A 224365-nucleotide genomic window follows, 5' to 3' on the forward strand; every position below is an offset into this window, starting at 1 on the left:
CGTTGTCGGCGGCCAGGGCCTGGCCACCCAGGGCGAGCCCGGCGGCAACGGCCAGGCTGGCGAACGCATTGAGCTTCATCGGGTTTTCCCTCGTGTTCGAGTGGCCGGTCATTTGTCTTTGGGGAAGACGGTGCCGAGGTTGCGCCAGTCCTGCGAGGAGTCCTGCGCGCTGGCGTTCCAGTCCTGGTAGGTGGTCATCATGTCCGGCACCTGGGCCGGCCACCAGCAGGGGTCGGAGCAGCCGTAGAGGTCGGCCTCCATGGGCTGGCACAGGGAGCTGACGCCCCCGAAGGCATCCACTTCCCAGCCCGGGTCGGTGGTCGCCGTGCAGCCGGCGACGGCACTCATGGCGACGACTTCTTCCAGGCAGTCTTCGGCTGCGGCCTGTTCGAGCAGGTGCGCTTTCTGGTTCAGCGGCTTGAGGTGTTTCATGTCAGTGCGCCTTCCGCGGAGTGATGGTGCGGCTGATGAAGGCCGGGTTGCCGGCCAGGATGCGGCTGTAGACCTCGATGCCGAAGTCCACCCAGTCGCGCATCAGTTCGCAGTAGTGATAGGTCGGGTGCGTGGGATCGCCGTAGCGGGCGTAGCTCTCGTGGTAGCAGCCGCCGGAACAGAGGTTGCGGATGCGGCAGCTGTCGCAACCGGTGCCGGTGCGGTCCAGGCGCTGGGAGAGGAAGTCGTTGAGCTCGGCCTGCTTCACCGCGCCGTGCACGTTGCCGAAGGTCGGCAGGCTGGAGCCGGTGAAGCGGTGGCAGAGGTTCAGCTCGCCCTTGTGGTCCACCGCCAGCATCTTCAGCCCGGCCCCGCAGGGCAGCGCCTTCTTCTGGCCCTCGTGGATGTCGGTGATCAGCTGGTGCAGGTTGGAGAAGCCGATGTTGCGGTTCTCCAACGCCGCCTCCAGGTAGCGCCGGCCCAGGGCCTTCATGTTGGCGAACACCTGCACCAGCTCGTCCGCCGTGAGGTTGAAGCTGCTGATGTCGCCGGAGGTGACCGGGGCGAAGCCCACCTCGGCGAAGCCCAGTTCGTTGAACAGGTGGTCCCAGATGGTTTCCACGTCGGTGACGCCGGTGGTCAGCGTCACCCGCGCGCCCACCGGGCGGCTGGTGTAGCGCGACAGCAGCATCTCCACCTTGCGCCGGACCACGTCGTAGGTGCCCTGCCCGCCCACGGTGATGCGGTTGCGGTCGTGCACCGTCTTCGGCCCGTCGATGCTGATGGACAGCCCGAAGCGGTGGGCATTCAGCCAGTCGACGATCTCCTCGGTGAGCAGCGTGGCGTTGGTGGTCATGACGAACTCCACCTGCTTGCCCGCAGCGGCGAAGCGACGCTCGCAGTAGCCCACCATGTGCTCGATCAGCGGGCGGTTGGAGAGCGGCTCGCCGCCGAAGAACACCACGCTGTAGCGGGCCTCGTCGGGGGACTCGCGCAGCAGCATCTCCACCGAGGCCTCGGCCGTTTCCACGGCCATCTTCTTGCCGGCCGAGGGCTTGTCGAGGTCTTCCTTGTAGCAGTAGGTGCAGCTCAGGTTGCAGCCGGTGTTGACGTTCAGCACCACGGTGTTGAGGGCGGTACGGTCGACCTTCTTCAGGCCGATCTCCGGCGTCAGCGGCGAGCCGTCGCTCACCACCTCCAGCGCGATCAGCTCGCGTAGGGTCTCGTCGATCTCGGCCCCCGCGAAGCGCCCGCCCAGGCGTTGCACCAGCTCCTCGGGCGAGCAGCCCTGCTGGCGCAGGGCGTCGATGATGCCCCCGGTCAGCGCGTCGGTGGCGAACAGCGAGCTGCTGGGTATGTGGAACAGCATGCGGTCGGTGTTGACCTGCACCTCGTGCAGGTTGCGTTCGACCAGATTCAAGATTGCGCCCATGGCGACCTCCTGGAATTCGTCCCGATTCGTTTCGAATCCGGGCAGGGCAACCGCCCTGCCCAGTCCTTCCCACTCAGGGCAATGGCGGGTTGTTCCAGCGCTGGACAGTGACGATCAGGTGGCCTTCGCCTTTCTGCCCGCCCTCCTCCAGCTCGGCGATCACCTTCAGGTTGCCGGCGTTGTTGGTCATCATCTTGCGTTCCGGGTTGGGGCCGGCACCGCCGGGCACGAAGACGCCATCCTTCTGCATCACCCCGGCGAACTTCACGTCCTCGTCTTCCTTGGCACGCTCATCGAACGGTTCCACCGACCATTTCGCCGGCAAGTAGCCGATGCGGTAGGCCTTGCCGGCGGCGTCGGTGCCCCAGGCCTCGGCCTCGAAGCGGCCCTGGACCTTGGGCGTGGAGCCGCCGTTCTCGCCGATGCGGGCGATGGAGAACGCGGGCACCACCTTGACCTCGGCAATGTCCTTGTAGACCGCCAGGGTCACGCCCTTCAGCGCGCCGACGGACACCTCACGCAGGCCGGGGGCTGCGTCGGCGGCCGCCTTCACCTTCACCCGCACCTGGTCCGGGGTGCTGTCCAGCACCTTCACCACCTCCAGCCCGGCCCCCAGTTGCGGCGCGCCCGAGAGGCCGCTGCCTACCAGGGTCAGCTCGGTTTCGCTGCCGGCTTTGACCTGCGCCGGCTGCACCGCCAGGAGCCTGGCCTGGCCCTGCTTCGCGGCGCTGAAGTCGAGGCCACGCTCGTCGTGCTCGCTCTCGAACATGCGGCCGGTCATCTGCCCGTCGAGGGCGGCGAATACCTGGCGCAGGGTGGTGTCGCCCACCTTCACGTTGCCGCGCCATTCGTAGCCGTTGTAGAGGATCGCCGAGCCGCTGCCGGTGAACGGCGAACCGTCGGCGTACTGGCCCTTCACGTCCACCTTGAAGGTGTCGGCACCATCGGCGGTCACGGTCATCACGCCGCGCACATCACCCTTGGCGAGCATGTGGCCGCTGAAGCTCCACTGGCCCGGCAGCACGTCGGCCTTGGGCCGGGCCTTCTGCCAGTCGGTCCAGGCCTGGCTGTCCAGCGGGAAGCGCTTGGCCAGGTCGGGCACGGTCTGCTTGAGGGCGATGTCCAGCCAGTCGCGGTCACGGGACTGGGCCTGGTATTCGAGAGACGGCCACTGGCCGAGGTGGAAGTTGACCAGGTGCTCCCACTCCTTCGCCGGGCGCCGCTGCAGGGCGACACGGGCACCGGAGTGGCAGCGACCGCACATCTGGCTGAGGTGATCGTCGAACTGCTCGACGGTGTTCAGCCGACGCTCCATGGCGTAGCGCACGCCGTCGGTCTCGCTGGGCGCCAGGCCCTGCTTGTCGGCCAGGTACTTGACCAGGGTGCGACGGTCCTCGTCGCTGATCTTCAGGCCGTGCATCACCTGCATGCGGGCGATGCTCATCAGCCAGCCTTCGGGCGTCTTGCGCTGGTGGCTGATGCGGCTGTAGGTGTCGTTGCCCTCGGGGATGTGGCACCCCATGCACTTGGACTGGAGGAGCGCCGGCCCCTCTTCCGCCCCATGGGCCTGGGCACACAGCAAGGCTGCCAGGGTCAGCACCAGGCTGCCCGCTTGCCGCCGGAGTCGAGTCGTCTTCAAGGTCAGACCTCCACGGTTTTGTTCTTATGGGTCGCGCCGAACCGGGCGGCACAACTGTCGCAGCCGATACAGGATGTGTGCCACTTCCGATAAATCTTTCTAAATCAATGCCTTGAGCACGCAACGCGGTTTCATCGGGACTGTGGCGAAACACCGCACGCGTCTAATTTCGAGACAGGCTGTTCCAGCCTGAGACGCCGCCACGGTGACACCCGAGCGCAGCGGGCGCGGCTGTTGCACGGGTTGTCTCACGCCGTCTCAAAGTGCAACAGCCCCAATGCGCCGGCGCCTACCTCATCGCCGCCACAGGTCACGGCAGACGGCGCCTGGCGCCCTCGCGCGCAGCTTGGCATGGCGGTTGCCCCATGGCGGTTCACCTCCTTCCCTGACAACAAGAGAGCGAACCCATGTCCGACCAGCTGCCCCTCCTGCCGGCCACCCGCGCCTTCCTCGACCGCCCGCTGAAGATGCTCATCGGCGACCAGTGGCAGGACGCCACCAGCGGCGCCACCCTGGACTTCCGCAACCCGGCCACGGGTGACGTCATCGGCCGCGTGCCCTCGGCCGACGCGGACGACGTGGACCGCGCCGTGCGCGCCGCCCGCCAGGCTTTCGATGACTCCGCCTGGAGCCGCATGCGCCCCCGCGAGCGGCAGAACCTGCTGTGGCGCCTGGCCGACCTGATGCAGCGCGATGCCCAGCAACTGGCGGAGCTGGAATGCCTGAACAACGGCAAGAGCGCGGCGGTGGCGCAGGTGATGGACGTGCAACTGGCCATCGACTTCCTCCGCTACATGGCCGGCTGGGCCACCAAGATCGAAGGCAGCAGCGTCGACGTCTCCCTGCCGCTGATGCCGGACGACCAGTTCCACGGTTTCATCCGCCGCGAAGCCGTCGGCGTGGTGGGCGCCATCGTCGCCTGGAACTTCCCCCTGCTGCTGGCCTGCTGGAAGCTCGGCCCGGCCCTGGCCACTGGCTGCACGGTGGTGCTCAAGCCAGCGGACGAAACGCCGGTCACCGCCCTCAAGCTGGCCGAACTGGTGTTGGAGGCGGGCTACCCCGCCGGGGTGTTCAACGTGGTGACCGGCACCGGCCTGAACGCCGGCGCCGCCCTCACCCGCCACCCGGGCGTGGACAAGCTGACCTTCACCGGCTCCACCGAGGTCGGCAAGCAGATCGGCAAAGCCGCCATGGACAACATGACCCGCGTCACCCTGGAGCTGGGTGGCAAGTCGCCGACCCTGGTACTGGCCGACGCCAACCTGCAGGACGCCGCCGCCGGCGCCGCCACGGCGATCTTCTTCAACCAGGGCCAGGTGTGCTGCGCCGGCTCGCGCCTGTACGTGCAGCGCAAGCACTTCGACAACGTGGTGGCCGACATCGCCGGCATCGCCAACGGCATGAAACTGGGCAACGGGCTGGACCCGAGCGTGCAGATGGGCCCACTGATCTCCGCCCGCCAGCAGGACCGCGTGACCGGCTACATCAACCTCGGCCGCGAGCTGGGGGCCTCGGTGGTCTGCGGCGGCGAAGGCTTCGGGCCGGGGTATTTCGTCAAGCCGACGGTGATCGCCGACGTCGACCAGAAGCACCGCCTGGTGCAGGAAGAGATCTTCGGCCCGGTGCTGGTGGCCATGCCCTTCGACGACCTCGACGAAGCCGTGCGCCTGGCCAACGACAACCCCTACGGCCTCGGTGCCAGCATCTGGTCCAACGACCTGGGCGCCGTGCATAGGATGATCCCGCGCATCAAGTCCGGCTCCGTGTGGGTCAACTGCCACAGCGCACTGGACCCGGCCCTGCCCTTCGGCGGCTACAAGATGTCGGGGCTCGGCCGCGAGATGGGCGCGGCCGCCATCGAGCACTACACCGAACTCAAGTCGGTGCTGATGCGGTTGTAAATGGAGCGCCGGCCCCAAGGCAGGGGCCAGCACAAGACCAAGCAGGCGGCCCCTGCCCACCTCGTTCAGCGTGCTAGCGCAGACCGCCAAAGCGCCGGTAGAAGCCCTCGCTGGCGTCGGGCAGCGGGCCGTCGGCGGTTTCCAGGTTGGCGTTCAGCCATTCCTCGGCCTTGCCGTAGATCAGGCGGTAGATGTTGCGGCACAGCTGGCGGGCCGAGCGGCCTTCCCAGTCGCTGGGCAGCAGCTCGTCCGGCAGTTGCGGGTCGCGCAGCAGCAGGCGGCGGTATTCGTGGATCAGCAGCGTGCGGGCCAGCAGGCAGTCCTCCGGATCCAGGCTTTCCTGCTCGCGCAGGGCCTGCCAGAGCGGGCGGAACAGCTGGATGAACTCGCGGTAGTGCTCGCCCAACTCGTCCAGCCGCCAGCTCTCGCGCACTTGCATGCGCAGGGCCTTGGAGGCCAGCACATCCTGGGCGCTGGTCTCGAAGACGATGCTGTCCTCCAGGGCGTCCAGCTCCTGCAGGGTGGTGGTGAGGTCCACGCGGTCGCAGCGGGGGTTGGCCAGCACGGTCGGCGCGATGGCGCCGAAGCCCTGCCACTCCAGCTCCTCGCGCACCTGCTTGCGCTTCTCCTGGGGCAGCTGCGACAGCACCACCAGGTGCCAGGAGCCATCCCAGGCCGGGATGCCGGAGCTGTAGACACGCTTGAAGGCCTTCTCGAAACGCCGACGGCCAGTGCCGGTGAGGCTGTAGTAGCTGCGCCGCCCGACCTTCTCGGCACTCAGCCAGCCGTCCTTGGTGAGGCGGAAGATCGAGGTGCGGATCAGCCGCTCGTTGATGCCGATGGGCTCCAGCATCTGGATCAGGCTGCCCAGCCAGACGGTGCCGCCGTGGGGTTCGATGGCATCCCCGTAGAGGGTCATGATCAGCGAGCTGGCGCGAATGGGAGTCTGCTGCTGGAAGCGGGTGATGAGCTGGTCCAGGGGCGCGAGGGAGGTCATGGGCATACGGGGTCGTGAAGGGATGCCGACTATACCCGCACGCTTCACGATGGGGCCACAGGCGTTAGGGGGCCACAGACCGAACCCATCAGCGTGCCTCGCCCTTGGGTCGCAGGCCCGGGTCGCTCATGCGCGGCCGGCCGGGCTCCACCTCGGCAAGCGGCTCGCAGGGCTCAAGCGCCGCCAGGCAGCGCTGGGCCAGGCGCTGGTACTCGCGGGTGCCGGCCTGCTTCCAGGCCACCTCGTCATCGCTCAGCACACGGCGCACCTGCGCCGGAGAGCCCATCACCAGGGACTGCGCATCGCAGGTGAAGCCCGCCTTGACGAAGGCCGTGGCGGAAACGAAGGAACGCGCGCCGATGTGCGCGCCATCCATCACCACCGCATTCATGCCCACCAGGGCGTCTTCGCCGATCTGGCAGCCGTGCAACACCGCGCCGTGGCCGATGTGGCCGTTGCGCGCTACCACCGTGTCGCTGCCGGGGAAGCCATGCATCACGCAGGTGTCCTGGATGTTGGCGCCCTCCTCCAGAACGATGCGCCCGAAATCGCCGCGCAGGCTGGCCAGCGGGCCGACGTAGCAGTGCGGGCCGATGATCACGTCACCGATCAGCACCGCGCTCGGGTGCACATAGGCAGTGGGGTGCACCACCGGAACCAGTCCATCCAGGCTGTAGCAGGCCATGGGCGTTTCTCCTTCTCAGGCTCAAGCCTTATTCGATTCAAAAATACGCAGCTCTTGTATCACATGGAAACACCTTCAAAAAAGCACCGGAATCACGACCAATCAGTCACTCAACGCTAAATAAAGGCCGATAAGCCCTGTAGCAGGCCCTTCACAACAACCAAGCCGCGATCTTTTAAGACACATTTTCTATTTTTTGATTTGTTGTTTTGTATCGCTTTATGCCTATACTGCCGCCACAACGGATGGCGACCCGTCGCGAACGCCCGGGTCACACGCCATCTCACCAACAAGAGCGGCATGCCTGAGCCGCGCGTGCACCAGAGGACGTTCGTCATGCCTCGTACCCTTGCTGTCCTGCCGCCCGAACTGGGTGTCCGCCTGATCACCCTGCAGCGCCCCGAGGCTCTGAATGCGCTGAACACCGAGCTGCTCGGCGAACTGGCTGCCGAGCTGGACCTGGCCGAGCAGGACGCCGACACCCGCGCGGTGGTGATCACTGGCAGCCGCAGAGCCTTCGCCGCCGGTGCCGACATCCAGGAGATGGCCGAGCGCGACCTGGTGGGCATCCTCAACGACCCGCGCCAGGCCCACTGGCAGCGCATAGCCCGCTTCGGCAAACCGCTGGTGGCAGCCGTCAACGGCTTCTGCCTCGGTGGCGGCTGCGAGCTGGCCATGCACGCCGACATCCTCATCGCCGGTGAAGACGCCCGCTTCGGCCAGCCGGAAATCAACCTCGGGATCATGCCCGGCGCCGGCGGCACCCAGCGCCTGCTGCGCGCCGTGGGCAAGTCCCTGGCCATGCAGATGGTGCTTACCGGCGAAGCCATCGACGCCCGCCACGCCCTGCGCGCCGGGCTGGTCAGCGAGGTGACCCAACCCGAGTTCACCGTCGAGCACGCCCTCGCCATCGCCCGGCTGATCGCCCAGAAGGCGCCACTGGCCGTGCGCCTGGCCAAGGAGGCCGTGCTCAAGGCCGAGGACACCGACCTCGCCAGCGGCCTGCGCTTCGAGCGCCATGCCTTCACCCTGCTGGCCGGCACCCGCGACCGCGACGAAGGCATCCGTGCCTTCCAGGAAAAGCGCCGCCCCGACTTCACCGGCCAGTGACCGCTGGCCGCCCTCTCCCGCCGCCCTGGAGCGCCCGAGACATGACCTTCGAACACATCCTCTTTTCCATCGAGGCGGGTGTCGCCACCCTCAGCCTCAACCGACCCGAGCAACTCAACAGCTTCAACGCCCAGATGCATGGCGAGGTCCGCGAGGCCCTCAAGCAGGTGCGCCAGGACCCGGCGGTGCGCGTGCTGCTGCTGACCGGCGAAGGCCGTGGCTTCTGCGCCGGCCAGGACCTGGCCGACCGCAACGTCGCCCCCGGCAGCGAGGCGCCGGACCTGGGTGCCTCCATCGAGCAGTTCTACAACCCGCTGATCCGCACCCTGCGCGACCTGCCCATGCCGGTGGTCTGCGCCGTCAACGGCGTCGCCGCCGGGGCCGGGGCCAACATCCCCCTGGCGTGCGACCTGGTCCTGGCCGCCCGCTCCGCCAGCTTCATCCAGGCCTTCTGCAAGATCGGCCTGATCCCCGACTCCGGCGGCACCTGGACCCTGCCGCGCCTGGTGGGCATGGCCCGCGCCAAGGCCCTGGCCCTGCTGGGCGAGCGCCTGAGCGCCGAGCAGGCCGAGCAGTGGGGGCTGATCCACCGCGTGGTGGACGATGCCGCCCTGCGTGACGAGGCCCTCAAGCTCGCCCGCCACCTGGCCACCCAGCCGACCTACGGCCTGGCGCTGATCAAGCGCAGCCTCAATGCCAGCCTGGACAACAGCTTCGACCAGCAGCTGGAACTGGAGCGCGACCTGCAGCGCCTGGCCGGCCGCAGCGAGGACTACCGCGAAGGCGTCAGCGCCTTCATGGCCAAACGCACCCCGGTCTTCAAAGGACGCTGAGCCCATGCCCGCCCTGCCCCAAACGTCCCTCGTCGCCGTGATCGGCGCCGGTGCCATGGGCGCCGGCATCGCCCAGGTGGCGGCCCAGGCCGGCCACCCGGTCCGGCTCTACGACAACCGCCCCGGCGCCGCCGCCCAGGCCGTGGACGGCATCGACCGCCAGCTCGGCCACCTGGTGGAGAAAGGCAAGCTGGATGCCGCCGAGCACCAGGCCATCGTCGCCCGCCTGCAACCGGCGGAGACGCTGGAAGCCCTGGCCGACGCACGCCTGGTGATCGAAGCCATCGTCGAGAACCTGGAGATCAAGCGCGCCCTGCTGCAGCAGCTGGAGGCGCTGTGCAGCCCCACCTGCATCCTCGCCAGCAACACCTCCTCGCTGTCCATCACCGCCCTGGCCGCCGGGCTCGCCCACCCGGGGCGGGTGATCGGCCTGCACTTCTTCAACCCGGCACCGCTGATGGCCCTGGTGGAAGTCGTCTCGGGCCTGGCCAGCGACCCGGCCCTGGCCGACGCCCTGTACGCCACCGCGCACGCCTGGGGCAAGCAGCCGGTGCACACCCGCTCCACCCCCGGCTTCATCGTCAACCGCGTGGCCCGGCCCTTCTATGCGGAAAGCCTGCGCCTGCTGCAGGAAGGCGCCGCCGACTGCGCCACCCTCGACGCCCTGATGCGCGAGGCCGGTGGCTTCCGCATGGGCGCCTTCGAACTCACCGACCTGATCGGCCACGACGTCAACTACGCCGTCACCTGCTCAGTGTTCGAGGCCTACTACGGCGACTTCCGCTTCCAGCCCTCGCTGATCCAGAAGGAGCTGGTGGACGCCGGCCGCCTCGGGCGCAAGAGCGGCCGTGGTTTCTACGACTACACCGAAGGCGCCCAGCGCCCGACGCCTGCCGCGCTCTCCAGCGAGCGGACCGTGGACGGCTGCGTGGTGGAAGGCCACCTGGGCGTGGCCGAGCCGCTGGTGGCGCGCCTGCAGGCCGCCGGCCTGGCGGTGACCCGCCGCGACGGCGCCGGCCTGCTGCGGGTCGGCGATGCCGTGCTGGCCCTCTCCGACGGCCGCCTGGCCAGCCAGCGCGCCCGCGAGGACGGCCTGGCCAACCTGGTGCTGCTGGACCTGGCGCTGGACTACGCCGAGGCCAGCCGCCTGGGCATCACCTGGGCCGCCGGCACCTCCGCCCTCGCCCGCGACCAGGCCGTGGCGCTGCTGCAACGCGCCGGCATCACCGCCACGCCGTTGGCCGACATCCCCGGCCTGGCCGTGCTGCGCACCGTCGCCATGCTGGCCAATGAAGGCGCCGATGCGGTGCTGCAGGGCGTCGGCTCGGCGGCGGACATCGACCTGGCCATGCGCGCCGGCGTCAACTACCCCAAGGGCCCGCTGGCCTGGGCGGACGCCCTCGGCCTGGCGGCGCTGCTGCGCACCCTGGACAACCTGCAGGCGGCCTACGGCGAGGCGCGCTATCGCCCGTCGCTGCTGCTGCGCCGCCACGTCGCCGAAGGGAGGACCTTCCATGACCAACCATGAAGCCCTGTCCCTGGCCGAGGCCTGCGGCAGCGCCCTGTTCGAGCGCGACACCGCCAGCCAGGCCATGGGCATGCGCCTGCTCTCCGTCGCACCCGGCCGGGCGCAGATGGGCATGACCGTCCGCGCCGACATGGTCCAGGGCCACGGCACCTGCCACGGCGGCTACCTCTTCGCCCTGGCCGACTCGGCCTTCGCCTTCGCCTGCAATAGCTACAACGAAGCCACCGTGGCCATCGGCTGCAGCATCGACTACGTGGCCCCGGCGCGCCTGGGCGACACCCTCACCGCCCAGGCCAGCGAGCAGAGCCGCAGCGGGCGCACCGGCAACTACGACGTGCGCATCGAGAACCAGAACGGGCAGCTGATCGCCCTGTTCCACGGCAAATCCTACAAAGTGCGCGGCACGGTGCTCGCGCAGGAGACCCCTGATGAGTGATGTCCAGATGAACGACGCCCTGATCATCGACGCCGTGCGCACCCCCATCGGCCGCTACGCCGGGGCGCTGTCCGGCGTGCGTGCCGACGACCTCGGCGCGGTGCCGATCCGCGCCCTGATGGCACGCCACCCGGAACTGGACTGGAGCGCCATCGACGACGTGATCTACGGCTGCGCCAACCAGGCCGGCGAGGACAACCGCAACGTCGCGCGCATGGCCGCCCTGCTCGCCGGCCTGCCGCAGAGCGTGCCCGGCACCACCCTCAACCGCCTGTGCGGCTCCGGCCTCGACGCCGTGGGCAGCGCCGCCCGCGCCCTGCGCTGCGGCGAAGCCGGGCTGATGATCGCCGGCGGGGTGGAGTCCATGTCCCGCGCGCCCTTCGTCATGGGCAAGGCCGACACCGCCTTCTCCCGCCAGGCGGAGATCTTCGACACCACCATCGGCTGGCGCTTCGTCAACCCGCTGATGCAGGCCGGATTCGGCATCGACTCCATGCCGGAGACCGCCGAGAACGTCGCCGAGCAGTTCGGCATCTCCCGCGCCGACCAGGACGCCTTCGCCCTGCGCAGCCAGCAGCGCGCCGCCGCGGCCCAGGCCAGCGGGCGCCTGGGCAAAGAGATCGTCCCCGTGGAAATCCCCCAGCGCAAAGGCCCGCCCAAGGTGGTGAGCCAAGACGAGCACCCGCGCGGCGATACCACCCTGGAGCAACTGGCCAAACTGGGCACGCCCTTCCGCGCGGGCGGTTCGGTCACCGCCGGCAACGCCTCGGGCGTCAACGACGGCGCCTGTGCCCTGCTGCTGGCCAGCCCCGCCGCCGCCCGGCGCCACGGCCTCAAGGCCCGCGCCCGGGTGGTCGGCATGGCCACTGCCGGGGTGGAGCCGCGCATCATGGGCATCGGCCCGGTCCCGGCGACCCGCAAGGTGCTGGAGCTGACCGGGCTGTCCCTGGCCGACATGGACGTGATCGAACTCAACGAGGCCTTCGCCGCCCAGGGCCTGGCCGTGCTGCGGGAGCTGGGCGTGGCCGACGACGACCCTCGGGTCAACCCCAACGGCGGTGCCATCGCCCTCGGCCACCCGCTGGGCATGAGCGGCGCGCGCCTGGTGACCACCGCCCTCCACGAACTGGAAGAACGCCAGGGCCGCTATGCCCTCTGCACCATGTGCATCGGCGTCGGCCAGGGCATCGCCCTGGTCATTGAAAGGCGCTGAAACGCTACGCCCGAGCCCGGGCGAACAGCGCGGAGTATGCTGCTCGCCTGCACTCGCAGCCCCTCACCGGCTGTCGACTACAACAACAATTCGAGTGACCCATGATGAACACGATCGCCTCCACCGCCTTGCTCGATCCCATGGAAACCGCCAGCGTCGACGAACTGCGCCAGCACCAGCTGGATCGCCTGCGCTGGAGCCTGAAGCACGCCTACGACAACGTCCCGCTGTACCGCCGCCGCTTCGACGAGGCGGGCGTGCACCCGGACGACCTGCAGTCCCTGGAGGACCTGGCGCGCTTCCCCTTCACCGGCAAGAACGACCTGCGCGACAACTACCCCTACGGCATGTTCGCCGTGCCCCAGAGCGAGGTGGTGCGCCTGCACGCCTCCAGCGGCACCACCGGCAAGCCGACGGTGGTGGGCTACACCCGCAACGACATCGACACCTGGGCCGGCGTGGTGGCGCGTTCCATCCGCGCCGCCGGGGGGCGCAAGGGCGACAAGGTGCACGTGTCCTACGGCTACGGCCTGTTCACCGGGGGCCTGGGCGCCCACTACGGCGCCGAGCGCCTGGGCTGCACGGTGATCCCCATGTCCGGCGGCCAGACCGAGAAGCAGGTGCAACTGATCCGCGACTTCCAGCCCGACATCATCATGGTCACCCCGTCCTACATGCTGAACCTGGCGGACGAGATCGAACGCCAGGGCATCGATCCCCACGACCTGCCCCTGCGCCTGGGCATCTTCGGTGCCGAACCCTGGACAGCCGAGCTGCGCCGCGCCATCGAGGAGCGCATGGGCATCACCGCGCTGGACATCTACGGCCTCTCGGAAATCATGGGCCCGGGCGTGGCCATGGAATGCGCCGAGACCAAGGACGGCCCGACCATCTGGGAGGACCACTTCTACCCCGAGATCATCGACCCGGTGACCGGCCAGGTGCTGCCGGACGGCGAGTATGGCGAGCTGGTGTTCACCTCCCTGTCCAAGGAGGCGCTGCCGATGATCCGCTACCGCACCCGCGACCTCACCCGCCTGCTGCCCGGCACCGCGCGGCCGATGCGGCGCATGGACAAGATCACCGGGCGCAGCGACGATATGCTGATCATCCGCGGCGTGAACGTGTTCCCCACCCAGGTGGAAGAGCTGGTGCTGAAGGTGCGCGCCCTGTCGGAGAACTACGAGATCCACCTCTACCGCGACGGCAACCTCGACGGCATCGAGATCCACGTCGAGCCGCGCCCGGGCCAGGAGCCGGCCAACACGGCCCAGGAGCTGGCCCTGTGCAGCGAGCTGGGCAAGCTGATCAAGACCTACATCGGCATCAGCGCACGGGTGGTGCTGCGCCCGCCCTTCTCGCTGAAGCGCTCCGAAGGCAAGGCCTGCCACGTCTACGACCGGCGCAAGGCCGGCTGAGCCACCCCGCCGCCGGGAACGGGCCTGCGCCCGTTCTCAGCGGGGCGCGGGCTCGATCACGAAGCGATAGGGGTTGTCCGGCTCACTGAAGCGCAGGCGATAGGTCTCGGCCGAGGCAGCCCCGTCGCTGCGCCGGTAATCCATCTGCACACCCGGCGGCAGGTCGCCCGGGCCTTCCAGGTAGCGGGTGTCGGGATAGAAGAAGACGCCATTGCCCCCCTCGCGCACCGCCCCGCAGGCGGCGAACAGCGGCGGCAGCACATGCAGGTTCCCGCCCCTCACCACCAGCACGCCGCTGTAGCGAGTCATGCGCCCGCTGCCGTTGTAGTGCAGCTCCAGGCACAGGTCCGTGCCCTGTTGCCAGGCGGTGACCGAGGCCAGTGATTCCGGGTCCTGGGGCGAGGTGCCGCCCCAGTCCGCCGGGGCGAGGTTCACCGCGTCCGCCAGCGACAAGGTGCGCCCGGCCACCGCCAGGGTGCTGCCATCGAACACCAGCGCCGGCCAGCCGGCCGGTGCCTCGCTGCCCAGCTCCCCGGGCGCGCTCCACAGCGCATCCGGGTAGCGCTCGGCCGCCATGCCGAGGGCGTTGGTCCACAGGCAATGACGGGGCTCATCGGTGCAGGCCTGCTGCAACTCGAGCCCCTCACCCGGGAACAGGTTCCTGCCGAGCCCGGCATAGAACTCGTCATAGCCCTCGTAGGGCGCTGCCATCAGCGGGCCGGCGGCCAGCCCCAGCAGCGCCCCCAGTGCCAGGTGCCGTGAGCGCACGTCAGCCCCCCACCGGGGTGCACAGTTCCACCAGCAGGCCGTCCGGGCAGCGCAGGTAGGACACCACCTGCCCCCAGGGCCGCGCCACCGGCGGCGCCAGCTCGCGGGCACCGGCCGACAGCGCGCGCTGGTGCGCGGCGGCCACATCGTCGGTGACCAGGCCGATCTCCATGCCCAGCGGCTGGGCGGAAGCATCGGCACGCACATGGCCGCCGGGGAAGTTGAAGTCGCCCAGGGCATGGTTGGCGAAGGCCAGGGTGGTGGCGCCGGTCTCCACCTCGCCGTAGTCGCCGGACTCGTGGAGGAAGCGCGTCGGCAGCCCGAAGGCCGCTTCGAAGAAGGCCAGGGAGGCGGGTACGTCGCTGACGTAGAGGATGGTGTAGCCGAGTTTCATGGTCGTACGTCCGTGTTGGCTGGGAGGTCCGGCATCTTCCTCGCTCACCGCCGCGCCCACAAGCGGCCCATTGGTCGGCACGCTTCCGCAGGGTGACGAAACCCGTGTCGAATGAATCCAGGCACGCCGTACCGCCTGTCCATGAGTCCACCCAGGAGATCGACCATGACCCTCTACGTCGACGGCTATGTACTGGCCGTGCCAACCGCCTCCCGCGAGGCCTACCGCGAACTGGCCGAGCAGGCCGCCACTGTGTTCAAGGACTGCGGCGCCCTCAGCGTCTGCGAATGCTGGGGCGATGACGTCCCGGAAGGGACTCTGACGTCCTTCCCCATGGCCGTGCAGTGCAAACCGGAGGAAACCGTGGTGTTCTCCTGGATCACCTGGCCCTCGAAGGCCGTGCGCGACAGTGGCATGCAACGGGCCATGGAAGACCCGCGCCTGAAGACCGACCCCGCCGGAATGCCCTTCGACGGCAAGCGGATGATCTTCGGCGGGTTCGAGGTGCTGGTGAGCGCCTGACCGCTTCGCTACCTCAGCACCCCCAGCAACTGCCACAAGCGCCGCGACTCGGCGTCGGCGTTGAGCAGCTCGTCCAGCAGGCTGCTCAGCGGCTGGTGGCCCCACTCCACCGCGCGGCGGATCACATAGGGCACGGGGCTGTGGGGCTCGGTACGGGCCAGGAAGTCGGCAATCTGCGCCAGTTGCCGGTAGGCCTCCTCGCGGCTGCTGGGCGCACCGGCGGGCAAGGCGGCGACGGCGGCAGTGGCCGGAGCGGCCTCGTGCTCAGGGGTGGAAACGGGCTCCGGCATGGGCGGCACCTCGGGGACGTAGGGAAGACGTTCGTGGACGAAGGCATGCAGGGCGTCCAGGACGCCACGCAGCGGGCCGAAACCCGGCGCCAGCTCGCCCAGCCACTCGTCACAGCCGCGCTCGAGGCGTGCCAGCTCGGCCAGCGCCTGGCTCAGCTCGGCGTCCAGGGTGACGAACTGCTCGGCGGGCAGGCGCCGCAGCGCCTCATCCAGCTTGCTCTGCTCCAGCCTTGCAGCCTCGGCAGCAGCCTTGGCCGCCTTGCTGTCGCCGACCTGAACCTGGCGCTGCTTGAGGCCCTGCCAGTGAGCCAGGGTGACCTCGGACAGGTCGCCCTCCACCACGCCCAGCATCGGGCAGCGGGTCAGCAGCAGTTCGTTGTAGCGCCGCGCCACCCACTCCAGGGGCGCCACTCGCCAGGAGCGGTCGTCATCCTCAGCGCGCGGGTGCAGGTCGTCCGGGTAGCGCGCCCAGAGCCCGGCCAGCAGGCCCAGGGCCGGCGCCGCACCATGCAGGCCATGGCGCATCAGCCAGGCCTCGCCGAGCCAGGCGGCGAGCATCAGGTCCTTGCTGCGGCGACACAGCAGGTCGCTGGCCAGGGCCTCCACGCCGCTCCAGTCACCGCGCTTGAGTTCCGCCTGCCAGACGCCCTCGGGCAGCGACGGGTCGTCCTCGCGGCGCATCTGCCGCAGGCGGTCCATCTCGGGGGCGTGGCGCAGGTTCTCGCCGCAAGGATCGCCTTCGGAAATCGGTGCCAGCAGGTCGTCGAGGCTGGGGCCGGTGGGTTGCCAACTCATGGGGTTACCTGGGAACTGACGAAGGAATCGGGCCGCCAGCCGTCGAACGGCGAGCGCGGCGCGCGCACCGGCAAGGGCTGCAGCGACAGGGGCTGCTTGCCGCCCTGGGCCATCAGCGACAGGCGCAGGAACATCAGCGCCTGCGGCTCGCCCTGGGTCACGCCGCGCACGGGCACGTTCAGGGTCAGCGGGAAGTCGGTGTAGTCCGGGCTGGGCTGGCGCTGCGCGACCACATGGGTGCGCAGCAGCCGCATCAGCGCCCAGGGCCCGCGGTACTCCCAGCCGACCTCCAGGTCGTTGACCGCCATGCTCGGCTGCAGCGGGTCGATGCCCGGCCGCTGGCCGCTGTCCTTGGCCCAGCGCAGCAGCAGGTGCAGCGGCTCGCCGGCATTCCACAGCAGGCGCCCGGGTTCGCCCGGGTAGTCCAGCTGGCGATCGGCGGCGTGCAAGGACCAGGCGATCACCTGGTCGGCCCCGCGCTCGGACTCGCGGTCGGTGCGCCAGCGCACTTCCATGTCCAGCCCCAGGGCGCCGGACTTGTCGCGCTGCAGCAGCGGCCCGAGCCAGGCCCGCGCCTGCTCCAGGCGGGTGAGGAAGTCCTCGGCAGCGGGCCGGTCGGCGGCCTGCCCCCACTTGAGCCCCTCGCGGGCGGCGGCCAGGTGGGTGTCGATCAGCTCCACCAGATGCTGCACCCGGGCCGGGTCGGCGTCTTCGGTCCGCAGGCTGTAGGCGAAGGGGAAGCGCCCCGCCAGGTACTGGTTGAAGTAGACCGCCAGCGCGTCCCAGGCCTGGGCAGCCTGCTGCCGCTGCAGGTCGCTGCAGCGCTGGGCGGCCTGGTCACGCAGCACCTGGGAGCGGCGCGCCAGGTCACCGGCGCCGGTGGACAGGGTGGCGGTGGTGAGCACCTGCTGGCAGGAGCCACGGTCCATCTCGACGAAGTCGCGGGCCACCAGTTGCTCGAACAGGGCCGGCGAGCTGGTGGGGTTCTGTGCCTTGTACTTGACCATCTCCTCGCTGAGGGCGGCGAGGCGGTGCACCCGGTCCTGCTCGGCGACGCTGAGTTCGGGCTGCTCCTGCAACCAGGCCAGGGCCGGGGCGGCGCCTTCGCAGCTACCCTGGATGGCGCCGAACTGCTGGGCAAGGCTGGTCTTCAGGTCCTGCACGTCGCTGGCGCGGAACAGGCGCAGGCCCAGCTCGCGGGAGCCGTCCCACTGGGCGATGTCGTAGCGCTGGGTGAACAGCGGCATGCCGTCGATGCTGGCCAGCGCGCCGTTGACGTCGGCCATGGCCATCCGCGTGAGCTGGCCACGCAGACTGCCGGCGAGGTCGTGGCGGCCCACTTCCAGCAGCGCCTGGAGCACCTGCATGGCCTGGTCCACCGGTACGTCGAAGACCCGCCCGGTGGCACCGGGCGCACGCTCCGGCGAGGCCACCAGGCTGGCCCACACGGCGCGGGCCACCGCTTCGCCAGCGGCGTTGCGCATGCCTTCGCGGTAGTCCGAGGGGATCGGCGCCATGGCGCTGGCGACGAAGGCGCGGTAGCTCTCCACGTAGCTGAAGGCCTGGGTCAGGGCGCGGGCGTCGACGTTGCGCAGGCTGCGCGGGTTGGCATCGCCCGAGTCCTTGCGCAGGGCTGCCACCGTGAAATCCCGCCGCAGCAGGTCGTCGATGGCGAGGTCCAGGGCCACCACGTGATCCTGCAGGGCCAGGGTATTGCCGGCCTGGCGTTGCAGCAGGCTCGGGTCGTTTCCCTTACCGGCGATCCATTGGCCATGGAAGCTGCGGCGCAGCTTGTTGGCTTCCTCGTTGAGCTCCTGCTCGACGGTGCTCCCCAGCAGGCTGCTCTGGCGCACGGTCTGCATCAGGTTGCCGTAGCCGGGCACCAGCTCTTCACCATTGGTATGGCTCCAGGCGGAGTTGGTCAGCGCGAGGATGTCCTGCAGGCGCGCGATGCGGGCACGGATGGTTTCCAGATCAGCCAGCGAACTGCCCTGCCCCCGGCGCAGGCTCTCCAGGTGGATGTGCAGGTAGGCCGCCGGTTCGACGAAGTTCTCCGCCAGGAAGTACTGGGTCAGCCAGAGCTTCATCAGGGACTGGAAGTTTTCCGTGATCGGCTCGCGCGCATTGCGCAGGTCCAGCGGTGCCAGCCCGGCGCCGCCCAGGTTGCGCAGCACCTGGTCGTAGTAGGCGCGGCGATGCAGGCTGGCGCTGTTCAGCTCCATGCCCAGGGTGGTGTTGGCCAGTTGCGCCAGGGGTTCCAGCACGCCCTTGTCACCGGACAGCGCATCGCCCAGCCAGCGGTTCTGCTGCTCCAGGGCGGCGGCGCCGTAGGCCAGGCTCCTTGCCTTGATGTAGTTGGGCCAGTCTTCCGGCACCTCGCCCTCGACATTGGTGCGGCGCTCCGTCGGGCGGATCGCCAGCAGGCGCTCCAGCTCCATCTGCTCCAGTTGCAGCACGGGCGACAGGGCCTCGCTGCGGGCCAGGGTGCGCAGAACCTCGTCCATGCGCGCGTTCTGGCTGGAGAACCAGGAGGTGGGGTAGACCAGCGCGGCGAAATGCCAGCGCGGCGCATCGCGCAGCAGGTTCCAGAAACCCTGGATATTGCGACGGGCCTGCTCCTGGCTGCGAGCCGGGTCCTTGAGCTGCACATGGGCGTTCTGCGTGACCTGCACCAGGCGGGTCAGCTCGCGGGCATCCTGCCGCGCGTCGTGCCAGACCCAGACCATGCCCAGCAGCCAGCACACACCGACCACCCCGGCGACCACCGCCGTCACCCGCTGCCAGCGCTGGCGCAGGTAGAGGATGCGCGGAACGGCCTGGGCCAGCCCCTGCTCGGCGAGGAAGCGCTGGCGCCAGAGGCCGGCGGCGAAGGCCGGCTGCTGCGGCTGGCCCTCGCCCGTGCCGACTGCCCAGGGGTCGGCCGGACCGCCGAGCGCACGCGCGCCGCTGAAGTAGATGCCCCGCAAACGCGGCGCCTCGCCCTGGGTGTTGCCCTGGAACACCGGCTCCAGCAGCGCCCGCAGGTGGGTGCGCAGGCTGTCCAGCTGGCCCGGCAGGCGATAGAGGTCCTCCCCCAGTTCGCCACGCAGGGCGCCCACTTCCATCACCGTGGCCTGCAGGGCCTGCATCACCTGGTCGAGGCCGTCGTCCAGCCAGTAGCCCTGCCAGCCGGCGTCCAGGCTGTAGGGCGAGGACCAGCCCAGCAGGCGCTCACGGGCCTCGTCGGGCAGGGCGTCGAGCAGTTCGAGGAAGCCGGGCATGTCCTCCATGCAGGTGACCATCACCTGCACCGGCAGGCTCAGGCCCAGGCGCTGCATCAGTTCGCTGAAGCGGCGGCGTGCGGTGATGGCATCCGACGCCAGTTGCGCCTCGTTCATCAGGCGCGACAGCGGCACCACCCAGATCACCCCGTCCAGCGGGCGCTGGCCACGCAGGCGCAGCAGCATGCCCAGCAGGCGGCGCCAGACGAAGGCCGGCGCGGTGCCGCCCTCCTCCGGCAGGAACAGGCTCTGCGGCACCACCAAAAGGCTGCCGTCCGGGTCGGCCCACCAGCGGCCGAACCAGGCCGGGCGGCCCACCGGGGCCAGTTGCCAGTCCGGGGCCAGCAGCGCGCCCTCGCGGGGGTCGCCCACCAGCATCAGCCAGGGCGTCTGGTAGCGGTCCTGGGTGCCCTGGTCGTGCTCCATCTTACGCACGGCGTTGTAGAAGGTGCGGATCGCCGCGCCGGACTGGGTGCGCAGCCACCAGTAGAGGGCGCCGAGGGCTACCAGCGCGAGGATCACCAGGAAGACGGTCAGGGCGATGGCGAAGCCGCTCATTCGGCGCCTTCCTCTTCATCGACCAGTTGGCCCAGGTGCATCACCGGCTCCAGCTCGGACTGGATGTCGCGCCAAAACCCGTGGCCCACGGCGGTCAGCAGCAGGACGCCGGCGACCACCGCCAGGGTCAGGCGGAAACCGTCAGGCAGGGTGCGCCGCAGCGGCAGGCGCAGCGGCGCCGCCTGGGTCGGCCGCGCCAGGCTCTGCAGGGCCCCCTGGGGATCGGGCTCGCGGTGCCAGGCGAAGGTGAACAGCGCCCGCCGCCAGCGTTCGTGGAGCACCCGGCCGCGCTCCCCGCGCAGTTGCCCCTGGAAGCCCAACACCAGGCATTGCAGGTAGACATTGGCCAGGTCGCGGGTGGACGGCGAGCGGGTCTGCAACAGGGTGCGGATGGCCGCCGGCAGGCGCTCGCCGGCATTGCGCGAGCCGTAGAGGCGCATCTCCAGCGGGCGCTCCTGCCAGGTGGACTGGCCACGCCAGGGGGTGAACAGGAGGCTTTCATCCAGCAGCGCGACGAAGGCATAGACCGAGGCCTTGACCTGGTCCGCGGCGGAATCCCCGACCCGGGCAAAGCCGCTGCGCCACAGCCGGCGGACGATGCGCGTGGCGGCTTCGGCCACCTTCTCCACCAGTTGCGGCTCGGGGTCGTCGAGGTCTTCCAGCAGGTCCCAGGCCCCTCGCCATTCCAGCCAGGCTTCGCGGAAGGCGAGGCTCAGGGGGGCCTCGCCGAACTCGGGCGGGTAAAGGGCCAGACTCCTTTCGGGCATGTGCGCGTCCTTGGCTGATCAGGCGGTCTCGGTGTCCTGGTTGACGAACAGCACCACCTGCCAGGGACCGACCTGGGCCGCCTGGCCGGGGACGATCAGGCAGAAGCGCTGCTCCGGGTCGAACCACTCCCCGGCGGCCTGGACCACGAACAGCCGGGTGTCCTCGCCCACGCCGTAGGCCAGTTGCTCGGCGCGGCTCATGCTCTGGTGGGGCAAGCCGCTCATGCGCTGGCGAGCCAGGGTGGCGACCTTCGATTGCGAGGCGATGATGGCCTGGCCGAGCCAGTCCAGCGCACCCTGTTCGCCGGCACCGGCGGGCATGCGCAGGCCGATCACCAGGCGCTGGCGGGGGGAACGGGCGTCGGGCAGCTGGATGGCGAAGCCCTGCTCCAGGCCCTGGAACAGCAGGCAGCGGTAGCCGACGCGAATGCGCGCCAGGACCGCATCCAGCCAGTCGAGCACCTCGTCGTAGCCACGCTTGAGGTCCAGGTAGTCCAGGGGGGCGAATGCGGGTACGCCGGCCACCGGGTCCAGCGCGCACCAGGCGCCGGCCATGCCCACCAGCAAGCCGTGGAGGCGATCCGGGGTGGCGACGCGGCTGTTCAGCGCGGCTTCCACTTCCGGCAGACGTGCCCACAACGCGGTGAGCTGGCGGCCGATCTCGGCACGGTCGTCGTCCTGCCCGGCCTGCTCGGCCTGGCGCAGGCGCCCGCCGAGGAACAGGCACTTCTCCCGCGCCCGGGCGCAGAGTTCGGCCACCGCGCGGCCGAGGTCGGATTCAGGGAGGATGCGCGGCGTCGGCGCGGCATAGGGCTGGCGCACGAAGCCGCCGCCCTCCTTGGTGATGCGCAACAGCGGCAGGCACACCGAGTCGGCCCGGCCGCTGTCGGTGGCCAGGCGCGCGGCGGGCCGCCAGACCAGTATCGGCTCCGGGTGCTCGCCACTGGCCAGGTCCGGCACCGCCTCACCGACCAGGGACTGCAGGCGACCGCGCAGCGGCAGCACCTGGCCGCTGCGGCCGAGGGGGTTGATGGCGAGGTAGACGGTGGTGCTGGCGGTGGGCGATTCGGCGATGGCGGGGCCGACGTCCAGCTCCAGGGTGGCGCCGTCGCCGGGCTGCAGGCTCACCGGCAGGCCGTCGGGGAGGATGGCCTCCAGGGCCAGCACGCGGATGAGGCCGGCACTGAGCGCGGCGGGGTCGAGTTCGAGTTGGCTGAGCCCCCAGAACCAGGGGTTGGCGGCGTGACCGAAACGGGCGGCGAGGACTTCGGCGCGCAATCCCTGCAGCTGGAAATGCTGGGGCAGCAACTGCATGCCCTCGTGCCAGCAGACTGCGTCAGGCAACACGTTCATACCACTCCCCTTCGACATCCTTGACCATCCCGCAGTGCGGTTTCCCGCTGTTTCAGGGGCTCGGGTTCACCGCCCGTCGTCACCCATCAGGCGCATCTCTCGGCTGTCGAACCTGAGCCACACACGGCTCTGCTCATCCAGCCGCAGGCGGTGAGCACCGGGAGTGTTATAGCCGGCGAAGACCAAAAGTCCAGCCGAGCGGCGGCCGGAAAACGGAAAGTCCTGGACCTGCATCAACTGCCCCGGAACCAGCTCCAGGCTCCACACGGAAAACTGGGTGCGGTAGTCGCGGCGGTACTGCTCGCGCTCGCTGAACCACTGCCGCGCGTTGACGCTGGAGAGCAGCTTGAACAGGTCCGGGTCGTCCACCGCCACGAAGTCCACCGCCAGGGGGGTGTCGTCGTTGGCGCGGGGAGCGACATCCAGGGTGATTTCGTCGAGCTGGACGCGCGGCGCGAACAGCCAGGCGCAGCCAGCCAGGGGCAGTACGGCAAGGGCGAGCAGGAGGATTCGGAGGCGGAATTTGAAACGTCCGTGCTTCATGGAGGTCCGTTCTTGGTTTGCGTTTGCAAATTTATAAACCTGTTCTAGCGTGTCTGGATAGTTCGTCTGACAGACGAATCTGTAGGACCGCCAAGGACAGGCACCGGCTCCAGGCCGCGTCGTTCCGGCGGCCTCGCAAGGGAGTGCAATGGCAGGCGTCGCCGAGGCATTGCGCTCGAAGCATTGCATCGGAGCCCCCTCACCATGGCAGAAAGCACGCAGCACAAGCTGGACCGGATCCGCCCGCCCCGCGTCCAGATCACCTACGACGTCGAGATCGGCAACGCCATCGAGAAGAAGGAGCTGCCCCTCGTGGTCGGCATCCTCGCCGACCTCTCCGGCAAGCCCGACAAACCCCTGCCCAAGCTGATCGAACGTCGCTTCACCGAACTCGACCGCGACAACTTCAACGAGGTGCTCGCCTCCATCGAACCGCGCAGCACCCTGCAGGTGGAGAACACCATCAGCGGCGACGGCAGCAAGCTCAACGTCGAGCTGCGCTTCCGTCACTTCGACGACTTCGACCCGGTCAACATCGTCAAGCAGATCACCCCGCTGCGCCGTCTCTACGAGGCCCGCCAGCGCCTGCGCGACCTGCTCACCAAGCTCGACGGCAACGACGACCTCGACAAGCTGCTGCAGGAGGTGGTGAGCAACACCGAAGGCCTGCAGGAGATCAAGTCCGCACGCCCCGAAGGCGAAGCGCCGGCCGCTGAAGGCGCCGCCGCAGCCGATGGCGAAGCACCGGCCGAACCGGCCTGACCGACCCCCGAATTCCCGGAGACAACGCAATGGCAACCGAAGCCGGTGCATCCAGCGAGAGCACGACCCAGACCCTGACCCTGCTCGACCGCATCATCGCCGAGGGCCGCATGGCCCACGACGAGAGCCAGCAGGGCTACGCCCGCGACCTGCTCGCGGAGTTCGCCACCCAGGTCCTCGACGAAGGCATGGCCATCGACAAGGACACCGTGGCCATGATCAACGACCGCATCAGCCAGATCGACAAGCTGATCAGCGACCAGCTCAACGAAGTCCTGCACCACCCCGAGCTGCAGAAGCTGGAAGCCTCCTGGCGCGGCCTGCACATGCTGGTGGACCAGACCGAGACCAGCAGCCGCCTGAAGCTGCGCCTGCTCAACGTCACCCAGAAGGAGCTGCAGAACGACCTGGAGAAGGCCGTCGAGTTCGACCAGAGCGCGCTGTTCAAGAAGATCTACGAAGAGGAATACGGCACCTTCGGCGGGCACCCGTTCAGCCTGCTGGTGGGCGACTACGCCTTCGGCCGCCACCCCCAGGACGTGGCCCTGCTGGAGAAGCTCTCCAACGTCGCCGCCGCCGCCCACGCGCCCTTCATCGCCGCTGCCAACCCCAAGCTGTTCGACATGAACAGCTTCACCGAGCTGGCCGTGCCCCGTGAGCTCGGCAAGATCTTCGAGAGCCTGGAGCTGATCAAGTGGCGCAGCTTCCGCGAGAGCGAGGATTCGCGCTACGTCTCCCTGGTGCTGCCGAACTTCCTCCTGCGCCTGCCCTACGGCCCGGACACCAAGCCGGTGGAAGGCATGGACTACGTCGAGGACGTCAACGGCACCGACCACTCCAAGTACCTCTGGGGCAACGCCGCCTGGCTGCTGGCCGCCCGCATCACCAGCGCCTTCGCCAAGTACGGCTGGTGCGCAGCGATCCGCGGGGCCGAGGGCGGTGGCGCGGTGGAAGGCCTGCCGGCCCACACCTTCCGCACCCTGTCCGGCGACCTGACGCTGAAGTGCCCGACCGAAGTGGCGATCACCGACCGCCGCGAGAAGGAGCTGAACGACCTCGGCTTCATCTCCCTCTGCCACAAGAAGAACACCGACATGGCGGTGTTCTTCGGCGGCCAGACCACCAACAAGGCCAAGGTCTACAACACCAACGAGGCCAACGCCAACGCACGCATCTCGGCCATGTTGCCGTACGTGCTGGCCGCCTCGCGCTTCGCCCACTACCTGAAGGTGATCATGCGCGACAAGGTGGGCAGCTTCATGACCCGCGACAACGTGCAGACCTACCTCAACAACTGGATCGCGGACTACGTGCTGATCAACGACAACGCACCCCAGGAGATCAAGGCCCAGTACCCGCTGCGCGAAGCCCGCGTGGACGTCTCGGAAGTCGCCGGCAAGCCGGGCGTCTACCGCGCCACCGTGTTCCTGCGCCCGCACTTCCAACTGGAGGAGCTGACCGCCTCGATCCGCCTGGTGGCCAGCCTGCCACCGCCGGTAGCGGCCTGACCCGACGCCCCCGCCGGCCGCTCCGGCGGGGGCTCGCCTCTCTCACGATCCACCCCGTTTCCAGACCCAGGAGTTATCCGCGATGGATGCCATCATTCTCGACCTCGGCGACGACATCAAAGGCGACAGCCTGCTCGAGGGCTACACCGACAAGATCGAGTTGATGTCCTACAGCCACAACGTGGCGATGCAGGTCACCAACGACGTCAGCAACTCGGAGCGCACCTCCGGCAAGCCGCACATCGGCGAGTTCACCGTCACCAAGTTCGTCGACACCGCCACCCCCTCGCTCAACGAATACTGCTGCGCCGGCAAGCCCATCGCCACGGCCAAGATCACCATCGGCCGCAACGCCGCCGAAGGCGACGGCAAGCTGTTGCCGTTCATCATCTACACCCTCGACAACGTGGTGCTCTCCAACGTCAGCGTCAGCGGCGGTGCCGGCGGCAAGCCGGTGGAAACCCTCTCGCTGAACTTCACCAAGATCAAATGGGAGCTCACCGCGCAGAAGGACGACGGCACCAAGGAAGGCACCGCCGCCTCCACCTGGGACCTGGCCGCCAACAAGCTCGTCAAGTAAGGACGCCGCCGCTCCATGCCGTACAGCGGACTGCTGCCCCCCCTGTTCGAGCGCCTCTCCGCCCAGGCGGACGAGGCGCCGGACTTCGACCGCGACGCCCTGGCCGAGTCTGTCCGTCTGGAGCTGGCGCGCCTGCTCAACACCCGTCGCCCACCCCGCGCGCCCGGCCGGCCACTGACCGTGCTGGACTACGGCATCGCCGACTGGAGCGCCCTGCAAGCCCTGCGGGTGGATGACCGGCGCCTGCTGCTGCGGGATCTGCGCGCCGCCGTGCAGCACTTCGAACCCCGCCTGCAGCTGAGCGAGATCGACGTCGAAGCCCTGCCCGACCAGCCCCAGCGCCTCGGCATCCGCCTGGCCGGGCACCTGCGCAGCGGTCGCCGCAGCTGGCCGGCGCTGTTCCTCCTCGCCCCCGGCGACGACGGCCTGGAGGTGCGCCATGAGCGACTCGATTGATGCCGACCTGCTGGACTACTACCAGCGCGAACTCACCTGGCTGCGCCACGCCGGCAACAGCTTCGCCCAGCGCTACCCGAAGGTGGCGCGGCGCCTGGAACTGGCCCCCGGCGAATGCCCGGACCCCCACGTCGAACGGCTGCTGGAAGGCTTCGCCCTGCTCAGCGCGCGGCTGCACCGGCGCCTCGACGACGACTACGCCGAATTCAGCGACGCCCTGCTGGAGCAGCTCTACCCCCTGGTGCTGAGGCCCCTGCCCTCCTGCGCCATCGTGCAGTTCGAGCCCGACCCGACCCAGGGCAGCCTCGCCGAAGGCTACCGCCTGCCCCGCGACACGCCGCTGTTCGTCACCACCCGCGACGGTGCCAGCGTGCACCTGCGCACCAGCGCCGAGGCCGTGCTCTGGCCGCTGCGCATCCGCGAGGCGATCCTGCTGGACGGCGATGCCGCCGTGGCCTTCTCCGGCCACCCGCGCGCACGCTCGGCCCTGCGCCTGACCCTGGAATGCCTGGGCGAATTCGACTGGTCGCAACTGCCGGTGCGCCACCTGCGGGTGCACCTGGCCGCCTCGCCGATGACCAACGCCACCCTCTACGACCTGCTCGGCGCCCACAGCCTCGGGGTGTGGAGCGGCGCCCCGGACAGCCCGCTGCAGCCGGTGCCCGGCGAGATCGCCCCGGTGGGCTTCGCCGACGACCAGGCGCTGCTGCCCGACGAAGACGGCCAGCACCCCGGCCTGCGCCTGCTGGCGGAGTACTTCGCCTTCCCCGACAAGTTCGCCTTCTTCGACCTGCCACTGCTGCCACCAGCCGGCGGCGGGCGCGACTGCCAGGTGCTGATCGCCTTCGACCGCGCCCCGACGGGCCGGCCGCACCTGCAGGCCAGTGAACTGCGCCTGGGCTGCGCCCCGGCCATCAACCTGTTCCCGCGCACCTCCGAGCCCCTGCGCCCGGACGGTACCCGCAGCGAATACCGCCTGGTGGCCGACGCCCACCGAGAGAGCAGCGTGGAGATCCACAGCGTCCGCAGCGTCCGCGCCGCCACGCCCCAGGGCGTGCGCCGCGTGCCGGCCTACTACGGCCACAGCCATGCCGGCGCCGGCCTCTACTGGCATGCCCGGCGCGTCCAGGGCCTGAACCCGGCACGCCCCGGCAGCGACCTGCTGCTGAGCCTGGTGGACACCGCCTTCGACCCGCTGCACGACGCCCCCGAATACAGCCTCACCGCCGAGCTGCTGTGCACCAACCGGCACCTGGCCGAGAACCTGCCCGCCGGCACCCGGCTGGGCTTCGAGCGACCCGGCCCGGTGGCCCTGGCCAGCCTGCTGGCACCGCCCACGCCGCAGAGCCTGCCGCGCCTCGCCGGCCCCTCGCGCTGGCGCCTGGTGTCCCAGCTCAGCCTCAACCACCTGTCCCTGGTGGAAGGCCCCGAGGCCCTGGACGCCCTGCGCGAACTGCTGCACCTGCACAACCTGCGGGACGAAGCCGGGCCCCGGCGCCAGGTGGACGGTCTGGTTGAGTTGATCTCTGAGCGGGTGGTAGCGCGAGTCGGCGACGACGCCTGGCGCGGCTGGCGCAACGGCCTGGAGGTGCGCATCCGCCTCGACCCGCAGCACTTCGCCGGCAGCAGCGCCGTGCTGTTTTCCGCCGTGCTGGCGCAGTTCTTCTCCCTCTACGCCACGCCCAACCGCTTCGTGCGCACGGTGCTGGTGGAACACGACAAGGAGGTGCGGACATGGCAGCCCCAGGCCGGCAAGCCCCTCAGCCTCTGAGCCAGCGCCTGCGCGACAGGCCCCAGGCCTTCGAATTCCTCCAGGCCCTGTTGCTGCTGGAGCGCGAGCGCCCCGATGCCACGCCACTGGGCCAGGGCAGCAGCCCGGATGACGAGGCCCTGCGCCTGCGCGGGCCGCTCACGCCGACCTTCGCCGCCAGCCAGGTGGAACGCCTGGAGGAAAAGCCGGGGCAGCCCCCTGTGCTGAGCACCGCCGTATTCGGCCTCGGCGGCCCCGACGGCCCGCTGCCCTACGCCTACCAGGAATGGCTGCAACAGCGTGCCCGCCACAAGGACCACGCCCCGGCCGAATTCCTCGACCTGTTCCAGAACCGCCTGCTCGCCCAGCTCTACCGTGTGCTGGGTCGGCATCGCCTGGCCCTCGGCTTCCAGCCGCCCGAGCAAGCCCCCGTGCATCCGCCGCTGCTGGCACTGGCCGGCCTGCTGCCGCGCAGCCTGCAGCAGCGCATGGACCTGCCGGACGCCACCATCACCGCCCGCGCCGCGCTGTTCAACGGCCCGCGCCGCTCCCTGGCCGGCTTCGCCGTGCTGGTGCGCCACCAGTTCGGCGTGGCGGTGGACTACGAGGCCTACCAGGGCGCCTGGCGGGAGATCCCCCCGGCCAGCCGCAGCCGCCTGCAACGCGGCGGTCGCAACCTCGGCCTGGGCCGCGACGCCATCGCCGGCACCCGGGTGTGGGACGAGCACGCCGGCATCCGCCTCACCCTCGGCCCGCTGGGCACCGAGCAGGCCAATGCCTACCTGCCCGGCGGCGAGCAGCACCGGCGTCTTGCCGACCTCGCCGGGCTCTACCTCGGCCCCGACCTGGACTGTCACCTGCGCCTGCTGGTGCGCCCCGGCGCGCCGTTGCGCCTGGACCGCCAGCAACCGCCACGCCTGCGCTGGAGCGGCGGGCTGCACCTGGCCGCCGCCAGCACCTTGCAACGCATCGACACCCACCTGCGGCACAGCGATGCCGGCCTGCCGTCCAAGGAGACGCCCTGATGGAACTCGCCGCGCTCATCGGCCGCCTCAACGCCGACAGCCGCCGCGCCCTGGAGCGGGCTGCCCAGCGTTGCCTGCAGCGCACCCACCACTACGTGGAGATCGAGCACCTGCTGCTGGAGCTGCTGGATATAGAAGGCGGCGACCTCGCCTGGCTGCTGCCGCGCTTCGGCCTGGAGCGCGACGCCGTCGCCACCGAGATCAACCGCGCCCTGGAGCTGTTCAAGGCCGGCAGCACCCGCACCCCCGCCCTCTCCGCCCAGACCATCGGCCTGCTGGAGGATGCCGTGGTGCAGGCCAGCGTGCAGGGCCAGGCGAGCATCCGCTCCGGCCTGCTGCTCGTGGCCCTGCTGGACCGTGACGAACGCCGCAGCCTGCTGCTCAACAGCGCCTCCTCGCTGCTGCGCATCCCCCGCGAAGCCCTCCGCGCCAACCTGCTGGAATGGACCCAGACCTCCCGCGAGCACACCGGCAGCCCCGGCCCGGCCGGCAAGGCCCGCCCCGCCCAGGAAGCGCCCCAGGACAGCGTGCTCGACCAGTACACCCAGGACCTCACCGCCGACGCCCGCGCCGGGCGCATCGACCCCATCGTCGGGCGCGACGGGGAGATCCGCCAGAGCATCGACATCCTCCTGCGCCGGCGGCAGAACAACCCGATCCTGGTGGGCGCCCCCGGCGTCGGCAAAACCGCCGTGGTCGAGGGCCTGGCCCTGCGCATCGCCGCCGGTGACGTGCCGCCGCCCCTGCAGAACGTCATCCTGCGGGTGCTCGACCTCGGCCTGCTGCAGGCCGGCGCCGGGGTCAAGGGCGAGTTCGAGCAGCGCCTCAAGGGCGTGATCGACGCCGTGCGCAACAGCGAGCAGCCGATCATCCTGTTCATCGACGAGGCCCACACCCTCATCGGCGCCGGCGGCAGCGAGGGTGGCAGCGACGCCGCCAACCTGCTCAAGCCGGCCCTGGCCCGGGGCGAGCTGCGCACCCTGGCCGCCACCACCTGGCTGGAATACAAGAAGTACTTCGAGAAGGACCCGGCCCTGGCCCGCCGCTTCCAGCTGGTGCAGGTGGAAGAGCCCGACGAGGCCACCGCCGTGGAGATGCTGCGCGGCGTCGCCGCCAAGCTGGAGCAACACCACGGCGTGCAGGTGCTCGATAGCGCCATCCACGACGCGGTCAAGCTCTCCCACCGCTACATCTCCGGCCGCCAGTTGCCGGACAAGGCCATCAGCGTGCTCGACACCGCCTGCGCCCGGGTCTCCCTCGGCCAGCACGACGTGCCGCCACCGCTGGAAAGCCTGCGCCACCGCCAGCAGGCCCTGGGCGAGGAACTGCAGCGCCTACGCCGGGAACAGGCCACCGGCCTCGACCACCGCGAACGCATCACCGCCCTGGAGCAGGAATCCACCGGCAACCAGGCCGCCATCCGCGAACTGGAAACCCGCTGGGGCGAAGAGCGCGAAGCGGTGCGCGAACTGCTGGAGGCCCGCCGCGAACTGCTGGCCCTGAGCGAGAGCGCCGACGCCAGCCACCCCGACGAAGCCCTCGACGAGCGCATCGACCACCTCGCTGCCGAACTCACCCGGCTGGAGGCCGGCCTCGACGCCATCCGCCAGGACGACCCCCTGGTGCCCGAGCAGGTGGACTCGCGCACCGTGGCCGCCGTGATCGCCGGCTGGACCGGCATCCCCATCGGCAAGATGCTCGCCGACGAAGCCTACGCCGTGCGCACCCTCGGCCAGCGCCTGGGCCAGCGGGTCATGGGCCAGGACAGCGCCCTGGGCACCATTGCCCAGCGCATCCAGGCCTACCGCGCCGGCCTCACCGACCCGGCCAAGCCGGTGGGCGTGTTCCTGCTGGTGGGCCCCACCGGCGTCGGCAAGACCGAAACCGCCTACGCCCTGGCCGATGCCCTCTACGGTGGCGAGCGCAACCTCATCAGCATCAACCTCTCCGAGTACCAGGAGGCCCACACCGTCAGCCAGCTCAAGGGCGCCCCGCCCGGCTACGTCGGCTACGGCACCGGCGGCGTGCTCACCGAAGCGGTGCGCCGCCGGCCCTACTCCGTGGTGCTGCTGGACGAAATCGAAAAGGCCCACCCCGACGTGCTGGAAGCCTTCTACAACGTCTTCGACAAAGGCGTGATGGAAGACGGCACCGGCCTGGTGGTGGACTTCAAGAACACCGTGATGCTCGCCACCAGCAACGTCGGCGCCGAACTGGTGCTGGACACCCCCACCGACCAGCTCGGCAGCGACGCCTTCAACGAACGCCTGCGCAAGGTGCTGCTCCAGGCCTTCCGCCCCGCCTTCCTGGCCCGCATGACCGTGGTGCCCTACCGCCCGCTGGACGAAACCACGCTGGAAGGCATCGTCCTGGCCAAGCTGGAAAAACTGCGGGAACGCTACAAGGCCGCCACCGGCAAACAGTTCGACTTCGACCCAGCCATCGTGAAAGCGGTGCTCGCCAAATGCAGCGCAGCGGGTGCGCGGGATATCGAGAACGTGCTGATGGCGCAGGTGACGGGGAAGTTGGCGGAGTGGGTGTTGGAATGAAGAACTGATCGACTCCAACTTCATAGGAAAAACTATGCACCCGGACTATGAAAACTTCTACTCAATAGCAGGTAGCCTCAGAGGCTTCAGGGCGGATCAAGCGCAATTCGGCTCATTTCCATTGCCTACTGAAAATACCGTTTTAGCCGCAGAACTTTTGAGCCGGATATTTTCCGAATTGGGAACGCCTAAGAATCTAGGCGCGATATGCATCGTGGAACTGCGTTCGGACTATGGCATTACCTTCGTAATCAATGCTTCGGGAGGGGGCGACCTACCTGATGCGGCAATGGAGCGCCTAAACACGGAATTGCAAGAGGCGATAGGTAGCAGCTACTGCCGTATTTCCTGCGTGACTCTCGACACTGCGGCGATTTTCTATTCACCCGCCCATGCTGATACGAAGACCTATATCAGGGAGTCATTTCTTCCCTCCAAAGATACCCCCGACCTGAACGACGTTGACGCGGCCATTCGTGACATCAGGGAACTCCCGGAAGCTTTTTTCGGAATAAATCCCGGTGGCGCTGTCATTGGAGGGAATTTCAACACAGCCGCTGTACCCATTCGCCGAATACTGGCATGCGCCGTAGCACTACGGTGTGACCTGTTCAGTCCAGCCCAAAGGTCAATCGCCAAGCAAAGGATCCAGACCTTCCGGTCTTTAGCTGATAGACACCCCTATCCGGATCGTGGCCATCTTGCGACAAACCTTGAGGCCCTTTGCATTCCGGGCGGTAACCCAAACCAATACTTGTACCGGGATGATCCGAATATCCCAATTTCCTCGCAGAATGCCATCCAGAAACATGTGGCTGCGGCATGGCGATGTGCTGACTCCAGCCGTTATTGCGCAGAACCAAAATCTTTCAACCTAATCAAGACACGAAAGATTACCGGCAGTCTGGCAGGTCAATTAGCAATGTGGTGGGACAACAGAGTCAATCGATACAGCACTGCCAATCTCAACGTCGGAGTTTACGCAGATTTCATGCTGCCTTGTTCATCCTGCTGCGCTCGCTCGGCACAAATAATTGGCGGTATCACTGCATGGGCAAGACCCACAACTAGCCAAGACGAGCCGCTGATTACCATACCTAAAACGGCAACCCGATTGCGCAGAGGCTCATTTTGACTAGGACTTCAGAATGACGTTTACCATTTTGACCTGGAGCGCAAAACATATGGACAATCAATTCACACCCACCCACTCAGCAGCACTTCGGAAAACGCAGAAACTTCCCGAAAAACACTTGGTAAATCTAGGCAGCATGAATGCGATGGTATTTCTGAAAAACGGCAAAATCAGCAATCTCGGAGCAATTAAAGCAAGCAATTGATATATCTAATTTGCTTTAAGCAAAGATTCACGACGAGCTACTGGAGACCTTATGCCGCTCAAAATAATGACGTGGAACGCTCAGCACTTCGACCATCAGGAACGCGCCTACTCACAAGCCTATCAAGACAAACTCGAATTTCTTCGACATTACTTAGCAGAGGACGACATCGACATAATTGCATTAATGGAAACAGGTAAAACCGGCAACATCAATCAGTCGCTGGTACGTGACCTCGCAGGCGAATACAGCCTGATAGCCGCCGCTTCGCAAGAGGATGGGGTAAAAAAGGACACGACCTTAGGGACGATGGTCTTCATCAAGGACAGCCTGGCCGATGAGTTCTCATGTATTGACAACTACATTCTATCCTCCACCGAACAGCGGGGAGCCGTCATCATAAAACACGATGCATCCAAGTCCGGCTTCGCCTTCTACCATGCCAACTCGTCTTATCGAGCGATGACCAACATCATCGACACTGTTCAACATATTCAGCTGAATCTCACCTCCCTCGGACTGAAGAAGCTTTGTTATTTTGGGGGCGACCTGAATACCGATGGAAGATATGAAAGCAAAGAAATTAGAACGAATATTTCCTACCGCGAACCAAACAACCCATATGCTAGGATTTTTCAGAGCCCAGGCCCATCCCTGAGGAAATTGACACCTACAGGAAGTGGCTATACCCATGCAAGCTTCAAGGAAATCTTCGTCCCAGATAAAAAAAGCAAGAACCTGATCAGGCGCGAAGAACAGCGAATCAATGCACAAAAGAAATTAGGCGTAAAAAAGCCAACACCTAAAGTATTAACATTGACAGGCACGGTGACTGGCTACACCAAGACATTTCGCCTACTGGACTTTGCATACGTGGACAACCTGGATTACTGGTCCGCAACTTGCGATGCCTCCTTTCATGATCCAGGGGGATCGAAAAAACCTACGCGAGTAAGCAAAGGCATGACCATGCGCAGCGATCACTATCCTGTTTTATACACCTACACGAAAGCGCTTTGATGTTGCGATTGGCCTGCTCCAAACATTGACGACCGGAACCTGACAAGATCCGCTGAAAGAGGAGCCTGCCCAATGATCCCGATGATCGTCTTTGTCGGCCCCAACGGGGGGCTGAGCTGGGACAACACCCAGACGATGATGCGCAATAACTGGTCGGCCATCTGCAACCTGATGGGCACCCACGGTGTCGCTATCTCGACCTTCGCCGGCCAGCGAACGTTCGAGTCGAACTTCAACTTCGACGCCTTCAAGTGCGAGGGCCAATGCGGTGGTCGGGTGCTGCCTCTGGACTGCGCCCAGATGGATCACCGCATCCCCCAGGCAACCCTGCTGTCCAACTTCGCCCATCGCCTTGGCTCCTTTACTCAGACGCTCGTCGGCAACCAGTACCAGGGCGCCTTCGTGCCCACCACAGGTGCATTGGGAAGGGATTCGATGACCTCGATCTGGAAGGTCTGTGACCAAGGGACGATCCAGATCATTCCCCACCAGGGACCCAGCGTCATCACGGCGAACTATGTCTACACGCCGCTGAACCGGACTGTACTCGTGACCTTTCCCCAGGCTACGGGCCTGAATGCCCAGACCGTCGCCTACGACTTGATCGAACTCATGCGCAACGACATCACCAACGTCCGGCCGCTCTGCCCACCCTGCAATGGCGCGAGAAACGGCAACCCTCATCTCTACTGACCGCAAGGACGACAGGACACGCGATGACCCGAGCCACGGACTCCAACACCAGCCTCTCGCTCACCGCTGGCAGCCTTACCGATCTCTACCCCGAAACGGCCTCCGGACGTGAAGCCTTGGGGCAGCTCGACGAACTCGTCCTGCTCGGCAACAGCGCCACTGCCCTCACCCTCCCCGATGCCATCGCCACCCACGTAACCCTCACCCTGCACAACGACGCCAACCAGCGCTCCCTCGATGCCCTGGTCGCGGAGATCCGCCAGCTACCCGCCGATGCCACCGCCGACCGCTACCAGGTGGTGCTGCGCCCCTGGCTCTGGTGGCTGACCCTGGCCAGCAACAACCGGGTGTTCCAGAACCTCTCCACCAGCGACATCGTCACCACCATCTTCAAGGCCCATGGCTTCACCGATTTCAAGCTGTCGCTCTCCGGCAGCTACGAGCCGCGCGAGTATTGCGTGCAGTACGGGGAGACGGATTTCGCCTTCGTTTCGCGGCTGCTGGAGGAGGAAGGCATCTTCTGGTTCTTCACTCACGAGGATGGCAAGCACACGCTGGTGCTGGGCGACAGCAGCGATGCCTTCGTGCCGATCCCCAACGGGCCGAAGGTGCCCTACCTGGGCCAGGGCATCGGCGTGCGCGAGCTGCATGGCATCCGTTCGGCGCAGTACAGCGTGCAGGCGGTGAGCGGGGTGTACAGCGCCACGGACTATGCCTTCACCACCCCCACCACCTCGCTCTACAGCAAGGCCGAGGCGGTGGCCGGGCCGCTGTCGATGTACGAGCACCCGGGCGGCTACATCGCCAAGGCGCGGGGCGATGCCTTGACCAAGCAGCGCGTGGACGGGCTGCGCAGCCAGGAGAAGCGCCTGATCGGCGAAAGCGACTGCCGCTGGCTGGTGCCCGGCCACTGGTTCACCCTCACCGGGCATGACGACGCCAGCCTCAATATCGACTGGGTGGTGACCGCCGTCACCCACGACGCCAGCCACGAGCACTACCGCAACCGTTTCGAGGCCATCCCCAAGGCCACCACCTACCGCCCGCCCCGGCTCACGCTCAAGCCACGCATGCACACCCAGACCGCGCAGGTGGTGGGCAAGGCCGGCGAGGAAATCTGGACCGACCAGTACGGCCGCATCAAGATCCAGTTCCCCTGGGATCGCGACGGCAAGAACGACGAAACCTCGTCTTGCTGGGTGCGCGTGGTGCTGCCCTGGAGCGGCAAGGGCTTCGGCATGCAGTTCATCCCGCGCATCGGCCAGGAAGTGATCGTCACCTTCATCGACGGCGACCCGGACCGCCCGCTGGTCACCGGCTGCGTCTACAACGGCGACAACACCCTGCCCTACGCCCTGCCGGACAACCAGACCCAGTCCGGCATCAAGACCAACTCCTCCAAGGGCGGCGGCGGTTTCAACGAGCTGCGCTTCGAAGACAAGAAGGACGCCGAGGAGGTCTTCCTCCAGGCGCAGAAGGACATGAAGGTCAACGTGCTCAATGACAGCACCGCCATCATTGGCCACGACGAGACCCTCACGGTGCAGAACGCCCGCACCCGCACGGTGAAGGAAGGCGACGAGACAATCACCCTGGAGAAGGGCAAGCGCACGGTGACCATCCAGACCGGCAGCGACACCCTCGACGTGAAGGACAGCCGCACCGTCAGCGTCGGCGCCGACCAGACCCACAGCACCGGCGGTAACTACAGCCACAAGGTGAGCGGCAACTACGAACTGACCGTGGACGGCAACCTCACCATCAAGGTGACCGGCACCCTCACCCTGCAGAGCAGCGGCGACTTCACCGCCAAGAGCGACAAGAACCTCACCACCCAGGCCGGCATGGCGCTCACCGACAAGGCCGGCACCTCGCTCACCAACCAGGCCGGCACCTCCCTGGACAACAAGGCCGGTACCACCCTGACCAACGACGCCGGCGTCAGCCTCACCAACAAGGCCGCCGCCGAACAGACCGTGGACGGCGGCGGCATGCTGACCATCAAGGGCGGACTGGTAAAGGTCAACTGAGAGGGTGTCTACAAAATGGCTGCACTTAGCAATACTGCGTTAAAAACGATCTCGAAATGCTCATTTACAGCACGTAAACTCCGCTTTCTCGATCATTTTCGCCTTGTCTTGCCTTCGTTCGCCTATCTTGTAAACACCCTCTGAGGCGTCCATGGCCAACGGAACCCTCGACCTCACCCGTGGCGACAGCCGCCTGCAGGGGCGCCTGGAAGATGGCGCCCTCGACGGCCCGGTGCGCATCCAGGAAGCCAGCCGCCCCCAGGCCCAGCTCCTCTATGCCAACGGCGTACTGCACGGCACCAGCACCCTCTACCACCCCAACGGCCAGGTGTCGGCGCTGCTGCCCTACGTGGACGGCCGCCTGCAGGGCGTGGCCCAGTACTTCGCCGCCGAAGGCGGGCTGCAACGCAAGGTCGGCTACCGCCAGGGGCTGATGCACGGCGAAGCCAGCAGCTACTACCCGGACGGCAGCCTGGCCGAACTGGAGCAGTACCGCGACGGCGTGCGCGACGGCCTCTACCAGCGCTTCCACGGCAACGGCCAACTGGCCCAGCGCAGCCGCTACCTCAACGGCAAGCCGCTGGACGAAGGCCAGGGCTTCGCCGAGGACGGCCGGCCGCTGGACGCCGAGGGCAAGCCGATCTCGCGGCTGCGCTGGTGGTGGAGGCGCTGGAGCGAATCGAGCGAGGTCTGATCCGACCCTGAGCGATACCTAGGGGATCAGCATCTGCATCTGGCCCGGCATGGCGACCTTGATCACCCCCGCCCAGTTGCACATCAGCACGCAGTTGGCATCCAGCGAAGGCATGTTGCCCAGCAGCATCGTCGGCGCCCCCGGTATCCAGGGTGAAGCCGTGGCGGGGATGCACGGCATCGGCGTCAGCGCGCCCAGTGCGGCAGCGGTGGCGGCGGCCACCATGGGGTTGGCCAGACTCTGGCACATGCCGAAGGGCATGATGTTCACCAGCGGAATGTGATCCATGATGTTCGCCGCCGGCATGTTGTTGGTGAGCGTCCGGTTGACCGGCAGCACGTTCAGCACCGACGGCGCCACCCCGAAACTGCATTGCAGCGTCGCCCCGCTGCACACCTGCGGACATCCCATCGCACCCCCTCCTTTTGCTGGTCGGCAGTGACTCTAGACCAGCCCTCCGCCCTCCACCAGCGTCCCCATGCCGCTTTTTCGCCGACAAACCGGCGCAGCATTCCGTATCGCAAAATACGATACAGAATCTGGATCAAGACACCTCCTCCGCCCCAACCCAACGACCAGAACCCTCGCTCCAGAGCGTCACGCCACGCTCAAGGCCCAGGAAATACGAAGCATGCAAGGTTCAGGCATTGGAGCCAGCCATCTGCAAAGCGATACACGACCAATACGCGATACATATTTTTATGTTTGATATTTGATTTCGTATCATTTAAAAAGAGCGCCATGGCCCTCCCACGAACCCTGCATGGCTGGAGAACGGCATGTACGCACAATTGGTAGAAACCGGCGCCAAGCGCGTGAAGGCGCTGGACGAGATGTCGCCCGAGGAACGCGCCTTCCAGGAGCGGATCGACGCCGAGATCAAGATCGAACCGAAGAACTGGATGCCCGACGGCTACCGCCAGACGCTGATCCGGCAGATTTCCCAGCACGCCCACTCCGAGATCGTCGGCATGCTGCCGGAAGGCAACTGGGTCACCCGCGCGCCGACCCTCAAGCGCAAGCTGCAGCTGATGGCGAAGATCCAGGACGAGGCCGGCCACGGCCTGTACCTCTACAGCGCCATGGAGACCCTCGGCGCCTGCCGCGACGAGGAAGTCGCCAAGCTGCACGCCGGCAAGGTGAAGTACTCCAGCATCTTCAACTACCCCACGCTGAACTGGGCCGACATGGGCGCCATCGGCTGGCTGGTGGACGGCGCCGCGATCGTCAACCAGGTGGTGCTGCAGCGCACCTCCTACGGCCCTTACTCCCGCGCCATGGTGCGCATCTGCAAGGAAGAGTCCTTCCACCAGCGCCAGGGCTACGAAATCCTCCTGCACATGATGCGCCACGGTAACCAGGCCCAGCGGGACATGGTCCAGGACGCCATCAACCGCCTCTGGTGGCCGGCACTGATGATGTTCGGCCCGAGCGATGCCGACTCCCCCAACAGCGCCCAGTCCATGGCCTGGAAGATCAAGCGCCAGAGCAACGACGAGCTGCGCCAGCGCTTCATCGACCAGACCGTGCCGCAGCTGGAGTTCCTCGGCTGCACCGCCCCCGACCCGGACCTGAAGTGGAACGAAGCACGCGGCCACTACGACTTCGGCGAAATCGACTGGAGCGAGTTCTACGAAGTGCTCAAGGGCAACGGCCCCTGCAACCACGAACGCCTCGCCACCCGCCGCAAGGCCATCGAGGACGGTGCCTGGGTGCGCGAAGCCGCCGTGGCCCATGCCCGCAAGCAGCGTGAACGCAGCGCCGCCTGACCTGACAACAAGAAGGGCGCCGGCACGACCCGGCCCCATGAGGAGATAGCCCCATGACTGAGTGGACCCTTTTCGAAGTTTTCGTGCGCAGCAAGCACGGCCTCAACCACAAGCATGTCGGTAGCGTGCACGCCGCCGACGCCCGCATGGCCATCGACAACGCCCGCGAGCTGTACACCCGCCGCAACGAGGGCGTGAGCCTGTGGGTGGTGCCCTCCGCGCTGATCACCGCCTCCGCCCCGGACGAGAAGGAGCCGCTGTTCGACCCGTCCCAGGACAAGGTCTACCGCCACGCCAGCTTCTACGAGCTGCCGGCCGAAGTCGGCCACATGTGAGGCGCCTGCCATGACTGCCAAGCACGATCTCATCGACCTCCTGCTGCGCCTCGGCGACAGCGCCCTGATCCAGGGCCAGCGCCTGTGCGAATGGTGCGGCCGCGCCCCGGCCCTGGAAGAAGAACTGGCGCTGATGAACGTCGGCCTCGACCTGGTGGGCCAGGCCCGCAACTGGCTGGACTACGCCGCCGAGCTGCTGGGAGACGGCCGCGACGCCGACCACCTGGCCTACCGCCGGGACGAACGCACCTACCGCAATCTGCTGCTGGTGGAACAGCCCAACGGCGACTTCGCCGTCACCATGACCAAGCAGTTCCTTTTTGATGCCTGGCACTTCCAGGTGCTGCACGGCCTCTCCGCCTCCGCTGACGAACGGGTCGCCGGCATCGCCGCCAAGGCGCTGAAGGAAGTCACCTACCACCTGCGCCGCTCCAGCGAATGGGTGCAGCGCCTGGGCGATGGCACCGAGGAAAGCCACCGGCGCATGCTCGCTGCCGTAAGCACGCTGTGGCGCTTCAGCGTCGAGCTGGTGAATGCCGACGAGGTGGAGCAGCGCCTGTTCGAGGCCGGCCTCGCCCCCGACCCGCAGCAGGTCGCAGCCGGCTGGCAGGCCAAGGTCGCCGACGTGTTCGCCCGCGCCACCCTGCCGCTGCCGGCACCGGCCAGCCCCTTCTACCTCTCCGGTCGCAAGGGCCTGCACACCGAGCACCTGGGCCTGCTGCTGGCCGAGATGCAGTTCCTCCAGCGGGCCTACCCCGATGCGAGCTGGTGAGCTGATCGCCAGCGACCGCGCGCCCCTCGGCGCCGGCGACATCACCCGTGCCTGGCAGGTGCTGGATGCGGTGATGGACCCGGAAGTCCCAGTGGTCAGCGTGGTCGACCTCGGCATCGTGCGGGCGCTGGAGCGCGACGGCGGCCGGCTGCACGTGGTGGTCACGCCCACCTACTCCGGCTGCCCGGCCACCGAGGTCATCGAGCGGGACATCGAGCAGGCGCTGCTGCAGGCGGGCTTCGTCCCGCGCCTGGAGCGCCGCCTGACACCCGCCTGGACCACCGACTGGATCAGCGCCGAAGGCCGCGAACGGCTGCGCGCCTACGGCATTGCCCCACCCCAGGGCAGCGCCAGCAAACGCAGCCTGCTCGGGGAGGCGCCGGAGATCCGCTGCCCGCAATGCGGCAGCGCCCACACCGAACAGCTCAGCGAATTCGGCTCCACCGCCTGCAAGGCCCTGCACCGCTGCAGGGACTGCCTGGAGCCGTTCGATTACTTCAAGTGCATCTAGGCGGGCGAGCACGAACGGCGGCGCTCGCCTTCGTCCCCCGCGCGGCCAAGCCGCAGGAGAGAACATGAGCCAATTCCATAGCCTGACCATCAAGGACGTGCGCCCGGAAACCCGCGACGCCGTGTCCATCGCCTTCGACATCCCCGAGAGCCTGGCCGAGGCCTTCCACTTCACCCAGGGCCAGTACCTGGTGCTGCGCACCGAGCTGGATGGCGAGGAGGTACGCCGCTCCTACTCCATCTGCACCGGCACCGGCGACGGCGAACTGCGCGTGGCCATCAAGCGCGTGGCCGGCGGGCGCTTCTCCACCTTCGCCAACGAGCGCCTGCAACCCGGCCAGCGCCTGGACGTGATGCCGCCGGACGGGCGCTTCTTCGTGCCCCTCGACCCGGCCCGCCACGGCCAGTACCTCGCCGTGGCAGCCGGCAGCGGCATCACACCGATCCTGTCGATCATCAAGACCACCCTCGAGCGCGAGCCCCACAGCCGCTTCACCCTGCTCTACGGCAACCGCTCCAGCGCCTCCGCGCTGTTCCGCGAACAGCTGGAGGACCTGAAGAACCGCTTCCTCCAGCGCCTCAACCTGATCTTCGTGTTCAGCCGCGAGCAGCAGGACGTGGACCTCTACAACGGCCGCATCGACGCCGACAAATGCGGCCAGCTGTTCGCCCGCTGGATCGACGTGAAGGCCCTGGATGCCGCCTTCATCTGCGGCCCGCAGGCCATGACCGAGACCGTCCGCGACCAGTTGCAGGGCCACGGCCTGGCCGCCGAACGCATCCATTTCGAACTCTTCGCCAGCGAGGGCGCCGCCGCCCGCCGCGAGGCCCGCGAAGCCGCCCGCGCCGCCGACAGCGCCAGCAGCCAGGTCACCGTCATCAGCGACGGCCGCGCCTTGAGCTTCGACCTGCCGCGCAACACCCGCAGCGTGCTCGACGCCGGCAACGCCCAGGGCCTGGAGCTGCCCTACTCCTGCAAGGCCGGGGTGTGCTCCACCTGCAAGTGCAAGGTCATCGAAGGCGAGGTGGAGATGGACAGCAACTTCGCCCTGGAGGACTACGAAGTGGCCGCCGGCTACGTGCTCTCGTGCCAGTCCTACCCGGTCAGCGACAGGGTCGTCCTCGACTTCGACCAGCCCTGAACCGACTCGCTCCGTAGGGTGGGCTTCAGCCCACCACGTCACGTGCATCCATCGGTGGGCTGAAGCCCACCCTACGAGGAAACAGCTCCACCTGCGTCGCACGGTTTCAACAACAAGAGAGCCGCCCATGAGCCCACACGACCTCGAACACACCCGCCAGCGCCAACGGGTGGCCTTCGTCCCCGGCGCCCTCGGGCAGCTCCGTAGGGTGGGCTTCAGCCCACCACGTCCCGTGCAGCCATCGGTGGGCTGAAGCCCACCCTACGAGGAGACAGCTCCACCCGCTTCACCTGCGTTGCACCGCCTCTACAACCACAACAAGAGAGAGCACCCATGACCCCGCACGACCTCGAACGCATCCGGCAGCACCCGGATTTCATCCAGCTGGTCCGGCGCAAGCAGCGCCTGACCTGGTCCCTCACCGGCGCCATGCTGGTCATCTACTACGGCTTCGTGCTGCTGGTGGCCTTCGCCCCCGGCGTGCTCGGCCGGTCCCTCAGCGGCGGCGTCACCAGCGTCGGCATGCTGGTGGGCGTCGGCGTGATCCTGCTGTCGTTCGCCCTCACCGGCATCTACGTCTCGAAGACCAACAGCGTCATCGATCCGCTCAACGACAAGGTCAAAGAGGTGCTCGCCCCATGAAAGCGCTCGCCTCCCTGCTGCTCGGCGCCGGCCTGCTGGCCTCGCCGCTGGCCTTCGCCGCCGATGCCGGCCGCCCGCTGAACTGGACGGCCATCTACATGTTCCTGGCCTTCGTCGTGTTCACCCTCGGCATCACCCGCTGGGCCGCTCTGCGCACCCGCTCCACCGCCGATTTCTACACCGCCGGCGGTGGCCTCACCGGCTTCCAGAACGGGCTGGCGATCGCCGGCGACATGATCAGCGCGGCGTCCTTCCTCGGCATCTCCGCGATGATGTTCATGAACGGCTACGACGGCCTGCTCTACGCCCTGGGCGTGCTCGCCGGCTGGCCGATCATCCTCTTCCTGATCGCCGAACGCCTGCGCAACCTGGGCAAGTTCACCTTCGCCGACGTGGTCTCCTACCGTCTGGAACAGAGCCCGATCCGCATCACCGCCGCCTTCGGCACCCTCACCGTGGCGCTGATGTACCTGGTGGCGCAGATGGTCGGCGCCGGCAAGCTGATCGAACTGCTGTTCGGCCTCAGCTACCTGCAGGCGGTGCTGCTGGTAGGCGTGCTGATGGTCTGCTACGTCACCTTCGGCGGCATGCTGGCCACCACCTGGGTGCAGATCATCAAGGCCGTGCTGCTGCTCTCCGGCACCAGCTTCATGGCCTTCATGGTGCTCCGGCACTTCGGCTTCAGCACCGAGGCGATGTTCGCCGCCGCCACCGAGGTGCACGCCAAGGGCACCGCGATCATGGCGCCGGGCGGGCTGCTGTCGAACCCCGTCGACGCCATCTCCCTGGGGCTCGGCATGATGTTCGGCACCGCCGGCCTGCCGCACATCCTCATGCGCTTCTTCACCGTCAGCGACGCCCGTGAAGCGCGCAAGAGCGTGTTCTACGCCACCGGCTTCATCGGCTACTTCTACCTGCTGCTGATCGTGGTCGGCTTCGGCTCCATCGTCATGGTCGGCACCAACCCCGAGTTCCGCGACGCGGCCGGCGCCATCATCGGCGGCGGCAACATGGTGGCGGTGCACCTGTCCCACGCGGTGGGCGGCAGCCTGTTCCTCGGCTTCATCTCCGCCGTGGCCTTCGCCACCATCCTCGCGGTGGTGGCCGGGCTGGCGCTCTCCGGTGCCTCCGCCGTGTCCCACGACCTGTATGCCTGCGTGGTGCGCAAGGGCAAGGCCAGCGAGCGCGAGGAAATGCGCGTCTCGCGCATCGCCACCCTCGGCATCGGCGTGCTGGCGGTGATCCTCGGGCTGCTCTTCGAGTCGCAGAACATCGCCTTCCTCTCCGGCCTGGTGCTGGCCATCGCCGCCTCGGTCAACTTCCCGGTGCTGTTCCTCTCCATGTTCTGGAAGGGCCTGACCACCCGTGGCGCGGTCGCCGGCAGTGTCGCCGGGCTGCTCTCGGCCATCGTCCTGCTGGTGCTCAGCCCGGCGGTGTGGGTCAACGTGCTGCACCACGAATCGCCGCTGTTCCCCTACTCCAACCCGGCGCTGTTCTCCATGGGCCTGGCCTTCTTCAGTGCCTGGGCGTTCTCGGTGACGGATGCCTCCGAGCGCGCCCGGCAGGAACGCGGCCGCTACCTGGCGCAGTTCATCCGCTCCATGACCGGCATCGGCGCCGCCGCTGCCAGCCGCCACTGAACCCACGGATTGACGGACACAACAACAATGAAACGCCTCAACCGGACCACACCGCTGCTCGCCACCCTGGCCCTGCCCCTGGCCACCCCGGCCCTGGCCGGCTTCGTCGACGACAGCAAGGCCAGCCTGGAGCTGCGCAACCACTACATCAACCGCGACTTCCGCCAGCACGGTGCGGCCCAGTCCAAGGCCGAGGAATGGGCCCAGGGCTTCACCGCACGCATCGAATCCGGCTTCACCGAAGGCACCGTCGGCGTCGGCCTCGACGCCATCGGCCAACTGGGCGTCAAGCTGGATTCCAGCCGCGATCGGCGCGGCACCGGCCTGCTGCCCTTCGGCCCCACGAGCAAGGAGCCGGTGGACGACTACAGCGAACTGGGGTTGACCGCCAAGCTGCGCGTCTCCAGGAGCGTGCTGCGCCTGGGCACCCTGCAACCGCTGCTGCCGGTGGCCACCTACAACGACACCCGCCTGCTTTCCTCCACCTTCCAGGGCGGGATGCTGACCAGCCAGGAGCTGGACGGCCTGACCTTCAACGGCGGCCGCCTGACCCGCGCCAACCTGCGCGACTCCTCCGGTCGCGACGACATCGGCTACGGCGCCGCCACCAGCGATGCCTTCGACTTCGCCGGCGGCACCTACGCCATCAACCCGCAGTTGGCGGCCAGCTACTACTACGGCAAGCTCGACGGCATCTACCGCCAGCAGTTCGCCGGCCTGGTGCACACCCTGCCGCTGCCGGGCGGCTTCAGCCTGAAGAGCGACCTGCGCTACTTCGACAGCCGGGGCGATGGCGCCGAACGCGCCGGGCGCATCGACAACCGCAACCTCAACGGCCTGTTCAGCCTCAGCCAGGGCGGCCACCGCCTCAGCGCGGCGTTCCAGCGCATGTCCGGCAGCAGCGCCTTCCCCTTCCTCAACGGCGGCGACCCCTACGTGGTGAACCTGGTGACCTACAACACCTTCACCCGCGCCGAGGAAGACGCCTGGCAGCTGCGCTACGACTACGACTTCGCCGCCCTCGGCGTCCCCGGCCTGACCTTCATGACCCGCTACGTCGACGGCCGCAACGCCAAGACCACCGGCGGTGATCGCGGCGAGGAGTGGGAACGCGACACCGACATCGCCTACGTCATCCAGAGCGGCGCCCTCAAGGGCGTCAGCCTGCGCTGGCGCAACGTCACCTTCCGCTCCGGCAACGGCCTGACCACCGACCTGGACGAGAACCGCCTGATCCTCGGCTACACCCTGGCCCTCTGGTAGCGCCACCCACGAGCCCCAGCCGGCACCCGGGGTGCCGGCCTTTTTCACGGAGAATCCCCATGAGCAACGCCCCCACCCTGCAGAGCTTCATCGGCGGCCGCTGGATCGGCCAGCACGGTGCCCAGGTGCTGCGCAGCGCCCTCAACGGGCAACCGCTGTTCCGCACCCATGAAGAAACGCCGGACTTCGCCGAAGCCGTGGACTTCGGCCGCACCCGCGGCGTCCCGGCGCTCATGGCCCTGGACTTCCAGCAGCGCGCCGCGCGCCTCAAGGCCCTGGCGCTGTACCTCAACGAGCGCAAGGAGCAGCTCTACGCCCTCTCCCACCACAGCGGTGCCACCCGCGCCGACAGCTGGATCGACATCGAGGGCGGCACCGGCACCCTGTTCGCCTATGCCGGCGTCGGCGCCCGCGAACTGCCCTCCGGCAACCTCGTCCACGAAGGCCCGGCCCTGCCCCTGGGCAAGCAGAACCAGTTCGCCGGCACCCACATCCTGGTGCCGCGCGGCGGCGTGGCGGTGCACATCAACGCCTTCAACTTCCCCATCTGGGGGATGCTGGAAAAGTTCGCCCCCACCTTCCTCGCCGGCATGCCCTGCATCGTCAAGCCGGCCAGCGCCACCAGCTACCTGACCGAAGCCACCGTGCGCCTGATGCACGAGTCCGGCCTGCTGCCCGAAGGCTGCCTGCAACTGGTGATCGGCAGCACCGGTGACCTGCTGGACCGCCTCCAGGGCCAGGACGTGGTGACCTTCACCGGCTCCGCCGACACCGCCGCCAAGCTACGGGTCAACGCCAACCTGGTGCGCCACTCCATCCCCTTCAATGCCGAGGCGGACTCGCTGAACTGCGCCATCCTCGCCCCGGAGATCACCCCGGACGACCCGGAGTTCGACCTCTTCGTCAAGGAAGTGGCCCGCGAGATGACGGTCAAGGCCGGGCAGAAGTGCACCGCCATCCGCCGCGCCATCGTCCCGGCGAAGCACATCGACGCCGTGGCCGAGCGCCTGCGCGAGCGCCTGGCCAAGGTGGTGGTGGGCGACCCGTCGGTGGAGGGCGTGAAGATGGGCGCCCTGGCCTCCCATGCCCAGCAGGCGGACGTCGCCGAGCGGGTCAATGCCCTGCTGGCCGGCAGCGAGCTGCTGTTCGGCGCCCGGGACGGCTTCGCCCCCCGTGGCGAGGGCGTGGCCGAAGGCGCCTTCTTCGCCCCCACCCTGCTGCGCGCCCGCGACCCGCATGCCGAGGGCGGCGCCCACGACATCGAGGCCTTCGGCCCGGTGAGCACGCTGATGGCCTACGAGGACCTGGACGAAGCCGTCGCCCTCGCCGCCCGTGGCAAGGGCAGCCTGGTGGCCAGCCTGGTCACCAAGGACCCGGCCGTCGCCGCCCGCGTGGTGCCGGTGATGGGCGCCCTGCACGGCCGCGTGCACATCCTCGACCGCGAGGCCGCCGCCGAATCCACCGGCCACGGCTCGCCGCTGCCGATGCTCAAGCACGGCGGCCCCGGCCGCGCCGGCGGTGGTGAGGAACTGGGCGGCCTGCGTGCCGTGAAGCACTACCTGCAGCGCACCGCCGTGCAGGGCTCGCCGAGCATGCTGGCCGCCGTCACCCGCGAGCACGTACGCGGCGCCCGGGTGATCGAGACCGAGGTGCACCCGTTCCGCCGCTGGTTCGACGAACTGCAGATCGGCGAGTCGCTGCTGACCCACCGCCGCACCGTGACCGAGGCGGACATCGTCAACTTCGGCTGCCTCTCGGGCGACCACTTCTACATGCACTTCGACGAGCTGGCGGCCAGGGACTCCCAGTTCGGCAAGCGCATCGCCCATGGCTACTTCGTGCTCTCCGCCGCCGCCGGCCTGTTCGTCTCCCCTGCCCCGGGCCCGGTGCTGGCCAACTACGGCCTGGACACCCTGCGCTTCATCAACCCCGTGGGCATCGGCGACACCCTCCAGGCGCGCCTGACCTGCAAGCGCAAGATCGACCAGGGCAAGAAGAGCCCAAAAGGCGAACCCCAGGGTGTGGTCGCCTGGGACGTGGAAGTCACCAACCAGCACGGCGAGCTGGTGGCCAGCTACGACATCCTCACCCTGGTGCTCAAGCGCCCGGCCTGATCAGCCTCGATGCTCCGTGAGCGATTCGACCGGCCTTGTGGCCGGTCTTTTTTTGGCTGGGCGTCAGCGCCGTTGTTACGGGGTCAAGTCGATTACCGACTCCGTCTCGCCTTCCCGGGCCAGTCCCATTTGACGAAGACAAGCCCTGGGATCACGGAGCAAGGATCGGGACCGGAACGATGCGGTTCGCGAGCTCACCACATCCTCGGGGGCTCATGCGAATCGCGTCATCTGCATCTCCCGCAGACGGCTGAGGGTACGGCGGAAGGGGAAGGCCAACCCGCCCTCGGTGTAGAGCGCCTCCAACGGCACGGCGGCCTCCAAGTAGAGCGGCACCCGGCGGTCGTAGCACTCGTCCACCAGGGCGATGAAGCGGCGCACACCGTCGTCCTTCGGCGACAGGCGCGGCAGCTGGCGGTCGCCGGCGGCGACCTTCTCGGCAGCGTCCTCGGTGCCTCGGGCGATGCGCCCTTCCCGTTCGGCCGCACCCAGCACCGGCACCGCACCGAGGAGGATGGCCGGAAAGCGGTCGCACAGTTCGATGAAGTCCAGCGCCGCCAGGGGCGCTTCGCACAGGTGGGCGTAGTCGCACCAGAGCACGCCCTCGCCACGCAGGCGCACCGTCACCTCGCGGTGGGCCAGCTGCAGCGGCGCATCGGTGGCCGGCGCATTGCCGTTCAAGGTGCGGAACACCCCGGCCAGGGCGTCCGGATCAGCCACCCAGTAGCGCTGGGTCACGGCGCCCGGGTGCAGGCGGTGGTCCTGGCCGCCGTCCACCTCCACCACGTCGGTGTGCCGCTCCAGGGCCCTGATGGCGGGCAGGAAGCGGTCACGGTTGAAGCCGTCGGCATACAGCTGCGAAGGCGGCTGGTTGGAGGTGGCCACCAGGGTCACGCCCTCGTCGAACATCGCCTGCAGCAGCCGCCCGAGGATCAGCGCATCGCCGATGTCGCTGACGAACAGCTCGTCGAAACACAGCACCCGCACCTCGGTGGCCAGCTCACGGGCCAGGGCGAGCAGTGGGTCCGGCGTGCCGGTCAGGGCGAACAGCCGCTGGTGCACCCAGCGCATGAAGTGGTGGAAGTGCTGGCGCCGGGCGGGCACCGACAGGCTGGCGTGGAAGCGGTCCATCAGCCAGGTCTTGCCGCGCCCCACCGGCCCCCACAGGTACACGCCCCGCACCCTCGGCTCGCCGGCCTGCAGGGCCTGCTGGCAAACCTCCAGCAGCGTGGCGGCGCGGCGTTGCGCCGGGTCCTCGGCAAAGCCCTGGCGGGCCAGTGCGTCTTCGTAGGCCGCCAGCGGCGACAGCGCGTCCATGTAGAGCTCCCTCTGTGGAATCGCGGCGCAGTCTACCCGAGCGGCAAGGCCACGGTCGCCTGCGGCAGGCCCTTGCCGCCCGTTGCCCTGGTGAAAACCGCCGAAGGCTCTGGCACGGGCGTTTCAGAAGCTGGCACAGCCCTTGCTCCCGGGGTGGCACAAGGAATTTTCCGAGAGGGAACTCACCATGAGCCTGTTCTCCGTCGACCCCACCCGCTCACGGGACGTCACCGCCGGCGCCCGGCTCACCAGCCGGGGCAATGCCGCCGCACCCACCGCGAGCGAAGCGCCCTCCAGGCAGGCGGCCAGTGCCCTGCGCCAGAACAGCCCCGCCCCCGACACCGGCGCCGCCCGGCGCGACGCGGCCTACGACGAAGCCTTCGCCCGTCTCAAGGTGGACCTGCAGAACAACGGCGAGCGCGTCCGCGACGACGTCTACCCCGACGCCGAGAGCGCTGCGGCCAGCGTCGAGAAGCCCGTCGCCAGCAAGGCCTCCCAGGAGTTCCATGCCTACATGGAGAAGACCGACTCGGAGAAGATCCGCGACAAGATCCTCAAGCAGATGGGGCTGACCGAGGAGGATCTGGAGAAAATGCCGCCGGAGAAGCGCGAGCAGGTGGAGAAGATGATCGCCCAGCGCATGACCGAGCTGAACGCCCTGCAGCAGCAACAGCAGAAGGAAGAGAAGGAGCCGGAGTCGATCCCCCTCAGCTTCCAGGACATCCGCCTGCGCAACCTGATCAACGGCTGACGCCCCCGGCCACCGGGGGATGACGACGGCTCCCCCGCGCACGGAATGCGAACAGGCGGCACAGACGCCTTGGAAGGCGCGCCACAGTCTGGAATGCTATGCGCCTTTCGAGCCGTATCCCCTTCTGTCACGTCATGAATCCGCGCCTTTCCCTGCTGTTCGCCGCCCTGCTCATCGCCGGCTGCAGCTCCGGTTTCCAACCCCTGCACTCCAAACCCGCCGTGCTCAGCGGCAATCGCCCCCTGCCACCGGAAAACCCGGTCTACGGCGTGCCCAGCTATGAGGCACCGCTGGTGTGGGTGGTGGAGGCCCCCGCCACCGAGATCAAGGGCCGTACCCGCCTGGTCAAGCCCCGTGTCGAGCCGGCCGCCGAGACCCTGGCCCAGGCCGTGCTCGCCGACCAGCAGGGCGACAAGGAAACCGCCCTGCAACTGCTGCAGCAAGCCGCCGACGCCGGCAACGGCCGTGCCCATTACGAGCTGGCCCATCACTACCTGATAGGTGATGGCGTACCCGCCGACCCGGCCCAGGCCCTCAACCACCTGAGCCAGGCCGATGCCCTGGGCAACGCCGAAGCCAGCCGCGTGCTGGCCTGGAACTACCTGCGCGGCACCGGCGTGCCGCAGGACCTGGACTACGGCAAGCGCCTGCTGGAGAAATCCGCGCGCACCAACGACCGCGCCCTGCGCGAGCTGAGCCTGCTCTACCTCGGCACCTGCCAGCCCGACCTGGCCGACCGCGAGCGCGGATTGGCCCAGTTGAAGGTGGCCAGCGCCGCGGGCGACCGCATCGCCGCCTCGCTGTACCAGATGGCCCAGCAGCAGGACGCCGGCCAGCCGCTGCCGGCCAGCGCCGAGCAACCGGGGCTGCCCTGCCTGGCCAGCGACCCCATGGCCCCTGCCGAACGCGACGCCACCGCCGTCGCCCTCGACGCGGAACCGGTCACCAACGAAGCCGAGGCGGAAGCCACCAAGCGCCAGGCCCTCGCCGGTGACCCGCAGGCGATGTACGACTACGGCCAGCGCCTGCTCGACGGCACCTACCCGTCCCTGCAACCCGAGCTGGAGGCCTACGCCTGGTTCGCCGTGGCCGCCGACCACGGCCACCCCGAAGCACCGGCCCGGGTGGCCAGCCTGGCTCCGGTACGCAATGCCAGCGAACAGCAGCAGCCGGGCCTGGTGGAATCGATGATCGCCGCGCTGGACAGCGCCATCGTGGCCAACCCGGGTGGCCAGCCGGAGTGACGGGCGGGGTGGAATGCCCGCCCGGCAGCCACCCCGAACGCAACGAGATTTTTCCGATTAAGCCTGCAAATGTAGGGTTTTTCCTACGACATAGAAGGGCATTACTTAATCCAGCCCAATGACGGGCTCCGCCCCTTTTCTGAACGCCACGAGTCACTAACATGCGCCCCGCCCCCATCCGAGCCGAGGCCATGCATGACTCTGAGAACCGTCATAGTCGATGACCACCCGATCACCCTGATCGGCCTGCGCGCCCTTCTGGCCGACGAACCCGACCTCGCCATCGTTGGCGAGGCCCATGACGTCGACGGCCTCTACCAACTCCTGGACCGGCAGGCCTGCGACCTGCTGATCACCGACCTGATGATGCCGGACAGCCGCCAGGCCGACGGCCTGCGCCTGGTGCAACACCTGCGCAACCGCTATCCGCAGATGGCCATCATCGTCGTCACCATGCTCGGCAACGCGGCCCTGGCCAGTTCCCTGCTGCGCCTGGGCATCCAGGGCCTGGTGAGCAAGCGCGGCCTGCTGGCCGACCTGCCCCGCGCGCTGCGCGCCAGCCTGCGCCGCCCGTTCCTTTCCGAGTCCATCCGCCGCCAGTTGGGCGAAAGCGAAGCCGAGCACGGCAAGCCCCTGGCCAGCGCCGAAGAGCTTTCCCCGCGTGAGGCGGAAGTGCTGCGCCTGTACGGCAGCGGCATGGCCATCGGCGAGATCGCCCTGCACCTGAACCGCAGCAAGCAGACCATCAGCGCGCAGAAGAGCAGCGCCATGCGCAAGCTGGGCATCGACACCAACGCCGGGCTGTTCCACTACATCCAGGAAGCCGGGCTGTGCTGAAGCGGCGCGCGCTGGCGCTGCTCGCCCTGCTGGCGTTGCTGGCAGGCCCGGGTTGGCACGCCCCCGCCGGCGCCACGCCACCGCTGGACCTGGCCCAGCTCGCCGAACTGGGCGCCGGCCTGCCCGAGCACCCGGTGCGCGTGGCAGTGGTGCGGCCCATCAGCCAGTGGCCGCAATACCCCGGCAGCGCCATGCTGCGCGGCATCACCCACGACTACCTGGCGCGGGTCGGCGCCTTCGTCGGGCGCAGCATCGAGGAAGTCCCCTTTCCCAGCGTCGAGGCGGCCATCCAGGGCCTCAAGGCCGGCGAAGTCGACCTGCTGACCCGGGTCACCGGCTACGAACGGCGCGAACCCGGGCTGGCCTACAGCAGCCCCTACCTGGACGACACCCCGATCATCGTCGGCCGCCGCGATGACCCCTGCCTGCCGCCGGACCTGGCCGACAAGCGCGTGCTGGTGCTGGCCCAGTACCTGGACCCCGAGCAGGTGCGCAACGCCTACCCCGCCGCCCACCTGGAGATGGTGCGCAGCACCGCCGAGGGCTTCGACCGGGTGCTCAGCGGCGAAGCCGATGCCTTCATCGGCGACAAGCTGCGGGTGGACCACCACATGCGCGCCCGGCCTGGTGCAGCCCTGCAGAACAAGTTCGCTGCCAACCTCTCCAGCGGCGGCTTCAGCTTCGCCAGCCGTGCCGACGACACCCGCCTGCTGACCCTGGTGGACTACGTGCTCGGCACCCTCGACGAACACCAGCGCGAAATCATCCTCGCCCACTGGACCGCAGCGCCGCGCCTGTTCTCGCCCACCGGCGCCTTCGCCCTCGACAGCGCCCAGGAACGCTGGCTGGACCAGCAGCCCCGCCTGCGCCTGATCCTCGCCGAGGCGCCGCCCTACTTCTTCCGCGACGCCCGGGGCAAATGGTCGGGCCTGGGGCTGGAGCTGCTGAAGCAGCTCGGCGACACCTACCAGCTCAAGCTGGAACTGCTCGACAGCGAAGGCGCAGCCCGCGACCGCCAGCGCCTGGCGCGGGGCGAGGCCGACCTGGCCAGCACCCTCGACGGCAGCGCCAGCCCCGGCGTGTTCTACACCGAGCCCTTCGGCGCCCGCGGCTGGGCCTTCGTGGTCCGCCAGGACGCCAGCTCCCCCAGCTCCCTGGAGGCCATGACCGGCCGCCGCCTGGCCCTGCCCCGGCACCACCCGCTGATCGACTACCTGGAGAAGCGCTACCCCGCCATCACCCTGGTGCGCACCGAGAACGCGCCCCAGGCTATGGAGCGGGTGCGCCTGGGCGAGGTGGACGCCAGCCTGGACAACCTCGGCGGCAGCCCCAGCCACCTGCAGTGGCTGGAACGCCAGGGCCTACGCCTGGGCCAGCGCGTCGAGGCCGCATCGCCGGCGCAGATGCTGGCGGTCAGCGGCCAGGTGCCGGAGCTGCGCGGCATCCTCGACAAGCTGCTCGGCTCACTGGCCCAGAGCGGCGAATTCGGTGATGGCATCAAGTTGCTCGCTGCCCCCGCCAACGGCTGGCTGGAACGCCTGCCGGAAGACTTCTGGCACCTGTCGATCCTGGCCCTGGTGGTGGTGGCCCTGTCACTGCTGTGGAACTGGCGCCTACGCCGGGAGATCCGCCAGCGCCGCGAGGCACAGGAGCAGCTCAGCGACCAGCTGGCCTTCCAGTTCTCCCTGCTCAACGGCCTGCCGACACCGCTCTACGTGCGGGACCTGCAGGGCCGGCTGAGCACCTGCAACCGCGCCTACGAGCAGTTCTTCGGCTGCGACCTGGAGCAGCTGCGCGGCACCACCGTGCGCCAGCAGGGCATCGCCCCGGCGAGCCTGGCCCAGGCCATGGAGGCCGAATACCAGTTGCTGCAACAGAACCGCCAGCCGCGCTTCTTCGACGGTCGCATCGAGATCGACGGCCGCGAGCACGACCTCTACCAGTGGGTGGTGCCCTTCTACAGCGCCGGCGGCCAGTTGCAGGGCCTGCTCGGCGGCTGGATCGACATCAGCGACCGCAAGGCCCTGGAGACCGAGCTGCGCGAGGCCCGCCGCGACGCGCTGCAGGCCAGCGCCGCCAAGGGGCGCTTCCTCGCCACCATGAGCCACGAACTGCGCACCCCGCTCAACGCCCTGGTGGGCCTGCTGGAGCTGGAGGCCCGCGCCCAGGCCGCCCCCTCCGAGAACCTGCGCATCGCCCAGCAATCGGCTACCTCGATGATCGCCCTGATCGGCAACATCCTCGACCTGGACCGCATCGAGAACGGCCGCATGCAGCTGGCCCTCGAACCCGTGGCGCCGCTGCCGCTGCTGCGTGGCGCGCTCGACCTGTTCGGCGCCCAGGCGCGCAGCAAGGGCCTGGAGCTGGAGCTGGACTGCAAGCTGCCGGCCGACCGCCGTTACCGGCTCGACCCGCTGCGCCTGCGCCAGGTGCTGTTCAACCTGCTGGGCAATGCGGTGAAGTTCACCGCCCATGGCCGGGTGCGCCTGGTGGCCCGGGTCGAGGACACCGCGCCGGGCCAGTCGCGCCTGGTGCTGATGGTCAGCGACACCGGCATCGGCATTCCCCGCCACATGCAGGACCGCATCCTTGAGCCCTACCAGCAGGGCGGCGCACAGACCGCCCGCCACTACGGCGGCTCCGGGCTGGGGCTGAGCATCTGCCACCACCTGGTGGGCCTGATGGGCGGCCGCCTGTGGCTGGAAAGCGAACCCGGCCAGGGCTGCGAAGTGGGCGTGGAGCTGCCCGCCGCCTGGGAAGCCGCTGCCGAGCCGCTGGAGGCCCCTGTGGTGGAGGCCACCGGCGCCACCCGCGTGCTGCGCGCCCTGGTGGTGGACGACCTGTCGATCAACGGGCTGGTGCTGGTGCAACAGCTGGAAGCCCTGGGCCACCAGGCGCGCTTCGTCGGCGACGGCGACAGCGCCCTGGCAGCCCTGGAGGAAGAAGCCTTCGACCTGCTGATCACCGACTGCAACATGCCCGACATGGACGGCTACGCCCTGACCGGCGCGGTGCGCGACCGCGAAGCCGAGGGCCAGCGCCCCCGGCTGCGCATCGTCGGCTACACCGCCAGCGCCCTGGCCGACGAGGCCCAGCGCTGCCACGAGGCCGGCATGGACGACCTGATGGTCAAGCCGGTGACCCTCGGCCGCCTGGCCGAAGCCCTGGCCTGCCAGGCCCAGGCCGAACCCGACGGCGAGGCCCCGGCAGAACAGCCGGGCGCGCTGTTCGACCTCGGTCATCTGGAAGGCATCCGCGGTGCCGACCCGACCCTGCTGGCGACCCTGATGGAGGAACTGCAACGCAACCTGGGGGACGAACTGGAACGCCTGGGCCAGGTCCCCGACGGCACCAGCACCGAGCGCTACGTGGCGCAGACCGCCCACCGCCTCGGCGGGCTGGCCTGCACCATCGATTCGCCGGCCCTGATGAAGGCCTGCGAGGGCCTGCGCCGTGCCGAGGACGAGCACCGGCCAGCGGCCCTGGACGCCCTGCGCGGGGTGCTGCAGGCCTTGCTGGAGCAGGTTCGCCAGCGCACCGCCTGACGCTCGTCGGCCGGGTTGCGGACTGCGTCGGGCTCCCGGCACGTGGCGATTGCCCGCGCCGGGGGCTTCAGGTAAGAGGAGTGGTTTGCCGCCACGCCCCTTCCCGATGAAAAACTGGATCGCCTCCTTCTTCCGCATCGTCCGCGACGACAAGGGCCAGACCCAGGGCTACCCCATCCCCTGGGACCCGGCCCGGCCCAGCCTGTACAGCGTCCTCCAGCCCTATGCCGAGGCCGCCGAAGGCCTGCCCGCCGGCGGCCTCGAACTGCCCGACGAAGACGCCGGGGACGGCGATGGGCTGAGCTGGGCACCCGGCGCGCTGGACGGCGTGCTCGGCCACCACGCCGCCGGCGATGACCTGCAGGCCGCCCAGGCCATCCATGACCTGCTACTGGCCACCCTCGACGACCCGACCCCGAACCTGCCCCGGCTCTACCAGCAGGTGGCCGATGGCAGCGTGCTGGCCTTCATCGACCCGCTCATCGAACGCCTGCTGGCCCGCCCCGGCCTGCCCCGCGCACGGCTGCACGCGCTGGCCCTGTGGCTGGCACGCAGCAGCCCGGATCGCGGCGCCGTGAAGTTCGCGCTGGCCCTGCTCGGCGCACTGGACAGCGGCAGCCAGCGGGCGCTGTTCCTCACCTTCGGCCTGCACGAGGAGTTCACCCTGTACGCCGCCGTGGCCCTGGGCTGCAGCCTGGCGCCACCGGAACGCGAACGTGCCTGGTGGAGCCTGGCGCGCAAGGTCCATGGCTGGGGGCGCATCCACCTGGTGGAACGCCTGGCCGTGGCCCCCTCGCCCGAGGTGCAGGACTGGCTGCTGCGCGAGGGCTACCGCAACGCGGTGATGGTGGAATACCTCGCCTACCCCTGTGCGGTGGGTGGCAACCTGCTGGCGGCGCTCAGCGGCCAGGACGTCGACGACGGCCTGCTGGATGCCGCCAACGAACTGGTGGGTGCCCTGCTGGCAGGCGGCCCGGCGCGGGACATTCATGACTACGCCGACGGCGCCGAAGTGGTCCTGCTGCTGCTCGACCACCTGGCCCGCCGCCCGCCACGGGCCCTGGCCCACCTGATCGTTGCCGCCCAGGTCGCCGACTTCATCGAGAGCCCCCATACCGACTGGAACGCGCTGCATGAGCACGGCTGGAGCGAGGCGCTGCGCGACGAGATCCTCCGGCGGGCACGGGAGCTGTGCCAGCCGGAACGCTGGGAGGCCCTGGTGAACCGAGGCCTGGACGCAGCCGATGACATGCGCTTCCACGAGGCGGCCCAGGCCGCCGGCCTCCTTGGCATCGACTGCTGGGAACGCTGGCTGACCCGCCAGCGCGAAGGCCGCTCCAGCGCCTGGTACCACCTGATGCAGAGCGACGACCCGGCCCGCATCGCCCAGGTGCTGGACCTGGCCCGCGAACGCCTGGACCTGGCGGCCATCGCCAGCGGGCCGGGCACGGCCCTGGGGCTGGGCCTGGCGTACCAGGCCCACGGCGACCTGGACTTCATCATCCAGCGCCTGGGCGCCTTTCCCGGCCAGGGCTGGGACCTGCTGGACACGGCCCTGGCCAGCCCCGTGGTGCGCAACCGCAACATGGCGCTCAATGCACTGGAAGCCTGGAACCGTGAAGACTGGCCGGCGGAGGCGGTGCAACGCCTGCGCCGCGCCCACGACCTGGAACCGGTGGAGGACCTGAAGCGGCGCCTGGGCGAGCTGTTGCAACCCCAGCTGGTGGAGCGCCCCGCGCCCTGACGGCGCCCTGTCATCAGGGCGCCAGCATTGCGCGACCACGGCGTTCTGATACGGTTCCCGCCTTTGGTCAGGGCGCGGCCCGTTGTATGGAACTGCGAACGGATGGAATGGCTGGTGACCTACCGCTACCGGGATGAAACCCGGTACATGCGCATGAACACGCGAGGCCTGCCGAACATCAAGGCCATCGCCTTCTCGATACTTTCCCTGGAACAACCCGGCCTACCCGCACCTTCCCGCCCGATCGACCGCATCGAAGGGTGGCTGGAGGAACTGGGCTACGTCATCACCGACATCCGCCTGCTGCGGCAGCGCCCGGGGCAGGCGCCGGTCGGGCCCTACAGCGAACTGCTCAGCCTCCGGCGCAACGAGGAGTGAGGCTCAACCCAGCTGGGAGGGGTCGATCATGTCGCATTCGAAGGTGAGCCAGCCGCCTTCGGCGTTGGCTTCACCGCCGGCGATGGGGCCGTAGTAGGTCAGCCCGTTGCCCAGGGTGATGCAGACGTGGGTGGGCTCGTCGGGGGCGTCCAGCTGGCCGTTGAAGTGAACGCGCATCAGCCCGGGGGAAATGGACTCCAGGCCGATGTCGACGCCGGTGTTGTCCACCGCCTCGGTTTCGCGGCCCCGGTGTTCCGCGCTGACGGTCAGGGTGACGGTTTCCTGGTACATGCTCTGGCTCCTTGAGTGCAAATGCCCGCCAGAGTACGCGAGGCCCGTAAGCGCCGCCATAGGCGGCTTGCACGGGTCGCGAGGTGCGTCCCGTTTGCCCTCAGAACAGCTCCAGCTGGCCGTCCAGCAGCTTGTCGAAGTCCCCGCCGACGAAGGGCAGGATGGCGTCCGCCACCGGCTTGAGCTGGCGGCTGACGTAGTGCTCGTAGTCGATGGGCGTGCGCCGGGCCTCCAGCGGCTCGGGTCCGGCGAGGGCGATCACGTAGCTGATCCAGCCGCCGCTCTGGTACTGCCGGGGACGCCCCAGGGCCTGGTTGTGCTCGTCCGCCAGGCGCGCGGCGCGCACATGGGGTGGGACGTTGCGCTGGTAGTCGGAGAGCCGGCGGCGCAGTCGCTTGCGGTACACCAGCAGGTCGTCCAGTTCGCCGGCGAGGGTGCGCTGCACGTAGTCGCGCACCCAGGCCTGCCAGGGCTCGCCACGGAACACCCGCAGGTACAGCTCCTGCTGGAAGCGCTGGGCCAGGGGGGACCAGTCGGTACGCACCGTCTCCAGGCCCTTGAACACCATGTCCTCGCGGCCATCACGGCGCACAAGGCCGGCGTAGCGCTTCTTGCTGCCCTCCTCCGCGCCCCGGATGCGCGGCATGAGGAAGCGCTGGTAGTGGGTTTCGAACTGCAGCTCCAGGGCGCTGGTGAGCCCGAACTCGCGGGCCAGGTGCTCGCGCCACCACTGGTTCACCCCGGCCACCAGGGCCCTGCCGATGGCCACCGCCTCGGCCTCCTCATGGGCACGGCCGAGCCAGACGAAGGTGGAGTCGGTGTCGCCGTAGATCACCTGGTGCCCCTGGGCTTCGATCAGCTCGCGGGTGCGGCGCATGATCGCGTGGCCACGCAGGGTGATGGACGAGGCCAGGCGGGTGTCGAAGAAGCGGCAGCCGCTGGAGCCAAGCACGCCGTAGAAAGCGTTCATGATGATCTTCAGCGCCTGGGACAGCGGCGCGTTGCCCTCGCGCTTGGCCGCCTCGCGCCCCTGCCAGACGCGCTCGACGATGGCCGGCAGGCAATGCTGGGTGCGGGAGAAGCGGGCGCCGCGAAAGCCCTCCACGGAGGCTTCGTCACGGGGGTCGTGCAGCCCTTCCACCAGACCGATCGGATCGATCAGGAAGGTGCGGATGATCGAGGGATAGAGGCTCTTGTAGTCCAGCACCAGCACCGAGTCGTAGAGGCCCGGGCGGGAGTCCATGACGAAGCCGCCGGGGCTGGCCTCGGGCTGCTTCTCCCCCAGGTTCGGCGCGACGAAGCCCTGACGGTGCATGGGCGGCAGGTACAGGTGGGTGAAGGCCGCCACCGAGCCGCCGCTGCGGTCGGCCGGCAGGCCGGTGACGCTGGCCCGCTCCAGCAGGAAGTCCAGCAGCCGGGTGTGCTCGAAGATGCGTGTGACCAGCTCGCAGTCCTTGAGGTTGTAGCGGGCCAGGGCCGGCTTGTCCTCGGCGAACATGCGGTTGATCTCGGCCATGCGGTGGTAGGGGTCGTCGATGGCCTTGCCCTCCCCCAGCAGCTCCTGGGCGACGTTCTCCAGGCTGAAGGAGGCGAAGTTCCAGGTGGCCGAGCGCAGGGCCTCGATGCCGTCGATGATCAACCGCCCGGCGGCGTCGGCGAAGTAGTGGTTGCTGCGGGTGCCGTGCTCGCGCCAGCCCATGACGTCGCCGCCGCGCCCAAGGCGCAGCGGCACCTTGAGCCGGCGCGCGTGGTCGTTGAGCACGCGCAGGTCGAACTGCACCAGGTTCCAGCCGATGATGGCGTCCGGGTCGTGCTCGGCCAGCCAGCGGTTGAGGCACTCCAGCAGCTCGGCGCGGCTGTCGCACCAGGCGAGGTCGAAGTCCACACCACTGGCGTCGCCGTTGGGCGGGCCGAGCATGTACACCTGGCGCTGCCCGCAGCCTTCGAGGGCGATGGAGTACAGCTCGCCGTACTCGGTGGTCTCGATGTCCAGGGACACCAGGCGCAGGCGCGGGCGGTAGTCGGGGGCAGGCTTGAGCTGGGCGTCCAGCAGCAGGCCCTGGCCGTCGTCGCGGCCGCCGAACAGCACCGGGGCGGTGATGAAGCGCTCCATCAGGTAGCGCTCCGGCGGACGGATGTCGGCTTCGTAGACGTCGACGCCGGCGTGGCGCAGGGCCTTGTCCAGGGCGATCAGCTGGCGGTGCTGGGTGCAGTAGAGGCCCAGTACCGGGCGCCGATGGAAGTCACGCAGGGCCAGGGGGCGCAGCTCGACGCCCCGCTCCTCGCGCAGCAGGGCTTCGGCGGCGGGGCGCTGCTCGGCGGGGATGAAGGCCACCGACACCTGGGGCGCCACGCGCACGCGGCGCGGGCCGGCGTCGGTGGCCAGCCAGAACTCCACTTCGGTGCCGGACGGCGTGTCGCGCCAGTGTCGGGTCAGCACGAACCCCTGTTGCAGCTCCACCATCCACCCTCGTTGCGATCAGGGCGGTGATTCTACAGGGCCGGGACCGGCTTGCCTTCAGGCGAGGCGAAAGGCCAGGTGGCTGCGGGCGGCAGCGGCGAATTCCTCGGCCAGGCCGAGGCTGAGGCGCTTGATGAGCCCGGCCGAGGCCAGCTGGCTGGCCGCCAGGCCGGGGACGGTTAGCACGTCGTGGCGGCTGCGGTGGGTGAACTGCAGGGTGAAGGCGCCGTCCTCCTGGCGGGTCACGTCGCAGGCGTGGTCGGGCAGGTAGAGCTCGAACAGCCGCGCGATGTCGTCGGGCGTGAGGGTCATGGGGAAGCGTCCGCAAGGGTCGGAGGAATGACGCCAGAATAATCGCAGCGCAGCGGCTGTCCACTGTCGCGCAGGCAGCACGGACGGGCGGTGCGACCGTGCATCGGCCTTCATCGCCCTGCAACCAAAGCCTGTCCAGGCTTGTCACAGGGGATGCCCGTTGCGCGGGCACCGCACAGGATGCGTAGAATCCCCTCCCGGCCCGTCCTCGCCCGGCAGCGAGCAGCGGCCGACTGCGCCAGCGCAGGAAAGCGCCCGGCGACTTTCACCCCCGGATGCCCTCGCATCCCAGCCATGGAATCTGAAATGCCGCAAAGACACGTGATCAATGCCTCGGTGAGCCCCAAGGGCAGCCTCGAGACCCTCTCCCAACGTGAAGTGCAACAGCTGAGCCAGGCCGGCTCCGGCAGCGTCTACACCCTCTTCCGCCAGTGCGCCCTGGCCATCCTCAATACCGGCGCCCACATCGACAACGCCAAGACCATCCTCGATGCCTACAAGGACTTCGAGGTGCGCATCCACCAGCAGGACCGGGGCGTGCGCCTGGAACTGCTGAACGCCCCGGCCGACGCCTTCGTCGACGGCGAGATGATCGCCAGCACCCGCGAGATGCTGTTCAGCGCCCTGCGCGACATCGTCTATGCCGCCAGCGAGCTGGACAGCCTGCGCATCGATGTGGAGAGCTCCCAGGGCATCACCGACTACGTCTTCCACCTGCTGCGCAACGCCCGCACCCTGCGCCCGGGCGTGGAGCCGCGCATCGTCGTGTGCTGGGGCGGCCACTCCATCAGCACCGAGGAATACAAGTACACCAAGCGCGTCGGCCACGAGCTGGGCCTGCGCAACCTGGACATCTGCACCGGCTGCGGCCCCGGCGTGATGAAGGGCCCGATGAAGGGCGCCACCATCGGCCACGCCAAGCAGCGGGTGGTCGGCGGTCGCTACCTGGGCCTGACCGAGCCGGGCATCATCGCCGCCGAGGCGCCGAACCCCATCGTCAACGAGCTGGTGATCCTGCCGGACATCGAGAAGCGCCTGGAGGCCTTCGTCCGTGTCGGCCACGGCATCATCATCTTCCCCGGTGGCGTGGGCACGGCGGAGGAGTTCCTCTACCTGCTGGGCATCCTCATGCACCCGGACAACCGCGAGCTGCCCTTCCCGGTGGTGCTCACCGGGCCGAAGAGCGCCGCCGCCTACCTGGAGCAGCTGCACGCCTTCGTCGGCGCCACCCTCGGGGCCGAGGCCCAGGCGCGCTACCGCATCATCATCAACGACCCTGCCGAGGTGGCCCGCACCCTCTCGGCCGGGCTGAAGGAGGTGAAGCAGTTCCGCCGCGAGCGCAACGATGCCTTCCACTTCAACTGGCTGCTGAAGATCGACGAGCGCTACCAGCACCCGTTCGACCCCACCCACGCCAACATGGCAGCGCTGGACCTGAGCCGCGACCTGCCGCCCCACGAGCTGGCCGCCAACCTGCGGCGCGCGTTTTCCGGCATCGTCGCCGGCAACGTCAAGGCCACCGGCATCCGCCTGATCGAGGAGCACGGCCCGTACGAGATCCACGGCGACCCCGCGATCATGGACCCGCTGGACCGGCTGCTGCAGGCCTTCGTCGAGCAGCACCGCATGAAGCTGCCCGGCGGTGCCGCCTACGAGCCGTGCTACCGCGTGGTGCCGCGCCACGCCTGACCGACGACGCCCGCCCGGAGTGCAGTGCCCGGGCGGGCGGCGTAGAATCCGCCACGCGTCGTATCCCCCTCCATACCTACAACAAGCCCGCCGCTCCCCTCCCTGGCCATCCGCACCGGGTGGCGAAGCCGTCGCCGGGTCCTGCCGCCGGGGTGCGTGAACCCACCTGAACGAGACGACCCCACCGATGGACACCCCTTCCGAGGACGCCCGCCAGGGCAGCTGGCTGGCCGTGATGGCCCTGGCGCTGGCCGCCTTCATCTTCAACACCACCGAGTTCGTGCCCGTGGGGCTGCTCAGCGACATCGGCCACAGCTTCGACATGAGCCCCGACCAGGTGGGCCTGATGCTCACCGTCTACGCCTGGGTGGTGTCCCTGGCCTCGCTGCCGATGATGCTGGTGACCCGCAACATCGAGCGGCGCCGCCTGCTGGTGGGGGTGTTCCTGCTGTTCGCCGCCAGCCACGTGGCCTCGGGCCTGGCCACCAGCTTCGCCACGCTGATGGCCAGCCGCATCGGCATCGCCCTGGCCCATGCGGTGTTCTGGTCCATCACGGCGTCTTTGGCGGTGCGCGTGGCCCCGCCGGGGCGACAGGCCAAGGCGCTGGGGCTGCTGGCCACCGGCACCATCCTGGCGATGGTGCTGGGCATCCCCCTGGGGCGGGTGCTGGGCGAGGCCATGGGCTGGCGCACCACCTTCCTCGCCATCGCCGGGCTGTCGCTGCTGACCCTGGCCTTCCTGGCACGCACGCTGCCGCGCCTGCCGAGCCAGAACTCCGGTTCCCTGCGCAGCCTGCCGGTGCTGCTCAAGCGCCCGGCGCTGCTGGCGCTCTATGCGCTGACGGTGATCGTGATCACCGCGCAGTTCACCGCCTACACCTACATCGAGCCCTTCAGCCGCCAGGTGGCCGGGCTGGAGGGGCGCATGACCACCCTGCTCCTGCTGCTGTTCGGCGGCGCGGGGCTGTTCGGTTCGGTGCTGTTCAGCCGCTACAGCGAGGGCCGCCCACGGGCCTTCCTGCTGGCCTCCACCCTGCTGCTGGCGGTGTGCCTGTTCCTGCTGCTGCCGCTGGCTTCGAGCGGGCTCGCCCTGGCCGGCCTGAGCCTGTTCTGGGGGATGGCGATCCTGGCCTTCAGCCTGTCCCAGCAGTCGGCGGTGCTGCGCCAGGCCCACGACGCCACGGACGTGGCCATGGCGCTGTTCTCCGGCCTCTACAACGTCGGCATCGGCGGCGGTGCGCTGCTGGGCAGCCTGGTCAGCCGCCATGTCGGGCTGGCCCAGGTGGGGGTGGTGGGCGGCAGCCTGGCGCTTGCCGGCCTGGCCCTGGCGGCGTTCGCCTGCTGGCGCTACGCCGCGCAACTGGGGCCGCGGGCGGGCGTCTAGAAGAGTTCGTCGAGCTGCTGGAAGTAACGCCGCCGCTCCGGCTGGTCCGGGTAGGGCAGCTCCGCCAGCAGGCGGTCGGCGAAGGCCGGGGAGATTTCCTCGCTCAGGTTGCGGTGGGCGAAGGCGATGTCCATCCAGGGGTCGGCCACGCCGCCGCGCCCCAGGTCGATGAAGTACAGGCGGTCGCGCTTGTCGATGAACAGGTTGCTGTCCCCCAGGTCGCCATGGGCGAATACCCGGCCCTCGTCGGGCAGGCCCTTGTGCAGCAGCGCCAGCAGGTCACCGGTGGTTTCCAGGCCGGGCCACTGGGTGAGGTCGACGTCGTCGGCCAGCAGCCGGTTGGCCAACAGGTGGTCCAGCTCCCGCAGGCGCTCAGCGATGCCGGCGCGCAGCGGGCAGCCGTCCACGGGTACGCCCTGCAGTTGCCGCAGCGCTTCCTGGAAGGCCGCCAGCACGCGCTCGTGCTGGCCGTCATCCACCAGGTCGTACAGGGGCACGCCGGGCACGGCGCGGGTGATCATGCAGGCGTGCTCCTCGCCCTCCTCCACCAGCACCAGTTCCGGCACCGGCAGGCGCCCGGTCAGCCAGTCGAGCACGGCGGCCTCGCGCACCACGCTGTAGGTGGTGGGGGCGTAGATGGCCGGTGACAGCTTGAGGAAGAAGCGCTCGCCGCGCTGCTCGAAGGCGTAGACGGGACAGGGCGATTCCCCCACTTCGTCACGTTCGAGGGGGGCGTCGCCAATGAAGCGGAGGGCCTGGGGCGGGAGGGGCAGGTTCATGTCGGAGTCCTTTGCCGAGCCAATGGGAGCAAGCCGGGCTTGCGAAACGGCAGCGAGCCTACTGCCGGGCTCGCTGTCGGAAAAGCTACAGATGGCCGCAGCCTGGGCGGATCAGATCCCCGCCCACTGCAGCAACAGCCCGAGCCCGCCGGCGCAGGCGAGCACTTCGATCACCCCGCGCCGCCAGCGCAGCAGCGCCAGGGCGGCGAGCCCGGCCAGCACGGCCGAGGCCCAGTCGAAGTGCCCGTCGAAGCCCGAGGGCCAGAACACGTGATAGCCGAAGAACAGCGCGAGGTCGAGGATCACCCCCACCAGGGCCGCGCTGATGGCCGTCAGCGGCGCGGTGAAGCGCAGCTCGCCATGGGTGGACTCCACCAGCGGTCCGCCGGCGAGGATGAACAGGAACGACGGCAGGAAGGTGAACCAGGTGACCAGCACGGCGGCGCCGGCGCCGGCGAGGAAGGCCTGCTCGGGGCCGAACACCTGCTGCGCATAGCCGCCGATGAAGGCGACGAAGGCCACCACCATGATCAGCGGGCCCGGCGTGCTCTCGCCGAGGGCCAGGCCGTCGATCATCTGGGTGGCGCTGACCCAGCCGTAGTGTTCGACCGCGCCCTGGAACACATAGGGCAGCACCGCGTAGGCGCCGCCGAACGTCAGCAGCGCAGCCTTGGTGAAGAACCAGCCCATCTGGGTGAAGGTGCCTTCGGGACCGAAGGCCGCCAGCAGCAGCCCCATGGGCAGCGCCCACAACACCCCGCCCACCAGCAGCAGGACCGCCAGCCGACGCGGGTTGAAACGCGCGTGGGGCGGTGGAGGCGTGTCGTCGTCGATCAGGGCCGGCCCATGGTGGGCCACGCTGCCGGCGTGACCGCCCGGCTGGAAGCGTGAGGGCGCCAGGCGCCCGCCGATCCAGCCGACCAGGCCGGCGCCCAGCACCACCAGGGGGAACGGCGCATCCAGGGCGAACACGGCGAGGAAGGCGACCACGGCCAGCAGCTTGAGGCCCGGGTCATGCAGGGTGCGCGAGCCGATGCGCCAGGCAGCGTGCAGCACCAGCGCGGTGACGGCCGGTTTGATGCCCCGGAACACCCCGGCCACCAGGGGCTGCTCGCCATACACCAGGTAGGCCCAGGCCAGGCCGATCAGCAGCACCAGGGAAGGCAGCACGAACAGCACGCCTGCCAGCACGCCGCCCAGGGTACGGTGCATCAGCCAGCCCAGGTAGGTGGCCAGCTGCTGGGCCTCCGGCCCGGGCAGGACCATGCAGTAGTTGAGGGCATGCAGGAAGCGCCGCTCGGAGAGCCAGCGCCGCCGCTCCACCAGCTCCTGGTGCATGATCGCGATCTGCCCGGCCGGCCCGCCGAAGCTGATGAAGCCGAGCCGCAGCCAGAACGGCAACGCCTCGCGCAGGCTGACGGCGGCGGGTGCGACGGGGGTCAGGGGCTCGGCAGAGGTGTCGGGCATGGTGCGGCTCGGCGGGTCTATGGGGGCAGTCTGCACGTCGGACATGACGCTCAGGCGTCACGCAGCAGGTCGTGGGCGTCCAACAGGCGCCAGGCGATCTCGGGGCGCTGCTCCAGGGCCCGGCGAATGGCCGCCGGCACGGACTGGCGCACCTTGCGGCACAGGCCCGGCATGGGCTCCAGGCGGATGTCGAGGCCACGCATGCTGCGCACCTCGTTGTGGCCCGGGCCCAGGTGCAGGCGTACGCCCAGCAGGTCGAACAGGCGCTGCTGCATGTGGTGGAGGTCGTCCAGGTCCCGCAGCTGCTCCAGGCGCTCCAGCAGGCGCTTCTCTTCCATGCGGGTGAGGCGCAGGGCACGCAGGTCGGCGCCCGGCGTTTCCAGCAGGCGGTCACGGTCGCAGTCACAGGTGCCCGGTGGGCAGGGGGCGCGCAGGGGGAAGGCGTCGTTCATGGGGCAGCAGCATAGCCAGCAGCCGGGCTTCCGCGCCACGCCGTCATGCAGGTTGCCCGGCCTTCGCAGGCGGCATCGTGCAGGCTGCACGAAACCTGGTGCTGCGTGCCTGCGGCAAGGCCGACCGCACGGGCGTTGCCGCCCGTCGGGACGCTGGCACGGGCCCTGCATTGGCGGTCAGGTCCAAACACACCACGAGGAAGGACCATGTTCACCGCCATCAAGGACATCTACGACGCCTTTCCCGACCACAGCGTGGCCGTCACTCCGCGCCCCGACGGCAAGTGGCTGCTGTCGATGTGCCGCAACGACCGGCTGGAGCTGACCCGCGCCTTCGACGGCGAGGCGGTGTTCTGCAAGCGCCGCATGCACGCGCTGATCCGCGACGTGGCGCTGGAGATGGCCAGCCTCGCCCGCCGCTCCGCCTGACACAGCGGGCCCGCTGGGGCCCGCCGGATCGGCTCAGGCATGCCCCTTGATGATGGCATCGGCGATGTTGGCCGGCGCCTCGGCATAGCGGGAGAACTCCATGGAGTAGCTGGCCCGCCCCTGGGACATGGAACGCACCACGGTGGCGTAGCCGAACATCTCGCCCAGCGGCACCTCGGCGCGGATCACCCGTCCCGCCGGCACTTCGTCCATGCCCTGGATGAGGCCGCGCCGGCGGTTGAGGTCGCCCATGATGTCGCCCATGTAATCCTCGGGGGTGACCACCTCGACCTTCATGATCGGCTCCAGCAGCACCGCGCCGCCGTGCTGCGCCAGCTGCTTGGTGGCCATGGAGGCGGCGATCTTGAACGCCATCTCGTTGGAGTCGACGTCGTGGTAGGAGCCGTCGAACACGGTGGCCTTGAGGCCGAGCAGCGGGTAGCCGGCCAGCACGCCGTTCTTCATCTGCTCCTCGATGCCCTTCTGGATGGCGGGGATGTATTCGCGGGGGATCACGCCGCCCACCACTTCGTTGTGGAATTCGAGGGTGTCCTTGCCCTCCTCGCCCGGCTCGAAGCGCACCCAGCAATGGCCGAACTGGCCGCGCCCGCCGGACTGGCGGACGAACTTGCCTTCGATCTCGCAGCGGTTGCGGATCTTCTCGCGGTAGGCGACCTGGGGCTTGCCGATGTTGGCCTCGACGTTGAACTCGCGCTTCATGCGGTCGATGAGGATGTCCAGGTGCAGCTCGCCCATGCCGGAGATGATGGTCTGCCCCGACTCCTCGTCCGAGCGCACGCGGAAGGACGGGTCCTCCTGGGCCAGCTTGCCGAGGGCGATGCCCATCTTCTCCTGGTCGGCCTTGGTCTTGGGCTCGACTGCCACCGAGATCACCGGCTCGGGGAAGTCCATGCGTTCGAGGATGATCGGCTTGTCGATGTCGCACAGGGTGTCGCCGGTGGTGACGTCCTTCATGCCGATCAGCGCGGCGATGTCACCGGCCCGGCACTCCTTGATCTCTTCGCGGGTGTTGGCGTGCATCTGCACCATGCGGCCGACCCGCTCCTTCTTGCCCTTGACCGAGTTGAGCACCGAGTCGCCGGAGCTGAGCACGCCGGAGTAGACGCGGGTGAAGGTCAGGGTGCCGACGAAGGGGTCGGTGGCGATCTTGAAAGCCAGGGCGGAGAACGGTTCGTCGTCGGTGGCGTGGCGCTCGTCGTGGCGGTTCTCGTCGTCCGGGTGGGTGCCCTTGATGGCCGGGATCTCGGTGGGCGCCGGCAGGTAGTCGATGACCGCATCGAGCACCAGCGGCACGCCCTTGTTCTTGAAGGAGGAGCCCAGCACGGCGGGGACGATCTCGCAGGCGATGGTGCGCTGGCGCAGGCCGGCCTTGATCTCCTCCAGGCTCAGGGCTTCGCCTTCGAGGTACTTGTTCATCAACGTCTCGTTGGCTTCGGCGGCGGCTTCCACCAGCTTCTCCCGCCAGGACTCGGCCTCGGCGAGCAGGGCCTCGGGGATCGCCTCCTCGCGGAAGCTGGTGCCCTGGTCGGCGTCGTTCCAGTAGATGGCCTTCATCTTCAGCAGGTCGATCTGGCCCTCGAAGTTCTCCTCGGCGCCGATGGGCAGCTGGATGGGCACCGGGGTGTGGCCGAGGCGCTGGCGGATCTGCCCGACCACCCAGAGGAAGTTGGCGCCGGCGCGGTCCATCTTGTTGACGTAGGCGATGCGCGGCACGCCGTACTTGTTGGCCTGGCGCCACACCGTCTCGGACTGCGGCTCGACGCCGTCGGCGCCGCTGAACACCACCACGGCGCCGTCCAGCACCCGCAGGGAGCGCTCCACTTCGATGGTGAAGTCGACGTGGCCGGGGGTGTCGATGATGTTGAAGCGGTGCTTGTCGTACTGCTTGGCCGAACCGGACCAGAAGGCGGTGGTGGCGGCCGAGGTGATGGTGATGCCGCGCTCCTGCTCCTGCACCATCCAGTCCATGGTGGCGGCGCCGTCGTGCACCTCGCCCATCTTGTGGTTGACCCCGGTGTAGAACAGGATCCGCTCGGTGGTGGTGGTCTTGCCGGCATCCACATGGGCCACGATGCCGATGTTGCGGTAACGGTCGATGGATGTGGCGCGGGCCATGGCTCACCTCGTGATGGTCGGGATGGGTTCGGGACGGGAACGGCACGGCCGCTCGGGGACGCGAGCGGCGAAGCAGCCGGGATGGATTAGCAAGCATGGTTGAAGATGCCGCCGACGCAAGCCGCCAAGCGGCACCCGCCCGCTGTTTTTTTACTGCCTGCCGATGACAGCCGTGCGATACGTCGCGGTACGGGCTTTCGAGGCATAGACTGGGCGCCTTTCATCCTTCACGGAGCATGCCCATGAGCAAGGCCATCCACATCGACTTCGTATCCGACGTGGTCTGCCCCTGGTGCGCGGTGGGGCTGGGCGCGCTGCAGCAGGCCATCGCCAACCTCGGCGACGAGGTGGCGGTCACGCTCGCCTTCAAGCCCTTCGAGCTGAACCCCGACATGCCGCCGGAAGGCCAGGACATCGTCGAGCACATCCAGCAGAAGTACGGCAGCACGCCGGAGCAGGTGGCGGCCAACCGCGAGCACATCCGCCAGCGCGGCGCCGAGGTGGGCTTCCGCTTCGACATGCAGGCGCGCGGGCGCATCTACAACACCTTCGACGCCCACCGCCTGCTGCACTGGGCCGGGCTGGAAGGCCGCCAGCTGGCGCTCAAGCAGGGCCTGCTGGCCGCCTACTTCAGCGAGGGGCGCAACCCCAGCGACCGCGCGGTGCTGGTGGACGTGGCCGCAGCCGCCGGGCTGGACGCCGAGGCGGCGCGCGAGGTGCTGGAGTCCGGCCGCTTCGCCGAGGAGGTGCGCGAGGAGGAACACTTCTACACGAGCCATGGCATCCGCTCGGTGCCGTCGGTGATCCTCAACGGCCGCCACCTGATCAGCGGTGGCCAGCCGGCGGCGTATTTCGAGCAGGCGATCCGCCAGCTCGTCGCTGCCGGATAAGGGGCGCGGCGCGAGGCGGGTACGAGCGATGCGACGCACCCGCCATTGATTTTCTAGACAGTCGGTCTAATATCCCCCGCCATGACCGATTCCACACCCACGCCCCGTCGCGGCCGACCACCCAAGGTCAATCGCGACAACCCCGACACCCGCGACGCCCTGGTGCGTTGCGGCACCGAAATCCTCACCGAGCAGGGCTTCCTCAGCACCGGCATCGATGCGGTGCTGAGCCGCGTCGGCGTGCCCAAGGGCTCGTTCTACCACTACTTCCAGAGCAAGGAAGACTTCGGCCACGCGGTGCTAGCGAACTATGCCGACTACTTCGCGCGCAAGCTGGACCGCTGCCTGCTGGACGCGTCGCGCCCGCCGCTGGCGCGCATCGCCGCCTTCGTCGAGGACGCCAAGGCCGGCATGCAACGCTTCGATTACCGCCGGGGCTGCCTGGTGGGCAACCTGGGCCAGGAGGTGACCCAGCTGCCGGAGGCCTTCCGCGAATCCCTGGAGGCCATCCTGCTCAGCTGGCAGCAGCGCCTGGCGCTGTGCCTGGAGGCCGCCAAGGCCGAAGGCGAGCTGGCTCCGGAGGCGGATTGCGCGCACTGGGCCGCGTTCTTCTGGATCGGCTGGGAAGGCGCCGTGCTGCGCGCCCGGCTGGTGCGCGGCAATGCGCCGCTGGACTGCTTCATCCAAGGATTTCTCGCCGGGCTGCCGCGCTAGCCCGTCCCTTTCCCTAGGTTCCGCACGAGGAGACACCCGATGTTCAAAGGCATCCTGATCGACAAGGACGATACCGGCTACCGCGCCACGCTGGCGGAGCTGGACGAGGCGCAACTGCCTGCGGGCGAGGTCACCGTGAAGGTCGACTACAGCACCCTGAACTACAAGGACGGCCTGGCCATCACCGGCAAAAGCCCGGTGGTGCGCAGCTTCCCCATGGTCGCCGGCATCGACCTGGCCGGCACCGTGGAGGCCAGCGACAGCCCCGCCTTCAAGGCCGGCGACAAGGTGCTGCTCAACGGCTGGGGCGTGGGCGAGACCCACTGGGGCGGCCTGGCTCAGAAGGCGCGCCTCAAGGCCGACTGGCTGATCCCGCTGCCGACCGGCTTCACCCCGCGCCAGGCGATGGCCATCGGCACCGCCGGCTACACCGCGATGCTCTCGGTGCTGGCCCTGGAGCGCAACGGCGTGACCCCTGACAAGGGCCAGGTGCTGGTGACCGGCGCCAACGGCGGCGTCGGCAGCTTCGCCATCGCCCTGCTCGCCCGCCTCGGCTACCAGGTGGCGGCCTCCACCGGCCGACCGCAAGAAGCGGACTACCTCAAGCGCCTGGGCGCCAGCGAGATCATCGATCGCGCCAGCCTCGCCGAACCTGGCCGCCCGCTGGGCAAGGAGCGCTGGGCGGGCGCCATCGACTCGGTCGGCAGCCACACCCTGGCCAACGCCTGCGCCGGCATCCGCTACGGCGGTGCGGTCGCGGCCTGCGGCCTGGCCCAGGGCATGGACTTTCCCGCCAGCGTCGCGCCCTTCATCCTGCGTGGCGTGACCCTGGCCGGCATCGACAGCGTGATGCGCCCGAAGGCCGACCGCATCGAGGCCTGGGAGCGCCTGGCCCGTGACCTGGACCTGGCGCTGCTGGACGCGATCACCCGCGAGATCAGCCTGGAGGAAGCCCTGCCGGTCGCCCGCGAGCTGCTGAACGGCCAAGTACGCGGGCGCGTGGTGGTGGACGTCAACCGCTGAGGGGACGGCGATAAGCGCAGCCGATAGTCACTATTACCTAAGGTGATTTCCCGCCACGGGAGCCGGTGACTATCCTGCCACCCATCGACTCGCCGGCAGCCCTGCTGCCACCCGCCTCTGCTGGTGGCGGTCGCGAACCGATCGTGTATTGCTCCTAGCTCCTCCCATGGCCATCCCCCTTGGCCATCCATGCAGCCCGCCCCCCCGGGCTGCTTTTTTTCGTCTGGCGAAAAGCCCGCCCTGCTTCGTCTCCACGTTTCAACGGCCATGAAAAAGCCCCGCTTGTGCGGGGCTTTGGGTAACGCCGACTCGCCTCAGGCGGTCAGCGCACGCTGGGCGCGGTCGATCACCTGCTGCAGCTGGCTGGAGTCACGGTAGTGCTCCGGGTAGAGGCGCTGGCTGTGGCAGGCAACACCGTACTCGCTGACGATGGTGAAGCTGAAGCCGCCCTTGCGGGACGGGGCGGTGATCTGGCACTGCAGCGGAGCGAATGCGCGGGTCAGGGTGGTGATGGCGTCTTTGGCCTGATGATGAATGGTCATGTTGTTATGTCCTGCATACAAGCGGCATGGCCGCGTAATAAAACTCCGAATCCGCCGCCCAAATGGGCGCAACGGATGATCCTTATCGGAGTGAATGAGTCGGCATTTGGTTCCACCCACGATAGGTGGGCCGACGAAGTACTTCGGGTGCCAGGTTGTAGCCGCGGCAAGGTTCTGGGCCGGCGGCTGTCCTGATCAGACTTCTGGATGGCTGGCCAGGAACGCGGGAACGCCATTGGGCGGGAAGTTGCGTTCAGGTGACCATCGAGGAGACCGGTGCCGTGGTGCGCGGGGACGTCGCGGAGTACAGCTGACCGGACTGACTTACAGCTAGGTACTAGGCGGCGGATCATACGGCATGCTCCGAAGCTTGGCTAGGCCCGGGGGCCCGAGTTTGTTTCCTGATCTTTCCTTTCAACGTTGACGAGGGCCCAAGGATCAAGCCTTTCGCCGTCTGTCGCCATGGGACAGGTCCTAATGGTGGCAGCGTCCTGGCCATGGTCGTCCGCCGCCCGTGACAGATTGATGACGACCGAGTGACGACTCGAATTAAGCGGACGGACGGCCGCCCCGCTCAGCAGGAGGCGTCCCGCTGCGCCGCCAGACGCTGGAGGGTGGCGCTGGGCGGCTCGCCGAAGAGCTTGCGGTACTCGCAGGAGAAACGCCCCAGGTGGGTGAAGCCCCAGGCCATGGCGATGGCCGAGACGTTGCGCGGGCGGTGGTCGTCCAGCAGTGCCTGGCGCACCGCCAGCAGCCGATGGCGCTTGAGAAAGGCCATGGGCGACACCCCGAAGTGCCGGCGGAACCCCTCGAACAGCTTGAAGCGCGATACGCCGGCAGCGCGCTCGATGTCTTCCAGGCAGAGGTTCTCCTGGGCGTGGGTGCGCATGAAGTCCCGCGCCCGGACCAGGTAATGCGGCAGCTGCGGGGCCTGGCGCGCCTGCAGCTCGTCGCTGTAGCTGTTCGGCTGGGCCAGCAGCAGGCCCTTGATGAAGGCGCTCTCCAGGTCCCGGGAGAACAGCCCCTGGCCGTAGAGGGCCGCGCCCCGTGCCAGTTCATCGGTGAGATGGCGGGCCATGCGCCACCAGGCGCCCGTCGCCCCGTCGACTGCGTCCATCTGCGGTTCGAAGTGCAGGGGCTGGACGATGCTGCGCTCCAGCAACGCCTCCAGCACCTCCACCAGCGCCCGTCGCGGGATGGCCACCTGCAGCTTGCGGCAGTTGCCGGCGATGGTCAGCCGCTGGCTCTGGTCGGGCGACAGCACCAGGCCCAGCCCGGGGTCGGAGCGCAGGCGGCGGCCGGCGAGGTCCAGCTCCTGCTCGCCGCCCAGGGGCAGGCTGAGGCTGTAGCAGTCGAGGGTGGCCTCCTCGCCGACACCGATGGTGACGTCGGTGCCGTACTCCACATGACCCAGGGTGATGGCGCTGGTAGGCAGCACGTTGCCACTGTGGTGGAAGCGGATGCGCTCCGGGCGCGCGGCGTCCAGTTGGTGCGGCCCGCAGATGGCCGCCATCCAGGCACGGGCGCCCGCCAGGTCGAAACGATCGGCGAGCAGGCCCCGGCAACGAGGGGATTCGTTCAGGTTCATCACGCGGCACCCATGAGGGTTTATGGAAGCGCGCTCTGGCGGCGCATTGCCAGGATCAAGGCAAGTACCATGCCACGGCCGTCCCACAGGCCGGAATCGAATCTTGGGGACAGGCTTCTTCAACTTTCCGGATAGACAAAACGGACGGGCACCCTGCCCCACCGCTCGAAGCGTTACCCCGAGGCTCGCGAGCGTTACCCCACGCCCCGCCGGGGTGCGGATTTTCCGGCGAGTGTTCGCCCACTAAGCGGATAGACCCCCGCCCCACCCGCGCCCCCTAATGCGCTCCACCGAATCACCGCCTGGAGCCCCCCATGCCCACCACGACAAGAAGCCTCGACGACTGGAAGGCCTACATCACCGGCTGCCTGGACTTCCGCCCGCACGACGGCGTGTTCCGCATCGCCCGGGACATGTTCACCGAGCCGGCGCTGTTCGACCTGGAAATGGAGCTGATCTTCGAGCGCAACTGGATCTACGCCTGCCACGAGAGCGAGATCGCCAACGCCAACGACTTCATCACCCTGCAGGCCGGCCGCCAGCCACTGATCGTCACCCGCGACGCCAGCGGGCAGCTGCACGCCCTGGTCAACGCCTGCCAGCACCGCGGCGCCACCCTCACCCGTGTCGGCAAGGGCAACCAGTCCACCTTCACCTGCCCCTTCCACGCCTGGTGCTACAAGAACGACGGCCGGCTGCTGAAGGTGAAGGCCCCCGGCGAATATTCCGAATGCTTCGACAAGGCCGCCCGCGGCCTGCACAAGGCCCGCATCGAGAGCTACAAGGGCTTCGTCTTCGTCAGCCTCGACATTCACGGCAGCGACCGCCTGGAGGACTTCCTCGGCGACGCGCGGGTGTTCTTCGACATGATGGTGGCCCAGTCCCCCACCGGTGAGCTGGAAGTGCTGCCCGGCCGTTCCAGCTACACCTTCGACGGCAACTGGAAGCTGCAGAACGAGAACGGCCTCGACGGCTACCACGTGAGCACCGTGCACTACAACTACGTGGCCACCGTGCAGCACCGCCAGCAGGTGGACGCCGCACAAGGGACCGCCAGCGCCACCCTCGACTACAGCAAGCTCGGCGCTGGCGATGCCGAGACCGACGACGGCTGGTTCTCCTTCCACAACGGCCACAGCGTGCTGTTCAGCGACATGCCCAACCCCAGCGTGCGCCCCGGCTACGCCAGCGTGATGCCACGCCTGGTGGAGGCCTACGGCCAGGCCAAGGCCGAGTGGATGATGCACCGCCTGCGCAACCTGAACATCTACCCCAGCCTGTTCTTCATGGACCAGATCAGCTCCCAGTTGCGCATCGTGCGGCCGCTGGCCTGGAACAAGACCGAGATCATCAGCCAGTGCATCGGCGTCAAGGGCGAGTCGGACGCCGACCGCGAGAGCCGCATCCGCCAGTTCGAGGACTTCTTCAACGTCTCCGGCATGGGTACCCCCGACGACCTGGTGGAATTCCGCGAACAGCAGCGCGGTTTCCAGGGGCGCCTGGAGCGCTGGAGCGACATCTCCCGCGGGCACCCGCGCTGGGCCACAGGGGCCACCCGCAACAGCGAGATCCTCGGCATCGCCCCGCTGATGACCGGTGTGGAATGCACCCACGAAGGCCTCTACGTCAACCAGCACCGCCACTGGCAGCGCTTCCTCCTCGATGGGCTGGAACGCAAGGCCCTGCAACCCAAGGAGGTGACCGAATGAACGCACCGCTGCAGCACCGGATCGAGCAATTCCTCTACCGCGCCTGCGAGTTGTGCGACGCCCAGGACTGGGACGCCTACCTCGCGCTGTTCGACGAGCAGTGCGAGTTCCACCTGCCGCAGTGGGACTCGGAGCACGTCTACACCCGCGACCCCAAGCGCGAGATGTCGCTGATCTACTACGCCAGCCGCGCCGGCCTGGAAGACCGGGTGTTCCGCATCCGCACCGGCAAGGCCGCATCCACCGTGCCCATGCCCCGCACCCTGCACAGCATCAGCAACGTGCGCATTGCCGAGCAGGCCGATGGCCAACTGGAGGTGCGCGCCAACTGGCACACCCTGTTCCATCGCCTGGGCGAGAGCGGGCAGTTCTTCGGCCACGTCACCTACCGGCTCAAGCCCCATGGCGACAGCTGGCTGATCACCCGCAAGCACATCCTGTTGCTGAACGACCGGATCAATGCCGTGCTCGACTTCTATCACCTCTGAACCGGACCCACGCCCATGGATCACAAGGTCGCCCTCAGCTTCGCCGACGGCACAACCCAGTTCCTCACCGTGCAGGGCAACGAGCGCCTGCTGGACGCCGCCCTGCGCCACGGCCTCAACATCCCCCTCGACTGCCGCGAAGGCGTCTGCGGCACCTGCAGGGGCCAATGCGAATCCGGCCAGTACAGCCTCGACTACGCCGATGAGGAAGCGCTGTCGGCGGACGAAGTGGCCCGCCGCTACATCCTGGCCTGCCAGACGCGGGTGCAGTCCGACGCCACCTTCCGCTTCGATTTCGACTCCAGCCTGTGCAACGCCGCACCGCTGGTGCGCCGCAACGCCCGGGTCACCGCCCTGCAGCAGGTCTCGTCCGCAGCGGCGATCCTGGAAGTCGAGGCGGACGGTGCACCGCTGGACTACCTCCCCGGGCAGTACGCCCGGCTCCAGGTGCCCGGCACCGAGGCTCACCGGGCCTACTCCTTCGCCAACCGCCCCAATCCGGGCAATCGCCTGCAGTTCCTCATCCGCCTGCTGCCCCAGGGGGTGATGAGCGACTACCTGCGCGAACGCTGCCAGGTGGGCGACACCCTGCAACTGGAAGCGCCGCTGGGGGCCTTCTACCTGCGCCAGGTGGAGCGCCCGGTGGTCATGGCCGCTGGAGGGACGGGCCTCTCGGCCTTCCTCGGCATGCTCGACACCCTGGTCGAACAGGGCTGCCAGCAGCCCATCCACCTGCTGCACGGTGTCCGACAGGCGGCGGACCTCTGCGAACAGGTGCGGATCGAAGGGTATGCCGAGCGGCTGCCGGGCTTTCGCTTCACCCCGGTGGTCAGCGAACCCGGCGAAGCCGACTGGAGCGGTGCGCGGGGCTACGTGCCCGAACACCTGGACGCCGATGCGCTGCGGGAACAGGCCTGCGACCTCTATGTGTGCGGGCCACCGCCCATGGTCGACGCGGTCAAGGCTTGGCTGGAGTCCAACGCACTGGGCCAGACCCGGCTGTACCTGGAGAAATTCCTCGACAGCGGCACCTGAGCCGCTAGAGGTAGACCCCGAGGTTCACCATCATCGCCGAGTTGCCCAGCAGCACCAGCTCCCCACCCACCGGGCCCAGGCGGGCCCCGAGGGACGGGATCAGCACCGGCGCCACGCCGAAGCGGTTGAGCGGGATCTTGTCGCGGTACTCGCCGCGGTAACCCTGCAGCAGCCCGCCGGTCACCTTCAGGTAGACCGGCGCCACGTCACTGTCGAAACGCTTGCCCACATAGGCGTACTGGCTGCGCTGGCGAAACGAGTTACGGAAGGTCGCCCCACCCGCCACCACACCGTCATCGGCCTGGTACTCCAGGCCGATGAGGTTCTGGTGATTGTTGTGCTCGGGGTCCGGATGGAAGTGGCGGGTGTAGACACTGGTCTGCAGGTACCAGGCCTCCTCGGCCGCCACCGGCAGGGCCAGCAGCAGCGACAGGCAGAGCGAAGACAGGAGTCCGCGACGGATCATGACGTTCAGGACCTCGGGTCAGGTGAAAGGCCCGACAGCCTGCCTGAACGAAGCTGAACGAGCCCTGTCCAGCGGCGTCTTCCTGCGGCGGGCTTGCTCAGGGATGTCCGATCCTGCCGCCCGGGTGAAGGTGCCGGTTCCGCACAAGTACCCAGTCGATATCCGCTGCAGAGCGCACGGCGTGGAGTCAGGTTGAAAGCAACGACCTCGGCACCCAGCGGGCCGGGGCCAAGCGCTTTTGCGACCCTACTCACGAAATGCCATCACTGTGCCTGTACGGTTCTTGACCCTCTCGACAGGTCACCTTAGGCTCGCCGCCCTTTCGCATACCCACCCACTCAGACAAGGATGCCTGACACGATGCACCCGCTCGCCCGTCGCCATCACCTCGCTCTCGCCATCACCCTTGCCACCCTGTCTCAGGTGGCAAAGGCCGATACCTTCGATATCACCAATGCGGCACCGGCGACTCTTTCCGGGACGTACAACGGACTGACCCTGACCGGCAGTGTGAACGCCAGCCAGGAGGCCGTAACCGACGTTACCGGCCAGATCAACGGTGACCTGGTCAACAATGCGGACATGACCATCAATGGGCTGGGTGTATCCGGCATCAACGGCACGCTTTACCTGGAAAATGGACGCGTAACAGGCAACATGATCAACAACGGCCAGTTGATCAGCCACGACATTTCCGACGTCAACGTTTACCTGGCGGGTCCCATTGGCGGCAGCTTCATCAATAACGGCCTGATCGAAAAAACCGGTGACCGCGCTCCGGGTAACCCCAACCTAGCCGTCGACAATGCTGTGATCACCGGCAACCTGATCAACACAGGCACCCTGCGTGCCACCGGCAACCGCGCGATTGCCCTCGAAATGGAAGGCAGCACCATAAGCCTGGTGGATAATCAGGGCACGATCTTCGCCGAGGGCACCAACGTAACCGCGTTGTCGCTCGGCACTGGCATGACCCTTGGCCAAAACAATCTGCTCAATCACGGCACCCTCGAGGCACGGGGCAGCGGCGCCACCGCCGCACGCATCGTCGACGACCACATGCTGACCAACTACGGCACCGTGCTCTCGGATGACGTAGCCGTGGACATCAGCACCGTCCGCGAGAGCACCTACCTCCAGGTGAGTGGACTCACAAGCGGTGTGGTGGCGGTCAAGGGCCAGGGTGACAGCAACCTGTGGCTGGAAGGCGGAGAGATCCGCGGCAACATCACCGGCATCGGCGTCATCGAGATGCTCAGTGGTGACGTCACCTTGGATAGTGCGCTGATCAACGCACGCTATCTGGAAATGAGCGATGGCCGCCTGACCTTGACGCGTGCCGGTTCTACCCTGACCGGCGATCTCGAGTTGCTGGGTGCAGACCTCAACCTGATGCTGAGCAACGCCACCGACCCCAACACCCCGTTTCTCAACGTCCAAGGCCTTGTCGAGGTCGACCGTACGCATGGCAAAGAGAGCCGCATCCTCCTCACCCCCAAACCCAACGACTTCAGCCTGAGCGGCCCGCGCACCTACCAGTTGATCAGCGCCAACACCTGGACCGACACCCCCAACGCCCCAGAAAGCACCTCCGGCCTGCTGCGCGTCCTCAGCCACAGCTTCGATGGCCAGGTGCTCAGTGCCGAAGTGGAAACCCTCAGCGGCAGCGCCGCCGCCAGCCTGGTGGCCAACCAGGGCGCCTCGCGCCGCGCCCAGCGCGCCCTGGCGAACTTCTCCGCGCAGATGCCAGCCCTGGCCGCCGATGACCCGGTGTTCCTCAGCCTGGCCGCTGCCGATGCAGCCCGCACCGCCGAGATCGCCGAGCAACTGGCACCCGAATCCAACGGTGCCAATGCCCTCGCCCCCATCGCCGGCCTGCGCCTGCTGGAGAGCGCCACTCAGCAGCGCCACGACCCGGCACGCGGCCCCCGCGCCTGGGTCAGCCTGCTGGACAACCGTGGGCACACCGGCGAGCGCGACGGTGCCCGTGGCTTCGACCAGGACACCCAGGGCATCGCCCTCGGCCTGGAACAGGCCTTCGGTGACCAAGGCCTGGCAGGCATCGCCTACAGCCACTACCAGGGCAACAGCGACAGCCACACCGGTAACAAGCTGGACACCAAGGGCCACCTGGTCAGCCTCTACGCCCACCAGGGCTGGGGCCCCTACTTCGTGGATGGCAGCCTGTCCATGGGCTGGTTCGAGCACGACAGCCGTCGCTACATCACCGGCACCCGCGCCTCTGGCGACCAGGACGGCCAGCAGTACGGCGCCAGCCTGATCGGCGGCTACCGCCTGGAGCTGGACAGCCTGCTGGTGGAGCCCCGCCTCGGCATGCGCTACACCCGCGTGGAGCTGGACGGCTACCGCGAGCACGGCTCCTCCGCCGCGCTGAAAGTGGAAAGCTCGCGCTATGAAAGCGGCGAAGTCGGCGCCGGCCTGCGGGTGGCCGGCCTGTTCCCCCTGGCCAGCGGCCGCCTCACCCCGGAGGCCTCGCTGATGGCCTGGCACGACGGCATCGGTGACCGCAGCGATACCCAGGCACGCTTCCTGGTGGGTGGCGAAACCTTCACCACCCCGGGCGTCCGCCAGGGCCGCGACACCCTCGAAGCCCGCCTCGGCGTGCGCTACGACCTGGGCGACCTGACCCTCGGTGCCGGCTTCAGCCGCACCCAGCGCAGCGACGCGCAGTGGAACAGCGCCGGCCTCACCGCCGCCCTCGCCTTCTGAGCCAACGGCCCGCGCTCAAGCGCGGGCCACCGCTTCCGCCTGGCGGATCTGCTCCGGCGTGGGCCGCACGCCGGTGTAGAGCACGAACTGCTCCACCGCCTGCAGCACGATGACCTCGCCCCCGGTGATCACCCGCTTGCCCAGGGAACGGGCCAGGCGGATCAGCGGCGTCTCCACCGGGATCGCCACCACATCGAAGACCACCTCGGCCGCCGCCACCTGCTCGGCGCTGAACGCCAGCTGGCCGGCCTCCGGGCCGCCGTTCATGCCCAGCGGCGTGACGTTTACCAATACCTGCGCCACATGGCCCTCCGCCGAGGGCACCCAGTCGTAGCCACAGGCCTGTGCCAGTCCCTGCCCGGCCAACGCGTTGCGAGCCGCCAGGGTGCCCCGGGCAAAGCCGCTGTCGCGCAGGGCGACGGCCACGGCCTTGCCCATCCCACCACTGCCCCGCAGCAGCAGCGTCGAGGTCGGGTCCACGGCATGGCTGCGCACCAGGCTGGCCACGGCCAGGTAATCGGTGTTGTAGCCCGTCAGGTGGCCCTCGTCGTTGACGATGGTATTCACCGAGCCGATGACCGCCGCCGATGGGTCCAGGGCATCCAGATAGGGGATGCAGGCCTCCTTGAAGGGCATCGACACCGCACAGCCCCGGATGCCCAGTGCCCGCACGCCGCCGATGGCCGCCGGCAGGTCATTGGTGGTGAAGGCCTTGTAGACGTAGTCCAGCTCCAGCAGGTCGTAGAGCGCGTTGTGGAAGCGCGTGCCGAAGTTGCCAGGGCGGCCGGACAACGACATGCACAGCCGGGTGTCCTTGCTGAGGATTCGGGCCATGAAGCCTCCTGTTTCGAGTGAAGCCTGGGCTCCGCGCCCTGAAGCACCGCCCCTGAGGGGCCGGGGCGACGCCCAAATGAAAAGGCCGGAAGCCCCGCGGATCGCTCCGGGAAACCTCCGGCCTCGTTGCGACGACCGTCAGTGGTCGTGCTTGCTGCCGCCACGGCAGGTCGGCGAATCCGGGGCCGCGCCCTGCTGCGCCCACTCCTCGGGGGTGTAGGTGTGCAGGGCCAGGGCGTGGAACTGCCCCATCAGCTCGCCCAGGGCCGCGTAGGCCTTCTGGTGGCGGCGCACCGCATTCAATCCGGCGAACACCGGGCTGACGATCACCGCCTTGTAGTGGGTTTCCTGGCCACGGCTGTGCATGTGGCTCTCGTCCAGCACGTCGAGGTGCTGGGGCTCGAGGGCCGCGAAGGCGGCCAGGATACGGTCACGCATGCTCATGGCGGGCTCCGATCACTTCTTCTTCTGATCCTTGGGTGCCAGCTCGTCGTTCATGTCCGACAGCAGCTTGTTCACTTCCGGCACGGCGGATTCCAGGCGGGACTGGGTCAGCTCGGCGGATTGCGCGGTCAGGGACGGCATCTTCTCCAGCACCTTCTTGCCCAGGGGCGATTCGTAGAAGGCGATCAGGTCCTTCAGCTCGGATTCGCTGAAGTTGGTGGTGTAGATCTTCACCAGCTCCGGCTTCAGCTTGTCCCAGCCCACGGCCTTGTCCAGGGCGGCGTTGGCCTTGGCCTGGTAGCGCTCCAGGGTGGCCTTCTTGTCGGCCGGCGCGTTGGCCTTCTGGAAGTTCTGGGCAAACATCTGCTGCACTTGGGCGTACACCGGCACGGTCAGCTTGTCGGCATGGGCGAGCTTGAGGAAGCGCTCGGCATTGGCGGCATGGCTGGCGGCATCGGCGAACACCTGGCCACTGGCACAGGCCAGCACGATGGCGGAGCAAACGAGACGGAGCTTGGTCATTGGGGTTCCTTGGTATGAGCGGTACGGGCCGTGCCCGTGGGCGGGCCATTCTGCGCTCAAGCCCGGTGGGGGCTCAAGCCATGGATGCGGCCGTGCATCACGGCCAAACGCGGGTTGGGGGTGCCGTCCGTCCAGGGTCCGGCGCGGGCACTTGCCGGCTGCCAGTGCGCTGGGCATCCTTGCGCCCCACCGATGACAACACCGTGAACGGCACCCCAGCTTGGGCCGCCGTGTGCGCGTAATGTTCCCCGCCCCACGGAAGACAGCTGCCCACAGGGACCCTGAATGACCCGCCCCATCCCGGCCCCCGCCGAACGACAGCCCCTGTGCGACGCCCGTGGCCGCCTGGAGCCATCGGCCATCGGCTGGTCCGAGCGACCGCAGCTGGATTGCGCCATCCCCGGGCACTTCGGCCGGCGCAAGCGCTGGAACCACTGGTGCATCACCACCCCCGGCTGGATGCTCTCCGTCACCCTCGCCGACCTCGACTACATCGGCTACTGCGCCGCCTACTTCCTCGACCTGGAAACCGGCCGCGCCGTGACCCACTCCCAGCTGCGCGCCCTCGCCCACGGCTGCCACCTGCCCGATGTGCCGGTGGCCAGCCACGGCTTCGAGCACCCGCGCCTGCACCTGCAGGTGGATGAACTCCCCGGCCGCGCCCGCATCAGCGTCGCCGTGCCGGACATCGGCGGCCAGCCACTGCAGGCGACCCTCGACGTGCAGCGCCCGGCGCACCTGGACTCGGTCAACCTGGTCGCCCCTTTCGCCAACGGCGGCTTCCACGCCAGCACCCGCCAACTCGGCCTGCCGGTCACCGGCAGCCTGCGCCTGGGGCGCCGGCAGTACCCGTGCATGCCGGGGCACAGCTTCGCCGCCCTCGACTTCGGCCGCGGCGTCTGGCCGCTGAACAGCCACTGGACCCGCGCCGCCTTCGCCACCGTCGGCGGTATCGCCGGCAACTTCGGTGCGGGCTGGACGGACGCCAGCGGCGAGACGGAGAACGCCCTGTGGTTCGGTGGCGAACTGTCGCGCCTCAACGGCCCGGTGCACCTCAGGCAAGGCCCGGAAAACGGCCTGTCCCCCTGGCAGTTGAGCAGCGACTGCGAGCGTGTGCGCCTCACCTTCACCCCGCGCCAGCTGCACCAGGCCAATCCGCGCCTGGGCCCGCTCTACGCCGACACACGCCAGTGGTTCGGGCGCTTCGACGGGGTGCTGCTCAGCCCCACGGGCGAGCGCGTGCCCGTGGACAACGCCCTGGGCTGGGTAGGCCATACCCGCGCGCGCTGGTAATCCATCCCCCAGGCGTTGAACCCAAGGGCTCCGGCGCGGCCTAAACTGCGGAAAAACCGAACCTGGAGCCACGCAATGAGCCGAACCGAAACCGACAGCCTGGGCCCCGTCAGCGTCGCCGAAGACGCCTACTGGGGCGCCCAGACCCAGCGCTCGCTGGAAAACTTCGCCATCGGCGAGGAACGCATGCCCCTCCCCGTGGTGCATGCCCTGGCCCTGGTGAAGAAGGCCGCCGCCCGGGTCAACGGCCGCAATGGCGGCATCAGCCCGGACATCGCCCGCCTGATCGAACAGGCCGCCGACGAAGTCCTCGCCCACCAGCACGACGACCAGTTCCCCCTGGTGGTCTGGCAGACCGGCAGCGGCACCCAGAGCAACATGAACGTCAACGAAGTGATCGCCGGCCGCGCCAACGAACTGGCCGGCGGCCCACGGGGCGGCAAGAGCCCGGTGCACCCCAACGACCACGTCAACCACGCCCAGAGCTCCAACGACAGCTTCCCCACCGCCATGCACATCGCCGTGGCCCAGGCCATCCACCGCGACCTGCTGCCGGCGCTGGCCGAGCTGACCGGTGGCCTGGCCGAGCAGGCCGCGCGCCATGCCCGCCTGGTGAAGACCGGGCGCACCCACCTGATGGACGCCACGCCCATCACCTTCGGCCAGGAGCTCTCCGCCTTCGTCGCCCAGCTGGACTACGCCGAGCGCGCCATCCGCAATGCCCTGCCGGCGGTCTACCAACTGGCCCAGGGCGGTACCGCCGTCGGCACCGGGCTCAATGCCCCCCACGGCTTCGCCGAAGCCATGGCGGCGGAACTGGCGGCGCTGGCCGGGCTGCCCTTCGTCTCCGCGTCCAACAAATTCGCCGCCCTCGCCGGGCATGAGCCGCTGGTGACCCTCTCCGGCGCGCTCAAGACCCTCGCCGTGGCCCTGATGAAGATCGCCAACGACCTGCGCCTGCTGGGCTCCGGCCCCCGGGGCGGCCTGGCGGAAGTCAGGCTGCCGGCCAACGAGCCGGGCAGCTCGATCATGCCCGGCAAGGTCAACCCGACCCAGTGCGAAGCGCTCTCCATGCTCGCCTGCCAGGTGATCGGCAACGACACCACCATCAGCCTCGCCGCCAGCCACGGGCACCTGCAACTCAACGTGTTCAAGCCGGTGATCGCCCACAACATCCTGCAGTCCATCCGTCTGCTGGCCGATGGCTCACGCAACTTCCAGCGCCACTGCGTGGCCGGCATGGAGCCCGACGCCGCGCGCATGGCCGAGCACCTGGAGCGCGGCCTGATGCTGGTGACCGCCCTCAACCCGCACATCGGCTACGACAAGGCCGCGCAGATCGCCAAGAAGGCCTACGCCGAAGGCACCACCCTGCGTGAAGCGGCGCTGGCCCTCGGACTGGTGAGCGAAGCCGACTTCGACGCCTGGGTACGCCCGGAAACCATGCTGGAGGCCGGCCAGCATGGTTGACTCCGCCAAGCACGGTGCCACCCCGCTGGAAGGTGACGGCAAGCGCATCCTGATGATCCTCGGCTCGCCCAAGGACAACAGCCTGTGCGGCGCCCTGGGCGACGCCTATGCCCAGGGTGCCCGTGGCGAAGGCCATGTGGTGCGGGTGCTGAAGCTCAGCGAGATGGCCTTCGACCCGGTGCTGCGCCAGGGCTACGACCAGAACCAGCCCCTGGAGCCGGACCTGCTCGAAGCCCAGCGGCAGATCCACTGGGCCCAGCACCTGGTGTTCGTCTACCCGGTCTGGTGGGGCGGCGTGCCGGCCCTGCTCAAGGGCTTCCTCGACCGCGTGCTGCTGCCCGGCTTCGCCTTCCGCTACCGGGGCCCGCGCAGCTGGGACAAGCTGCTGCAGGGCCGCACCGCCGACCTGCTGGTGACCCTCGACACGCCGCCCTGGTACTTCCGCTGGGTCTACGGCGCCCCCGGGCACCGGCAGATGAAGCGCACCATCCTCGGCTTCTGCGGCATCCGCACCCGCCACCTGGCGGAGTTCGCCCCGGTGCGCACCTCCACCGAGGAGCAGCGCCAGGCCTGGCTGCGCCGCGCCGAAACCCTGGGCGCCCGCCCCTAGCCGGGCTCCAGCAGTGCCTCGTTCACCGCGTACTTCACCCGTACGCGGTTGCGATAGAGGCACTCGCTGGCCACCAGCCGTCCCTCCTGGCCCTTCTCGCGCACGTCCCGCCAGATCTCGTTGAGGCGCAGCACCTCGCCCCCTTCGCGGATGAAGCGGTGCCCGCGCTGGTAGACGTGGTAGCGGAACGGCCGGGGCGCCGAGCACAGCAGCAGCCCCTCCAACTGGTGCTCGGCCACCTTCAGCGACAGCTGGAAGGCCTGGTCGGTGGGGTTGTGCAGCACCAGGTCGATGTAGTTGTAGAAGATCGCCGCCCCGGAGCCGAACGGCAGCACCCGCCCCTCGTCCGGGAAGGGGTCGAAACTGTGGTTGGCCCGCTCCACCACCCGCAGCGGCGAGTGCAGCGCCATCCAGTGGATCAGGTTGCTCAACTGGCACACCCCGCCGCCAATGCCGGAACGCGCCTCGCCGAACGACAGCTCCATGCCCTCGACGAACCCGCGCCGCGCCGTGGGCCGGCCGAGCAACTGGCAGAAGGAGAAATACTCCCCCGGGCCGATCACCACCCCGTCCATGCAGGCCACCGCCAGGCGCAGGTTGATCACCTTGTTGTGCTGCAGCGCCAGGTCGCTGTCGCCCAGCCGGCGGATCAGCTTGGAGGTGTGGCGGATGTAGCGGTACGGCAGGCGCGCATCCGCCACCCGCCCCAAGCGCCGGGACGACAGGCGCCAGTAGAGCGCACGCGCCAGGCGCCGCTGCCAGACGCGCAACGCGTAGAGCCAGGGGTGATAGAGGGAAAGCGGTTTGCGCATGGGAAGGGTCCGGGGCCGGGGCGCGCATTATGCCGCGCCGCCTGCCCGGTTTCAGGCACCGGGCCACACCCAGGGTCCGTCACCCCAGGTGCAGCGCCCGGTAATGGCTGGGCGCCATGCCCACCACCTTGCGGAACAGGCGGGAAAAGTAATAGGCGTCCTCGTAGCCCAGCTGCTCGGCGATCTGCCGCACCCCCAGGGTGCCCTCGTCCAGCAGGCGGCAGGCGTGGGCCATCTTCAGCTGGATGAAATCCTGGATCGGCGCGTGGCCGGTCAGGGCACGGTAGGTCTTGGCGAAGTGGAAGCGCGAAAGCTTGAACTGCGCCGCCAACTGGTCGAGGTTCAGCTGCTCGTGCAGGTGCGCACGCATCACCGCCTGCACCGCGTCCACGTCCAGCACCCGCCCGGACTTGAGAAAACCCCGCGCCGGCAGCACCGCCAGCGATGTCAGCAGCGCCTGCAACTGGTGGGCCGCATGCACATGGTACCTGGGGTTCAGGCCGTGCTTGCGCAGCCCCAGCAGCCCGTCGAAGTCCGCCAGCAGGCGCGGCTGGGCACCGATGCGACGCAGGCCCGGTTCGCCGAGAAAGCGCAGGAAATCCGCCGCCAGCTCCCCCTCGAAGTGCACCCAGTAGATGCTCCACGGACGCTGCAGGTCGGCGCCATAGGCGTGCATGCGGCCCTTGGGCAGCACCAGCAGGTCCCCGCCTGCCACGTCGAATCGTCCATCCCCGGTCTCCAGCCAGCCTTGCCCGGCACGGCAGTAGATCAGCAGGTGGTCGTCCGGGGCCAGGCGCAACATACGGTGCCCCGCGGCGTCCGGGTAATAGCCCAGTGCCAGCGGGTAGCAGCCGGCTGCCAAGGGGTGGCGGGCCAGCAGGCGACGCAGGCGGGGCGGTGTGATCAGGCGGATGCCGTCGGCCGGCAGCGGCCAGTTGGAGGTTTCCACGGAGCGGCTCATGGTTGTTCTTGTGGTGGCCAGCAATGCCAAGATCGTCCATCCCGGCGCCAAGATCGTCAATCCACAAGCGCCCGGCGCCCCGCTATAAACGGCACACAGAACAACAAAGGGCCCGAGGACGGGCGGAGGCAAGCATGAGCAGGACGATTCCCCAGCTGATCGATGGCCAATGGCGCGAAAGCCGCGCCCGCGAGCTGATCGAAGTCACCGATCCCGCCACCCAGGCCGTGCTGGCCCTGGCGCCCCGCGCCACCGCCGAGGAGATCGAAGCCGCCGTGGCCAGCGCCCGCGACGCCTTCCTCACCTGGCGCGAAGTCCCCGTCCCGGAACGTGCCCGCCTGATGCTGCGCTATCAGCACCTGCTCAAGGAGCACCACGACGAACTGGCCGAGCTGCTGGCCAGCGAAACCGGCAAGACCTTCGCCGACGCCAAGGGCGACGTCTGGCGCGGCATCGAGGTGGCCGAGCACGCCGCCAACGTGGCCAGCCTGATGATGGGCGAGACGGTGGAGAACGTGGCCCGCGAGATCGACACCGCCAGCTGGATCCAGCCCCTGGGCGTGTGCGTCGGCATCACCCCCTTCAACTTCCCGGCGATGATACCGCTGTGGATGTTTCCCCTGGCCATCGCCTGCGGCAACACCTTCATCCTCAAGCCCTCCGAGCAGGACCCGCTGACCCCCAACCGCCTCGCCGAACTGTTCCTCGAAGCCGGCGCGCCCAAGGGCGTGCTGCAGGTGCTGCACGGCGGCCGCGAACAGGTGGATGCCCTGCTCACCCACCCCGAGGTGCGCGCCATCTCCTTCGTCGGCTCGGTGCCGGTCGGCCAGCACGTGTACCGCACCGGCACCGCGCACATGAAGCGCGTGCAGGCCTTTGCCGGGGCCAAGAACCACATGGTGATCCTCCCCGACGCCAACAAGGAACAGACCCTGAGCAACCTCATCGGCGCCAGCTGCGGCGCCGCCGGCCAGCGCTGCATGGCCATCAGCGTCGCCGTCTTCGTCGGCCAGGCGCGGGAGTGGATCGGCGAACTGGCCGAGCAGATGGCCCAGCTGCGACCCGGCCACTGGAGCGACCCCCAGGCCGCCTACGGCCCGCTGATCAGCCAGCAGGCCCGTCAGCGTGTGCTGCGGCTGATCGCCGAGGGCAAGGCCGAAGGCGCCGAATGCCTGCTCGACGGCTCCCACTGCGAAGTGCCCGGCTACCCCGATGGCAACTGGCTCGGCCCCACCCTGTTCCGCAGCGTCACCCCGCGCATGGGCCTGTACCGCGAGGAAATCTTCGGCCCGGTGCTGGCCTGCGTGGAGGTGGACACCCTCGACGAGGCCATCGCTCTGGTCAACGCCAGCCCCTACGGCAACGGCACCAGCCTGTTCACCCGCTCCGGCGGCGCCGCGCGGCACTTCCAGCACGCCGTGGAAGTGGGCCAGGTGGGCATCAACGTCCCCATCCCGGTGCCGCTGCCGTTCTTCTCCTTCACCGGCTGGAAGGGCTCCTTCTATGGAGACCTGCACGCCTACGGCAAGCAGGCGGTGCGCTTCTACACCGAGACCAAGACCGTCACCACCCGCTGGTTCGACGACAGCCCGGTGAGCGGCCCGAACATGACCATCCAGCTCAAATAGCAAGCGGGTATCCGACAGCCTGTTAGACGAAAAGAGAATCTCAACCCACCCGGGACCGGCGTAAAAGGTTCCTCCACAACAACAAGGAGGAACCCCCATGCGCCGTTTGACTGCCACCCTGGCCCTCTGGGCCGGGATCACCGCCTGTGCGCAGGCTGCCGAGCCCATCACCCTCGGCCTCAACTACCCGCGCACCGGCTCGTACAAGGAAGAGGGACTGGCCCAGATGCGAGGCGCGTTGCTGGCCATCGACGAGATCAACGCAGCGGGCGGCGTGCTCGGCCGCACCCTGCGGCTGTCCGCCAAGGACACCGCCTCACGCCCGGAAAAGGCCGTGAAGAACGTCGACAAGCTCGCCGACGAAGGCGCCGTCATGCTCTTCGGCGGCGCCTCCAGCGCGGTGGCCATCGCCTCCGGCGAACGGGCCCGCGAGCGCGGCCTGCTGTACTTCGGCACCCTCACCTACTCCAACGACACCACCGGCAAGAACGGCCACCGCTACCTGTTCCGCGAGTGCAACAACGCCTGGATGAGCGCCGGCGTGCTGGGCCAGTACCTGAGCAAGACCCTGCCCGGCAAACGCTACTTCTACGTCACCGCCGACTACACCTGGGGGCAGACCACCGAAGCCTCGCTGCGCAAGGCCACCGGCAGCCAGGACAGCGCCGGCCACCCCGGCGTGCGCGTGCCCTTCCCCGGCGCCCGCCTCAGTGACTACCGCGACGCCCTCGCCCAGGCCGCCGCCAGCGACGCCCAGGTGCTGGCCCTGGTGCTGTTCGGCGAAGACCTGGTGCGCGCCATGCGCATCGCCCGCGACCTGGGCCTGACCGAGCGCATGCAGATCGTCGCGCCCAACCTCACCCAGAGCATCGTCGAGCAGGCCGGCCCCGACCTCATGCAGGGCGTGATCGGCACCGAACCCTGGACCTGGCGCGTCCCCGCCCTGGAGAAGTCCGAACGCGGCCAGGCCTTCGTCGAAGCGTTCAAGACCCGCTACGGCATGTACCCCTCCAGCTCCGCCGCCTCGGCCTACAGCATCGTCCAGCAATGGGCCGATGCCGCGCGCCGCAGCAACAGCCTCGACAGCGAAGCCCTGATCAAGGCCCTCGAAGGCCACCGCTACAGCCTGCTCAAGGGCGAGCAGCAGTGGCGCGCCTTCGACCACCAGAACCTGCAGACGGTGTACGCCGTCCGGGTCAAGCACCGCGACGAGGTGTTCAAGGACCCGCTCAAGCAGGACTACTTCGAGATCGTCGACCGCCTCGACGCCAGCACCGCGCTTCCCAGCGAAGCCGACTGGCAGGCCGAACGGCGAGCCGCCGGCAAACCCCTGACCCTGCAGTGAGACGCCATGGATTTCGACCTCAGCGATGAACAACGCCTGCTGACCGACAGCGCCCGCGCCTTCGCCGCGCGGGAGCTGGCCCCCCACGCCGCCGACTGGGACCGCGAGCACCACTTCCCGGTGGAGGTCATCCGCCGGGCCGCCGAACAGGGCTACCTGGGGCTGTACATCGCCGAGGACGACGGCGGCCTCGGGCTCTCGCGGCTCTCCGCCGCGCTGATCTTCGAGCAGCTGGCCGCCGGCTGCGTGGCCACCACCGCCTACCTCACCATCCACAACATGGCCACCTGGATGCTCGCCTCCTTCGGCGACGCCGCGCTCAAGGCGCAGTGGCTGCCGGGCCTGCTGGACGGCCGGCTGCTGGCCTCCTACTGCCTCACCGAGCCCGACGCCGGCTCCGACGCCGCCCACCTGCGCACCCGCGCCCGACGCGACGGCGAGCACTACGTGCTGGACGGCAGCAAGTGCTTCATCTCCGGCGCCGGCAGCACCCAGGTGCTGATCGTCATGGCGCGCACCGGCGAAGACGGCGCCAAGGGCATCTCCTGCTTCCTGGTGCCGGCCGACGCCGAAGGCATCCGCTACGGCCGCAACGAAGACAAGATGGGCTGGCGCGCCCAGCCCACCCGCACCATCGCCTTCGACGGCGTGCGCATCCCCGCCAGCCACCGCATCGGCCCCGAGGGCGAAGGGTTCGTCTACGCCATGAAGGGCCTCGACGGCGGGCGCCTGAACATCGCCAGCTGCTCCCTCGGCGCCGCCCAGGCCGCGCTGGAGCAGAGCCTGCGCTACGTCGAGGAGCGCCGGCAGTTCGGCAAGCCCCTGGCCAGCTTCCAGGCCCTGCAGTTCAAGCTCGCCGACATGCTCACCGACCTCACCGCCAGCCGGCAGATGGTGCGCCTGGCCGCCCACCGCCTGGACCAGCGCCACCCCGAGGCCAGCCTCTACTGCGCCATGGCCAAGCGCTTCGCCACCGACCAGTGCTTCGAAGTGTGCAACCAGGCCCTGCAACTTCATGGCGGCTACGGCTATCTGAACGACTACCCTCTGGAGCGCTGGGTGCGCGACACCCGCGTGCACCAGATCCTCGAAGGCACCAACGAGATCATGCGCGTCATCACGGCGCGCCGTTTACTGGAACAGGGCGGCACACTCGACCGCCTGCTATGACGAATGCGTTAAGGAGATGCACATGAGCACCGCAGTCGAACCCTACAAGACCGGCGTCTTCGACCTCACCCACAAGCTCACCGTGGAGAAGCACGGCCACACCGCCCTGCTCACCATCAACAACCCGCCGGCCAACACCTGGGACCGCGAATCCCTCATCGGCCTCAAGCAACTGGTGGAGCACCTCAACCGCGACGACGCCATCTACGCCCTGGTGGTGACCGGCCAGGGGCCCAAGTTCTTCAGCGCCGGCGCCGACCTCAACATGTTCGCCGACGGCGACAAGGCCCGCGCCCGGGAAATGGCCCGGCGCTTCGGCGAAGCCTTCGAAGCCCTGCGCGACTTCCGTGGCGTGTCCATCGCCGCCATCAACGGCTACGCCATGGGCGGCGGCCTGGAGTGCGCCCTGGCCTGCGACATCCGCATCGCCGAGCGCCATGCGCAGATGGCCCTGCCCGAGGCCACCGTCGGCCTGCTGCCCTGCGCCGGCGGCACCCAGGCACTGTCCTGGCTGGTGGGCGAAGGCTGGGCCAAGCGCATGATCCTCTGCGGCGAGCGCATCGACGCCGACACCGCCCAGCGCATCGGCCTGGTGGAGCAGGTGGTGGACAGCGGCGAAGCCCGTGGCACCGCCCTGCTGCTGGCGGCCAAGGTCGCCCGCCAGAGCCCGGTGGCGGTGCGCACCATCAAGCCGCTGATCCAGGGCGCCCGCGAACGCGCCCCGAACACCTGGCTGCCCGAGGAGCGCGAGCGCTTCGTCGACCTGTTCGACGCCGAGGACACCCGCGAAGGCGTCAACGCCTTCCTCGAAAAGCGCGAACCCAAGTGGCGCAACCAGTGAGAGCGATGCCATGAACGTGAAATTCGAAGAGCGCCACGGCCGCGACGGCGCGCGCATCGGAATCGCCACCCTGGACGCCGAGGCCAGCCTCAACGCCCTCAGCCTGCCGATGATCGAAGCGCTGGAGGCCCGCCTCGACGCCTGGGCCAACGACCCGGACCTGGTCTGCGTGCTGCTGCGCGGCAGCGGGCCCAAGGCCTTCTGCGCCGGCGGCGACGTGCGCCGGCTGGCGGAAGCCTGCCGCGAGCACCCTGGCGAAGTGCCGCCGCTGGCGGCGCGTTTCTTCGCCGACGAGTACCGCCTCGACCACCGCCTGCACACCTACCCCAAGCCGCTGATCTGCTGGGCCCACGGCCACGTGCTGGGCGGCGGCATGGGCCTGATGCAGGGCGCGGCGATCCGCATCGTCACCCCCTCCAGCCGGCTGGGCATGCCGGAGGTCAACATCGGCCTCTACCCCGACGTCGGCGGCAGCTGGTTCCTCGCTCGCCTGCCCGGGCGCCTGGGCCTGTTCCTCGGCCTCACCGCCAGCGGCATCAACGCCCGTGACGCGCTGGACCTGGGCCTGGCCGACCGCTTCCTGCTGGACGAGCAGCAGGAGGCCCTGCTGGACGGCCTCGCCCAGCTCAACTGGCGCGAGCACAGCGGCGCCCAGCTCACCAGCCTGCTGCGGGCCCTGGAAGCCAGCGCCCGCCCGCAGCTGCCCGAGGCCCAGTGGCTGCCGCGCCGGGCCCGCCTCGATGACCTGCTGGACGTGGCCGAACTGCCCGCCGCCTGGCACGCCATCGCTGCCCTGCAGCACGACGAAGACGCCCTGCTGGCCCGCGCCGCCCGCACCCTGGTCGCCGGCTGCCCGCTCACCGGGCACCTGGTCTGGGAGCAGATCCGCCGCGCCCGCCACCGCTCCCTGGCCGAGGTGTTCCGCATGGAATACGCCATGAGCCTGAACTGCTGCCGCCACCCGGAATTCCCCGAAGGCGTGCGCGCCCGCCTGATCGACAAGGACAACGCCCCGCGCTGGCACTGGCCGAGCGTGGACAGCGTGCCGCGCAACGTGATCGAAGCCCACTTCGAGCCCACCTGGGAGGGCGATCACCCCCTGGCGGACCTCTAACCCCCTCCCACGCGACCCAAGGAGCACGACAATGACAACAATCGCCTTCATCGGTCTCGGCAACATGGGCCTGCCCATGGCCCGCAACCTCATCAAGGGCGGCCATGCGCTGCAGGTCTTCGACCTGGTCCGCGCCGCCATGGATCAACTGGTGGCCGAAGGGGCCAAGGCCGCCGTCGATGCCCGGGACGCCGTCCAGGGCGCCGAGGTGGTGGTCAGCATGCTGCCCGCCAGCCACCACGTCGAAGGCCTCTACCTGGGCGACGACGGCCTGCTGGCCGGGCTGCCCGCCGGCACCCTGGTGCTGGAGTGCTCCACCATCGCCCCCGAGGCCGCCCGGCGCGTGCATGCCGCCGCCCATGAACGCGGCATCGCCCTGCTCGATGCGCCGGTCTCCGGTGGCACCGCCGGCGCCGCCGCCGGCACCCTCACCTTCATGATCGGCGGCGAGGCCGAGGCCCTGGAGCGGGCCCGTCCGCTGTTGGCGCTGATGGGGCGCAACCTGTTCCACGCCGGCCCGGCCGGCGCCGGCCAGGTGGCCAAGGTGTGCAACAACCAAGTGCTCGCCGTGCAGATGATCGCCACCGCCGAAGCCATGGCCCTCGGCGTCGCCAACCAGCTCGACCCCGCCGTGCTGGCCGAGATCATGCGACAGAGCTCCGGCGGCAACTGGGTGCTGGAACGCTACAACCCCTGGCCGGGGGTGATGCCCAACGCCCCCGCCAGCAACGGCTACCAGGGCGGCTTCATGGCCGAACTGATGGCCAAGGACCTCGGCCTGGCCCAGGACGCCGCCGGCCGCAGCGCCAGCAGCACCCCCATGGGCGCCCTGGCGCTGCAGCTCTACCGCCTGCTGCTCAAGCAGGGCAAGGGCCGCCAGGACTTCTCCGTGGTGCAGCAGCTGTTCGCCCCGGAGTGATGCCGGGGCAGGCGTCGACCTGCCGCAGCGCACCGCGCCGATGCGATCGGCTACCATGCGCGCTTCGTTACAACCGGGGCGCCCCATGTCCGACTTCCATCACGCCCTGCTCGACTGGGACGAGCAGGGTCAGCCACTGTCCCGCGAGTTCGGCGACGTCTACTTCTCCCCCGAATCCGGCATGGCCGAGACCCGCCATGTCTTCCTCGACGGCAACCAGTTGCCGGAGCGCTTCGCCGCGCTGCCCGAAGGCGGTCGCCTGGTCATCGGCGAGACCGGCTTCGGCACCGGCCTGAACTTCCTCTGCGCCTGGCAGTTGTTCCGCGAGCAGGCCCCGGCCAGCGCCCGCCTGCACTTCGTCAGCGTGGAGAAATTCCCCCTCGCCCATGCCGACCTGGCACGCGCCCTGGCGCTGTGGCCGTCCCTTGCCCCCCTCGGCGATGAACTGCTGCAGCAGTACCGCGCTATCAACCCCGGCTTTCAGCGCCTGCTGCTGGACGGCGGCCGCGTGGTGCTGACCCTGCTGGTGGGCGACGCCCTGGAATGCCTGCCACAGCTGGACGCGCGCATCGACGCCTGGTTCCTCGACGGCTTCGCACCGGCCAAGAACCCGCAGATGTGGTCGCCCGAGCTGTTCACCCAACTCGCCCGCCTCAGCGCACCCGGCGCCACCCTGGCCACCTTCACCAGCGCCGGTTTCGTCCGTCGCGGCCTCCAGGCGGTGGGTTTCGACATCAAGCGCACCCCCGGCTTCGGCAAGAAGTGGCACATGACCCGGGGCCGCTACAACGCCGCACCGGTCGCCGCCGAACGCCCCTGGTACGCCCGCCCGCCGGCCCACCAGGGGCCGCGCCGCGCGCTGGTGATCGGCGGCGGGCTGGCCGGCTGCGCCAGTGCGGCCAGCCTGGCTGCGCGCGGCTGGCAGGTCACCCTGCTGGAGCGCCACGCCGGCCTGGCCGAAGAAGCCTCCGGCAACCCGCAAGGCGTGCTCTACCTCAAGCTGTCGGCTCACGGCACCGCCCTTTCGCGGCTCATCGTCAGCGGTTTCGGCCATACCCGGCGCCTGCTGGAACACCTGCAGGCCAATGAGGACTGGCAAGCCTGCGGCGTGCTGCAGCTGGCCTTCGAAGACAAGGAGCGCGAACGCCAGGCTGCCCTCGCCCGGGCCTTCCCCAGCGGCCTGCTGCGCGCCCTGGACCAGGCCGAGGCACAAGCCCTGGCCGGCATCGCCCTCCCCGCTGGCGGCCTGTTCTACCCCGAGGCCGGCTGGGTCCACCCGCCAGCGCTGTGCCGCTGGCTCGCCGCCCAGCCAGGCATCGAACACGCCCTGCACCGGGAAGCCCTGGAGCTGGTGCGCCAGGACGGCACCTGGCAGGCCCGCGCCGGCGACGCCGTGCTGGCCGAGGCGCCCGTGGTGGTGCTGGCCGGCGCTGCCGAGGTGCTGCGCTTCCCGCAGACCACCGGCATGCCGCTCAAGCGCATCCGCGGGCAGATCACCCGCCTGCCCGCCACCCCCGCCAGCGCCGCGCTGGCCACGGTGGTCTGTGCCGAGGGCTATGTCGCCCCGGTGCGCCACGGCGAGCACACCCTCGGCGCCAGCTTCGACTTCCACAGCCAGGACCTAGCCCCCACCGCCGCCGAACACGCCGGCAACCTCGACCTGCTGCGGGAAATCTCCACCGACCTCGGCACCCGCCTGCACGTCGACCAACTGGACCCGGAGCAGCTCCAGGGCCGCGCCGCCTTCCGCTGCACCACGCCGGACTACCTGCCCCTGGTGGGCCCGCTGTGCGACGCCGACGCCTTCGCCGAGGCCTACGCCGTCCTCGCCCGCGACGCCCGGCAGGTGCCGGACACCCCCGCCCCCTGGCTCGACGGGCTCTACCTCAACAGCGGCCACGGCTCCCGCGGCCTGATCACCGCCCCCCTGGCCGGCGAACTGCTCGCCGCCTGGCTCGACGACGAACCCCTGCCCCTCCCCCGCGACGTCGCCGAAGCCTGCCACCCCAACCGCTTCCTGCTGCGCCGGTTGATCAGGGGGCAGTGACTCCGGGAAAGCCCATTGCGGTTCCTGCCGGGGCTCATCTCAACCCGCTGGGGTCGAACAACTTTGCGCGGGTGAGGTTGGAGAGGGACTGAGCGGCGTAGAAGCGGGGTAGCGGCTGGAGCCAAGGGCATACGAACCCGTCATCACCTGTGGAATGGGGCGACCACGCGAAGGTGAACGTACAAGGTGGGGTCAGTGGCGTCCTACGCCTTGGTTTTCGGAGCCGATCAGAAAACGCTGAAGGCTCCTTCGGTGCTTGCCAAAGCAGTGGGAGCCGATCACGAAATCGGAAAATGGGCTGGCAACACGGCCGGGATATTGGTTGACTGCCGCATCGCAGGGCGGGATGCCCTGTCCTTCTGAGACAAGGAAGTCCTGATGCCATTTACCAAAAACCTAATTATCGAAGTCTCTGACGAATGCGGTATGTGCCGCACCGGTCATGCCGTTTCCAGTGAACATATTGCCATGTGCGGAGAGGGTCTCTTTGGCCTACAACGCCGATGGTTCCTCCATTGTCACCAAAGCTCTCGGCACGAGCACCGTCTCCAGTTTCCAGCCCCTCTAGGGGGGCGTGCGTCACCGCTGTCGAGGGCAAGACCTCGGCCAGTCTCCACAACAGCAGTTTTCCTTCACCTATGACTACCGTGACCTAGTGAAGAGCCGGATCTACAACAAGGGAAACTTCACAAACTCCAATTACAACAAGCAGGGCATCAAGACATTCCGTACCAAAGCCTTTGGCACGCTCCGACTACGTACCATCACTAAGAAGCGGCACTTGACTCTGCTTCTACCAATGACAATCACTAAACCCGGCCGAATGACAAGCCTCAACTGTTACAAGAAAGTAATTTTTAAAAATAGCAACCACAAACCAAACAGTGACCACCATATTAGATGGATAGAAATAAATGAAAGCAAATCTCCAAACCCTAGTAACGATTTTATTTCTCACCCATCCATTCCAGATACTCAAGGCAGAGGATTTCGCTTGGTCGCTATATCAGAGAAACGCTGTATTCCCAAGCTTAACTGGTGCCAGCTCACCAAACAGCGCCTGCAGCCAATACATAAGAAAGTCTGAAAGCAATATATATAAACTCTCATTTTACAACTTAAAAGTATGGACTCGCATTGATGCTGGGAATGGTCCAGAGAACGGCCCGGTTGTCGCATACCTGTGTGAAATGAAGGAGAGAATGACTTGGAACGGTAGGGATTGGAGTGACGGCTGGAGCTACGCTTGGATATATCGCACCGGAAATGGATGCAGCAATAATTATAGCTATGACGAGCTTCGCGGAAAATGCAGACCAGCAGATGATGAATCAGGCCCTTCCTCAACAGAAGACTCTAATTCACCAAAAAGCTGCAAAGGAAACCCAATAAACATAGCCAATGGCAACAAATACCAGAAAGAAACCGACATAAAAACAACCTCTGGACCAGAACTTTCAAGACACTACAACAGCCACGAAAAAGTATGGCAGCACAATTATTCAGCAAGACTTACTCTTGGAGCCGGGCTTGCAATGGTTAAACTAGAAACCGGGAGAGAGTCTGTATTCAATATTAAAACCCCCTCCACAACCAGCAAAAAAACAGGACAAGGCCAACTAACAAAACTAGATAACCAATGGCTATATTCAAATCAAGCATCTGGACTTTATTACTTCAGTAACAGCGGCCAACTAATCCGCAGAGTCTATATGTCGGGCGACAGCCACACCCTTTCTTACTCTGAGTACGAAACACGAGTGACTGATGACCAAGGAAATCAGATCAGCTATACAGAGGATGCGCAGGGACAAATCTTATCCGCGAGCAAAAATGGCAACACAATAAAATACATTTATGATGGATCTCGCCTTACTGAAGTTCTTTATGAGCGCGGGGGGGTTACACAACGCCGTCAATATCACTACGAAGCTCCTCAAGACCCTGGTTTATTGACAGGCATCACCGACGAACGCGGCATCCGCTACGCCACCTGGACCTACGACGACCAGGGCCGGGCCATCTCCAGCGAGCACGCCGGCGGTGCGGAAAAGATCACCGTGGCCTACAACGCCGACGGCTCCTCCACCGTCACCAACGCCCTCGGCAAGCGCACCACCTACCGCTTTCAGACCATCCAGGGCATCCGCCGCATCACCGCCATCGAAGGCGAACCCTCGGCCAACTGCCCCAACAGCAACGCCACCTTCACCTACGACGACCGTGGCCTGGTGAAGACCCGCACCGACAACAAGGGCCACGTCACCACCTTCGACTACAACGAGCGTGGCCTCGAGGTGTCCCGTACCGAAGCCTACGGCACGCCCCAGGCCCGCACCGTTATTAGGGAGTGGCACCCGACTCTATTTCTGCCGGTGACCATCACAGAACCTGACCGAACCACCCGTTACAGTTATGACGTACAGGGAAGACTGACTGGGCAAGCCACTACCCAGCGCTGAGTGCTGCCATAGTCAACCCAAGAACCATGCAGACAAGGATGATCTAAAGTGCAGACCCGCTTTCCATTTAAAGCCGGCGCCATGCTTGCTTTACTTCTTTTATGCTCTAACGCCAAAGCAGAGTACTTCTATTGGTGGGCACCCATCTACGGATTCGACAAATTCCCCTCACGCGATGCGGCAGCCCAAGCGGTACTTTCTGTTTATACAGAAAATGACAGAGACTATTACAGCAATTACTCCATAACAAGCATCGATTATGTACGAGAAGGAACTTACATAGTAGAGATGCTTGGCTACTTCGTCGGGACAACACCATCCCGCGCCAACAACCTTGTTTATCTTGGTGGCGATAGCTGCCCACCTGGTGCGTCCTATGACACTATTTCGTATAAATGCAGCAGCCCACTACTGGATGCCAATAAAGGCCTACCACCTGTTGACTTGGCCTGTGCAATCCCGAGTGACCGCAAGGGAAACCCAATAAATATATCTATTGGAAACAAGGTCCAGTCTATCGTAGACGCCCCAACTGCAAGCAACTCACTCATCAGCCTTATAAGAATTTACAATAGCGCTGATGGTGTATGGCGACACAGCTACTCGACCCATCTAGAGAAATATGGAAGCTCTTTGATTCTTGTCCGCGCGGACGGCCGCGAAACCAAATTCCAGCTACAGGATGGCGTGAATAGCTATGGCATAGCTGCTAGCGGCATACTCACCCGCCAAGGGGAGGAATGGACCTTCGAAGAGCCCAGCGGCACCAAATATGCTTTCAACTCGGCACTTCGGCTTTCAAGAATCACCGAAAAAAATGGCCAATGGCGAGCTCTGACATACTTCGACGCTCTCATAACCATTACCGATTCTTTCAGCAATACGGCCACTCTTCGACAAGATGCTGAGTATCAGCCCAAGCAATTTTCAATGGGCGGAACTTCAGTCAGCTACACATACAACTCCATAAGAAGGCTGACCGCTGTAACAACTACCCGAGACTCCGTTGTTTCCAGTCAGACTTATCATTACGAAGACAGCCGCAACCCCAATCTCCTCACCGGCATCACCGACGAACGCGGCATCCGCTACGCCACCTGGACCTATGACGACCAGGGCCGGGCCATCTCCAGCGAGCACGCCGGCGGTGCGGAAAAGGTCACCGTGGCCTACAACGCCGACGGCTCCTCCACCGTCACCAACGCCCTCGGCAAGCGCACCACCTACCGCTTCCAGACCATCCAGGGCATCCGGCGCATCACCGCCATCGAAGGCGAACCCTCGGCCAACTGCCCCAACAGCAACGCCACCTTCACCTACGACGACCGCGGCCTGGTGAAGACCCGCACCGACAACAAGGGCCACGTCACCACCTTCGACTACAACGAGCGTGGCCTCGAAGTCTCCCGCACCGAAGCCTACGGCACGCCCCAGGCCCGTACCGTCATTACGGAGTGGCACCCGACCCTGTTCCTGCCGCTCACCGTCACCGAACCGGACCGTGTGACCACCTACCGCTACGACGACCAAGGACGCCAACTCAGCCAGAGCGTCAGCCAGCGCTGATCCGCACAAGGACTTGCCCATGAACCCCCTGCACCGCCTGAGCGTCCTCGCGCTCGCCCTGGTCAGCACCCTCGCCGCCACCGGCCTCCAGGCCGCCTCGCGCAGCTGGAGCTACACCTACACCGCCGCCGGCCAGATCGAAACCGCCGACGGCCCGCGCACCGATGTCCAGGACATCATCCGCTACGCCTACGACGCCCAGGGACACCTCACCAGCGTCACCAACGCCCTCGGCCACGTCACCCAGCTCTCCGGCTTCGACAGCTACGGCAACCCGCAGACCGTCATCGACCCCAACGGCGTCACCACCACCCTCGGCTACACGCCCCAAGGCTGGCTGGCCTCGGTCAGCGTCGGTGGCAGCACCACCACCTTCGAACACGACGCCATCGGCCAGATCACCCGGGTCACCCGCGCGGACGGCAGCTGGCTGGCCTACACCTGGGACGATGCCCGGCGCCTGACCAAAATCACCAACAACCTCGACGAGCAGGTGGAGTTCGACCTCGACGCCATGGGCAATCGCACCGCCCAGCGCATCAAGGACGCCACCAACAACCTCACCCAACAGCAACAGTGGGTGTACGACGAGCTCGGCCGCCTGCTGCGCTCGGTCGGTGCCAATGGCCAAACCCACAGCCAGCAGTACGACCTCAACGACAACCCCACTACCGACACCAACCCGCGTCAGTTCAGCCGCACCCGCGCCTACGACGCCCTCGACCGCCTGGTCTCCAGCACCGACGCCCTCAACGGCGTCACCACCCAGACCTACGACGCCCAGGACAACCTCACCCAGGTGGTCGACCCGCGCGGCGTCACCACCCGCTACGAGTACGACGGCCTCGGCAACCTCACCAAACTCATCAGCCCCGACACCGGCACCACCACCTTCCAGCACGATGCCGCCGGCAACGTCATCCAGAAGACCGATGCCCGGGGCGTCGTCACCACCTACCGCTACGACGCCCTCAACCGCCTCATCGCCCGCCAGTACCCCGCCACCCCCGCGCTCAACGTCCAGTACCACTACGACATGACCGCCAACGGCAACAAAGGCGTCGGCCGCCTCACCGCCGTGCAGGACGCCAGCGGCGTGCTCGGCTACCAGTACGACGAGCGCGGCAACCTCATCCAGCAACTGCGCTCCGTGTCCGTGTTGGGGAGTGATCAGTACGATACCCTCGGCTACGCCTACGACGCCGCCAACAACCTCGTGCGCATCGACTACCCCGCCGGCTTCAGCATCCACTACAGCCGCAACGCCGCCGGCCAGGTCAGCCAGGTGGGGTTTGCAGTGGGCAGCGCCACACCCACGCCCCTGGCCAGCCAGATCGCCTATGCCCCCTTCGGACCGCTGAAGAGCCTCACCTGGAACAACGGCATCGTCCTCAACCGCACCTACGACCAGGACTACCAGCTCACCGCCCAGCAGGTCGGCACCTGGCAGAGCCAGTACAGCCACGACGCCAACGGCAACATCACCGCCCACGCCCACAGCCTGTTCGGCAGCCTCGACTACCAGTACGACGCCCTCGATCGCCTGACCGAGGAAAAGGCCGCCGACAGCCGCAAGGCCTACGCCTACGACGCCACCGGCAACCGCACCAGCCGCACCACCTACGCCACCACGAATGGCACCGAAGCGCAGACCGCCAAGCAGAGCCTGCGCTACGCCCCCGATAGCAACCGCCTCGCCCAGCGCAGCTCCAGCTACGCCGTCGAAGCCGATGCTGCCGGCCACTACACCCGCTACAGCCAGAGCCGCCGCTACACCTACGATGACCAGGGCCGCCTCAACGCCGTCACCGACGACGCTGGCACGCCCATCGCCAGTTACGCCTACAACGCTCTCGGCCAGCGGGTGCTCAAGGAGGTCCAGCAGGGCACCGCCCGCACCCCCTACACCTACCTCTACGGCCCCGACGGCCAGGTCATGGGCCAGGTGCGCTACACCACCGCCGGCAGGAAGAGCCAGGCCAGCTACTACGTGTGGCTCGACAGCCTGCCCATCGCCCAGATCGACCTGACCTACAGCGCCGGCACCACCATCGCCAGCACCACCCTCACCTACCTGCACAGCGACCACCTCAACACCCCGCGCCTGGCCACCAACCAGGGCGGCAATCTGGTGTGGAGCTGGCCGAGCGATGCCTTCGGGGTGGGGCAGCCGAATAACCACGGCAGCACCATCGACGTGATCCTGCGCTTTCCCGGGCAGGTCGCCGATGCGCACAGTGGGCTGTATTACAACTACTTCAGGGATTACGACCCGGAGACGGGTAGGTATGTGGAGAGTGATCCGATTGGGCTGGATGGGGGGCTGAACACCTACGGGTATGTTCTAGGTAATCCGCTTGGCTATAGTGATTCGTTAGGGCTAGCAACTACAGTTATTTATACTTCAGATGGTATTGACCATACTGCAGTACACATTACAAACCCTCGCGGCAAGGAAATGCTATATGACCCCAACGGAGGTTATAGGTACTATGAGTGTGACCCGTGCAGTCAGGGTCAGAGGTACCTAACCAATCCAGGCCCTGTATTTGAAGGTGATGAAGCAGATCTGAATAAATACCTTAACCACCTAGGAGAATACGGGCCCAATACGAAAACGTATACATTCAACACAACACCAGAAGAGGAAGAAGAAATAGCCAGAAGAATACTGGGAATGCCAACTCCGGGAGCCCTTAGTTGTGCACAGCACACATCCTTAGTCATACACGGAATTGGCCCTTTCAATAGAATTGTACCTACGCAATTACCCTGGGGACTGGCCGATCAGCTTGAAAGCTTGAAAGGGAAATAACTTGAAACAGAGCACATACCGATACTTGACGCTTGGTTGCTTGTTGCTCGTGATTTCATTATTTATATGGATCTTCATACCCTCTCGAATTGAGAGATATCCATACAATGATGGTTATCGACTCGCATTCTTGATCACGCTCACCTTGCTGACGCTATGGTCATCTTTAGAGCCTCAAAAAAAACGACGACACTCCATACTTTTCAGTATTCTCATCGGATATACCTCATCGCTATCAGGCTATATTTTTGCATATTCTTTACTGTATAGTGGATTCTTTTCAGCCGAGGGCGCAAGCCTCGTACTGGAAAGGCTATCGGGTAGCCCCCCCAAGTACATTTACGAAACCATGGTCTATGTCTTAATCATTGGCGACTGGATTTACGGAGCTATTTTTTGGGGCGCCACATATCTTTTAAGCTCCATAATCGAGAAACAATCCGCCAAATAATTTTTATTCACGAATATACGCACTAGACCTCTATCATGACTCAATAGCTATCGGAGCAATATCAAAATTAATGGAGGCTAGACATTTAAGCGCAAACGCTTTAACTGGCGGTCATATGAATTTTCAAGCTGCCAGCTACAGCTTACCTTTTAGTGCCTTGGGGCTCCGACGGCCAAGTGCGCTACACCAGCAACGGCAAGAAGAGCAAAGCCAGCTACTACGTCTGGCTCGACAGCCTGCCCATCGCCCAGATCGACCTGACCTACGACGCTGCCGGCACAACCGTCACCAGCACCACCCTCACCTACCTGCACAGCGACCACCTCAACACCCCGCGCCTGGCCACCAACTAGGGCGGCAACCTGGTGTGGAGCTGGCCGAGCGATGCCTTTGGCGTGGGGCAGCCGAACAACCACGGCAGCACCATCGACGTGATCCTGCGCTTCCCCGGGCAGGTCGCCGATGCGCACAGTGGGCTGTATTACAACTACTTCAGGGATTACGACCCGGAGACCGGGAGGTATGTGGAGAGTGATCCGATTGGGTTGGATGGGGGGCTGAATATCTATGGGTATGTGGAGGGCAACCCACTGAGCTTCGTTGACCCGCTCGGGCTTAAGAAGGTAATTCTCTTCAATCCTAAGAGCGATCCGAAGCAACATCAGGGAGCTCTGGGAGATCCTGAAATTCCCAATGCCTGCGTAATATACGCCCATGGATCGCCCACATCGGTTCTAGATGGAAGGGGCGCGCAGCCAAAATTGTACTTGAACACGCCCGAGGATCTTGCACGACTCAAAGCACTTCTTGAATCCCTCGGATGCACCAGTGATATGCCAGTAATATTTAAATCCTGCGAGACAGGTCACGGGGACAACCCTATTGCCCAATCGTTTCTAGGACTTGGAGCGGAAGATCCAAGGCCCCCACGGAAAAATTATGGACAGAATATAACGATACGAATCGCTGGATTCATGAAACACCTTATCCCGAAGGAGCCCCTGACCGCCCCGACCTCACAAGGCCCGGGTATTGGAGAGATTTCTATAATGGAGCCCCACAATGAGAGCCTTCCTCTCTTGCATCTTTACCATCTTCATCATGGGTTGCACCAGTAACGACCCTAGCGACAACATGACACCTATGTCTCCAAAGTGCCCGAGCGCCGCAACAGAGTCTATTTCTAGTGCACTTGAACTCTGGAGCTGTGGAGAAGGCGACAAGGCATTCTCCATAGCTAAGGATGGGGCATTGAGAGAGGACCCTGATCTAACATGGTTATATCTGCAGATGCTATCAGCAAAAGATGAGCAGTATGCGGGGCTCGCATTCGCCATCAAAGAAGCAGAGAAAGGAAACATTAACATTGCCGGATGGACGGCGAAGACGGCCGTAAAATACAAAATATCCACCCTTAATGGCGCAATTAACAAATGGTATTTTGATTTCTTTAAAAATTCACACGGAGAGATATACCCAAGGCTAGCGGACTTCTTGGATTACTCCATAAGCTGGGCAGGCACAGAAAACTCCAGCATTCCGTTTGGGCTTGCGTTTGCCGAAAAAAATATAAATAAGCTAACAGGCCGCGAACTAGAACATATTAGAAAGCTAGTGTCCGAGATCAAGGCCACTCTCTCAGACGAAAAGCTCGCCCAAGCTGAAAGTCATGCAAAAGACATCTTGGCCTTACTTCAGAACAGCGGAAAAGATCTGAAAAACTAGAGTAGCTCCTGCCTCCCCAAAAAACGCTACGATTTACGCTTAAATCGTAGCGTCATCCTCCATAACCACGAAACACATATATACGAACTGCATCAAATCCCCTAGCAACCCGCCCGGATTTTTTCGGTTCAAGTGAGACCGGCACGGTGTTAAGGTTGGCGCAGCGCCTACATGAAAGAGTACAGATCGCGACTTTACTCCGGATGAGCGGGATAGAATTAATGAAATAGGCGCAGATTGTAGTGATCTACTGATCCCGGACACTCATTTAGGGCGAGAATGTTCGTCATAGAGAGGTGTCTGATGACCAAACAACATCGTTCCTTTACGCCCGAATTCAAACGAGAGGCCGCTGGTCTGGTGCTCGATCAGCGCTACAGCCATATCGAAGCCTGAGTTTTTAGCCGCCGTGAGCACCTCGCAACAGCGATTTCCCGTATTACAGGCGTACCTCTCCTGCTGTAGTCAGCAAATTCCGGCGCGCCATCCATAGGTTCGACAGGACGATGGTCGTCTCGTACAGCGCTTTTTCCATCGCCGGGTCGCTGTAGCCGAACCAATTCCGCATCAGATGAAGCCGCAGCATCGTCATCGACGGGTAGGCCGGGCGGCCGCCTTCACCCTTTGGGTAGTGCGGCTCGATCAAGGCAATCAATCCCTTCCACGGCACCACCTGATCTACTCGATCAGGAACAGCTCCTTACGGGTCTGTTTGCGCTTGCCGACGTACTCGGAATCGGAAAAGCTCATCTGGGTCATGCGGCAAAGCTCAGATTCTGCGGGGACGTCATTTCAGCAAGCCGGTCGGGCCTTTTACGGAGTTTCCCTAAGCTCAGCAACGCCCACAGAAGCGCCACCACCTCCGCCAACCATATAACCAATCGATCTGAACCGATCGCACATACCCCTGTCGGACCTCTATGCACCCTCGCGGTGCACCCTCCCCAACGGACACACCGGTAAGGAACTATGTGCGGCATTTCTGGAGAACTACGTTTCGATAACCGACCCGCCGACCTGGCTGCGGTCGAACGCATCACCCACCACATGGCCCCGCGCGGGCCGGATGCCTGGGGCTTCCACAGCCAGGGACCGGTCGCCCTCGGCCACCGTCGGCTGAAGATCATGGACCTGTCCGATGGCTCCGCCCAACCCATGGTCGAGCCCGACCTGGGGCTGGCCATCAGCTTCAACGGCGCGATCTACAACTTCCCCGAGCTGCGCGAAGAACTGCAGGCGCTGGGCTACCACTTCCGCTCCAGCGGCGACACCGAGGTGCTGGCCAAGGCCTGGCATGCCTGGGGCAAGGACATGCTGCCGCGCCTCAACGGCATGTTCGCCCTGGCGATCTGGGAGCCCGGCAGCCAGCGTCTGTTCCTCGCCCGCGACCGCCTCGGCATCAAGCCGCTGTACCTGTCCTGCACCGGCGAGCGCCTGCGCTTCGCCTCCAGCCTCCCGGCCCTGCTCAAGGGCGGCGACATCGACGGCAGCCTCGACCCCGAGGCGCTGAACCACTACCTCAGCTTCCACGCCGTGGTGCCGGCGCCGCGTACCCTGGTCAAGGGCATCGAGAAGCTTCCGCCCGCCACCTGGCTGATGGTCGACGCCCAGGGCAACCGCGACCAGGCCACCTGGTGGAGCCTCGCCTACGGCCACGATGCCGACGAAGCCGGGCTGGAACTGGCGGACTGGCGCGACCGCCTGCTGGCGAGCCTGCGCGAGGCCGTTTCCATCCGCCAGCGCGCCGCCCGCGACGTCGGCGTGCTGCTCTCCGGCGGGGTGGATTCCAGCCTGCTGGTGGGTCTGCTGGCCGAAGCCGGCGTGAAGGACCTGCTGACCTTCTCCATCGGCTTCCAGGACGCCGGGGGCGAGCGTGGTGACGAGTTCGAATACTCCGACCTCATCGCCCGCCACTACGGCACCCGCCACCACCAGTTGCGCATCGGCGAGCACGAGATCATCGAGCAGTTGCCGGCGGCCTTCCGCGCCATGAGCGAGCCGATGGTCAGCCACGACTGCATCGCCTTCTACCTGCTTTCCCGCGAGGTGTCCCGGCACTGCAAGGTGGTGCAGAGCGGCCAGGGCGCGGATGAACTGTTCGGCGGCTACCACTGGTACCCACCGCTGGTGGACAGCCGCGACCCGTTCGCCACCTACCGCAACGCCTTCTTCGACCGCAGCCACGCCGAGTACCGCGACACGGTGATGCCCGCCTGGCAGACCGGCGACCTGGCCGGCGAGTTCGTCCGCGAACACTTCGCCCGCTCCGGCGCCGACGACCCAGTGGACAAGGCCCTGCGCCTGGACAGCACCGTGATGCTGGTGGACGACCCGGTGAAGCGGGTCGACAACATGACCATGGCCTGGGGCCTGGAAGCCCGCGTGCCGTTCCTCGACTACCGCGTGGCCGAGCTGTCGGCGCGCATCCCGTCGCGCTTCAAGCTGGGCGACGGCGGCAAGCAGGTGCTCAAGGAGGTGGCCCGCCAGGTCATCCCCCACGCCGTGATCGACCGGCCCAAGGGCTACTTCCCGGTGCCCGGCCTCAAGCACCTGCAGGGCCGCACCCGCGACTGGGTGCGCGAGCTGCTGCTGGAAGGCGGCAACGACCGCGGGCTGTTCAACCGCGCCAGCCTGGAACGGCTGCTGGCCCACCCCGAGGAGGACCTCACCCCGCTGCGCGGCTCGCGCCTGTGGCAACTGGCGGCCCTCAACCTCTGGCTCAACGAACAGGGAATCTGAACGACATGAAAGCCCACACCGGCCAGCCCTACCTGCACAGCCAGCGCCTGATGCGCGGCCAGGCTCCCTCCTACGAGCGCCTGCAGGCACGCCTGGCGGAAGAACACCAGACGCCCCCGGACGACCCGGTGCAGATGCTGCACTGCGGCTGGGGCCGCCTGCTGCTCGGCCACACCTATGCCGACCCGGCCAGCCTGGCCCGCGAGCTGCTGGCCGAAAGCCCCGGCGAGCGCGACATCGCCCTCTACGTCGCCGCGCCCCAGCAGGTGCTGGCCCAGGCGCCGCAGCAGCTGTTCCTCGACCCCTCCGACACCCTGCGCCTGTGGTTCACCGACTACCGCCCGGCACGCCGCGCCTTCCGTGGCTTCCGCATCCGCCGGGCCCACAGCGACGAGGACTGGCAGGCTATCAACCAGCTCTACCGCAGCCGCGGCATGCTGCCCGTGGACCCGACCGCCATCACCCCACGCCACCTGGGCGGTCCGGTCTACTGGCTGGCGGAGGACTCCGCCAGCGGCCAGGTGGTGGGCAGCGTGATGGGGCTCAACCACCGCAAGGCCTTCCACGACCCGGAAGGCGGCTCCAGCCTCTGGTGCCTGGCCGTGGACCCGCAATGCGCCCGCCCCGGCGTGGGCGAAGCGCTGGTGCGCCACCTGGTGGAGCACTTCATGAGCCGGGGCCTCGCCTACCTGGATCTCTCGGTGCTGCACGACAACCGCCAGGCCAAGGCGCTCTACGCCAAGCTCGGCTTCCGTGACCTGCCCACCTTCGCCATCAAGCGCAAGAACGGCATCAACCAGCCGCTGTTCCTCGGCCCCGGCCCGGAGCAGACCCTCAACCCCTACGCCCGCATCATCGTCGACGAGGCCCACCGGCGCGGCATCGAAGTGCGCGTGGACGATGCCGCCGCCGGCCTCTTCACCCTCAGCCAGGGTGGCCGCAGCGTGCGATGCCGCGAGTCGCTGTCGGACCTGACCAGCGCCGTGAGCATGACCCTCTGCCAGGACAAGACCCTCACCCACCGCGCCCTCGCCCGCGCCGGCCTCAACCTCCCCGCCCAGCGCCTGGCCGGCAGCCGCGAGGAGAACGCCGCGTTCCTCGCCGAGCACGGCACCCTGGTGGTCAAGCCGGTGGATGGCGAACAGGGCCAGGGCGTCGCCGTCGGCCTGCGCCGCATCGAGGACGTCGAAGCCGCCGTCGCCGAGGCCCGTCGCTACGACAGCCGCGTGCTGCTGGAAAGCTGCCACGCGGGGATGGACCTGCGCATCGTGGTGATCGGCTTCGAGGTGGTGGCCGCCGCCCTGCGCCGCCCGGCCGAAGTGGTCGGCGACGGCCAGCGCAGCATCCGCGCCCTGATCCAGGCACAGAGCCGCCGACGCCAGGCCGCCACCGGCGGCGAGAGCCGCATCCCGCTGGACGCGGAGACCGAGCGCACCCTGCGCGACGCCGGGCACGGCTACGACGACGTACTGCCCGCCGGCCAGCGCCTGGCCGTGCGCCGCACCGCCAACCTGCACACCGGCGGCACCCTCGAGGACGTCACCGGCGTGCTCCACCCGACCCTGGCCGATGCCGCCCTGCGCGCTGCCCGCGCGCTGGACATCCCCGTGGTAGGGCTGGACCTGCTGGTGCCCGCCGCCGACCAGCCCGACTACGTCTTCATCGAAGCCAACGAACGGGTCGGCCTGGCCAACCACCAGCCGCAACCCACTGCCGAACGCTTCGTCGACCTGCTGTTCCCGCTCAGCCGCCAACCGGGCACCCCCTGATCGTGCCGGGCGCCGGCCCCCACCGGCGCCCCGGCCCGCATGCCCCACAGAGGAGCCACCATGAGCCAGACCCTTCCCGATCCCGACCTCGCCTACCTGCAGAAGGTGCTGCTGGAGATGCTCGCCATCCCCAGCCCCACCGGCTTCACCGACACCATCGTGCGCTACGTCGCCGAACGCCTGGATGAGCTGGGCATCCCCTTCGAACTGACCCGCCGGGGCACCATCCGCGCCACCCTCGCCGGCCGCCAGAACAGCCCCGACCGCGCCGTGGCCGCGCACCTGGACACCATCGGCGCCATCGTCCGCCAGGTGAAGGACAACGGCCGCCTGGCCCTCGCCCCGGTGGGCTGCTGGTCCAGCCGCTTCGCCGAGGGCAGCCGGGTCAGCGTATTCACTGAAACCGGGGTGATCCGCGGCAGCGTGCTGCCGCTGCTGGCCTCCGGCCACGCCTTCAACACCGAAGTGGACAGCATGCCCATCAGCTGGGACCACGTGGAACTGCGCCTGGACGCCTACAGCTCGACCCGCGCCGACTGCGAGTCCCTGGGCGTGTCCATCGGCGATTTCGTCGCCTTCGACCCGCTGCCGGAGTTCACCGAGAGCGGCCACATCAGCGCCCGCCACCTGGACGACAAGGCCGGCGTCGCCGCCCTGCTCACCGCCCTCAAGGGGATCCGCGAGGCGCGGCTGGTGCCGCCCATCGACTGCCACCCGCTGTTCACCATCACCGAGGAGATCGGCTCCGGGTCCGCCGGTGCCCTGCCCTGGGACGTCAGCGAATTCGTCGGCATCGACATCGCCCCCGTCGCGCCCGGCCAGCACTCCAGCGAACACGCCGTCAGCGTCGCCATGCAGGACTCCTCCGGCCCCTACGACTACCACCTCTCCCGGCACCTGCTGAAGCTGGCCGAGCAGAACGCCGTGGCAGTTCGTCGCGACCTGTTCCGCTACTACCACAGCGACGCCCAGTCGGCGATCGCCGCCGGCCACGACACCCGCGCCGCTCTCCTGGCCTTCGGCTGCGACGCCACCCACGGCTACGAGCGCACCCACATCGACAGCCTGGAGGCCATGGCCCGCCTGCTCGGCGCCTACCTCATAAGCCCGCCGGTGTTCGCCAGCGACGCCAACACCGCGCAGCACTCCCTGGAGCCGTTCAGCCACCAGCTGGAGCACAGTGCGCAGATGGAGAACGACACCCGCGTACCGACGGTCGGCAGCCTCCTCGGCAAGGGCGAAAACGACGCTTGAAGGCCATCGCGCATACGGGCAAAGTGCCAGGCCACGGGCGATAACAACTACGAGGTCAACGGATGCCTCGCCTCTGTCTGGCGCTTCTGCTCCTGTGCGTCATCGGACCGGTCTGGGCGCTGCAGGGCGCCCCCCTCGACCGTGATGAACTACGCCTGTCCCTGAGCCCCTTCGCCGCCTATGTCGAGGACCCCGACGGCAGCCTCGGCGCCGAGCGGGTGCGCCAGCTGCCCGACGAGGCCTTCACCCCCGTCCACGGCGAGCACGCCAACCTGGGCAAGAACGCCTCGGTGTGGTGGTTCAAGGTCCGCCTGGTCAACAGCCGCCCCCACCCGGTGGCCGGCTACCTGGAAGTCAACTACCCGCTGCTGGACCACATCCGCCTCTACGCCTACGGCCCCGACGGCCGCGTCAGCGAGCAGGAAACCGGCGACAGCTTCGCCTTCGCCCAGCGCCCGGTGCAGGTGCGCAACTTCTGGTTCCCCCTGGAGGTGCAGCCGGGGGTCAGTACCGTGCTGCTGCGGGTGGAGAGCACCAGCACGCTATTCCTGCCGCTGTTCTTCAGCACCTACGGCGCCAGCGCCGCCGCCCAGGAGAACTTCATGGGGTTCAACGGCGCCTTCTACGGCGTGCTGTTCGCCATGTTCTTCTACAACCTGTTCCTCTACCTCTCGCTGCGCGAGTCCGCCTACCTCTGGTACCTGGCCTACAACCTCAACGTCGGCCTGCTCGCCGCCTGCTTCGACGGCATGCTGTTCAAGCTGCTGCCCGAACACGTCGCGCTGCAGTCGGTGAGCATCTACATCCTCATGTACCTGCACTGCCTCACGGCCGTGCAGTTCAGCCGCCACTTCCTCCACGCACGCGCCTACTTCCCGCGCCTGGACAACTGCCTGCGCGGCGCCATGCTGCTCACCCTGCTGGCCTTCGCCTCCGCCCCGCTGGTGGGCCTGCCGACCTGGAACATCCTCGCCAGCCTCACCGTCTCGGCGGTGTCCCTGCTGCTGCTGGCCACCGGCGTCTACGTCTGGCGGCGCGGCGTGCGCTACGGCTCCTACTACACCCTGGCCTGGGGGATCATGCTGTTCGCCTTCATCCAGGCCACCACCGGTTCCCTGGGCGTGGAGGTGCTGGGCATCTTCGGCGCCACCGCGGTGAAGATCGGCGTCACCATCGAGCTGATCACCCTCTCCATCGGCCTCGCCGACCGCATCAACACCCTCAAGGAAGAAGGCTACCGCTCGCGCCAGGCCGCCGAGCAGGCCCACGTCGAGAGCCGCGCCAAGAGCCGCTTCCTGGCCAAGATGAGCCACGAGATCCGCACCCCGCTCAACGGCGTGCTGGGCATGTTGCACCTGCTGAAGGAAACCTCGCTGGACCGCACCCAGCGCTTCTACGTCGACACCATCTCCAGCTCGGGGACCGCGCTCATGGCCGTGATCAACGACATCCTCGACTACGCCCGCATCGAGTCCGGCAAGCTGACCCTGGAGCACATCGAGTTCGACCTGGAGCAACTGGTCTCCGACGCCCTCAGCCTGTTCACCGCCCAGGCCCTGGACAAGCGCCTGCGCCTCTACGTCAGCCTGGAGAACGGCGTGCCCCGGCGGGTCCAGGGCGACCCCACGCGGCTCAAGCAGATCCTCATGAACCTGCTGAGCAACGCCCTCAAGTTCACCGCCGAAGGCCACGTCGCCCTCAACGTCAGCCGCCGCAACAACAGCCTGGGCGAACCGCGCCTGGTGTTCGCCATCAGCGACAGCGGCATCGGCATCCGCACCGAATCCCTCTCCCACCTGTTCGACTCCTTCGCCCAGGGTGACTCCAGCACCACCCGCCGCTACGGCGGCAGCGGCCTGGGCCTGGCCATCAGCAAGGAACTGGTGGAGATGATGGGCGGCCGCATCGAAGTGCAGAGCACCCCCGGCCAGGGCACCCGGTTCTCCTTCGACCTGCCCCTGCAGGCCGTGGAGGAAACCGACGAGCTGCCGGCCCTGCTGAACGGCCGCACCGCCCTGCTCACCTCCCTCGACGGCCTCGGCCTGGACACCCTCGGCCGCCTGCTGGGCCGCTGGGGCATGCGCACCGAGCGCTGCCAGGACCCGGAGCGCCTGCGGGACTACCTGGAAGACTTCGCCGTGCCGCCGCTGCTGGTGCTCATGGCCCCCTGGCCAGGCAGCGTCACCCATTGGCTCGACAGCCTGCGACCCAGCCTCGCCAAGGGCCAGCGCGTGCTGCTGCTGTGCCCGCCCGAACAGTGCCAGAACCTGCCCCCCAGCGAGGGCCTGCACCTGCTGGCCATGGCCCAGCCGCTGGCGGTGCTGCCGCTGCGCCAGGCCCTGCTCGACCTGTACCGCGAACAACCGGCCATGCCTGCGCCCGCACCGGCACCTCAGCACCCCGAGGCGGACCGCGCGCCCTGCGTGATGGTGGCCGAGGACAACCCGGTGAACCAGCTGGTGGTCCAGGGCTTCCTCAAGCGCCAGGGCTACCGGGTGCGCACCGTGGCCAACGGCGTGGCCGCCGTGGCCGAGTACGAGCGCGACCCGCAGGGCATCTCGCTGATCCTGATGGACTGCGAAATGCCGGAGATGGACGGCTTCGAGGCCACCCGCCGCATCCGCGTGCTGGAGCGCAACCGCCACCTGGCCCCGGTGCCCATCGTCGCCCTCACCGCGCACATCTTCGACGAACACCGCGAAGCCGGTGCCGCCGCCGGCATGGACGACTTCCTCGGCAAGCCCCTCGATGCCCACCAGCTCTACACCACCCTGGACCGCCACCTGGCGCGCCAGCGCGTGGAAGACGAGAGCTGAACGGCCACAGGTGCTACGATCGCGCCCCCGCTCCACGAGACCCGCCCATGCTCATCCCCCACCACCTGCTGGAACCCGAGACCCTGACCCGGCTGATCGAGGACTTCGTCACCCGCGACGGCACCGACAACGGCGACGAGACCCCGCTCGACACCCGCGTCGCCCGCGTGCGCAAGGCCCTGGAGAAGAAGCAGGCGGTCATCCTCTTCGACCCCGACAGCCAGCAATGCCAGCTGATGCTGCGCAGCGAAGTGCCCAGGGAACTGCTGGTGGAAGACGAGGACGAGTGATGCGCCGGCTCAACCACCTCTCCCCGGGCTGAAGCCGATCACGGGCGTGCGGCCAGGAGCCCCCGTAGCCTGGGCTTCAGCCCAGGGCCGCACCGATGCCCCCGGCGAAGTGCCAAGCCAGTTATCGAGTTTTGCGGGTGTTTTCTGTTTCGCCTTCCCAGGCGAGTCCCTTTTCCAATCGCTGGATCGCCAGCCCGGTGAAAAGGAACCAAAAAACTTGCCCCTGCATCCGAACTAGGCGTCCCCGCCCGACTACGTCGGGTCCCCTCGCTACATCGCCGTTCCAGGGGCCCGCGCTGACGGGCCATCCATGGCCCGGCAGCGCTCTCGCGACATCCATGTCGCTCAACCCCTTCCACGACGATTCCACTCGGCCTCCTGAAGGGGCACTGGCCCCGCCCCGCCATTCGGAGTCAGGCAACAGTGCAGCGTGCGCTCACAAATTGCTTACCTTTCCGTCTCGGTCGCAGCCCTCGTAGCCTGGGCTTCAAGCCCAGGGCCACGCCGGCATTCCCGGTGAAATGTCCAAGTGATGCTCCGGTTCCCGCCCTCCCCGGGCTGAAGCCCGGGCTACGGCCGACCACGCCCGCGTCACTGGGCGAATGAATTCGCCCCTACGGGTTTGCGCCATTGGCCGGGTGCACGATCACCGTGGCGGTGATGCCGGCGGCGAGGAGCACGCCCTCGGGCACCTTGTCGATGTGGATGCGCACCGGCACCCGCTGGGCCAGGCGCACCCAGTTGAAGGTAGGGTTCACGTCGGCCACCAGCTCGCGGCTCTGGGGGTTGTCGCGGTCGTAGATGGCGCGGGCGATGCTCTGCACGTGGCCTTCCAGGCGCTCGCCGCTCATCAGCTGCAGCTCCGCCGGGTCGCCCACGGCGATGTGCGGCAGCTTGGTTTCCTCGAAGTAGCCGTAGACCCAGTAGGACGTCTCGTCCACCACCGCCAGCTTGGCCTCGCCGATGCGCGCGTAGTCGCCGGCGTGCACGGTCAGGTTGGTCACGTAGCCGTCCACCGGCGCGCGCACGTCGGTACGGGCCAGGTTCAGCCGGGCCGCCTCCAGGTTGGCCTGGGCCTGCTGGTAGTCCGCCTCGGCGGCCAGCGCGGTGTTGCTGGCGTCGTCCAGGCTCTCGCGGGAGACCACCTGCTCGTCCATCGCCGCGCGGCGGTGGGCGCTGAGCCGGCGCATGTCCAGCACCGCCTTGCGGGCGTTCACCTGGGCTTCGGCCTGCTTCACTGCCAGGCGGTAGTGCTCGGGGTCGATGCGCATCAGCAGGTCGCCCTTCTTCACCCGCTGGTTGTCGGCCACCGGCACCTCCACCACCACGCCGGACACATCCGCCGCGACGTTGATGATGTCGGCGCGCACGCGGCCGTCGCGGGTCCAGGGGCTGTCCATGTAGTTCACCCAGAGGGTGCGGCCGATGAACACGGCCAGGAGCAGGACGAGAAGGGTCGCCAGCAGGCTGAAGACGGATTTGAGGGTCATGGTGGGCTCGATCAACGGTAGACGAACAACGAAAGCCCGCCGAACAGGCAGGCGAACAGGCTCACCCGGAACAGCACCGGGTGCCAGGCAAAGCGGTACAGGCCGGCGGCGGCCAGCACCCGGTCCAGGGCCCAGCAGGCCAGCGCGGTGGCGATGAACAGCAAGGTCAGGGTCGGCATGTAGACGCCGTGGAAGGCGATCTCGCGGGGCAGGCTGTCAGGCAGCATGGGCAGGCGCTCCGGCAGGGGCGGACCCGCGCAGGGGCGACTGCGGGTCCAGCAGGGAGGTACGGATGAAGTGCAGGTAGCTGAGCACGCGGCGCAGGCGGGACTGCTCGAAGTCGGCGCCGCCGGGCTCCTCGGTGGCGCGCACGGCGTCGATGGCCTGTTCCACCGCCAGCCGGGCCCGCTCCAGGTTGCCCGCCCCCGGTTTCATGAACAGCCGCGCCAGGGCCCGGCCCATGGCCCGCACGGCCTGGCGCCAGGGCTGGTCCTCGGCGTAGCACGGCGCTGCCGGCAGCAACGCCTGCTCGCGGCGCAGCTCCAGCACCGCGTGGCCCACCTCCAGCACCTGGAAGGTCCAGCGCAGCAGGCCGCGCTGCACCTCGGGCCGCCCGCTGGCGACGCCGTAGGCCTGGTTGAGCAGGTCCCGCGTGCCGCTGTCGAACGCCGCCGGCAGCAGCTCGCCGCGCTCGCTGGTGGCCAGCACCACGCGCTGGCGCAGGTCGCGCTCCAGGCGCCGCCAGAGCCAGGCACTGGTGGGCGGCAGGATCACTGCCGTGACCACCGCCGCCAGGGCCTGGGCGAGGATCAGCGCCAGGTACTCGTTGAGCATGCGCCCCGGGTCGTAGACCGTGAGGTTGGCCGGGATCGCGCCGAAGCTGAAGAACACCAGCAGCCCCAGGCCGTAGCCCGCCCACTGTGGGCGCACCGAAAGGAAGGCGCCGAAGGCGAACACCGGCGCCACCGCCAGGGCCAGCAGCGGGAAGCCGTCCAGGTGCGGCAGCACGAAGAAGGTCACGGTGAAGCCGAGGATGGCCGCCAGCACCGTGCCCATGGCCATCTGCATCGCCATCCGCGCCGGGTTGGGCGCCGCCGAGACCAGTGCCGCCACGGCAGCGGCGTTGAGCACGAAGCTGCTGCCGCTGGGCCAGGCGGTCTCGATCCAGAACAGGCCGAACACCAGCACCATCAGCGCGGTGCGCGCCCCGGCCACCAGCGCCGCCAGGGAGCTGGCCTTGGCGGCGAAGGACGGCTTCCAGTTCTCCCGCTCGTGGCGGTGGGACGCCAGGGACGCATGGGTGCGGGTGTAGCCCTGCAGCTCATCGGCGAAGCGGTAGAGCAGTTCGGCGGCGGTGTCGAAGTCCAGCCGCTGGGCCTCGTCGGCACCGGCGGCGAGCAGCCGGGCGCGGGCATCGCGGATGCGCTGCTTGAGCTGCTGGCGGCGGTCTTCCAGGCGCTCGGCCAGGGCCAGGGCGTCCTGGTCGGTGAGCGGGCGCTCGCGCCAGGGCCCGAGCACCTCGCGCACGCCGGCCAGGCAGGGCTCCAGGGCCTGCAGCACCGTGCCGTCGCCCTGGGCCCGCAGCCGTGCGAGCAGCTGGTGCAGGGCGTGGTAGCGGGTGGTCAGGGCCATGAACTCGCTGTTCAGGCGTGACAGTCGGCCGCTGCGCAGGCGCATGTGCGGGTCCTCGAAGCCGGTGGCGCTGCGCAGCGCCTCCAGCCCCACCGCCTGGCTGGCGAAGGCCACGTTGGACGCCTCGAAGCGCTGGCGGTCGCCGCCGTCCAGGTGCTCCAGGACGAATGCGGCGAAGGCGCCGAAGCGCTGGTAGAGGGCGTTGCGCATGGCCGCGCTGGAGGTCTGCGGGAGGATCAGCGCGCTCACCAGGCTGGCGCAGCCGATGCCCAGGGCGATCTCCAGGATGCGCCACAGCGCCTGCATGAATGCCGCCTCAGGGTGGGTGGTGGCGGGCAGGCCGATGAGGGTGGCGGTGTAGCCGGCCAGCACGCAGGCGTAGGAGCGGAAGTCGCGGTAGCGGGTGGCGCCCACGGTGCACAGGCCGATCCACAGCGAGGACACCAGCAGGAACAGCACCCGCTCCTGGGCGAACAGCGCGATCAACGCCACCATCACCGTCAGCCCCACCAGGCTGCCGAGGATGCGGTAGAAGCCCTTCGCCAACACCTGGCCGCTCTGCGGCTGCATGACGATGAATACCGTGATGGTCGCCGTGCTCGGCTGCGGCAGCTCCAGGCGCATGGCCAGCCACAGGGTGACCAGCGCCGCCAGCAGCACCTTGCCGATGTAGACCCAGGTGACGCCGTCGCTGCGCGCCCACTCGAAGAAGGCCCGGCGCCAGGCCTCGGCATCCGGCAGGCGCAGGCCGCCGTGGGAGGCGGCCATCAGCGTGCCTCCGGGATGCGCAGCGGCACCCGCTCGGGCAGCAGGTGGGCGTCGTCCGGCGCCTGGTCCGGCTCGCCCAGGCCGCCGCCGAGGGCGATCACCAGGCCGGCGTGGGCTGCCAGGCGACCGGCGTGGACCTGCTGCGCCACCTCCTGCTGCTGGAACAGGCGGGTCTGGGCGTTGAGCACGTTGAGGTAGTCGGTCAGCCCACCCTGGTAGGCCTGGGTGGCCAGTTCGTAGGTGTGCTGCGCGGCGGCCACCGAGTCATCGGCCAGCTGCTGCTGGCGGGCCAGGCTGCGCACGCGGATCAGTTGGTCGGACACGTCCCGCAGGGCCTGCACCAGGGTGCCGTTGTAGCGCGCCACGGCCGCGTCGTAGGACGCCGAGGCTTCGCCCAGCAGGGCCCGGCGCCGGCCACCGTCGAAGATCGGCAAGGACAGCGCCGGGCCGATACCGTAGTTGAATTTCTGCCCCCGGAGGAACTCCAGCATGCCGCCGCCCACGGCGTTGTAGCCGACGCTCGCCACCAGGTCGACGTTGGGGTAGAAGTCGGCCTCCGCCGCGTCCACCCCGCGGGCTTCGGCAGCCACCTGCCAGCGGCTGGCCACCAGGTCCGGGCGGTGCCCCAGCAGCTCCACCGGCAGGCGCGCCGGCAGGCCCGGCTGGGCCGCCAGGGACAGGCTCGGGCGGCGCAGCTCGGCCGCCGCACCCGGGCCCTTGCCGGCCAGGGCGGCCAGCTGGTTGCGGCTGAGGGCGATGGCCTCCTCCACCGCTTCCAGGCGGCGGCGGGTCTCCGGCAGCGGCACCTCGGCCTGGCTCACCTCGAACTGGGTGCCGAGGCCCCCTCTCAGTCGCCGCCGGGCCAGGTCGAGAATGGCCTGCTGCTGGTCCAGCAGCGCCTGGGCGATGTCCCGCTCGGCGTACTGCAGGGACAGCTGCACGTAGGCGCGCACCACGTTGCCCTCCAGCTCCAGCTGAGCCATGCGCGCCTGGGCGGCGCTCATGCGGGCGAGGTCCTGGTAGTGCTCGGCGATGCTGGACTCGCGCCCCCAGAAGTCGAAGGCGTAGCTCAGCCCCAGAGCGGCATCGTTGTTCCAGGTGGTGGTGCGGGCCAGCTCGCCGGGGCCGTAGAAATAGTCCGTGGGCCAGCGGTGGCGGCTGAGGGACGCCTTGGCGTCGACCTGGGGCGACTCCACCGCCTCGGCGGCGCCGGCCAGGGAGGCGGCCATGCGCACCCGCGCGCGGGCCTCGGCCAGGCTCGGGCTGCCGGCCAGGGCCTGGTCGATCCAGGCGTCCAGCTGCGGGTCGCCGAAGGCCTGCCACCAGCGCTGCCGGGGCCAGCCGGCATCCTGCCCGGCCTGGGCGATGGCGGCATCCAGCTGCAGGTGGTCGGGGGCCAGGCGTTGTTCGGAGGGGGCGATGCCCTGGGTGGAAAGGCAACCGGCCATTGTTGAAAAAATGACAACGGCGCTGGCGGACCTCAGTCCTCTGGCGAGACGACGCGGCACGGTGGGGTGTCCTGGGATGGTGTGGCTGGATTGGAGCGGAGAGCAGGCACCGACGGGTGCCCGGTGGAGCAGATTCTAGGGATCGGCCCGCACCGGCATAAGCGGGGCATTCGGTGAATGACTATTACCGGATCAGTAACAATCCGCCGGCCCGGCCGCGTGATAATGGCGCCCCCAGCCCTCACCCCGAGCCGCCCCATGGACACCCTGCAGACCATGCGCGCCTTCAGCTGCGTCGCCGACACCGGCAGCTTCACCGCCGCCGCCCAGCAGCTGGGCACCACCACCGCCAACATTTCCCGCGCCGTGGCCCACCTGGAAGGCCACCTGAAGGCGCGCCTGCTCAACCGCACCACCCGGCGCATCGCCCTGACCGAAGCCGGCCAGCGCTACCTGCTGCGCTGCCAGCAGATCCTCGCCTACGTGGAAGAAGCCGAAGCGGAGGCCGGCGACGCCCATGCGCGCCCGGCCGGGCGGCTGCGGGTGCATTCCATGACCGGCATCGGCCAGCACTACGTGATCCGCGCCATGGCCGGCTACCGCCAGCAGTACCCCGACGTGAGCTTCGACCTGACCCTGGCCAACCGGGTGCCGGACCTGCTGGACGAAGGGCTGGACGTGGCCATCGTGGTCGCCACCGAGCTGCCCGACTCGGGGCTGGTGTCCCAGCGCATCGGCGCCACCTACAGCATCCTCTGCGCCTCCCCCGGCTACATCGCCGAGCGTGGCGCCCCACGCACCCCGGCGGACCTGTCCCAGCACGAGTGCCTGCTGCTGATCAGCCCGGTGATGCCCTTCGACCGCTGGCACTTCGTCGGCCCCGACGGCGAACAGATGATCACCCTCGGCAACCCCAGCTTCCAGGTGAACGTGGGCGATGCCATGACCGAGGCCATCCGCTCCGGCATGGGCATCGGCGTCCTGCCGCTGTACTCGGCCATGGACGGGCTGCGCGACGGCTCCCTGGTGCCGGTGCTGCCCCACTACCGCCTGCAGTGCCTGAACATCTACGCGCTCTACCCCTCGCGCCAGTACCTGGACGCGAAGATCAAGACCTGGGTGACCTACCTGCGCGAGACCCTGCCCGACGCGCTGCAGGCCGACGAGGTGGAACTGGCCGGGATTCGCGCCCGCGCCGGTTGAGCGGCGCGGGCGACGGCTCAGGCGCCCGCCTTCTCCAGCACCAGGTCCGGCGCGGCGGCGGGCTTGAGCAGGGCGTAGAGCACGGCGGTCAGCAGGCTGCCGGCGACGATGGCCAGCAGGTACGGCAGCACGTGGTTGATGGCGTTGGGGATGAGCAGCACGAACAGCCCGCCGTGGGGTGCCATCAGCTTGCAGCCGAAGTACATGGACAGCGCCCCGGTGAGCGCACCGCCGGCGATGCTGGCCGGGATGACCCGCAGCGGGTCCTTGGCCGCGAAGGGAATCGCCCCCTCGGAGATGAAGCACAGCCCCAGCACCAGCGCCGCCTTGCCCGCCTCCCGCTCGCTCTGGGCGAACTTGCGCCGCGCCAGCAGGCAGGCCAGGCCCAGGCCGATGGGCGGCACCATGCCGGCAGCCATGGTGGCGGCCATCGGTGCGTAGCTCTGGGAGGCCAGCAGGCCCACCGAGAAGGCGTAGGCCGCCTTGTTGATCGGCCCGCCCAGGTCCACGCACATCATCCCGCCCAGCAGCACGCCGAGGAGGATGGCGTTGGTGGCGCCCATGCCGTCGAGGAAGCGGGTCAGCGCGGCGAGCATGCCGGCCACCGGCGTGCCCACCACGTAGATCATCACCAGCCCGGTCACCAGGCTCGCCAGCAGCGGGATGATCAGGATCGGCTTCAGCGCCTCCAGGCTCTGCGGCAGGTGCAGCCAGCGGTTGATGGCGCGGGCGCAATAGCCGGCGATGAAGCCGGCGACGATGCCGCCGATGAAGCCCGCCCCCAGGGTGCCGGCCAGCAGCCCGCCGATCATCCCCGGTGCCAGGCCCGGCCGGTCGGCGATGGAATAGGCGATGTAGCCGGCCAGCAGCGGCACCATCAGCTTGAAAGCGGTGTCGCCGCCGATCTGCATCAGCGCGGCGGCCAGGGTGCCCTGCTCCTTGAAGGCTTCGATGCCGAAGACGAAGGACAGGGCGATCAGCAGGCCCCCCGCCACCACCATCGGCAGCATGAAGGACACGCCGGTGAGCAGGTGTTTGTACAGGCCCTTGGCCTCGCCGCCCTTCTCCGCCGCACGCGGTGCGGGGCCGGAGGAGGCCTCCGCCTGCAGCTCGCGGGCCTCGGCCAGGGCGCGCTCCAGGGTCGCCTCGGCCTGCTTGAGGGCCACGCCGGTGCCGCAGCGGTAGACCCGCTTGCCGGCGAAGCGCGCCAGGTCCACCTCGATGTCGGTGGCCAGCAGCACCACGTCGGCACGGGCGATGGCGTCCGCCGGCAGCGGATCACGGGCGCCCACCGACCCCTGGGTTTCCACCAGCAGGTCGTAGCCCAGGCGCTGGGCGGCCTGCTTGAGGGCCTCGGCAGCCATGAAGGTGTGCGCCACCCCGGTCGGGCAGGCGGTCACCGCCACCAGGCGCGGGCGCTGGACGCGGGCACCGACCTCGGAGGGCTCGCGCAGGGCCGCGCGGGCCTCGGCGCGGCGCAGGAAATGCTCGGGCGCCTGCAGCGCCTCCACCGGGCTGGAGAGGAACACCCGCTTGCCGCTGAAGCGCGACAGGTCCACCTCGCCGGTGGCCACCACCAGCACCCAGTCGGCCGCGGCCAGGTCGGTGGCGGACAGCGGCGCCCCGCCGGGCATCTCCACGCAGGTGCTCCAGCCCAGGCGGCGGGCGGCGGCGTCCAGCAGGCGGGCGCTGATCAGGCTGGTGACGGCCCCGTTGGGGCACGCCGTGACTAGGGCGAGTTTCATCGGGAGACCTCGTGCTGTGCGGGGGCATCGACCAGGGTGACGGCGCCTTCCAGCGCGGCCAGCTGGGCCCGGTCGTGAATGCCGAAACCGATCTGGGTGACGGCCTGGGCGGCAATGGCGGTGGCGTGGCGCAGGGTCTGCAGCGGCGACCAGCCGCTGAGCAGGCCGTGCAGCATGCCGGCCAGCAGCGAATCCCCGGCGCCGACGGTGCTCGCCACCTGCACCCTGGGCGGGCGGGCCGCCAGCACCCCGCCCGGGTTGAACCAGCGCACCCCGTCGGCGCCCAGGGACAGCACCAGGTGCTCGATGCCCATCGCGTGCAGGCGCTGGGCCTCCAGGGCCTGGGCGGCGGCGTCATCCAGGGGGTGGCCGCAGGCGTCCGCCAGCTCCTCCTGGTTGGGTTTCACCAGCCAGGGCGCGGAGTCGAGCCCGGCACGCAGTGCCGCGCCGCTGGTGTCCAGCGCCACCCGGGCACCGAGCCCGCGCAGGCGCTGCAGCAACGTCCGCAGCCAGTCCGGGTCCACGCCCCGGGGCAGGCTGCCGGCCACCACCACCAGGTCGTGGCCCGGCACCAGGCTATCCAGCCGCTCCAGCAGCGCAGCCCTGGCGGCCGCGTCGACCTCGGGGCCGGGGCCGTTGATGTCGGTGATGCGGCCGTCGTCCTCGGCCAGCTTCAGGTTGCTGCGGGTCTCCCCGTCGACACGGACGAAGGCATCGTGGAAGCCGCGCCGGGCGAACAGCGCCTCGAACGGCTGGGCATTGTCGGCACCGAGGAAGCCGGCCACCGACAGGCTGTGGCCGAGGTCGGCCAGCACCTGGGCCACGTTGAGGCCCTTGCCGGCGGCATGGGCCACCAGGGCATCGCCCCGGTTCACTGCGCCCGGCACCAGCTGGCGCAGGCGCAGGGTGAGGTCCAGCGCGGGGTTGAGGGTCAGGGTGAGGATGCGTGCCATCAGAATCGCTCCGCCAGTTCGCGCACGGCTTCGGCGCTTTCGGCCTGCAGGGCCACGGCGGCCAGCTCCTGGGCGGCCGCCTGGCTCATGGCGCGGATGCGCGCCTTGATTTCCGCAATGCTGCGCGCGGACACGCTCAGCTCGTCCACCCCCAGCCCCACCAGCAGCGGCACCGCCAGCGGATCGGAGGCCAGTTCGCCACACACGCCGACCCACTTGCCGTGGGCATGGGCGGCGCGCACGGTCATGTCGATCAGCTGCAGCACCGCCGGGTGCAGGCCGTCGGCCTGGGCGGACAGGGTCGGGTGGCCACGGTCGATGGCCAGGGCGTACTGGGTCAGGTCGTTGGTGCCGATGCTGAAGAAGTCCACCTCGCGGGCCAGTACCGGCGCCAGCAGGGCGGCGGACGGCACTTCCACCATGATCCCCAGCTGCACGTCGGCATGGGGCAGCTCGCCCAGCAGCTCACGGGCCATGTCCCGCGCCTGGCGCCACTCGCCGACGCTGCCGACCATGGGGAACATGATGCGCAGCGGTCGGCCCTCGGCGGCCTGCAGCAGCGCGCGCAGCTGGGTGCGCATCACCTGCGGGCGCTGCAGGGTCAGGCGCACGCCGCGCAGACCGAGGAAGGGGTTCTCCTCGGTGGGGATGGGCCAATAGGGCAACGGCTTGTCGCCGCCCACGTCGAGGGTCCGCGCCACCAGCGGGCGCCCGTCCAGAGCGTCGAACACGCGGCGGTAGTCGGCCTCCTGGGTGGCCAGGTCGGGGGCCTGGGCGTGGGCCATGAAGATGAACTCGGTGCGTAGCAGGCCGATGCCCTCGGCCCCCTGGGCCACGGCCGCCGCGGCGCCCTGGGCGTCACCCAGGTTGGCGCAGACCTCCACTGCATGGCCGTCGCGGGTCACCGCCGGCTCCAGCTTGTGGGCCTCGGCCTCGCGCAGCAGGCGCTCGCGTTCGCTGCGCTCCTGGCGGGCACGCTCCAGCAGCGCTGCCTCGGGTTCCACCACCAGGCGCCCTCGCCCGCCGTCCAGCAGCAGCATGGCGCCCGGCGCCAGGGCCAGGACCCGCGCGCCCGCGCCCACCAGCGCCGGGATGCCCAGCGCCCGCGCGACGATGGCGCTGTGGGAGGTGGCGCCACCCCGGGCGGTGAGGATGCCGGCGACCCGCTCGCGGTCCAGGCGGGCCACGTCCGAGGGGGCCATTTCGTCCAGCACCAGCACGTAGGGCTCGCGGGGCTCGGGCACCTCCTCCACGCCGCACAACTGGGCCAGCACGCGCCGGCCGACGTCGCGCAGGTCGGCGGCACGCTCGGCCAGCAAGGCATCCTGCAGGGCTTCCTGCTGCCGGGCCGCCTCGCCGATGACCGCATTCCAGGCGGCAGCGGCACTCTCGCCACGGGCCAGGCGCGCGTCCACGTCCTCCACCAGGGAGGGGTCGGCGAGCATTTCCAGATGGGTGACGAAAATCTCGCGGATGGCCTTGACCTCGCTGCGCGTCACCAGCGCCTCGATCTCGCCCCGTACATGGGCCAGGACCTGCTCCAGGCGCTGGCGCTCCTGCGCCGGGGACTCGCCCCGGGCCGGGTAGTCGAAGGCCCGCGCCACGCGGACATGGGCCGGGCCGATGGCGATGCCGGGGGACGCCGACACGGCCGCCAGCACCTCGCCGGGCTGCGGTGCGGTGGGCTCGGCAACGGGCGCCTCAGGCGCTTCCGAGGGTGCCTCGGGTCGCGCTGCGTCCAGCGGCTCCACGGTTTCGCCGAGGCCGGCCAGGATGGCGTCGCGCAGGGCCGGCAGGGCCTCGTCGGCGATCGCCGGTTCGGCCAACAGCTCCAGCACCTGCCCACGGCGCACGCCCAGCGCCAGCAGTTTGCTCAGGCTGCGGGCGCTGACGGCAGGCTGGCCGCTGTCGGCGACACGGATGCGGATCTCCCCGGCAAAGACCTTGGCCGCCTGGGCCAGCTCCTTGGCGGGGCGGGCATGCAGGCCGTGGGCGTTGGCCAGGGGCACGCGCAGGCTCGGCCAGTCGGCGATGGAGTCACCGCCGAGGGTTTCCAGCAGCGCACGGCTGGAGACGGCGTGCACGATCTCGCCGCCGCGCCCTTCCACCAGCAGGCTGCACAGGCGCTCCAACAGCGCCTGGTGGGCATCCCCCAGGCTCGCCAGGCAGAACAGGCCGGCCAGGGGCTGGCCCTGGTACTGCAAGGCCGCCGCCGGGGCGACGAAGGCCAGGCCAGGCCGCTCCACGGCCTGGTCGGTGTCCAGCCACCAGAGGCCGTCGCCCAGGGGCAGCGGCTCGCGCTGCAGCAGGGCCGCCGCAAAGCCCTTGTCGACGCACCCGGCGCGGCGCAGCAGGCGGGCGCCTTGCAGGGCCAGCTCGTCGAGGTCTTCGGCCTCGCTGCCGAGGGCGATCAACTGGTCGTCCAGCGCTAGGTCACGGGGGGCGCCCTGGAGCAGTTGGAGGATCGCCTCGGGGCTCTCGGCCGCGCGCAGGGCCTCGCCCAGCTCGCCTTCGCCGAGGGCACGGGTCAGCAGTTGCAGCAGGCGCAGGTGCTCGTCGGACTTGGCGGCGATGCCGATGGCCAGGTACACGCGCTGGCCATCGGCCCACTCCACGCCGCCGGGGAAATGCAGCAGGCGCACGCCGGTGGCGTGCACCAGGTGGCGGGTCTCGGGGGTGCCGTGGGGAATCGCGATGCCCTGGCCGAGGCAGGTGGAGCCCTGCGCTTCGCGGGCCTCCAGCGCGGCCAGGTAGCCGTCGGCGGCCAGGCCGTCCGCCACCAGCCGCTGCGCCACCTGGCGCAGGGCGTCGGCCTTGTCCGTCGCGGCCAGGCCCATGGACACCTGTCCGGGGGTCAGTTCGAGCATGCGTGCCTCCAAACGGGCCTCGGGGCCCTCTTGTCGTTGTGCCATCTGCATCAGCTTAGGTGCTGCCTTCCGTCACGCCGGGCAGGTGCGTGCGGTCCGTGACCACGCCAGGCAGGACGTGGAAACATCTGGACAAGGGCCTTGCTGAATCGTTTCACTAAGCGTGGGCGGCACGGTAACCGATATCCTTCGCCGCTTGAAGTGCCCGGCGGACGAAATGTGCATCCGCCCGCCGCGCCCCAGTGAGGACCCCGAACGTGAAACTCAGCGACATCGCCCGCCTGGCCGGCGTCTCCCTCACCACCGCCAGCTACGTGGTCAACGGCAAGGCCGAGCAGAAGCGCATCTCCCCCGCCACGGTGGCGCGGGTGCAGGCGGTGGTGGAGGCCCACGGCTTCCGCCCCGACCCCCAGGCCGCCGGCTTGCGCCGGGGGCAGACGCGCACCCTGGGGTTCATCCTTCCGGACCTGGAGAACCCCAGCTATGCGCGCCTGGCCAAGCTGCTGGAGCAGCGGGCGCGTGCCCAGGGCTACCAGGTGCTGATCGCCAGCTCGGACGACGACCCGGCCAGCGAGCGCCAGTTGCTGGAGCTGTTCGCCGCCCGTCGCTGCGACGCGCTGGTGGTCGCCAGTTGCCTGCCGCCCGAGGACCCGACCCTGGCCGACCTGCTGGCCGAAGGGCTGCCGGTGATCGGCGTCGACCGGGTGCTGGACCCGACGCGCTTCGGCTCGGTGGTCAGCGACGACCGCCCGGCCAGCCAGCAGCTCACCCACAGCCTGCTGGCGCCCGGCCTGCGCCAGGTGGCGCTGCTGGGCGCGCGCCCGGAGCTGAACATCAGCCGCGAACGGGAGGCGGGCTTCCGCCTGGCGCTGGAGGGGTTCGCGGGTGAGGTGCGGGTGATGCAGGGCGCGCAGTTCAGCCGCGAATGCGGGCGCCAGATGATGGAGTCCCTGCTGGACGAACAGGCCCACCTGCCGGACGCCCTGGTGACCACCGCCTATGTCCTGCTGGCCGGGGTGCTGGACGTGCTGCGCGAACGCGGCGCCTGGCCCCGGGCGTTGCGTGTCGGCACCTTCGGCGACACCCAGTTGCTGGACTTCCTCCCCCTGCCGGTGAATGCCATGCGCCAGCAGCACGAACTGATCGCCGATGCCGTCCTGGCCCAGGCCCTGCAAGCCATCGCCGGGGACTATCAGCCCGGCGTCACAGCCGTCCCACGGCAACTGCACGTGCGGCGTAACGGCTGACAGGTCGCCCGGACTTCAGTCCGGGGAATGCCGCAACCTCTGCTCCCTGGGCTGAAGCCCAGGCTACGGGTGCCGGCTAGCGGCTGCAGGTTTACAAACGCTGGGTAGCCCGGACTTCAGTCCGGGGCATGCCCCAAACTCCGCTCCCTGGGCTGAAGCCCAGGCTACGGGTGCCGGTAAACGACTGCGGGTTCGAGCACCGGGTAGACCGGACTTCAGTCCGGGGAATGCCCGACCTCCGTGCCCTGGGCTGAAGCCAGGCTACGGACGGTCAGGGTTCTTCGAGGAAGAGGGTGACGCGGACGTGGAAGCGGTCGATGCGGGTCCAGTCCTTTTCCAGGGTTTCGCCGGAGCCCATGCCGATCTCGTAGCCGTAGGGCCGGCCGGCGGGATGGGGGGCGTAGACGGACGGGGCCTCCCAGCCGCAGCAGACGAAGCGCAGCGGCTGCATGCCGAAGCGCTGTTCCAGCCGGGCTTCGAGCGCTCGGGCGTCGCGCCCGGGGATGCTGTACTCGGCCACCCGCTGGCGCAGCTGGCCGCCCTCCTCCAGGCGGCAGCCGTCGAACTGCAACCCGGGCGTGCTGACGCCGAGTGCCGCCAGGTAGTCGCCGCACCCCGGCTCCTCGCCCCAGGCCAGCAGTGGCAGCAGCGCCACTGCCAGCAGCACGACGCGACGCATCAGAAGATGTAGTCCGTGCTGATGAAGCTGGATTCGCGGTTGCCGAGGATGCGGCTGACCAGCGCCTTGTTGTCCGCGTTGAAGCGGGTCGCCACCAGGGTGCGGATAGAGAAGGTGCGCAGGGCGTCATGCACCGACAGGGTGCCTTCGGCGGAGTTCTTGCGGCCGTTGAAGGGGAAGCTGTCCGGGCCGCGCTGGCACTGGGCGTTGATGTTGATGCGCCCCACCTGGTTGGCGAAGGTGTCCACCAGCCGCCCCACTTCGGCGGGGTCATTGCCGAAGATCGACAGCTGCTGGCCGTAGTCGGAATCCAGCACGTAGTCGATCACCGTCTGCAGGTCGCGGTAGGGCACCACCGGCACCAGCGGGCCGAACTGCTCCTCGTGGTAGACCCGCATGGCCGGGGTCACCGGGCACAGCAGCGCGGGGTAGAAGAAGCTCTGGTGACGCCGGCCGCCGCCCTCGTTGACCACCTGCGCGCCCTGCTCCAGGGCATCGCGCAGCAGGCCGTCGAGGTAGTCCACCTTGCCCGGTTCCGGCAGCGGGGTCAGGGCCACGCCGTCGTCCCAGGGCATGCCGGGGCGCAGGCGTGCCAGGCGCGCGCTGAACCGGGTGAGGAAAGGTTCCAGCACGTCCTCGTGGACGAAGAGGATCTTCAGTGCGGTGCAGCGCTGGCCATTGAACGAGAGCGCGCCGGTGACGGCCTCTTCCACGGCGTTGTCCAGGTCCACCTGGGGCAGCACGATGCCGGGGTTCTTCGCGTCCAGCCCGAGGGCGGCGCGCAGGCGGTGCGGGCGCGGGTGCAGCTTCTTCAGGTCGGCGGCGCCGGAGTGGGTGCCGATGAAGGCGAACACGTCCACCTTGCCGCTGGCCATGATGGCGCTGACGGTCTCGCGGCCCTTGCCGTAGATGATGTTGATGACGCCAGGCGGGAAGCTGTCGCGGAACGCCTCCAGCAGCGGGCGCATCAGCAGCACGCCGAACTTGGCCGGCTTGAAGACCACGGTGTTGCCCATGATCAGCGCCGGGATCAGCGTGGTGAAGGTTTCGTTCAGCGGGTAGTTGTACGGCCCCATGCACAGCGCCACGCCCAGGGGAACGCGGCGGATCTGCCCGAGGGTGCCCTGCACCAGCTCGAAGCGGCTGGAGCGGCGGTCCAGCTCCTTGAGCGCCTCGATGGTGTCGACGATGTAGTCGCAGGTGCGGTCGAACTCCTTCTCGGAGTCCTTGAGGTTCTTGCCGATCTCCCACATCAGCAGTTTCACCACCGCCTGGCGCTGCTCGCGCATGCGCGCCAGGAAGCACTCCACGTGGGCGATGCGCTCGGCCACCCGCAGGGTCGGCCAGGCGCCCTGCCCCTTGTCGTAGGCACGCACGGCGGCGTCCAGCGCCTGCAGGGCGGCCTCGGCATCCAGCAGCGGGGTACTGCCGAGCACCACCTGCTCCTCGCCCTGCGGGCCCTTGAGGTAGACCGGGCTGCGCACCGGGGCCAGGGGGCCGGCCCAGTGGCGCAGTTCGCCATCCACCAGGTAGTCGCGTTGCTCGACGGGCTCGCCCAGGCGCCAGGCCTCGGGAATCTGGTCGGCGTGGGGGAACAGGGTCTCGGCGGTGAACAGGGACATGGCGCGCTCCGGGTAGGGGTTCAGGCCAGCAGGGCCAGGGCTTCGGCGGTGGTGCGGGTGATGCGGTCCCAGTCGCCGGCACGCTGCCAGGCGCTGTCCAGCATCCAGCTGCCGCCCACGCACATGACGTTGGGTTGGGCCATGTACTGGACCAGGTTGTCCGGCCGCACGCCGCCGGTGGGGCAGAAACGCACCGCCGGGAACGGGCCGCCGAAGGCCTTGAGCGCGGCGACGCCGCCACAGATCTCCGCCGGGAACAGCTTGAAGCGCCGGTAGCCACGGGCGTGGCCGAGCATGATCTCGGAGGCGCTGCCCACGCCCGGCAACAGCGGCAGCGGGCTGTGCAACGCGGCATCGAGCAGTTCGGCGGTGCAGCCGGGGCTGACGATGAACTGGGCACCAGCGGCCTCGGCCTCGGCCAGCATCGCTTCGTCCAGCACGGTGCCGGCGCCCACCAGCAGGTCCGGGCGCTGCGCCCGCAGCAGGCGGATGGCGCCCAGGCCATGGGCCGAGCGCAGGGTCACTTCCAGCACCTTGAGGCCACCGGCGGCCAGGGCGTCGGCCAGCGGCAAGATGTGGGCTTCGTCTTCGATGGTGATGACCGGCAGGATGCGCGCCTCGGCGCAGAGCCGGTCGATCATCTCCACCTTCTCGGCCATGCTCGGCACGCGGCGAACGGCGGTTCGCGGCTTGTGGATGGTGGTCATGGCATTACTCCCGTTGCGTGAGCCCTTGAGACGGATGGAGCCTCAGGGGCACCAGTAGATCGACAGCGGCCGGCGCAGGAAGGCGCGGATCGGCATGGCCTCCACGTCCTCGCCCTGCAGCGCGGCGGCCAGGGTGTCCAGCTTGCCGCGCCCTTGCAGGGCCAGCAGGGTCAGGCGGCTGCCTTGCAGCAGGGCCAGGGGCAGCGTCAGGCGCTGGTGGGGCACGCTGGGTGCGCGGGTCGCCAGGCACCGGGCGCGGCAGGCCGGGTCCAGGGCCTCGGTCAGGTTCGGGCTGCCGGGGAACAGCGAGGCGGTGTGGCCGTCTTCGCCCATGCCCAGCACCAGCACGTCGATGGGCTGCGGCAGCGCTTCCAGGGCCTGGTCGGCCAGGCGCGCGGCCTCCTCCTGGGTGGCGGCGGCCTGGTAGAGGCCGACGAAGCGGGCCTTGGCGGCTTCGCCCTGGAGCAGGTGGCGCTGCACCAGCCCTTCGTTGCTGTCCGGGTGGCTCACCGGCACCCAGCGCTCGTCGGCCAGGCCGACGGTCACGGCGGACCAGTCCAGCCGCGCTTGCGCCAGGCGTTCGAAGAAGGCCACCGGGCTGCGCCCGCCGGACACCACCAGGGTGGCGCTGCCGCGTGCGGCCAGGGCCTCGCGCAGGGCCTCGGCCACGCGCTGGGCCAGGTGCCCGGCCAGCTCGGCGGCATCCGCCAGGGCTATCGGCTCCACGGCCGGGGGGAATCGGAGGTCAGAGATCGCCATACCAGCTCCTTCCGTCTCGGGTGATCAGTGCGATGGAGGCCACCGGGCCCCAGGTGCCGGCGGCATAGGGTTTGGGGGCATCGCCCAGCTGCTTCCAGCCTTCGATGAGCTGGTCGCACCACTGCCAGGCGTATTCGATTTCGTCCTTGCGCACGAAGAGGTTCTGGTTGCCCTGCATCACCTCCAGCAACAGGCGCTCGTAGGCATCGGGGATGCGCGCGCTGCGGTAGGTGTCGGAGAAATTCAGTTGCAGCGGGCCTCTGCGCAGTTGCATGCCCTTGTCCAGGCCCTGCTCCTTGGTCATCACCTGCAGGGAGATGCCTTCGTCCGGTTGCAGGCGGATGATCAGCCGGTTGCTGATCAGCGGCCGCTGCTCTGGAGCGAAGATGTAGTGCGGCGGTTCCTTGAAGTGGATGACGATCTGCGACAGCTTCTGCGGCATGCGCTTGCCGGTGCGCAGGTAGAAGGGCACGCCGCTCCAGCGCCAGTTGCGGATGTCGGCCCGCAGGGCGACGAAGGTCTCGGTGTCGCTGTGGGTGTTGGCGTTCTCTTCCTCCAGGTAGCCCGGCACCGACCGGCCCTGGCTGCTGCCGGCGATGTACTGGCCGCGCACCACCTGCTGCGCCACCTGGGCGGCGGTGATGGGCGCCAGGGCCTTGAGCACCTTGACCTTCTCGTCGCGGATGCTGTCGGCGGAGAGGTTGCTGGGCGGGTCCATGGCGATCAGGCAGAGCAGCTGCAGCAGGTGGTTCTGCACCATGTCGCGCAGCTGGCCGGCCTCGTCGAAATAGCCCCAGCGCCCTTCGATGCCCACCTGCTCGGCCACGGTGATCTCCACGTGGGAGATGTGGTGCTGGTTCCACTGGGTCTCGAACAGGCTGTTGGCGAAGCGCAGGGCGATCAGGTTCTGCACCGTCTCCTTGCCCAGGTAGTGGTCGATCCGGTAGATGCGGCTCTCCGGGAAGTGCACCGCCACGGCGTCGTTGATCCGCCGGGAGGACTCCAGGTCATGGCCGATGGGTTTCTCCAGCACCACCCGGGTGTTCTGCACCAGGCCCACCTGGGCCAGGCCTTCGCAGATGGCGCCGTACACCGAGGCCGGGGTGGCGAAGTAGGCGATCAGCGGCTCGTCCGCCCCCACCCGCTCGGCCAGCTCGCGGTAGCCCTCGGCGTGGAGGAAGAAGTCCATCGACAGGTATTCCAGCCGCGCCATGAAGCGCGCCACCTGGTCGGGGTCGATCTCGCGCTCGGGCACGTGGCGCTCCAGGTGCTCGGCGATGGCGGCCTGGCGGGCGCCGTTCTCGTCGCTTTCACGGGCCAGGGCGAGGATGCGGGTGCGCGGGTGCAACAGCCCCGCGCGGTCCAGCTGGTAGAGCGCCGGGAACAGCTTGCGCAGGGCCAGATCGCCAAGGGCGCCGAACAGGGCAAAGGTGCAGGGTTCTACAGTGATGGCAGCCATGATGTTTTGTTCTTCTACAAGGTTGAGAGAGATTTACACCGCCAGAATTCGCAACACAAGAAAAAATGTAGTAATAAACACAACATTTAGTCACACCCCTGTTACCTCTGGCTGGCGACTGTGGCCCTCAGTACGATAGGCCACCGTTTCCGCAGGCCCTGCTAAGGAACCCCATGGACCGCATGCGCAATCTCCTGGAGCAGATCCAGGGCCGTCTCGACGAACTCAACAAGGCCGAACGCAAGGTCGCCGAGGTGATCCTGCAGGACCCGCAGCAGGCCACCCGCTTCAGCATCGCCGCCCTCGCCCAGGCCGCCCAGGTCAGCGAGCCCACGGTGAACCGCTTCTGCCGCTCCTTCGGCGTCAACGGCTACCCGGAGCTGAAGATGCAGCTGGCCCAGAGCCTGGCCAGCGGTGCGGCCTACGTCAGCCAGTCGGTTTCGGCCGACGACGGCCCCGAGGCCTACACGCGGAAGATCTTCGGCAGCGCCATCGCCTCCCTGGACAGCGCCTGCCAGAGCCTCGACCCGCAGCTGATCAGCCGCGCGGTGGACCTGATGATCCAGGCCCGGCAGATCCACTTCTTCGGCCTCGGCGCCTCGGCCTCGGTGGCGCTGGATGCCCAGCACAAGTTCTTCCGCTTCAACCTGGCCGTCTCGGCCCACTCCGACGTGCTGATGCAGCGCATGCTCGCCTCGGTGGCACACACCGGGGACCTGTTCGTGATCATTTCCTACACCGGGCGCACCCGCGAGCTGGTGGAGGTGGCGCGCCTGGCCCGGCAGAACGGCGCCTCGGTGCTCGGCCTCACCGCCGCCGGCTCGCCGCTGGCCAAGGCCAGCACCATCAGCCTCAACATCCCGTTGCCGGAGGACACCGACATCTACATGCCGATGACCTCGCGGATCATCCAGCTCACCGTGCTCGACGTGCTCGCCACCGGCGTGACCCTGCGCCGGGGCATCGACTTCCAGCCGCACCTGCGCAAGATCAAGGAAAGCCTCAACGCCAGCCGCTACCCGGCGGACGAAGAGCCGGCCTGAGCCCCGCCCCAGAGGGCAAGGCGGACATTCCGCACCTGGTCCCGGGCTGAAGCCCGGGCTACGTCGTGTGCCACCCTCTTCTTGGGCAGACCCGCCTGGGCGTGATTGATTCGAGTCCGATGGTCAGGCGGTAGCACCACGGGCGTGACCCGGTGGCCTGGGTTACACCCCGTGCCTCGGGCGACGCCCGTGATCAGGAACGTAGCCCGGACTTCAGTCCGGGGAACCCGCGCCAACCGTTCCCGGGCTGAAGCCCGGGCTACCCCGTGTACCGCCCTCGTAGGATGGGCTGAGCTACGCGAAGCCCATCACGGGCGTGGCACGGTGGCCTGGGCTGTAACCCCGTGCCTCGGGATGCTGATGGGGTTCGCACCGCTCACCCGCATCCTACGGCGTGCCTTCCATTACCTCATGCAATGCCCGGGCTACCCCGCAATCCAGGCCTTCAGCGCCAACCTGGCCTTGTCCCCCGGTGCCAGGACCCGCCCCGGTTCGCCGCAGGCGGCGGCCTGCACCGACAGGAACCCCAGGCTCTCCGACCAGCTCACCTCGGGCAGCGGCCGGCTGCCGGGGTGCCAGACCACGGTGTGGGGGTTGTCGCCACCGTCGATGCACAGCCGCCGTTGCCAGCCCGGGTCCTGCAGGGTCAGCGTCCCGCCCCGCTGGAAGCGCCTGTGCACGCCCTCGGTGACCCGCAGCTCGCCGGCTTGCCGACAGGGCTCTCGGGCCAGCAGGTCGTGCCCGTCGGCGCCATCCAGGCCGAGCAGTGCCACCCGCGCCACATCCGACACCCGCCAATAGGCGTGCAGGGCCTGGCTGAGGACGCACGGCTCGCTGTCACGGTGGGTCGTCACCAGCTCCAGGCTCAGGGCATCCCCCAGGCAGGCCCGCAGCTCCACCTGCCAGTCGTGCAACTGCAGGCGCCACTCCAGGCGCACACCCTGGGCGTCGGCGTCCTTGCCGACCAGCCGCCAGTCGGAGAGCCGCGCCCAGCCATGGTGGGGCCAGCCGCTTTCCACCGGATGGCGCCCGAACCAGGGCCAGCACACCGGTACGCCACCGCGAATGGCGCCCACGCGCGGCCAGTGATGGGCGCACCAGAGCACCGGACGCTCGCCGCGCGGCTGGTAATGCAGCAACTGCCCACCCTGGCGGCTGAACACCGCCGAGCAGCGGGAATGCTCCACCAGCAGCAGCTCGCGCCCCTGGTGTTCACACCAGCGGAACAGCTGCCCGCTGGCCGGCCGCAGCAGGGCGTCGAGGGGATGCGCGCCGCCCTCCCCCGCCTGCCCTGCACGGCGCGCCCCGTCGCGCTCAGCAGCCGCCACGGGCCGCTCCCGTCACTTCCACCAGTACTCCACCTGCACGCCGAAGTTGGAGCCGTGCAGCGCATCGCCGAAGGCCCCGGTGTCGGACAGCGCCGAACCGGCGGCCAGTTCGCTGGCAGCGCGCTGGGCGGCCTCGTTCCAGCTGGCGTAGGTGTAGTAGAGGCGGAACTCCGGACGCTGGGAGAACCCCGGCCCGGACGGCGACCAGGTGGGTGCCACGGTGAACTTGGTGAGCTTGCGGGTGCCGCCGGGGGCCTCCACCTGGTCGCGGCCCAGCTCGGTCACCAGCTTGAACTGGTCGGTGAAGGCGTAGACCGGGCGCACGCCGATGGACAGCCAGTTCTGGTCGTCGCCATCCGGGCGGGTGTCCTTCTGGTAGACCACCTCGAACTGCCCGCCGAAATGCGGCGTCACCTGCCAGTCGAAGAACTCCACCAGGCGCCAGCTCTTGTTGGCGTTATCCAGGGTCGGGTCGCCGGTGTAGCCCAGCGCCGTGCCGGGCCCGCGCCCGTATTGCAGGGCCACGGTGTTGACCCCGCCGAGGAAGGCCTGCTGCTTGTGCTGCGCCGAGACCGACCAGCCGCTGTGGGCGCCGGTGCTGTCGGGCTTGGAGAGGTAGCTGACGCCCAGCTCCACTTCGCCACCGGGGTTGGTCTGGAAGCCGCCGACGTTGAAGTCGTGGCGGTTGATGTAGGGCTTCTGCTCGTAGTTGTCCTTGCGCGAGAACACGTAGCTGTACTTCAGGTCGCCGATGGCCACTTCGTCGAAACCGAAGCCCGTGGCGCTCTGGTTCCAGTAGTAGAAGTCGGAGATGTGGATGTCGTTGCGCTTGTAGAAACGGCGCCCCGCCCAGAACGAACCGCCGTTGAGCGCCGGCATATTGCTCCACTCGGCGTACATCTGGTTCATCCGCGCGAAGCCGTAGTCACCGGTGAACTTCGGCGTGTGCCCGTACTGGTTGTACAGCTGCGCCATGCCCTCGATGCTGACCACCGAGCCGTCGTCCAGCTTGAGCAGGTCCTGGCGCAGGTCCAGCTCCATGTACTGCTCGCACTCGTTGCCCAGGCGGTACTTCGACTGCGCCCCCGGCAACTGGAAGCAGGACTGCGTGCCCCCTTCGCTGGAACCGCCGGCGCCGCTGCGCACGTACCCGCTGAACTCGACCGCCTGGGCCAGCCCGGAGGCGGCGAACAGCGTGCAGGGCAGTACCCACAAACCTCGGATCTTCGTGTTCATGTCCACTCCATTCTTATTGTTGTGTTGCGATGGAACGTTCCCTTGGCGCCCTCGCAGGGTGGGCTTCAACCCACCACGGGGCGATCGGCAGGGCTGAGACGAAGCCCCCTGCCTGCCATGGCCCGGCGTTGCCGGGCCATGGTTCAACGCCCCTTCAGCTGCGCCACGTTGGCGGGCAGCCCGGGGCTGCTGGAAGGGCCTGCCGGGCGCAGCCGCTCGCCGCTGTTGGCGTCGAACAGCAGCACCTTGCTCGGATCGATATGCAGCGTGAGGGTTTCACCTGGCCGAGGAACGGTATCCGGGCCGAGGCGGCAGCAGACCTTGGTGCGGTTGAGGCTGGTGAACACCAGCGTGTCCGGGCCGGTGGGCTCGACCACCTCCACCTCCACCCGCACGCCCGGGGCGCCACGGCTGTCCGGCGCGGCGCCGAGGATCTGCTCCGGGCGTATCCCGAGGATCACATCGCGCTCCTCGAACCCCGCCCCGCGCTCGCCCAGGGGCAGCTCGCAGCGGTCCTGGCCGCTGTCCAGCAGCGCCCACAGCTGGCCGTCGCGGCGCTGCAGGCGCAGGGGGATGAAGTTCATCGGCGGCGAGCCCATGAAGCCGGCGACGAAGAGGTTGGCCGGGTCGTTGTAGATCTGCTGCGGGGTGCCGAACTGCTGGATGACGCCATCCTTCATCACCGCCACCTTGTCGCCCAGGGTCATGGCCTCGATCTGGTCGTGGGTGACGTAGACGGTGGTGGTCTTCAGCCGCTGGTGCATCAGCTTGATCTCGGTGCGCATCTCCACCCGCAGCTTGGCGTCGAGGTTGGAGAGCGGCTCGTCGAACAGGTAGATCTTCGGCCGCCGCGCCAGGGCCCGGCCCATGGCCACCCGCTGCTGCTGGCCGCCGGAGAGCTGGCCGGGCTTGCGCTCCAGCAGGTGCTCGATCTGCAGCAGCTTGGCCACGCGGCTCACCTCCGCCTCGATCTCGGCGGGCGGCAGCTTGCGGATCTTCAGGCCGAAGGCGATGTTCTCGCGCACGCTCATGGTCGGGTACAGGGCGTAGGACTGGAACACCATGGCGATGTCCCGGTCCTTGGGGCTCATGCCGCTGATGTCCTGGCCGTCCACGAGGATGGCGCCGCCGCTGATGGCTTCAAGCCCGGCGATGCAGTTCATCAGGGTGGATTTGCCGCAGCCCGAAGGCCCGACGAGGATCAGGAACTCCCCCGAGTCGATGGACAGTTCGATGTCCCGGAGGGTGTCCGCCAGGCCGCTGCCGTAGCGTTTGTTCACGTTGCGCAGTTCGAGGGTTGCCATGTCGATCTCCACTAATCAGAAGCGCCGCGAACGGGCGCAGCCGCTTTTCAGCCCTTCACCGCACCGGCCGTGAGGCCGCGCAGGAAGTACTTGCCGGCGAATACGTAGACGAGCAGGGTCGGCAGGCCGGCGATCATCGCGGCGGCCATGTCGACGTTGTATTCCTTGGCCCCGGTGCTGGTGTTCACCAGGTTGTTGAGGGCCACGGTGATGGGCTGGCTGTCGCCGCTGGCGAACACCACGCCGAAGAGGAAGTCGTTCCAGATCTGGGTGAACTGCCAGATCAGGCAGACCATGATGGTCGGCACCGACATGGGCAGCAGGATGCGCCCGAAGATGGTGAAGAACCCCGCGCCGTCGAGCCGTGCCGCCCGCACCAGGGCATCGGGGATGCTCACGTAGAAGTTGCGGAAGAACAGCGTGGTGAAGGCCAGGCCGTACACCACGTGCACCAGCACCAGGCCGCCGGTGGTGTTGGCCAGCCCCAGCTTGCCGAGAGTGAAGGAGGCCGGCAGCAGCACCACCTGGAACGGCAAAAAGCAGCCGAACAGCAGCGCCCCGAAGAACAGCTGCGAACCGCGGAAGCGCCACATGGACAACACGTAACCGTTGAGCGCGCCGAGCAGCGTGGAGATCAGCACCGCCGGCACGGTGATCATCACCGAGTTCCAGAAGTAGCCGCCGACGCTGGCCCAGGCCTTGGCCCAGCCGACCAGGGTGAAGGCATCCGGCAGGGACAGCAGGTTGCCGGCGCGGATGTCGTCGGGGGTCTTGAAGCTGGTCAGCAGCATCACCACCAGCGGCACCAGGTAGAGCGCGCAGGCGACGATCAGGGTGGCATGGATGGCCAGGCGGCTGACGCTGAGCGGGGACTTTCCGGCCAGGCTAGTCATGGCGCTTGTTCCTCAGTTCGGAATACAGGTAGGGCACGATGATCGCCAGCACGGCGCCGAGCATGAGCATGGCGCTGGCGGCACCCAGGCCCATCTGCCCACGGGTGAAGGTGTGGGCGTACATGAACATCGCCGGCAGGTCGGAGGCGTAGCCGGGGCCGCCGGCGGTCATCGCCGCCACCAGGTCGAAGCTCTTGATGGCGATGTGGGCGAGGATCATCAGCGCGCTGAAGAACACCGGGCGCAGGCTCGGCAGGACGATGCGCAGGTAGATGGTCGGCAGGCTGGCGCCGTCCACCTGGGCGGCGCGGATGATCGACTGGTCGACCCCGCGCAGGCCGGCGAGGAACAGCGCCATGACGAAGCCGGAGGATTGCCACACGGCGGCGATCACCAGGCAGTAGACGACCCGGTCCGGGTCCACCAGCCAGTCGAGGCGGAAGCCTTCCCAGCCCCAGTCGCGCAGCAGCTTGTCCAGGCCCAGGCCGGGGTTGAGCAGCCATTTCCAGGCGGTGCCGGTGACGATCATCGACAGCGCCATGGGGTACAGGTAGACGGTACGGATGAAGCCTTCGCGGCGGATGCGCTGGTCCAGCAGCACGGCGAGGAACACGCCGATCACCAGGCTGATGGCGATGAACAACCCGCCGTACACCAGCAGGTTGTGGCTCGCCACCCACCAGCGGTCGTTGTCCCACAGGCGCTGGTACTGCTGCAGGCCCACCCAGCTGTAGCTGGGCATGAAGCGCGAGTTGGTGAAGGACAGGACGAAGGTCCAGAGGATGTAGCCGTAGAAGCCCACCAGCACGATGAGCATGCTCGGTGCCAGCACCAGCTTGGGCAGCCAGCGCTGCAGCGCATCCAGCGGTGAGGCCTTGGCGAAGACGGCGGTCGAACTCATGGGTCGCTCCGGGTTGGCAGGTGGCGCGCGCTGAGGCGCGGGAAATTCGGCACGGCCGGGCCCGCAGCGCAGGCAGCGTGGCCTGCGCCGTGGGCGGGTCAGTCGGCGGTTACTGGACGGCCTGGATCGCGGCAGCCAGTTGCTGGGCGGCCTTCTTTGGGTCGGCGGCGGGGTCGTTGAAGAAGTTGGTCACCACATCGAACACCGCGCCCTGCACGTAGCTGGAGGCGGCCATGCCGTGGGCCAGGCTGGGCTGCAGGCCGTTGCCGGCAGCGGCGGCCTTGAAGTCCTTCATGGACTGCTGGGCGCAGGCGTCGAAGCTGGACATGTCCTGGTCCAGGCGCACCGGGATCGAGCCCTTCTCCTGGTTGAAGAACTGCTGGAACTGCGGCTCCATCACCGTCCGCGCCAGGTCGTTCTGGGCCTTGCGGTTCTCCGCATTGCTCAGCTTGAACATGGCCAGGGAGTCGATGTTGTAGGCGAAGCTGCCCTGGGTGCCGGGGAACGGCAGGCACTGGTAGTCCTTGCCCGCCACCTTGCCGGCGGCGGTCCACTCGCTCTTGGCCCAGTCGCCCATGATCTGCATGCCGGCCTTGCCGTTGATCACCAGGCCGGTGGCGCTGTTCCAGTCACGGCCGGCGGCATCGGCATCGATGTAGCCGCGCAGCTTCTTCAGCGCGGCGAAGACCTGGACCATGGGCTCGCCGGTGAGGGTCGCCTTGTCCTGCTCGACGAAGGCCTTGTGGTAGCCCTCGGGGCCGAGGATGGCGAACACCAGGTCCTCGAACACGGTGCCGTCCTGCCAGGGCTGGCCGCCGTGGGCGACGGGGATGAAGCCGGCGGCCTTGAGCTTGTCTGCGGCGGCGAAGAACTCGTCGAGGGTGGTGGGCGGCGTGGCGCCGGCCTTCTTGAACACCTCGGGGTTGATCCACAGCCAGTTGACCCGGTGCACGTTCACCGGCACCGCCACGTAGTGGCCGTCGTACTTCATGATGCTGGCCACCTGCTTGGGCAGCAGCGTGTCCCACTTGCCCTCCTCGGCCACCTCGTCCATCTCGGTGAGCAGGCCCAGTTCGCCCCACTCCTGGATGTCGGGGCCCTTGATCTGCGCCGCCGAGGGCGGGTTGCCGGACACGGCGCGGGTCTTCAGCACGGTCATGGCCGCCTCGCCACCGCCACCGGCGACGGCGAAGTCCTTCCAGGTGTGGCCTTTCTCTTCGACGAGCTTCTTCAGGGTGTCGGCCGCGCGCTTTTCGCCGCCGGAGGTCCACCAGTGCAGGACTTCCACTTCGCCGGCGAGGGCGGACAGGGGGAACAACGAAGCGAGGGAGATGACAGCAGTCAGGCGAGACAGAGCATTCATGGGCAATACCTTGTTGTTCTTATTGGTCATGCAAGTCGGTGCTTGCGCTGACCAGCAGTCTAAACACGCCCCGAAAGGCCCTGGGTAACAAAGGGATTGTCGATGGTCACGGGGCCGTTACAAAGCGCCGTGTGAACGCAAACGCCTGACCTGCTTGGCAAAATCCGCAACCCACCATGGAGCCGTGGTGCCTCAACGGCCCCTCCCCTGGCGCCCGTCGGCACGCGACGGGTGCCCCGCCCCCTGCCAGCGCCCCTAGGGGCCCTAGGGGGAATCCCTATATCGAGACCCTCTGGCGCGACCTATCTTTGCGCACATTCCGCATTTCACAGGACGTGTCCCGTGCTGGCCTATTCCCTCCTCTGCCTCGCCCTCCTCCTCGGCTTCGCCGGCCTCGGACTCGGCCAGCCCTGGGTCACCGGAGCCGGCCTGGCCCTGGCGGCGGGTGCCGCCGTTGCGCTGCGTCCTCGCAGCGCCCAGCCGACTCGCGAACCCCAGGTGGATGACCTGCCGAGCGCGCCGGTGCAGGCCGATTGCGTGCCGCTGCTGACCAGCGTGCTGCCCGCCTGGGGGCAGAACCTCGGCCAGGTGCGCGAACTGGTGTCCAGCAACATCGGCCAGCTGTTCCAGCACTTCTCCAGCCTCGCCCAGCGCCTGGACCAGACCCTGCAGCGCTCGGAGAACGTGGTAGGCGGCTCCGGCGTCGCCGACAACCTGCGCAGTGCCCAGCAGCGCCTGGACGAAGTCACCACCGCCTTCCACAAATCCGCCGATCGCAAGACCGAACTGCTCAACACCATCGGCCACCTGGACAGCTACGCCACCGAGCTGCAGAGCATGTCCAAGCACGTCCAGGACATCGCCAGCCAGACCAACCTGCTGGCCCTCAACGCCGCCATCGAGGCCGCTCGCGCCGGTGACTACGGGCGTGGCTTCTCGGTGGTGGCCGACGAGGTGCGCAAGCTCTCCAGCCTCTCCGCCGAGACCGGCCAGCGCATGGTGGAGAAGGTCGGCGAGATCAACCAGGCCATACGCGGCACGGTCAACGCCGCTGCCGAGCTGTCCAGCAGCGAGGAAAACAACCTGCGCTACCTGGACCAGGTGGCCGGGGAAATCATGAAGGACCTGGGCGCCAACCTCGACGAGCTGGCCGAGAGCGCCATCGCCCTGCAGCAGGACGCCCGCACCACCCAGGGCGACATCCAGCAGATCATCGTCGGCATGCAGTTCCAGGACCGCACCGACCAGATGCTCGACCACCTGCAGCACGACATCGAGCGCCTGCGCCAGGCCGTGCAGAGCCAGGACCCGATCCTCGGCGAGCCCCATCGCTGGCTGGCCGAGCTGCGCCGGCAGTTCACCACCGACGAAGAACGCACCGGCCGGCGCGCCAAGCCGGCCGACAACGAAGTCACCTTTTTCTGATCCGGGAGCCACACATGAGCAAGACCATCCTCATCGTCGACGACTCATCCTCGATGCGACAGCTGGTGAAGATGACCCTGGGCGGCGCCGGCCACCAGGTCATCGAAGCCGTCGACGGCCGCGACGCCCTGACCAAGCTCAACGGGCAGAAGATCAACCTCATCATCAGCGACGTGAACATGCCCAACCTGGACGGCATCAGCCTGGTGAAGGAGATCAAGAACAGCAAGGACTACCGCTTCACCCCCATCGTCATGCTCACCACCGAGAGCGAGCAGGCGAAGAAGGCCGAAGGCCAGGCCGCCGGCGCCCGCGCCTGGATCGTCAAGCCATTCCAGCCGCAACAGCTGCTGGCCGCCGTCGAGAAGCTGGTGGGTTGAGATGCTCACGGTCCATGTGAAAGCCCCGGGGCACCTCGAGCTGGAGGGCAGCCTGACCATCTACGAGGTGGCCGACGCCCACGCCGAGCTGACCGCGCGGCTGGCCGAGCAGGCGGCCGACCAGCCCTGGCGGCTGGACCTGCATGCCCTGGAAGACCTCGACAGCGCCGGCCTGCAACTGCTCCTGGCGCTGCGCCGGCAGGTGCTCGGCAATGGCGCCATGCTGGTCATGGAAGGCATCCAGGGCGGCCCCCTGGAACTCATCACCCTGCTGCGCCTGGAGCACCTGCTCCCGGCCGCCGCCGCACCCACGGCCTGAGCGGAGACCGCCATGCTCAACGGAGACCAGTGGAGCCAGCTGCTGCAGGGGTTCATCGAGGAAGCCCGCGACCTCAGCCAGCAGGCCGAGGAATACCTGCTGCAGCTGGACCAGCAGCCCGACGACGCCGAAGCCATCAACGGCCTGTTCCGCGCCATGCACACCCTCAAGGGCTCGGCCGGACTGTTCTCCCTGACCCCGCTGGCCAGCTTCACCCACCACCTGGAAAACCTGCTGATGGCGGTGCGCGACGGCCAGCGCCGCCTGGAGCCGTCGCTGGTCTCGCTGATGCTGCGCTGCCTCGACGAGATCGTCTCGATGATCGCCCTGATCGACGCGGAGACCGGCGAGTTGCCGGTGGACGAAGCGCACCAGGCCGAGCTGCTGGCCGCCCTGGCGGCGCACCTGGGCGAGCCCCTGGCCGCCGCACCCGAGACGCACGAAGCGCCGGCAGCCGCCCAGGAAGAGCGCGGCAGCGGCGCCTGGCACCTGTCGCTGCGCTTCGACGGCGACCTGCTGCGCAACGGTTTCGACCCCATGTCGTTCATCCAGTACCTGGGGCGCCTGGGCACGGTCACCAGCCTGCAGGTGCTCGACGACAACCTGCCGCCCTTCGCCGAGATGGACCCGGAAACCTGCTACCTGGGCCTGGAGATCGACCTGGACACCCCGGCGAGCAAGGCCGAGATCGAGGACGTCTTCGAGTTCATCCGCGACTTCTGCACCCTGCGCATGCTGCCGCCGGCCAGCACCCTGGACGATTGCCTGCGGCTGATCCAGGCCCTGCCGGAAGCCGACGAGCGCATCGGCGGCATCCTCGTCGCCGCCGGCCTGCTCACCGAACACGAACTGCAGCAGGGCCTCGCCGTCCAGGCCAGCGCCCCGGTGGAGAAACCGCCCCTGGGCGCGGTGCTGGTGGAACAGGGCCTGGTGGCGCCCCAGGCGGTGGACGCCGCCCTCGCCCGCCAGCAGAAGACCCGCCGCGACGGCGAGCGCCGCGCGCCGAATACCGAAAGCACCCTGGTGAAGGTGGCGGCCCACAAGCTCGACGAACTGATCAACCTGGTGGGCGAGCTGGTGATCAGCGCCGCCGCCGCCCGCATGCAGGCCCAGGAGCATGGCAACCCGCTGTGCCAGGAGAGCGCCCAGACGGTGAACCAGCGCGTGGAGCAGATCCGCGAGGCGGCGCTGAAGCTGCGCATGATCGAGATCGGCGACACCTTCAACCGTTTCCACCGGGTGGTGCGCGACGTCAGCCAGCAACTGGGCAAGGACATCCGCCTGGAGATCCGCGGCGCCGACACCGAGCTGGACAAGACGGTGATCGACAAGCTCGCCGACCCCCTCACCCACCTGGTGCGCAACGCCATCGACCACGGCATCGAACCGGCCGAACAGCGCCTGGCCGCCGGCAAGAGCGCCGAGGGTCACCTGGGCCTGAACGCCTTCCACGAGTCCGGGATGATCGTCATCGAGGTCAGCGACGACGGGCGCGGGCTGAACACCGCGCGCATCCGCGAAAAGGCCATCGAGCGCGGCCTGCTGGACCCGCAGGCCAACCCGCCGGAACACGAGGTGCAGCGGCTGATCTTCGCCGCCGGCTTCTCCACCGCCGACAACGTCTCCGACCTCTCCGGCCGGGGGGTCGGCATGGACGTGGTGCGCAGCGCCATCGAGGCCCTGCGCGGCAGCATCGAGATCGACTCGCGGCCCGGCCAGGGCTGCGTCTTCCGCATCCGCCTGCCGCTGACCCTGGCCATCATCGACGGCTTCCTGGTGAGCCTGGGCGGCGAGCATTTCGTGGTGCCGCTGAACCTGGTCACCGAATGCCTGGAGCTGGACGAGGCGCGCCTCGGCCGCCGTGCCTATGGCCACATCGAGCTGCGCGGCCGCCCGCTGCCCTGCATCGACCTGGCCGCCCACTTCGACCTGCCCAGCAGCGCCCAGGGCCGCCGCAACATCGTGGTGGTCAGCCTCGGGCGGCGCCAGGCCGGGCTGATCGTCGACGAGCTGCACGGCGAGCTGCAGACGGTGATCAAGCCCCTCGGCCTGCTCTTCGAACACCTGCGGGGCATCAGCGGCTCCACCATCCTCGGCTCCGGCCAGGTGGCGCTGATCCTCGACATCGCCAGCCTGCTCCAGCACCTGCAACAGAACGCGGACGCAGAGCCGCGCACCCTCGCCAATCCCGTACCAGCACGGCCCGATCTCGCGGGCCAGTAGGAGAGCCTCACCATGCAATTCGTCCGCAACATGAAAATCGGGGTCCGGCTGATCGCCGGCTTCTCCCTGGTGGTGCTGCTCACCGCCGCGGTGGGTGGGCTGGGCATCGTCAACCTGCACAAGGTCAACGACCTCACTGACAAGATGTACCTCGGCGAGGTCGGCGCGCTGAAGACCATGATGAAAGCCAACATGGACCTCATCTACACAGGCCGTCACTTGCGCAGCAACCTGCTGGCCACCACCCAGGACGACCGCCAGCGCACCGCTGACCAGGTGGAAAGCTCGCTGAAAAGCCTGCACCAGAACCTCGACAAGGCCCGCGACAGCTTCAAGAGCGAGCAGTCCATCGCCAAGCTGGCGCAGATGGAGGCGAGCCTCAGCGAGTACGAGGATGTGGTGCGGCGCATGCTGGCCCTGAACCGCAATGCGCCGTTGGCGGAGGCCACCGAGCTGACCGCGCTGATGCCCGAGCTGCGCCAGCACGGCAATACGGCGGACAAGCTGCTCACTGACTTGGTCGACCAAAAGGACGCCCGCGCCAAGGAAGCCAACGACACCATCACCGAGATCTACCTCGGTTCGCGCACCCAGCTGATCGTCCTGATGGTCATCGCCGCCGTGATCGGCTTCGCCATCGGCATCTTCGTCACCCGCTCCATCACCCGCCCGCTGAACCGCGCGGTGGCGGTGGCCGACAACCTGGCCGAGGGTGACCTGTCCACCGAGATCGAGGTGGACAGCCGCGACGAGACCGGCCGCCTGCTGGCCTCCATGCAGCACATGACCGAGCGCCTGCGCACCGTCATCAGCGACGTGCGCAGCGCCGCCGACTCGCTGTCCTCGGCCTCCGAGGAAGTCAGTGCCACCTCCCAGTCCCTCAGCCAGGCCGCCACCGAACAGGCCGCCAGCGTCGAGGAAACCACGGCCTCGGTGGAGCAGATGTCCGCCTCCATCGCGCAGAACACCGAGAGCGCGCAGATCACCGACGGCATCGCCGGCAAGGCCGCCAACGACGCCGTGCAGGGTGGCCAGGCGGTGGGCGAGATGGTTCAGGCGATGAAACAGATCGCCAACAAGATCGGCATCATCGACGACATCGCCTACCAGACCAACCTGCTGGCCCTCAACGCCGCCATCGAAGCCGCCCGCGCCGGCGACCACGGCAAGGGCTTCGCGGTGGTCGCCGCCGAGGTGCGCAAGCTCGCCGAACGCAGCCAGGTGGCCGCCCAGGAGATCGGCGGCGTGGCCAGCAACAGCGTGCAACTGGCCGAGCAGGCCGGGCACCTGCTGGACGAGATCGTGCCGAACATCCAGAAGACCTCCGACCTGGTGCAGGAGATCACCGCCGCCTCCCGCGAGCAGAGCACCGGCGCGTCGCAGATCAACATCGCCATGGGCCAGATGAACCAGATCACCCAGCAGAACGCCTCCGCCTCCGAGGAGCTGGCCGCCACCGCCGAAGAGATGAACGCCCAGGCCGGGCAGTTGCTGGAGCTGATCAACTACTTCCGCCTCGAAGCCAACGCTGCGCGGTCGGCGGCGCCGACACGGGCCGAGCGCCCTGCCGCCGCCGTGCGCGAATTGCGCCGGCCGACCACTGCCGTGGCCCGCAAGCCCCAGCCGGTGGCCGACGAAGGCCACTTCGTGAACTTCAACTGAGGGGGACGGCATGAGCGAACTCCAGGCAGTCCTGGCCAGCGAGGCGGAGGAAAGCGTGCAGCACCTGTCGTTCCGGGTGCGTGACGCGCGCTACGCGCTGCCCATCGACCTGGTGCGGGAGATCATCGAATACGGCCAGGTCACCACCGTACCGATGATGCCGGTCTTCATCCACGGGGTGATCAACCTGCGCGGCAACGTGGTGCCGGTGATGGACCTGGCAGCGCGCTTCGGCCAGGACCTGAGCGTGCCGAACAAACGCACCTGCATCGTCATCATCGAGCTGGACCTGGACGAACAGCACCAGCGCATCGGCCTGGTGGTGGATGCGGTGGACGCGGTGCTGGACATCGAGCCCGACCAGGTGGAGCAGGCGCCCCCCTTCGGCGCCGGCATCCGCACCGACTTCATCGCCGGGATGGCGCGGGACGAGCGCGGCTTCACCATCATTCTCGACGTGCGGCGCGTGCTGTCGCTGGAGGATATCCGCCAGTTGAGCCTCGCCCAGCAGGCCGGCTGATGCCCCACCAGCACCTGCCCAAGCTCAGCGACGCCGACTTCCGGCAGTTGCAACAGCTGATGCTGGAGGCTTCGGGCATCCACATGACCGACCAGAAGCGCATCCTCATGGCCGGCCGCCTGATGGGCCGGCTGCGGGCGGTGGGCGCGGGCACCTTCACCGATTACCTGCGCCTGCTCGGCGATCCGGCCAACCAGGACGAGCGGCGCCTGGTGGTGGACCTGCTGACCACCAACGAGACCTATTTCTTCCGCGAGCCGCAGCACTTCAAGATGCTCGGCGAATGGGCCGCCCACCAGCGCAAGCCGCTGCACCTGTGGAGCGCGGCCAGCTCATCCGGCCAGGAGGCCTTCAGCATGGCGATGACCCTCGCCGAACATGCCCGGACCAAGGACTGGTCCATCTTCGCCAGCGACCTCAGCCTGCGCATGCTGGAAAAGGCCCGCAGCGCCACCTACCCCATGGAGCAGGCCGAGCACTTCCCCCCCGGCTGGCTGCAGCGCCACTGCCTGCGCGGCGTGGAGGAAAGCGCCGGGCTGTTCCGCATCAGCCAGGCGCTGCGCCACCGGGTAATGTTCGCCGAGCTCAACCTGACCCGGCCGATCCCCCGGGAGATCGGCCCCTTCGACGTGATCTTCCTGCGCAACGTGCTGATCTACTTCGGCCAGGACGAGAAGCGCGGCATCGTCGAGCGGCTGGTGGAGCGCTTGCGCCCGGAGGGCCTGTTCTTCATCGGCCACGCCGAAAGCCTGCACGGCTTCAAGCTGCCGCTGCGGGCGATCCGCCCCTCGGTCTACCAACGCACATGAATCCGGCCAGGGGGAACGCCGCCATGATCAAGGTTTTCATCGTCGATGACTCGGCCCTGGTGCGCCAGGTGCTCACCGCCTGCCTCGACAACCACCCCGGCATCCAGGTGATCGGCCAGGCCGCCGACCCGTTGTTCGCCCTGGACAAGATGCGCAAGCAATGGCCCGACGTGCTGGTGCTGGACGTGGAGATGCCGCGCATGGACGGCATCACCTTCCTGCGCAAGATCATGGCCGAGCGCCCGACCCCGGCGATCATCTGCTCGACCCTGACCGAGAAAGGCGCGGCGGTGACCCTGGACGCCCTCGCCGCCGGTGCCGTGGGGGTGTTCACCAAGGCCCGGCAGGGGTTGAAGGACAGCCTGCAGCAGATGTCCGGCGAGTTGATCCGGCAGATCGAGGCCGCCGCCCGCAGCCGCCCGCATGCCATGCCCAGCACCGCCGTGCCGGCCGCCGCCCCTCCCAGGGAGGCGCCCGCTCCCCGTCCCACTGCCCTGTCCACCACCGACCGGGTGGTGGCGCTGGGCACCTCCACCGGTGGCACCCAGGCCCTGGAAGTGGTGCTGCGCCAGTTGCCGGTGGACTGCCCGGGGATCGTCATCGTCCAGCACATGCCGGAGAAGTTCACCGCCGCCTTCGCCCAGCGCCTGGACAGCATCTGCGCCATCGACGTGCGGGAGGCAAAACACATGGATCGGGTGCGCCCGGGGCTGGCGCTGGTGGCACCCGGGGGCAAGCACATGCAGCTCAAGCGCAGCGGTGCCCAGTACCTGGTGGAGGTGCTCGACGGCCCGCCGGTGAACCGCCACCGACCCTCGGTGGACGTGCTGTTCCGCTCGGTGGCGCGCCACGCCGGGCACAACGCCATGGGCGTGATCATGACCGGCATGGGCGACGACGGCGCCCGTGGCCTGCTGGCCATGCGCGAAGCCGGTGCCCGCACCGTGGCCCAGGACGAGGCCAGCTGCGTGGTGTTCGGCATGCCCAAGGAGGCGTTGCGCATGGGCGCGGCCCAGGTGACGGAACCGCTCGGCCGTCTGTCGGAAGTGATCGTGCAGTACGCCCGCGGTCAGCCCAGCGCCCGCGCTCACGAAAGCGCACGCTAGGGCCTTCCGCTCCCCGGCCATCGATGATGGCCGGTTGCTACCGTTCGTCCGGACCAAAGAGGCGAACTTTTGCGATCGGTGCTACTCCGTAGCTGTACGGCCTGCCCTTTTTCAGGGCACGCCGCACGTCAGGAGTACCCGAGTCTCGCAATGAGCAAGGAGCGCCCATGACCTGTCGACTGCTATTGGCCGACGACCACGCCCTGATCCGCGTGGGTGTCCGCGCCATGGTCAACGAACTGGAAGGCTATGAAGTCGTCGGCGAAGCGGAGGATGGCGAACAGGCCGTCGCCATGGCCGAGCGGCTGCGACCCGACATCATCCTCCTGGACATCTCCATGCACGGCCTCGACGGGCTAGAAGCCCTGCAGCGCCTGGGCCACCAGGTGCCGGAATCCCGCGTATTGATGCTCTCGATGCACGCCGAGGCGGAGCTGGTGCTGTCCGCCCTGAAGAAAGGTGCCTGTGGTTACCTGCTCAAGGATGCGGCCATGTCCGAACTGCACATGGCCCTGAAGGCCGTGGACCGGGGCCAGTGCTACCTGAGTTCCGCCGTGGCGCAACCGGTGATCGAGCAGGCCCTGGCGACCCACGACGAGGTGGACGCCGAACTGACCCAGCGCCAGGTGGAGATCCTCCGGCTGATCTGCCGGGGCGCCTCGACCCGGGCCATCGCCGACGGGCTGGGTCTGAGCGTGAAGACGGTGGAAGCGCACCGGGCGCAGATCATGAAGCGCCTGGACATCCACGACGTGCCCGGGCTGGTCCTCTACGCGGTGCGCAAGGGCATCATCCGGGCGGACGACTGACCCTCACTGCACCTGGGTGTCGCCCTGCTGGGCGAGCCCAAAGGCCTGCCGCCACCACTGCCCCACCTGACAGGTGGCCAGGGCACGGGTGCTGCAGGCACCGCTGGAGAGCGCCTGGCGCAAGCCGTCGATGTCGGCGCGGTTCACGTAGGCAATCGCATCCTCCATGTCCATCGGGTCGCCGAAGCCGCCGGCGCGCATCTCTTCCAGCGCCTGGTTGCGGCTCCAGCCCTGCAGCAGGATGCGGTACATGGCCGCCATCAGCCCGGTGCGGTCGCGGCCGTGCTTGCAGTGCATCAGCACCGGGCCACGGCCTTCGGCCTGCTGCACCACGCGCATCACCTGCAGCACGTCGTCATCGCTGACCCGGTCGGCGTGCAGCGGGATGCTCACCCGCTCCACCGGGCTGTCGCCCAGCCATTCGCGGTCGTCGTCCTTGATGAAGCTGATCACCGTACGCACCCCCAGGCCGTTGAGCTGGGCCAGGTCGCCACGGCTCGGCAAGGCGCTGCGGTAGAGGGTCGGGGTCATGCGGTAGAGGTTGATCGCCGGGTTCACCGGGGTGGCCCAGGTGGGGCCGGGGATCGGGCTGCCGGGGGTGTCCAGGGATAGCGTACGGGCCTGGGCGGCGGTGACGCAGAGCAGCAGGAGCGCTGCCACGGCGGCGAAGGTGAGGGAGAAGTGGGGGCCTCGGGACATGGGCGCTTCCTCGTTCAGGTCGCCCACAGACTGGCCAATGGGCCGTAAAGCGCCCATCAAAAGATCGTGAAAAAAACGTTGACCCACCTGCGGACACATGGGTGCCACGCAGGGGGGTGGCTGGTCTAGAATCCCTCCACATAAGTCCGACTGCGCCCTTTCAGTCCATGGATATACAAAGCCGTACCCAGCTCCTGCGTGCCCTGATCGACCAACTAAGCGAGGAACACCCTCGCGATGCCCGCCACCTCGACGGCGACCCCCAGCGGGTGCTGATCGGCCTGCGCGACCTCGATGAACTCGGCCTCATCCACGCCCAACTCGACTGGTCCGACACCTGTGACGCCCAGGGTCGCCTGCTTGTCGATGCACGGGCCATCACCCTCACCCGCCGAGGCATCGCCTTCCGCCAGGGTTGAGCCCTACTCCACCGCTGACAGTTCGGTGTTGAGCGACATCGAGGTGTAGGGGCGGTCGTCGAAACGCCGGTACTTCTCCAGCCACGCCGCATAGGCCTCGCCGTCCCCTGCGTAGCGACCGCTGCTGCGGTAGCGCAGGCCGTCCACCAGGCGCCGCTCGATCACCGCCGGGTGTGCCGGGTGGCGCTGGGTGGTGAACAGGTACACGGTGCCGTCGCGCTCGTTCTTGATGATGGTCACCTGGTTCGACGAGGAATAACGGATCGCCGGCAGGGTCAGCGCGCGGTTGTAGTCGGCCCGCCATTGCTGCTCGCTGATGGGCGCCGGCAGGCTCGGGGTTGCCTGGGCCTCGGCGGCGTTGTCGCCGGCACCGAACAGCCCGAGCAGGAATGCGAAGATCGTGTCCATGATGTGCCCCTCGTGAGGTCCCTACCTGGGTGAGAGGCGCAGCGCCCTCCCCGGTTCAGTAAATATATGTGCCGCCCGCTTGCGGGCCCCTTCTGCTCAACCGGCCTGAACCAATCCCGCCTCCGGGGTTCGATCTTTCATCACCGCCCGGTAGCCAGGCCGGGTCCCGTCGATGAACCGGAGGCCCCATGCACACCCCCCACGCTCGCAATGCCCTGCTCCCTCGTATTCTGGGCGTCGCCCTGCTGGCCATGGCCATTGCGCTGGTGGTGGGTGGCGGCCAGCTCATCGGACTCGGCGGCTCCTGGTACTACCTGCTGGCCGGGCTCGGCGTGGGCGCCAGCGCCCTGCTGCTGCTCACCCATCGTGGCCAGGCGCTGCTGGTATTCGCCGCTGTGCTGGCGGGCTCCACTGTATGGGCCTGGTGGGAAGTGCGCCTTGACTGGTGGCAACTGGTGCCGCGCCTGGCGCTGTGGTTCGTCGTCGGCCTGGTGCTCTGGCTGCCCTGGGTGCGCAACAGCCTGTCGGATGCCGGGCGCCTGCCGGCCAACGCCCTGCTGGTGGCCCTGGTGCTGGCCGGGGGCACGGCGCTGGCCGCGCAATTCACCGAGCCGCATCGCTTCCCCGGCATGATCGACCGCGCGGCGCCGGCCAGCGCCCCGACGACGCCACCTGCCCAGCCCGCCGGAGACTGGCAGGCCTACGGGCGCAGCAACGCCGGCGACCGATATTCGCCCCTGGACCAGATCACCCCGGAGAACGTCGACCAGCTGGAGCTGGCCTGGAGCTACCGCACCGGCGACCTGCCCGGCCCCGACGACCCGCAGGAGACCACCGCCGAGAACACCCCGCTGAAGGCCAACGGCCTGCTCTACGTGTGTACGCCCCACAGCCAGGTGATCGCCCTCGACCCGGACAGCGGCCGGGAGATCTGGCGCTTCGATCCGAAGATCAGCACCCAGGACGCCGACAGCTTCAAGGGCTGGGCCCACATGACCTGTCGCGGCGTCGCCTACCACCAGCAGGACACGCCCAGCAGCGGCCAGCGCTGCGAACGCCGGCTGTTCCTGCCCACCGCCGACACCCGCCTGATGGCCCTGGACGCCGACGACGGCAAGCCCTGCGAGGCGTTCGGCGACAAGGGCTCCATCGACCTCACCCAAGGCATCGGCAGCTTCACCCCCGGCGGCTACTACTCCACCTCGCCGCCCGGCGTCAGCCGCGACCTGGTGATCATCGGCGGGCACGTGACCGACAACGTCTCCGAGGACGAACCCTCCGGCGTGATCCGCGCCTACGACGTGCGCGACGGCCACCTGGTGTGGAACTGGGACCCGGGCCGCCCCGACGACACCGCGCCGCTGGCCGAGGGCCGCACCTACACCCGCAACTCGCCGAACATGTGGTCGGTCATGAGCCTGGACGAGGAACTGGGCCTGCTCTACCTGCCCATGGGCAACCAGACGCCGGACCAGTGGGGCGGCCGCCGCACCCCGGCCTCCGAGACCTACAGCGCCGGCGTCACCGCCCTGGAGATCGCCACCGGCAAGGTGCGCTGGACCTTCCAGATGACCCACCACGACCTCTGGGACATGGACGTCGGCGGCCAACCGACCCTGGTGGACCTGCCGGGGCAGAAGCCCGGTGACGCCCCGCGCCCGGCGCTGATCGCCTCCACCAAGCAGGGCAGCCTCTACGTGCTCGACCGGCGCACCGGCCAGCCCATCGTCCCGGTGAAGGAAACCCCGGTGCCCCAGGGCGCCGCCAAGGACGACTTCACTGCCCCCACCCAGCCCATGTCGGCCCTCAACCTGATGCCGCCGCCCCTGCGCGAGCGGGACATGTGGGGCGGCACCCCGTTCGACCAGATGCTCTGCCGCATCCAGTTCCGCTCCCTGCGCTACGAGGGCATCTACACCCCGCCCTCCGAGCAGGGCAGCCTGGTCTATCCGGGCAATTTCGGCGTGTTCGACTGGGGTGGAATCGCCGTCGACCCGGTGCGCCAGGTTGCCTTCCTCAACCCCAACTACATGGCCTTCACCTCCCGGCTGATCCCCGCCGAGCACGCCCGGGACGAGCCGGCGCGCAAGAGCGAGATCGAAGGCGTGCAACCCAACACCGGCGCGCCCTTCGGCGCCGTGCTGGCGCCCCTGCTCTCGCCCCTCGGCCTGCCCTGCCAGAGCCCGCCCTGGGGCTACGTGGCCGGGCTGGACCTGACCACCCTGGAGATCGCCTGGAAGCACAAGAACGGCACCGTGCGCGACAGCTCCCCGCTGCCGTTGCCCTTGCCCATGGGCGTGCCCAGCCTGGGCGGGCCCATCGTCACCGCCGGGGGTGTCGCCTTCCTTGCCGGCACCCTCGACCAGTACCTGCGGGCCTACGACCTGCGTACCGGGGAGCAGCTGTGGCAAGGCCGCCTGCCCGCCGGCGGCCAGGCCACCCCCATGACCTACACCGGCAAGGACGGACGCCAGTACGTGCTGGTGGTGGCCGGCGGCCACGGCTCGCTGCACACCCGCCAGGGCGACTACGTGCTGGCCTTCGCCCTGCCCCGGCGTTGACCATGGGGCGCCTGCTCGGCCTCGCGGCCCTGGCCTTGCTCACGGGCTGCACGCTACGGCCGCCCGCCCCGCTGCAACTCGTGGTGGGCTGCAGCGGCCCCACCTGCCCGGGCCTGCTGCGCTATGCCTTCGATCCCCAGTCGGGCCGTCTGGAGGCGAGCCCGGCGCAGCGCCTGCCCCTGGCCAATGCCACCTGGCTGGTGGTCGACCCTGGCCGGCCCCTGCTGTTCGCCGTCGACGAGCAAACCCAGGGGCGCGTGAGCAGCCTGGGCATCGGCGCCCGGAGCGAGCTGACGGTGCTCGACAGCGTCGACAGTGGCGGCGCCGAGCCCACCTACGCCAGCCTCAGCGAGGATGGCCGTGCCCTGTTCGTCGCCCACTACGCCACCGAACCCCGGCCCGGCGGCAGCCTGTCGTTGCTGCCGGTTTCAGACGAGGGTCGCCTGGGCCCGGTGCGACAGCGCTGGCGCCAGCCCTTCGAGCAACCGGGTTCGCTGCGCCAGGGTTCCTCGCACCTGCACGCCGCCGTGGCCATCGACCGGCAGCTGCTGGTCACCGACCTGGGGGCGGACCGGGTGTATGCCTTCGACTACCGCAGCACCGCGAAGGGCCCGACGCTGACGCCTGCCAGTCCCCCCTACCTGGCCGTACCGACGGGCAGCGGCCCACGCCATCTGGTGTTCGACGCCCGTGGCCGGCACGGCTACCTCAGCCTGGAACTCTGCAACCAGGTCGCCCTGCTGGAGCGCCAGGGCACACGGCTCACCTACCGCGGACAGGTGGACCTCGACCCCGCCCCGGCTGCCGGCGACAACCGCCTGGGGGCCCTGCACCTGTCGCAGGATGGGCGCTTCCTCTACGTGGCCCGGCGCGGGGTGCACAACCAGATCGTGGCCTACCGGGTGCGCGAGGATAGCGGCCTGGACGAACTCCAGCGCCACGACAGCGGCGGCGAAGAGCCGAGGGAGTTCACCCTCTCCCCCGACGGACGCTTCCTGCTGGTGGCCAACCAGCGCAGCGACCGCATCACCGTCCTGCGCCGCGACCCGGCCAGCGGCCGCCTGCAGGATGTGGTGCAGGAACTGCAGACACCGGCGCCGGCCACCTTGCGCTTCCTGCCCTGATCAGGCAGCGCGGGCCACGCTGCCGCACAGCCGGGCACAGGCCTCGCAGGCATCGGCACAGGCCAGGCACCAATCCGGGTCATGCCGCTGGCACTCCTGGGCGCAGAGCCGGCACAGCGTCGCGCAGAAGTGGCCGAACGGCGCCGCCTGGGGGCTCTCCGCCGCCACCAGCTCGGTCATCACCAGGCAGGTGTCCGCGCATTCGCGGCCCAGTTCGACGCAGCGTTCGAGGTCCTCGCCGCTTTCGTCCAGGCGGCTTTCGCTGACCAGCCGGGAACAGGCCTCGATGCAGGCCCGGCAGGCTTCAAGACAGGCTTCGCGTGGTGTTTCCATGGGCATTCTCCTGGGTTCGATACAGGTTCGGTGCCTGCAACACTCCCGGGTTCCCGTCGGCCGACCGGCTGTCACGCCACGCAGGGCCAGGGACGTCTAGCATTCAGGCGTGATGGGATTCACACTTCGCTTCCCTTCTGGAGAGCCTGCATGGACACCCCGACCGACCGCCCAAGCCCCTGCGCCCACTGCCGTGACGGCAACGCACTCGACTTCGACTTCAGCATGGCGTTCCAGCCCATCGTGGACCTGCGCGACGGCAGCCTGTTCGCCTACGAAGCCCTGGTGCGCGGGCTCGACGGCCAGGGCGCGGGCAGCGTGCTGGAGCGGGTCACCGACGCCAATCGCTACGCCTTCGACCAGGCCTGCCGGGTGAAGGCGGTGGAGCTGGCCGCGCGCCTGGACGTGCCCTGCTTCGTCAGCATCAACTTCCTGCCCAATGCCGTTTACCAGGCTGCCACCTGCATCCGCGCCACCCTTGAGGCCGCACGCCGCTTCGGCTTCCCCACCAGCCGGCTGATCTTCGAGATCACCGAGGGCGAGGAGCTGGTGGACAAGGCCCACCTGAAAAGCATCATCGCCGAGTACCGCAAGCAGGGCTTCAAGACCGCCATCGACGACTTCGGCGCCGGCTATTCCGGCCTCAACCTGCTGGCCGAGTTCCAGCCGGACATCATCAAGCTGGACATGGCGCTGATCCGCAACATCGACCAGGACCCGGTACGCGAGGCCATCGTCCGGGGCATTCTCGGCGTCTGCCAGGCACTGTCCATCGAGGTCATCGCCGAGGGGGTGGAGACGGACGAGGAGCTGGCCAAGCTCCGGGCGTTGGGCGTTCACCTCTACCAGGGCTTCCTGTTCGCCCGACCGGCGTTCGAGCAGTTGCCGGAGGTGAGGTGGCCGGCGGCCTGACCCCCTGCGCAAAAAAAAGCGCCCCGTAGGGCGCTGGAAGGCCACACGGCGAAAGGAGCCTCGCCGGTGGGGTCGTCGAACCCACCCCGGGAGGGCGTGGGCAGGTTCGGCAAGGGTTCATCGCACCACCGGCGTTTCCTCCGACCAGCTGCCCCCCAGGGCGCGGAACAGGTCCACCAGGGCCAGTTGCCGCTGGGTGCGGGTTTCGATCAGGGCCAGTTCGTTGCCGAAGCTGGTGCGCTCGGCGTCCAGGTAGCGCAGGTGGCTGTCCACCCCGCCCTCGTAGCGCGCACGGGCCAGCTTGAGGGTTTCCCGGCTGGTGTCGGCCAGGGCGCTGCGGGCGGCCTCTTCGCGGCGCAGGGTGTCGTTGGCGGCCAGGGCGTCGGCCACTTCGCGGAATGCCACCTGCACGCTGGCCTCGTAGGCAGCCACGGCTGACTCCTTGCGCACCTCGGCCAGGTCGAGGTTGGCGCGGTTGCGGCCGGCGTCGAACAGCGGCAGCGTCAGGGTCGGCACGAAGCTCCAGCTGCGCGAGCCGCCGTCGAACAGGCCGGACAGCTCGGCGCTGGAGGTGCCGAGGCTGCCGGTGAGGCTGATGCGCGGGAAGAACGCCGCCCGCGCGGCACCGATGTCGGCATTGCGCGCCTTGAGGCGGTGCTCGGCAGCGAGGATGTCGGGGCGGCGCTCGATCAGCGCCGACGGCGTGCCGGGGGCGATGTCCTGCAGCACCCGGGCGGCCTCCGGCAGCGGCTCGGGGACGTCCCGGACAGCGTCGGCGGTGCCCAGCAGCAGCACCAGGGCATTGAAGGCCTGGCGCCGTTCGCGCTCGATGCGCTCCAGCTCGGCATTGGACTGCTCCACCAGGCCCCGGGCCTCCTGATAGTCCAGGGCGGTGGCGGTGCCGGCCTGGCGCCGCCGCTCGGTCAGGGCGAAGGAGGCCTCGCGGCTGGCCAGGGTCCGCCGGGTCAGCTCCAGCCGGCGCATCGCGCCGTCATAGGTGAGGTAGGCCTGGGACACCTCGGCCACCAGTGCCACCCGGGCGGCCCGGCCGGCGGCTTCGGTGGCGAGGTACTGCTCCAGCGCCGATTCGCTGAGGCTGGCGACCCGGCCGAACAGGTCCAGCTCGTACTCCGGCACCGCCAGGCCCACCTGGTAGCTGTGGCTGACCGATGAGGTGCCACTGCTGGAAAGATCCCCCGGCACCCGCTGGCGATTGCCTGAGGCCGTGGCGCCCAGGCCGGGCACCCGGTCGGCGCGCTGGATGCGGTACTGGGCGCGGGCCTGCTCGATGTCCAGCAGGGTCTGGCGCAGCGAGCGGTTGTTGTGCAGGGCGATGCCCACCAGGCGACGCAGTTCGGGGTCGGTGATGAAGCCCTGGCCGTCCACCCGCTCCACGGTGGACGGGGACGCCGTGGCACCGCTCCAGGCGCCCGCCACCGGCGCCTCGGGGCGCTGGTAGCTGGGTGCGAGGGAGCAGCCGCCCAGGGCGAGGGCCAGCAGGGTCGATGCGATGAAAACAGGGGTACGCACGGCAATCACTCCTGGGCCGGGACGGGTTGGGCAACGGGGGCCGGCCGGCTGCGCAGCAGCGACAGCACCCAGACGAAGCAGACGGGCACGAACACCACCCCCAGCAGCGTGGCGCCGAGCATGCCGCCGATCACGCCGGTGCCGATGGCGCGCTGGCTCGCGGCCCCGGCGCCGGTGGCCAGGGTCAGCGGCACCACGCCGAGGATGAACGCCAGGGAGGTCATGACGATGGGCCGGAAGCGCAGGCGCGCGGCTTCGATGGCCGCCTCGCCCAGGCTGCGGCCCTGCTCCCACAGTTCCTTGGCGAACTCGACGATGAGGATCGCGTTCTTCGCCGCGAGGCCGATGATGGTGATCAGCCCCACCTTGAAATACACGTCGTTGGCCAGGCCGGCGACGATCACCGCCAGCACCGCGCCCAGGGCGCCGATGGGCACGATGAGCATCACCGTGAAGGGGATCGACCAGCTCTCGTACAGCGCCACCAGCAGCAGGAACACCACCAGGATGGCGAGGGCGAACAGCTGGGTCGCCTGGCCGCTGGCGACCTGCTCCTGGTAGGAGAGCCCGGTCCACTGGTAGCCGATGCCCTCGGGCAAGCGCGAAGCCAGGCGCTCCATCTCGGCCATGGCCTCGCCGGAGCTGACGCCGTACATGGCGTCGCCGGCGATGCGGATGCTGGGGTAGCCGTTGTAGCGCACGATCTGCACCGGCCCCTCTTCCCAGCGCGGGGTGACGAAGGTGGCCAGCGGCACCTGCTCGCCCCGGTCGTTGGGGACGAACAGGCGCAGCACGCTTTCCGGGGTCATCCGCGCGCCCTGCTCCGCCTGCACCACCACGCGTTGCTGGCGACCGCTGTTGGAGAAGTCGTTGATCACCGCCGAACCGAAGGCGGTGGACAGGGTGCTGTTGATCGCCTCGAAGCTGACCCCGTGGGCGCGGGCCTTCTCGCGGTCGATGTCCAGGCGCAGCTGGGGCGCCTCGGCCAGGCCTTCCATCATCGCGTAGAGGATCTTGGGATTGCCGTTGGCTTCGCCGAGCAACTGGTCACGGGCGGCCAGCAGGGCCTCGCGGCCGAGGCCGGCGCGGTCCTGCAGGCGCAGGGCGAAACCGCCGGAGTTGCCCAGGCCGTCGATGGGCGGCGGCATCACCGCCATCACGCTGCCGTCCTCGGGGGCGGCGAAACGGGCGTTGACGGCGGCGGTCTCCGCCTCGGCGGACTGCTCGGGCCCGCGCTGGGACCAGTCCTTGAAGGTGGGGAATGCCAGCGCAGCGTTCTCCCCCTGGCCGGAGAAGCTGAAGCCCATCACCAGGAAGTTGTTGGCAATCGCCTCGCGTGACTGCAGGAAGGCCTCCAGCTGCTGGGCGGTGGCGTCGGTACGGACGCGGGTCGCCCCCGGGGGCAGCTGCACGTCGACGATGTTGTAGCCCAGGTCCTCCGCCGGCACGAAGGCCTCCGGCAGGCGCGCATAGCTGTAGCCGAGCACGGCGACGAGGCCGAGGTAGACCAGCATGAAGCGGCCCGCACGGCGCACCAGCCGGTGGTTGAGCAGCGTGTAGCGCTCGGTGAGCGCGGTGAAGAAGCGGTTGAAGGCGCCGAAGAAACCGCGCTTCTGGTGGTGGCCACCTTCGATGGGCTTGAGCAGCGTGGCGCACAACGCCGGGGTGAAGGTCAGCGCCAGGAAGCCGGAGAAGAGGATCGACACCGCCAGCGAGAGGGAGAACTGCTGGTAGATCACCCCCACCGAGCCCCCCATGAAGGCCAGGGGCAGGAACACCGCCGCCAGCACCAGGGTGATGCCGACGATGGCGCCGGACACCTGCTGCATCGCCTTCACCGTGGCCGCCACCGGGGGCAGGCCTTCCTCGGCCATGATCCGCTCGACGTTCTCCACCACCACGATGGCGTCGTCCACCAGGATGCCGATGGCCAGCACCATGCCGAACATGGTCATCATGTTCACCGAGAACCCCAGCCCGTACATGATCGCCAGGGTGCCCAGCAGGCACACCGGCACCACGATGGACGGGATCAGCGTGTAGCGCACGTTCTGCAGGAACAGGAACATCACCAGGAACACCAGCACCATGGCTTCCAGCAGGGTGTGGATCACCTTCTCGATGGCCACGCCGACGAAGCGCGAGGTGTCGTAGGGCACCGCGTATTCGACGTCATCGGGGAAGTTCGCCGAGAGCTCGGCCAGGCGCTGCTTGACCGCTCCGGCGGTCTGGATGGCGTTGGCACCGGGGGCCAGCTGGATGGCGCCGGCCACCGCCGGCTTGCCGTTCAGGCGCGCGGCGAAGTTGTAGTTCTCGCTGCCCACCTCGATCCGCGCGACGTCCGCCAGGGTGACGCGGGAGCCGTCGGCATTGGCCCGCAGCACGATACGCCCGAAGGCCTGGGGATCGTCCAGGGTGCCCTTCACCGCCAGGGTGGCGGTCAGTTCCTGCTCGCTGCTGCCCGGGGAGCTGCCGAAGGCGCCTGCCGGCACCTGCACGTTCTGCCCACGGATGGCGCTGCCGACGTCGTCGATGGAGAGCCCGTAGCCCACCAGCTTCTGCGGGTCGACCCAGACCCGCATGGCGGCCTCGGAGGAGAAGAACTGCAGCTTGCCCACCCCGGGCACCCGGCGCAGTTCGGTGTTGATGTGGCGCGCGGCATAGTCGCCCAGCGCCGTGGTGTCGGCATGCTCGGCACCGGGCTTGTAGTTCAGCGCGTAGATCAGCAGGAAGCCGGCACTGGCCTGCTCCACCTGCACGCCCTGGGTGAGCACCGCCTGGGGCAGGCGCGCCTCGGCCTTCTTCAGGCGGTTCTGCACGTCCACCTGGGCCAGCTGGGGGTCGGTGCCCGGCTGGAAGGTCACCGTCACCTCGGCGCTGCCGTTGGAGTTGCTGGTGGACTCGAAGTACAGCAGGCCCCTGGCACCGTTGAGCTCCTCTTCGATCACGCTGGTGACCGAGTCCACCAGCACCTGGGCGGAAGCCCCCGGGTAGGTGGCGCCGATGGAGATCTGCGGCGGCGCGACGCTGGGGTACTGCGCCACCGGCAGCGCCGGGATGGCCAGCAGGCCTGCCAGGGAGATGAACAGCGCCACCACCCAGGCGAACTTGGGCCGATTGATGAAGAATTGCGACATTCAATGATCCTCGCGACGGCCGGCGCTCACTGGCGCGCCGCCTGTTGGTCCGCGGCCGGGCGCACCACCACGCCGGCCCCCGGTTGCAGGCCGGCCAGCCCGCTGACGATGACCTGGTCCCCCGGCTGCAGGCCATGCAGCACCTGCCAGCGGGCGCCCTGCATCACGCCGGTTTCCACCGCGCGGGCTTCGGCACGGCCGTCGCTGCCGACGACCAGCACCTGGGCGACGCCGTCCGCGCCACGCTGCACCGCACGCTGCGGCACCAGCAGCGCCTTGCGGTCGATGCCCTGGGGGGCCAGCACGCGCACGTACATGCCCGGCAGCAGCAGCTTGCCGGGGTTGGCGAAGCGCCCGCGCAGGGCCACCTGGCCGGTGCCGGGGTCCACCGACACATCGGTGAACAGCCACTCGCCGGTGGCCTCGTGGTCGGTGCCCTCCACCCGCAGGCTCAGGGGCAGGTCGCCGCTGCCGTCGAGGCCGCCGGCCTTGAGCGACTCGCGCAGGCGCAGCACCTCGGCGGCGGGCTGGTTGAAGTCGACGTAGACCGGGTCCAGTTGCTGGATGCGCGCCATCAGGGTGGCGTCGCCCTGCCCCACCAGCGCGCCTTCGGTGACCAGCGCACGGCCGATACGCCCGGAGATGGGCGCCGTCACCGAGGCGTAGCCCAGGTTCAGCCGCGCGGTCTCGACGTCGGCGCGGGCCGAGCGGGTCGCCGCCTCGGCACTGCGCAGGTCGGCGGTAGCGCTGTCGTAGTCCTGGCGGCTGACCGCCTCGATCCTCACCAGCGGCTCGTAGCGGCGAACCCGCGCACGGGCTTCGTACAGCGTCGCCTCGGCCCGGGCCAGCTCGCCTTCGGCACGCGCCAGGGCAGCCTTCAGCGGGGCCGGGTCGATCTGGAACAGCAGGTCGCCGGCCTTGACGTCGGCGCCTTCCTCGAAGCGCTTCTGCACCACGATGCCGGCCACCCGCGCCCGCACCTCGGCCACCCGCACCGGTTCGACGCGCCCGGGCAGCTCGGCGACCCGGGCCAGGGGCTCGGCCCGTACCACCACGGTCTGCACCTCGCGCGGCGGCATCTCGCCCGCCGCGGCCTCGCCCGCCTGTTCACACCCGGCGAGCATCACGCCCGCCACCACCAGGGAAAGGATTCCCGTACTGCGCCACCTGCCCATGCTTCACCTGCACCTTGGCCTTGAACCTTGAAGGGCGCGAATAATCCTACGAAAAACCAAATGAGTCAATTTTGTCTCACAAGAGACTTTGTTAAACAAAATTGCACAGTGCCATTGAGGATTGGGACTTTTCCTGCACAATGGCGCCCTCCCTGTCCGTTGAATCGAGCCCGAGGACGCGCCATGCCGCAGCCCCACCAAGACGAACGCCTGCTCAAGGCCCTCGCCGTGGCCTTCGTGGACCGACCACGCGCCACCCTCAAGGACCTGGCCGAGGCCGCCGGGGTCAGCAAGGCCACCCTGCACCGCTTCTGCGGCACCCGGGACAACCTGGAAGAGATGCTGATGAGCTACGGCGCCGAGGTGCTGCACCAGATCATTTCCGAGCCGGCCCTGCAGCAGGGCGACCCGCTGACGGGCCTGCGCACGCTGATCCGCGAGCACCTGGCGAACCGCGAGATGCTGGTGTTCCTGATGTTCCAGTACCGCCCCGAGACCCTGCATTCGGAGCTCGAGGCGAGCCGCTGGCAGCCCTATGTGGATGCGCTGGATGCCTTCTTCCTGCGCGGTCAGCAGGACGGCCTGCTGCGCATCGACACCCCTGCACCGGTGATGACGGAACTGTTCATCTCGCTGATCTACGGTATCGCCGACGCCGAGCGCCGGGGGCGCGCCGCGCCGGCCCAGTCGGCACTGGCCGTCGAGCAGTTCTTCCTCCAGGGCGCGGCCCGGGCTTCATGAACAGGTGCCGGGTGACGCTCTACTAGGCTGTAGCAAGGCCAAGCGACCCCGGATCCCCATGAGCAACGTTCAACACGAAGCCGAACGCCTCCAGCTGCTGCGCAGCCTGGAAATCCTCGACACACCGCCTGAGCAGGTGTTCGACCGCATCACCCGCGTGCTGGCCAGCACCCTGGGGGTGCCCATCGCCCTGGTGTCGCTGGTGGATGAACACCGCCAGTGGTTCAAGTCCCGGGTGGGGCTGGACGTGCAGGAGACGCCGCGCGACGCCGCCTTCTGCGTCCATGCCATCGGCGGCAGCGGCACCCTGGTGGTGGAGGATGCCCGCATCGACGCCCGCTTCCGCGACAACCCCCTGGTTGTCGGCGCCCCTCACATCCGCTTCTACGCCGGCACGCCGATCCGCACCCGCGACGGCTTCGCCCTGGGCACCCTGTGTGCCATCGACGACCGCCCCCGGCAGCTCACCGACGAACAGCGCCGGGTGCTGGAAGACCTGGGGGCCCTGGTCGCCCGCGAATTCCACCTGCGCGAGGCGGCCCTCGACTCGCGGCGCCTGGCCCGGGAGGCCGAAGGCCGCTTCGAGATGCTCTTCGAGCGCGTCGGCTCCGGCCTCGCCGTGGTCAGCCCCGAAGGCCGCTGGCTGCGGGTCAACCAGGCGCTGGTCGACGTGCTCGGCTACAGCCGCGAGGAGCTGGCCGGCATGAGCTTCGCCGACGTCACCGTGCCCGAGGACCTGGATGCCGACCTGGCCCAGGTGGAGCGGCTGATCCGTGGCGAGATCGACCGCTACGAGCTGGAGAAGCGCTACGTGCGCAAGGATGGCCGGCACATCTGGGTGAGCATCACCGTGACCAAGCAGCTCGACCGCCGTGGCGCCCTGGAGCACTTCCTCGCGGTGATCAACGACATCGATGCACGCAAGCACACCGAAGCCCACCTGGCGGAGCTGCAACGCACCCTGGAACAGCGCGTCCACGAACGCACCCAGGCCCTGGCGGAGCGCGAGATGGAGCTGCGCGCGGTGCTGGAGCACACCCAGGACGCCTACGTGGCGATGGACAGCGAGGGCTGCATCAGCGCCTGGAACCGTGCCGCCGAGGCGCTGTTCGGCTGGACCCGGGACGAAGCCATCGGCCAGGCCTTGCACGACCTGCTCATTCCCGAGCCCATGCGCCAGGCGCACCTCGACGGCCTGCGCCATTACCTGCGCACCGGCGAGCACCAGGTGCTGGGCCGACGCATCGAACTGGACGCCCTGCACAAGGACGGCCGCCTGATGCCCCTGGAGGTGCATATCGACGCCCTGCGGGCCGGCGGCAAGGTGCTGTTCAACGCCTTCCTCCACGAGATCAGCCAGCGCAAGCAGCGCGAAGCCCGCCTGCGCCGCGAGGCCCTGCAGGACCCGCTCACCGGCCTGCCCAACCGCCGCGCGCTGTACGACCACCTGCCGACGCTGATGGCGCGTGCCGATCGCCATGGCGAGGCCTTCGCCCTGATGTTCCTCGACCTGGACGGCTTCAAGCAGGTCAACGATGCCCTCGGCCACGACGCCGGCGATGCGCTGCTGCGCGAAGTGGCCCGCCGCCTGCGCGCCAGCCTGCGCAGCGCCGACCAGGTCTACCGCCTGGCCGGCGACGAGTTCACCCTGCTGGTCCACCCCCTGGGCGACCGCCCGGCGGTGCATGCCGTGGCGGAGAAGGTGCTGGCCGCCATCCGTACGCCCTACCAGCTGGAGGGCCGGAGCGCCGAGGTGCAGGTAAGCATCGGCGTGGCGCTGTTCCGCCCCGGCGACGGGCGCAGCCACGCCCAGCTGATCAAGGACGCCGACGCGGCGATGTACCAGGCCAAGCAAGAGGGGCGCGACCGCTACCGCATCGCCAAGGCCGACCTGGCCTGGGCCAGCAGCACCTAGCCGCGCGAAACCAGGCGACAGCACCACGCGGATCGTTCAGCATGCGGGCTCCCTCCACGGCACCGACACAGGAGACTCGCCGATGGACCCGACCCGCATCGCCGGCTTCCTGCTGGACCTCGACGGCACCCTGGTGGACACCGAGACCCTCAACCTCGCCTGCTCCCTGCATGCCCTCGAATCCCTGGGCCTGCCGGACGCCGCACAGCTGTGCGAAGGCCTGGTGGGCATCGACTGGCCGGCCTACCGCCAGCGCCTGTTCGACCACTACGGCGAAGACTTCCCGCTGAACGATTTCGGCGCCGCCTACCTGCGCCACAAGACCCTCATGCTGCAGGACGGCCTGCCGCTCAAGCCCGGCGTCGTCCCCCTGCTCAGCGCCATGCGCGAAAGCGGCCGGCCGATGGCCATCGCCACCTCCTCCCACCGCCGCTCGGCCCACGAGCACCTGGCCCTGGGCGGCATCGACGGCTTCTTCGACGTGGTGGTGACCCGCGACGACGTCGACCTGGGCAAGCCCGACCCGGCGCTGTACCTGCTGGCGGCCCAGCGCGTGGGCCTGGCCCCGGCGGACTGCCTGGCGGTGGAGGACTCCATCCCCGGCGTGGCCGCCGCCCATGCTGCCGGCGTACCGACGCTGATGGTGCCGGACATGACCCAGCCCCCCGAAGACACCCGGCGCCGTTGCCTGGCCGTGCTGCCCGACCTGCACGCGGTGCTCGACCTGCTGCGCCGCGAAGGCGTGCTGGGCGGAGCCGGCTGACGCGTCGCAAGGTGAACGAAGCTCCACTCCCTGCGCTCTGAACTGGAGGACGCCGCGATCGGCGCGGCGCACCGGTCCGGAGGAGCGCCATGCACGACCCCGAGTACCTCGACTGGCTGAGCCAGCGCTCGATGCTGGAAAGCGCGCGCCAGCGAGCCCGTCTCTACGCCGGCCAACCACGCCTGTGGCAGCAGCCCTACGCCCTCACCCGCCCCCGCAGCGTCACCGCCGTGGCTTCGGTGTGGTTCACCGCCTACCCCGCCTCGATCATCGCCCCCGATGGCATGAGCGTGCTCCAGGCCCTGGCGGACGAACGCCTGTGGAGCGCCCTCTCGGAACTGGGGGTACAGGGCATCCACACCGGCCCGTTGAAGCGTGCCGGCGGCCTCTCGGGCCGCGACTACACCCCGACGGTGGACGGCAACTTCGACCGCATCGGCCTGGACATCGACCCGCGCTACGGCAACGACGAGCAGCAGGTGCACCTCAGCCGGGTGGCCGCCGCGCACAACGCCGTGACCATCGACGACTGCATCCCCGCCCACACCGGCAAGGGCGCCGACTTCCGCCTGGCAGAGCGCGCCGTGGGCGACTACCCCGGCCTCTACCACATGGTGGAGATCCCCGAGCAGGACTGGGCCCTGCTGCCGGACGTGCCGGAAGGCCGTGACGCGGTGAACCTCCCGCCGGACGCGGTGGACGCCCTGCGCGAGCGCAACTACATCGTCGGCCAGCTGCAGCGGGTGATCTTCTTCGAGCCCGGGGTCAAGGAAACCGACTGGAGCGCCACGCCACCGGTGGAGGGCGCGGACGGCAAGCGTCGGCGCTGGGTCTACCTGCACTACTTCAAGGCCGGCCAGCCCTCGCTGAACTGGCTGGACCCGAGCTTCGCGGCCCAGCAGCTGATCATCGGCGACGCCCTGCACTCCATCGACGTGCTCGGCGCGCGGGTGCTGCGGCTCGACGCCAACGGCTTCCTCGGCGTGGAGCGCCGCGCCCAGGGCACCGCCTGGTCGGAGAGCCACCCGCTGTCGATCACCGCCAACCAGCTGCTCGGCGGGATGATCCGCAAGGCCGGGGCCTTCAGCTTCCAGGAGCTGAACCTGACCCTGGACGACATCGCCGCCATGTCACGGGGCGGCGCCGACCTCTCCTACGACTTCATCACCCGCCCGGCGGCCCAGCACGCGCTGCTGACCGGCGACACCGAGTTCCTGCGGCTGATGCTGCAGCAGATGCATGCCTACCAGATCGACCCGGCCTCGCTGATCCACGCCCTGCAGAACCACGACGAGCTGACCCTGGAGTTGGTGCACTTCTGGACCCTGCACGCCACCGACACCTACCAGTACAAGGGCCAGAGCCTTTCCGGGGCGCTGCTGCGCGAGCAGGTACGCGGCGAGATGTACGAGCGCCTGGCGGGGCCGGAGGCCCCCTACAACCTCAAGTTCGTCACCAACGGCGTGGCCTGCACCACCGTCAGCCTGATCACCGCCGCCCTGGGCCTGCGTGACCTGGAGGCGCTGACGGCGGAGGACATCGCCCGCATCCGCCGGCTGCACCTGCTGCTGTTGATGTTCAACGCGCTGCAGCCGGGGATCGTCGCGCTGTCCGGCTGGGACCTGGTGGGCGCCCTGCCCCTGGCCGCCGAGCAGGTCGCGCCGCTGATGGCCGATGGCGACACCCGCTGGATCCATCGCGGTGCCTACGACCTGGCCGACCTGGCGCCGGACGTGGACCGCTCGACCGAAGGCCTGCCCCGGGCGCGCAGCCTCTACGGCAGCCTGGTGACGCAGCTGCGCGACCCGGACTCCTTCGCCGCCCAGGCCCGCCGGCTGCTGGCCGTGCGCCGCGCCTACGGCATCGCCTCCAGCCACCAGCGCCCGCTGCCGGAAACCCGCCATCCGGGGCTGCTGGTGATGGTCCATGACCTGCCTGCCGGGCGTGGCACCCAGATCACCGCACTGAACTTCAGCGGCGAACCGCTCAGCGAAGTGCTGACCCTGGCGGACGTGCCGCCGGGGCCGGTGGTGAACATCCTGGATGAGCGCCTGGAGGGCGACCTGTCGGAACGGGGGGAGTTGCTGATCGAGCTGGAAGCCTACGAGGGGCGCGCCCTGCGCATCGCCACCAACGCGCCGATGCTCTAGCTCAGGCGCGCTGGTCGATGCGCTCGCGCAGGGTGCGCAGGTCGGCGGCGTCCTGGTGCATGCGCTGGATGATCTCCAGCAGTTGCTGTTTGAGGTGGGCATCACCGATGCGTTCGGCGGCCTTCATCACGGCGATGGCGGCGTCTTCGTTGTTCATGGCGATGGTGTCCAGGAGCTTGCGGCAATCACGTACGGCACGGGTCACGGCGGGGGTCCGAGGGGAAAACTGCGCGCATCCTGCCGGAGGGATGTTGCGATCTGATGTCAGGAGCGGCCTGTCGGAATTTCACAATGCGCTTTCAGGTCGGGAAACCTCAGCAGGGCGCGCAGGCGAAAAAAAACCGACCTTTGAAGGTCGGTTCCTGCCCAGCAAGGGCACGATCGATGTGGAAACCACGATATGCACGCACCCACTGCCCGTTGGGTGCAGGGGCATGATCGCGCTCCGCGATGACGGGCCGATGACAGCGGCGTTTCAGTCCGGCGAACGCGAGCGGATCGGCAGCGCCTGGAGCTGCTCCAGCATCCACGCATGGGCGTCGCGGCCGGCGTAGCGGGCGTGGCTGTAGAGACGCAAGGTGTAGCGCGGGATGGCGAAGGGCGCCGGGTAGAGGGTGATGCCGGCCACGTCCCGCAGGGTCTCGGCGGCGTGGCCGGGGGCGGTCATCAGCAGGTCGCTGGCACCGATGATGAAAGGCGCGGCGAGTACCGACGGCAGCCATAGCGCCACATCGCGGCGCAGCCCCATGCGGGCCAGCACCTGGTCGATCACCCCGCTCGGTTCGTTCCACGGCGTCACCACCGCGTGGCGTTCGGCCAGGTAGGCGTCCAGGTCGGGCGCGCCCTGCACACGGGGGTGGTCGCGCCGGGCGATGACCTGGTAGGCGTCGCTGAACCAGTCCAGCGCCTGGATGCCGGCCGGCAACTGGTCCTGCTCTTCGCCATAGCCCAGGGCGAAGTCGATGCGACCGCTGGCCAGGTCGTCGATGGAGACCTTGCGCTCGGCGTGCACCAGGCGCAGCTGGATGCCCGGGGCGAGGCGCTGCAGGCGCTCCACCAGGGCCGGCATGAGGGCGAAGGCGGTGTAGTCGGTGACGGCGAAGACGAAGGTGCGCTGGCTGCGCGCAGGGTCGAACGGGTCCCACTGTTCCAGCCCCTCGCCGAGGGTGCGCAACGCGGCCGCCACCGGGCCGGCGAGTTGCTCGGCCCGCTGGGTCGGCTGCATGCGGTTGCCCTGGCGCAGGAAGAGTTCGTCGTCCAGGGCCTGGCGCAAGCGGGCCAGGGCATGGCTGAAGGCCGAGGCGCTGATGGCCAGTTCGCTGGCGGCGGTGCTGACATTGCGGTGGCGATGCAGGGCGTCGAAGGCCAGCAGCAGGTTGAGGTCGAGACGGCGCAGCAAGTGATGCACAGCATTCAGCTCCTGATGACATAAATGCACTTCATGCAGCTTACCAGCGCCGTTAGCATGGGCGCCCCTTTACTGGAGAGCCCCATGAACATAGAGATTCGCCCCGCCCAGCCCGGTGACGCCCAGCAGATCCTGGATTTCATCATCGAACTGGCCGACTACGAGCGCGCCCGCCACGAGGTGATCGCCAGCGTCGAGGACATCCAGCGCACGCTGTTCAGCGAGGGCGCGCCGGCCAAGGCGCTGATGTGCCTGTGCGACGGCCAGCCCATCGGCTACGCGGTGTACTTCTACAGCTACTCCACCTGGCTGGGGCGCAACGGCATCTACCTGGAAGACCTCTACATCACCCCGGCCAAGCGCGGCGTGGGCGCCGGCCGCGACCTGCTGCGCGCCCTGGCCCGCGAGGCGGTGGCCAATGGCTGCGGTCGCCTGGAGTGGAGCGTGCTGGACTGGAACCAGCCGGCCATCGACTTCTACCAGGCCATCGGCGCCAAGCCCCAGGACGAGTGGGTGCGCTACCGCCTGGATGGCGAGGCGCTCAGCGGCTTCGCCGCCGGCGTCTAGGGCGCGTCAGCGCCTGTGCGCGGCAGGCGCAGGGTGACCCGCAGGCCGCCCTCGCGCAGGTTGCGCAGGCTCAGCTCGCCGCCGTGGCTATGGGCCAGGCTGCGGGCGATGCCGAGGCCCAGGCCGTAGCCCTGCTGCTGGCCGGCCAGGCGGAAATGCGGTTCGAACACCTGCTCCAGCTTCTGCTCCGGCACCCCCGGCCCTTCGTCGTCCACGTGCAGGACGAAGGCTTCGGGGCGGTCCTCCACCCGCAGGTGGGCGCGCTCGCCGTACTTCAGGGCGTTGTCCAGCAGGTTGCCGATGCAGCGCCGCAGCGCCAGCGGCTTGCCGGGGTAGCGCTCGAGGGCGGCGCCGTCGAGGGTGACCCGGCCGTTGGCCAGGTAGGGCTCCACCAGGCCGTGGAGCAGGTGGTTGAGGTCCACCTGTTCGATGTTCTCGTGGATGTCGGTGTCCTTCACGCACTGCAGTGCGCCCTTCACCAGCAGCTCCAGCTCGTCCAGGTCGCGGTTGAACTTGGCCTGCTGGGCCTCGTCCTCCAGCAGCTCGACCCGCAGGCGCAGGCGGGTGATGGGAGTGCGCAGGTCGTGGGAGATGGCGCTGAACAGCTGGCTGCGCTCGCTCAGGTAACGGCTGATGCGCTCGCGCATGGCGTTGAAGGCGCGGCTCACCTCCACCACTTCGCTGCCACCGGCCTCGGGCAGCGGGCGCACCTCGGCGCCCAGGTTCATTTCCCGCGCGGCGGCGGCCAGGCGCTTGAGGGGGCGACTCTGCCAGCGCACCAGCAGGCCGATGAACAACAGCAGGAAGGCACTGGTGATGAGGATGAAACCCCATTGCTGGGCCGGCAGCCCCTGGTCTTCCAGCCCGGCGTAGGGCTCGGGCAGCAGCGAGGCGAGGTACAGCCACTCGTTGGGGCTGATGCGGATCTGCGTCACCAGCACCGGCGGGTCGAGGGGCTCCAGGGTCAGGGCGTAGTGGGCCCAGGAGCGCGGCAACTCGTCCAGCTTGAGGCCGCTGTTGAAGAGCCGCAGGTCCTCTGGGTCGACGAAGTGCAGCGACATCTCCACCGGCTTGCCCAGGCGCTCGCGCAGCACCGCCTCCACCTCGGCGAGCACCGCCTGCTTGCGCGGGGTTTCCGGCAGCACACGCATGGCCAGCGGCTTGTCGTTGAGGGAGACGAAGAAGCGCGTGCCGCCCATGCTGCGCAGCTGGTCCAGCACCATGGGCCGGTAGCCCAGGGGCAGCGAGCGGATGTAGCTGACGCTGGCGGCCATGGACTGGCCGAGGCTGCGGGCACTGATCAGCAGGCCCTCCAGCTGGCTAGCGCGCAGTTGAGAGACCCAGATCAGGCTCGACAGGGCCTGGGCCAGCACCACCACCAGCAGGGTGAGCAGCAGCATGCGGGCCAGCAGCGAGCGCGGCACGGCCCTAAGCACGGCGGGAGGAAACCTGGGCGGCGAGCAGGTAGCCGGCACCCCGCACGGTGCGGATCAGCCGGGGTGCCTTGCCGGTGTCGCGCAGGCGCTGGCGCAACCGGCTCACGGCCATGTCGACGATGCGCTCCAGGGGCATCACCTCGCGGCCACGGGTGGCGTTGGCGATGGTGTCGCGGTCGAGGATCTGCTGCGGGTGGTCGAGGAACAGCTTGAGCAGGGCGAAGTCGGCGCCGGAGAGGATCACCTCCTCGCCGTCGCGGTGGAACAGGCGGTGGCTGACCATGTCCAGGCGCCAGGCGTCGAAGCTGACCACCTGGGCCTCGCGCTCCCGGCCGAAGCCGACCCGGCGCAGCAGGGCCTTGACCCGGGCCTGCAGCTCGCGGGGGCTGAAGGGCTTGCCGATGTAGTCGTCGGCGCCCAGCTCCAGGCCGATGACCCGGTCGGCCTCGTCGGAGCTGGCGGTGAGCATGATGATCGGCACCTGGGCCAGGCGCGGGTGTTCGCGCACCCAGCGGCAGAGGCTGAAGCCGTCCTCGTCGGGCAGCATCACGTCGAGGATCGCCAGGTCGGCGCCGGCCTCGTCCATGGCGGCACGAAAGCCCGCGCCATCGGCCACGGTGCGCACCTGGAAGCCGGCGCGGCTGAGGAAGGCCTGCAGCAGTTCGCGAATTTCCTGGTCGTCATCCACCAGGAGGATGTGCTTTCCGGAAGGGCTCATGTCGGCCGTCCTTTGTTGTTATCGGTCATGTCCGTTTGGATGCGAGGCGTTGAGGCCGCGATCGTTCATCCCGCTGTCGGCGGTGCTGCATCGCCATCGGTGGACCGATGAAGCCCGGTCCACCCTACAACAGGTCGCCTGCCGGGAACGTGCCTCGCGTCCGCTTCCCGTGACTGCGCCTCACGCCCGCATCGCCTGCTGCAGCGCCACGCCGGCACCTTCCAGGCCCGGGTACTCGGCCGTCACCAGCCACACGGGGATGCCCTCCAGGTAACCGCTCATGCAGCCCTTGCTGGCGAAGGCGCGGGCGAAGCCGCTGGCCTTGAAGAACTCGGCGAAGCGCGGCACCACGCCGCCCACCACATAGACCCCGCCCCGGGCGCCGAGGGTAAGGACGTTGTTGCCCGCGACGCGGCCGAGCCAGGTGCAGAACTGCTCCAGCACCGCCCTCGCCTCGGGGTCGCCGGCCAGGGCCGCCGAGGTGATGGCCGCCGGGCTGTCCAGGTGCGGCGCGCTGCCATCCAGGGCGCAGCTGGCGCGGTAGAGCTGCAGCAGGCCGTTGCCGCTGAGGACGTTCTCGGCGCTGACATGGCCGAGGCGCTGGTGCAGGTGCTGCCACAGGGCGGCCTCGCGGAGGCTGCCCACCGGCAGGTCGACGTGCCCACCCTCCCCCGGCAAGGCCGTCCAGCGGCCCTCGCCCAGGGGCAGCAGGGTGCCGACGCCAAGCCCGGTACCGGGCCCGATCACCACGGCGGGGCGATCCGCTTCGGGGGTGCCGGGGCACACCTCCTGGCGCTCCTCGGGGCGCAGGCGGGTCATGCCCAGGGCCATGGCGGTGAAGTCGTTGACCAGCAGCAGGCGCTGGATGCCCAGGCGCTGGCAGAAGGCGGTCCGGTTGAGCCGCCAGTGGTTGTTGGTGAAGCGGAAGTCTTCCCCGCCCACGGGGCCGGCACAGGCCAGGCAGACGGCCTCCAGCTCGGCGAGGGGCAGGTCGAGCCCGGCCAGGTAGTGCTGGATGGCCGACTCGGGGTCCGGGAAATCAGCGGTGGCCAGCACCTTCACGGCGTCGAGGCGCTGTTCCCGCCACAGGGCGAAGCGGGCGTTGGTCCCGCCGATGTCACCGACCAGCGCCAGGCTCACTTGAGGCTCTCCAGGCTGCGGGTGAAGGCACTGGCGCCCTCTTCGGCGGAGCTGAAGGCGGCCCGCATGAAGGCGAACAGCTCACGGCCACAGCCGACTTCGGCCTGGTGCATGGGCGGCGCGGGCTCACGGGCGGCGAACTCGGCGGCGTCCACCTTCAGTTCCAGGGTGCCGGCCACGCCATCGACGCGAACGATGTCGCCGTCGCGCACACGGGCCAGGGGGCCGCCGTCATAGGCTTCGGGGGTGACGTGGATGGCGGCGGGGATCTTGCCGGAGGCACCGGACATGCGCCCGTCGGTGACCAGTGCGACCTTGAAGCCACGGTCCTGCAGGACGCCGAGGAAGGGGGTCATCTTGTGCAGCTCGGGCATGCCGTTGCAGCGCGGCCCCTGGAAGCGCATGACCGCCACCAGGTCGCGGTCCAGCTCGCCGGCCTTGAAGGCATCGGCCAGGGCCTGCTGGTCGTGGAAGACCCGCGCCGGGGCCTCCACCACACGGTGTTCGGGGGCGACGGCAGAGACCTTCATCACCCCGCGGCCGAGGTTGCCCGTCATCACCCGCAGGCCGCCCTCCGGGGAGAACGGCCGCGCGGCGGGCCGCAGGATGTTCTCGTCCAGGCTCGCGGCGGCGCCTTCGCGCCAGACCAGGCGGCCGTCCTCCAGGAAGGGCTCCTGGGTGTAGCGCCGCAGGCCACGGCCGGCGACGGTCTCGACATCTTCATGGAGCAGGCCGGCATCCAGCAGTTCGCGCACCAGGAAGGCGACGCCGCCGGCGGCCTGGAAGTGATTGATGTCGGCCTTGCCGTTCGGATAGACGTGGGCCAGGGTCGGCACCACCTCGGACAGTTCGGCCATGTCCTGCCAGTCGAGCTGGACACCGGCAGCGCGGGCGATGGCCGGCAGGTGCAGGGTGTGGTTGGTGGAGCCGCCGGTGGCGTGCAGGGCGACCACGGCGTTGATCAGCACGCGCTCGTCGACGATGTGCCCCAGCGGCACGAACTGGCCGGCCTGGCGGGTCAGGCGGGTCACCTGGCGCGCGGCTTCGGCGGTCAGGGCCTCGCGCAGGGGCGTGCCGGGGTTGACGAAGGAGGCGCCCGGCAGGTGCAGGCCCATGATCTCCACGAGCATCTGGTTGGTGTTGGCGGTGCCGTAGAAGGTGCAGGTGCCGGGGCTGTGGTAGGCCTGCATCTCCGCCTCCAGCAGCTCGTCGCGGGTGGCCTTGCCTTCGGCGTAGCGCTGGCGGACCTCGGCCTTCTCCTTGTTGGAGAGGCCCGAGGGCATGGGGCCGGCGGGTACGAACAACGACGGCAGGTGACCGAAGCGCAGGGCGCCCATCATCAGCCCGGGGACGATCTTGTCGCACACGCCGAGGAACAGCGCGGCGTCGAACATGTTGTGGGACAGGGCGATGGCGGTGGACATCGCGATCACTTCGCGGCTGGCGATGCCCAGCTCCATGCCCGGCTCGCCCTGGGTGACACCGTCGCACATGGCCGGTACGCCGCCGGCCACCTGGCCGACGGAGCCGATCTCGCGCAGGGCCTGGCGCAGCACCTCGGGGTAGGTCTCGTAGGGCTGGTGGGCGGAGAGCATGTCGTTGTAGGCGGTGACGATGGCGACGTTGGCCGAGTCCATCAGCCGCAGGCGCTGCTTGTCGATGCCGCCGCAACCCGCCACGCCGTGGGCGAAGTTGGCGCACTGCAGGCTGCCCCGCTGCGGGCCCTTGCTGGCCGCTTCCTGGATCATCGCCAGGTAGCGTTCGCGGGTCGGTCGGCTGCGGGCGATGACCCGCTCGGTGACTTCCAGGATGCGAGGATGCATGTCAGGGGCTCCAGGGGGATATCTTGTTTTAATTGCATCAAGATAACGCAGGAAAACAAAATATCACCACATGCGCATGGATATTTTGTTATTCGAACAACATTTTTCAGCTTCAGCCTGTCGTTCTGGTCTGACCGCACACCCCGGCCGAGGTGCCGGTCTGGCGACGGACGCGCGATCCGGGCCGCGCGCCCCTGCAGAGCGGATGGAGCGGCGCCAGGGACGAGCCCTGGCGCGGCGTTTCAGCGGGGGAAGATTTCCTTGAAGAAGCCCTGCATGTCGGCCCAGGAGTTCTCGTCGGCCACCTTGCTGTAGGCCAGGTCCGGGCCTTTCTCGCTGCCGTGGCCGGCGTGGCTGAGGCGGTCGGCATCGGGGTTGGTGAAGCCGTGCTTGGCCTTGGGCTGGAGGACGAAGCGGTAGTTGGCCTCGGCGGCGTCCATCTCGTCCTTGAAGGCGGCGACGTCGGCCTTGGTGACCATGCTGTCCTGCCCGCCGTGCTCCACCAGGATGCGCGCCTTGACGCTGCCCTTGGTGGCGGGGGTGGCGGTGGCGAGGGCGCCGTGGAAGCTCACCACGCCGGCCAGCGGGACGCCCTGGCGGGCCATGTCCAGCACCACCTTGCCGCCGAAGCAGTAGCCGATGGCGGCCAGGCGGCTGCTGTCGGTCAGGGGCTGCTGCTTGAGCAGGTCGAGGCCGGCGAGGAAACGCGCCTTGGCGGCGGGGGCGTCCTTGAGGGCGGCCTGCATGAAGGCGGCGGCGTCGGCCGGGTGCTCGGTGTTCTTGCCTTCGCCGTACATGTCGATGGCCAGGGCGCTGTAGCCCAGCTCGGCGAGGTCGCGGGCGCGGCGCTTGGCGTAGTCGTTCAGGCCCCACCACTCATGCACCACCACCACGCCGGGGCGCTTGCCCTCGATGGCGTCGTCGTAGGCGTAGTAGCCCACCAGGGCGGTCCCGTCGGCGGTCTTGTAGTGGAGCTCCTTGGTCTTGACCTCGGCCTGGGCGATGCCCGCGAAGGCCAACAGAGCGAACAACAACGACAATCTGGGCATTTCGATTCCTCTCCGGGTTCAGCGAAGCTGGGCAGCGTGCAAGTGTCGCGGTTTTTCCGGGCTTTCGCCAACCGCCGTTGCCAGGTGAAATAGCGCTCCCCCATGCCTTGCCGAGGTTGCCATGCGTCGTTCGTCGATCCTCCTGCTGTTCGCCCTCGCCTGCCCCTGGGCCCTGGCCGATGGGCCACGGGCGGGGAACCTGGAACTGGGGCCAGCCTGGAGCCGGGCCTCGACCTGGGACGCCACGGCGCGGGAGGTCTACCTGGACATCCACGACCGGGGCGGCGATGGCGACCGGCTGAGCGGCGCCAGCTCGCCCCTGGCCTGGCGGGTGGACCTGCAGACCACGGTGCGCATCGGCGAGGCCCGCCGGGTGATGACCCTGGTGTCGTTCGGCATACCCGCCGGGGGCACGCTGGCGCTCAAGCCGGACGGCAGCCACCTGACACTGGTGGGACTGCGCCAGCCGGTGACGCCCGGCCAGCGCATCCCGTTCGTCCTGCGCTTCGAGAAGGCCGGCGAGGTGCGCGTGGAGGCGACGGCGCAGTGACGGTTCAGGCGAGGTAGCGGCCGATCTCGATCAGGTTGTCGTCCGGGTCGCGAACGTACACCGACTCGATGGGCCCGAGGGCGCCGGTGCGGCGCACCGGCCCCTCCTCCACCGCCACGCCTTCGGCGGCCAGGTGGGCCAGCAGGCGCTCCAGGGGCAAGGTGGTGACCAGGCACAGGTCGATGGCCCCCGGCAGCGGGTGCGCGGCCTTGGGCTCGAACTCCCGTCCGGCCTGGTGCAGGTTGAGCTTCTGCTGGCCGAAGGCCAGGGCACTGCGGCCCTCGCCGAACACCTCGTGACGCATGCCCAGCACGCGCTGGTAGAAATCCACGGTGCGGGGGATGTCGGCGACGGTGAGGACCAGGTGATCGATGCGTTCCAGCATGGGTCAGTGCCTGTCGAGGAGGTGGAAACGGGGCAGCGAGAGCCCCCAGCGGATGGCGGCCAGGCGGGTGCCGAGCACCACGGCCATGGCGATGCCGGTGTCGAGCCAGCGCGGCAGCCCGACGGCCAGCAGCCCGATGAACACCAGGGAGCCGGCGATGCAGGCGATGGCGTAGATCTCCTTCTGGAAGATCAGCGGGATCTCGTTGCAGATCACATCGCGCATCACGCCGCCGGCGACGCCGGTGATGACGCCCATGATCACCGCCGTGCTCAGGGGCACCTGGTGCTGCAGGGCGACCTCGGTGCCGTAGACGGTGAACACGGCCAGGCCGAAGGCATCGGCCACCAGCAGCCCGGTCTCGTGGATGGGCCGGGTCAGGCGGACCCAGAGCACGGTACCCACGGCGGCCAGGGAGGCGACGAGGATGTAGGTGTCGTCACGGATCCAGCTGACCGGGTGGTTGCCGAGAATGACGTCGCGCAGGGTGCCGCCGCCCAGGGCGGTGATGATGGCGATCACCAGCACGCCGAACAGGTCCATGGACTTGCGCCCGGCCATGAGTGCGCCAGTGATGGCGAAGACGGCGACGCCGAAGAGGTCGGACAGGTAGAAGAGCTGCTCCATGGACCGATCAGTTCCCCACCGGGGTGCGCATGGTGACGAACTCCTCGGCGGCGGTCGGGTGCACGCCGATGGTCTCGTCGAAGATGCGCTTGGTGGCACCGGCCTTGAGCGCCACGGCCAGGCCCTGGATGATCTCGCCCGCCTCGGGGCCGACCATGTGGCAACCGAGCACGCGGTCGCTCTCGGCGTCCACCACCAGCTTCATCAGGGTGCGCTCCTGGTTGTCGGTAAGGGTCAGCTTCATGGCGCGGAAGCGGCTCTCGAACACCTTGACCTTGTGCCCGCGCCCCCGTGCCTGCTCTTCGGTCAGGCCGACGGTGCCGATGTTGGGCAGGCTGAAGACGGCGGTGGGGATGTTGTCGTAGTCCACCGGCTGGTACTCGGCCGGGCGGAACAGGCGGCGGGCAACGGCCATGCCCTCGGCCAGGGCCACCGGGGTGAGCTGCACGCGACCGATGACATCGCCCAGGGCGAGGATCGAGGGTTCGGTGGTGCGGTACTCGTCGTCCACCTTGATGAAGCCGCGCTCGTCCAGCTCGACGCCGGTGTTCTCCAGGCCGAGGTTGTCCAGCATCGGTCGGCGACCGGTGGCGTAGAACACGCAGTCGGTCTCCAGGCTGCGGCCGTCCTTGAGGGTGGCGAGCAGGCTGCCATCGGCCTGCTTCTCGATGCGGGTGATGTCGGCGTTGAACTGCAGGTCGAGGCCCTTGCGGGTCAGCTCGTCACGCAGGTGGGTGCGCACGGCGCCGTCGAAGCCGCGCAGGAACAGGTCCTGGCGATAGAGCAGCGAGGCCTTGGCGCCCAGGCCGTGGAAGATCGAGGCGAATTCGACGGCGATGTAGCCGCCGCCCACCACCAGCACGCGCTTGGGCAGTTCGCGCAGGTGGAAGGCCTCGTTGGAGGTGACGGCAAGCTCGCGGCCGGGAATGTCCGGCACCTGGGGCCAGCCACCGGTGGCGATGAGCAGGTGCTGGGCCGTGAAGCGCTGCTCGCCGACCGCCACGGTGTGGGCGTCGAGGATGCGCGCATGGCCTTCCAGCAGGGTGACGCCGGCGTTGACCAGGAGGTTGCGGTAGATGCCGTTGAGGCGGTGGATTTCCTTGTCCTTGTTGGCGATCAGGGTCGCCCAGTCGAACCCGGGCTCGCCGACGGACCAGCCGTAGCCGCGCGCCTGCTCGAAGTCTTCGGCGTAGTGGGCGCCGTACACCAGCATCTTCTTCGGCACGCAGCCGACGTTGACGCAGGTGCCGCCCAGGTAGCGGCTTTCCGCTACCGCGACGCGGGCACCGAAACCGGCGGCGAAGCGAGAGGCACGTACGCCGGCGGAACCGGCGCCTATGACGAAGAGGTCGAAATCGTAGGCCATGGCAGGGGGTCTCCAGAAACAGGCGGCCAGCATACCTGAACCCGTGCCCCTGACCAGTTGCCGCGCCTATCCTTGAGCCTGGTACGCCGAAGGAGGAGCACCATGCGCCCTACCCTCACCCACCTCGCCCTGCACGTGCCCGAGCTGGAGCCGTGCATCGCCTTCTACGAACGCTATTGCGGCATGCGGGTGATCCACTCGCGCGCCGGCAAGGGCTCGCGCATCGTCTGGATGGCGGAGCCGGGCCAGGAGCACCGTTTCATCTTCGTGATCATGCCCGGCGGGCGCCCGCGTGACCTGGCCGCCGACGACTACAGCCACTTCGGCTTCGCCCTGGAAAGCCGCGAGGCGGTGGATGCCCTGGCCGCCCGCGCGGCGGCCGAAGGCTGCCTGGTGTGGGCACCCCGGGACGAGCCCTTTCCGGTGGGCTACTACTGCGGCCTGCGGGACCCGGCGGGCAACTATGTGGAGTTCAGCTACGGGCAGCCGCTGGGGCCGGGCTCGGAGGGGATGGTGACTCCCTGAGACAGGCTTCCCGGGCTGAAGCCCGGTCTACGTGGAGTGCGGATACGACAAGGCCGCCCGGAGGCGGCCTTGGGTGACGCGGTGGAGCCTATCAGTAGGCCTTGCCGGTCTTGTAGAGGTTCTCGAAGCAGTAGTTGGTCGCGTCGATGTAGCCTTCGGCACCGCCGCAGTCGAAACGCTTGCCCTTGAACTTGTACGCCAGCACGCAACCGTCCTGGGCCTGCTTCATCAGGGCGTCGGTGATCTGGATTTCGCCACCTTTGCCCGGTTCGGTCTCTTCGATCAGCTTGAAGATGTCCGGAGTCAGGATGTAGCGGCCGATGATCGCCAGGTTGGACGGGGCGTCTTCCGGCTTGGGCTTCTCGACCATGCTGTTCACGCGGTAGATGTCGTCACGGATCATCTCGCCGGCGATCACGCCGTACTTGGAGGTTTCCTCCGGCGGCACTTCCTGGATAGCGACGATGGAGCAGCGGAACTGGTTGTACAGCTTGACCATCTGGGTCAGCACGCCGTCGCCGTCGAGGTTCAGGCAGAGGTCGTCCGCCAGCACTACGGCGAAAGGCTCGTCACCGATCAGCGGACGGCCGCTGAGGATGGCGTGGCCCAGGCCCTTCATTTCCACCTGGCGGGTGTAGGAGAAGCTGCACTGGTCGATCAGGCGGCGGATGCCGACCAGGTACTTCTCCTTGTCGGTGCCCTTGATCTGGTGTTCCAGCTCGTAGCTGATGTCGAAGTGGTCTTCCAGGGCGCGCTTGCCACGGCCGGTGACGATGGAGATCTCGCTGAGACCGGCGTCCAGCGCCTCTTCAACCCCGTACTGGATCAGCGGCTTGTTCACCACCGGCAGCATTTCCTTGGGCATGGCCTTGGTGGCGGGCAGAAAACGGGTACCGTAACCAGCGGCCGGGAACAGGCATTTCTTGATCATGTTGAACCTTGAATAAGGTGGGTGTGGGCTGAATGCGGCGAAGTCTAATCACGCCGCTGTCGCCTTACAATGCCCCGCAGGTGGGCGTCCGACGCCGCGATAGAGGAATCCCAGGTCGGCCAGTTGCAACGGGTCGTAGAGATTCCTGCCATCGAAGATGACCGGCACCTTCATCAGACCGCGAATCCGCTCGAAGTTCGGTTGGCGGAACTGCTTCCATTCGGTCACCAGCACCAGGGCTTCGGCCTGTTCCACCGCCTGGTAGGGGGACTCGCCCAGCCACAGTCGGCCGCTGGCGAGGGCGTCCGGGTAGCGGGCTGCGACGGCCTCCCGCGACGCTGGGTCGCAGCCGCGCACGAGGGCGCCGGCGGCCAGCAGGGCGTCGATCAGCACCAGGCTGGGCGCTTCGCGGATGTCATCGGTGCCCGGCTTGAAGGACAGCCCCCACACCGCCACCACCCGCCCGTGCAGACGCCCTTCGAAATGCGCCACCAGCGCCTGGAACAGCAGGGCCTTCTGCTCGGCATTGCGCGCCTCCACGGCCCGCAGGATGCCGGGGTCGACCCCCTCCTGTTCGGCGCAACGGATCAGCGCCCGCACGTCCTTGGGGAAGCACGAGCCGCCGTAGCCGCAGCCGGCATAGAGGAAATGGGTGCCGATGCGCCGGTCACTGCCCACGCCGCGCCGCACCTCCTCGATGTCGACGCCCAGGCGGGCGCAGAGCCCGGCCATCTCGTTCATGAAGGAGATGCGCGTGGCGAGGAAGGCGTTGGCAGCGTACTTGGTGAACTCCGCGGCGCGGGTGCCCATGCAGAGGATGCGGTCGTGGTTGCGCGAGAACGGCGCGTAGAGGCGCCGCAGCAGCTCGCGGGCCGCCGGGTCGTCGGTGCCGATGACGATGCGATCGGGGCGCATGAAGTCATCGAGGGCAGCCCCCTCCTTGAGGAACTCGGGGTTGCTCGCCACCTGGATGCGAAAGCCTTTGCCCCGGGCGGCGAGTCGCCCGTTGATGCACGCGGCGACCCGCTCGGCGGTGCCGACGGGCACGGTGGACTTGTCCACCACCAGGCACGGGCGCTGCAGCACCCGCCCCAGTTCGTCCGCCACCGCGAGCACATGGCTCAGGTCGGCGGAGCCATCCTCGCCGCTGGGGGTGCCCACGGCGATGAAAGCGACGTCTGCCTGCTCCAGGCCCTCGGCCAGGCGCGCGGTGAAGTCCAGCTGCCCGCTCTCCAGGTGCTGCGCCAGCAGGGGCGCCAGGCCCGGTTCATGGATCGGTGACTCGCCCCGACGCAATTGCGCCAGGCGCGACGGGTCGCGCTCGACACAGCGCACCCGGTTGCCCATTTCAGCAAAGCACGCCGCCGTCACCAGCCCCACATAGCCCGCCCCGATCACGCATATCCGCATGGCTGCACCTCCGCTGTCGTTGCAGGGATTGCAACGGACTCCGGTGGCAGGGGCGTGACAGCGAGGTGACGGCGAGGTTATCCGGAGCCGCCCTCGTCGACGGGCTGCAGCTCGACTTCGACCAGGCCTTCCACCGGCTCTTCCGGCGGGCCGCCGCCGAAGTCGCCCAGGGCCTGCCAGTGCTCGTCGAGGCCGGCGCTGATGGCGGCGAGGTGGTCGATCATGCGGCGTCCGGCCTGGCGCGCTGCGTCATCCTCGCTGCGCATCAGCTCGAAGGACATTTCGGTCATGGCGGCCGACAGGTGGGTGAGGCTGCGGGTGGTGAGGCCGAGCAGGCGGATCAGATGCTGTTCACGGGTGTCCATTCCACGTCTCCTGGTTCCTTCAGGCAGTCTCAGGCTAGACCATCCGCTGCCGCGAACCGTTCGACCGTGCGTCGCCTGGCGGGGTTCACCGGGTGGAACTTGATCGGGCCAGCGAAGGTCAGGTGTTCAAGCCCGCTGTCGCCGCGAACTGCCGCAGCGACCCTCGCAACCGATTCCCGTCAGGAGAGCCTGATATGCAGCTCCTCATCCGTTCCGTCGGCGAACGTTTCGTCATCGAAGGCGGCATCACCCTGGAGGTGATCAGCATCCACGGCCACCAGGTGAAGTTCGGCATCGTCGCGCCCAAGAATGTCGCCGTGCACCGCAAGGAGGTGTATGAGCGCATCCAGGCCGGGGTGCCCCATCCGCGCAAGATGACGGCCTGAGCGCCGTTCAGCGGGGCATGTAGCCCCGCTGCCAGGGACGCGGCACCCACAACGAGGCAATGGCCAGCAGTGCCGCGAGCCCGGCGCTGAAGGTGAGCGCCAACAGGCCCATGCGGAACTCCAGGAATGCGCCCAGCACAGCGCCCGCCAGCATCCCGGCCCAGGGCACCAGTTGGACCCGCCACCCTTCCCGCCGCTCGCCCAGCAGCCAGCGGCCGAGCCCCCGACCGAAACGCGACAAGGCGCCCGTGACGTAGGTGAGCCCGATAGGCAGGCCGTTCACCTGCTCGACCACGGCGTTGAGCATGCCCATGGCCAGGATCGACAGCACCACCGCCGGCACTCGCCAGGCAAAGGGCCAGAGGGCGGCAATGGCCAGGAGCGTGGCGATCACCGCCAGCAGCGGCGCGGCGCGGCGACCGGAAAAACGCGCGACCACGACCCCGAACGCGTTGCCCAGCACGAAGCAGAGCACCGCCAGGGCCAGGCGCCCGAAGGCGGCGAGGTGCCCCTCGCTCAGGGACACGGCCATCCGCGTGGTGTTGCCGCTCATGAAGGAGACGAAGTCGCCGGTGGCGAGAAAGCCGATGGCGTCCGTCATCCCTGCCAGTACGGAAAGCCCGGCCACCAGACCCAGCCCGACACGTCCACGCACCTTGCGCAAGTGAAAGCGTCGCGCGCTGCCACGGGGGATCGGGGATGGAAGCATGGGGGCACCTCACTGCTCAGTGCGACGGCCGGGACTGCCTGGCCGCGAAACGGGAGGTCGAATTGTCCGCTGCCCGCCGTGGCCGTCAAGTCCGGGGGGCCGGGTGCCCTCCGGCGGCAGCGCGGCGGGCACGCCGCATCGCACGCCGCGCCTGGGGGAAATAGCCCCACTCCCGGGGCAACACGCGCCAGGCCAGCCGCAGGAAGCCGGCAAGCAACCGCAACCGGCGTTGGTCCCATTCCGTCCACCGAAGCCCCAGGCGCTCCCGCAGCACAGGCGGCAAGGTGCCCCGCGCCACCCAGCGCACGCCGCCCACCAGCAGAGGCTGCAGGCACCACCACAGCGGGCCGCGCATCCAGGGATAGGGCGCGGGCAGGCGCCCGGTCGAGCCGAAGTACCAGGTGGTGATCTCCGTCGCCTGCAGGCGCTGCTCCAGCATCTGCTGCCAGTACACCCGGAATGCCGCGTAGTTCGCCGGCACCCCCACCATCGGCAGGCCGTAGAGGGCGTACCAGTGGACGGACTCCTGGTAGAGGCGCTCGCATTGCTGTTCGTCCAGGGGCGTGCCGAGCCATTCCTGCAGGGCGATCTGCGCTTCGAAGAAGGTGGCGTGGGCCCAGTAGAACAGCTCGGGGTTGAGGGCGTGATAGGGGCGTCCCTGCCCGTCCCGGCCCTTGATATCGCGATGGAAGGCGCGCACCTGGCGAGCGGTACCGGCAGCCAGCTCACCGTCGTAGACCACGCCGAGGATGGGCGGGATGGAGCGCAGCAAGCGGTTCCAGGGGTTGGCGAACAGGTCGGAATGCTGGAGCACGCCGGCAGCCAACCCCGGATGCATGTTCTGCAGGATGCCGGTGCGACCGATCAGCAGCAGGCCACGCAGGTCACCGAAGTAGCGCCAGGTCAGGGAATCCGGCCCCAAGGGGCTCGGCTGGACGGGTTGAGCGGAGTCAGGTGCGTGCATGAAGGCGGCTCCGGCAGGTGCTTGGAAACGCCTTCACGCTAATGCGACTATCCGCTCGCATTCAATTCGTGTCCGGAGCCCGCCATGCGCAAGCAGCCCCGTCAGCAACGCTCGCAACAGATGGTCGCCGACCTGGTGGAGGCTTGCGCCCGGGTCATCGCCCGCGAAGGCCTGCCACGCCTGAGCACCAACCTCATCGCCGCCGAGGCCGGGGTCAGTGTCGGTTCGCTCTATCAGTACTTCGACTGCAAGGAGGCGCTGGTCGAAGCGCTGCTCGACCGGATGAGCCAGGACCTGGTGGGCGTCATCCGCGACAACGCCTCGGCCCTGCTGGCGGACGACGTTCACGCTGCGGTGGAGCGGCTGCTGCAGGCGGTATTCGCATTCCTCGACCGCAACGCCAGCTTGCACCTGGAACTCGCACGGCACTGGCAGGACCTGCGCACGCTGAAGGTGGTCGACGAGATGGAACAGCACCTGTTCGATTTCTGCCGCCTCTACCTATTGCGCCACCTGCGGGAAATCCCCATCGAAAACCCGCTGCCCACCTTGTACGTGGTCATCAACAGCGCACTGATGACCATCATCCGCTTCATGAGCCACCCTCACCCACCGCTCACCCGCGCTGAACTGATCGAGGCGTTGAGCGACATGTTCGCGGCTTATGTGAAGAGCCTGGGTGAAGCGGAGTGAACGCGCGTCAATTCAGCAGCACGTCGCAGGACAGAGCTGTGCTGCATATGTAGACCTGGCCAACAGCAAAACCCAGCAAGAACCCCAGCAACCCACCGCAAAACAACCAGGACTCCGGGCGCCACGCGCACAGCCGGCTCACGATTCCGAGCACCAGAACCCCGACAGCAGCACCGGGCAACGAGAACAGGTGACCGAGCGCCAACAGATCGCTCGTATGAACGGGGTGCCAGTTGGCCCGGACATAGAACAAGAGGCTAAGCCCCGCAGCCAGGACGGCACCTCCAGCGAACCGTGGTCTGGGATTGACCAGCAACGCGGCGAAAAACGTGCCACCGATGACCGCCAGGTAATACCAGAGGCCGACGAACAGCACGTCACCCCTGAAACCGATCAGCGCTACAAATACGGCCACAAAGATCACGCCGATGGCGATATCCAGACTTCGTGCCTTGATGAAATCCCGCATGACTCACATCCCTGTCGCGTATCGGAAGGCCGGGAGTATAAGCACAGGGCCTTTTCACATCAGAGGGGCACCAAGAAGTGCGGACCGCTCCGCAAATTGCGGAGCCAGAAACAACAAGGGCCTGCCCGAAAGAATCGTGCAAGCCCTTGATTTACATGGTGCCCGAAGCCGGGGTCGAACCGGCACGCTGTTGCCAGCGAGGGATTTTAAGTCCCTTGCGTCTACCGATTTCGCCATTCGGGCGGTAGCGCTCAATGCAATACGGAGCCAAGCCCCGTTTTTTGCGAGGGCAGGAATATATACACCCCCTCCCCTGCACGCAAGCATTCGCAAGTCCATGACCGGACAGCAAAAAAGCCCAGCCACAATGAGGACGCCAACACGCTGCGGAAATGAAAAAGCCCCGTAGACGTGAATCTACGGGGCTTCTCATATGGAGGCCGAAGTCGGAATCGAACCGGCGTACACGGATTTGCAATCCCCCGTAATTTTCATTTATTTCAATGACTTAGGAATTTTTCGTTTCCGCAAGTGATGCGGCTTTCATGGCTTACAGGCCATAGGCAGCGCGGGGCATTCCAGGCGATGCGGAAACGATTCTCCCCTCCTCCGCCCGTTCTGGGCACCCTCTCCCATTCCTTTTTTCTACCCTCTAACAGCCCAAACCCCACAGGTACCGACCATGTGCGGCCGAGTCGTCCAGGCAATGTCTTGGAGCGAGATCCACCACCTGCTGAACATCCACAGCGAGCCGCCGGCCCAGGCGGAGCCTCGCTACAACGTCGCGCCCACCACCCAGGTGCAGATGGTGCTGCCCCTCGAGGCGAGTGGGCGGCTGGCGCCGGTGCGCTGAGGGTGGCGGCCACACTGGGCGTGAGCATTACTCCAAATTTACTTCAGCCACTTCATCTGGATTCAAGGCCCCAAGAACTAGGCCAACTAAAAATAAGTAAAATAACCAAAATCCAAATCAGCTTATGTGTCATGCTGACTTTCTACAGAAGGAGAGAAAGCATGAAAAACTCAAGAATAAGTGTTGGTCAAATTTGGGGCGACGACATCCCTAATCGCATTCGCGCGAATGGTTACGACTCATTATTTTGCGTTTATGTAGGACTAAAGCTCGAAGCGGTATTCGTGAGCCTGGAGGAACTCAACAAATTTCTCCCATATATCGAAAATGAAATACTTGGCAGCTTCAATGGAATAACTGGCCACCAGCCAGTAGCCACCCCCTTGATATCATAAGCCAAAATAAAATTACCGACTGTCCGCTTTGCCTATTTATCTCCGCCAGCGAGGAATACTCTAAGTACTCACAAACGGAGAAGCAAAATGAAAAGTCAAACGCAAGATCAAGGCAATGGGAAAGTGAATCAGGACAAAGCGGATGCCAAGGAGAAAGCTGGCCAGCATGAGAAAGGGCAAGATGTCGAAAAGGCCAAGCCCGCCCCTCAGGAACAGCAATACAAGGCAGCCCAACCCAAAGGAACAACCCGTTGATTAAATAGCGGGGTTAAAGTCTCGAGACCCAGCCTAGGCTGGGTTTTCATTTATCTGCTGCGCCCCAAGGCAACGGTTGCAGCATAAGATACTCGGCGCCTGGCGGCTCGCAGGGCGCGGCACCTAAAAGTGCTGCAAGCCTTGCAGAATCTGGCGGGAAAAACATATGACTACCCCCAGAGACTCGATGAATCCCAATACGAAAAGGCTCTTTCGATTCAGGCATCAGTGCTCGCTGTCTCATACGTAGGCCTTTTATCTCTCTGTATATGGCGTTTCCGACCCCCAAATTTATCTGGTACCAACTCACAGTATCCACAATCACCCCCAACACTTATTTATTGGCAAGGGCACATATCTGACCAAAGCCTTAACAACTGCGCACGGCCTCCCTTCCAGCCTACATACCGCAGTTGACTCCAAGGATATTGGCATACGGAACAGCTTCAAAAATCCAATGGCGCTCCGCTCTCACGAATCATTACTCGATAGTTAGAACATCTTCCGCATGAATCCCTCTCGCTCCATTACCGATCAAAAAAGATACGCGCTGACCTTCTGTCAACGTCTTATACCCCTCCCCTTTGATCTGCTTGTAATGAACAAAGATATCCGGCCCCTCTTGGCGAGATATAAAACCGAAACCCTTATCAGCACTAAACCAAAGAACCACTCCAACTTGACGTAAAAACATATACCCTCCGCAACTATAAACAGACACAAAGACATAGAGCAGACTGATTGCGAAGGATAGGGGACCGAGAAGATAGCTAATAACGCGCAAGCACCTGAGCGGTGCCGCTAAACTGAGCAGGCAGCTAAACCAGCATACAGGGTCAGCCGCCCAAAAACACAAATTTAAAAAATATATTTTCGAAAAAGAAAATAACTAGATCCCCCAAATAGAGAAGACTTATATCAAAACACCATTTCCATATTCGTCTTGAAATATGAGACCGGCCTGCTCAAGATAGCTTTCAACACAAGCCAATGATCGTTGAGACGGAGGTTTATCGTGGGCATGCCTCGCTTCAACTGCCCGCGACTTAGCGACACGCATTAGAGGCCGCCACCAGCTCCCTCTCGTAGCCGATCCGCCAGCCCCTCTCTAGCCCCTCCTACTGCCAAGCCCGAAGTGATAGCCTCCGCCCCGTGTAGGATGGAGTCTCACAATGAAACCTCGCCGCCTGGCCCCCCTCTTCGCTGCCCTGGCCTTCACATCGGGCGCCGCCCTTGCTGACGTCACCAAGGTTGCTGACTGCTCGACGCCTGCAGGGTGCTTCCTGATATCCGGCGAAATCACCGATGCCGATGCCACCGCCCTCGCGCAGATTTCCCGTTTCCTGGACGGACGCAAACTCAGCCGGCCGACCATCACGCTCAACTCTCCTGGTGGTGTCGTCGACGCTGCGATCGCTGCCGGCCGAACGATTCGCCAGATGAGGGCAAAGGTTGAAGTTGACTCCGGAAGTCATTGCCTCAGCGCATGCGTCTTTCTGCTGGCTGGTGGGGTACGCCGTTCGGTCTACGGCACTGTAGGGATTCACCGTCCCTATACACCTCAGATTGGGGAGCTCGACATTCAGCAAGCACAACAGGACTATCGCGCCACGCAAGACAAAGCGAAAGCGTTCCTGCGCGACATGAACCTGTCCGACAGGCTCTACGATGCCATGGTGCAAGTCCCTTCTGAGGACATGCGAAATCTCGACTTCACTGAACTGGAGTACTTCGGCCTAAACCTCACTGATCCTGTCGAGGGCGAGTACATGGATTCTGCCGGCGCTGCGAAGTACGGCATCAACAAGGCCGAATACCTGAAGCGAAAGGCTGTCGCCGACAAGTGCCCCAATGTCGTCGAGACCTTCGATGCTTGCGTGGAGCACGTCTTCAGTACCGGGTACCTCCCCTCCCAGAAGCCACAGCAGGACAGCACCATGGAAGCCGTGCTCGCCCAGGCTTATCGGGATTTTCCCTTCCTCGACCACACCAGGCCGTACGCCTACCGCCCGGCTATCGACGAGGTGGTCAAGGTGCGCGACGCGCTCATGGCCAAGGGTTACAGCGGCGCCGATGCGATACGTGAGGCGGTCCGGCAGGTTGGGCCCAAGTACGCAGGCAAGGCCGCGACAGCGAATGGAGATGGCGCTGCGCTGGCGACTGTGCTGCAGGAGGCTTACGCCCGTTACCCCTTCCTTGATTACGAGCGGCCCGACGCGAACCAGGCCGCAATCGCTGAAGTGGTTGAGGTACGCAACGCGCTGATGGCGCAAGGTTACGGCGCAGCGGAGGCGATACGGGCCGCCGTCAACCAGGTAGCTCCGAAGTACGCGAAGTAGGTTCGTCCAGGCCGAGCACGAGCTGCATCTGCTCCCGCCAGTACTCCACTTCCCGTTTCAGTGGGGACTTCTCGACCCGCCAGGCCGCCAGCCCCTTGCCATGGAGGCTCGCCAAGGCTTCGCGCTCTGCAAAGACAGCGCTGGCTCGCTCGAACTCCTGCAGCGGCTCGGCCTCACCACGCAGCAGTGCATCAATGTGGAGGTCGCACCAGACCGCGAAGTCCACATTCAGCCAGCGAGCGAACGCAACGGCCAGTTTCGGGTGAAGCCAGGTACCGCCGCCATTGGCTGCTGCGCCCCTGCGAGTCACGACCAAACCCGCGCAGTTGCTCAATTCGGGGCGGAAACCGGATTTGCCACCCTGGACTTTCTTGCTCTGCTTACGCTCGACCATCTTGGGCTCAAACGGGATGCCAAGGTGCTTGGCAAGGGCGCGCATGTAGCATTCAGTTTCATGAAGCCGCAGCCAATCTCGCGGTTCCTGGCCAAATACGGCCGCCGCCGCTGTGGCATTGATCCATCCATCGCGGTTGAAACGGATAGCCTGCCCTTGGTAATGAAACGGAATGACGTTGTTCATCGGTTTCTCCCTCCGCCTAGAAGAAGGGTCAGCAGGCAGGGGCGTAGGCGGGAGTAGACCATCCCTTTTCGGTAGCGAACCTAGCCTGCTGCGGCCTGCAGAGAGGCCGACCTGGTTGCCCAAGCCCGCTCGACGCTATGTCACTGGCGTGCCTGGGCAACCCCCTTTTTCAGCCCGCTGCCCGCCCCCGCTCGTCCGCCAGTTGCGCAGCTCGGTTCCGGGTCGCGTTCAGCTGCTTCAGCAGTTCCGCCTTCTCCGCCGCGCCCAGCGACCGATCATTCGTCACGGCCTTGATGCGCTGGTTGATGACGGTGATCTGCCGGTTGGCGGCCTGGTAGACCGGCCGCAGCTTCAGCATCTCATTACCAGCCAGCTGCTGCAGACGCTCCAGACCCCCCACCTTCCGTGCCTCGCTGGCCGAGGCGTAGAGCTGGTCGATCTGGTGCTGCATCTCGTAGAAGCGGGTCAGGTACTTGCTGCCACTGCCCGGGTCGGCTGCCTTCACGAAGTCCCCGAACAGCGTCCAGTTGTCCGGGTTGGTCAGGTCGCTCTTCGGATTCGACGGGAGGTCAGTGATGCCGCGAGTCAGGTAGTCGGCGGTGTTCAGCGCCTGGGTGCCGAGCCAGCCGAAGTAGCCGCGCACCAGGTGCTCGATCCGCTGCGGCGAGATCCCGGTCAACTGCCCGGCGGCCACGGCCGACGCGCTGGTCCTGGCGGTGTAGCGCTCCTCCGCCGGCAGCCGCTCCTGACCCATGCTGTCGATCGGGCGGTCGCGGAAGCTGTCGTAGTTGAAAGCGGCTTCCATCAGAGGCTTGAAGGCCTGCGGTACCGGGCTCATGGAAAGCTGGTTCCACAACAGCGAGCCAGCCGTGCTGGCGAAGTCGCCGGCCTGGTAGTCGTCACCGGAGAGCGCCAGCTCCGTCAACCGCTCGGCTACGCTGCCGAGCACGCCGACCTCGAAGGGCTTGGGCAGGTACAGCGCCTTCTCGGTACCCGGGATGCGCACCCACCAGTAGGTGTCACGGACCCAGTCCGGCAGCTGCTTGAACTCCTCGTCGTCCTTGTTGAGCAGGAACAGCAGGGTCGAGGCCATGGCCACCGCGCCGGCGACTGCCAGGAAGCGGCGCGGATCTGCCGAAGCACCGCGCCCCAGCTTGTACATCCCCTGCAGGCGGGCGTTCATGAAAGGCACGATCTGCGTCAAGAAGCGCACGCTGGCCCACTTGCCGGCCGAGGTGAAGTCCATCATGTCACGAGCAGCGTAGCTGGCCTCCAGGTGGCTTTTGCCCTCGGCGCGCAGCTTCTCGTAGAGGGCGGCACGGTTGACCGTCTCCAGTCGGTCGCCGATCTCCTGGTACTTGTCCCAGGCACTGCGCAGCGCCTTGGCAGCCTTGGCGGGGGTGTTGAGGATCTGACTGGAGTCGACACCCCGGCTGATCAGGCGCTTCGCGTAGGTGGCCTGGTCGCCATCGTTCAGCGAGCCGAACCGCACAGCGCCGCCGCCGGCCAGCAGCCGGTGCAGCGTGGGGCTGTCCTTGCCGGTTCCCTTCCAGCCCGCGGCCATGTTCTTCAGCGGGTTGTAGCCCAGGTCGTTGGCGGCGATCGAGGAGATGCTGTCACGTAGCAGGTTGCGGGCGCGGAACGCGGGGCTGCTGGTGACCCCTACGGTCAGCGCGTGCTTGAAGGAACGCATGGCCTTCATGGCCGGGTTGTTCCAGTCCTGGTGATTCAGCATCGTCAGCGCGTCCAGCACCAGGGGATCGTCCACCAGGTAGTGCCGCTCCTTGCCGTTGACCATTACCCGAAGGCTACCCTTCTCCGCCTCGCGCACGCGGGTGGCGATGTTCATCTGCTCGGCAGCCTGCAGGGCCTTGTTCGCCGCCATGTTCTTCATGGACGCAGAGAGCAGGTGCGACCAGTTGGCCAGGGTGTTGGCCATCAGATCGCCCAACGGCTCCTTGCCGCCCTTGAGCTTCTTGAAGGCCTTCTGCCCGGTCAGCCCGCCGATCTGGCCCGGGCCGGCGGTACCGTCGCCCTCCTCCATCACTCGATAGAACGGGACGTAGAACTCGCTTTCCCAGAGCTTACGGCTGCTGCCGTCGATCAGGCCGGCCTGCTCGGCCACGTCCATCACCGCCTTCTGATAGGCGTTGAACTGCTTCAGCACATCGCGGTAGACCACCGCACGGCTGCGGCCATCGTCCATGGTGCCCTGGTTGAGCGAGCGCAGTGCTGCGATGTCATCCGGGGTGAAAAGGTTCTCGCGCCCCTCCTGGGCCAGTTTCTCGGCGCGGTTGCCAGCGATCCAGGCGAAGAAGAGATCGTGCTCCCCCTTCAGCTCCGCCAACACCCCACGCAAACCCTGGCCGTCCGCCTCGACGTCCAGCGCCCCGTCGGTGATCGTCGGCCGGCCATGGAAGAAGGTGGCCTCCAGCGCTCCGTCCGTGCCTTTGGACAGGCGAGCCTGCATGTAGGCGGCCTGGTCCAGCTTGGCGATCGGTGCGAACTGGTCGAACACGCCCTGGATGACTTTCTCCTTCCAGCGCTCGGACAGCGCTCGCGCGGTCTTGGCCAGCGGTTCCTGTCGGATGAAGGCGCCTATCTTGCCGAGCGCATCCCGCTGGGCCGAGGTGGCGTGCTCCGGGAAACGCACCTCGCCACGGTTGGTCACCTGGTCGAAGAAGTCGGCCGCCCGTTGGCTTGCGCGGCTATACCGCGCGTCACCCGCGTCACCCGCCTCCTTGCCAATGTCCTCCGGACGCAGTACCTTTTTGCCGAGCCGATGTTTTGGTGCCGCTTTGGGCAATTGGAGCCCTCTAGCGCTGGACCAAGCATCGGCTTTTTTATTGTCCACGTATCGCAGCAAGCCGCTCTCCATCCACTGCCTGATGAAGGCAGTGCTGTCCTTGGCGTGGATGCTGGCGATCCGGTTGACGGTAATGTTCTCCTTGCGGTTCATGTGCACCGCCACCACCACCGAGCGCCCACGGCTCGCCGTCTCCACCAGCGCCACCAGGCCGTCCGGCGCAGTGGCGGAATCGAATACCATCACCGGCTCGCCGAGTGCAGCCAGGGCAGCCTTCACATCCCTGGGCGTCAGGCTGTGCTTGTCCACGGCCTTCCACAGCGTGTCTTCGGTGATGTTGATCGGTGCATCAGCAGCCCCCCCCAGCGCCTTCAGCACGTCAGGCGTTCCGCCGAGAGACAGGGGCTTGGTGAGTGTCTTGCCCCTGAAGACTTCGTCGATTTCCTTCTCCAGCGCAGCGGGCAGTCCCGTTCCGGGCTCCCGGGAGTAGGTCTGTACCAACCCGCCGGTGCCCTTGTCCCCACCCTTCTCGATGAAGCGCCGCGCAGTGCCCAGCAGGGCCGCGATGTCCTGGTCGGTCCAACGCACCTTGAACCCGATGTCGCGCAGCGCATTGCGGAGAGCAGCAACCAGCCTCGGCCAGAAGCGCTGCTCAGTCAGGCGGCCAGCAGCGGCGAGGTCGGCCAGGACCTCCTCCATAGCCAATGCCTTGTCGTAGCCGAACCGATCGCGCAGGCGATCAGCCGACGAACGCAGAGCTGGATGCTCCTTGTAGATGCTGAGCAACAGCGGACTCAGCCGCTTGCCGAAGGCTCCCTGCAGGCCGGCATGGCCGATTACCTCGTGCTGGAGAACAAATGCAGCGTGCTGCAGGCTGGTGAGGTTGTCGGCGATGAGGTAGACGCCCTTTGGATCGTAGAGTCCTTCGGCATCAAGAGCACCATCGCGCTTCACCTGCTGGCGGAGCCGCGGCGGAAGGTCATCAATTGACTGGACGACATTGACCTGAGGAGCATTTTTCCAGCCGGCAACCATCCCACCAATCGACCTGGCCAGTGTTTCGGCACGAACCTTTCTGGCCCTCGGAGCCGCCATGCGATAGGCGCCACGGGAATAATTGGTGTTGGCCCCCTGCTGTTCTACGCGATTGAAACCTTCGCGCTCCAGCGCTGCCCTGACCTTTTCGCCTGCCGCCTTGCCCTTGAACTGCTGCACATCGTCAGGGCCCCATTCGACCTGGAAACCCTTGGCAGTAGGCGTAACGGTGGCGCGGACGGCCCCGTGCCGGCCATGCTGATATTCACCCGCTACGCTGGCGTCGCCTTGCTGCGCCGAGGCTGAAGCCTCCGGCACTTCATTCAGTGCACGCTGTCCGTCGGCCCCCGCAGCTGCAGGAGGAACACCAGTTCCGCTTTCCACTGGCTGGACTGCGGCAGCTTGCGGCGTTGCTTCAGCATCCGGTACTCCTGCCTGGTCAGTCGGCTGGAGCGGCGCAGCACCCTGATCGCCTGCTGCTCGCTCATCAACAGGCCCTGTCCCACTATCAACATATGCACGCTCCTGTACGGGGCGCCGCTGCACCGCCCACTGTCGACTACCGGTTTTCACCACCTCGAACTCGTCGGGCAGCGGCAGACTCCGCAGCGCTTTGTTCGCGCCTGGCACGCTCCTGTAAGCGGTTGCGGTGACCTGTTGCTCTACCTTTGCGCCAGCGAGCGCCCGGGTCGCCATCGCTCGGCTTGCGCCCGTCCGCTCTGCGAGGGCCTTGGCGTCCAGCGCACCCTGTGCCTGGCGCGCCTGCTGCAGAACTTCGCTGAACACCGGCCGCTGTGCCGTCTGCGCCTGCCTGTCCATGCCCGCGCCAAAGCTCGGACCCTGGTCCTCCACTGGCCTTGGGGTGGGCACCCGGGCGAACGACGCCTGACCACTGGGGTCCACCACAACTGCCTCCGGGCGCAGATCCGGCAGGCCGGGGTAGATTGGGCTGGCGTCGAAAGTCCGTACGGCCATGGGCGGGGTTTCGCGGACGGCCGGCGGCGTCGCCTGGATCAGCTCACCGGACAAAGGAACCACACCGCGCGGCACGGGCTGATCGATCCCGCCACCGCCGAAGGGCGAGCGGGGCTGGGCCTGCTCACGACCCGGCACCGGGCGCTGCTCCCTGTCCACGTCACGTACCGGTCCAGTGTCGCGAATGGTGCCGCTGGAATCTCCGTAGAGCACCGACTCAGGCGCGGGCAATGCCGCCAGCGGCGCGGGCCCTGGGAGGAGTCCAGCGGAGCGGCTGATCGGGCCCGCAGGTTCCGGAGTGGCCGGCTGGGCTGCCGGCGAGACAGGTGCCTGCTGGGCACGCTGGGCAATGCGCCCTGCAGCATCGACGCCACCGCCGAGAATGCCGCCGCCGATGCCGCCCAGAATGGCCGCGTTCAGCAGCTCGCTCCGGCCTTCCGCGTTGAACGCCTTCTGGCTGGGGTCGACGCTCTGCACTGCCAGGCGCTCGACAGCCGTCTGCCCTGCCTCCGTTGCGGCCTCGGTTGCGGCCTGCTGCCCTGCGGCACGCAGTAGCCCTTTGCTGGGCCGCATCGCCTTGGAGAGCAGGCCCAGTTCCGGGACGACATCCAGCGCGCCCGCGGCGGCTCCATAGGCGAGTGCGGTACCCGGAGCGTATTGCCCGGTCTTCTCGTAGATGTCGCCGTAGATGCTGCCCTGCTCCGTCCCAATGGACGTGCCAGCCAGCCCGGCCTGGATGCCTCGCTCGGTCAACTCGCGCGCGGCAGCCTGGCCCGCGCGCTCTGCTGCCGCACGCTCCAGCCCCTGGGCGATCCCCCCTTTGACGATCCCCTCGGCAGCCGATCGGCCTGCAACCCGTGCCGCCGCCCCGCCGATGCCGCCACCCGCGATCGAGCTGGCGGCGAACGGCACCAGTTGGCCCAGCCCCTGTGCCGCGTAGAGTCCGGCATCCTTCAGGCTGCCCACATCCTCGACTCGCTGGACAAGGGCGGGGTTCTGCTGCGCTTCATCCTGGTTGCGCAGGTAGCCGGCGATCCCCCAGTCACGCAGCCCGGGCTCGGCCACCACATCGCCGACCACGCCCGCCAGCCCGTATAGCGAGCCCTGAAGTGCATCGACACCGGAGGCGATCCCCTTGCCGAACTCGCCGCTGGCGGTTGCCTGCTTGCGCGCCAGCCGGGTATCCAGATCTGCCAGAATGTCGTAGTTGTCGGCCATGTCATGCCCCTCCGACTGGAAGGGGCTTGAGGTTCGCAGCCTGCCGCCGCTCGTTCAGCCGCTTGATGTCTTGCGAGTTGATGCCAGGTTTCTTCGCCAGGTCCTGGGTAACCTCGTCCAGATCCGCAAGCTGCTGGGGCGTGATGGTCGGGGACTGCTGGCCACCATCGATACGGGTACTGGTGCCTTTGACCAGGTCCACCAACAGCGGACTCTTGAATTTCTGGCCGGTGGCCGGATCGACGACCTCGCCGAGACTCACCGTGCGCTGATCCTTGAGCGGAGTGGTCATCTGCAGATAGGCCTCCCGGAGCTGAGCCCGCTCTTCCGGCGACCTGCTCTGATCGTCCAGCCCTGCAAGAAGCCCGTTGAGCCGCTCCTGCTTCTGCAGCTCCAGCCCGCGCGCCGCAATCTGCTGCTCGGTGGCTTGCCGCTGCAGCTGGTTGTTGAAGAACTGGTCCAGCCCCCCAGCGATACCGCCTGCCTGCCGGGCCTCCAGCTTCGCCTGCTGCTGGCGATCCCAGTTGGCACTGGCAACGCGCTCGGCCTGCTGCTGGTCAAGGCCACGGCCACGGGTGGAGTCACCGACGATGGAGAGGCCACCGCCGGCGTTGTCACGACGGGTCTGCCGAATGATCTCCGCCGCGGCCAGATTGCGCTGCATGCCCTCGGCCCCACCGCTCATGATGCTGAGCGTGCCGATGCCATCGCCGATGCCGCCACCGGCCTTGCCCTTGGCACCCGCCACGTCGTTGGGGTCGTTGGAGAACTCCATGACACCGTTGGCGCCGCGCCGGCCGACGACGCCAGCAATGCCGGTTTCGCCGAAGCCACCGATCCCGTTGGATTCAACCTTCACGGGTTCTGCTGCGGGCAGAACAATCCCCCCATCCGAAGGAGACTGCTTCTGCGCTACCGAGGGCGCCCCGCCAATACCCGCCGGGTGTGGCACGGAAGGGTCGGAGCCGTCACGACGGTTGGCGCCGAGGGTGGCCAGCGCGGTATCGCCAACAGCCGAGGCGGTGCCTCCCAGTTGCCCTAGGCCTGTGCTGAGCCTACGGTTGGCGGTGTCGCGGAAGGCCGTAGGGCCGCCGGGCAGAGACTGCGGATCGCCACCGGAAAGCGAGGTGATGCCGTTGCGCCCCCAGTCCAGCGGGCCAGCGAGCAGCGCTTCAGCACCACCCACCGTGGTGTTGACGATGCCGTTGCCGAACTCGGCCAGGCCACGAAGGAATCCATTGCCGTGGGGCTGCTCGGCAGCCGGCTGCGACGGCGCTCCGCCCCCGATCCCGCCCTGGGGAATCCCCTTCATGACGGGCTGATCGTACTGGGCCTGCATGGCCTTGGCTCGCGCGGGGTTGCCAGGCACCGGACTGTCGCCGATACCGTATCGTTGTTCCGGGGCCGGCGGCTGGTAGCCTTGGATGCCACCATCAAGGCGCAACGGCGAAGGCTTGGTCTGTGCCTGAGAGTCACGCGAGAGCAAGCCCCCGTCCATACGCATCGGGGCCGGGAGCTTGATAGGAGCGGACGGCGCCCCGATGGGCATGACTCCGGGCAAAGGCGAAATGCCCTTGGCCTTCTGGGTAGCGAGCGGCGTATCGCCAGCGATCGAGCCGGGTTTGTATGGATTCTGAATAGCCATGTGGGGTGCTCCCTGGGGTGGATGCACCCGACGCTATGTCACCGGACGGAATGAGCAAGCCCTACACGACTTCGACGGCGCGCCTCATGTTCGTCCAGAAAACCGGTACCGGCGGGGTCTCGAAGGAAAGCAGCAGCGTGCTCATCGTCGAGTCGAAGAAGTAGTCATCCGGATTCGCGGCCACCCCCGACGCATTGATCATGTCCGTGGTGGTGCACACGGGGGCCGAGGTGTAGGTCTGGCTGGTGAGCGTGGTACCGGTCAGGGTACCGCCCGAAGTGAAGGTGTCGAAGCTCGCCTCGCCGATCTGCCCCTTGGTGACCTGGTAGCCGGACATCATCATCTGGCCGCCGTCGGCGAATGGCGCGCCGATGGCAACGCCCACGAACAGGTTGGCGGTGCCGTCGTTGCTGCGGTCGGCATTGCGGAAGACGCAGTAGTCGAATGCGCCCATCACATGCGGGATCAGCCCGGTGTACCAGTTGTAGTGATCCTGCTCGACATAGGGCCAGGTGACGCTGCCGGCGTACTGCGGCCCCTGCTGCAGGTCGATCACGGTGCCGAACGGCGGAGCCGCCAGGTCGAAGCTCAGCACGTAGGCGTGCTGGTTGGTGTTGCCGCGCGTCACGTAGAGGATGCGGATGGTGGTGCCGGCCCTGGAGATCGCGACGGGGTAGTGGTTGCCGTTCACCGCCAGCCCTGCGAGCTGGATGCGCGGGCCGCCCTCCTCGGCTTCCGGCTCGGAAACATACACGAAGATGCCAGAGGCGATGACGAAGCGGCCATCCTCAAGGGGCATCACCAGGCATGGGCCGTTGGTCCAGGTGACACCGAACTGCAGGATGTCGCCCTGGTCAGGCGGGTTGGTATCGACTTCCGCCAGGTAGGTCCCGGTCGGGTCAGCAGTCTGCGGGTCCCCGGTCACAAAAAGATCCTGCCGCCCGATCATGCTGAGCAGCCTGGGCGCGAGCACCGCCGGATAGCGCCGCTGCACGTCCGGCGAGCCGGGCGAGCGGATCAGCACGAGGTGGCCTGGGGCATCCACCCCGATGCCGTACATCGCGAACATGGGATAGATCATGGCTTACCCCGTGGTGATTTCGGCGACCAGAGCCGAACCCGCGTTGGATGCGGAGCTGGCCACATCGGTGAATCCGCGCACAGCCTGTGCCAGGGCCTCGGCCGGACGGTTGCTGGAGAAGGCGGCGATCTTGTTGCGATCGATACCCATGGCCGCGTCGATGCCGGTCTCGGCCGCGCGCAGGCGCAGCTGCTCGAAACCCAACTCGACGTTGTAATAGCTGCTCAGGGCCTGGTAGAGGGCAGCCTGCGCCTGGGCGCGGATGCGGGCGCGTTCGATGTCCTTGTCAGGAATCGACAGCCAGGACACATAGAAAGCGCGGAGCGTGTCCATGACGCCCAACTTGAGCTTGATGGCCTGCTCCTCGGCGAACTTCAGCAGGTCCAGCTTCAGCTCGGCCATTCGTGCCGTCTCGGTACGGTTGACGTCAGCGATCGCCTGGCCGGCGCGCTGCTCCGCTTCGCTCACCAGACGAACGGCAACCCCCGGCGGCAGCGTGAAGCCGCGCTCGGAGAACGCCGCCAGGACCCCTTGCGTCTCGGTGCTGGCCGCACGGTAGGCGCGATCACGGGCCTCATGCCACAGGGCGTTGACCACGGCAGTGCTGTCGCCGAACGGGTCGCTGCCGCTGATGATCTTGCACAGCCACTGCTCAGGCTTGTCGCGCAGGCAGGCGGTCAGCTCCGGGAAGTACTTGCCCAGCCACTTCTCGGTTTCGGCATCGAGCCGGATCAGCTCGGAGTTCGTCTGGTCAACGCCCGGGAACAGGTCACTCATGGTCGGCGGCGGCGCCAGGTTCGGCTTGTCGACCTGGAAGTCGAAGGCATGAGCCAGCAGGTCAGGTACCACGGAGCCGGTGATGCGGGACGCGGTTTCCCGCGCCGACCGCAAGGTGCTCTCGACGGTACCCTGCAGGCGGGTGACGGCATCTTCTACGGAAGCCATGGGGTCAGTCCTCCAGAATGGCGGCGCCACCCCTGGTCGAGGCCAGCAGGGGGCTACCGAGGTAGTAGGCTCCGGCGCGCGGCCGGGGGAAGGTGAGGTAGTCGCTCCAGGTCCTGCCGCTGTCCCTGCTGATGCGCACAGCGTTTTCCGTCTCGACGGTGGCGAAGAGCACGGCCTCGAGGACGGTGTTGCCGGCGGCATCGAACACGGTCCGCTGCATGCAGCTGATGTGCACCGGGAACTGGTGTTGCACTGTTGGCTGATGGCTGAACCCGATTGCCGAGCGCAGGCCGGCGCGCCCGGTGCGCAGATCGAACACTGCCAGATGCACAGGGCTGGCTACGCCGGTACCGAAGTCCTGCCAGGCCTCGTAGCAGACGAAGGCAACCTCGTACTTGCTGATCGGCACGAACATCGGAGCCAACGGCCACAGCTTGTAGCTGCCCGTCGGCGGCATCAGCACGGGGCTGGTACCGGAGGAAAAGACCGGGATCGTCGGCCCTTGAATGCCAGCGCCCACCTCCTCGAAACGGACCTGGTACACCACCGCAGGGAGTTCCTGGCCAGCGGCGTCCAGCAGGGTGACCGAGAACTCCAGTCGGCCGGACGCCAGGTCGGCGGGCATGAAGGGGCCCTCACCCAGGCTGAAGATGCCGGCACGGTTGCCCTCCATCCGCCAGGTCACCTCGACCAGCGCCCCCGGGAGGGGAATGGTGGCCACCGGGTTGACTGCATGGACCCGGGCTTCATCCAGATGCCCAGCCACCCAGACGTCGTAGGGCCTGCGCCTGCCCGGGCTGGTTGGATCGGCGCTGTCCCACACTTCGTGCGTCAGCTCGGCCACCTGGAAGTCACCGTCGAGGCCAACCTCGAAACGCACGGTGGCAGCGCCCCCGGCGTCGACGTACTCGAAATCCCAGCCTGCGCCTGGGTCGGAGAGGGTCGCGTTGAGCGCGCAGAGCCTGGCGTTCACCACGAAGCGCCCATTGAACCAGGCAACGCCGAGGGCATCGGTCCAATTGGGTCGGCTGCCGCCGGCCGGCACAACGCGCCCGCCCGCCTCCCAGGCATCCCAGAATGCAGACCAGGCATTCTGCGGCGCCTCGAAGGGGGAGCTGATGGAGCGCCGGGGCCTGGCCAGCCAGGGGCCATTGTGGAAGAAGTCGACGCTGTGCTGGTCCGGCGACCAGAGCCTGCTCCAGGCGACGGTAGCCGGCTGCTGCCCGGCCTGGGCCGCCTGGTAGTTGAGCAGCAGGAACAGCAGCGCACTGTTCCCCCAGCTGTGAGCTGCGTCCGGGTCAACGTTCGTCACCACGGGCAGGACCAGCAGGGTCCACGGCCCGGTGGATGCCGATGCACCCTGCATCCCCTGGTACTCGAAGGACATGTAGCCCAGGTTGGTCCTGGCGAGCAGTTGATAGCCGGGGGCGTGCTGCTCGATGAACGACTCTGCCAGCCAGTAGCCGGGAAGTGCCTCGGATCTGGGGTAGGCCTGTACACCGCTGTACACCAGAGACCCAGCAGGCACCTGGTCGGCGGAGTCGTAGGGATAGCTGCTGCCCGGCGCCGGATAGACCCGCAGGGCGTGCGCCCGGATGACGTCACGGTGCACGGTGCTGTAGGACCTCCACAGGAAGGCCTGCTGCCAGGGCGCGAGCGGCCCCTGCTGTGTTGGGTCGAAACCCAGCGCGACGAACTTGGGGGCCACAGTCTTCGGCTCCACGTCCTCGTAGCCCAGCGGGGCGGATGCCAAGCCGATGCGGCTGTCGAACTGGTCGCGGGGGCCGGTCGGGTAGGCATTCCCTCGGTCGTCCAGCCGCGCATCGAAGACCAACAGCTGCCCCGGCGGGTCAATGATCACTGCAGTGGCGGAGGCCCCATTGCGCGTGGCGCGGATCAGGTAGCCGTCGATGATCTCGGAGTTCGACTGCCGGTTGAACCGGACCAGGCGCAAGGCCAGGCGCTTCGCGCGGTCCAGAAGGTAGGTCCCCGACACGCACAACGACTTGGCGTTGACGATGGCCATCAGGAGAGTCTCCGGCTGGACGCTGCGACCGATGTTTCGACGGTGGCCAGCTCCGCCTGGCTGGCCGCGTAGATCTTCAGCTTCAGGCGCCAGGATCGCCCGGTGACCCCCTTGGCCGTGGTGGCGCGCAGGGTAGGCTCGCGGGAGACGACCTTGTAGGTATGCTCGGCGCCGTCGTCAGCGCGCAGCACGGCCAGCACCTGGCCGTCCGTGCAAAGCCCGAAGTACACGGCATCCACTCGCTTGAGCTGGTTGGTCCCGTAGTCGGTGGCACCGAAGTCCACCTGCATGTCGACGGTATCGCCGTCGTCATCGCCCGGCGCGATCCGGTAGATCCCGTCCTCCCGGACACCGAATGAGCCGTAGGGCGTGCGCCCGATCGCCAGGAAGTCGAAGTTGCTGTAGCGCGTGATGGCGCCGGTGAGGATGTTGGAGGCGTACTGGATGCCCTCCAACTGCGGGATGTTGGACTGGGTACTCACCAGCACCTGGTCAGCGAAGGCCAGGTCGACATCGCCCTGCTCTGCCATCAGGCTGCCGGCGAAGATGGTCTCGAACCACTCCAGGCCCTCGGTGATTTCCACCTCCAGCAGCACGTCGTCGCCAACGGTCACGGTCGAGATGAAGCTGGCCTGCAGGTCGGCGCCGAGCGAGAACGTGTCCCGCACCAGGACCGGCTCACTGAACTGTGCCGAGCTGCTGTCCAGCCAAGGCGCGTAGCCGATGCCGATGTAGCCGCCCCGGTAGACGCCAACGCCCTGGGCGTATCCATGCTCCCCGCCTACGCCTTGGGCAGCGGCTGCCACACCGGATCCGCGACCGACGCCACCGCTGATGACTCGCCCGGTACCGAGCGGCTTCGGTCCGTACCCCACGCCGTAGGAGAAGGAGATCTCCGGGAAACCGGCGCGCCCTTCGCCCTGGTAGCCGCCTCGGTAGACGCCGACGCCCTGCGCGTAGGCGCGGTCGCCGCCGATGCCGAGGTAGCCGCCACGGAATGTCCCGACACCGCCATTGGCCGCGGGCGTCGCCTGGCCCTCGATGCCGATGTCGACGGCGGCGCTGGAGTGGTTCAGCGTGTGGCCGACCGCGCTGCCCTGGATACCGACACGACCGGACGCCGAGCTGTACCGCCGATCGCCAACGCGGCCGAGGGCGTAGCCGCTGACGCCTACGCGCCCTTCCGCCCGGGGGCGCCGGTCGAAGCTGGCCGTGATGCCAACCCGCCCGGATGCCGTGCCGAAGTTGTAGTTGGCCAGCAACGGGTCTTCAACGAAGTCGCCGGCCGCGTAGAGGGAGACGTCGAGCCGCGCGAAACCGGTGCTCCGGGTTGGACTGGTACGGACCACCACCCCATCCACCAGGTACTGCACGATCCCCTTGGACCTGGCCACGCGCAAGACCGGACGGGCCGACAGTGGCGTGGCCACCGACTGCACCACCACACCGCCTTCGTAGATGTCCAGGGCGCCCTGGTGGCCGTAGAACGCATGGCTGCAATCGGCCGGGCTCACGGTATCGGAACGGCTGTTCAGCCCCACCACCGCGCCAATGGAGCTGGGACCGATGATGAACTGGGCGTAGCCGTCGCCAAGCAGGCCGCCGATGGACTGGCCACCACTGTTCCAGCCGGGCAGCGCGTCGTACACCACCTTGGGCGGCACCGCAGGAACAGCAGGCGTGGCCGGGTAGCAGCGCTTCTCGTAGTACCACACCAGCGGCCCACCCGCGCCGCCGGCCCCGACGAACATGTCGCGGATCTCCGGCGGCACGCCGACCACCTTCGGGCCGTAGAGCGGGCGGCCTGACGCATCAATGCCAACCTCACCGTAGTAGGTGTTCCCCAGCTTCTGCTGGGTGAGCATCTGGGTCAGGCTGGCCATCAGCTGCAGGTTGTTCGCATAGGCGCCGAAGTCCGAGAACACCGGGACGTCCACGCAATACGCAGGGATCGCCGGCACCCCCGGCGTCCCGGGGATGTTCCGCACCGCCGGGACCTTACTCAGCCGGTTGGCCATGGCCGCTCCTTAGAACTCGGGAAGCGCGATCGCGTAGGCCTCAAGGCGCTGCACGGCGCCAACCACCAAGGCCGTGCTGCTGAAGTTCAGATCCGCGCCGGCAATGGCGACGCTGCCCTGGATGCGTACAGCGGAGGTAGAGGCGGCATCGGTATCCGCCGGCAGCACCAAGCGGAAGAAGGTCGCGGCGCCGGCCGCAACGACGGTGCCCCGCCAGTCTTCGGCCAGGTTCTTGGTGATGACGCCACCCGGCGCATCCGCCTCCCAGGTCAGGCCTGCGCCGGCGTCGGTCTTGATCGTCAACAGCAACTGGTTGGACGCGGCGATGGCAGCGTCGACGCTGGCAGGCTCGGGCCCGGAATAGATCCGCAGCTCACAGCCGTTGAGCGCGGTGCGCAGCGGCGCTACGGCAAGCAATGCCCGGCGCAGGCCGGTGCTGAATTTCAGGCTCATGTCAGTCTCCGCGGATGACGATATCGTTGAGGGCGAAGGCGTTGATGGCGCCGGCCACCACCGGCAGTGCCGCCGGCAGCGGCAAGGCCGCCAGGAAGTTGCCTCCAGACGCGGCATCCCAGATGCCGAGGTGCGTCACCGAATAGCTCGCGCCGGCCGCCGCCGCGTTGAACACCACGTCGGCGCTGTTGCGGGCGCGGTAGATGGTTCCGGACAGGCTCTTGACCAGGGAGGTCGCCTTGCGCGCGTAGTTCGCATCGACGCCTGCCGCCACCTCGTTGGCGCCGGTCGCACCGGGGTCGCCGGTGTGCGCCGACACGTACTTGGTGGAGTTGGTGAACAGCAGGTCGATGATCTGCTCGCTGGTATAGGTCGGGGTCGACATGAGGGCCTCACACCACGTTCGTGGGAATCAGGGACAGTTCCGCGCGGACGCGCAGCACCTGGCCGGCCTCCACGTCCTTGGGGGAGTTGAATCGCGCCACCGACAGCAGCATCCCGGTGTTGCCGCCCTTCTCCGAGCTGGACACCAGGAAGCCGCCGTACAGGCGCTTGTTCTGGTTGGAGGTGAACACCGCACGGCTGGCTGCGTTGGTGATCAGGCCGTTGGTGTTGACCCGGTTCCACAGTGGGCGGACGGCCTCGCTGTACCCCACGAACTCGCCGATGACGCCAGGCAGGTCCGAAGCCAGCGCGCCGGAGGCCGGGAGGTAGTTGTTCTCGAAGAGGCCGACGTAGAAGGTGCCGATCGGCGAGGTATCGCCGAACATGGCCTGGGCCATGTAGTTCAGGCCAGCGAGCGGCACCAGGTTGTGCTCATACCACTCGCTTACCAGGCGGCCCTCCTCCATCAGCTCGAAGTGGTAGACAAAGCCGAATGTCACGGCGTCTTCGTTTCGAACGTGCATCATTCAATCTCCATGTCGAAGGAGTCCTCGACGCCGAGGGTGTTGGGGGCCACGGGCCCCTTCATGGTGGTGACCAGCATCTGCAGGCCGTTGTTGTCCACGACGCCGGACGTGGCATAGGCCGCCAGGCTGGGCGCGTAGCGTTGTTGTTGGGGCAGGCTGACGGTGCCGTCGACCTGGGCGATGGCCATGCCGTACTGCGTCATCCAGGCGGCCTGGCCGCCCGGCAGCGTGACCCCGCTCCCGCGCACGGCACCGAAGCCGAAGATGTCGCGCTGCGAGGCGTCTTCGGTACCGGGCGCCATGAGCAGGTAGGTACGCTGTCCGGCAGCGATGAAGATGCCGGCGTCGTTGGCGGCCACCATGTCGATGGCCGCGCCGTACTGGACGAAGCCGAAGGCGGGATTCACCAGGTGCGGCGCGAACGGCTCGGTGATCCAGAGGGCAGACCCCACCACCAGCACCAGGCGCCCCTTGTAGGCGGTGACGTGCGTGGCCACCGGCGGCTGCACGAGGTTGGTGGTGGTCAGCCTGGCGCTTGAGTCGGTGACGCTGGTCAGGCTGAAGCCATCAATGTGGCTGCTCGACTGCAGGTAGAGCGTCTCGCCATTGGCGACGCTGGCGTAGATGCGGCAACTGGTGGCCCCCGCCGGTGCGGTCCACAGCAGGTCGATGGAGCCAGGCGCCTCCAGCGTGACCAATAGGGGCGCCGCCCCGGATTCAGCGCCGAAGCGATCGAGGGCCGTGACCGCCACCCGGTAGATGCCGGCCGGCAGGTTGCCACTGCTCAACACCACGCGCGGCATGATCTCGGGCAGCCCCCAAGGGCCAACCTGGTCCCCGCGCACGCGAAGCATGTCGATGGCGGAGCACAGGAAAGCGTCACCGTTCAGCTCGGCGCCGCAGAGACCACCGGTGGCAGGAGCGGCACCGATGGTCCGAAGTTCGTTGGTGGTGGCGGAGTACTGCAGCAGGTTGCCGCCGGCAGCCACCAGCAGCCCGTCCCGGTAAGGAACCGCGCCATGGGCGCCTGCGAGGTCGGCCACCTTCCGCTGGCCGGCCCGCTGCTGCAGGCCGCCGCCGCCCACCGGGTCGAGGTTGAGCAGGTCGCGCACCTGCTTCGGCGGGATGCGGTCCACCTGGGCCAGGTTGTTCATGCCCTCGGACCAGTCGTCGACGCGAACCAGCTCAGGCATGGCTACCACCTGAACCGAATGGGCCCAGATGCCGCCGAACGACGCCGCAGGCCGGCCTCGTAGACGCTCTGGCACTCGTTGTCGAAGAGGGCGCGAGATGCCATCGCCTTGTCCGGGTCGTAGAGCTCCCCGTCCTTGTCCATGTAGGCGATGAAGCGCATGTAATGCAGCAGGTGCGGGCGGTAGTCGCTCGGCACGTCGGGGATGTTGGAGCCCTTGTTCACCTCGCGCAGTGGCTTGCGCACGACGGACAGCACCAGGCTGCCGGCCTCGGCCGGCGTCGGCACGATGCGCATCTGCCCCTTCACCACGTCCGCGATCAGGTACCGGGGATACCCGGCGCGTGGCAGGCTGGAGCGCGGGATCACCCCGGGCGCCACGACCTGCAGGTCGCGCTCACGCGGGGCGATGATGGAGGCCTCGACGATGTCGAGGATCGACTCGGAAAGCGGCAGGTCACGCTCGCCCGCGGCGAAGTCGGCCTCGATCTCGTCGTAGACGATCCTGGTCTGCTCGCAGAACGCCGCCAGCGCCCCGTTCACGGCCCGCACGAGCTTGTCGTCACTCCACAGGAACGGAGCAACGGCGTCCTTCTCGTCTTCCCGGAAGGCCTTGATCAGGTCGCTGACGGTGTTCATGGCCACGATCAGGCGTCCGCGTCGTCGTCGAGGCTTGCCTCGAAGACCGCCCAGGCGGCGTCGAACTCGTCGCGGGTCACGCCGAAGCCGGCCTCTTTCTTCAGCGCGTTCAGGCTCGGTCGGCCATCGCCGTTCAGCTCCGAGTCGTCCTTGCGCTCGAGGATGGCCTGGATGGCCTTGACCACGATCTCGGTCTTCTGCCCCTCGGGCGGACCTTCTTCCTCGCCGAGGTCCAGGCCGACGACATTGCAGCCGGCGGCCAGTGCGTCCTTGCGAAAGCGCAGAGGGACGAGGGTGCCATTCTTGCCATCGCTCGGGTCCACGGCGTGGATCACGATGGAGTGGCCATCGGTACGGCTGATCTGCAACAGGTCCTGGCCACGAGGCGGCAGGAAACGGACGTTGTCTTGACTCATGGTGATGCCCCTGTATTGGGTGAAGGAAACAGGGGCCGGCTGCCCGGCCCCCTGCCAGGTCAGCCCTGGGTCCACTCGGCCTTGCCGGTGTCGATGTACTCGACGAACAGGCGGGCCTTGCCGGTGGTTGCCGCAGCGCCGGTACTGGCGTAGGTCACGGTCAGGTAGCCCTGGGCGGCCAGCTCGAAGCCGGTGACGTCCAAGTCCTTCTTGCCCGTGGTCTTCAGGTCCACCGGAGTGGCGCTGTAGCGGTCGTCATCCGCCGCGTCGCCCACCTTCAAGGTCGCAGTGGTCGCAGCGTTGAACACTTCGTCCACCACGATGAAGGCGCGAGTCACGATGGCTCCGGCCGGCAGCTGAACCGCTTGCTGCACAGCGCCGTCGGCGAAGCTGGCGAGGGCGATCGACTGGAGGGCGAAGGCCACGCACTGACGGTTGTAGTTGCGGGAAATGCTCATGGTCTCTGCCCTCAGCCCAGGTAGTGGTCGATGGCGAGCACGCCGAAGTCCTCGACCGACTTGTCGTAGATCGAGTAGAACTTCGGCTTCAGCAGCCCGAACATCTTGTCCACGGAGATGCCGACCTTGGAGTCGTAGTCGAACTTCTTCTCGACCCACTCCGGCACGCTCAGGTCAGCCATGCCCAGCGCCTGCGCGCCGCACAGCAGGGTGCGGGTGCCATTGACGTTGCCGTCGGCGCCCCACTTGCTGCCGGCTGCGGCGCCGGTGGTGCTGTACACCATGCGGTGCTCGTGAAGGATCGCGCCGTCCACGGTCACGGTGCCGCCGGTGAAGAAGGGGCTATTGGCACCTTCCTTGGTGGCGATCGCCACGACTGCGCGCAGGTAGTCCGCGTCCTTCTTCAGCTGCGCCAGGGTGCCGGGCTTCACCAGGAGCACGTAGTACTCCTTGCCGCCAGCCATCAGCGGCTTGATGTAGTGGTCCTTCGCGTAGGCGACGGCGTCCACGATCATCTTGTAGCTGGCGGTGAAGGCGCTGGTGATGGCTGCCGTGCTGCTGGGCACGAGATTGGAGCCGTTCCACATCAGGTGGCGCTTGGACGAGGGGGCAGTCACGTCGGCAGCGAAGCTCAACTGAGGGAACGGCGATTTTTGCCGCGGGCTGCCGTCGGTGTTGACTGCATACGAGATGCCCGACAGGGTCAGGAAAGCCAGCTGGTCGATACGGTTCGAGAGCCAGTAGGCCAGGCGGCTCTTGGCCTGCTCGCGGAAGTTGATGACCGTCTTCTGGTCGGCGAGCTTGCCCTTGTTGCGCACCTGGTGGGAGATGAGGTCGATGCTCAGCTCGACTTCGAAGTTCTGGATCTCTTCTTCGTTGCCTTCACGCTGGTCGTCGCCGATCACACCATCGTCGACCAGGTCGGCCACGAGCTGCATGATCACCCGCTCACCCTTCTCGGTCTGGGTCAGCTCGGTGATGCGCTGGATCATGGCGCCATCGCCAGTACCCAGGAATTTCTTGATGAACATCTGGTCGCGGGCGGCTTCCCACACATCGCGCGACCAGACGATCTTCTGCTTGGCGTTCAGCCGAGCAAAGTTGGTTACGGACATGGCCGTCTCCTATCGTCGAATTGCTGTCGTCGGGTCTGGGTTGTGTCGCCACCCTGGCGAAGACGGGCTGTTGGGGAGTGCCCGGGAACTCGGATGCAGGTAACGCTCTGCGGGCGAGAACGCCGTGTCTCGGCGAGCGAGCAGCAGGAGGGGGCTGCGTTGCTGAGAATCGCCCCGGCTCTGCCAGCCCGGGGCGCCCCTCACCTCCACGGGGCCGTCCGATGGCCCTCGATGCACTGGTTATGTAACTGGCGAGCCGTCGTCAACGGCTGATGTAGTCCCCGCGTGCACGTTTTTTGTCCTCGGGGGAGAGCTTGGCGAAGTCCTCTTCCGACATGTTGGCCACATCCACAGACGCACCGCGCTCGCCCACTCCAGGGGTCAGCGGCGGAGTTGCGCGCTCACGCTTGAGGTTGCGATCAATCTGCTCGGTCGTCAGCGTCACCCCTTTCTTCGGCACCTTGTCGACGCTCACAGGCTCTGCGTAGCGCGGCCCGACCTTGGCCACGGCCCGGGCCAGCGCGGTGGCCATGGGCTCGCCCTTGGCGATGTAGTGGTCCCGCAGTGCAACGACTTCCTCGATCGCGTCCATGTTGGGCTCGCTCCCCTGGTAGTCGAGGAATGGGAATTTCTCGTAGGACTCCTTCAGCACCGCAGGCAACGCGGCCTGCTGCTGTCGTTGCGCGGCCTCCTGGGCACGCTGCTGGTAAAGGGCCTCGGCGCGCTGCTGCGCGGCTTCCTCGATCTCCTTGCGCTCGGCTGCACGGATCTCGCGACGGATCGCCTTGGCCGCATCGGCGTCGCCCTCAAGGATCGCCTGGTTGTAGCGGTCCTCCGCCTCGTCGTAGTCGAAGGCCTTGGGCTTCGGGTCCTCCTCCTTCTTGGCCGGTACGGCCCCCCTGGCACGGGCCAGCTCCTCTTCCAGCTCCAGACGACGCTTGCGCTCCTCCTTGAGGCTCTCGTTCACCTCGTTGAAGCGGGCATGGGGCACGGTGGCGGACCTGCCGGTGCCGGCGATCTTGGCCAGCGCGTCCTCGTCGAGCTCGTCGTCCTGGCCGCCATCGTCCGGGTCTGCGTCCTGTTCGTTGTCACCCTGGTCGTCGTCCTGGTCGTCCTCTTCCAGCTCCAGGCCTTCGTCCTCTTCGGGGGGCAGGTCAGGGTCTACCTCGTCGCCGCGGTCCTCGGTGCCCTCTTCTTCCTCTTCCTCCTCTTCCTCAACGCCGGAGCCCAGCAGCTCGGGGTCCGGCTCGTCGTACTCGGAGACGACACGGCCCGCGAGGATGGCCAGGGCCAGGTCGTCGCTGGCGTGCTTGATGCTGATAGGTTTCATGGGTGCCCCCTTGGGTGGTTAACGCGTGCTGAGCTGCTTCAGCTCGGTGAGTTTTTCGCCGGCCATGCGCCGCACGGCCGCCATACGCTTGCTGTCCTTCTTGATTTCCTCGGCCCTGAGCAGGGTTCGGAGGTCGTCCTCGATGCGCCACTTGTCGCTCTCGGCGACCTGCGGTGCGCTGCCTTTACTCATGCTGCGGCTCCTTCAATGCGCGGGGTTTCGATACCGGCCTTCAGCCCTACGCCAGGGTTGGCCGGAGTCAGCGGGTTGGTGTTGGTGGGCAGCCCCCCGGCGATGCCGGGGCCGTTGTAGCTGGGGACGATCGGCGCCATGTCCTGGTCGACGTAGCCGGCCGAGCGCAGCAGCGCATCGGCCAGGGCGGAGGTAGCCGGGTTGATGGAGATGGTCCCGGCTGTCTGGATCGCGCTGAACTGCGACTCGACCGACGTGTTGACGGCCTCGTTGACCGTCTTCTGGGTCTGGGCTTCGGTGAGCTTGACCTTGGCCTCGGTGAGCGGGTCGACCGGAGGCTGGCCCTGCTGCTCCATCGCTTCGAGGATCTCCGTCTTGTCGGCCAGATTGCTGTGGCGAACCACAAACTGCGGCGGGATGCGGATGCCCTTGTCGAGCATCTCGATCAGCTGCAGGAACTGGCTGTTCTCGAAGGTGACCTGCAGCGGGACCTCGGTGATGACCACGTCGTACTCGCCCAGGGTCAGGTCGTTGAGCACGGTACCGTCGTTGGCCGGATAGTTGAGGTACAGGGGCTGGGTCTGCTCCTTGCCGTTGGAATCGGTCTCGGTGATACGGACGATGCGCGGCTCGTCGTAGAAGCCCTGGATCAGCTCCAGCGCCCGGCTGGCCAGCAGCGCGCGGGTGCGGCCGAGGTTGTCCAGCGGCACGGCCAGGCCCTGCTGGGCAGCGAACTGCTTGGTCTGGATGGCAATGCCGCTGACCTCGCGCCCCTGCCCGCCTGCCATGGCGTCGTTGATGCCGGTGGTCTCGTCCACCAGGCCAGAGGCCCGGTCGATCATTCGGTCCACGCCAGTTGGCACCTGGTTGGGCTGGATCTTGCGGGGGATCTTGTCGGTCGGCGTTCCATTCTTGAGGACCAAGTGGAGGCCGGTTTCCGCGCCCCTTTCCTCGATTTCCTCCTCGCGCATGTTGGCGATGGTGTCCGCCCAGCTGATCCAGCCGCTGTTCGCCGTGGTGTTGATGATGTGCAGGAACTGGCTCAGCGACTTGTTGAGCATCTGCTGCGGGCCGATCGCGTTGTCGACCAGGCCGCGTGTCTTGCCACGGCGGAAGAAGGGGAAGTACGGCACCACGGTGAAGTGGTTGTAGGGCGACCAGTCGTCATGGAGCGTGGTGCACTGGGTGCTGACCACCCAGCGGACGCGACGCATCCGGCGATCAGCGATCGAGACGCCCTTCAGGGCTGCAGTCTGCTCCTCGCTCAGATCGTCTATCGGGCGGATGTCGCCGGTGAGCGTGATGGCCACCTTGCGCTTGACCATCCTCCAGAACTGGCGCTCGATGACGCGCACCCGCCGGCTGCCATCGGAAAGCTGGGTGGTCCCCATGCGATCAGCGAAGCCGGTGTCGTCGTTGCCGAACTTGTTGCGCTGTTCGTCATCGGCATCCTCGCCATAGTCGCTGTCGTCGGGCTTCTCCAGTTCGACCTCGCTGCGCGCCTCGGTCCCGTAGTTCTCCTCGATCTCGTCGTAGGTCAGCCATTTGGCGATGGTCACGTCGGACCAGCCATCGGGGTCATAGGATTTCGCGTCAGGATCCGGCACCACGTCCAGGGGGTCGAGGTCGGTGATCTGGATCTCGCCCAGCAGGCTGTCCTTGTAGGTGACGCGGATGTCGTAGTAGCCGCGCTGTTGGATCAGCCCGTCGGCGAACACCTGGGTCTCGGTCCAGTGCAGCTTGTTGTTGTCGGCCACCTGCATGATCAGCTTCGACAGGGTGGTGGCGCGGGCCTGGTCGGCATCACCACCGCGCGGGCGGAACGCAATGTCCATGCGGTTGTGGATCTGGTAGCCGATCGCAGTGTTGATCTTGCCGAGGATCTGGTTGAACTCGAACGCCGGTCGCCCGCTCTCGCGCAGCTTCTCCACGTCGGCCTGGTCCCACTGCAGGCCGCCCCCCAGGTACATGCCCTCGTTGATCTTCGCCTGCCGGCAGTAGTCGCGGTGGCCACGGTTGCGGCCGTACTCGTAACGCTGCCAGTTCTGGCGCGCCGCCTGGTTGCGGTCGGTCGATTGGGGCTCGGTAGCGGTCGTCATCTCATCCACTCATGGCAGTTTTGCGGCCTCGGGAAGCCAGGTACTTCCGCTTCCACGCGGGTACCTCTATGTCACTGGCAGCGATTGGCAAGGCGAAAGTGAGAGCGAGCGCATCGCCCGCATCGGGCGACTTCCCGGTGTCCTCCTTGATCTTTTCCTTCGGGTCCAGCTTGATCTGGCCGTTGGAGCTGTAGCGGTAGCTGGGCGCTGTCAGGTCGCTGTGCAGGCTGTCGTCGTCCGGGATCGACGGGGTAATGAGGTCGTGCAGCCACTCGGCCAGCAGCCCCCACATTTCGGAGCGCTTGTTGAAGTACTTGCGCTCGTCGATGGCCTTGTCACCGAAGTTCACGGCCGTGACGCGGTCGCTGTAGCCCAGCTCCACCAGGCGGTCGTAGATGCCGGCGCCGAGCCCGCCGATGTCGATGAACACCATGCGGATGGTGCGATCGTCCTCGAGGAGGCGGACGATCTTGCCGACCACGGCCATGGTATCGAGGCCGTTGACCTTCTCCAGGCCCCAAGCCTTGCGCCCCTGCCGGTGGATGATGGCCGTGTCGTCGTCGCCGAAGCGCGCGGGGTCGACGCCGACGACGTGGGCGCCTATCGCCTGCAGGTGCTTCGGGTTGACCTTGCGCGCCTTCTGCACGCGCAGCGTCTGGATCAGTGCCTTGTGGCCGACCTTGGTGAATGCCAGGTCTGGGGTGGCGGGATACTCCTGATTGAAGCGGTCGAGGTCGCCGGCGAACTCCGAATCGATCTTCGCCCGGCGCCAGGCCATCTGCTCCAGGTCGAGGCCGAAGGTCTCCATGTACTCTTCGTCATCGGCATCCATCTCGAAGTCGGCCGGCACCTCCCGGCGGTACTCCTCCTGCACGAACCACGGGATGAATATGGCGATGAAGTCGCCCTTCCCCGCCGTGGCCTGCACCCACATCTTGTGGAACAGGTTGCCCAGGCCGTCGGCTGTCGACTCCAGGATCATCTCGCTGCCGGGCAGCAGCGGCACGGTCTGGCCCAGCCCGGACATGATGTCCTGCGCGTTGGGCCAGAACGCCACCTCGGAGCCGTGCAGGTACTGGACCGTGTCCGAACGACCCGCGTTGCGCGAGCCGGCGGTGGCCACGGCATAACCACTGCGCAGCTTGGCGAAGTTGAGCTCGGTACCCGAGTTGTTCTTCGTCTTTGGGCGCAACGTGGCGTCGCTCAGCTCGAAGAAGGTCTTCACCATGCGGAAAAGGTTCTTCGTCGCCGAGTCGAGGTGCGTCAGGATCATGGTGCGCTTGCCGAAGCGCATGCTGGTCCGCTTGTAGAAGCGGGCGCCGGTGTAGGTGCTGACGCCCTGCTGCCGCCCCTTCAGCACCAGGGCGCGCACCCAGCCGGAGTGCTGCAGCTGCTCTTCGACTCGGCTGTGCAGCATCCGCTGGGCAGCGTTCCACACGAACGGGACGATGGTCCCGGCCTTCGTGCGGATCTTCAGGTTCTTGGCGCAGTAGAGCTCGTCATCCTCTAGCAGGCGCGCCAGCATGTTGTCGGCTGTTGTCATCCGGTACCCCAGGTGCGATGGGGTTACCGGATGTCACTGGAGAGCGCCTGTCTATAGGGATCAGCTGCCGGCGTAGATGATGAAGTTGACGGCGAAGAAGGCGGGGCGGATGTCCACCGCATCGCCCGTACCGGCGCTGGTGGTGTTGCCGCTCAGCCCGACCTGCAGCGCGGAGGTGCCGAGGTCGGCGGCGGCATGCCAGATGCCGGCAGCGGCTGGCGATCCATTGGCCGCCGCGCCGATACAGCCGCCATCAATAGGCGCAGCGGCGCCAGGCGTCAGCGTGGAAACCCGCAGACCGGCCCCTTCGCCTGCCAGCCCATGGGTATGCGCGGGCAACTGGCTGGCGGACAGCGTGACGCTGTCTGCACCACCCGTGCTGCCGAGGGCATTGCCAGGCCCGGCGCCCCGCATCACGCGGCCGGAGCTGTTCGGCAGGGCGAACGTGGTGATGCCGTCGCCCCCGTAGGCGTTGCCGATCACCGCGAACAGCTCCGGGTGCTCGGCGGTGCTCAGCACCTGGCCCTGACACAGCAGCCAGCCGGCCGGCGCGGTGGCACCGGCGAAGCCTCTGATCTCGCCCACGTTCGGCAGCGCCGTCAGCAGCAGCTTGATATCGGCGCCGATGGCTACAGCCAGTTGGAGGATTCCGCTGGACATCGTCATGGTCAGGCCTTCGCGGTGTTGTAGGCGGCAACGAAATCGGCCTCGGGGTCACCGATGCCGATGTTCTGGCAAGCCTGCAGGCGCTGGGCCGTGGTCAGCGTCTGCGCGGCGTCGTAGCGGACTCGGTTGGAGATCTGCGTGGCGATGGTGGCCGCGAAGTTCGGGTCGTTGTTCAAGGCGTCTGCCAGCTCCTTCAGCGTATCGAGCGCCGCGCCGGCACCACCCAAGATGCTGTCCTTCACGGCCTGCTTGGCCAGCTCGATGCTGTCGAAGATCTTGTCGGCCGACCAGGTGACGCCGGTATCGCCATTGCCGGCGCCGTCGTCGATCTGCACGCCACCGGCACCGACCAGGGCGAAAACTTCGTTGATAGCCGCCACCAGGTTGCCCTTGGCGGTGGTGGACAAGCTGGTCAGGTCGCCCTGCGCGGCGCGCAGGCTCTTGACGTCGGCGCCAATGGCCTGAGCCAGGGCGATGAGGCGGGTTTCCATGGTCATTTTCTAGCCCTTTGCGAGGATGTAATAGGCGAGCGGGTCAGGAACGAAGCCATCGGCGACGTAGAGCCCGTCGGGTTTCAATTCGAGGCGGTTGTCAGGCTCTTGGCTGACCTGGACACCGTCGAGGCCGTCGCTGCCCTTTGGCCCCTGCAGGCCGGCCAGCACCAGGAAGCGACGCCCAGCGTCCAAGGCCAGGACCTGCGGAGCTGCGCGCGCAGCCGTGACGACAAGGGAACTGCCCCGGGCGACGAGCACGCCGCCAGGTCGACTGCGCACCACTAGGTGGGCCGTCATACGGTCACCTCGCCCTCTACGGTGATCGGGCTGATGGCGGTCACGGCGTAGACGCTGCCGTCCGGGGCGATCGCTTCCAGGTCGTAGACGGCGCTCGACCAGGTGAGCGCGGCAGCTGCAGCAGCTTCGACGCGCAGCACGAAGCACGCGCGGGCCACGTCCACCACTGCCACACCATCGGGGTTCTGGCTCGGGTCGCTGTCCCAGCTGAAGAGCGGCGTACCGGTGGCGCCGGCCTTGGTGCGCACCTGCGCCCGGCACCGCCAGCCCGTCAGGTTCACCGGGCGGTTGAACACCACCAGCCCGCCGCCGGCGTATTCCTTCCAGCAGTGGGCGTTCACCCGGTTGAACTCGATGGTGTTGGCGTCCACCACCTTGGTCTTGTAGTAGGGCTCGTCGCCGTTGGGGTCGTTGTTCAGCTCGGCCGGCGCCTTGACGCACTGGACCTGCACTGGCCAGCCGTCCGGGATCTGGTGCCCGGTGATGGTCAGCCGCGCGGGCGCCTTCACCGGCATGGCCTCGATCGGCAGGAAGACCTGCTCCTCGTCGGCGTAGAGGAAGGCGAACTCGGCGGTCTTGCCGCGGGTGATCTTCAGCGGGATCTCGGGGGCATCAGGCGCCATCTCGGGCCTCCTGGCGCTTGGCCCGGACCTCGGCGTCGATCTCGCGCACTTCGGCTTCACTCAGGCCCTTGCCTGGATGCAGCACCTCGGAAAGCCAGGAAAGCAGGCGGTAGCCGTTGTACGTCTTGCCGTCAGCGTTGAGAGCCGCCTGGCCCATGCTTCGGGCTCGGCGGGGGTCGGAAGGGTTGGGCATGGGAGCGGCCCCTGTCGTAGGTGGGTGACAGGGTCGACGCTATGTCACTGGCGCAACGTGGCAAGGGGAACGGAAAACGCCGTTGCGCTATGCTGGCGACATGCCAGACAACTGAGGTCTATATGGAAGTACACCAAGTTATTTCGCTGTTCCAATCTATCGACTTCGCGCCACTTAAAGACATATTCGACCTCAACGACCTGCGAAACATACTAGCGATATTAGGCGCAATATTTGCCATATCTTCAGCACTGAAAAAATGGGGCCAAAAAGCGACCGCGTCATACTCTATCGAATTTTCAACAATGCACCCGACTTACCCCAGAGACATCACAATTATTAACGAAAAGGACAAGCCCCTTGTCATCCATAGAGTCATCGCAATTTTTGATAACAACCAATACGTAACACTGAGCAGACTAAGCCCTCCCATGGTGATAAAGGGTCTTGAATCGGAAGTTATCGAGCCCGAGCGCATAACCACCTTGAACACCGACACCAACCCCTTTGAAGCCAAAAAGTCAAAATTTGATTTGGCCTTGGTCACCGACACCAAGCTGCTGAAATGCAAAATCAAGCCATCCCCTGACATCAGAACCTTGAAGTACATGGCCAACAAGAAGGAAATCACCAGAACGACATTGTTATTTGACGGCAAGGTTATTCCTAGCAATGCGATATGCGCCCTGACTTACACGCACGAGAACAAGCGGCATGTGAGCTTCGTTCTAGATTACGGACTGATTGTCGACGGCTGGCCCTTCCCGCTTAACTGCCTTGAGCAAGACCAGCTCACTGATCTGAATATGTTCCACTTGGCTATCAAGGTATTAAGGGATAACTGCGCAAGCGATCTTGATTACACACCCCTCAATGACGCGAAACTTTTCTACTCCAGCGAGAAGTCGTAGTCATCCATCAGCGAGCAAACGCTTCAGCCTCTCCTCATACGGCTCCTCGTGCTCCTGCTCATCGAGGTTGTAGGCCTGGCGCTCCAGCGGGATCAGGTTCTTCAGCGCAGTGGACAGGTCCCGCAGTACGCCGGCATGGGTCGGCAGGCTCAGCGCCTTGAGCATCCGGTTGCGTCGTTGGTAGTTCGTATCGCCGGCCGTCTCTTCGATGACCTCGTCTTCCAGCTCCTCCCGTGCGCTCGCTGCCTGCTCCAGCTGGCGGAACAGCAGGTTGACCAGGCCATGACCCTTGGCGATGTCGCGGCGGTGGCGGTTGATCACCTGCAGGTTGGTCTGCACTGCCACTTCGATGTCGCCCTGCGTGGGGGCGTTTCCTGAGCTGGAAACGGTGTTTCCATCCGCTGTTTCCTGGCGCTCCCTCTCCTTGCGCGGCTCGGTCAGCAAGGCGGCACGGGTTCTCTCTCGCACCTCCTCGCTCGCATCCTTCACCCAGTTGCCGGCACTGGCCTTCTTGGAGATGGCACCCGCCGTGGTGCCATGCTTGGTGGCCAGGGCACGCAGCGACAGCTGTCCCACACGAAAGTCGCGCTCGATCGCTTCCCAGTCGATGGTCTTCTTGCTGCTCACTACCACGCTCTCCTCAGTCAAACCAGCCGGTGGCTTCCTGCCCACAGCCTCTGCAACGTACCGCTGCCACCGCATCAGCCTTGGCCCGGACGATGTAGAACAACGACGAGCCGCAATCGCAGGTGAACATGGCGTCGCCTACGCTCGGGCCGAATGGATACTTGAACAGCCCACAGTGGGTGCCGCACCCCGGGCACTCCAGTTGCGTCTGCCCCACAGGCGCTACCGCAACCCACTCATGCCGGCAGCGGGTACAGATGGCATCGCCGGTCGCGTGCGGGGCACACCTGGGCGGAAACTCCACGACCTTGCTCATGGGCGCGCCTCATGCACCACCAGCGCCTCGGGCTGGGTGGCCACGGCCTTGATGGTCTGGCGGCGCGCTTCCTTCAGCAGGCGGTTGTTCGCGGCGATGTGGTCAGCCAGGCGGCCGGCGGCCTCGATGATCAGGTCACCCAGCTGCTCCAGCGGCGCCTGCACGCGGCCGTCGTTCACGGTGACCAGGTCCTGCCTGCCCTCGAACTGGACGTTGAGCTGGACCCTCCACTTCATGCCCCCCGGACGCACCACGCCGAACGGACGGGCGATGTACAGGCGGTAGGTGCCGATCTTCGGCTCTACGTGCTCCAGGAAGAGCCGGCGCGCGCCATCGGGGAATACCTGGCCCACCGGCAGCCCCTGGATCTCGGCAGCCACCTTCTCGGCGGCCTGCAGCAGTTCGGTGCGGTCCATCAGGCCTTCCTCTTGGCAGCGAAGTGAGCGTCTTCCAGGGCCTGGCGGCGGTGTGCTTCTCGCTGGGCATCGCGGCGGGTGCGCCAAAGGTCGGTCTTGCTGGCTGCCCAGCGGGCCATGTCCGGGTGCATCCGGAACGGAAGCTGGCCAGGCTCGGGCTGCGGCTCGCCCTTGCTGGCTACCAGGTGCTCGGCCACCTCGTAGCGGCCCTCCCCCGTGGCGTGGTCGACGAATGCCCGGGTGACGATGAAGACGGTGTGCCCGGCGCGCAGCTCGTGCGCCAGGTAGGTGCGGCGGTTCGACATATCAGCTCTCCAGCGAGGGGGTGCCGTTCAATGGCGTGGTGTCAGCCTGGGCTTGGCGGTTGAGCATGTTCATCGCTTTCTCACTTTCATCAGCCCTGACCGACTGGACGAGCGCCGCCAGTTGGTCCTCGGTGAACATGTAGATGGTGGCGTCGAACCTGATTCCCTGGGACGGCGCGCCGCACTCCTCGGCCTTGATTGCGCTGAGGAGCACCTGTTCAGTCATCTGGGCAAGCTGTCGCGAGATCGCACGGAGGGCGCGTTGCCGAATTGCCTCTGCGTCAATGCCGGATAACTCTCCACTGTGAAAGAAAGCCCCGCCATGCCAGCGGGCTCTGGACAACAGCACCCAGGGCTTCTGGTCGAATGGATTGATGTTCATGGTCTGCCCCCTTGAACGGTTACTGGTTGTAGGTGGCCTTCACGGCCTCGACGAGACCCTGGTGGCGCCTCTGGCACTCCAGGTACTGGCCCGACATCTCAACGTCGGCCAGGGTGAGTTCTGCGGGGTCGCCCGTTCCGTCCTCAGCGATCGGCACCGGCCGGAGATCCGGGCACGGCTGCAGCAGGGACTGTTCCACCAGCACGGGCGGCGTTGATGTTGCGCATCCAGCCAGCAGGCAGGCGGCAAGCAGGGTCCATCGGCTCACGGATGACCTCCTGGCGGGTTCTCTGGTAGATCGTGGTGTTGGTGACGCGGATCTGGGCGATGGCCTGATTCGTGGACGCGGCCACCTGGTCGACGACGCTGCGCGCCAGTGCCTGCTGGTCCAGCTGCGCCTGCAGGCGGATCGCGTCGTCGCTCCCCTCTTTCCAGCCGCGAACACTCCAGCCGATGGCCAGGCCGAGAACGGTCAGGACGGCGTAGGCCGCCAGGCGCAGGGTGTCGATGTTCATAGGCCGCAGAGCTCCGCTTCGCCCTGCCGGCGCTCCCAGACGCCGCTGCAGTACGGTTGGTCGGTCGAGCAGTCGATCTTCACCCCTTCCCGGGTGATGAACCGCCACTGCAGCAGCGCGCGGCAGCCGGCGGCCTGGTTGCCCTGGTTGAGCAGGCGCACCGCGGTGGACTTGCCGCAGGCAGCGTTGCCCACGTTGAAGCACCAACTGCCCACGCCGGCCCAGGCGGGCTCGCTCATGGGCACCCGGATGATGCTGTGCACGTAGGCCAGGCGCTGGCCGATCTCGGTCTTGCGCCAGGTGTCGCACTGGGCCTTGGTCATGACGGTGTCGCGGGTGACGCCGGCCGTCTTGCCATCGCACACGGTCCAGACCTTGGCGCCGTCCTGGTAGGCCTTCAGCTCGTAGCGGTCGCCGCTCTCCTTCTCCCGGATGAACTGGTCCATGATCTGCGGCGCCGAGGCACCAGCGGCCACCAGGGCCAGCACGGCAGCACTCAGCGCCGTGCGCTTCCTACTGGTCGTCATCGTTGCGCACCTTCGGCTGGGCCACGAGGCGGAGGAGCACCCCGGCCAGCATGGCCAGGGCCGTGAGGAGGATGCTGGGCAGCAGGCCCAGGTTGAGGACGGCGCGGATCTCGTCGATGAAGGGGCTGGTGGCGGCCAGCAGCGTCAGGGCGACGATCCACCACACGCTGTACATGCGCCAGAAGCGGCGCCATTGCGGGATCAGCTTCATTTGCACTTCCCCGTGACGGTGCACTCCAGCCGCTGTACCTGGCGCTCCAGCTCGCTGGCACGGCCGGCGGCGGCCTTGTAGTCGGTGATCTCGCGCAGCACGAACCACTGCAGCGCGCCGAACAGCACGGCGCCGACGGCGAAGCCGCCTACACAGCGGTTGAGCCAGCGCGTGGCCAGGTCGCGGGCGCCGTGGGCCACCTGGAATGCCGAGTCGAGGTCGGCGCGGATGCTGGCGATCGCCCGTTCGTTGCTCTCCTGGGAACGGCGCACCTCGGTGTCCAGCCGGTCGCTGCGGTCCTGCAGACGCTGCATCTGCAGCTGCATCTGGATGACCACGTCCATTTTCCCGCCGATCTCGGAGACCACGCGGTGGAGGCCGGCGACCTCCTGGTTGAGCAGTGCGAGCTCTGTTTGCATGTTCGGGTCGTCCACGTGGGGCGTCCTTGCGATGTTCGGATGGCTCGACGCTATGTCACTGGCCGACACCCGCAACCCTTGCAAAGCACTTTCCAGTTACAGAGCGTCGCCTTTTCACATCCCGGGCAACGGCCCAACAGAACGAGGAAACGACGATGGGGCAGAACATCGACCAGGTGGACGACAACGAGTACATGGCAGTGACCGAGGCCATGGCGGTATTCGGCGAAGAGATCGAGCAGCGCGGCAGCCGCACCTGGCTGGGCATCTCCCTGGCCGAGGACGGCTGCGAGATCGCAGCACTGGGCGGCAGGGTCAGCGCTGAGGCACTGGATCGCCTCGAAACCCTGCTCACCCAGCTCCGTGTGAGCGCCCAGGACGTGCCGGACGGCGAGCCGGTTGTGCTGCACCTCTCGCCGGAGGCCTAACGCGGGCCAGCCAGGGCTCCGTCGTTGAACCGCGACCGCCTGAGCCCTGGCGTCAATGCCTCCTGCCAGTTGCTGCCCCGGTACCGGCGCTGCCGGACGGTGCCCCACTTCAGCCCCCGCGCCGCCGCCCAGGCCAACGCGGTCATCTCCTGATCGCCCAGCCGCACCTTCATGTCCGCGGCGCACGTCATCTCCTCATGACGCATACCCACCTCCTCACCCGCTGGTCGCTTCCTTTTCCAACTGCAGCGCCAAGGCCTGATACCGGGCCTTGATCGCCTTCAGGTCTTCGATCGAATAGCGGCAGGCCTCATGAGGCCCTTCCAGGGCCTCGACGCGCTCCAGGCCGATCTTCTCGATCAGGCGTGCGCGGTAGCCTTCCGCAACGGTGCGGCCCTTGCGGGCGTACTTGCTGGACCCGCCGTTGCAGCTCTTCAGCTGCTTGTGGCAGTTGTCCTCGTTGAACCGCAGCTCCGGGTGAGAGCCGCGCGACAGGTAGTGGCCGGCATCCCATTTGCCGCCGGTGAGCCAGTCCTCGTCCGGGCCGTAGCTGCCACAGCAGATGCACGGCTGATCGCGATCGCGCAGGCGGATGAACTTGTTGAAGGCAGCCTGGGCTTCACTCAGGTGCTTGTGGTGAGGCTTGAGCCGCTGCCGAGCCGCGCGCAGGTCGCGGCGCTCCAGCTTCTCCAGGGAAACTCGCTCGCGTGCCTGCTTGGCCTTCGCAAGGCTCAAGGCGCAGGCGATGCTGCAGGCCACCTGCAGCGACTTCACGGGGATGAACAGCTCAGAGCAGGCCCGGCACTTCTTCGGCCGGGGGGCTTTTGAGGCCCTCATCAGGCCACCTCCGAGGGCATCATCTGCACCATGTCGTTGATCTGGTCTTCGTCCAGGTGCTGCCAGTAGGTGTCGATCAGGTAGCGGCTGATGCCGCGCCAGAACTCGCCGAAGTGTTCCTCAGGCATCTGGTCGAATGCCAGGGACTCCGGCACGCTGCGCGTCACCCGGCCCAGCGAGCCGAGGTCGAACACCTCGTCGGTGCAGCAGACGCCGGCATCGCCCTGGAGCTTCTTGATCACCGAGTGCGCGTCCATGCCGGCGAACTTGTCGATGCTCTGCGCCACCAACTGGCCCAGGCGGTGCACCCGCCGGTGGCGGCGCTCGTCGCGGGGCTGCTTCAGCTCGGCGCGCACACGGTCGCCGGCCCGGTAGCTGCGCTCCTTCAGCAGGAACCGGTCGACGTCGCTGCCCGCGACCAGGGCCAGGCGCACCTCGCCGGTGTCCGGGTCCACCATGCGCTTGAATTCGAGGTAAACGGGGCGGTTGGTGCGTTTCTTCGGCGCCGCCTTCTTCGGGGCGGCAGAGGTCGCTGCGGCTTCATTGCGCATGACGCTGCTCCTGTAGTTCCTGGATGGTCTGGAGGGCGGCCCGGCGCTTCTTGGCCAACTCGCGGCGCTCCTTCAGCTTCGCGACCCGGCGCTCCTCGTCCTTCTGCCCACGGCTGGCGGCCATGCTCTGGCGGATCCGCTGCAGCTGCTCGCGCACGTCCAGGGAGCACTTGCCCTCCCCGGCCTCGGCCTTCAGCGCCTCACGGGTCTTTTCATCGGCGGTCAGCGCCAGCAGGCCGTCAGCAGAGGGGCCCGCCAGCAGCCCGACGATGGCGCGGCCCTCGGCGGTGATCTGGCCGACCGCGTGGTGGGCGAGCAGCGCCTGCGCCTGGGGCGCAGGCAGCCGGCCGAGACGCTCGGCGCTCTCGATCGCACTGGCGCGCCGCTCGGCGTCGTGGCCCAGCGACAGCGACCACGCCAACGGCGTGCCCACCTGGCGCGCGGTGGTGACCAGCCGCTCGTAGGTGGCGATGAACGCCATGCGGGCACCGATCTTGTCCCCAGCGCGGAAAACGCTCTCAGCCGAGGCTGCCGCCTGCTGGATCTCCGGCGTCATCAGCACCGTCTCCGCCTCGTCGTAGCTGGTCATGGCGATCGCCCAGGCCTCGTTCGCCTCGGGCCGCCCGTCCTGCGTCACCAGGTGGCGGATCACGTTCTCCGGGGTGAGCTTCTGACCGGCACGTCGCAAGGCAGACAGCGCTTCTACCAACGGCTTCTCGTCGTAGATCTTCAGGTCAGCGACCATCAGTGCCGCAGCGCGTGGCTGCAGCTGCTGGTCCAGAATCTCGGCAGTGGCGTACAGGGACGCCAGCAGGTGCTCCTGCTGAAGCTCGCTAAGCATGGCCAGCCCTCGATGCACGTAGGATTTCCAGGGCCTGCTCAGCGGCGGACAGGTTCGAGTCGCTGCGCTCAGCCTGGCGAGCCTGGGTGTGGGTGATGGGGTTCTCGGTCTTCCACTGGGTGTGGTAGCCCTCGGCGTTGGCCAGGAGGGCCTTCAGCGAGTGGCACCCACGGAGGACACTGGCGTCGTTCACCCGCAGGACGAAGAACGCGGCGACCTTGGGTGCGTCCGCCTGGCCGAGGCGATCCACCAGCTTCCCGAGCATTCCGCCGACAGTGGCGTTCCACACCGGCCAGGTCTTGTGGCGGTTGCGGTAGGCGATGGCGTAGTTGGCCCAGGTCCTGAACGTCTTGCAGGTGGTGTCCTTCGGCCCGGGCATGTCAGCGGGGATCTCGCAGCGCGGCGCCGGCTGCTCCCCAGCGGGAATGAATTCCTGCGCCGGGGCCTGAATAGGCCCTCCGGCAAAACCCTGATTGGTACCCTGATCCTTGGTACCCTGATTACTGGTTACCTGATTTGTCGGAGATTTTTCCGACCCTCTGCGGATTTTTTTCCGACCTTCCCCGGATTTTTTTCCGACCTCGCTCGGATTTTTTTCCGACCCTGCCACCTCCTTCTGCTCGGATTTTTTTCCGAGGTCGGAAGATTTTCCGGGCTCGGAAGATTTTCCGAGGTCGGATTTTTTTCCGGGGGGTGTGTACTTCTCCGAGCCATCTAGCTTGCGGTTCCACTCCTGGCCCTTCGGGGTCAGGCGGAACAGCGTGATGCTCGACGTACTGGACAGCACGATGACGCCGGCCGCCTGCAACTGCTTCAGCAGCCGGTAGGCGGTGTCCGGTTTATCGGTGAGCAGCGGCAACTCCTCGAGGACCTTCGCCTTGCTCAGCGAGTAGAAGGTCTCGCCGCCCTGCTCTACCGGTGTCGCCCAGCTCGGGCACTCGTAGACGAAGGCGAACATCAAGGCCTGCTGGGCGTTGAGTCCCCACTCCAGCGCCTTGACCTGGTTGATCGTGATTGTGAATTGCATGTCAGCGAGCCCCCACAGCTCGATATCGAGGACGTGCAAAGAACTGCCCGGCCCCGATGGGCCAGCATGTGTCTGCATGTCGGTTTGCTCCCTGGATTGGGTGGCCACGGCTGCGGCTCCCGGACTAGTCCTGGCTCTTGCGGCGGTAGAAGGGGGTCGCCCCGACACCGCCCGCACGGGGCCGCGATCGCGTGGCAACTTCGGCG

At 67.7% G+C, this 224365-nt stretch carries 207 protein-coding genes, 1 tRNA gene and 3 pseudogenes (2 of these 211 only partly in view); 101 read left to right on the plus strand and 110 right to left on the minus strand.

Features of this window, described 5'->3' with window-relative positions; translation table 11 throughout:
• The 4 genes from peaD to peaA form a co-directional block, all read right to left on the minus strand.
• Nucleotides 1-79, minus strand: partial view of a quinohemoprotein amine dehydrogenase subunit beta gene (gene peaD / locus FBY21_RS06880; protein WP_074971126.1) — the 5' portion only. It extends 1043 nt beyond the left edge of the window; 79 of the gene's 1122 nt are visible here — the first part of the coding sequence; the start codon lies at nucleotides 77-79; its stop codon lies off the left edge, out of view.
• A gap of 29 nt (nucleotides 80-108) precedes the next feature.
• Nucleotides 109-432, minus strand: a complete 324-nt coding sequence (gene qhpC, locus FBY21_RS06885) for a quinohemoprotein amine dehydrogenase subunit gamma (protein ID WP_142009756.1) — start codon at nucleotides 430-432, stop codon at nucleotides 109-111.
• 1 nt (nucleotide 433) lies between these two features.
• Nucleotides 434-1864, minus strand: coding sequence for a quinohemoprotein amine dehydrogenase maturation protein (peaB, locus tag FBY21_RS06890; protein ID WP_142009758.1), 1431 nt, complete (start codon nucleotides 1862-1864; stop codon nucleotides 434-436).
• Between the two features lie 73 nt (nucleotides 1865-1937).
• The gene (gene peaA / locus FBY21_RS06895; protein ID WP_142009760.1) at nucleotides 1938-3503 is read right to left on the minus strand and encodes a quinohemoprotein amine dehydrogenase subunit alpha; all 1566 of its coding nucleotides are present in this window, start codon (nucleotides 3501-3503) and stop codon (nucleotides 1938-1940) included.
• Between the two features lie 407 nt (nucleotides 3504-3910).
• Here peaA and FBY21_RS06900 point away from each other — a divergent pair, with 407 nt between their 5' ends.
• The gene (locus FBY21_RS06900; RefSeq protein ID WP_142009762.1) at nucleotides 3911-5404 is read left to right on the plus strand and encodes an aldehyde dehydrogenase family protein; all 1494 of its coding nucleotides are present in this window, start codon (nucleotides 3911-3913) and stop codon (nucleotides 5402-5404) included.
• 73 nt (nucleotides 5405-5477) lie between these two features.
• On the opposite strand, the gene paaX is transcribed toward FBY21_RS06900, so the two are convergent.
• Nucleotides 5478-6401 carry a phenylacetic acid degradation operon negative regulatory protein PaaX gene (gene paaX / locus FBY21_RS06905; protein ID WP_142016314.1) on the minus strand — a complete coding sequence of 308 codons (924 nt, stop codon included), beginning with the start codon at nucleotides 6399-6401 and terminating at the stop codon, nucleotides 5478-5480.
• An 88-nt stretch (nucleotides 6402-6489) separates the two neighbouring features.
• Nucleotides 6490-7086 (minus strand): phenylacetic acid degradation protein PaaY, encoded by a 597-nt coding sequence (gene paaY / locus FBY21_RS06910; RefSeq protein ID WP_044403973.1) that lies wholly within the window; start codon nucleotides 7084-7086, stop codon nucleotides 6490-6492.
• A gap of 336 nt (nucleotides 7087-7422) precedes the next feature.
• Between paaY and paaF the strand changes: the two genes are divergently transcribed.
• The 6 genes from paaF to paaK all read left to right on the plus strand — a co-directional run bounded on the left by paaF (nucleotide 7423) and on the right by paaK (nucleotide 13624).
• Nucleotides 7423-8196, plus strand: a complete 774-nt coding sequence (gene paaF, locus FBY21_RS06915; RefSeq protein WP_142009764.1) for a 2,3-dehydroadipyl-CoA hydratase PaaF — start codon at nucleotides 7423-7425, stop codon at nucleotides 8194-8196.
• A 41-nt stretch (nucleotides 8197-8237) separates the two neighbouring features.
• Entirely contained in the window at nucleotides 8238-9029 is a 792-nt protein-coding gene (gene paaG / locus FBY21_RS06920; protein WP_044403980.1) for a 2-(1,2-epoxy-1,2-dihydrophenyl)acetyl-CoA isomerase PaaG, read from the plus strand.
• Nucleotides 9030-9033: 4 nt separating this feature from the next.
• Nucleotides 9034-10557, plus strand: coding sequence for a 3-hydroxyacyl-CoA dehydrogenase PaaH (gene paaH, locus FBY21_RS06925; protein ID WP_142009767.1), 1524 nt, complete (start codon nucleotides 9034-9036; stop codon nucleotides 10555-10557).
• Nucleotides 10544-10993, plus strand: a complete 450-nt coding sequence (gene paaI / locus FBY21_RS06930; RefSeq protein WP_044403985.1) for a hydroxyphenylacetyl-CoA thioesterase PaaI — start codon at nucleotides 10544-10546, stop codon at nucleotides 10991-10993. Before paaH ends, paaI begins: the two co-directional genes overlap by 14 nt.
• Nucleotides 10994-11000: 7 nt before the next feature.
• The gene (pcaF, locus tag FBY21_RS06935; protein WP_201774863.1) at nucleotides 11001-12206 is read left to right on the plus strand and encodes a 3-oxoadipyl-CoA thiolase; all 1206 of its coding nucleotides are present in this window, start codon (nucleotides 11001-11003) and stop codon (nucleotides 12204-12206) included.
• Between the two features lie 104 nt (nucleotides 12207-12310).
• Nucleotides 12311-13624 (plus strand): phenylacetate--CoA ligase PaaK, encoded by a 1314-nt coding sequence (gene paaK, locus FBY21_RS06940; protein ID WP_044404129.1) that lies wholly within the window; start codon nucleotides 12311-12313, stop codon nucleotides 13622-13624.
• 36 nt (nucleotides 13625-13660) lie between these two features.
• On the opposite strand, the gene FBY21_RS06945 is transcribed toward paaK, so the two are convergent.
• Nucleotides 13661-14392 (minus strand): hypothetical protein, encoded by a 732-nt coding sequence (locus tag FBY21_RS06945; RefSeq protein WP_142009770.1) that lies wholly within the window; start codon nucleotides 14390-14392, stop codon nucleotides 13661-13663.
• Between the two features lies 1 nt (nucleotide 14393).
• Nucleotides 14394-14786, minus strand: a complete 393-nt coding sequence (locus FBY21_RS06950) for a VOC family protein (protein ID WP_142009772.1) — start codon at nucleotides 14784-14786, stop codon at nucleotides 14394-14396.
• Between the two features lie 165 nt (nucleotides 14787-14951).
• On the opposite strand from FBY21_RS06950, the gene FBY21_RS06955 reads away from it, so the two are divergent.
• Nucleotides 14952-15308, plus strand: coding sequence for a DUF1428 domain-containing protein (locus FBY21_RS06955; RefSeq protein ID WP_044403997.1), 357 nt, complete (start codon nucleotides 14952-14954; stop codon nucleotides 15306-15308).
• Nucleotides 15309-15316: 8 nt separating this feature from the next.
• Here the strand turns inward: FBY21_RS06955 and tssA are convergent, their stop codons facing one another.
• The 5 genes from tssA to FBY21_RS06980 all read right to left on the minus strand — a co-directional run bounded on the left by tssA (nucleotide 15317) and on the right by FBY21_RS06980 (nucleotide 22874).
• Entirely contained in the window at nucleotides 15317-16393 is a 1077-nt protein-coding gene (gene tssA / locus FBY21_RS06960) for a type VI secretion system protein TssA (protein WP_142009776.1), read from the minus strand.
• Nucleotides 16390-20211: a type VI secretion protein IcmF/TssM N-terminal domain-containing protein gene (locus FBY21_RS06965; protein WP_142009779.1), complete on the minus strand. Its 3822-nt coding sequence runs from the start codon at nucleotides 20209-20211 to the stop codon at nucleotides 16390-16392. The genes tssA and FBY21_RS06965 overlap by 4 nt, the downstream gene beginning before the upstream one ends.
• Nucleotides 20208-20978 carry a DotU family type IV/VI secretion system protein gene (locus FBY21_RS06970; protein ID WP_074971099.1) on the minus strand — a complete coding sequence of 257 codons (771 nt, stop codon included), beginning with the start codon at nucleotides 20976-20978 and terminating at the stop codon, nucleotides 20208-20210. The genes FBY21_RS06965 and FBY21_RS06970 overlap by 4 nt, the downstream gene beginning before the upstream one ends.
• An 18-nt stretch (nucleotides 20979-20996) precedes the next feature.
• Entirely contained in the window at nucleotides 20997-22331 is a 1335-nt protein-coding gene (tssK, locus tag FBY21_RS06975) for a type VI secretion system baseplate subunit TssK (RefSeq protein WP_142009782.1), read from the minus strand.
• Nucleotides 22332-22397: 66 nt separating this feature from the next.
• The gene (locus FBY21_RS06980) at nucleotides 22398-22874 is read right to left on the minus strand and encodes a type VI secretion protein (RefSeq protein ID WP_074971095.1); all 477 of its coding nucleotides are present in this window, start codon (nucleotides 22872-22874) and stop codon (nucleotides 22398-22400) included.
• Nucleotides 22875-23078: 204 nt separating this feature from the next.
• Here FBY21_RS06980 and tssB point away from each other — a divergent pair, with 204 nt between their 5' ends.
• The 13 genes from tssB to FBY21_RS07045 all read left to right on the plus strand — a co-directional run bounded on the left by tssB (nucleotide 23079) and on the right by FBY21_RS07045 (nucleotide 37281).
• Nucleotides 23079-23636, plus strand: a complete 558-nt coding sequence (gene tssB / locus FBY21_RS06985) for a type VI secretion system contractile sheath small subunit (RefSeq protein ID WP_044404012.1) — start codon at nucleotides 23079-23081, stop codon at nucleotides 23634-23636.
• 29 nt (nucleotides 23637-23665) lie between these two features.
• Entirely contained in the window at nucleotides 23666-25144 is a 1479-nt protein-coding gene (gene tssC, locus FBY21_RS06990) for a type VI secretion system contractile sheath large subunit (protein ID WP_074971091.1), read from the plus strand.
• A gap of 82 nt (nucleotides 25145-25226) precedes the next feature.
• On the plus strand, nucleotides 25227-25724 hold the full coding sequence (locus FBY21_RS06995; protein ID WP_074971089.1) for an Hcp family type VI secretion system effector: 498 nt from the start codon (nucleotides 25227-25229) through the stop codon (nucleotides 25722-25724).
• A gap of 15 nt (nucleotides 25725-25739) precedes the next feature.
• Nucleotides 25740-26180 carry a type VI secretion system baseplate subunit TssE gene (tssE, locus tag FBY21_RS07000; RefSeq protein ID WP_142009784.1) on the plus strand — a complete coding sequence of 147 codons (441 nt, stop codon included), beginning with the start codon at nucleotides 25740-25742 and terminating at the stop codon, nucleotides 26178-26180.
• A complete protein-coding gene (gene tssF / locus FBY21_RS07005) occupies nucleotides 26164-27951 on the plus strand; it encodes a type VI secretion system baseplate subunit TssF (RefSeq protein ID WP_142009786.1) in 1788 nt (595 codons plus the stop codon). The genes tssE and tssF overlap by 17 nt, the downstream gene beginning before the upstream one ends.
• Nucleotides 27915-28955 carry a type VI secretion system baseplate subunit TssG gene (gene tssG / locus FBY21_RS07010; protein WP_142009789.1) on the plus strand — a complete coding sequence of 347 codons (1041 nt, stop codon included), beginning with the start codon at nucleotides 27915-27917 and terminating at the stop codon, nucleotides 28953-28955. Before tssF ends, tssG begins: the two co-directional genes overlap by 37 nt.
• A complete protein-coding gene (tssH, locus tag FBY21_RS07015; protein ID WP_044404030.1) occupies nucleotides 28955-31504 on the plus strand; it encodes a type VI secretion system ATPase TssH in 2550 nt (849 codons plus the stop codon). Before tssG ends, tssH begins: the two co-directional genes overlap by 1 nt.
• Before the next feature lie 34 nt (nucleotides 31505-31538).
• Nucleotides 31539-32639 (plus strand): hypothetical protein, encoded by a 1101-nt coding sequence (locus tag FBY21_RS07020; protein ID WP_142009792.1) that lies wholly within the window; start codon nucleotides 31539-31541, stop codon nucleotides 32637-32639.
• Between the two features lie 13 nt (nucleotides 32640-32652).
• On the plus strand, nucleotides 32653-32844 hold the full coding sequence (locus FBY21_RS07025; RefSeq protein WP_142009794.1) for a hypothetical protein: 192 nt from the start codon (nucleotides 32653-32655) through the stop codon (nucleotides 32842-32844).
• A gap of 51 nt (nucleotides 32845-32895) precedes the next feature.
• Nucleotides 32896-33864, plus strand: a complete 969-nt coding sequence (locus FBY21_RS07030) for an endonuclease/exonuclease/phosphatase family protein (protein WP_142009796.1) — start codon at nucleotides 32896-32898, stop codon at nucleotides 33862-33864.
• A gap of 72 nt (nucleotides 33865-33936) precedes the next feature.
• Entirely contained in the window at nucleotides 33937-34557 is a 621-nt protein-coding gene (locus FBY21_RS07035; protein ID WP_142009798.1) for a hypothetical protein, read from the plus strand.
• Between the two features lie 23 nt (nucleotides 34558-34580).
• On the plus strand, nucleotides 34581-36587 hold the full coding sequence (tssI, locus tag FBY21_RS07040) for a type VI secretion system tip protein VgrG (protein ID WP_142009800.1): 2007 nt from the start codon (nucleotides 34581-34583) through the stop codon (nucleotides 36585-36587).
• A gap of 151 nt (nucleotides 36588-36738) precedes the next feature.
• Nucleotides 36739-37281 carry a toxin-antitoxin system YwqK family antitoxin gene (locus FBY21_RS07045; RefSeq protein ID WP_142009803.1) on the plus strand — a complete coding sequence of 181 codons (543 nt, stop codon included), beginning with the start codon at nucleotides 36739-36741 and terminating at the stop codon, nucleotides 37279-37281.
• 18 nt (nucleotides 37282-37299) lie between these two features.
• On the opposite strand, the gene FBY21_RS07050 is transcribed toward FBY21_RS07045, so the two are convergent.
• A complete protein-coding gene (locus FBY21_RS07050) occupies nucleotides 37300-37692 on the minus strand; it encodes a DUF4280 domain-containing protein (RefSeq protein ID WP_044404039.1) in 393 nt (130 codons plus the stop codon).
• A 368-nt stretch (nucleotides 37693-38060) separates the two neighbouring features.
• Here FBY21_RS07050 and paaA point away from each other — a divergent pair, with 368 nt between their 5' ends.
• From paaA to paaZ, 10 genes are all read left to right on the plus strand, one after another.
• On the plus strand, nucleotides 38061-39050 hold the full coding sequence (gene paaA, locus FBY21_RS07055; RefSeq protein ID WP_044404043.1) for a 1,2-phenylacetyl-CoA epoxidase subunit PaaA: 990 nt from the start codon (nucleotides 38061-38063) through the stop codon (nucleotides 39048-39050).
• A 53-nt stretch (nucleotides 39051-39103) separates the two neighbouring features.
• Nucleotides 39104-39385, plus strand: coding sequence for a 1,2-phenylacetyl-CoA epoxidase subunit PaaB (paaB, locus tag FBY21_RS07060; RefSeq protein ID WP_044404046.1), 282 nt, complete (start codon nucleotides 39104-39106; stop codon nucleotides 39383-39385).
• A 10-nt stretch (nucleotides 39386-39395) separates the two neighbouring features.
• Nucleotides 39396-40157: a 1,2-phenylacetyl-CoA epoxidase subunit PaaC gene (paaC, locus tag FBY21_RS07065; RefSeq protein WP_142009806.1), complete on the plus strand. Its 762-nt coding sequence runs from the start codon at nucleotides 39396-39398 to the stop codon at nucleotides 40155-40157.
• Nucleotides 40144-40668, plus strand: coding sequence for a 1,2-phenylacetyl-CoA epoxidase subunit PaaD (gene paaD, locus FBY21_RS07070; RefSeq protein ID WP_142009809.1), 525 nt, complete (start codon nucleotides 40144-40146; stop codon nucleotides 40666-40668). The genes paaC and paaD overlap by 14 nt, the downstream gene beginning before the upstream one ends.
• Before the next feature lie 64 nt (nucleotides 40669-40732).
• Nucleotides 40733-41809, plus strand: a complete 1077-nt coding sequence (gene paaE / locus FBY21_RS07075) for a 1,2-phenylacetyl-CoA epoxidase subunit PaaE (protein WP_142009811.1) — start codon at nucleotides 40733-40735, stop codon at nucleotides 41807-41809.
• Nucleotides 41810-41936: 127 nt separating this feature from the next.
• A complete protein-coding gene (locus FBY21_RS29855; RefSeq protein WP_260845187.1) occupies nucleotides 41937-42062 on the plus strand; it encodes a hypothetical protein in 126 nt (41 codons plus the stop codon).
• A gap of 80 nt (nucleotides 42063-42142) precedes the next feature.
• Nucleotides 42143-42451, plus strand: a complete 309-nt coding sequence (locus FBY21_RS07080; protein ID WP_044404056.1) for a DUF485 domain-containing protein — start codon at nucleotides 42143-42145, stop codon at nucleotides 42449-42451.
• Complete coding sequence (locus FBY21_RS07085) at nucleotides 42448-44091, plus strand: cation acetate symporter (protein ID WP_107329814.1); 1644 nt, start codon at nucleotides 42448-42450, stop codon at nucleotides 44089-44091. The genes FBY21_RS07080 and FBY21_RS07085 overlap by 4 nt, the downstream gene beginning before the upstream one ends.
• A 27-nt stretch (nucleotides 44092-44118) precedes the next feature.
• Nucleotides 44119-45354, plus strand: coding sequence for an OprD family porin (locus FBY21_RS07090; RefSeq protein WP_142009813.1), 1236 nt, complete (start codon nucleotides 44119-44121; stop codon nucleotides 45352-45354).
• A 59-nt stretch (nucleotides 45355-45413) separates the two neighbouring features.
• Complete coding sequence (gene paaZ, locus FBY21_RS07095) at nucleotides 45414-47468, plus strand: phenylacetic acid degradation bifunctional protein PaaZ (RefSeq protein ID WP_142009815.1); 2055 nt, start codon at nucleotides 45414-45416, stop codon at nucleotides 47466-47468.
• Between the two features lie 213 nt (nucleotides 47469-47681).
• On the opposite strand, the gene zapE is transcribed toward paaZ, so the two are convergent.
• Nucleotides 47682-48785, minus strand: coding sequence for a cell division protein ZapE (zapE, locus tag FBY21_RS07100; protein ID WP_142009818.1), 1104 nt, complete (start codon nucleotides 48783-48785; stop codon nucleotides 47682-47684).
• Between the two features lie 187 nt (nucleotides 48786-48972).
• Between zapE and FBY21_RS07105 the strand changes: the two genes are divergently transcribed.
• From FBY21_RS07105 to FBY21_RS07130, 6 genes are all read left to right on the plus strand, one after another.
• Nucleotides 48973-49536 carry a hypothetical protein gene (locus FBY21_RS07105; protein ID WP_142009820.1) on the plus strand — a complete coding sequence of 188 codons (564 nt, stop codon included), beginning with the start codon at nucleotides 48973-48975 and terminating at the stop codon, nucleotides 49534-49536.
• Between the two features lie 134 nt (nucleotides 49537-49670).
• Entirely contained in the window at nucleotides 49671-50780 is a 1110-nt protein-coding gene (locus FBY21_RS07110; protein ID WP_160158573.1) for a tetratricopeptide repeat protein, read from the plus strand.
• 195 nt (nucleotides 50781-50975) lie between these two features.
• A complete protein-coding gene (locus tag FBY21_RS07115; RefSeq protein ID WP_044404070.1) occupies nucleotides 50976-51617 on the plus strand; it encodes a response regulator in 642 nt (213 codons plus the stop codon).
• Nucleotides 51611-55162, plus strand: coding sequence for an ATP-binding protein (locus FBY21_RS07120; protein ID WP_142009824.1), 3552 nt, complete (start codon nucleotides 51611-51613; stop codon nucleotides 55160-55162). Before FBY21_RS07115 ends, FBY21_RS07120 begins: the two co-directional genes overlap by 7 nt.
• A 106-nt stretch (nucleotides 55163-55268) precedes the next feature.
• On the plus strand, nucleotides 55269-56906 hold the full coding sequence (locus FBY21_RS07125) for a hypothetical protein (RefSeq protein WP_142009827.1): 1638 nt from the start codon (nucleotides 55269-55271) through the stop codon (nucleotides 56904-56906).
• A 102-nt stretch (nucleotides 56907-57008) separates the two neighbouring features.
• Nucleotides 57009-57284, plus strand: coding sequence for a hypothetical protein (locus tag FBY21_RS07130; protein ID WP_044404075.1), 276 nt, complete (start codon nucleotides 57009-57011; stop codon nucleotides 57282-57284).
• A 3-nt stretch (nucleotides 57285-57287) separates the two neighbouring features.
• On the opposite strand, the gene FBY21_RS07135 is transcribed toward FBY21_RS07130, so the two are convergent.
• The 3 genes from FBY21_RS07135 to FBY21_RS07145 all read right to left on the minus strand — a co-directional run bounded on the left by FBY21_RS07135 (nucleotide 57288) and on the right by FBY21_RS07145 (nucleotide 60348).
• On the minus strand, nucleotides 57288-57575 hold the full coding sequence (locus tag FBY21_RS07135) for a hypothetical protein (protein WP_044404077.1): 288 nt from the start codon (nucleotides 57573-57575) through the stop codon (nucleotides 57288-57290).
• A gap of 100 nt (nucleotides 57576-57675) precedes the next feature.
• Nucleotides 57676-60036 carry a DNA polymerase II gene (locus FBY21_RS07140; protein ID WP_142016318.1) on the minus strand — a complete coding sequence of 787 codons (2361 nt, stop codon included), beginning with the start codon at nucleotides 60034-60036 and terminating at the stop codon, nucleotides 57676-57678.
• Nucleotides 60037-60093: 57 nt separating this feature from the next.
• On the minus strand, nucleotides 60094-60348 hold the full coding sequence (locus FBY21_RS07145) for a hypothetical protein (RefSeq protein WP_142009829.1): 255 nt from the start codon (nucleotides 60346-60348) through the stop codon (nucleotides 60094-60096).
• Between the two features lie 306 nt (nucleotides 60349-60654).
• Between FBY21_RS07145 and ppnN the strand changes: the two genes are divergently transcribed.
• On the plus strand, nucleotides 60655-62037 hold the full coding sequence (ppnN, locus tag FBY21_RS07150; RefSeq protein WP_044404085.1) for a nucleotide 5'-monophosphate nucleosidase PpnN: 1383 nt from the start codon (nucleotides 60655-60657) through the stop codon (nucleotides 62035-62037).
• A gap of 187 nt (nucleotides 62038-62224) precedes the next feature.
• Nucleotides 62225-63421: a sugar transporter gene (locus tag FBY21_RS07155; protein ID WP_142009832.1), complete on the plus strand. Its 1197-nt coding sequence runs from the start codon at nucleotides 62225-62227 to the stop codon at nucleotides 63419-63421.
• On the opposite strand, the gene FBY21_RS07160 is transcribed toward FBY21_RS07155, so the two are convergent.
• From FBY21_RS07160 to FBY21_RS07170, 3 genes are all read right to left on the minus strand, one after another.
• Complete coding sequence (locus FBY21_RS07160) at nucleotides 63418-64200, minus strand: APH(3') family aminoglycoside O-phosphotransferase (RefSeq protein WP_142009834.1); 783 nt, start codon at nucleotides 64198-64200, stop codon at nucleotides 63418-63420. The two genes, FBY21_RS07155 and FBY21_RS07160, sit on opposite strands and share 4 nt — an antisense overlap.
• A 111-nt stretch (nucleotides 64201-64311) precedes the next feature.
• Nucleotides 64312-65667, minus strand: a complete 1356-nt coding sequence (gene chrA, locus FBY21_RS07165) for a chromate efflux transporter (protein WP_142009837.1) — start codon at nucleotides 65665-65667, stop codon at nucleotides 64312-64314.
• A 50-nt stretch (nucleotides 65668-65717) separates the two neighbouring features.
• Nucleotides 65718-66119, minus strand: coding sequence for a hypothetical protein (locus FBY21_RS07170; RefSeq protein ID WP_044404095.1), 402 nt, complete (start codon nucleotides 66117-66119; stop codon nucleotides 65718-65720).
• A 207-nt stretch (nucleotides 66120-66326) separates the two neighbouring features.
• On the opposite strand from FBY21_RS07170, the gene FBY21_RS07175 reads away from it, so the two are divergent.
• On the plus strand, nucleotides 66327-66548 hold the full coding sequence (locus FBY21_RS07175) for a hypothetical protein (protein WP_044404098.1): 222 nt from the start codon (nucleotides 66327-66329) through the stop codon (nucleotides 66546-66548).
• A 33-nt stretch (nucleotides 66549-66581) separates the two neighbouring features.
• Here FBY21_RS07175 and fusA read toward each other — a convergent pair whose 3' ends face one another.
• Entirely contained in the window at nucleotides 66582-68684 is a 2103-nt protein-coding gene (fusA, locus tag FBY21_RS07180; protein WP_044404101.1) for an elongation factor G, read from the minus strand.
• Nucleotides 68685-68926: 242 nt separating this feature from the next.
• Here fusA and FBY21_RS07185 point away from each other — a divergent pair, with 242 nt between their 5' ends.
• From FBY21_RS07185 to FBY21_RS07195, 3 genes are all read left to right on the plus strand, one after another.
• Nucleotides 68927-69574 (plus strand): DsbA family oxidoreductase, encoded by a 648-nt coding sequence (locus FBY21_RS07185; protein ID WP_142009839.1) that lies wholly within the window; start codon nucleotides 68927-68929, stop codon nucleotides 69572-69574.
• 81 nt (nucleotides 69575-69655) lie between these two features.
• Nucleotides 69656-70288, plus strand: coding sequence for a TetR/AcrR family transcriptional regulator (locus FBY21_RS07190; RefSeq protein WP_074971042.1), 633 nt, complete (start codon nucleotides 69656-69658; stop codon nucleotides 70286-70288).
• A gap of 39 nt (nucleotides 70289-70327) precedes the next feature.
• Nucleotides 70328-71311 carry an MDR family oxidoreductase gene (locus FBY21_RS07195; RefSeq protein ID WP_142009842.1) on the plus strand — a complete coding sequence of 328 codons (984 nt, stop codon included), beginning with the start codon at nucleotides 70328-70330 and terminating at the stop codon, nucleotides 71309-71311.
• 314 nt (nucleotides 71312-71625) lie between these two features.
• On the opposite strand, the gene FBY21_RS07200 is transcribed toward FBY21_RS07195, so the two are convergent.
• Both FBY21_RS07200 and FBY21_RS07205 read right to left on the minus strand, forming a co-directional pair.
• On the minus strand, nucleotides 71626-71853 hold the full coding sequence (locus FBY21_RS07200) for a hypothetical protein (RefSeq protein ID WP_044404113.1): 228 nt from the start codon (nucleotides 71851-71853) through the stop codon (nucleotides 71626-71628).
• A 574-nt stretch (nucleotides 71854-72427) separates the two neighbouring features.
• Entirely contained in the window at nucleotides 72428-73441 is a 1014-nt protein-coding gene (locus tag FBY21_RS07205; RefSeq protein WP_222119518.1) for an AraC family transcriptional regulator, read from the minus strand.
• A gap of 314 nt (nucleotides 73442-73755) precedes the next feature.
• On the opposite strand from FBY21_RS07205, the gene antA reads away from it, so the two are divergent.
• Genes antA through antC form a run of 3 tightly spaced genes read left to right on the plus strand, consistent with a single transcriptional unit; the run spans nucleotide 73756 to nucleotide 76673 of the window.
• Entirely contained in the window at nucleotides 73756-75150 is a 1395-nt protein-coding gene (antA, locus tag FBY21_RS07210; protein ID WP_142009844.1) for an anthranilate 1,2-dioxygenase large subunit, read from the plus strand.
• Nucleotides 75147-75638, plus strand: coding sequence for an anthranilate 1,2-dioxygenase small subunit (gene antB / locus FBY21_RS07215; RefSeq protein ID WP_142009846.1), 492 nt, complete (start codon nucleotides 75147-75149; stop codon nucleotides 75636-75638). The genes antA and antB overlap by 4 nt, the downstream gene beginning before the upstream one ends.
• Nucleotides 75639-75653: 15 nt before the next feature.
• Nucleotides 75654-76673 (plus strand): anthranilate 1,2-dioxygenase electron transfer component AntC, encoded by a 1020-nt coding sequence (gene antC, locus FBY21_RS07220; protein WP_142009848.1) that lies wholly within the window; start codon nucleotides 75654-75656, stop codon nucleotides 76671-76673.
• A gap of 4 nt (nucleotides 76674-76677) precedes the next feature.
• Here antC and FBY21_RS07225 read toward each other — a convergent pair whose 3' ends face one another.
• Nucleotides 76678-77121, minus strand: coding sequence for a sn-glycerol-3-phosphate transporter (locus FBY21_RS07225; RefSeq protein ID WP_074971329.1), 444 nt, complete (start codon nucleotides 77119-77121; stop codon nucleotides 76678-76680).
• Nucleotides 77122-77499: 378 nt separating this feature from the next.
• Here FBY21_RS07225 and FBY21_RS07230 point away from each other — a divergent pair, with 378 nt between their 5' ends.
• Nucleotides 77500-79869, plus strand: coding sequence for an autotransporter domain-containing protein (locus FBY21_RS07230; RefSeq protein WP_160158574.1), 2370 nt, complete (start codon nucleotides 77500-77502; stop codon nucleotides 79867-79869).
• A gap of 15 nt (nucleotides 79870-79884) precedes the next feature.
• Here FBY21_RS07230 and FBY21_RS07235 read toward each other — a convergent pair whose 3' ends face one another.
• The 3 genes from FBY21_RS07235 to FBY21_RS07245 form a co-directional block, all read right to left on the minus strand.
• A complete protein-coding gene (locus tag FBY21_RS07235) occupies nucleotides 79885-80703 on the minus strand; it encodes a shikimate 5-dehydrogenase (RefSeq protein WP_142009852.1) in 819 nt (272 codons plus the stop codon).
• A 138-nt stretch (nucleotides 80704-80841) separates the two neighbouring features.
• On the minus strand, nucleotides 80842-81147 hold the full coding sequence (locus tag FBY21_RS07240; protein ID WP_044406615.1) for a BolA family protein: 306 nt from the start codon (nucleotides 81145-81147) through the stop codon (nucleotides 80842-80844).
• A gap of 12 nt (nucleotides 81148-81159) precedes the next feature.
• Nucleotides 81160-81669 carry a DUF2059 domain-containing protein gene (locus FBY21_RS07245; protein ID WP_044406612.1) on the minus strand — a complete coding sequence of 170 codons (510 nt, stop codon included), beginning with the start codon at nucleotides 81667-81669 and terminating at the stop codon, nucleotides 81160-81162.
• Between the two features lie 285 nt (nucleotides 81670-81954).
• Here FBY21_RS07245 and FBY21_RS07250 point away from each other — a divergent pair, with 285 nt between their 5' ends.
• The 3 genes from FBY21_RS07250 (at nucleotide 81955) to FBY21_RS07260 (ending at nucleotide 85042) form a co-directional block, all read left to right on the plus strand.
• Nucleotides 81955-82962 (plus strand): DUF2804 domain-containing protein, encoded by a 1008-nt coding sequence (locus FBY21_RS07250; protein ID WP_142009855.1) that lies wholly within the window; start codon nucleotides 81955-81957, stop codon nucleotides 82960-82962.
• A gap of 75 nt (nucleotides 82963-83037) precedes the next feature.
• Nucleotides 83038-84432 (plus strand): class II fumarate hydratase, encoded by a 1395-nt coding sequence (locus tag FBY21_RS07255; protein WP_142009858.1) that lies wholly within the window; start codon nucleotides 83038-83040, stop codon nucleotides 84430-84432.
• Nucleotides 84425-85042: an NAD(P)H-dependent oxidoreductase gene (locus FBY21_RS07260; protein ID WP_044406603.1), complete on the plus strand. Its 618-nt coding sequence runs from the start codon at nucleotides 84425-84427 to the stop codon at nucleotides 85040-85042. The genes FBY21_RS07255 and FBY21_RS07260 overlap by 8 nt, the downstream gene beginning before the upstream one ends.
• Here the strand turns inward: FBY21_RS07260 and FBY21_RS07265 are convergent.
• The gene (locus FBY21_RS07265; protein ID WP_142009860.1) at nucleotides 85039-85854 is read right to left on the minus strand and encodes a VanW family protein; all 816 of its coding nucleotides are present in this window, start codon (nucleotides 85852-85854) and stop codon (nucleotides 85039-85041) included. The genes FBY21_RS07260 and FBY21_RS07265 overlap by 4 nt on opposite strands.
• A 79-nt stretch (nucleotides 85855-85933) precedes the next feature.
• Complete coding sequence (locus FBY21_RS07270) at nucleotides 85934-86815, minus strand: AraC family transcriptional regulator (protein ID WP_142009862.1); 882 nt, start codon at nucleotides 86813-86815, stop codon at nucleotides 85934-85936.
• Between the two features lie 134 nt (nucleotides 86816-86949).
• On the opposite strand from FBY21_RS07270, the gene FBY21_RS07275 reads away from it, so the two are divergent.
• From FBY21_RS07275 to FBY21_RS07330, 14 genes and pseudogenes are all read left to right on the plus strand, one after another.
• The gene (locus tag FBY21_RS07275) at nucleotides 86950-88443 is read left to right on the plus strand and encodes a CoA-acylating methylmalonate-semialdehyde dehydrogenase (RefSeq protein ID WP_142009865.1); all 1494 of its coding nucleotides are present in this window, start codon (nucleotides 86950-86952) and stop codon (nucleotides 88441-88443) included.
• A 97-nt stretch (nucleotides 88444-88540) separates the two neighbouring features.
• Nucleotides 88541-89788: an ABC transporter substrate-binding protein gene (locus tag FBY21_RS07280; RefSeq protein ID WP_142009868.1), complete on the plus strand. Its 1248-nt coding sequence runs from the start codon at nucleotides 88541-88543 to the stop codon at nucleotides 89786-89788.
• A gap of 6 nt (nucleotides 89789-89794) precedes the next feature.
• Nucleotides 89795-90958, plus strand: coding sequence for an isobutyryl-CoA dehydrogenase (locus FBY21_RS07285; protein WP_044406590.1), 1164 nt, complete (start codon nucleotides 89795-89797; stop codon nucleotides 90956-90958).
• Nucleotides 90959-90980: 22 nt separating this feature from the next.
• Complete coding sequence (locus tag FBY21_RS07290; protein WP_044406587.1) at nucleotides 90981-91799, plus strand: enoyl-CoA hydratase; 819 nt, start codon at nucleotides 90981-90983, stop codon at nucleotides 91797-91799.
• A 10-nt stretch (nucleotides 91800-91809) separates the two neighbouring features.
• On the plus strand, nucleotides 91810-92913 hold the full coding sequence (locus FBY21_RS07295; protein WP_142009870.1) for an enoyl-CoA hydratase/isomerase family protein: 1104 nt from the start codon (nucleotides 91810-91812) through the stop codon (nucleotides 92911-92913).
• A gap of 31 nt (nucleotides 92914-92944) precedes the next feature.
• Complete coding sequence (mmsB, locus tag FBY21_RS07300) at nucleotides 92945-93832, plus strand: 3-hydroxyisobutyrate dehydrogenase (protein WP_142009872.1); 888 nt, start codon at nucleotides 92945-92947, stop codon at nucleotides 93830-93832.
• 85 nt (nucleotides 93833-93917) lie between these two features.
• The gene (mnmC, locus tag FBY21_RS07305) at nucleotides 93918-95879 is read left to right on the plus strand and encodes a bifunctional tRNA (5-methylaminomethyl-2-thiouridine)(34)-methyltransferase MnmD/FAD-dependent 5-carboxymethylaminomethyl-2-thiouridine(34) oxidoreductase MnmC (RefSeq protein WP_142009874.1); all 1962 of its coding nucleotides are present in this window, start codon (nucleotides 93918-93920) and stop codon (nucleotides 95877-95879) included.
• A 195-nt stretch (nucleotides 95880-96074) separates the two neighbouring features.
• Nucleotides 96075-96242, plus strand: coding sequence for a hypothetical protein (locus tag FBY21_RS29345; RefSeq protein ID WP_160158575.1), 168 nt, complete (start codon nucleotides 96075-96077; stop codon nucleotides 96240-96242).
• A 551-nt stretch (nucleotides 96243-96793) separates the two neighbouring features.
• Nucleotides 96794-98341, plus strand: coding sequence for a DUF6531 domain-containing protein (locus FBY21_RS07310; protein ID WP_142009877.1), 1548 nt, complete (start codon nucleotides 96794-96796; stop codon nucleotides 98339-98341).
• A 288-nt stretch (nucleotides 98342-98629) separates the two neighbouring features.
• Nucleotides 98630-99001 (plus strand): annotated as a pseudogene (locus tag FBY21_RS30205) (DUF6531 domain-containing protein); the annotation flags it as partial.
• Nucleotides 99002-99271: 270 nt separating this feature from the next.
• Complete coding sequence (locus FBY21_RS29860) at nucleotides 99272-99907, plus strand: RHS repeat protein (protein WP_160158576.1); 636 nt, start codon at nucleotides 99272-99274, stop codon at nucleotides 99905-99907.
• 19 nt (nucleotides 99908-99926) lie between these two features.
• The gene (locus FBY21_RS07320; RefSeq protein ID WP_222119519.1) at nucleotides 99927-102722 is read left to right on the plus strand and encodes an RHS repeat-associated core domain-containing protein; all 2796 of its coding nucleotides are present in this window, start codon (nucleotides 99927-99929) and stop codon (nucleotides 102720-102722) included.
• 588 nt (nucleotides 102723-103310) lie between these two features.
• Nucleotides 103311-103790, plus strand: a pseudogene (locus FBY21_RS29865) (RHS repeat-associated core domain-containing protein); the annotation flags it as partial.
• A gap of 445 nt (nucleotides 103791-104235) precedes the next feature.
• A complete protein-coding gene (locus FBY21_RS07330; protein WP_142009882.1) occupies nucleotides 104236-104898 on the plus strand; it encodes a hypothetical protein in 663 nt (220 codons plus the stop codon).
• Nucleotides 104899-105400: 502 nt separating this feature from the next.
• Here FBY21_RS07330 and FBY21_RS07340 read toward each other — a convergent pair.
• Nucleotides 105401-105657 (minus strand): annotated as a pseudogene (locus FBY21_RS07340) (transposase); the annotation flags it as partial.
• Nucleotides 105658-105867: 210 nt separating this feature from the next.
• Here FBY21_RS07340 and FBY21_RS07345 point away from each other — a divergent pair.
• From FBY21_RS07345 to FBY21_RS07365, 5 genes are all read left to right on the plus strand, one after another.
• Nucleotides 105868-107637 carry an N-acetylglutaminylglutamine amidotransferase gene (locus tag FBY21_RS07345; RefSeq protein ID WP_142009884.1) on the plus strand — a complete coding sequence of 590 codons (1770 nt, stop codon included), beginning with the start codon at nucleotides 105868-105870 and terminating at the stop codon, nucleotides 107635-107637.
• 5 nt (nucleotides 107638-107642) lie between these two features.
• On the plus strand, nucleotides 107643-109406 hold the full coding sequence (ngg, locus tag FBY21_RS07350; RefSeq protein WP_142009887.1) for an N-acetylglutaminylglutamine synthetase: 1764 nt from the start codon (nucleotides 107643-107645) through the stop codon (nucleotides 109404-109406).
• Nucleotides 109407-109466: 60 nt separating this feature from the next.
• Complete coding sequence (locus FBY21_RS07355) at nucleotides 109467-110660, plus strand: osmoprotectant NAGGN system M42 family peptidase (RefSeq protein ID WP_142009889.1); 1194 nt, start codon at nucleotides 109467-109469, stop codon at nucleotides 110658-110660.
• Nucleotides 110661-110722: 62 nt separating this feature from the next.
• Nucleotides 110723-113476 carry a hybrid sensor histidine kinase/response regulator gene (locus FBY21_RS07360; protein WP_142009891.1) on the plus strand — a complete coding sequence of 918 codons (2754 nt, stop codon included), beginning with the start codon at nucleotides 110723-110725 and terminating at the stop codon, nucleotides 113474-113476.
• Between the two features lie 47 nt (nucleotides 113477-113523).
• Nucleotides 113524-113766 carry a YheU family protein gene (locus FBY21_RS07365; RefSeq protein ID WP_044406564.1) on the plus strand — a complete coding sequence of 81 codons (243 nt, stop codon included), beginning with the start codon at nucleotides 113524-113526 and terminating at the stop codon, nucleotides 113764-113766.
• Between the two features lie 614 nt (nucleotides 113767-114380).
• Here the strand turns inward: FBY21_RS07365 and FBY21_RS07370 are convergent.
• The 4 genes from FBY21_RS07370 to FBY21_RS07385 are packed head-to-tail and all read right to left on the minus strand — an operon-like array spanning nucleotide 114381 to nucleotide 119104.
• Complete coding sequence (locus tag FBY21_RS07370; protein WP_142009894.1) at nucleotides 114381-115256, minus strand: HlyD family secretion protein; 876 nt, start codon at nucleotides 115254-115256, stop codon at nucleotides 114381-114383.
• 11 nt (nucleotides 115257-115267) lie between these two features.
• Nucleotides 115268-115468, minus strand: coding sequence for a DUF1656 domain-containing protein (locus FBY21_RS07375; RefSeq protein ID WP_044406645.1), 201 nt, complete (start codon nucleotides 115466-115468; stop codon nucleotides 115268-115270).
• A gap of 4 nt (nucleotides 115469-115472) precedes the next feature.
• Nucleotides 115473-117656, minus strand: coding sequence for an FUSC family protein (locus FBY21_RS07380; RefSeq protein ID WP_142009896.1), 2184 nt, complete (start codon nucleotides 117654-117656; stop codon nucleotides 115473-115475).
• Nucleotides 117656-119104 carry an efflux transporter outer membrane subunit gene (locus FBY21_RS07385; protein ID WP_142009898.1) on the minus strand — a complete coding sequence of 483 codons (1449 nt, stop codon included), beginning with the start codon at nucleotides 119102-119104 and terminating at the stop codon, nucleotides 117656-117658. The genes FBY21_RS07380 and FBY21_RS07385 overlap by 1 nt, the downstream gene beginning before the upstream one ends.
• 258 nt (nucleotides 119105-119362) lie before the next feature.
• Here FBY21_RS07385 and FBY21_RS07390 point away from each other — a divergent pair, with 258 nt between their 5' ends.
• Complete coding sequence (locus tag FBY21_RS07390; protein ID WP_142009902.1) at nucleotides 119363-120307, plus strand: LysR family transcriptional regulator; 945 nt, start codon at nucleotides 119363-119365, stop codon at nucleotides 120305-120307.
• Between the two features lie 17 nt (nucleotides 120308-120324).
• Here the strand turns inward: FBY21_RS07390 and FBY21_RS07395 are convergent, their stop codons facing one another.
• From FBY21_RS07395 to ptsP, 3 genes are read right to left on the minus strand one after another with little or no spacing between them, the layout of a single operon-like run.
• Entirely contained in the window at nucleotides 120325-122052 is a 1728-nt protein-coding gene (locus FBY21_RS07395) for a fructose-specific PTS transporter subunit EIIC (RefSeq protein ID WP_074972696.1), read from the minus strand.
• On the minus strand, nucleotides 122049-123005 hold the full coding sequence (pfkB, locus tag FBY21_RS07400; RefSeq protein WP_142009904.1) for a 1-phosphofructokinase: 957 nt from the start codon (nucleotides 123003-123005) through the stop codon (nucleotides 122049-122051). Before pfkB ends, FBY21_RS07395 begins: the two co-directional genes overlap by 4 nt.
• A complete protein-coding gene (gene ptsP, locus FBY21_RS07405; protein WP_142009907.1) occupies nucleotides 123005-125872 on the minus strand; it encodes a phosphoenolpyruvate--protein phosphotransferase in 2868 nt (955 codons plus the stop codon). Before ptsP ends, pfkB begins: the two co-directional genes overlap by 1 nt.
• Nucleotides 125873-126129: 257 nt before the next feature.
• On the opposite strand from ptsP, the gene cra reads away from it, so the two are divergent.
• Nucleotides 126130-127119, plus strand: coding sequence for a catabolite repressor/activator (gene cra / locus FBY21_RS07410; protein ID WP_142009909.1), 990 nt, complete (start codon nucleotides 126130-126132; stop codon nucleotides 127117-127119).
• Nucleotides 127120-127390: 271 nt separating this feature from the next.
• Here cra and FBY21_RS07415 read toward each other — a convergent pair whose 3' ends face one another.
• The 5 genes from FBY21_RS07415 to zwf all read right to left on the minus strand — a co-directional run bounded on the left by FBY21_RS07415 (nucleotide 127391) and on the right by zwf (nucleotide 132345).
• Nucleotides 127391-127798 carry a DUF4952 domain-containing protein gene (locus FBY21_RS07415; protein WP_142009911.1) on the minus strand — a complete coding sequence of 136 codons (408 nt, stop codon included), beginning with the start codon at nucleotides 127796-127798 and terminating at the stop codon, nucleotides 127391-127393.
• A complete protein-coding gene (locus FBY21_RS07420; protein ID WP_142009913.1) occupies nucleotides 127798-129420 on the minus strand; it encodes an NADP-dependent glyceraldehyde-3-phosphate dehydrogenase in 1623 nt (540 codons plus the stop codon). The genes FBY21_RS07415 and FBY21_RS07420 overlap by 1 nt, the downstream gene beginning before the upstream one ends.
• Before the next feature lie 20 nt (nucleotides 129421-129440).
• Complete coding sequence (locus tag FBY21_RS07425) at nucleotides 129441-130079, minus strand: bifunctional 4-hydroxy-2-oxoglutarate aldolase/2-dehydro-3-deoxy-phosphogluconate aldolase (protein ID WP_142016325.1); 639 nt, start codon at nucleotides 130077-130079, stop codon at nucleotides 129441-129443.
• A gap of 90 nt (nucleotides 130080-130169) precedes the next feature.
• Nucleotides 130170-130886 carry a 6-phosphogluconolactonase gene (pgl, locus tag FBY21_RS07430; protein WP_142009916.1) on the minus strand — a complete coding sequence of 239 codons (717 nt, stop codon included), beginning with the start codon at nucleotides 130884-130886 and terminating at the stop codon, nucleotides 130170-130172.
• A complete protein-coding gene (zwf, locus tag FBY21_RS07435; RefSeq protein ID WP_142009918.1) occupies nucleotides 130873-132345 on the minus strand; it encodes a glucose-6-phosphate dehydrogenase in 1473 nt (490 codons plus the stop codon). Before zwf ends, pgl begins: the two co-directional genes overlap by 14 nt.
• 182 nt (nucleotides 132346-132527) lie before the next feature.
• Here zwf and FBY21_RS07440 point away from each other — a divergent pair, with 182 nt between their 5' ends.
• Nucleotides 132528-133388 (plus strand): MurR/RpiR family transcriptional regulator, encoded by an 861-nt coding sequence (locus tag FBY21_RS07440; RefSeq protein ID WP_172435076.1) that lies wholly within the window; start codon nucleotides 132528-132530, stop codon nucleotides 133386-133388.
• A gap of 425 nt (nucleotides 133389-133813) precedes the next feature.
• Here FBY21_RS07440 and FBY21_RS07445 read toward each other — a convergent pair whose 3' ends face one another.
• From FBY21_RS07445 to FBY21_RS07470, 6 genes are all read right to left on the minus strand, one after another.
• Nucleotides 133814-134716, minus strand: coding sequence for a D-hexose-6-phosphate mutarotase (locus FBY21_RS07445; protein WP_142009920.1), 903 nt, complete (start codon nucleotides 134714-134716; stop codon nucleotides 133814-133816).
• 12 nt (nucleotides 134717-134728) lie between these two features.
• A complete protein-coding gene (locus FBY21_RS07450) occupies nucleotides 134729-135952 on the minus strand; it encodes a maltoporin (RefSeq protein ID WP_253543667.1) in 1224 nt (407 codons plus the stop codon).
• Between the two features lie 143 nt (nucleotides 135953-136095).
• Nucleotides 136096-137256: an ABC transporter ATP-binding protein gene (locus tag FBY21_RS07455; RefSeq protein WP_142009923.1), complete on the minus strand. Its 1161-nt coding sequence runs from the start codon at nucleotides 137254-137256 to the stop codon at nucleotides 136096-136098.
• 47 nt (nucleotides 137257-137303) lie between these two features.
• Nucleotides 137304-138149, minus strand: a complete 846-nt coding sequence (locus tag FBY21_RS07460; protein WP_142009925.1) for a carbohydrate ABC transporter permease — start codon at nucleotides 138147-138149, stop codon at nucleotides 137304-137306.
• On the minus strand, nucleotides 138142-139050 hold the full coding sequence (locus FBY21_RS07465; RefSeq protein ID WP_142009928.1) for a carbohydrate ABC transporter permease: 909 nt from the start codon (nucleotides 139048-139050) through the stop codon (nucleotides 138142-138144). The genes FBY21_RS07460 and FBY21_RS07465 overlap by 8 nt, the downstream gene beginning before the upstream one ends.
• Before the next feature lie 109 nt (nucleotides 139051-139159).
• Nucleotides 139160-140413 (minus strand): ABC transporter substrate-binding protein, encoded by a 1254-nt coding sequence (locus FBY21_RS07470; protein WP_142009930.1) that lies wholly within the window; start codon nucleotides 140411-140413, stop codon nucleotides 139160-139162.
• Nucleotides 140414-141097: 684 nt separating this feature from the next.
• On the opposite strand from FBY21_RS07470, the gene FBY21_RS07475 reads away from it, so the two are divergent.
• From FBY21_RS07475 to FBY21_RS07515, 9 genes are all read left to right on the plus strand, one after another.
• Nucleotides 141098-141838, plus strand: coding sequence for a methyl-accepting chemotaxis protein (locus tag FBY21_RS07475; protein WP_260845426.1), 741 nt, complete (start codon nucleotides 141098-141100; stop codon nucleotides 141836-141838).
• Between the two features lie 14 nt (nucleotides 141839-141852).
• Nucleotides 141853-142218: a response regulator gene (locus FBY21_RS07480; RefSeq protein ID WP_044406509.1), complete on the plus strand. Its 366-nt coding sequence runs from the start codon at nucleotides 141853-141855 to the stop codon at nucleotides 142216-142218.
• Between the two features lies 1 nt (nucleotide 142219).
• Complete coding sequence (locus tag FBY21_RS07485) at nucleotides 142220-142537, plus strand: STAS domain-containing protein (protein ID WP_044406507.1); 318 nt, start codon at nucleotides 142220-142222, stop codon at nucleotides 142535-142537.
• Nucleotides 142538-142549: 12 nt separating this feature from the next.
• A complete protein-coding gene (locus FBY21_RS07490) occupies nucleotides 142550-144760 on the plus strand; it encodes a chemotaxis protein CheA (RefSeq protein ID WP_142009933.1) in 2211 nt (736 codons plus the stop codon).
• Nucleotides 144761-144772: 12 nt separating this feature from the next.
• Complete coding sequence (locus tag FBY21_RS07495) at nucleotides 144773-146422, plus strand: methyl-accepting chemotaxis protein (RefSeq protein ID WP_142009935.1); 1650 nt, start codon at nucleotides 144773-144775, stop codon at nucleotides 146420-146422.
• A 10-nt stretch (nucleotides 146423-146432) separates the two neighbouring features.
• Nucleotides 146433-146942, plus strand: coding sequence for a chemotaxis protein CheW (locus FBY21_RS07500; RefSeq protein ID WP_074972667.1), 510 nt, complete (start codon nucleotides 146433-146435; stop codon nucleotides 146940-146942).
• Nucleotides 146942-147751, plus strand: coding sequence for a CheR family methyltransferase (locus FBY21_RS07505; RefSeq protein WP_142009937.1), 810 nt, complete (start codon nucleotides 146942-146944; stop codon nucleotides 147749-147751). Before FBY21_RS07500 ends, FBY21_RS07505 begins: the two co-directional genes overlap by 1 nt.
• A 23-nt stretch (nucleotides 147752-147774) precedes the next feature.
• Nucleotides 147775-148857 carry a chemotaxis response regulator protein-glutamate methylesterase gene (locus FBY21_RS07510; RefSeq protein ID WP_074972663.1) on the plus strand — a complete coding sequence of 361 codons (1083 nt, stop codon included), beginning with the start codon at nucleotides 147775-147777 and terminating at the stop codon, nucleotides 148855-148857.
• 167 nt (nucleotides 148858-149024) lie between these two features.
• A complete protein-coding gene (locus tag FBY21_RS07515) occupies nucleotides 149025-149666 on the plus strand; it encodes a response regulator (RefSeq protein WP_107331340.1) in 642 nt (213 codons plus the stop codon).
• 3 nt (nucleotides 149667-149669) lie between these two features.
• On the opposite strand, the gene FBY21_RS07520 is transcribed toward FBY21_RS07515, so the two are convergent.
• Nucleotides 149670-150365 carry a dual specificity protein phosphatase family protein gene (locus FBY21_RS07520; RefSeq protein WP_142009939.1) on the minus strand — a complete coding sequence of 232 codons (696 nt, stop codon included), beginning with the start codon at nucleotides 150363-150365 and terminating at the stop codon, nucleotides 149670-149672.
• Nucleotides 150366-150532: 167 nt separating this feature from the next.
• Between FBY21_RS07520 and FBY21_RS07525 the strand changes: the two genes are divergently transcribed.
• Complete coding sequence (locus FBY21_RS07525; protein WP_074972657.1) at nucleotides 150533-150784, plus strand: hypothetical protein; 252 nt, start codon at nucleotides 150533-150535, stop codon at nucleotides 150782-150784.
• Nucleotides 150785-150787: 3 nt separating this feature from the next.
• Here FBY21_RS07525 and FBY21_RS07530 read toward each other — a convergent pair whose 3' ends face one another.
• Entirely contained in the window at nucleotides 150788-151192 is a 405-nt protein-coding gene (locus FBY21_RS07530) for a hypothetical protein (RefSeq protein WP_074972655.1), read from the minus strand.
• 188 nt (nucleotides 151193-151380) lie between these two features.
• Between FBY21_RS07530 and FBY21_RS07535 the strand changes: the two genes are divergently transcribed.
• Both FBY21_RS07535 and FBY21_RS07540 read left to right on the plus strand, forming a co-directional pair.
• Entirely contained in the window at nucleotides 151381-153753 is a 2373-nt protein-coding gene (locus FBY21_RS07535; RefSeq protein ID WP_142009941.1) for a glucose/quinate/shikimate family membrane-bound PQQ-dependent dehydrogenase, read from the plus strand.
• A 2-nt stretch (nucleotides 153754-153755) separates the two neighbouring features.
• Entirely contained in the window at nucleotides 153756-154877 is a 1122-nt protein-coding gene (locus tag FBY21_RS07540; protein ID WP_142009943.1) for a lactonase family protein, read from the plus strand.
• On the opposite strand, the gene FBY21_RS07545 is transcribed toward FBY21_RS07540, so the two are convergent.
• The gene (locus FBY21_RS07545) at nucleotides 154878-155210 is read right to left on the minus strand and encodes a four-helix bundle copper-binding protein (RefSeq protein ID WP_142009945.1); all 333 of its coding nucleotides are present in this window, start codon (nucleotides 155208-155210) and stop codon (nucleotides 154878-154880) included.
• 150 nt (nucleotides 155211-155360) lie between these two features.
• On the opposite strand from FBY21_RS07545, the gene FBY21_RS07550 reads away from it, so the two are divergent.
• Nucleotides 155361-156122: an EAL domain-containing protein gene (locus tag FBY21_RS07550; RefSeq protein ID WP_142009947.1), complete on the plus strand. Its 762-nt coding sequence runs from the start codon at nucleotides 155361-155363 to the stop codon at nucleotides 156120-156122.
• 117 nt (nucleotides 156123-156239) lie between these two features.
• On the opposite strand, the gene FBY21_RS07555 is transcribed toward FBY21_RS07550, so the two are convergent.
• The 3 genes from FBY21_RS07555 to FBY21_RS07565 are packed head-to-tail and all read right to left on the minus strand — an operon-like array spanning nucleotide 156240 to nucleotide 161964.
• Nucleotides 156240-157652: an efflux transporter outer membrane subunit gene (locus FBY21_RS07555; RefSeq protein ID WP_142009949.1), complete on the minus strand. Its 1413-nt coding sequence runs from the start codon at nucleotides 157650-157652 to the stop codon at nucleotides 156240-156242.
• A 5-nt stretch (nucleotides 157653-157657) separates the two neighbouring features.
• Nucleotides 157658-160789: an efflux RND transporter permease subunit gene (locus tag FBY21_RS07560; protein ID WP_142009952.1), complete on the minus strand. Its 3132-nt coding sequence runs from the start codon at nucleotides 160787-160789 to the stop codon at nucleotides 157658-157660.
• A 26-nt stretch (nucleotides 160790-160815) separates the two neighbouring features.
• Entirely contained in the window at nucleotides 160816-161964 is a 1149-nt protein-coding gene (locus tag FBY21_RS07565) for a MexC family multidrug efflux RND transporter periplasmic adaptor subunit (protein ID WP_142009955.1), read from the minus strand.
• A 183-nt stretch (nucleotides 161965-162147) separates the two neighbouring features.
• Between FBY21_RS07565 and FBY21_RS07570 the strand changes: the two genes are divergently transcribed.
• The 4 genes from FBY21_RS07570 (at nucleotide 162148) to treS (ending at nucleotide 167533) form a co-directional block, all read left to right on the plus strand.
• Nucleotides 162148-162705 (plus strand): TetR/AcrR family transcriptional regulator, encoded by a 558-nt coding sequence (locus tag FBY21_RS07570; protein ID WP_044406448.1) that lies wholly within the window; start codon nucleotides 162148-162150, stop codon nucleotides 162703-162705.
• 58 nt (nucleotides 162706-162763) lie between these two features.
• Nucleotides 162764-164620, plus strand: a complete 1857-nt coding sequence (locus FBY21_RS07575; RefSeq protein WP_142009957.1) for a PAS domain S-box protein — start codon at nucleotides 162764-162766, stop codon at nucleotides 164618-164620.
• Nucleotides 164621-164702: 82 nt separating this feature from the next.
• Nucleotides 164703-165383, plus strand: coding sequence for an HAD family hydrolase (locus tag FBY21_RS07580; RefSeq protein WP_074972647.1), 681 nt, complete (start codon nucleotides 164703-164705; stop codon nucleotides 165381-165383).
• A gap of 89 nt (nucleotides 165384-165472) precedes the next feature.
• Nucleotides 165473-167533: a maltose alpha-D-glucosyltransferase gene (treS, locus tag FBY21_RS07585; protein WP_142009959.1), complete on the plus strand. Its 2061-nt coding sequence runs from the start codon at nucleotides 165473-165475 to the stop codon at nucleotides 167531-167533.
• Nucleotide 167534: 1 nt separating this feature from the next.
• On the opposite strand, the gene FBY21_RS07590 is transcribed toward treS, so the two are convergent.
• Nucleotides 167535-167738 carry a hypothetical protein gene (locus FBY21_RS07590; protein ID WP_044406437.1) on the minus strand — a complete coding sequence of 68 codons (204 nt, stop codon included), beginning with the start codon at nucleotides 167736-167738 and terminating at the stop codon, nucleotides 167535-167537.
• A gap of 270 nt (nucleotides 167739-168008) precedes the next feature.
• Entirely contained in the window at nucleotides 168009-168941 is a 933-nt protein-coding gene (locus FBY21_RS07595) for a LysR family transcriptional regulator (RefSeq protein WP_142009961.1), read from the minus strand.
• Nucleotides 168942-169025: 84 nt separating this feature from the next.
• On the opposite strand from FBY21_RS07595, the gene FBY21_RS07600 reads away from it, so the two are divergent.
• Complete coding sequence (locus FBY21_RS07600) at nucleotides 169026-169508, plus strand: GNAT family N-acetyltransferase (protein ID WP_142009963.1); 483 nt, start codon at nucleotides 169026-169028, stop codon at nucleotides 169506-169508.
• Here FBY21_RS07600 and FBY21_RS07605 read toward each other — a convergent pair.
• The 5 genes from FBY21_RS07605 to FBY21_RS07625 all read right to left on the minus strand — a co-directional run bounded on the left by FBY21_RS07605 (nucleotide 169505) and on the right by FBY21_RS07625 (nucleotide 175674).
• Nucleotides 169505-170908, minus strand: a complete 1404-nt coding sequence (locus FBY21_RS07605; protein ID WP_142016334.1) for an ATP-binding protein — start codon at nucleotides 170906-170908, stop codon at nucleotides 169505-169507. The genes FBY21_RS07600 and FBY21_RS07605 overlap by 4 nt on opposite strands.
• Before the next feature lie 28 nt (nucleotides 170909-170936).
• Nucleotides 170937-171662 carry a response regulator gene (locus FBY21_RS07610; protein ID WP_142009965.1) on the minus strand — a complete coding sequence of 242 codons (726 nt, stop codon included), beginning with the start codon at nucleotides 171660-171662 and terminating at the stop codon, nucleotides 170937-170939.
• A gap of 180 nt (nucleotides 171663-171842) precedes the next feature.
• Nucleotides 171843-172802, minus strand: a complete 960-nt coding sequence (locus FBY21_RS07615; RefSeq protein WP_142009967.1) for a glucokinase — start codon at nucleotides 172800-172802, stop codon at nucleotides 171843-171845.
• A complete protein-coding gene (gene edd, locus FBY21_RS07620; RefSeq protein ID WP_142009969.1) occupies nucleotides 172799-174625 on the minus strand; it encodes a phosphogluconate dehydratase in 1827 nt (608 codons plus the stop codon). The genes FBY21_RS07615 and edd overlap by 4 nt, the downstream gene beginning before the upstream one ends.
• Before the next feature lie 242 nt (nucleotides 174626-174867).
• Nucleotides 174868-175674, minus strand: coding sequence for a dienelactone hydrolase family protein (locus FBY21_RS07625; RefSeq protein WP_142009971.1), 807 nt, complete (start codon nucleotides 175672-175674; stop codon nucleotides 174868-174870).
• Nucleotides 175675-175795: 121 nt separating this feature from the next.
• On the opposite strand from FBY21_RS07625, the gene FBY21_RS07630 reads away from it, so the two are divergent.
• Nucleotides 175796-176224: a copper chaperone PCu(A)C gene (locus tag FBY21_RS07630; RefSeq protein WP_142009973.1), complete on the plus strand. Its 429-nt coding sequence runs from the start codon at nucleotides 175796-175798 to the stop codon at nucleotides 176222-176224.
• Nucleotides 176225-176228: 4 nt separating this feature from the next.
• On the opposite strand, the gene FBY21_RS07635 is transcribed toward FBY21_RS07630, so the two are convergent.
• The 3 genes from FBY21_RS07635 to gorA are packed head-to-tail and all read right to left on the minus strand — an operon-like array spanning nucleotide 176229 to nucleotide 178602.
• Nucleotides 176229-176609, minus strand: coding sequence for a VOC family protein (locus FBY21_RS07635; protein ID WP_142009975.1), 381 nt, complete (start codon nucleotides 176607-176609; stop codon nucleotides 176229-176231).
• Nucleotides 176610-176612: 3 nt separating this feature from the next.
• Nucleotides 176613-177236, minus strand: coding sequence for a trimeric intracellular cation channel family protein (locus FBY21_RS07640; RefSeq protein ID WP_044406412.1), 624 nt, complete (start codon nucleotides 177234-177236; stop codon nucleotides 176613-176615).
• Nucleotides 177237-177243: 7 nt separating this feature from the next.
• Nucleotides 177244-178602 (minus strand): glutathione-disulfide reductase, encoded by a 1359-nt coding sequence (gene gorA, locus FBY21_RS07645; RefSeq protein ID WP_142009978.1) that lies wholly within the window; start codon nucleotides 178600-178602, stop codon nucleotides 177244-177246.
• A 102-nt stretch (nucleotides 178603-178704) separates the two neighbouring features.
• On the opposite strand from gorA, the gene FBY21_RS07650 reads away from it, so the two are divergent.
• Nucleotides 178705-179127, plus strand: coding sequence for a VOC family protein (locus FBY21_RS07650; protein ID WP_142009980.1), 423 nt, complete (start codon nucleotides 178705-178707; stop codon nucleotides 179125-179127).
• 91 nt (nucleotides 179128-179218) lie between these two features.
• On the opposite strand, the gene galU is transcribed toward FBY21_RS07650, so the two are convergent.
• From galU to FBY21_RS07665, 3 genes are all read right to left on the minus strand, one after another.
• The gene (gene galU / locus FBY21_RS07655; RefSeq protein WP_074972625.1) at nucleotides 179219-180058 is read right to left on the minus strand and encodes a UTP--glucose-1-phosphate uridylyltransferase GalU; all 840 of its coding nucleotides are present in this window, start codon (nucleotides 180056-180058) and stop codon (nucleotides 179219-179221) included.
• A 48-nt stretch (nucleotides 180059-180106) separates the two neighbouring features.
• A complete protein-coding gene (locus tag FBY21_RS07660; protein WP_142009983.1) occupies nucleotides 180107-181468 on the minus strand; it encodes a UDP-glucose dehydrogenase family protein in 1362 nt (453 codons plus the stop codon).
• 77 nt (nucleotides 181469-181545) lie between these two features.
• The gene (locus tag FBY21_RS07665; RefSeq protein ID WP_044406399.1) at nucleotides 181546-181833 is read right to left on the minus strand and encodes a hypothetical protein; all 288 of its coding nucleotides are present in this window, start codon (nucleotides 181831-181833) and stop codon (nucleotides 181546-181548) included.
• Between the two features lie 194 nt (nucleotides 181834-182027).
• On the opposite strand from FBY21_RS07665, the gene FBY21_RS07670 reads away from it, so the two are divergent.
• Complete coding sequence (locus FBY21_RS07670; RefSeq protein ID WP_044406396.1) at nucleotides 182028-182219, plus strand: carbon storage regulator; 192 nt, start codon at nucleotides 182028-182030, stop codon at nucleotides 182217-182219.
• A gap of 7 nt (nucleotides 182220-182226) precedes the next feature.
• On the opposite strand, the gene FBY21_RS07675 is transcribed toward FBY21_RS07670, so the two are convergent.
• Entirely contained in the window at nucleotides 182227-182928 is a 702-nt protein-coding gene (locus FBY21_RS07675; RefSeq protein ID WP_107331521.1) for a YoaK family protein, read from the minus strand.
• Nucleotides 182929-183013: 85 nt separating this feature from the next.
• Entirely contained in the window at nucleotides 183014-183892 is an 879-nt protein-coding gene (locus FBY21_RS07680) for an oxygenase MpaB family protein (RefSeq protein WP_142009985.1), read from the minus strand.
• A gap of 84 nt (nucleotides 183893-183976) precedes the next feature.
• Here FBY21_RS07680 and FBY21_RS07685 point away from each other — a divergent pair, with 84 nt between their 5' ends.
• A complete protein-coding gene (locus FBY21_RS07685) occupies nucleotides 183977-184585 on the plus strand; it encodes a TetR/AcrR family transcriptional regulator (protein WP_142009987.1) in 609 nt (202 codons plus the stop codon).
• Nucleotides 184586-184592: 7 nt separating this feature from the next.
• On the opposite strand, the gene FBY21_RS07690 is transcribed toward FBY21_RS07685, so the two are convergent.
• Complete coding sequence (locus tag FBY21_RS07690) at nucleotides 184593-185054, minus strand: hypothetical protein (RefSeq protein ID WP_107331524.1); 462 nt, start codon at nucleotides 185052-185054, stop codon at nucleotides 184593-184595.
• A 156-nt stretch (nucleotides 185055-185210) separates the two neighbouring features.
• Nucleotides 185211-185297 (minus strand) — tRNA-Leu (locus tag FBY21_RS07695).
• A 439-nt stretch (nucleotides 185298-185736) separates the two neighbouring features.
• On the opposite strand from FBY21_RS07695, the gene FBY21_RS07700 reads away from it, so the two are divergent.
• The 3 genes from FBY21_RS07700 to FBY21_RS29355 all read left to right on the plus strand — a co-directional run bounded on the left by FBY21_RS07700 (nucleotide 185737) and on the right by FBY21_RS29355 (nucleotide 186557).
• Nucleotides 185737-185907, plus strand: coding sequence for an SOS response-associated peptidase family protein (locus tag FBY21_RS07700; protein WP_366519954.1), 171 nt, complete (start codon nucleotides 185737-185739; stop codon nucleotides 185905-185907).
• A 161-nt stretch (nucleotides 185908-186068) separates the two neighbouring features.
• Nucleotides 186069-186302: a hypothetical protein gene (locus FBY21_RS07705; protein ID WP_142009991.1), complete on the plus strand. Its 234-nt coding sequence runs from the start codon at nucleotides 186069-186071 to the stop codon at nucleotides 186300-186302.
• A gap of 87 nt (nucleotides 186303-186389) precedes the next feature.
• Nucleotides 186390-186557: a hypothetical protein gene (locus FBY21_RS29355; protein ID WP_160158577.1), complete on the plus strand. Its 168-nt coding sequence runs from the start codon at nucleotides 186390-186392 to the stop codon at nucleotides 186555-186557.
• A gap of 481 nt (nucleotides 186558-187038) precedes the next feature.
• On the opposite strand, the gene FBY21_RS07710 is transcribed toward FBY21_RS29355, so the two are convergent.
• Nucleotides 187039-187251, minus strand: a complete 213-nt coding sequence (locus FBY21_RS07710; protein ID WP_142009993.1) for a cold shock domain-containing protein — start codon at nucleotides 187249-187251, stop codon at nucleotides 187039-187041.
• Nucleotides 187252-187729: 478 nt separating this feature from the next.
• Here FBY21_RS07710 and FBY21_RS07715 point away from each other — a divergent pair, with 478 nt between their 5' ends.
• Nucleotides 187730-188896, plus strand: coding sequence for an ATP-dependent Clp protease proteolytic subunit (locus tag FBY21_RS07715; protein ID WP_142009996.1), 1167 nt, complete (start codon nucleotides 187730-187732; stop codon nucleotides 188894-188896).
• Here the strand turns inward: FBY21_RS07715 and FBY21_RS07720 are convergent.
• The 24 genes from FBY21_RS07720 to FBY21_RS29365 form a co-directional block, all read right to left on the minus strand.
• Nucleotides 188865-189476 carry a KilA-N domain-containing protein gene (locus FBY21_RS07720; RefSeq protein ID WP_142009998.1) on the minus strand — a complete coding sequence of 204 codons (612 nt, stop codon included), beginning with the start codon at nucleotides 189474-189476 and terminating at the stop codon, nucleotides 188865-188867. The genes FBY21_RS07715 and FBY21_RS07720 overlap by 32 nt on opposite strands.
• A 169-nt stretch (nucleotides 189477-189645) precedes the next feature.
• On the minus strand, nucleotides 189646-195510 hold the full coding sequence (locus FBY21_RS07725) for an LPD38 domain-containing protein (RefSeq protein ID WP_142010001.1): 5865 nt from the start codon (nucleotides 195508-195510) through the stop codon (nucleotides 189646-189648).
• 1 nt (nucleotide 195511) lies between these two features.
• Nucleotides 195512-197155: a hypothetical protein gene (locus tag FBY21_RS07730; RefSeq protein ID WP_142010003.1), complete on the minus strand. Its 1644-nt coding sequence runs from the start codon at nucleotides 197153-197155 to the stop codon at nucleotides 195512-195514.
• A gap of 61 nt (nucleotides 197156-197216) precedes the next feature.
• On the minus strand, nucleotides 197217-198236 hold the full coding sequence (locus tag FBY21_RS07735; protein ID WP_142010006.1) for a hypothetical protein: 1020 nt from the start codon (nucleotides 198234-198236) through the stop codon (nucleotides 197217-197219).
• 3 nt (nucleotides 198237-198239) lie between these two features.
• Nucleotides 198240-199181, minus strand: coding sequence for a hypothetical protein (locus FBY21_RS07740; protein ID WP_142010009.1), 942 nt, complete (start codon nucleotides 199179-199181; stop codon nucleotides 198240-198242).
• A 4-nt stretch (nucleotides 199182-199185) separates the two neighbouring features.
• Entirely contained in the window at nucleotides 199186-201207 is a 2022-nt protein-coding gene (locus FBY21_RS07745; protein ID WP_142010011.1) for a hypothetical protein, read from the minus strand.
• Complete coding sequence (locus FBY21_RS07750) at nucleotides 201207-203195, minus strand: hypothetical protein (protein WP_142010013.1); 1989 nt, start codon at nucleotides 203193-203195, stop codon at nucleotides 201207-201209. The genes FBY21_RS07745 and FBY21_RS07750 overlap by 1 nt, the downstream gene beginning before the upstream one ends.
• A 39-nt stretch (nucleotides 203196-203234) precedes the next feature.
• Complete coding sequence (locus FBY21_RS07755) at nucleotides 203235-203678, minus strand: hypothetical protein (protein WP_083265584.1); 444 nt, start codon at nucleotides 203676-203678, stop codon at nucleotides 203235-203237.
• A 1-nt stretch (nucleotide 203679) separates the two neighbouring features.
• Complete coding sequence (locus FBY21_RS07760) at nucleotides 203680-204063, minus strand: hypothetical protein (RefSeq protein ID WP_069561197.1); 384 nt, start codon at nucleotides 204061-204063, stop codon at nucleotides 203680-203682.
• A 7-nt stretch (nucleotides 204064-204070) separates the two neighbouring features.
• Nucleotides 204071-204589 carry a hypothetical protein gene (locus tag FBY21_RS07765; RefSeq protein ID WP_142010015.1) on the minus strand — a complete coding sequence of 173 codons (519 nt, stop codon included), beginning with the start codon at nucleotides 204587-204589 and terminating at the stop codon, nucleotides 204071-204073.
• Nucleotides 204586-205782: a hypothetical protein gene (locus tag FBY21_RS07770; RefSeq protein ID WP_142010017.1), complete on the minus strand. Its 1197-nt coding sequence runs from the start codon at nucleotides 205780-205782 to the stop codon at nucleotides 204586-204588. Before FBY21_RS07770 ends, FBY21_RS07765 begins: the two co-directional genes overlap by 4 nt.
• Before the next feature lie 2 nt (nucleotides 205783-205784).
• Nucleotides 205785-206420, minus strand: a complete 636-nt coding sequence (locus tag FBY21_RS07775; protein WP_142010019.1) for a hypothetical protein — start codon at nucleotides 206418-206420, stop codon at nucleotides 205785-205787.
• A gap of 8 nt (nucleotides 206421-206428) precedes the next feature.
• Nucleotides 206429-206836 (minus strand): hypothetical protein, encoded by a 408-nt coding sequence (locus FBY21_RS07780; protein WP_142010021.1) that lies wholly within the window; start codon nucleotides 206834-206836, stop codon nucleotides 206429-206431.
• A gap of 59 nt (nucleotides 206837-206895) precedes the next feature.
• Nucleotides 206896-207294 (minus strand): hypothetical protein, encoded by a 399-nt coding sequence (locus FBY21_RS07785; RefSeq protein ID WP_253543669.1) that lies wholly within the window; start codon nucleotides 207292-207294, stop codon nucleotides 206896-206898.
• A gap of 11 nt (nucleotides 207295-207305) precedes the next feature.
• Nucleotides 207306-208409, minus strand: coding sequence for a N4-gp56 family major capsid protein (locus tag FBY21_RS07790; RefSeq protein ID WP_142010023.1), 1104 nt, complete (start codon nucleotides 208407-208409; stop codon nucleotides 207306-207308).
• A 262-nt stretch (nucleotides 208410-208671) separates the two neighbouring features.
• The gene (locus tag FBY21_RS07795) at nucleotides 208672-209739 is read right to left on the minus strand and encodes a hypothetical protein (RefSeq protein ID WP_142010025.1); all 1068 of its coding nucleotides are present in this window, start codon (nucleotides 209737-209739) and stop codon (nucleotides 208672-208674) included.
• 18 nt (nucleotides 209740-209757) lie between these two features.
• Nucleotides 209758-209931 (minus strand): hypothetical protein, encoded by a 174-nt coding sequence (locus FBY21_RS29360; protein ID WP_160158578.1) that lies wholly within the window; start codon nucleotides 209929-209931, stop codon nucleotides 209758-209760.
• Entirely contained in the window at nucleotides 209928-212030 is a 2103-nt protein-coding gene (locus FBY21_RS07800; protein ID WP_142010028.1) for a genomic island protein, read from the minus strand. Before FBY21_RS07800 ends, FBY21_RS29360 begins: the two co-directional genes overlap by 4 nt.
• A gap of 1 nt (nucleotide 212031) precedes the next feature.
• Nucleotides 212032-213573, minus strand: a complete 1542-nt coding sequence (locus FBY21_RS07805; protein WP_253543671.1) for a hypothetical protein — start codon at nucleotides 213571-213573, stop codon at nucleotides 212032-212034.
• Nucleotides 213574-213633: 60 nt separating this feature from the next.
• Nucleotides 213634-214239, minus strand: a complete 606-nt coding sequence (locus tag FBY21_RS07810; protein WP_142010030.1) for a phage tail protein — start codon at nucleotides 214237-214239, stop codon at nucleotides 213634-213636.
• Nucleotides 214240-214241: 2 nt separating this feature from the next.
• Entirely contained in the window at nucleotides 214242-214736 is a 495-nt protein-coding gene (locus FBY21_RS07815; RefSeq protein WP_142010032.1) for a hypothetical protein, read from the minus strand.
• A 3-nt stretch (nucleotides 214737-214739) separates the two neighbouring features.
• Nucleotides 214740-215030, minus strand: a complete 291-nt coding sequence (locus FBY21_RS07820; protein ID WP_142010035.1) for a hypothetical protein — start codon at nucleotides 215028-215030, stop codon at nucleotides 214740-214742.
• Complete coding sequence (locus FBY21_RS07825) at nucleotides 215027-215653, minus strand: hypothetical protein (RefSeq protein ID WP_142010037.1); 627 nt, start codon at nucleotides 215651-215653, stop codon at nucleotides 215027-215029. The genes FBY21_RS07820 and FBY21_RS07825 overlap by 4 nt, the downstream gene beginning before the upstream one ends.
• Nucleotides 215643-215810 (minus strand): hypothetical protein, encoded by a 168-nt coding sequence (locus FBY21_RS29365; protein WP_160158579.1) that lies wholly within the window; start codon nucleotides 215808-215810, stop codon nucleotides 215643-215645. Before FBY21_RS29365 ends, FBY21_RS07825 begins: the two co-directional genes overlap by 11 nt.
• A 77-nt stretch (nucleotides 215811-215887) precedes the next feature.
• Here FBY21_RS29365 and FBY21_RS07830 point away from each other — a divergent pair, with 77 nt between their 5' ends.
• Entirely contained in the window at nucleotides 215888-216757 is an 870-nt protein-coding gene (locus FBY21_RS07830) for a hypothetical protein (protein ID WP_142010039.1), read from the plus strand.
• Here FBY21_RS07830 and FBY21_RS07835 read toward each other — a convergent pair whose 3' ends face one another.
• From FBY21_RS07835 to FBY21_RS07870, 8 genes are all read right to left on the minus strand, one after another.
• Entirely contained in the window at nucleotides 216758-217384 is a 627-nt protein-coding gene (locus FBY21_RS07835) for a hypothetical protein (RefSeq protein WP_142010041.1), read from the minus strand.
• A gap of 312 nt (nucleotides 217385-217696) precedes the next feature.
• Nucleotides 217697-218116, minus strand: coding sequence for a hypothetical protein (locus FBY21_RS07840; RefSeq protein ID WP_142010043.1), 420 nt, complete (start codon nucleotides 218114-218116; stop codon nucleotides 217697-217699).
• Nucleotides 218116-218421: a hypothetical protein gene (locus tag FBY21_RS07845; protein WP_142010045.1), complete on the minus strand. Its 306-nt coding sequence runs from the start codon at nucleotides 218419-218421 to the stop codon at nucleotides 218116-218118. Before FBY21_RS07845 ends, FBY21_RS07840 begins: the two co-directional genes overlap by 1 nt.
• Before the next feature lies 1 nt (nucleotide 218422).
• Nucleotides 218423-218803: a hypothetical protein gene (locus FBY21_RS07850; protein WP_142010047.1), complete on the minus strand. Its 381-nt coding sequence runs from the start codon at nucleotides 218801-218803 to the stop codon at nucleotides 218423-218425.
• Between the two features lie 143 nt (nucleotides 218804-218946).
• Complete coding sequence (locus tag FBY21_RS07855) at nucleotides 218947-219318, minus strand: hypothetical protein (RefSeq protein ID WP_142010049.1); 372 nt, start codon at nucleotides 219316-219318, stop codon at nucleotides 218947-218949.
• Nucleotides 219315-219845, minus strand: a complete 531-nt coding sequence (locus FBY21_RS07860; protein ID WP_142010051.1) for a lysozyme — start codon at nucleotides 219843-219845, stop codon at nucleotides 219315-219317. The genes FBY21_RS07855 and FBY21_RS07860 overlap by 4 nt, the downstream gene beginning before the upstream one ends.
• A complete protein-coding gene (locus tag FBY21_RS07865; protein ID WP_142010053.1) occupies nucleotides 219832-220056 on the minus strand; it encodes a hypothetical protein in 225 nt (74 codons plus the stop codon). Before FBY21_RS07865 ends, FBY21_RS07860 begins: the two co-directional genes overlap by 14 nt.
• On the minus strand, nucleotides 220053-220475 hold the full coding sequence (locus FBY21_RS07870) for a hypothetical protein (RefSeq protein WP_142010055.1): 423 nt from the start codon (nucleotides 220473-220475) through the stop codon (nucleotides 220053-220055). Before FBY21_RS07870 ends, FBY21_RS07865 begins: the two co-directional genes overlap by 4 nt.
• A 155-nt stretch (nucleotides 220476-220630) precedes the next feature.
• Here FBY21_RS07870 and FBY21_RS07875 point away from each other — a divergent pair, with 155 nt between their 5' ends.
• Both FBY21_RS07875 and FBY21_RS29870 read left to right on the plus strand, forming a co-directional pair.
• Nucleotides 220631-220903 (plus strand): hypothetical protein, encoded by a 273-nt coding sequence (locus FBY21_RS07875; protein WP_142010057.1) that lies wholly within the window; start codon nucleotides 220631-220633, stop codon nucleotides 220901-220903.
• Nucleotides 220904-220927: 24 nt separating this feature from the next.
• On the plus strand, nucleotides 220928-221056 hold the full coding sequence (locus tag FBY21_RS29870) for a hypothetical protein (protein ID WP_260845190.1): 129 nt from the start codon (nucleotides 220928-220930) through the stop codon (nucleotides 221054-221056).
• Between the two features lie 63 nt (nucleotides 221057-221119).
• Here FBY21_RS29870 and FBY21_RS07885 read toward each other — a convergent pair whose 3' ends face one another.
• The 5 genes from FBY21_RS07885 to FBY21_RS07905 all read right to left on the minus strand — a co-directional run.
• Entirely contained in the window at nucleotides 221120-221740 is a 621-nt protein-coding gene (locus FBY21_RS07885) for a recombination protein NinG (RefSeq protein ID WP_253543675.1), read from the minus strand.
• A complete protein-coding gene (locus FBY21_RS07890) occupies nucleotides 221740-222291 on the minus strand; it encodes a hypothetical protein (protein WP_142010065.1) in 552 nt (183 codons plus the stop codon). The genes FBY21_RS07885 and FBY21_RS07890 overlap by 1 nt, the downstream gene beginning before the upstream one ends.
• Entirely contained in the window at nucleotides 222281-223132 is an 852-nt protein-coding gene (locus tag FBY21_RS07895; protein ID WP_142010067.1) for a hypothetical protein, read from the minus strand. The genes FBY21_RS07890 and FBY21_RS07895 overlap by 11 nt, the downstream gene beginning before the upstream one ends.
• Nucleotides 223125-224159, minus strand: coding sequence for a phage replication protein (locus tag FBY21_RS07900; protein ID WP_142016339.1), 1035 nt, complete (start codon nucleotides 224157-224159; stop codon nucleotides 223125-223127). The genes FBY21_RS07895 and FBY21_RS07900 overlap by 8 nt, the downstream gene beginning before the upstream one ends.
• A gap of 124 nt (nucleotides 224160-224283) precedes the next feature.
• A protein-coding gene (locus FBY21_RS07905) for a hypothetical protein (protein ID WP_069561037.1) crosses the window boundary here: on the minus strand, nucleotides 224284-224365 show its end. Its footprint extends 107 nt past the window's final position; the window shows 82 of its 189 coding nt (coding positions 108-189); the start codon falls outside the window, past its right edge — the gene reads right to left on this strand; it ends in the stop codon at nucleotides 224284-224286.

This window comes from Pseudomonas sp. SLBN-26, from assembly GCF_006715895.1.
In the GTDB taxonomy this organism is placed as follows: Bacteria; Pseudomonadota; Gammaproteobacteria; order Pseudomonadales; family Pseudomonadaceae; genus Metapseudomonas; species Metapseudomonas otitidis.

What these genes read in the sequence shown, in the direction of transcription:
- paaB (WP_044404046.1), top strand. Translation starts at nt 39,104, where the DNA reads ATGACTGAGTGGACCCTTTTCGAAGTTTTCGTGCGCAGCAAGCACGGC.
- FBY21_RS06955 (WP_044403997.1), top strand. Translation starts at nt 14,952, where the DNA reads ATGACCCTCTACGTCGACGGCTATGTACTGGCCGTGCCAACCGCCTCC.
- FBY21_RS07755 (WP_083265584.1), bottom strand. Translation starts at nt 203,678, where the DNA reads ATGAGCCTGAAATTCAGCACCGGCCTGCGCCGGGCATTGCTTGCCGTA.
- FBY21_RS07170 (WP_044404095.1), bottom strand. Translation starts at nt 66,119, where the DNA reads ATGAACGACGCCTTCCCCCTGCGCGCCCCCTGCCCACCGGGCACCTGT.
- FBY21_RS07135 (WP_044404077.1), bottom strand. Translation starts at nt 57,575, where the DNA reads ATGTACCAGGAAACCGTCACCCTGACCGTCAGCGCGGAACACCGGGGC.
- FBY21_RS29360 (WP_160158578.1), bottom strand. Translation starts at nt 209,931, where the DNA reads ATGAGTAAAGGCAGCGCACCGCAGGTCGCCGAGAGCGACAAGTGGCGC.
- FBY21_RS07570 (WP_044406448.1), top strand. Translation starts at nt 162,148, where the DNA reads ATGCCGCAGCCCCACCAAGACGAACGCCTGCTCAAGGCCCTCGCCGTG.
- FBY21_RS07870 (WP_142010055.1), bottom strand. Translation starts at nt 220,475, where the DNA reads ATGCAAACAGAGCTCGCACTGCTCAACCAGGAGGTCGCCGGCCTCCAC.
- paaE (WP_142009811.1), top strand. Translation starts at nt 40,733, where the DNA reads ATGAGCCAATTCCATAGCCTGACCATCAAGGACGTGCGCCCGGAAACC.
- FBY21_RS07185 (WP_142009839.1), top strand. Translation starts at nt 68,927, where the DNA reads ATGAGCAAGGCCATCCACATCGACTTCGTATCCGACGTGGTCTGCCCC.
- FBY21_RS07320 (WP_222119519.1), top strand. Translation starts at nt 99,927, where the DNA reads ATGAACCCCCTGCACCGCCTGAGCGTCCTCGCGCTCGCCCTGGTCAGC.
- FBY21_RS07635 (WP_142009975.1), bottom strand. Translation starts at nt 176,609, where the DNA reads ATGCTGGAACGCATCGATCACCTGGTCCTCACCGTCGCCGACATCCCC.
- paaK (WP_044404129.1), top strand. Translation starts at nt 12,311, where the DNA reads ATGAACACGATCGCCTCCACCGCCTTGCTCGATCCCATGGAAACCGCC.
- FBY21_RS07795 (WP_142010025.1), bottom strand. Translation starts at nt 209,739, where the DNA reads ATGAAACCTATCAGCATCAAGCACGCCAGCGACGACCTGGCCCTGGCC.
- FBY21_RS07865 (WP_142010053.1), bottom strand. Translation starts at nt 220,056, where the DNA reads ATGAAGCTGATCCCGCAATGGCGCCGCTTCTGGCGCATGTACAGCGTG.
- FBY21_RS07025 (WP_142009794.1), top strand. Translation starts at nt 32,653, where the DNA reads ATGACGTTTACCATTTTGACCTGGAGCGCAAAACATATGGACAATCAA.
- FBY21_RS07660 (WP_142009983.1), bottom strand. Translation starts at nt 181,468, where the DNA reads ATGCGGATATGCGTGATCGGGGCGGGCTATGTGGGGCTGGTGACGGCG.
- FBY21_RS07450 (WP_253543667.1), bottom strand. Translation starts at nt 135,952, where the DNA reads ATGAACACGAAGATCCGAGGTTTGTGGGTACTGCCCTGCACGCTGTTC.
- FBY21_RS07560 (WP_142009952.1), bottom strand. Translation starts at nt 160,789, where the DNA reads ATGTCGCAATTCTTCATCAATCGGCCCAAGTTCGCCTGGGTGGTGGCG.
- FBY21_RS07235 (WP_142009852.1), bottom strand. Translation starts at nt 80,703, where the DNA reads ATGGCCCGAATCCTCAGCAAGGACACCCGGCTGTGCATGTCGTTGTCC.
- FBY21_RS07130 (WP_044404075.1), top strand. Translation starts at nt 57,009, where the DNA reads ATGGAATGGCTGGTGACCTACCGCTACCGGGATGAAACCCGGTACATG.
- FBY21_RS07705 (WP_142009991.1), top strand. Translation starts at nt 186,069, where the DNA reads ATGAAAAACTCAAGAATAAGTGTTGGTCAAATTTGGGGCGACGACATC.
- FBY21_RS07725 (WP_142010001.1), bottom strand. Translation starts at nt 195,510, where the DNA reads ATGGCCGACAACTACGACATTCTGGCAGATCTGGATACCCGGCTGGCG.
- FBY21_RS07600 (WP_142009963.1), top strand. Translation starts at nt 169,026, where the DNA reads ATGAACATAGAGATTCGCCCCGCCCAGCCCGGTGACGCCCAGCAGATC.
- FBY21_RS07110 (WP_160158573.1), top strand. Translation starts at nt 49,671, where the DNA reads ATGAATCCGCGCCTTTCCCTGCTGTTCGCCGCCCTGCTCATCGCCGGC.
- FBY21_RS07500 (WP_074972667.1), top strand. Translation starts at nt 146,433, where the DNA reads ATGAGCGAACTCCAGGCAGTCCTGGCCAGCGAGGCGGAGGAAAGCGTG.
- FBY21_RS07670 (WP_044406396.1), top strand. Translation starts at nt 182,028, where the DNA reads ATGCAGCTCCTCATCCGTTCCGTCGGCGAACGTTTCGTCATCGAAGGC.
- FBY21_RS07825 (WP_142010037.1), bottom strand. Translation starts at nt 215,653, where the DNA reads ATGGCGCCTGATGCCCCCGAGATCCCGCTGAAGATCACCCGCGGCAAG.
- FBY21_RS07390 (WP_142009902.1), top strand. Translation starts at nt 119,363, where the DNA reads ATGGACACCCTGCAGACCATGCGCGCCTTCAGCTGCGTCGCCGACACC.
- FBY21_RS07250 (WP_142009855.1), top strand. Translation starts at nt 81,955, where the DNA reads ATGACCCGCCCCATCCCGGCCCCCGCCGAACGACAGCCCCTGTGCGAC.
- FBY21_RS07730 (WP_142010003.1), bottom strand. Translation starts at nt 197,155, where the DNA reads ATGGCTATTCAGAATCCATACAAACCCGGCTCGATCGCTGGCGATACG.
- FBY21_RS07575 (WP_142009957.1), top strand. Translation starts at nt 162,764, where the DNA reads ATGAGCAACGTTCAACACGAAGCCGAACGCCTCCAGCTGCTGCGCAGC.
- ppnN (WP_044404085.1), top strand. Translation starts at nt 60,655, where the DNA reads ATGCCGCAAAGACACGTGATCAATGCCTCGGTGAGCCCCAAGGGCAGC.
- FBY21_RS07545 (WP_142009945.1), bottom strand. Translation starts at nt 155,210, where the DNA reads ATGGAAACACCACGCGAAGCCTGTCTTGAAGCCTGCCGGGCCTGCATC.
- FBY21_RS07535 (WP_142009941.1), top strand. Translation starts at nt 151,381, where the DNA reads ATGCACACCCCCCACGCTCGCAATGCCCTGCTCCCTCGTATTCTGGGC.
- FBY21_RS07355 (WP_142009889.1), top strand. Translation starts at nt 109,467, where the DNA reads ATGAGCCAGACCCTTCCCGATCCCGACCTCGCCTACCTGCAGAAGGTG.
- FBY21_RS07460 (WP_142009925.1), bottom strand. Translation starts at nt 138,149, where the DNA reads ATGACTAGCCTGGCCGGAAAGTCCCCGCTCAGCGTCAGCCGCCTGGCC.
- FBY21_RS07810 (WP_142010030.1), bottom strand. Translation starts at nt 214,239, where the DNA reads ATGACGATGTCCAGCGGAATCCTCCAACTGGCTGTAGCCATCGGCGCC.
- FBY21_RS07850 (WP_142010047.1), bottom strand. Translation starts at nt 218,803, where the DNA reads ATGAACATCAATCCATTCGACCAGAAGCCCTGGGTGCTGTTGTCCAGA.
- FBY21_RS07805 (WP_253543671.1), bottom strand. Translation starts at nt 213,573, where the DNA reads ATGACAACAGCCGACAACATGCTGGCGCGCCTGCTAGAGGATGACGAG.
- FBY21_RS06970 (WP_074971099.1), bottom strand. Translation starts at nt 20,978, where the DNA reads ATGCCCGAAAGGAGTCTGGCCCTTTACCCGCCCGAGTTCGGCGAGGCC.
- gorA (WP_142009978.1), bottom strand. Translation starts at nt 178,602, where the DNA reads ATGGCCTACGATTTCGACCTCTTCGTCATAGGCGCCGGTTCCGCCGGC.
- FBY21_RS07480 (WP_044406509.1), top strand. Translation starts at nt 141,853, where the DNA reads ATGAGCAAGACCATCCTCATCGTCGACGACTCATCCTCGATGCGACAG.
- FBY21_RS07890 (WP_142010065.1), bottom strand. Translation starts at nt 222,291, where the DNA reads ATGCGCAATGAAGCCGCAGCGACCTCTGCCGCCCCGAAGAAGGCGGCG.
- FBY21_RS07790 (WP_142010023.1), bottom strand. Translation starts at nt 208,409, where the DNA reads ATGTCCGTAACCAACTTTGCTCGGCTGAACGCCAAGCAGAAGATCGTC.
- FBY21_RS07815 (WP_142010032.1), bottom strand. Translation starts at nt 214,736, where the DNA reads ATGACCATGGAAACCCGCCTCATCGCCCTGGCTCAGGCCATTGGCGCC.
- treS (WP_142009959.1), top strand. Translation starts at nt 165,473, where the DNA reads ATGCACGACCCCGAGTACCTCGACTGGCTGAGCCAGCGCTCGATGCTG.
- FBY21_RS07420 (WP_142009913.1), bottom strand. Translation starts at nt 129,420, where the DNA reads ATGTCCCTGTTCACCGCCGAGACCCTGTTCCCCCACGCCGACCAGATT.
- FBY21_RS07495 (WP_142009935.1), top strand. Translation starts at nt 144,773, where the DNA reads ATGCAATTCGTCCGCAACATGAAAATCGGGGTCCGGCTGATCGCCGGC.
- FBY21_RS07780 (WP_142010021.1), bottom strand. Translation starts at nt 206,836, where the DNA reads ATGAGTCAAGACAACGTCCGTTTCCTGCCGCCTCGTGGCCAGGACCTG.
- FBY21_RS07155 (WP_142009832.1), top strand. Translation starts at nt 62,225, where the DNA reads ATGGACACCCCTTCCGAGGACGCCCGCCAGGGCAGCTGGCTGGCCGTG.
- FBY21_RS07650 (WP_142009980.1), top strand. Translation starts at nt 178,705, where the DNA reads ATGCGCCCTACCCTCACCCACCTCGCCCTGCACGTGCCCGAGCTGGAG.
- FBY21_RS07735 (WP_142010006.1), bottom strand. Translation starts at nt 198,236, where the DNA reads ATGATCTATCCCATGTTCGCGATGTACGGCATCGGGGTGGATGCCCCA.
- FBY21_RS07160 (WP_142009834.1), bottom strand. Translation starts at nt 64,200, where the DNA reads ATGAACCTGCCCCTCCCGCCCCAGGCCCTCCGCTTCATTGGCGACGCC.
- paaC (WP_142009806.1), top strand. Translation starts at nt 39,396, where the DNA reads ATGACTGCCAAGCACGATCTCATCGACCTCCTGCTGCGCCTCGGCGAC.
- peaB (WP_142009758.1), bottom strand. Translation starts at nt 1,864, where the DNA reads ATGGGCGCAATCTTGAATCTGGTCGAACGCAACCTGCACGAGGTGCAG.
- FBY21_RS07875 (WP_142010057.1), top strand. Translation starts at nt 220,631, where the DNA reads ATGGGGCAGAACATCGACCAGGTGGACGACAACGAGTACATGGCAGTG.
- FBY21_RS29365 (WP_160158579.1), bottom strand. Translation starts at nt 215,810, where the DNA reads ATGGGCCAGGCGGCTCTCAACGCTGACGGCAAGACGTACAACGGCTAC.
- FBY21_RS07145 (WP_142009829.1), bottom strand. Translation starts at nt 60,348, where the DNA reads ATGACCCTCACGCCCGACGACATCGCGCGGCTGTTCGAGCTCTACCTG.
- paaD (WP_142009809.1), top strand. Translation starts at nt 40,144, where the DNA reads ATGCGAGCTGGTGAGCTGATCGCCAGCGACCGCGCGCCCCTCGGCGCC.
- FBY21_RS07415 (WP_142009911.1), bottom strand. Translation starts at nt 127,798, where the DNA reads ATGCGTCGCGTCGTGCTGCTGGCAGTGGCGCTGCTGCCACTGCTGGCC.
- paaF (WP_142009764.1), top strand. Translation starts at nt 7,423, where the DNA reads ATGCCTCGTACCCTTGCTGTCCTGCCGCCCGAACTGGGTGTCCGCCTG.
- FBY21_RS07105 (WP_142009820.1), top strand. Translation starts at nt 48,973, where the DNA reads ATGAGCCTGTTCTCCGTCGACCCCACCCGCTCACGGGACGTCACCGCC.
- FBY21_RS29355 (WP_160158577.1), top strand. Translation starts at nt 186,390, where the DNA reads ATGAAAAGTCAAACGCAAGATCAAGGCAATGGGAAAGTGAATCAGGAC.
- FBY21_RS07520 (WP_142009939.1), bottom strand. Translation starts at nt 150,365, where the DNA reads ATGTCCCGAGGCCCCCACTTCTCCCTCACCTTCGCCGCCGTGGCAGCG.
- FBY21_RS07345 (WP_142009884.1), top strand. Translation starts at nt 105,868, where the DNA reads ATGTGCGGCATTTCTGGAGAACTACGTTTCGATAACCGACCCGCCGAC.
- FBY21_RS07710 (WP_142009993.1), bottom strand. Translation starts at nt 187,251, where the DNA reads ATGTTTTTACGTCAAGTTGGAGTGGTTCTTTGGTTTAGTGCTGATAAG.
- FBY21_RS07035 (WP_142009798.1), top strand. Translation starts at nt 33,937, where the DNA reads ATGATCCCGATGATCGTCTTTGTCGGCCCCAACGGGGGGCTGAGCTGG.
- FBY21_RS07360 (WP_142009891.1), top strand. Translation starts at nt 110,723, where the DNA reads ATGCCTCGCCTCTGTCTGGCGCTTCTGCTCCTGTGCGTCATCGGACCG.
- FBY21_RS07745 (WP_142010011.1), bottom strand. Translation starts at nt 201,207, where the DNA reads ATGGCCATCGTCAACGCCAAGTCGTTGTGCGTGTCGGGGACCTACCTT.
- paaY (WP_044403973.1), bottom strand. Translation starts at nt 7,086, where the DNA reads ATGGCCTGCTACAGCCTGGATGGACTGGTTCCGGTGGTGCACCCCACT.
- qhpC (WP_142009756.1), bottom strand. Translation starts at nt 432, where the DNA reads ATGAAACACCTCAAGCCGCTGAACCAGAAAGCGCACCTGCTCGAACAG.
- FBY21_RS07630 (WP_142009973.1), top strand. Translation starts at nt 175,796, where the DNA reads ATGCGTCGTTCGTCGATCCTCCTGCTGTTCGCCCTCGCCTGCCCCTGG.
- FBY21_RS06980 (WP_074971095.1), bottom strand. Translation starts at nt 22,874, where the DNA reads ATGAAGCACGGACGTTTCAAATTCCGCCTCCGAATCCTCCTGCTCGCC.
- antC (WP_142009848.1), top strand. Translation starts at nt 75,654, where the DNA reads ATGGATCACAAGGTCGCCCTCAGCTTCGCCGACGGCACAACCCAGTTC.
- FBY21_RS07895 (WP_142010067.1), bottom strand. Translation starts at nt 223,132, where the DNA reads ATGCTTAGCGAGCTTCAGCAGGAGCACCTGCTGGCGTCCCTGTACGCC.
- FBY21_RS07020 (WP_142009792.1), top strand. Translation starts at nt 31,539, where the DNA reads ATGCACCCGGACTATGAAAACTTCTACTCAATAGCAGGTAGCCTCAGA.
- antB (WP_142009846.1), top strand. Translation starts at nt 75,147, where the DNA reads ATGAACGCACCGCTGCAGCACCGGATCGAGCAATTCCTCTACCGCGCC.
- paaG (WP_044403980.1), top strand. Translation starts at nt 8,238, where the DNA reads ATGACCTTCGAACACATCCTCTTTTCCATCGAGGCGGGTGTCGCCACC.
- FBY21_RS07265 (WP_142009860.1), bottom strand. Translation starts at nt 85,854, where the DNA reads ATGCGCAAACCGCTTTCCCTCTATCACCCCTGGCTCTACGCGTTGCGC.
- FBY21_RS07855 (WP_142010049.1), bottom strand. Translation starts at nt 219,318, where the DNA reads ATGAACATCGACACCCTGCGCCTGGCGGCCTACGCCGTCCTGACCGTT.
- FBY21_RS07380 (WP_142009896.1), bottom strand. Translation starts at nt 117,656, where the DNA reads ATGGCCGCCTCCCACGGCGGCCTGCGCCTGCCGGATGCCGAGGCCTGG.
- FBY21_RS07465 (WP_142009928.1), bottom strand. Translation starts at nt 139,050, where the DNA reads ATGAGTTCGACCGCCGTCTTCGCCAAGGCCTCACCGCTGGATGCGCTG.
- FBY21_RS06900 (WP_142009762.1), top strand. Translation starts at nt 3,911, where the DNA reads ATGTCCGACCAGCTGCCCCTCCTGCCGGCCACCCGCGCCTTCCTCGAC.
- FBY21_RS07490 (WP_142009933.1), top strand. Translation starts at nt 142,550, where the DNA reads ATGCTCAACGGAGACCAGTGGAGCCAGCTGCTGCAGGGGTTCATCGAG.
- FBY21_RS07090 (WP_142009813.1), top strand. Translation starts at nt 44,119, where the DNA reads ATGAAACGCCTCAACCGGACCACACCGCTGCTCGCCACCCTGGCCCTG.
- FBY21_RS07030 (WP_142009796.1), top strand. Translation starts at nt 32,896, where the DNA reads ATGCCGCTCAAAATAATGACGTGGAACGCTCAGCACTTCGACCATCAG.
- FBY21_RS07565 (WP_142009955.1), bottom strand. Translation starts at nt 161,964, where the DNA reads ATGGGCAGGTGGCGCAGTACGGGAATCCTTTCCCTGGTGGTGGCGGGC.
- FBY21_RS07610 (WP_142009965.1), bottom strand. Translation starts at nt 171,662, where the DNA reads ATGAGCCCTTCCGGAAAGCACATCCTCCTGGTGGATGACGACCAGGAA.
- FBY21_RS07115 (WP_044404070.1), top strand. Translation starts at nt 50,976, where the DNA reads ATGACTCTGAGAACCGTCATAGTCGATGACCACCCGATCACCCTGATC.
- pgl (WP_142009916.1), bottom strand. Translation starts at nt 130,886, where the DNA reads ATGGCGATCTCTGACCTCCGATTCCCCCCGGCCGTGGAGCCGATAGCC.
- pcaF (WP_201774863.1), top strand. Translation starts at nt 11,001, where the DNA reads ATGAACGACGCCCTGATCATCGACGCCGTGCGCACCCCCATCGGCCGC.
- ngg (WP_142009887.1), top strand. Translation starts at nt 107,643, where the DNA reads ATGAAAGCCCACACCGGCCAGCCCTACCTGCACAGCCAGCGCCTGATG.
- FBY21_RS07365 (WP_044406564.1), top strand. Translation starts at nt 113,524, where the DNA reads ATGCTCATCCCCCACCACCTGCTGGAACCCGAGACCCTGACCCGGCTG.
- tssF (WP_142009786.1), top strand. Translation starts at nt 26,164, where the DNA reads ATGAGCGACTCGATTGATGCCGACCTGCTGGACTACTACCAGCGCGAA.
- FBY21_RS07395 (WP_074972696.1), bottom strand. Translation starts at nt 122,052, where the DNA reads ATGAAACTCGCCCTAGTCACGGCGTGCCCCAACGGGGCCGTCACCAGC.
- FBY21_RS07885 (WP_253543675.1), bottom strand. Translation starts at nt 221,740, where the DNA reads ATGAGGGCCTCAAAAGCCCCCCGGCCGAAGAAGTGCCGGGCCTGCTCT.
- FBY21_RS07770 (WP_142010017.1), bottom strand. Translation starts at nt 205,782, where the DNA reads ATGCCTGAGCTGGTTCGCGTCGACGACTGGTCCGAGGGCATGAACAAC.
- galU (WP_074972625.1), bottom strand. Translation starts at nt 180,058, where the DNA reads ATGATCAAGAAATGCCTGTTCCCGGCCGCTGGTTACGGTACCCGTTTT.
- paaA (WP_044404043.1), top strand. Translation starts at nt 38,061, where the DNA reads ATGTACGCACAATTGGTAGAAACCGGCGCCAAGCGCGTGAAGGCGCTG.
- FBY21_RS07860 (WP_142010051.1), bottom strand. Translation starts at nt 219,845, where the DNA reads ATGACGACCAGTAGGAAGCGCACGGCGCTGAGTGCTGCCGTGCTGGCC.
- FBY21_RS07665 (WP_044406399.1), bottom strand. Translation starts at nt 181,833, where the DNA reads ATGGACACCCGTGAACAGCATCTGATCCGCCTGCTCGGCCTCACCACC.
- tssK (WP_142009782.1), bottom strand. Translation starts at nt 22,331, where the DNA reads ATGAACGTGTTGCCTGACGCAGTCTGCTGGCACGAGGGCATGCAGTTG.
- tssE (WP_142009784.1), top strand. Translation starts at nt 25,740, where the DNA reads ATGCCGTACAGCGGACTGCTGCCCCCCCTGTTCGAGCGCCTCTCCGCC.
- chrA (WP_142009837.1), bottom strand. Translation starts at nt 65,667, where the DNA reads ATGCCCGACACCTCTGCCGAGCCCCTGACCCCCGTCGCACCCGCCGCC.
- FBY21_RS06950 (WP_142009772.1), bottom strand. Translation starts at nt 14,786, where the DNA reads ATGAAACTCGGCTACACCATCCTCTACGTCAGCGACGTACCCGCCTCC.
- FBY21_RS07370 (WP_142009894.1), bottom strand. Translation starts at nt 115,256, where the DNA reads ATGACCCTCAAATCCGTCTTCAGCCTGCTGGCGACCCTTCTCGTCCTG.
- antA (WP_142009844.1), top strand. Translation starts at nt 73,756, where the DNA reads ATGCCCACCACGACAAGAAGCCTCGACGACTGGAAGGCCTACATCACC.
- zwf (WP_142009918.1), bottom strand. Translation starts at nt 132,345, where the DNA reads ATGGCTGCCATCACTGTAGAACCCTGCACCTTTGCCCTGTTCGGCGCC.
- FBY21_RS07540 (WP_142009943.1), top strand. Translation starts at nt 153,756, where the DNA reads ATGGGGCGCCTGCTCGGCCTCGCGGCCCTGGCCTTGCTCACGGGCTGC.
- FBY21_RS07605 (WP_142016334.1), bottom strand. Translation starts at nt 170,908, where the DNA reads ATGCTGCTGCTCACCCTGCTGGTGGTGGTGCTGGCCCAGGCCCTGTCG.
- FBY21_RS07485 (WP_044406507.1), top strand. Translation starts at nt 142,220, where the DNA reads ATGCTCACGGTCCATGTGAAAGCCCCGGGGCACCTCGAGCTGGAGGGC.
- FBY21_RS07470 (WP_142009930.1), bottom strand. Translation starts at nt 140,413, where the DNA reads ATGAATGCTCTGTCTCGCCTGACTGCTGTCATCTCCCTCGCTTCGTTG.
- FBY21_RS07775 (WP_142010019.1), bottom strand. Translation starts at nt 206,420, where the DNA reads ATGAACACCGTCAGCGACCTGATCAAGGCCTTCCGGGAAGACGAGAAG.
- FBY21_RS07685 (WP_142009987.1), top strand. Translation starts at nt 183,977, where the DNA reads ATGCGCAAGCAGCCCCGTCAGCAACGCTCGCAACAGATGGTCGCCGAC.
- tssC (WP_074971091.1), top strand. Translation starts at nt 23,666, where the DNA reads ATGGCAACCGAAGCCGGTGCATCCAGCGAGAGCACGACCCAGACCCTG.
- tssB (WP_044404012.1), top strand. Translation starts at nt 23,079, where the DNA reads ATGGCAGAAAGCACGCAGCACAAGCTGGACCGGATCCGCCCGCCCCGC.
- FBY21_RS07760 (WP_069561197.1), bottom strand. Translation starts at nt 204,063, where the DNA reads ATGTCGACCCCGACCTATACCAGCGAGCAGATCATCGACCTGCTGTTC.
- FBY21_RS07765 (WP_142010015.1), bottom strand. Translation starts at nt 204,589, where the DNA reads ATGATGCACGTTCGAAACGAAGACGCCGTGACATTCGGCTTTGTCTAC.
- FBY21_RS07900 (WP_142016339.1), bottom strand. Translation starts at nt 224,159, where the DNA reads ATGCAATTCACAATCACGATCAACCAGGTCAAGGCGCTGGAGTGGGGA.
- FBY21_RS07840 (WP_142010043.1), bottom strand. Translation starts at nt 218,116, where the DNA reads ATGGACCGCACCGAACTGCTGCAGGCCGCCGAGAAGGTGGCTGCCGAG.
- FBY21_RS29855 (WP_260845187.1), top strand. Translation starts at nt 41,937, where the DNA reads ATGAGCCCACACGACCTCGAACACACCCGCCAGCGCCAACGGGTGGCC.
- FBY21_RS07085 (WP_107329814.1), top strand. Translation starts at nt 42,448, where the DNA reads ATGAAAGCGCTCGCCTCCCTGCTGCTCGGCGCCGGCCTGCTGGCCTCG.
- zapE (WP_142009818.1), bottom strand. Translation starts at nt 48,785, where the DNA reads ATGGACGCGCTGTCGCCGCTGGCGGCCTACGAAGACGCACTGGCCCGC.
- FBY21_RS07830 (WP_142010039.1), top strand. Translation starts at nt 215,888, where the DNA reads ATGTCACTGGCGCAACGTGGCAAGGGGAACGGAAAACGCCGTTGCGCT.
- paaH (WP_142009767.1), top strand. Translation starts at nt 9,034, where the DNA reads ATGCCCGCCCTGCCCCAAACGTCCCTCGTCGCCGTGATCGGCGCCGGT.
- tssI (WP_142009800.1), top strand. Translation starts at nt 34,581, where the DNA reads ATGACCCGAGCCACGGACTCCAACACCAGCCTCTCGCTCACCGCTGGC.
- FBY21_RS07050 (WP_044404039.1), bottom strand. Translation starts at nt 37,692, where the DNA reads ATGGGATGTCCGCAGGTGTGCAGCGGGGCGACGCTGCAATGCAGTTTC.
- FBY21_RS07715 (WP_142009996.1), top strand. Translation starts at nt 187,730, where the DNA reads ATGAAACCTCGCCGCCTGGCCCCCCTCTTCGCTGCCCTGGCCTTCACA.
- FBY21_RS07675 (WP_107331521.1), bottom strand. Translation starts at nt 182,928, where the DNA reads ATGCTTCCATCCCCGATCCCCCGTGGCAGCGCGCGACGCTTTCACTTG.
- ptsP (WP_142009907.1), bottom strand. Translation starts at nt 125,872, where the DNA reads ATGCTCGAACTGACCCCCGGACAGGTGTCCATGGGCCTGGCCGCGACG.
- FBY21_RS07080 (WP_044404056.1), top strand. Translation starts at nt 42,143, where the DNA reads ATGACCCCGCACGACCTCGAACGCATCCGGCAGCACCCGGATTTCATC.
- FBY21_RS07580 (WP_074972647.1), top strand. Translation starts at nt 164,703, where the DNA reads ATGGACCCGACCCGCATCGCCGGCTTCCTGCTGGACCTCGACGGCACC.
- FBY21_RS07310 (WP_142009877.1), top strand. Translation starts at nt 96,794, where the DNA reads ATGAAAGCAAATCTCCAAACCCTAGTAACGATTTTATTTCTCACCCAT.
- FBY21_RS07205 (WP_222119518.1), bottom strand. Translation starts at nt 73,441, where the DNA reads ATGAACCTGAACGAATCCCCTCGTTGCCGGGGCCTGCTCGCCGATCGT.
- FBY21_RS07505 (WP_142009937.1), top strand. Translation starts at nt 146,942, where the DNA reads ATGCCCCACCAGCACCTGCCCAAGCTCAGCGACGCCGACTTCCGGCAG.
- FBY21_RS07525 (WP_074972657.1), top strand. Translation starts at nt 150,533, where the DNA reads ATGGATATACAAAGCCGTACCCAGCTCCTGCGTGCCCTGATCGACCAA.
- FBY21_RS07295 (WP_142009870.1), top strand. Translation starts at nt 91,810, where the DNA reads ATGAACGTGAAATTCGAAGAGCGCCACGGCCGCGACGGCGCGCGCATC.
- FBY21_RS07280 (WP_142009868.1), top strand. Translation starts at nt 88,541, where the DNA reads ATGCGCCGTTTGACTGCCACCCTGGCCCTCTGGGCCGGGATCACCGCC.
- mmsB (WP_142009872.1), top strand. Translation starts at nt 92,945, where the DNA reads ATGACAACAATCGCCTTCATCGGTCTCGGCAACATGGGCCTGCCCATG.
- FBY21_RS07240 (WP_044406615.1), bottom strand. Translation starts at nt 81,147, where the DNA reads ATGAGCATGCGTGACCGTATCCTGGCCGCCTTCGCGGCCCTCGAGCCC.
- FBY21_RS07740 (WP_142010009.1), bottom strand. Translation starts at nt 199,181, where the DNA reads ATGGCTTCCGTAGAAGATGCCGTCACCCGCCTGCAGGGTACCGTCGAG.
- FBY21_RS07245 (WP_044406612.1), bottom strand. Translation starts at nt 81,669, where the DNA reads ATGACCAAGCTCCGTCTCGTTTGCTCCGCCATCGTGCTGGCCTGTGCC.
- FBY21_RS07175 (WP_044404098.1), top strand. Translation starts at nt 66,327, where the DNA reads ATGTTCACCGCCATCAAGGACATCTACGACGCCTTTCCCGACCACAGC.
- tssG (WP_142009789.1), top strand. Translation starts at nt 27,915, where the DNA reads ATGGCAGCCCCAGGCCGGCAAGCCCCTCAGCCTCTGAGCCAGCGCCTG.
- tssH (WP_044404030.1), top strand. Translation starts at nt 28,955, where the DNA reads ATGGAACTCGCCGCGCTCATCGGCCGCCTCAACGCCGACAGCCGCCGC.
- FBY21_RS07285 (WP_044406590.1), top strand. Translation starts at nt 89,795, where the DNA reads ATGGATTTCGACCTCAGCGATGAACAACGCCTGCTGACCGACAGCGCC.
- paaI (WP_044403985.1), top strand. Translation starts at nt 10,544, where the DNA reads ATGACCAACCATGAAGCCCTGTCCCTGGCCGAGGCCTGCGGCAGCGCC.
- paaZ (WP_142009815.1), top strand. Translation starts at nt 45,414, where the DNA reads ATGAGCAACGCCCCCACCCTGCAGAGCTTCATCGGCGGCCGCTGGATC.
- FBY21_RS07625 (WP_142009971.1), bottom strand. Translation starts at nt 175,674, where the DNA reads ATGCCCAGATTGTCGTTGTTGTTCGCTCTGTTGGCCTTCGCGGGCATC.
- mnmC (WP_142009874.1), top strand. Translation starts at nt 93,918, where the DNA reads ATGTCCGACTTCCATCACGCCCTGCTCGACTGGGACGAGCAGGGTCAG.
- edd (WP_142009969.1), bottom strand. Translation starts at nt 174,625, where the DNA reads ATGCATCCTCGCATCCTGGAAGTCACCGAGCGGGTCATCGCCCGCAGC.
- fusA (WP_044404101.1), bottom strand. Translation starts at nt 68,684, where the DNA reads ATGGCCCGCGCCACATCCATCGACCGTTACCGCAACATCGGCATCGTG.
- FBY21_RS07255 (WP_142009858.1), top strand. Translation starts at nt 83,038, where the DNA reads ATGAGCCGAACCGAAACCGACAGCCTGGGCCCCGTCAGCGTCGCCGAA.
- tssA (WP_142009776.1), bottom strand. Translation starts at nt 16,393, where the DNA reads ATGAGTTGGCAACCCACCGGCCCCAGCCTCGACGACCTGCTGGCACCG.
- FBY21_RS07260 (WP_044406603.1), top strand. Translation starts at nt 84,425, where the DNA reads ATGGTTGACTCCGCCAAGCACGGTGCCACCCCGCTGGAAGGTGACGGC.
- FBY21_RS07800 (WP_142010028.1), bottom strand. Translation starts at nt 212,030, where the DNA reads ATGACGACCGCTACCGAGCCCCAATCGACCGACCGCAACCAGGCGGCG.
- paaX (WP_142016314.1), bottom strand. Translation starts at nt 6,401, where the DNA reads ATGACCTCCCTCGCGCCCCTGGACCAGCTCATCACCCGCTTCCAGCAG.
- FBY21_RS07045 (WP_142009803.1), top strand. Translation starts at nt 36,739, where the DNA reads ATGGCCAACGGAACCCTCGACCTCACCCGTGGCGACAGCCGCCTGCAG.
- FBY21_RS07640 (WP_044406412.1), bottom strand. Translation starts at nt 177,236, where the DNA reads ATGGAGCAGCTCTTCTACCTGTCCGACCTCTTCGGCGTCGCCGTCTTC.
- FBY21_RS29860 (WP_160158576.1), top strand. Translation starts at nt 99,272, where the DNA reads ATGGGCGGAACTTCAGTCAGCTACACATACAACTCCATAAGAAGGCTG.
- FBY21_RS07200 (WP_044404113.1), bottom strand. Translation starts at nt 71,853, where the DNA reads ATGACCATTCATCATCAGGCCAAAGACGCCATCACCACCCTGACCCGC.
- FBY21_RS07455 (WP_142009923.1), bottom strand. Translation starts at nt 137,256, where the DNA reads ATGGCAACCCTCGAACTGCGCAACGTGAACAAACGCTACGGCAGCGGC.
- FBY21_RS07680 (WP_142009985.1), bottom strand. Translation starts at nt 183,892, where the DNA reads ATGCACGCACCTGACTCCGCTCAACCCGTCCAGCCGAGCCCCTTGGGG.
- FBY21_RS07330 (WP_142009882.1), top strand. Translation starts at nt 104,236, where the DNA reads ATGAGAGCCTTCCTCTCTTGCATCTTTACCATCTTCATCATGGGTTGC.
- FBY21_RS07820 (WP_142010035.1), bottom strand. Translation starts at nt 215,030, where the DNA reads ATGACGGCCCACCTAGTGGTGCGCAGTCGACCTGGCGGCGTGCTCGTC.
- FBY21_RS06995 (WP_074971089.1), top strand. Translation starts at nt 25,227, where the DNA reads ATGGATGCCATCATTCTCGACCTCGGCGACGACATCAAAGGCGACAGC.
- FBY21_RS07510 (WP_074972663.1), top strand. Translation starts at nt 147,775, where the DNA reads ATGATCAAGGTTTTCATCGTCGATGACTCGGCCCTGGTGCGCCAGGTG.
- FBY21_RS07515 (WP_107331340.1), top strand. Translation starts at nt 149,025, where the DNA reads ATGACCTGTCGACTGCTATTGGCCGACGACCACGCCCTGATCCGCGTG.
- FBY21_RS07785 (WP_253543669.1), bottom strand. Translation starts at nt 207,294, where the DNA reads ATGAGCATTTCCCGCAACTACAACCGTCAGTGCGTGGCCTTCGCCCTC.
- FBY21_RS07125 (WP_142009827.1), top strand. Translation starts at nt 55,269, where the DNA reads ATGAAAAACTGGATCGCCTCCTTCTTCCGCATCGTCCGCGACGACAAG.
- FBY21_RS07425 (WP_142016325.1), bottom strand. Translation starts at nt 130,079, where the DNA reads ATGGCCGAGAAGGTGGAGATGATCGACCGGCTCTGCGCCGAGGCGCGC.
- FBY21_RS07195 (WP_142009842.1), top strand. Translation starts at nt 70,328, where the DNA reads ATGTTCAAAGGCATCCTGATCGACAAGGACGATACCGGCTACCGCGCC.
- FBY21_RS06965 (WP_142009779.1), bottom strand. Translation starts at nt 20,211, where the DNA reads ATGAGCGGCTTCGCCATCGCCCTGACCGTCTTCCTGGTGATCCTCGCG.
- FBY21_RS07275 (WP_142009865.1), top strand. Translation starts at nt 86,950, where the DNA reads ATGAGCAGGACGATTCCCCAGCTGATCGATGGCCAATGGCGCGAAAGC.
- FBY21_RS07230 (WP_160158574.1), top strand. Translation starts at nt 77,500, where the DNA reads ATGCACCCGCTCGCCCGTCGCCATCACCTCGCTCTCGCCATCACCCTT.
- FBY21_RS07530 (WP_074972655.1), bottom strand. Translation starts at nt 151,192, where the DNA reads ATGGACACGATCTTCGCATTCCTGCTCGGGCTGTTCGGTGCCGGCGAC.
- FBY21_RS07690 (WP_107331524.1), bottom strand. Translation starts at nt 185,054, where the DNA reads ATGCGGGATTTCATCAAGGCACGAAGTCTGGATATCGCCATCGGCGTG.
- FBY21_RS07270 (WP_142009862.1), bottom strand. Translation starts at nt 86,815, where the DNA reads ATGAGCCGCTCCGTGGAAACCTCCAACTGGCCGCTGCCGGCCGACGGC.
- FBY21_RS07440 (WP_172435076.1), top strand. Translation starts at nt 132,528, where the DNA reads ATGCGCAATCTCCTGGAGCAGATCCAGGGCCGTCTCGACGAACTCAAC.
- FBY21_RS07720 (WP_142009998.1), bottom strand. Translation starts at nt 189,476, where the DNA reads ATGAACAACGTCATTCCGTTTCATTACCAAGGGCAGGCTATCCGTTTC.
- FBY21_RS07550 (WP_142009947.1), top strand. Translation starts at nt 155,361, where the DNA reads ATGGACACCCCGACCGACCGCCCAAGCCCCTGCGCCCACTGCCGTGAC.
- FBY21_RS07290 (WP_044406587.1), top strand. Translation starts at nt 90,981, where the DNA reads ATGAGCACCGCAGTCGAACCCTACAAGACCGGCGTCTTCGACCTCACC.
- FBY21_RS07385 (WP_142009898.1), bottom strand. Translation starts at nt 119,104, where the DNA reads ATGGCCGGTTGCCTTTCCACCCAGGGCATCGCCCCCTCCGAACAACGC.
- FBY21_RS07190 (WP_074971042.1), top strand. Translation starts at nt 69,656, where the DNA reads ATGACCGATTCCACACCCACGCCCCGTCGCGGCCGACCACCCAAGGTC.
- pfkB (WP_142009904.1), bottom strand. Translation starts at nt 123,005, where the DNA reads ATGGCACGCATCCTCACCCTGACCCTCAACCCCGCGCTGGACCTCACC.
- FBY21_RS07845 (WP_142010045.1), bottom strand. Translation starts at nt 218,421, where the DNA reads ATGTCGAACCGCCGCACCTACCTGGCGCACGAGCTGCGCGCCGGGCAC.
- FBY21_RS07700 (WP_366519954.1), top strand. Translation starts at nt 185,737, where the DNA reads ATGTGCGGCCGAGTCGTCCAGGCAATGTCTTGGAGCGAGATCCACCAC.